211 protein-coding genes, 1 other RNA gene and 1 riboswitch (2 of these 213 cut by a window edge) are annotated in these 230686 nt (G+C 60.6%); of the genes, 137 read left to right on the top strand and 75 right to left on the bottom strand.

What is annotated here, in order from left to right:
• Window positions 1–122, bottom strand: partial view of a ribosome modulation factor gene (rmf, locus tag ABWL43_RS21590; RefSeq protein ID WP_002553055.1) — the 5' portion only. It extends 94 nt beyond the left edge of the window; the window shows 122 of its 216 coding nt (coding positions 1–122); the start codon lies at window positions 120–122; its stop codon lies off the left edge, out of view.
• Between the two features lie 532 nt (window positions 123–654).
• Here rmf and rlmKL point away from each other — a divergent pair.
• A complete protein-coding gene (gene rlmKL, locus ABWL43_RS21585) occupies window positions 655–2919 on the top strand; it encodes a bifunctional 23S rRNA (guanine(2069)-N(7))-methyltransferase RlmK/23S rRNA (guanine(2445)-N(2))-methyltransferase RlmL (protein WP_404484233.1) in 2265 nt (754 codons plus the stop codon).
• Between the two features lie 149 nt (window positions 2920–3068).
• Window positions 3069–5453 carry a diguanylate cyclase gene (locus tag ABWL43_RS21580; RefSeq protein WP_404484230.1) on the top strand — a complete coding sequence of 795 codons (2385 nt, stop codon included), beginning with the start codon at window positions 3069–3071 and terminating at the stop codon, window positions 5451–5453.
• A 138-nt stretch (window positions 5454–5591) separates the two neighbouring features.
• On the opposite strand, the gene dacB is transcribed toward ABWL43_RS21580, so the two are convergent.
• Window positions 5592–7052 carry a D-alanyl-D-alanine carboxypeptidase/D-alanyl-D-alanine-endopeptidase gene (gene dacB, locus ABWL43_RS21575; RefSeq protein WP_404484227.1) on the bottom strand — a complete coding sequence of 487 codons (1461 nt, stop codon included), beginning with the start codon at window positions 7050–7052 and terminating at the stop codon, window positions 5592–5594.
• Window positions 7053–7288: 236 nt separating this feature from the next.
• Here dacB and ABWL43_RS21570 point away from each other — a divergent pair, with 236 nt between their 5' ends.
• A complete protein-coding gene (locus ABWL43_RS21570; RefSeq protein ID WP_016979277.1) occupies window positions 7289–7633 on the top strand; it encodes a YggL family protein in 345 nt (114 codons plus the stop codon).
• 37 nt (window positions 7634–7670) lie between these two features.
• On the opposite strand, the gene ABWL43_RS21565 is transcribed toward ABWL43_RS21570, so the two are convergent.
• Window positions 7671–8861 (bottom strand): benzoate/H(+) symporter BenE family transporter, encoded by a 1191-nt coding sequence (locus ABWL43_RS21565; RefSeq protein WP_404484225.1) that lies wholly within the window; start codon window positions 8859–8861, stop codon window positions 7671–7673.
• A 226-nt stretch (window positions 8862–9087) separates the two neighbouring features.
• Here ABWL43_RS21565 and ABWL43_RS21560 point away from each other — a divergent pair, with 226 nt between their 5' ends.
• Entirely contained in the window at window positions 9088–9852 is a 765-nt protein-coding gene (locus tag ABWL43_RS21560; RefSeq protein WP_017134778.1) for a GntR family transcriptional regulator, read from the top strand.
• 139 nt (window positions 9853–9991) lie between these two features.
• On the opposite strand, the gene guaD is transcribed toward ABWL43_RS21560, so the two are convergent.
• The 4 genes from guaD to xdhA all read right to left on the bottom strand — a co-directional run bounded on the left by guaD (window position 9992) and on the right by xdhA (window position 16112).
• The gene (gene guaD, locus ABWL43_RS21555; RefSeq protein ID WP_404484221.1) at window positions 9992–11296 is read right to left on the bottom strand and encodes a guanine deaminase; all 1305 of its coding nucleotides are present in this window, start codon (window positions 11294–11296) and stop codon (window positions 9992–9994) included.
• Window positions 11297–11308: 12 nt separating this feature from the next.
• Window positions 11309–12148, bottom strand: a complete 840-nt coding sequence (gene xdhC / locus ABWL43_RS21550) for a xanthine dehydrogenase accessory protein XdhC (protein ID WP_369301355.1) — start codon at window positions 12146–12148, stop codon at window positions 11309–11311.
• 123 nt (window positions 12149–12271) lie between these two features.
• Complete coding sequence (xdhB, locus tag ABWL43_RS21545; RefSeq protein WP_145159096.1) at window positions 12272–14671, bottom strand: xanthine dehydrogenase molybdopterin binding subunit; 2400 nt, start codon at window positions 14669–14671, stop codon at window positions 12272–12274.
• On the bottom strand, window positions 14664–16112 hold the full coding sequence (xdhA, locus tag ABWL43_RS21540) for a xanthine dehydrogenase small subunit (RefSeq protein WP_145159094.1): 1449 nt from the start codon (window positions 16110–16112) through the stop codon (window positions 14664–14666). The genes xdhB and xdhA overlap by 8 nt, the downstream gene beginning before the upstream one ends.
• A 280-nt stretch (window positions 16113–16392) precedes the next feature.
• Between xdhA and ABWL43_RS21535 the strand changes: the two genes are divergently transcribed.
• The 10 genes from ABWL43_RS21535 (at window position 16393) to ABWL43_RS21490 (ending at window position 29061) form a co-directional block, all read left to right on the top strand.
• The gene (locus ABWL43_RS21535; RefSeq protein WP_145159092.1) at window positions 16393–17052 is read left to right on the top strand and encodes a GntR family transcriptional regulator; all 660 of its coding nucleotides are present in this window, start codon (window positions 16393–16395) and stop codon (window positions 17050–17052) included.
• Window positions 17053–17054: 2 nt separating this feature from the next.
• On the top strand, window positions 17055–20543 hold the full coding sequence (gene smc / locus ABWL43_RS21530; RefSeq protein WP_145159090.1) for a chromosome segregation protein SMC: 3489 nt from the start codon (window positions 17055–17057) through the stop codon (window positions 20541–20543).
• A gap of 284 nt (window positions 20544–20827) precedes the next feature.
• Complete coding sequence (gene zipA, locus ABWL43_RS21525) at window positions 20828–21691, top strand: cell division protein ZipA (RefSeq protein WP_034119293.1); 864 nt, start codon at window positions 20828–20830, stop codon at window positions 21689–21691.
• Between the two features lie 87 nt (window positions 21692–21778).
• The gene (gene ligA / locus ABWL43_RS21520) at window positions 21779–24145 is read left to right on the top strand and encodes an NAD-dependent DNA ligase LigA (protein ID WP_404484216.1); all 2367 of its coding nucleotides are present in this window, start codon (window positions 21779–21781) and stop codon (window positions 24143–24145) included.
• Between the two features lie 139 nt (window positions 24146–24284).
• The gene (locus ABWL43_RS21515; RefSeq protein ID WP_404484213.1) at window positions 24285–25448 is read left to right on the top strand and encodes a putative zinc-binding metallopeptidase; all 1164 of its coding nucleotides are present in this window, start codon (window positions 24285–24287) and stop codon (window positions 25446–25448) included.
• A 115-nt stretch (window positions 25449–25563) separates the two neighbouring features.
• Window positions 25564–25660: signal recognition particle sRNA small type (ffs, locus tag ABWL43_RS21510), an RNA gene on the top strand.
• Between the two features lie 217 nt (window positions 25661–25877).
• The gene (locus ABWL43_RS21505; protein WP_404484211.1) at window positions 25878–26879 is read left to right on the top strand and encodes an N-acetylmuramidase family protein; all 1002 of its coding nucleotides are present in this window, start codon (window positions 25878–25880) and stop codon (window positions 26877–26879) included.
• 156 nt (window positions 26880–27035) lie between these two features.
• Window positions 27036–28082, top strand: a complete 1047-nt coding sequence (locus ABWL43_RS21500) for an N-acetylmuramidase family protein (protein ID WP_404484208.1) — start codon at window positions 27036–27038, stop codon at window positions 28080–28082.
• A 1-nt stretch (window position 28083) separates the two neighbouring features.
• A complete protein-coding gene (locus tag ABWL43_RS21495) occupies window positions 28084–28674 on the top strand; it encodes a hypothetical protein (protein ID WP_145159080.1) in 591 nt (196 codons plus the stop codon).
• A 63-nt stretch (window positions 28675–28737) separates the two neighbouring features.
• On the top strand, window positions 28738–29061 hold the full coding sequence (locus ABWL43_RS21490) for a hypothetical protein (RefSeq protein ID WP_145159078.1): 324 nt from the start codon (window positions 28738–28740) through the stop codon (window positions 29059–29061).
• Window positions 29062–29117: 56 nt separating this feature from the next.
• Here the strand turns inward: ABWL43_RS21490 and ABWL43_RS21485 are convergent, their stop codons facing one another.
• Together ABWL43_RS21485 and ABWL43_RS21480 are read right to left on the bottom strand one after the other, a co-directional pair.
• The gene (locus ABWL43_RS21485; protein ID WP_404484205.1) at window positions 29118–30020 is read right to left on the bottom strand and encodes a DUF2167 domain-containing protein; all 903 of its coding nucleotides are present in this window, start codon (window positions 30018–30020) and stop codon (window positions 29118–29120) included.
• A 59-nt stretch (window positions 30021–30079) separates the two neighbouring features.
• Window positions 30080–30943, bottom strand: a complete 864-nt coding sequence (locus tag ABWL43_RS21480; protein ID WP_145159074.1) for a LysR family transcriptional regulator — start codon at window positions 30941–30943, stop codon at window positions 30080–30082.
• 101 nt (window positions 30944–31044) lie between these two features.
• Between ABWL43_RS21480 and ABWL43_RS21475 the strand changes: the two genes are divergently transcribed.
• On the top strand, window positions 31045–32004 hold the full coding sequence (locus ABWL43_RS21475; protein WP_404484201.1) for a DMT family transporter: 960 nt from the start codon (window positions 31045–31047) through the stop codon (window positions 32002–32004).
• Here the strand turns inward: ABWL43_RS21475 and ABWL43_RS21470 are convergent.
• Complete coding sequence (locus ABWL43_RS21470; RefSeq protein WP_404484198.1) at window positions 31918–32289, bottom strand: VOC family protein; 372 nt, start codon at window positions 32287–32289, stop codon at window positions 31918–31920. The two genes, ABWL43_RS21475 and ABWL43_RS21470, sit on opposite strands and share 87 nt — an antisense overlap.
• A gap of 55 nt (window positions 32290–32344) precedes the next feature.
• Window positions 32345–33112 (bottom strand): substrate-binding periplasmic protein, encoded by a 768-nt coding sequence (locus ABWL43_RS21465; protein WP_404484195.1) that lies wholly within the window; start codon window positions 33110–33112, stop codon window positions 32345–32347.
• A 133-nt stretch (window positions 33113–33245) separates the two neighbouring features.
• Between ABWL43_RS21465 and dnaX the strand changes: the two genes are divergently transcribed.
• From dnaX to ABWL43_RS21440, 5 genes are all read left to right on the top strand, one after another.
• Window positions 33246–35321, top strand: a complete 2076-nt coding sequence (gene dnaX / locus ABWL43_RS21460) for a DNA polymerase III subunit gamma/tau (protein ID WP_404484192.1) — start codon at window positions 33246–33248, stop codon at window positions 35319–35321.
• A 43-nt stretch (window positions 35322–35364) separates the two neighbouring features.
• Window positions 35365–35703 (top strand): YbaB/EbfC family nucleoid-associated protein, encoded by a 339-nt coding sequence (locus tag ABWL43_RS21455; protein WP_083357362.1) that lies wholly within the window; start codon window positions 35365–35367, stop codon window positions 35701–35703.
• 133 nt (window positions 35704–35836) lie between these two features.
• Window positions 35837–36871, top strand: a complete 1035-nt coding sequence (locus ABWL43_RS21450) for an NADP-dependent oxidoreductase (RefSeq protein ID WP_404484188.1) — start codon at window positions 35837–35839, stop codon at window positions 36869–36871.
• Between the two features lie 66 nt (window positions 36872–36937).
• Entirely contained in the window at window positions 36938–37540 is a 603-nt protein-coding gene (gene recR / locus ABWL43_RS21445) for a recombination mediator RecR (protein ID WP_106576337.1), read from the top strand.
• Window positions 37541–37728: 188 nt separating this feature from the next.
• Window positions 37729–38877: an acyl-CoA dehydrogenase family protein gene (locus tag ABWL43_RS21440; RefSeq protein ID WP_262208368.1), complete on the top strand. Its 1149-nt coding sequence runs from the start codon at window positions 37729–37731 to the stop codon at window positions 38875–38877.
• A 108-nt stretch (window positions 38878–38985) separates the two neighbouring features.
• Here ABWL43_RS21440 and ABWL43_RS21435 read toward each other — a convergent pair whose 3' ends face one another.
• Window positions 38986–39534, bottom strand: a complete 549-nt coding sequence (locus tag ABWL43_RS21435) for an adenine phosphoribosyltransferase (protein ID WP_145159059.1) — start codon at window positions 39532–39534, stop codon at window positions 38986–38988.
• 81 nt (window positions 39535–39615) lie between these two features.
• Window positions 39616–40350 (bottom strand): fumarate/nitrate reduction transcriptional regulator Fnr, encoded by a 735-nt coding sequence (gene fnr / locus ABWL43_RS21430; protein WP_106576340.1) that lies wholly within the window; start codon window positions 40348–40350, stop codon window positions 39616–39618.
• A 153-nt stretch (window positions 40351–40503) separates the two neighbouring features.
• Between fnr and ABWL43_RS21425 the strand changes: the two genes are divergently transcribed.
• The gene (locus ABWL43_RS21425) at window positions 40504–40974 is read left to right on the top strand and encodes a hypothetical protein (protein WP_369301335.1); all 471 of its coding nucleotides are present in this window, start codon (window positions 40504–40506) and stop codon (window positions 40972–40974) included.
• Window positions 40975–40981: 7 nt separating this feature from the next.
• Here the strand turns inward: ABWL43_RS21425 and hemN are convergent, their stop codons facing one another.
• From hemN to ccoN (ABWL43_RS21355), 14 genes are all read right to left on the bottom strand, one after another.
• Window positions 40982–42364, bottom strand: a complete 1383-nt coding sequence (hemN, locus tag ABWL43_RS21420) for an oxygen-independent coproporphyrinogen III oxidase (protein ID WP_404484183.1) — start codon at window positions 42362–42364, stop codon at window positions 40982–40984.
• Between the two features lie 103 nt (window positions 42365–42467).
• Window positions 42468–43151 carry a sulfite exporter TauE/SafE family protein gene (locus ABWL43_RS21415; protein WP_404484180.1) on the bottom strand — a complete coding sequence of 228 codons (684 nt, stop codon included), beginning with the start codon at window positions 43149–43151 and terminating at the stop codon, window positions 42468–42470.
• Window positions 43144–43356: a cbb3-type cytochrome oxidase assembly protein CcoS gene (gene ccoS, locus ABWL43_RS21410; RefSeq protein WP_017735332.1), complete on the bottom strand. Its 213-nt coding sequence runs from the start codon at window positions 43354–43356 to the stop codon at window positions 43144–43146. Before ccoS ends, ABWL43_RS21415 begins: the two co-directional genes overlap by 8 nt.
• Window positions 43357–43378: 22 nt before the next feature.
• Entirely contained in the window at window positions 43379–45829 is a 2451-nt protein-coding gene (locus tag ABWL43_RS21405; RefSeq protein ID WP_404484176.1) for a heavy metal translocating P-type ATPase, read from the bottom strand.
• A gap of 116 nt (window positions 45830–45945) precedes the next feature.
• On the bottom strand, window positions 45946–46485 hold the full coding sequence (locus ABWL43_RS21400) for a FixH family protein (RefSeq protein WP_106576345.1): 540 nt from the start codon (window positions 46483–46485) through the stop codon (window positions 45946–45948).
• 15 nt (window positions 46486–46500) lie between these two features.
• On the bottom strand, window positions 46501–47916 hold the full coding sequence (ccoG, locus tag ABWL43_RS21395; RefSeq protein WP_404484173.1) for a cytochrome c oxidase accessory protein CcoG: 1416 nt from the start codon (window positions 47914–47916) through the stop codon (window positions 46501–46503).
• A gap of 337 nt (window positions 47917–48253) precedes the next feature.
• Window positions 48254–49231, bottom strand: a complete 978-nt coding sequence (gene ccoP / locus ABWL43_RS21390; protein WP_404484170.1) for a cytochrome-c oxidase, cbb3-type subunit III — start codon at window positions 49229–49231, stop codon at window positions 48254–48256.
• Entirely contained in the window at window positions 49228–49413 is a 186-nt protein-coding gene (locus tag ABWL43_RS21385; RefSeq protein ID WP_003193169.1) for a CcoQ/FixQ family Cbb3-type cytochrome c oxidase assembly chaperone, read from the bottom strand. Before ABWL43_RS21385 ends, ccoP (ABWL43_RS21390) begins: the two co-directional genes overlap by 4 nt.
• A 5-nt stretch (window positions 49414–49418) precedes the next feature.
• Complete coding sequence (ccoO, locus tag ABWL43_RS21380; RefSeq protein WP_078738505.1) at window positions 49419–50027, bottom strand: cytochrome-c oxidase, cbb3-type subunit II; 609 nt, start codon at window positions 50025–50027, stop codon at window positions 49419–49421.
• Window positions 50027–51469: a cytochrome-c oxidase, cbb3-type subunit I gene (ccoN, locus tag ABWL43_RS21375; protein WP_106576348.1), complete on the bottom strand. Its 1443-nt coding sequence runs from the start codon at window positions 51467–51469 to the stop codon at window positions 50027–50029. Before ccoN (ABWL43_RS21375) ends, ccoO (ABWL43_RS21380) begins: the two co-directional genes overlap by 1 nt.
• 348 nt (window positions 51470–51817) lie before the next feature.
• A complete protein-coding gene (gene ccoP, locus ABWL43_RS21370; RefSeq protein ID WP_404484166.1) occupies window positions 51818–52765 on the bottom strand; it encodes a cytochrome-c oxidase, cbb3-type subunit III in 948 nt (315 codons plus the stop codon).
• Window positions 52762–52962, bottom strand: coding sequence for a cbb3-type cytochrome c oxidase subunit 3 (locus tag ABWL43_RS21365; protein WP_106576350.1), 201 nt, complete (start codon window positions 52960–52962; stop codon window positions 52762–52764). The genes ccoP (ABWL43_RS21370) and ABWL43_RS21365 overlap by 4 nt, the downstream gene beginning before the upstream one ends.
• 3 nt (window positions 52963–52965) lie before the next feature.
• Window positions 52966–53574, bottom strand: coding sequence for a cytochrome-c oxidase, cbb3-type subunit II (ccoO, locus tag ABWL43_RS21360; RefSeq protein WP_017256367.1), 609 nt, complete (start codon window positions 53572–53574; stop codon window positions 52966–52968).
• 10 nt (window positions 53575–53584) lie between these two features.
• Window positions 53585–55009: a cytochrome-c oxidase, cbb3-type subunit I gene (gene ccoN, locus ABWL43_RS21355; protein ID WP_242195813.1), complete on the bottom strand. Its 1425-nt coding sequence runs from the start codon at window positions 55007–55009 to the stop codon at window positions 53585–53587.
• 79 nt (window positions 55010–55088) lie between these two features.
• On the opposite strand from ccoN (ABWL43_RS21355), the gene ABWL43_RS21350 reads away from it, so the two are divergent.
• Window positions 55089–55781 (top strand): alpha/beta family hydrolase, encoded by a 693-nt coding sequence (locus tag ABWL43_RS21350; RefSeq protein ID WP_404484161.1) that lies wholly within the window; start codon window positions 55089–55091, stop codon window positions 55779–55781.
• A gap of 102 nt (window positions 55782–55883) precedes the next feature.
• Here the strand turns inward: ABWL43_RS21350 and ABWL43_RS21345 are convergent, their stop codons facing one another.
• Window positions 55884–57449 (bottom strand): PAS domain-containing methyl-accepting chemotaxis protein, encoded by a 1566-nt coding sequence (locus ABWL43_RS21345; protein WP_145159037.1) that lies wholly within the window; start codon window positions 57447–57449, stop codon window positions 55884–55886.
• 74 nt (window positions 57450–57523) lie between these two features.
• Complete coding sequence (locus ABWL43_RS21340; RefSeq protein ID WP_262208352.1) at window positions 57524–58315, bottom strand: CPBP family intramembrane glutamic endopeptidase; 792 nt, start codon at window positions 58313–58315, stop codon at window positions 57524–57526.
• A gap of 421 nt (window positions 58316–58736) precedes the next feature.
• Here ABWL43_RS21340 and ABWL43_RS21335 point away from each other — a divergent pair, with 421 nt between their 5' ends.
• The 14 genes from ABWL43_RS21335 (at window position 58737) to ABWL43_RS21270 (ending at window position 76726) form a co-directional block, all read left to right on the top strand.
• A complete protein-coding gene (locus ABWL43_RS21335) occupies window positions 58737–59597 on the top strand; it encodes a DMT family transporter (RefSeq protein WP_262208351.1) in 861 nt (286 codons plus the stop codon).
• A 302-nt stretch (window positions 59598–59899) separates the two neighbouring features.
• A complete protein-coding gene (locus tag ABWL43_RS21330; RefSeq protein WP_369301320.1) occupies window positions 59900–60874 on the top strand; it encodes a glycosyltransferase family 2 protein in 975 nt (324 codons plus the stop codon).
• Window positions 60875–60878: 4 nt separating this feature from the next.
• Window positions 60879–61949: a dTDP-glucose 4,6-dehydratase gene (rfbB, locus tag ABWL43_RS21325; RefSeq protein WP_262208349.1), complete on the top strand. Its 1071-nt coding sequence runs from the start codon at window positions 60879–60881 to the stop codon at window positions 61947–61949.
• A complete protein-coding gene (gene rfbD, locus ABWL43_RS21320) occupies window positions 61946–62842 on the top strand; it encodes a dTDP-4-dehydrorhamnose reductase (protein WP_262208348.1) in 897 nt (298 codons plus the stop codon). The genes rfbB and rfbD overlap by 4 nt, the downstream gene beginning before the upstream one ends.
• Window positions 62843–62844: 2 nt before the next feature.
• Complete coding sequence (rfbA, locus tag ABWL43_RS21315) at window positions 62845–63729, top strand: glucose-1-phosphate thymidylyltransferase RfbA (RefSeq protein WP_242195792.1); 885 nt, start codon at window positions 62845–62847, stop codon at window positions 63727–63729.
• A 103-nt stretch (window positions 63730–63832) separates the two neighbouring features.
• Window positions 63833–64378, top strand: a complete 546-nt coding sequence (gene rfbC, locus ABWL43_RS21310) for a dTDP-4-dehydrorhamnose 3,5-epimerase (RefSeq protein WP_242195789.1) — start codon at window positions 63833–63835, stop codon at window positions 64376–64378.
• Window positions 64378–65205, top strand: coding sequence for an ABC transporter permease (locus tag ABWL43_RS21305; protein ID WP_262208347.1), 828 nt, complete (start codon window positions 64378–64380; stop codon window positions 65203–65205). Before rfbC ends, ABWL43_RS21305 begins: the two co-directional genes overlap by 1 nt.
• Window positions 65195–66553 (top strand): ABC transporter ATP-binding protein, encoded by a 1359-nt coding sequence (locus ABWL43_RS21300; protein WP_262208346.1) that lies wholly within the window; start codon window positions 65195–65197, stop codon window positions 66551–66553. Before ABWL43_RS21305 ends, ABWL43_RS21300 begins: the two co-directional genes overlap by 11 nt.
• Window positions 66546–71393 (top strand): glycosyltransferase, encoded by a 4848-nt coding sequence (locus ABWL43_RS21295; RefSeq protein WP_404484154.1) that lies wholly within the window; start codon window positions 66546–66548, stop codon window positions 71391–71393. The genes ABWL43_RS21300 and ABWL43_RS21295 overlap by 8 nt, the downstream gene beginning before the upstream one ends.
• The gene (locus ABWL43_RS21290; protein ID WP_262208343.1) at window positions 71350–73317 is read left to right on the top strand and encodes a hypothetical protein; all 1968 of its coding nucleotides are present in this window, start codon (window positions 71350–71352) and stop codon (window positions 73315–73317) included. The genes ABWL43_RS21295 and ABWL43_RS21290 overlap by 44 nt, the downstream gene beginning before the upstream one ends.
• A 20-nt stretch (window positions 73318–73337) precedes the next feature.
• Window positions 73338–74444, top strand: a complete 1107-nt coding sequence (locus ABWL43_RS21285; RefSeq protein WP_262208342.1) for a DegT/DnrJ/EryC1/StrS aminotransferase family protein — start codon at window positions 73338–73340, stop codon at window positions 74442–74444.
• The gene (locus ABWL43_RS21280) at window positions 74441–75391 is read left to right on the top strand and encodes a glycosyltransferase family 2 protein (protein WP_262208574.1); all 951 of its coding nucleotides are present in this window, start codon (window positions 74441–74443) and stop codon (window positions 75389–75391) included. Before ABWL43_RS21285 ends, ABWL43_RS21280 begins: the two co-directional genes overlap by 4 nt.
• Window positions 75378–76328, top strand: a complete 951-nt coding sequence (locus ABWL43_RS21275) for a WxcM-like domain-containing protein (protein WP_262208341.1) — start codon at window positions 75378–75380, stop codon at window positions 76326–76328. The genes ABWL43_RS21280 and ABWL43_RS21275 overlap by 14 nt, the downstream gene beginning before the upstream one ends.
• A 56-nt stretch (window positions 76329–76384) precedes the next feature.
• Window positions 76385–76726, top strand: coding sequence for a GtrA family protein (locus ABWL43_RS21270; protein ID WP_262208573.1), 342 nt, complete (start codon window positions 76385–76387; stop codon window positions 76724–76726).
• Window positions 76727–77439: 713 nt separating this feature from the next.
• Here the strand turns inward: ABWL43_RS21270 and ABWL43_RS21265 are convergent.
• Both ABWL43_RS21265 and ABWL43_RS21260 read right to left on the bottom strand, forming a co-directional pair.
• Complete coding sequence (locus ABWL43_RS21265; protein ID WP_262208340.1) at window positions 77440–78327, bottom strand: DMT family transporter; 888 nt, start codon at window positions 78325–78327, stop codon at window positions 77440–77442.
• Between the two features lie 64 nt (window positions 78328–78391).
• Window positions 78392–79954, bottom strand: a complete 1563-nt coding sequence (locus tag ABWL43_RS21260; protein ID WP_404488471.1) for a methyl-accepting chemotaxis protein — start codon at window positions 79952–79954, stop codon at window positions 78392–78394.
• A 454-nt stretch (window positions 79955–80408) separates the two neighbouring features.
• On the opposite strand from ABWL43_RS21260, the gene aceK reads away from it, so the two are divergent.
• The 5 genes from aceK (at window position 80409) to ABWL43_RS21235 (ending at window position 88540) form a co-directional block, all read left to right on the top strand.
• Entirely contained in the window at window positions 80409–82124 is a 1716-nt protein-coding gene (gene aceK / locus ABWL43_RS21255) for a bifunctional isocitrate dehydrogenase kinase/phosphatase (protein WP_404484149.1), read from the top strand.
• A 70-nt stretch (window positions 82125–82194) separates the two neighbouring features.
• A complete protein-coding gene (gene hrpA / locus ABWL43_RS21250; RefSeq protein WP_404484146.1) occupies window positions 82195–86106 on the top strand; it encodes an ATP-dependent RNA helicase HrpA in 3912 nt (1303 codons plus the stop codon).
• A 340-nt stretch (window positions 86107–86446) separates the two neighbouring features.
• Entirely contained in the window at window positions 86447–87568 is a 1122-nt protein-coding gene (locus ABWL43_RS21245; RefSeq protein WP_404484143.1) for a beta-ketoacyl-ACP synthase III, read from the top strand.
• 130 nt (window positions 87569–87698) lie between these two features.
• A complete protein-coding gene (locus ABWL43_RS21240; RefSeq protein ID WP_064453547.1) occupies window positions 87699–88313 on the top strand; it encodes an RNA polymerase sigma factor in 615 nt (204 codons plus the stop codon).
• Window positions 88307–88540 (top strand): anti-sigma factor, encoded by a 234-nt coding sequence (locus tag ABWL43_RS21235; RefSeq protein WP_106576374.1) that lies wholly within the window; start codon window positions 88307–88309, stop codon window positions 88538–88540. The genes ABWL43_RS21240 and ABWL43_RS21235 overlap by 7 nt, the downstream gene beginning before the upstream one ends.
• Window positions 88541–88659: 119 nt before the next feature.
• Here ABWL43_RS21235 and ABWL43_RS21230 read toward each other — a convergent pair whose 3' ends face one another.
• A complete protein-coding gene (locus ABWL43_RS21230; RefSeq protein WP_242195749.1) occupies window positions 88660–89982 on the bottom strand; it encodes a putative porin in 1323 nt (440 codons plus the stop codon).
• Between the two features lie 281 nt (window positions 89983–90263).
• Here ABWL43_RS21230 and ABWL43_RS21225 point away from each other — a divergent pair, with 281 nt between their 5' ends.
• Window positions 90264–91388: a GNAT family N-acetyltransferase gene (locus ABWL43_RS21225; RefSeq protein ID WP_242195746.1), complete on the top strand. Its 1125-nt coding sequence runs from the start codon at window positions 90264–90266 to the stop codon at window positions 91386–91388.
• Window positions 91389–91399: 11 nt separating this feature from the next.
• Here the strand turns inward: ABWL43_RS21225 and aqpZ are convergent, their stop codons facing one another.
• The 5 genes from aqpZ to ABWL43_RS21200 all read right to left on the bottom strand — a co-directional run bounded on the left by aqpZ (window position 91400) and on the right by ABWL43_RS21200 (window position 96605).
• A complete protein-coding gene (gene aqpZ, locus ABWL43_RS21220; RefSeq protein WP_145159012.1) occupies window positions 91400–92101 on the bottom strand; it encodes an aquaporin Z in 702 nt (233 codons plus the stop codon).
• A gap of 280 nt (window positions 92102–92381) precedes the next feature.
• Complete coding sequence (locus ABWL43_RS21215) at window positions 92382–94214, bottom strand: ABC transporter ATP-binding protein (protein ID WP_404484138.1); 1833 nt, start codon at window positions 94212–94214, stop codon at window positions 92382–92384.
• An 82-nt stretch (window positions 94215–94296) separates the two neighbouring features.
• Window positions 94297–94860: a peptidylprolyl isomerase gene (locus ABWL43_RS21210; protein ID WP_404484135.1), complete on the bottom strand. Its 564-nt coding sequence runs from the start codon at window positions 94858–94860 to the stop codon at window positions 94297–94299.
• Window positions 94861–94863: 3 nt separating this feature from the next.
• The gene (locus ABWL43_RS21205) at window positions 94864–95667 is read right to left on the bottom strand and encodes an alpha/beta fold hydrolase (RefSeq protein ID WP_369301302.1); all 804 of its coding nucleotides are present in this window, start codon (window positions 95665–95667) and stop codon (window positions 94864–94866) included.
• A gap of 14 nt (window positions 95668–95681) precedes the next feature.
• Window positions 95682–96605, bottom strand: coding sequence for a LysR family transcriptional regulator (locus tag ABWL43_RS21200; protein WP_145159004.1), 924 nt, complete (start codon window positions 96603–96605; stop codon window positions 95682–95684).
• A gap of 49 nt (window positions 96606–96654) precedes the next feature.
• Here ABWL43_RS21200 and ABWL43_RS21195 point away from each other — a divergent pair, with 49 nt between their 5' ends.
• The 3 genes from ABWL43_RS21195 (at window position 96655) to ABWL43_RS21185 (ending at window position 98790) form a co-directional block, all read left to right on the top strand.
• Window positions 96655–96969: a 3-phosphoglycerate kinase gene (locus tag ABWL43_RS21195; protein ID WP_404484131.1), complete on the top strand. Its 315-nt coding sequence runs from the start codon at window positions 96655–96657 to the stop codon at window positions 96967–96969.
• A gap of 151 nt (window positions 96970–97120) precedes the next feature.
• Window positions 97121–97720, top strand: a complete 600-nt coding sequence (locus ABWL43_RS21190; protein WP_145158999.1) for an FMN-dependent NADH-azoreductase — start codon at window positions 97121–97123, stop codon at window positions 97718–97720.
• Between the two features lie 203 nt (window positions 97721–97923).
• Window positions 97924–98790, top strand: a complete 867-nt coding sequence (locus ABWL43_RS21185; RefSeq protein WP_404484129.1) for a carboxylate/amino acid/amine transporter — start codon at window positions 97924–97926, stop codon at window positions 98788–98790.
• A 110-nt stretch (window positions 98791–98900) separates the two neighbouring features.
• Here ABWL43_RS21185 and ABWL43_RS21180 read toward each other — a convergent pair whose 3' ends face one another.
• Window positions 98901–100199, bottom strand: coding sequence for a mechanosensitive ion channel family protein (locus tag ABWL43_RS21180; RefSeq protein WP_404484126.1), 1299 nt, complete (start codon window positions 100197–100199; stop codon window positions 98901–98903).
• 193 nt (window positions 100200–100392) lie between these two features.
• Between ABWL43_RS21180 and ABWL43_RS21175 the strand changes: the two genes are divergently transcribed.
• Window positions 100393–101739, top strand: coding sequence for a DEAD/DEAH box helicase (locus ABWL43_RS21175; RefSeq protein WP_106576386.1), 1347 nt, complete (start codon window positions 100393–100395; stop codon window positions 101737–101739).
• Between the two features lie 49 nt (window positions 101740–101788).
• Here ABWL43_RS21175 and ABWL43_RS21170 read toward each other — a convergent pair whose 3' ends face one another.
• Entirely contained in the window at window positions 101789–102064 is a 276-nt protein-coding gene (locus tag ABWL43_RS21170) for a hypothetical protein (protein WP_262208326.1), read from the bottom strand.
• A 154-nt stretch (window positions 102065–102218) separates the two neighbouring features.
• Here ABWL43_RS21170 and ABWL43_RS21165 point away from each other — a divergent pair, with 154 nt between their 5' ends.
• On the top strand, window positions 102219–102608 hold the full coding sequence (locus tag ABWL43_RS21165; RefSeq protein WP_145158993.1) for a transcriptional regulator: 390 nt from the start codon (window positions 102219–102221) through the stop codon (window positions 102606–102608).
• 52 nt (window positions 102609–102660) lie between these two features.
• Here ABWL43_RS21165 and ABWL43_RS21160 read toward each other — a convergent pair whose 3' ends face one another.
• The 3 genes from ABWL43_RS21160 to ABWL43_RS21150 form a co-directional block, all read right to left on the bottom strand.
• The gene (locus ABWL43_RS21160; protein ID WP_262208323.1) at window positions 102661–103527 is read right to left on the bottom strand and encodes a DUF6279 family lipoprotein; all 867 of its coding nucleotides are present in this window, start codon (window positions 103525–103527) and stop codon (window positions 102661–102663) included.
• Between the two features lie 66 nt (window positions 103528–103593).
• On the bottom strand, window positions 103594–104316 hold the full coding sequence (locus tag ABWL43_RS21155; protein ID WP_145158989.1) for a TorF family putative porin: 723 nt from the start codon (window positions 104314–104316) through the stop codon (window positions 103594–103596).
• 221 nt (window positions 104317–104537) lie between these two features.
• Window positions 104538–104717 carry a hypothetical protein gene (locus tag ABWL43_RS21150; protein WP_003193095.1) on the bottom strand — a complete coding sequence of 60 codons (180 nt, stop codon included), beginning with the start codon at window positions 104715–104717 and terminating at the stop codon, window positions 104538–104540.
• Between the two features lie 323 nt (window positions 104718–105040).
• Here ABWL43_RS21150 and ABWL43_RS21145 point away from each other — a divergent pair, with 323 nt between their 5' ends.
• The 3 genes from ABWL43_RS21145 (at window position 105041) to ABWL43_RS21135 (ending at window position 108029) form a co-directional block, all read left to right on the top strand.
• Window positions 105041–105877 carry a S1 RNA-binding domain-containing protein gene (locus tag ABWL43_RS21145; RefSeq protein ID WP_017134857.1) on the top strand — a complete coding sequence of 279 codons (837 nt, stop codon included), beginning with the start codon at window positions 105041–105043 and terminating at the stop codon, window positions 105875–105877.
• Between the two features lie 112 nt (window positions 105878–105989).
• The gene (locus ABWL43_RS21140) at window positions 105990–106388 is read left to right on the top strand and encodes a DUF2177 family protein (RefSeq protein ID WP_242195716.1); all 399 of its coding nucleotides are present in this window, start codon (window positions 105990–105992) and stop codon (window positions 106386–106388) included.
• A gap of 198 nt (window positions 106389–106586) precedes the next feature.
• Window positions 106587–108029 carry an NCS1 family nucleobase:cation symporter-1 gene (locus ABWL43_RS21135; protein WP_404484121.1) on the top strand — a complete coding sequence of 481 codons (1443 nt, stop codon included), beginning with the start codon at window positions 106587–106589 and terminating at the stop codon, window positions 108027–108029.
• Here ABWL43_RS21135 and ABWL43_RS21130 read toward each other — a convergent pair.
• Window positions 107941–109158 (bottom strand): MFS transporter, encoded by a 1218-nt coding sequence (locus tag ABWL43_RS21130; protein WP_404484118.1) that lies wholly within the window; start codon window positions 109156–109158, stop codon window positions 107941–107943. The genes ABWL43_RS21135 and ABWL43_RS21130 overlap by 89 nt on opposite strands.
• A gap of 103 nt (window positions 109159–109261) precedes the next feature.
• On the opposite strand from ABWL43_RS21130, the gene ABWL43_RS21125 reads away from it, so the two are divergent.
• Window positions 109262–110155, top strand: coding sequence for a LysR substrate-binding domain-containing protein (locus tag ABWL43_RS21125; protein WP_404484115.1), 894 nt, complete (start codon window positions 109262–109264; stop codon window positions 110153–110155).
• A 142-nt stretch (window positions 110156–110297) separates the two neighbouring features.
• Window positions 110298–110420: a PA1414 family protein gene (locus ABWL43_RS21120; protein ID WP_256347311.1), complete on the top strand. Its 123-nt coding sequence runs from the start codon at window positions 110298–110300 to the stop codon at window positions 110418–110420.
• Window positions 110421–110617: 197 nt separating this feature from the next.
• Here ABWL43_RS21120 and ABWL43_RS21115 read toward each other — a convergent pair whose 3' ends face one another.
• The 4 genes from ABWL43_RS21115 to speB are packed head-to-tail and all read right to left on the bottom strand — an operon-like array spanning window position 110618 to window position 114933.
• Window positions 110618–112000 (bottom strand): sodium:solute symporter, encoded by a 1383-nt coding sequence (locus ABWL43_RS21115; protein WP_106576395.1) that lies wholly within the window; start codon window positions 111998–112000, stop codon window positions 110618–110620.
• 24 nt (window positions 112001–112024) lie between these two features.
• On the bottom strand, window positions 112025–113539 hold the full coding sequence (locus ABWL43_RS21110) for a purine-cytosine permease family protein (protein WP_404484110.1): 1515 nt from the start codon (window positions 113537–113539) through the stop codon (window positions 112025–112027).
• A 21-nt stretch (window positions 113540–113560) separates the two neighbouring features.
• On the bottom strand, window positions 113561–113983 hold the full coding sequence (locus ABWL43_RS21105) for a YybH family protein (RefSeq protein WP_404484108.1): 423 nt from the start codon (window positions 113981–113983) through the stop codon (window positions 113561–113563).
• Window positions 113983–114933 (bottom strand): agmatinase, encoded by a 951-nt coding sequence (gene speB / locus ABWL43_RS21100; protein ID WP_064453522.1) that lies wholly within the window; start codon window positions 114931–114933, stop codon window positions 113983–113985. Before speB ends, ABWL43_RS21105 begins: the two co-directional genes overlap by 1 nt.
• 297 nt (window positions 114934–115230) lie before the next feature.
• On the opposite strand from speB, the gene ABWL43_RS21095 reads away from it, so the two are divergent.
• The 7 genes from ABWL43_RS21095 (at window position 115231) to ABWL43_RS21065 (ending at window position 123138) form a co-directional block, all read left to right on the top strand.
• Complete coding sequence (locus ABWL43_RS21095; protein ID WP_179676935.1) at window positions 115231–116124, top strand: LysR family transcriptional regulator; 894 nt, start codon at window positions 115231–115233, stop codon at window positions 116122–116124.
• A 4-nt stretch (window positions 116125–116128) separates the two neighbouring features.
• Window positions 116129–116734, top strand: a complete 606-nt coding sequence (locus tag ABWL43_RS21090; protein WP_242195698.1) for a tRNA-uridine aminocarboxypropyltransferase — start codon at window positions 116129–116131, stop codon at window positions 116732–116734.
• 212 nt (window positions 116735–116946) lie between these two features.
• The gene (gene cysM / locus ABWL43_RS21085) at window positions 116947–117849 is read left to right on the top strand and encodes a cysteine synthase CysM (protein ID WP_145158973.1); all 903 of its coding nucleotides are present in this window, start codon (window positions 116947–116949) and stop codon (window positions 117847–117849) included.
• Window positions 117849–119201: a 23S rRNA (uracil(1939)-C(5))-methyltransferase RlmD gene (rlmD, locus tag ABWL43_RS21080; protein ID WP_369301285.1), complete on the top strand. Its 1353-nt coding sequence runs from the start codon at window positions 117849–117851 to the stop codon at window positions 119199–119201. Before cysM ends, rlmD begins: the two co-directional genes overlap by 1 nt.
• Before the next feature lie 138 nt (window positions 119202–119339).
• A complete protein-coding gene (gene relA, locus ABWL43_RS21075) occupies window positions 119340–121583 on the top strand; it encodes a GTP diphosphokinase (protein WP_017134872.1) in 2244 nt (747 codons plus the stop codon).
• A gap of 150 nt (window positions 121584–121733) precedes the next feature.
• Window positions 121734–122567 carry a nucleoside triphosphate pyrophosphohydrolase gene (gene mazG / locus ABWL43_RS21070; protein WP_404484102.1) on the top strand — a complete coding sequence of 278 codons (834 nt, stop codon included), beginning with the start codon at window positions 121734–121736 and terminating at the stop codon, window positions 122565–122567.
• A 25-nt stretch (window positions 122568–122592) separates the two neighbouring features.
• Window positions 122593–123138, top strand: a complete 546-nt coding sequence (locus ABWL43_RS21065) for a DUF2058 domain-containing protein (protein ID WP_014719402.1) — start codon at window positions 122593–122595, stop codon at window positions 123136–123138.
• A gap of 134 nt (window positions 123139–123272) precedes the next feature.
• On the opposite strand, the gene ABWL43_RS21060 is transcribed toward ABWL43_RS21065, so the two are convergent.
• The 4 genes from ABWL43_RS21060 to purM form a co-directional block, all read right to left on the bottom strand.
• Window positions 123273–123461: a hypothetical protein gene (locus tag ABWL43_RS21060; RefSeq protein WP_145158967.1), complete on the bottom strand. Its 189-nt coding sequence runs from the start codon at window positions 123459–123461 to the stop codon at window positions 123273–123275.
• A gap of 379 nt (window positions 123462–123840) precedes the next feature.
• Window positions 123841–124554, bottom strand: coding sequence for a DUF3108 domain-containing protein (locus ABWL43_RS21055; protein ID WP_106576404.1), 714 nt, complete (start codon window positions 124552–124554; stop codon window positions 123841–123843).
• 8 nt (window positions 124555–124562) lie between these two features.
• Complete coding sequence (gene purN / locus ABWL43_RS21050; protein WP_404484098.1) at window positions 124563–125213, bottom strand: phosphoribosylglycinamide formyltransferase; 651 nt, start codon at window positions 125211–125213, stop codon at window positions 124563–124565.
• A complete protein-coding gene (purM, locus tag ABWL43_RS21045; protein ID WP_145158963.1) occupies window positions 125213–126271 on the bottom strand; it encodes a phosphoribosylformylglycinamidine cyclo-ligase in 1059 nt (352 codons plus the stop codon). The genes purN and purM overlap by 1 nt, the downstream gene beginning before the upstream one ends.
• 355 nt (window positions 126272–126626) lie before the next feature.
• Between purM and ABWL43_RS21040 the strand changes: the two genes are divergently transcribed.
• From ABWL43_RS21040 to ABWL43_RS21020, 5 genes are all read left to right on the top strand, one after another.
• Entirely contained in the window at window positions 126627–127667 is a 1041-nt protein-coding gene (locus ABWL43_RS21040) for a DUF2066 domain-containing protein (protein WP_106576406.1), read from the top strand.
• A gap of 42 nt (window positions 127668–127709) precedes the next feature.
• Window positions 127710–128783, top strand: coding sequence for an AI-2E family transporter (locus tag ABWL43_RS21035; protein WP_242195687.1), 1074 nt, complete (start codon window positions 127710–127712; stop codon window positions 128781–128783).
• Window positions 128784–128986: 203 nt separating this feature from the next.
• The gene (gene hda, locus ABWL43_RS21030) at window positions 128987–129691 is read left to right on the top strand and encodes a DnaA regulatory inactivator Hda (RefSeq protein ID WP_017134884.1); all 705 of its coding nucleotides are present in this window, start codon (window positions 128987–128989) and stop codon (window positions 129689–129691) included.
• Between the two features lie 213 nt (window positions 129692–129904).
• Window positions 129905–130534: a C40 family peptidase gene (locus ABWL43_RS21025; protein WP_106576408.1), complete on the top strand. Its 630-nt coding sequence runs from the start codon at window positions 129905–129907 to the stop codon at window positions 130532–130534.
• A 145-nt stretch (window positions 130535–130679) separates the two neighbouring features.
• Entirely contained in the window at window positions 130680–131219 is a 540-nt protein-coding gene (locus ABWL43_RS21020; RefSeq protein WP_145158957.1) for a C40 family peptidase, read from the top strand.
• Window positions 131220–131292: 73 nt separating this feature from the next.
• On the opposite strand, the gene ABWL43_RS21015 is transcribed toward ABWL43_RS21020, so the two are convergent.
• Window positions 131293–132606 (bottom strand): PQQ-dependent sugar dehydrogenase, encoded by a 1314-nt coding sequence (locus tag ABWL43_RS21015; RefSeq protein ID WP_404484093.1) that lies wholly within the window; start codon window positions 132604–132606, stop codon window positions 131293–131295.
• A 99-nt stretch (window positions 132607–132705) separates the two neighbouring features.
• A riboswitch (cobalamin riboswitch) is annotated at window positions 132706–132956 on the top strand.
• Window positions 132957–133035: 79 nt separating this feature from the next.
• On the opposite strand from ABWL43_RS21015, the gene cobO reads away from it, so the two are divergent.
• The 13 genes from cobO (at window position 133036) to ABWL43_RS20950 (ending at window position 144535) form a co-directional block, all read left to right on the top strand.
• Entirely contained in the window at window positions 133036–133647 is a 612-nt protein-coding gene (gene cobO / locus ABWL43_RS21010; protein ID WP_060756089.1) for a cob(I)yrinic acid a,c-diamide adenosyltransferase, read from the top strand.
• Window positions 133644–135035 (top strand): cobyrinate a,c-diamide synthase, encoded by a 1392-nt coding sequence (locus tag ABWL43_RS21005; protein ID WP_404484089.1) that lies wholly within the window; start codon window positions 133644–133646, stop codon window positions 135033–135035. The genes cobO and ABWL43_RS21005 overlap by 4 nt, the downstream gene beginning before the upstream one ends.
• Window positions 135032–135682: a 5,6-dimethylbenzimidazole synthase gene (gene bluB / locus ABWL43_RS21000; protein WP_404484087.1), complete on the top strand. Its 651-nt coding sequence runs from the start codon at window positions 135032–135034 to the stop codon at window positions 135680–135682. The genes ABWL43_RS21005 and bluB overlap by 4 nt, the downstream gene beginning before the upstream one ends.
• Window positions 135679–136587 carry an adenosylcobinamide-phosphate synthase CbiB gene (cbiB, locus tag ABWL43_RS20995; RefSeq protein WP_404484084.1) on the top strand — a complete coding sequence of 303 codons (909 nt, stop codon included), beginning with the start codon at window positions 135679–135681 and terminating at the stop codon, window positions 136585–136587. The genes bluB and cbiB overlap by 4 nt, the downstream gene beginning before the upstream one ends.
• Window positions 136580–137569, top strand: a complete 990-nt coding sequence (cobD, locus tag ABWL43_RS20990; protein ID WP_145158945.1) for a threonine-phosphate decarboxylase CobD — start codon at window positions 136580–136582, stop codon at window positions 137567–137569. Before cbiB ends, cobD begins: the two co-directional genes overlap by 8 nt.
• A complete protein-coding gene (locus ABWL43_RS20985; RefSeq protein ID WP_404484081.1) occupies window positions 137566–139017 on the top strand; it encodes a cobyric acid synthase in 1452 nt (483 codons plus the stop codon). Before cobD ends, ABWL43_RS20985 begins: the two co-directional genes overlap by 4 nt.
• A 232-nt stretch (window positions 139018–139249) precedes the next feature.
• Window positions 139250–139771, top strand: coding sequence for a bifunctional adenosylcobinamide kinase/adenosylcobinamide-phosphate guanylyltransferase (gene cobU, locus ABWL43_RS20980; RefSeq protein WP_404484078.1), 522 nt, complete (start codon window positions 139250–139252; stop codon window positions 139769–139771).
• Window positions 139768–140823: a nicotinate-nucleotide--dimethylbenzimidazole phosphoribosyltransferase gene (gene cobT, locus ABWL43_RS20975; protein ID WP_404484076.1), complete on the top strand. Its 1056-nt coding sequence runs from the start codon at window positions 139768–139770 to the stop codon at window positions 140821–140823. The genes cobU and cobT overlap by 4 nt, the downstream gene beginning before the upstream one ends.
• The gene (cobC, locus tag ABWL43_RS20970; RefSeq protein ID WP_145158937.1) at window positions 140820–141395 is read left to right on the top strand and encodes an alpha-ribazole phosphatase family protein; all 576 of its coding nucleotides are present in this window, start codon (window positions 140820–140822) and stop codon (window positions 141393–141395) included. Before cobT ends, cobC begins: the two co-directional genes overlap by 4 nt.
• A gap of 2 nt (window positions 141396–141397) precedes the next feature.
• On the top strand, window positions 141398–142126 hold the full coding sequence (locus tag ABWL43_RS20965) for an adenosylcobinamide-GDP ribazoletransferase (RefSeq protein ID WP_124418180.1): 729 nt from the start codon (window positions 141398–141400) through the stop codon (window positions 142124–142126).
• A 42-nt stretch (window positions 142127–142168) separates the two neighbouring features.
• A complete protein-coding gene (locus tag ABWL43_RS20960) occupies window positions 142169–142573 on the top strand; it encodes a MarR family winged helix-turn-helix transcriptional regulator (protein ID WP_106576421.1) in 405 nt (134 codons plus the stop codon).
• 54 nt (window positions 142574–142627) lie between these two features.
• Window positions 142628–143836 (top strand): MFS transporter, encoded by a 1209-nt coding sequence (locus ABWL43_RS20955; RefSeq protein ID WP_404484072.1) that lies wholly within the window; start codon window positions 142628–142630, stop codon window positions 143834–143836.
• Between the two features lie 150 nt (window positions 143837–143986).
• Entirely contained in the window at window positions 143987–144535 is a 549-nt protein-coding gene (locus ABWL43_RS20950) for a glutathione peroxidase (protein ID WP_404484069.1), read from the top strand.
• A gap of 64 nt (window positions 144536–144599) precedes the next feature.
• Here ABWL43_RS20950 and ABWL43_RS20945 read toward each other — a convergent pair whose 3' ends face one another.
• The 4 genes from ABWL43_RS20945 to ABWL43_RS20930 form a co-directional block, all read right to left on the bottom strand.
• Complete coding sequence (locus tag ABWL43_RS20945; RefSeq protein WP_145158929.1) at window positions 144600–145883, bottom strand: OmpP1/FadL family transporter; 1284 nt, start codon at window positions 145881–145883, stop codon at window positions 144600–144602.
• Window positions 145884–146029: 146 nt separating this feature from the next.
• Window positions 146030–146512, bottom strand: coding sequence for a hypothetical protein (locus ABWL43_RS20940; protein ID WP_106576425.1), 483 nt, complete (start codon window positions 146510–146512; stop codon window positions 146030–146032).
• 278 nt (window positions 146513–146790) lie between these two features.
• On the bottom strand, window positions 146791–147015 hold the full coding sequence (locus tag ABWL43_RS20935) for a hypothetical protein (RefSeq protein WP_106576426.1): 225 nt from the start codon (window positions 147013–147015) through the stop codon (window positions 146791–146793).
• A gap of 443 nt (window positions 147016–147458) precedes the next feature.
• On the bottom strand, window positions 147459–147764 hold the full coding sequence (locus ABWL43_RS20930; RefSeq protein WP_242195657.1) for a hypothetical protein: 306 nt from the start codon (window positions 147762–147764) through the stop codon (window positions 147459–147461).
• A gap of 458 nt (window positions 147765–148222) precedes the next feature.
• On the opposite strand from ABWL43_RS20930, the gene ABWL43_RS20925 reads away from it, so the two are divergent.
• Together ABWL43_RS20925 and rmuC are read left to right on the top strand one after the other, a co-directional pair.
• A complete protein-coding gene (locus tag ABWL43_RS20925; RefSeq protein ID WP_043293316.1) occupies window positions 148223–148546 on the top strand; it encodes a hypothetical protein in 324 nt (107 codons plus the stop codon).
• A 175-nt stretch (window positions 148547–148721) separates the two neighbouring features.
• A complete protein-coding gene (gene rmuC / locus ABWL43_RS20920; RefSeq protein WP_178119661.1) occupies window positions 148722–150086 on the top strand; it encodes a DNA recombination protein RmuC in 1365 nt (454 codons plus the stop codon).
• A gap of 105 nt (window positions 150087–150191) precedes the next feature.
• Here rmuC and ABWL43_RS20915 read toward each other — a convergent pair whose 3' ends face one another.
• From ABWL43_RS20915 to ABWL43_RS20905, 3 genes are all read right to left on the bottom strand, one after another.
• A complete protein-coding gene (locus tag ABWL43_RS20915) occupies window positions 150192–153662 on the bottom strand; it encodes a NahK/ErcS family hybrid sensor histidine kinase/response regulator (RefSeq protein ID WP_404484064.1) in 3471 nt (1156 codons plus the stop codon).
• A 225-nt stretch (window positions 153663–153887) separates the two neighbouring features.
• Window positions 153888–154277 carry a YbaN family protein gene (locus ABWL43_RS20910; protein ID WP_145158921.1) on the bottom strand — a complete coding sequence of 130 codons (390 nt, stop codon included), beginning with the start codon at window positions 154275–154277 and terminating at the stop codon, window positions 153888–153890.
• Window positions 154278–154297: 20 nt separating this feature from the next.
• On the bottom strand, window positions 154298–154885 hold the full coding sequence (locus ABWL43_RS20905; protein ID WP_106576431.1) for a YecA family protein: 588 nt from the start codon (window positions 154883–154885) through the stop codon (window positions 154298–154300).
• Window positions 154886–155159: 274 nt separating this feature from the next.
• On the opposite strand from ABWL43_RS20905, the gene recQ reads away from it, so the two are divergent.
• Window positions 155160–157286, top strand: coding sequence for a DNA helicase RecQ (gene recQ, locus ABWL43_RS20900; RefSeq protein ID WP_053258024.1), 2127 nt, complete (start codon window positions 155160–155162; stop codon window positions 157284–157286).
• Between the two features lie 121 nt (window positions 157287–157407).
• Window positions 157408–157842, top strand: a complete 435-nt coding sequence (locus tag ABWL43_RS20895) for a MarR family transcriptional regulator (protein WP_106576432.1) — start codon at window positions 157408–157410, stop codon at window positions 157840–157842.
• A 67-nt stretch (window positions 157843–157909) separates the two neighbouring features.
• On the opposite strand, the gene ABWL43_RS20890 is transcribed toward ABWL43_RS20895, so the two are convergent.
• Window positions 157910–160099, bottom strand: coding sequence for a patatin-like phospholipase family protein (locus ABWL43_RS20890; protein WP_262208284.1), 2190 nt, complete (start codon window positions 160097–160099; stop codon window positions 157910–157912).
• Between the two features lie 82 nt (window positions 160100–160181).
• Between ABWL43_RS20890 and ABWL43_RS20885 the strand changes: the two genes are divergently transcribed.
• Window positions 160182–160469: a SelT/SelW/SelH family protein gene (locus ABWL43_RS20885; RefSeq protein ID WP_242195653.1), complete on the top strand. Its 288-nt coding sequence runs from the start codon at window positions 160182–160184 to the stop codon at window positions 160467–160469.
• A gap of 3 nt (window positions 160470–160472) precedes the next feature.
• Here the strand turns inward: ABWL43_RS20885 and ABWL43_RS20880 are convergent, their stop codons facing one another.
• Together ABWL43_RS20880 and ABWL43_RS20875 are read right to left on the bottom strand one after the other, a co-directional pair.
• Complete coding sequence (locus ABWL43_RS20880; RefSeq protein WP_404484059.1) at window positions 160473–161357, bottom strand: DMT family transporter; 885 nt, start codon at window positions 161355–161357, stop codon at window positions 160473–160475.
• A gap of 92 nt (window positions 161358–161449) precedes the next feature.
• Complete coding sequence (locus tag ABWL43_RS20875) at window positions 161450–162199, bottom strand: AraC family transcriptional regulator (protein WP_404484057.1); 750 nt, start codon at window positions 162197–162199, stop codon at window positions 161450–161452.
• A gap of 138 nt (window positions 162200–162337) precedes the next feature.
• Here ABWL43_RS20875 and ABWL43_RS20870 point away from each other — a divergent pair, with 138 nt between their 5' ends.
• Window positions 162338–163147, top strand: a complete 810-nt coding sequence (locus ABWL43_RS20870; protein WP_145158911.1) for a UDP-2,3-diacylglucosamine diphosphatase — start codon at window positions 162338–162340, stop codon at window positions 163145–163147.
• A 63-nt stretch (window positions 163148–163210) separates the two neighbouring features.
• On the opposite strand, the gene ABWL43_RS20865 is transcribed toward ABWL43_RS20870, so the two are convergent.
• The 3 genes from ABWL43_RS20865 to phhA all read right to left on the bottom strand — a co-directional run bounded on the left by ABWL43_RS20865 (window position 163211) and on the right by phhA (window position 165657).
• Window positions 163211–164404, bottom strand: coding sequence for an amino acid aminotransferase (locus ABWL43_RS20865; RefSeq protein WP_145158908.1), 1194 nt, complete (start codon window positions 164402–164404; stop codon window positions 163211–163213).
• Entirely contained in the window at window positions 164404–164760 is a 357-nt protein-coding gene (locus ABWL43_RS20860; protein ID WP_106576439.1) for a 4a-hydroxytetrahydrobiopterin dehydratase, read from the bottom strand. The genes ABWL43_RS20865 and ABWL43_RS20860 overlap by 1 nt, the downstream gene beginning before the upstream one ends.
• A 105-nt stretch (window positions 164761–164865) precedes the next feature.
• Window positions 164866–165657, bottom strand: a complete 792-nt coding sequence (phhA, locus tag ABWL43_RS20855) for a phenylalanine 4-monooxygenase (protein WP_145158906.1) — start codon at window positions 165655–165657, stop codon at window positions 164866–164868.
• Between the two features lie 257 nt (window positions 165658–165914).
• Here phhA and ABWL43_RS20850 point away from each other — a divergent pair, with 257 nt between their 5' ends.
• From ABWL43_RS20850 to yegS, 52 genes are all read left to right on the top strand, one after another.
• Entirely contained in the window at window positions 165915–167477 is a 1563-nt protein-coding gene (locus ABWL43_RS20850) for a sigma-54-dependent transcriptional regulator (RefSeq protein WP_404484053.1), read from the top strand.
• A 314-nt stretch (window positions 167478–167791) separates the two neighbouring features.
• Entirely contained in the window at window positions 167792–168532 is a 741-nt protein-coding gene (locus ABWL43_RS20845) for a flagellar basal body rod protein FlgF (RefSeq protein ID WP_145158904.1), read from the top strand.
• Between the two features lie 71 nt (window positions 168533–168603).
• Window positions 168604–169389, top strand: a complete 786-nt coding sequence (gene flgG, locus ABWL43_RS20840) for a flagellar basal-body rod protein FlgG (RefSeq protein ID WP_005790105.1) — start codon at window positions 168604–168606, stop codon at window positions 169387–169389.
• Between the two features lie 53 nt (window positions 169390–169442).
• Window positions 169443–170138: a flagellar basal body L-ring protein FlgH gene (gene flgH, locus ABWL43_RS20835; protein ID WP_003214607.1), complete on the top strand. Its 696-nt coding sequence runs from the start codon at window positions 169443–169445 to the stop codon at window positions 170136–170138.
• A gap of 27 nt (window positions 170139–170165) precedes the next feature.
• Window positions 170166–171254 carry a flagellar basal body P-ring protein FlgI gene (locus ABWL43_RS20830; RefSeq protein WP_145159575.1) on the top strand — a complete coding sequence of 363 codons (1089 nt, stop codon included), beginning with the start codon at window positions 170166–170168 and terminating at the stop codon, window positions 171252–171254.
• Window positions 171255–171257: 3 nt separating this feature from the next.
• Window positions 171258–172526 (top strand): flagellar assembly peptidoglycan hydrolase FlgJ, encoded by a 1269-nt coding sequence (gene flgJ, locus ABWL43_RS20825; protein WP_242195639.1) that lies wholly within the window; start codon window positions 171258–171260, stop codon window positions 172524–172526.
• Window positions 172527–172536: 10 nt separating this feature from the next.
• On the top strand, window positions 172537–174573 hold the full coding sequence (flgK, locus tag ABWL43_RS20820; RefSeq protein ID WP_242195637.1) for a flagellar hook-associated protein FlgK: 2037 nt from the start codon (window positions 172537–172539) through the stop codon (window positions 174571–174573).
• 14 nt (window positions 174574–174587) lie between these two features.
• Window positions 174588–176171, top strand: coding sequence for a flagellar hook-associated protein 3 (locus ABWL43_RS20815; protein ID WP_145158896.1), 1584 nt, complete (start codon window positions 174588–174590; stop codon window positions 176169–176171).
• 277 nt (window positions 176172–176448) lie between these two features.
• Complete coding sequence (locus tag ABWL43_RS20810; RefSeq protein WP_145158895.1) at window positions 176449–177378, top strand: ketoacyl-ACP synthase III; 930 nt, start codon at window positions 176449–176451, stop codon at window positions 177376–177378.
• 267 nt (window positions 177379–177645) lie between these two features.
• A complete protein-coding gene (locus ABWL43_RS20805; RefSeq protein WP_145158893.1) occupies window positions 177646–179091 on the top strand; it encodes a flagellin in 1446 nt (481 codons plus the stop codon).
• Between the two features lie 75 nt (window positions 179092–179166).
• Window positions 179167–179526: a flagellar protein FlaG gene (locus ABWL43_RS20800; RefSeq protein WP_145158891.1), complete on the top strand. Its 360-nt coding sequence runs from the start codon at window positions 179167–179169 to the stop codon at window positions 179524–179526.
• Between the two features lie 80 nt (window positions 179527–179606).
• Window positions 179607–181019 (top strand): flagellar filament capping protein FliD, encoded by a 1413-nt coding sequence (gene fliD, locus ABWL43_RS20795; RefSeq protein WP_242195629.1) that lies wholly within the window; start codon window positions 179607–179609, stop codon window positions 181017–181019.
• A 141-nt stretch (window positions 181020–181160) separates the two neighbouring features.
• Window positions 181161–181550: a flagellar export chaperone FliS gene (fliS, locus tag ABWL43_RS20790; protein WP_106576450.1), complete on the top strand. Its 390-nt coding sequence runs from the start codon at window positions 181161–181163 to the stop codon at window positions 181548–181550.
• Window positions 181551–181574: 24 nt separating this feature from the next.
• A complete protein-coding gene (locus ABWL43_RS20785; protein ID WP_145158887.1) occupies window positions 181575–181871 on the top strand; it encodes a flagellar protein FliT in 297 nt (98 codons plus the stop codon).
• A gap of 170 nt (window positions 181872–182041) precedes the next feature.
• Window positions 182042–183517, top strand: coding sequence for a sigma-54 dependent transcriptional regulator (locus ABWL43_RS20780; RefSeq protein ID WP_071483261.1), 1476 nt, complete (start codon window positions 182042–182044; stop codon window positions 183515–183517).
• 110 nt (window positions 183518–183627) lie between these two features.
• A complete protein-coding gene (locus tag ABWL43_RS20775; protein WP_145159573.1) occupies window positions 183628–184839 on the top strand; it encodes a PAS domain-containing sensor histidine kinase in 1212 nt (403 codons plus the stop codon).
• Window positions 184840–184846: 7 nt separating this feature from the next.
• Window positions 184847–186226, top strand: a complete 1380-nt coding sequence (locus tag ABWL43_RS20770) for a sigma-54-dependent transcriptional regulator (RefSeq protein ID WP_404484044.1) — start codon at window positions 184847–184849, stop codon at window positions 186224–186226.
• 146 nt (window positions 186227–186372) lie between these two features.
• Entirely contained in the window at window positions 186373–186702 is a 330-nt protein-coding gene (fliE, locus tag ABWL43_RS20765) for a flagellar hook-basal body complex protein FliE (protein ID WP_016972029.1), read from the top strand.
• A 16-nt stretch (window positions 186703–186718) separates the two neighbouring features.
• Window positions 186719–188494, top strand: coding sequence for a flagellar basal-body MS-ring/collar protein FliF (gene fliF / locus ABWL43_RS20760; protein WP_145158883.1), 1776 nt, complete (start codon window positions 186719–186721; stop codon window positions 188492–188494).
• Entirely contained in the window at window positions 188487–189503 is a 1017-nt protein-coding gene (gene fliG, locus ABWL43_RS20755) for a flagellar motor switch protein FliG (protein WP_106576455.1), read from the top strand. The genes fliF and fliG overlap by 8 nt, the downstream gene beginning before the upstream one ends.
• A 10-nt stretch (window positions 189504–189513) precedes the next feature.
• Window positions 189514–190278 (top strand): flagellar assembly protein FliH, encoded by a 765-nt coding sequence (gene fliH / locus ABWL43_RS20750; RefSeq protein ID WP_145158881.1) that lies wholly within the window; start codon window positions 189514–189516, stop codon window positions 190276–190278.
• Entirely contained in the window at window positions 190268–191626 is a 1359-nt protein-coding gene (gene fliI / locus ABWL43_RS20745; protein WP_145158879.1) for a flagellar protein export ATPase FliI, read from the top strand. The genes fliH and fliI overlap by 11 nt, the downstream gene beginning before the upstream one ends.
• Window positions 191627–191629: 3 nt before the next feature.
• Window positions 191630–192079, top strand: coding sequence for a flagellar export protein FliJ (gene fliJ / locus ABWL43_RS20740; RefSeq protein WP_145158877.1), 450 nt, complete (start codon window positions 191630–191632; stop codon window positions 192077–192079).
• A gap of 170 nt (window positions 192080–192249) precedes the next feature.
• On the top strand, window positions 192250–192555 hold the full coding sequence (locus ABWL43_RS20735; RefSeq protein ID WP_106576459.1) for an STAS domain-containing protein: 306 nt from the start codon (window positions 192250–192252) through the stop codon (window positions 192553–192555).
• On the top strand, window positions 192552–194270 hold the full coding sequence (locus ABWL43_RS20730; protein ID WP_262208266.1) for a fused response regulator/phosphatase: 1719 nt from the start codon (window positions 192552–192554) through the stop codon (window positions 194268–194270). The genes ABWL43_RS20735 and ABWL43_RS20730 overlap by 4 nt, the downstream gene beginning before the upstream one ends.
• A gap of 30 nt (window positions 194271–194300) precedes the next feature.
• Window positions 194301–194648, top strand: a complete 348-nt coding sequence (locus ABWL43_RS20725; protein WP_106576461.1) for an Hpt domain-containing protein — start codon at window positions 194301–194303, stop codon at window positions 194646–194648.
• A gap of 87 nt (window positions 194649–194735) precedes the next feature.
• Window positions 194736–196085 (top strand): flagellar hook-length control protein FliK, encoded by a 1350-nt coding sequence (locus tag ABWL43_RS20720; protein WP_404484038.1) that lies wholly within the window; start codon window positions 194736–194738, stop codon window positions 196083–196085.
• A 219-nt stretch (window positions 196086–196304) separates the two neighbouring features.
• A complete protein-coding gene (gene fliL / locus ABWL43_RS20715) occupies window positions 196305–196811 on the top strand; it encodes a flagellar basal body-associated protein FliL (protein ID WP_145158871.1) in 507 nt (168 codons plus the stop codon).
• A 9-nt stretch (window positions 196812–196820) separates the two neighbouring features.
• Window positions 196821–197789, top strand: coding sequence for a flagellar motor switch protein FliM (gene fliM, locus ABWL43_RS20710; protein ID WP_010166091.1), 969 nt, complete (start codon window positions 196821–196823; stop codon window positions 197787–197789).
• Between the two features lie 34 nt (window positions 197790–197823).
• Window positions 197824–198291 carry a flagellar motor switch protein FliN gene (gene fliN, locus ABWL43_RS20705; protein ID WP_057700902.1) on the top strand — a complete coding sequence of 156 codons (468 nt, stop codon included), beginning with the start codon at window positions 197824–197826 and terminating at the stop codon, window positions 198289–198291.
• Window position 198292: 1 nt separating this feature from the next.
• Complete coding sequence (gene fliO, locus ABWL43_RS20700; RefSeq protein WP_404484035.1) at window positions 198293–198733, top strand: flagellar biosynthetic protein FliO; 441 nt, start codon at window positions 198293–198295, stop codon at window positions 198731–198733.
• Window positions 198733–199476: a flagellar type III secretion system pore protein FliP gene (gene fliP, locus ABWL43_RS20695; protein WP_106576465.1), complete on the top strand. Its 744-nt coding sequence runs from the start codon at window positions 198733–198735 to the stop codon at window positions 199474–199476. The genes fliO and fliP overlap by 1 nt, the downstream gene beginning before the upstream one ends.
• A gap of 4 nt (window positions 199477–199480) precedes the next feature.
• The gene (fliQ, locus tag ABWL43_RS20690; RefSeq protein ID WP_003214552.1) at window positions 199481–199750 is read left to right on the top strand and encodes a flagellar biosynthesis protein FliQ; all 270 of its coding nucleotides are present in this window, start codon (window positions 199481–199483) and stop codon (window positions 199748–199750) included.
• Between the two features lie 4 nt (window positions 199751–199754).
• The gene (gene fliR, locus ABWL43_RS20685) at window positions 199755–200540 is read left to right on the top strand and encodes a flagellar biosynthetic protein FliR (protein ID WP_064453451.1); all 786 of its coding nucleotides are present in this window, start codon (window positions 199755–199757) and stop codon (window positions 200538–200540) included.
• 3 nt (window positions 200541–200543) lie between these two features.
• On the top strand, window positions 200544–201680 hold the full coding sequence (gene flhB, locus ABWL43_RS20680; protein WP_404484032.1) for a flagellar biosynthesis protein FlhB: 1137 nt from the start codon (window positions 200544–200546) through the stop codon (window positions 201678–201680).
• 319 nt (window positions 201681–201999) lie between these two features.
• On the top strand, window positions 202000–202200 hold the full coding sequence (locus ABWL43_RS20675; RefSeq protein ID WP_404484030.1) for a cold-shock protein: 201 nt from the start codon (window positions 202000–202002) through the stop codon (window positions 202198–202200).
• Between the two features lie 42 nt (window positions 202201–202242).
• Window positions 202243–202446, top strand: coding sequence for a cold-shock protein (locus ABWL43_RS20670; RefSeq protein ID WP_145158863.1), 204 nt, complete (start codon window positions 202243–202245; stop codon window positions 202444–202446).
• A gap of 474 nt (window positions 202447–202920) precedes the next feature.
• A complete protein-coding gene (gene flhA, locus ABWL43_RS20665; protein WP_197629768.1) occupies window positions 202921–205035 on the top strand; it encodes a flagellar biosynthesis protein FlhA in 2115 nt (704 codons plus the stop codon).
• Window positions 205036–205046: 11 nt separating this feature from the next.
• On the top strand, window positions 205047–206363 hold the full coding sequence (gene flhF / locus ABWL43_RS20660) for a flagellar biosynthesis protein FlhF (RefSeq protein ID WP_106576470.1): 1317 nt from the start codon (window positions 205047–205049) through the stop codon (window positions 206361–206363).
• 106 nt (window positions 206364–206469) lie between these two features.
• Complete coding sequence (gene fleN, locus ABWL43_RS20655; protein ID WP_003192912.1) at window positions 206470–207303, top strand: flagellar synthesis regulator FleN; 834 nt, start codon at window positions 206470–206472, stop codon at window positions 207301–207303.
• Window positions 207300–208040, top strand: coding sequence for an RNA polymerase sigma factor FliA (gene fliA, locus ABWL43_RS20650; RefSeq protein ID WP_016973417.1), 741 nt, complete (start codon window positions 207300–207302; stop codon window positions 208038–208040). The genes fleN and fliA overlap by 4 nt, the downstream gene beginning before the upstream one ends.
• 168 nt (window positions 208041–208208) lie before the next feature.
• Window positions 208209–208583, top strand: coding sequence for a chemotaxis response regulator CheY (locus ABWL43_RS20645; RefSeq protein ID WP_005790040.1), 375 nt, complete (start codon window positions 208209–208211; stop codon window positions 208581–208583).
• 18 nt (window positions 208584–208601) lie between these two features.
• The gene (locus tag ABWL43_RS20640; RefSeq protein ID WP_145158861.1) at window positions 208602–209390 is read left to right on the top strand and encodes a protein phosphatase CheZ; all 789 of its coding nucleotides are present in this window, start codon (window positions 208602–208604) and stop codon (window positions 209388–209390) included.
• An 11-nt stretch (window positions 209391–209401) separates the two neighbouring features.
• On the top strand, window positions 209402–211660 hold the full coding sequence (locus ABWL43_RS20635; RefSeq protein WP_404484024.1) for a chemotaxis protein CheA: 2259 nt from the start codon (window positions 209402–209404) through the stop codon (window positions 211658–211660).
• 49 nt (window positions 211661–211709) lie between these two features.
• A complete protein-coding gene (locus ABWL43_RS20630; protein WP_145158858.1) occupies window positions 211710–212831 on the top strand; it encodes a chemotaxis response regulator protein-glutamate methylesterase in 1122 nt (373 codons plus the stop codon).
• Window positions 212831–213571, top strand: coding sequence for a flagellar motor protein (locus ABWL43_RS20625; protein ID WP_145158855.1), 741 nt, complete (start codon window positions 212831–212833; stop codon window positions 213569–213571). Before ABWL43_RS20630 ends, ABWL43_RS20625 begins: the two co-directional genes overlap by 1 nt.
• A gap of 28 nt (window positions 213572–213599) precedes the next feature.
• Entirely contained in the window at window positions 213600–214487 is an 888-nt protein-coding gene (motD, locus tag ABWL43_RS20620; RefSeq protein WP_145158853.1) for a flagellar motor protein MotD, read from the top strand.
• A 50-nt stretch (window positions 214488–214537) separates the two neighbouring features.
• Window positions 214538–215326, top strand: a complete 789-nt coding sequence (locus ABWL43_RS20615; RefSeq protein ID WP_014719332.1) for a ParA family protein — start codon at window positions 214538–214540, stop codon at window positions 215324–215326.
• Window positions 215326–216120: a CheW domain-containing protein gene (locus ABWL43_RS20610; protein ID WP_404484020.1), complete on the top strand. Its 795-nt coding sequence runs from the start codon at window positions 215326–215328 to the stop codon at window positions 216118–216120. The genes ABWL43_RS20615 and ABWL43_RS20610 overlap by 1 nt, the downstream gene beginning before the upstream one ends.
• Before the next feature lie 79 nt (window positions 216121–216199).
• Window positions 216200–216685 carry a chemotaxis protein CheW gene (locus tag ABWL43_RS20605; protein ID WP_106576477.1) on the top strand — a complete coding sequence of 162 codons (486 nt, stop codon included), beginning with the start codon at window positions 216200–216202 and terminating at the stop codon, window positions 216683–216685.
• Window positions 216686–217078 (top strand): DUF2802 domain-containing protein, encoded by a 393-nt coding sequence (locus ABWL43_RS20600; RefSeq protein ID WP_145158849.1) that lies wholly within the window; start codon window positions 216686–216688, stop codon window positions 217076–217078. It abuts the gene before it with no gap.
• A gap of 366 nt (window positions 217079–217444) precedes the next feature.
• On the top strand, window positions 217445–218365 hold the full coding sequence (gene yegS / locus ABWL43_RS20595; protein WP_106576480.1) for a lipid kinase YegS: 921 nt from the start codon (window positions 217445–217447) through the stop codon (window positions 218363–218365).
• On the opposite strand, the gene ABWL43_RS20590 is transcribed toward yegS, so the two are convergent.
• The 3 genes from ABWL43_RS20590 to ABWL43_RS20580 all read right to left on the bottom strand — a co-directional run bounded on the left by ABWL43_RS20590 (window position 218324) and on the right by ABWL43_RS20580 (window position 220674).
• Complete coding sequence (locus ABWL43_RS20590; RefSeq protein WP_242195599.1) at window positions 218324–218983, bottom strand: response regulator transcription factor; 660 nt, start codon at window positions 218981–218983, stop codon at window positions 218324–218326. The two genes, yegS and ABWL43_RS20590, sit on opposite strands and share 42 nt — an antisense overlap.
• Window positions 218980–219873, bottom strand: coding sequence for a sensor histidine kinase (locus tag ABWL43_RS20585; protein WP_369301244.1), 894 nt, complete (start codon window positions 219871–219873; stop codon window positions 218980–218982). Before ABWL43_RS20585 ends, ABWL43_RS20590 begins: the two co-directional genes overlap by 4 nt.
• A gap of 351 nt (window positions 219874–220224) precedes the next feature.
• A complete protein-coding gene (locus ABWL43_RS20580) occupies window positions 220225–220674 on the bottom strand; it encodes a hypothetical protein (protein ID WP_404484015.1) in 450 nt (149 codons plus the stop codon).
• A gap of 606 nt (window positions 220675–221280) precedes the next feature.
• Here ABWL43_RS20580 and ABWL43_RS20575 point away from each other — a divergent pair.
• The gene (locus ABWL43_RS20575) at window positions 221281–222216 is read left to right on the top strand and encodes a chemotaxis protein CheV (protein ID WP_017134971.1); all 936 of its coding nucleotides are present in this window, start codon (window positions 221281–221283) and stop codon (window positions 222214–222216) included.
• 334 nt (window positions 222217–222550) lie between these two features.
• Window positions 222551–223357: an MOSC domain-containing protein gene (locus ABWL43_RS20570; protein WP_404484011.1), complete on the top strand. Its 807-nt coding sequence runs from the start codon at window positions 222551–222553 to the stop codon at window positions 223355–223357.
• 64 nt (window positions 223358–223421) lie between these two features.
• On the opposite strand, the gene ABWL43_RS20565 is transcribed toward ABWL43_RS20570, so the two are convergent.
• The 7 genes from ABWL43_RS20565 to ABWL43_RS20535 all read right to left on the bottom strand — a co-directional run.
• Window positions 223422–223703 (bottom strand): pyrimidine/purine nucleoside phosphorylase, encoded by a 282-nt coding sequence (locus ABWL43_RS20565; protein ID WP_106576484.1) that lies wholly within the window; start codon window positions 223701–223703, stop codon window positions 223422–223424.
• A gap of 153 nt (window positions 223704–223856) precedes the next feature.
• Window positions 223857–224399 (bottom strand): exonuclease domain-containing protein, encoded by a 543-nt coding sequence (locus ABWL43_RS20560; protein ID WP_119742324.1) that lies wholly within the window; start codon window positions 224397–224399, stop codon window positions 223857–223859.
• A gap of 66 nt (window positions 224400–224465) precedes the next feature.
• Window positions 224466–226394, bottom strand: a complete 1929-nt coding sequence (locus ABWL43_RS20555; RefSeq protein ID WP_404484008.1) for an acetyl/propionyl/methylcrotonyl-CoA carboxylase subunit alpha — start codon at window positions 226392–226394, stop codon at window positions 224466–224468.
• A gap of 108 nt (window positions 226395–226502) precedes the next feature.
• On the bottom strand, window positions 226503–227270 hold the full coding sequence (locus ABWL43_RS20550) for an enoyl-CoA hydratase/isomerase family protein (protein WP_145158839.1): 768 nt from the start codon (window positions 227268–227270) through the stop codon (window positions 226503–226505).
• Window positions 227267–228424 carry a citronellyl-CoA dehydrogenase gene (gene atuD / locus ABWL43_RS20545; RefSeq protein WP_404484005.1) on the bottom strand — a complete coding sequence of 386 codons (1158 nt, stop codon included), beginning with the start codon at window positions 228422–228424 and terminating at the stop codon, window positions 227267–227269. The genes ABWL43_RS20550 and atuD overlap by 4 nt, the downstream gene beginning before the upstream one ends.
• A 15-nt stretch (window positions 228425–228439) precedes the next feature.
• Window positions 228440–230056, bottom strand: a complete 1617-nt coding sequence (gene atuC, locus ABWL43_RS20540; RefSeq protein WP_404484002.1) for a geranyl-CoA carboxylase subunit beta — start codon at window positions 230054–230056, stop codon at window positions 228440–228442.
• Window positions 230057–230059: 3 nt separating this feature from the next.
• Window positions 230060–230686: the 3' portion of an SDR family oxidoreductase gene (locus ABWL43_RS20535; RefSeq protein ID WP_404483999.1), read on the bottom strand. 246 nt of this gene lie beyond the right edge of the window; the window shows 627 of its 873 coding nt (coding positions 247–873); its start codon lies beyond the right edge, outside the window — the gene reads right to left on this strand; the stop codon is at window positions 230060–230062.

The raw sequence follows: 230686 nt of genomic DNA, 5'->3' as shown, positions 1-230686 counted from the left end.
ATCCAGGCTTGGCGTACCGACGGTAGAGTAAATGGGCAAAGCTCACGGGATTTGCCATGAACGCCATATTGATATCCGCGTAAAAATGCTCTTTCCAACGGATCACGCTTAAGTCTTCTCATAGGGTGTTTCCCTCACTTGTTGACTGTCTTGATATCCTTCGGCCTCGTCTGAGGCCGGGCAGAGTTTTTCTGCCGTTGGTGGGCTCGCTGCCGGCGTGGCGAGCCGATGTGTCGGCGTCGTTACGGCGCCAACCTGTGTTGAGTTCTAACCAATAGGTCACATGGATTCAATGATCGTTTTGTCATAAGCACGTAACGATAACGATGCTATAGCCATAAGCTGGGATGGCTTTTCGCCCCTTTTGTTGGGCAAAGCCAGCTATGATGTGCCCTGCATAGAGGATGGGTTTAATCCTTTAGTGAGAATGTCCGTCCGCCGCAGTCGGTTATTATTCGACGAAGGGTCGGAATATTTCTTTTTGTTGCAATCAATTATTTCTCTGCCCCGGAAATTCTGGCCCAAAGGCCCGGCAGCCGGGGTGGGACGGCACATTCGTGCCACGCGAGCACTCTTCAAGAAAAGTGCTTGATTAAAAACCGAGCCGGCGATGCGTCGCCTGTTCATTTATTGCTGAAAAGCCTGGAATGCCCCATGTCGGACCGTTTTGAACTCTTCCTCACTTGCCCCAAGGGCCTCGAAGGCCTGCTGATCGAGGAAGCCGTCGGGCTTGGCCTTGAGGACGCACGCGAGCACACCTCGGCCGTGCGCGGCATAGCCGACATGGAAACCGCCTACCGCCTGTGCCTCTGGTCGCGCCTGGCCAACCGCGTATTGCTGGTGCTCAAGCGCTTCCCGATGAAGGATGCTGAAGACCTTTACCATGGCGTGCTGGACATCGAATGGGCTGACCACATGGTCCCGGATGGCACCCTGGCGGTGGAATTCAGCGGTCACGGCTCGGGCATCGACAACACCCACTTCGGCGCGCTGAAGGTCAAGGATGCGATCGTCGACAAGCTGCGCACCCCGACCGGCGAACGCCCCTCCATCGACAAGATCAACCCGGACCTGCGTATTCACCTGCGCCTGGACCGCGGCGAAGCGATCCTGTCGCTCGACTTGTCCGGCCACAGCCTGCACCAGCGCGGTTACCGCCTGCAGCAGGGCGCGGCACCGTTGAAGGAAAACCTGGCGGCGGCGATTTTGATTCGCGCCGGCTGGCCGCGCATTGCGGCCGAAGGCGGCGCGCTGACCGACCCGATGTGTGGCGTGGGGACTTTCCTGGTCGAAGGCGCGATGATCGCCGCCGACATGGCCCCCAACCTCAATCGCGAGTTGTGGGGCTTCACCACCTGGCTCGGCCACGTTCCGGCGCTGTGGAAAAAGCTGCACACCGAAGCGACCGAGCGGGCGGCCATCGGCATGAACAAGCCGCCGTTGTGGGTGCGAGGCTACGAAGCCGACCCACGCTTGATTCAACCCGCGCGCAATAACATCGAGCGCGCCGGCTTGAGCCACTGGATCAAGGTGTACCAGGGCGAAGTCGGCACCTTCGAGCCTCGTCCTGACCAGAATCAAAAAGGTTTGGTGATTTGCAACCCGCCGTACGGCGAGCGTCTGGGTGACGAAGCCAGCCTTTTGTACCTCTACCAGAACCTCGGCGAGCGTCTGCGTCAGGCGTGCATGGGTTGGGAAGCGGCGGTGTTCACCGGCGCGCCGGACCTGGGCAAGCGCATGGGCATTCGCAGTCACAAACAGTATTCGTTCTGGAACGGCGCCTTGCCGTGCAAATTGCTGCTGATCAAAGTCAACCCGGACCAGTTCGTCACCGGCGAGCGCCGCACCCCGGAGCAGCGTCAGGCCGAACGTGAGCAAGCCGCTTACGATCAGGCCCCGACCGAGCCGCAAGAGCGCCAGTACAACAAGAACGGTAACCCGATCAAGCCAGCCCCGGCCCCGGTGGTTGAACAGGCGCGCTTGAGCGAAGGCGGGCAGATGTTCGCCAACCGCCTGCAGAAGAACCTCAAGCAGCTGGGCAAGTGGGCCAAGCGCGAAGGCGTGGATTGCTACCGTGTGTACGACGCCGACATGCCGGAATACTCCATGGCCATCGACCTCTACCACGACTGGGTGCACGTGCAGGAATACGCCGCGCCGAAATCCATCGACCCGGAAAAAGCTTCCGCACGCATGTTCGATGCGCTGGCCGCGATTCCCCAGGCGCTGAACGTCGACAAGAGCCGCGTGGTGGTCAAGCGTCGCGAGCGCCAAAGCGGCACCAAGCAGTACGAGCGCCAGAGCGCCCAGGGCAAGTTCACCGAGGTCAGCGAAGGCGGCGTGAAGCTGCTGGTCAACCTCACCGATTACCTGGACACCGGCCTGTTCCTCGACCACCGCCCGATGCGCATGCGCATCCAGAAGGAAGCGGCCGGCAAGCGCTTCCTCAACCTGTATTGCTATACCGCTACCGCCAGTGTGCACGCGGCCAAGGGCGGCGCGCGCAGCACCACCAGCGTCGACTTGTCCAAGACCTACCTGGACTGGGCACGTCGCAACTTCTCGCTCAACGGTTTTTCCGACAAAAACCGTCTGGAGCAGGGCGACGTGATGGCGTGGCTGGAAGCCAGCCGCGATGAGTTCGACTTGATCTTCATTGATCCGCCGACCTTCTCCAACTCCAAGCGCATGGAAGGTATCTTCGACGTGCAGCGTGACCACGTGCAGTTGCTCGACCTGGCCATGGCGCGTCTGGCACCGGGCGGCGTGTTGTACTTCTCGAACAACTTCCGCAAGTTCGTGCTCGAGGACAACCTCAGCGAACGCTATGCGGTCGAGGAAATCAGCGACAAGACCCTCGACCCGGATTTCGCGCGTAACGCGAAGATCCACCGGGCGTGGAAAATCACTGCGCGCTGATTGCTGCACCAAGTTGGAACAAAAAGCCGCAAGCCTGGCGTATTCCGGGTTTGCGGCTTTTTTGCGCTGGTCAAACAGTGGCCTCATGGCTATAACTGAAGCCCTAGCCAAAGTGACAGCCCCGCACGCTGGCGTTGTGAGTGTTGCCTATGCCGATGCATGCCGTACGCCCCAAAATCCTAGGCTTTATCAGTGAGCAGGCGTCGGCTTGGCTGGTGGCATTGGTGGTGTTATTGGCAGGTTGCGCGCTGACGGTAATTATTGCCTGGGCCGCCGCCGATCTGTATCAGCAACAGGTTCGCCAGCGTTTCCAGTTGCTGGTCAATGAACGCTACACCCGCCTGCAGGAGCGCCTCGAAGACCAGGAGCAACGCCTGGCCAGCCTGCAGCGCTTCTTCGTCAATTCCAGTGATGTGTCCCGCGCCGAGTTCGATGGTTTTGCCCAACCCTTGCTGCTGCGCGCCCGCGCGTATGCCTGGGCACCGCGGATTTTTCGCGATCAGCGCAAGCCGTTTGAACAGGAGATCTCGCGCCAGCGCGGCGCGCCCTTTGCCATCCGTGAACTGAATTCGTCAGGGGAGTTGGCGCCTGCCGCCGAGCGCGATGAATACGTGCCGGTGTTGTATAGCCAAACCCAAAGCCTGCTGGGCTCGCCGCTCGGTTTCGACCTGTTGGCACAGCCGCTTCGGCGCTCGGTCCTTGAACGTGCGCAAGAAAGCGGTACGCCCGCGGTATCCCAGCCGATGCAATTGGTGGGTGTGGAACCGGCCTATGCGGCCGGGGTTTTGCTGGTGGCGCCCGTGCGCAAGCCGGCTGAGGCCGAGCCCAGCGGCTTTGTGATGGCGGTGATCAGCATGCGACAGCTGGTGGCCGACGGTTTGCCCAAGCCGAACCGCGACAACTTGGTGATGCAGATCGTCGATACCTCCGACACCCAGCAGCGCGTGCTGTATGCCTCGAGCAATGCGGTGGGCGCCAGCGACCTCAGCGCCGCGCGCCGTTTGACCCTCGGCGACCATGTGTATGCCCTCACGTTGCGTGGCAGCCAGGTCTTCGATCAGGCCAACCACTCCTCGATGAGCACCATCCTGACCATGGGCGGGTTGCTCAGCCTGCTGCTCAGCGCCTTGTTGTATGTAGTGGTCAGCCAACGCCAGCGCGCGCTGAAACTGGTGGAGCAGCGCACCGAGCAGTTGCGCCTGCGTGAACAGGAATTGCGCGGTGCGCACGGGCAATTGCGCAGCGTGCTGAATGCGGCCACCCAGGTTGCGATCATCGCCACTGACCTGCGCGGGGTGATCAACACGTTCAATGCCGGGGCCGAGCAAATGCTGGGGTACACGTCCGACCAGGTACTGGGGCGCATGACCCTGGAAAGCCTGCACCTGGCCGCTGAACTCGAAGCGCGCGCCACCCGTTTGAGCGCGGCCATGGGCAAGCGCATCCCGCCAAGCCAGGCGATGTTGGTGGAGAGCCCGGACCACCTGCACCAGGCGCGAGAGTGGACCCTGTTACGCGAAAATGGCAGCCCCTTGACGGTGAACATGCTCGGCACCGTATTGCTGGATGACCATGGCTTGTGGATCGGGCATCTGGCGATTTACCTGGATGTCACCGAGCAGAAGCGCGCTTACGAGGCGTTGGCGGCGCGCGATCGTTTGCTGAAAAAACTCAGTGCCCATGTGCCCGGCGGGATCTTCCAATTCACCCTCGAGCCTCAGGGCAACGGGCGTTTTATCTATGCCAGCGACGGCATGCGCGATATCTATGAAATCGAAACCGGCGTGTTGCAACAGGACGCGGCCAAGGTCTTCGAACGCATTCATCCCCAGGACGTCGAGCGGGTCCGCCTGTCGATACGCTTGTCGGCGTTGCAGCTGAGCCACTGGCGCGAAGAATACCGCGTGCTGTTGCCACAACGCGGCCTGCGCTGGATTCGCGGCGAAGCCACGCCTGAAGAACTGCCGGGCGGCGGTACGCTGTGGCATGGCTACGTGTCGGATATTTCCGATCTCAAACGGGTGGAGGAAGAGCTGCGGGCACTCTCCATCACCGATTCGCTGACGGGCATTCATAACCGGCGTTATTTCCAGGATCGTCTCAAGGTCGAGATGCTCAGGCTCAACCGCACCAGTGGGGCGCTGTCGTTGATCATGCTGGATATCGACCACTTCAAGCGCATCAACGACCAGTACGGTCACGCGGTAGGCGATGGGGTGTTGCAGGAGGTGTGCAAGCGCATCAGTCAGCGCCTGCGGCGCACGGATGTGTTTTGCCGACTGGGCGGCGAAGAGTTCGTGGTGCTGTGCCCGCACACTGATTGCGAGCAGGCGTACAGCCTGGCGATGGAGTTGTGGCAGTCGTTGCGCAGTGCGCCGATGGAAACGGTGGGCATCGTGACCGCCAGCTTCGGTGTGGCCAGTTGGCGGATCGATGACGGCATTGACGGGCTGCTGCTGCGGGCGGACTCGGCGGTGTATAGGGCCAAGCAGGCGGGCAGGGACCGGGTGGAGGCTGAGCGAATCAGGGCTTGATTGACAGATTTTTTCAGACGGCGCGCATTCATGTTGGGGGCTGGCTTGCCTGCGATTGCAGCGTGTCAGTCAGCGAATCTGACACTGATACACCGCTATCGCAGGCAAGCCCGCTCGCACATTTGATCTGTGTTGCCTTTAGAGCACCGGCGCAGCCGCCGCCAGCTTCGGCTGGCGATACAGGTCCAGCAGCACCTGGTCCAGCACTGATGAGGCGCCCCACGGTTTCGAATCGTTGAGGATCGCCACCACCACCCAGGTGTTGCCGTTGTTGTCACGGCTGAACCCGGCGATGGCACGCACGGTGTTCAGGGTGCCAGTCTTGACGTGGGCTTCGCCGCGCATGGCGGTGGTCTTCAGGCGTTTACGCATAGTGCCGTCGGTGCCAGCAATCGGCAGCGAGCTGATGTATTCCGCCGCGTACGGGCTTTTCCAGGCGGCTTGCAGCATGGCCGCCATCTCGCGGGCGCTAACACGTTCGGCGCGCGACAGGCCGGAGCCGTTCTCCATGACGAGGTGCGGCGCGGTGATGCCTTTCTTCGCCAGCCACTGACGGACCACACGTTGCGCAGCCTTGGCGTCGTCGCCGTCGGCATCGTTGCGAAATTGCGCGCCCAGGCTCAGGAACAGCTGCTGAGCCATGGTGTTGTTACTGTATTTGTTGATGTCGCGGATGATTTCCGCCAGGTCCGGCGAAAAGGCACGGGCGAGTACTTTGGCGTCCTTGGGCACGGGCGCCTGGATGTCGCGGCCCTGGATGGTGCCACCCAATTCCTGCCAGATCGCACGCACAGCGCCGGCGGTGTAGGTGGCGTGGTCGAGCAGCGACAGGTAAGTCTGCGAACTGCAGCCATCGCCCAGTTGGCCGCTGACTGTCACGGTGACACTGCCGTCGGCGGCGGTGACCGGGCTGTAGCGCACGTCGCCGGTGCATTGCTTGGCGTTGGAGACTTTCACCTGGTTGTCGATGCGAATGCTGGCAATCGGCGGCTCGACCGATACGATCACGCGGCCCGAATCATTGCGGGTTACGAAGCGCAGGGCCTTGAGGTTGACCAGCAGGGCGTCGGGCTTGACCAGGAACGGCTTGTTCTCGTCATTGCCGTCGTCATTGAATTCGGGCAATTGCGGCTGGTTGAAGAAGCTGCGGTCGAGCACCAGGTCGCCGGTGACTTGCTGCACGCCATTGGCACGCAGGTCGCGCATCAGCAGCCAGAGTTTTTCCATGTTCAGCTTCGGGTCGCCGCCGCCCTTTAGGTAAAGGTTGCCGTGCAAGACGCCACCGCTGAGCGTGCCGTCGGTGTAGAACTCGGTCTTCCACTGATGGTTGGGGCCGAGCATTTCCAGGGCAGCGTAGGTGGTGACCAGCTTCATGGTGGAGGCCGGGTTCACCGACACGTCGGCGTTGAACACGGTGGGGGTACCGGGGCCGGTGAGGGGCAGCATCACCAGCGACAGCGCGGTATTTTGCAGCTTGGCTTTCTGCAGGGCCTGCGCAACGTTGGGTGGCAGGGTGTTGTTGACTGGGGCGGCAGCGGCGGAAAAGGCCAGTGGAAGAAGAACGCTGGCCAATAACACGGAACGAAAAGATTTGATCATAAGGAATAAAACCCTACTGCTGAGAAGGGTGAAAAAGGCGAGGGGTAAGGAAGAAAATCCCTCATTGGTCACGAAAGTGTCGGCATTATGCCCCAAGGTGGATCCAGTTGTAGCTGAACGATAGCTGGTATTACGCGTTTTTTTGCAGACAGATAGCCGCCTGTCCCAGAGAGTCGGGCAATCCTTGCCTTAAACTGCTAAAGTGCCGCCCGTTATTACTTATGAGGATTGTTCCAATGGCGACTAACCGTTCCCAGCGTCTGCGCAAAAAACTGTGCGTTGATGAATTTCAAGAGCTGGGTTTCGAACTGAACCTGGACTTCAACGAAGGCCTGAGTGAAGAAGCTATCGACGCTTTCCTCGAAGCATTCATCAAAGAAGCCATGGAAGCCAACGGTCTGGGCTATGTCGGCGGCGATGACTTCGGTCTGGTTTGCCTGCAGAAGCGTGGCTCGGTCTCCGAAGAGCAGCGTGCTGCTGTTGAAGCCTGGCTGAAAACCCGTTCCGAGCTGACCAAGGCTGAAGTCAGCCCGTTGCTGGACGTGTGGTATCCAGAAAAGCCGATCAACGCGGCTAAGTGATACTGAAAAAAACGGCGACCTTCGGGTCGCCGTTTTTTTATGCCTTGCGCCCGTTCAGAATCAGCAGCGTCAACACCCCCGCCACAATCCCCCAGAACGCCGAACCGATGGAAAACAACGTCAAGCCTGACGCGGTGACCATAAAGGTGATCAGCGCCGCTTCGCGTTCCTTCGGCTCATTCATGGCGATGCTCAAGCCATTGATGATCGAGCCAAACAACGCCAGCGCTGCAATCGACAGCACCAGTTCCTTTGGCAATGCTGCGAACAATGCCGCCAAGGTCGCGCCAAATACTCCGGCAATCCCGTAGAACACGCCGCACCACACCGCGGCGGTGTAGCGCTTGTTGCGGTCTTCATGGGCATGCGGCCCGGTGCAGATGGCCGCGCTGATTGCCGCCAGGTTGATGCCGTGGGAGCCGAAGGGTGCGAGCACCAGCGAGGCCAGGCCGGTGGCGGTGATCAAAGGCGAGGCGGGTACGGTGTAGCCATCGGCCCGCAGCACGGCGACGCCGGGCATGTTCTGCGAGGTCATTGCCACCACGAACAGCGGAATGCCGATACTGATGGTCGCCGCCAGCGAGAAATGCGGCGTGGTCCACACCGGTATCGCCACTTCGAGGTGAAAACCACTGAAATCCAGCAACCTCATCAGCCCCGACAGCACAGTGCCGAGCACCAGCGCGGCGAGCACCGCATAGCGTGGCGACAGGCGCTTGATGATCAGGTACGTGAAAAACATCCCCAGCACCAGGCCGGTGCGATGCTGCGCGGCGACGAAAATCTCGCTGCCGATCTTGAACAGGATTCCCGCCAGCAAGGCCGCCGCCAGCGACGATGGGATGCGCTTGACCAGTTTTTCGAAACTGCCGGTCAGCCCGCACAGCGTCACCAGTACGGCGCAGGTGATGTAGGCACCAATGGCCTCGCCGTAACTCACGCCGCCCAGGCTGGTGATCAACAGCGCCGCGCCGGGTGTGGACCAGGCAATGGTGATGGGCGTGCGATAGCGCAGGGACAAGCCGATGCTGCACACCGCCATGCCGATGGAGATGGCCCAGATCCACGAAGAAATCTGCGCCGTGGTCAACCCAGCGGCCTGGCCGGCCTGAAACATCAGGACCAGCGAGCTGGTGTAGCCGGTCATCATGGCAATGAAGCCGGCGACGATGGCCGACGCAGAAGTGTCGGCCAACGGGCGCAAAGGCGCTTGGGTGGCGTCGTTCATGGAGAGGTGTTCCTTTTACCTGGGTATTTGTCAGTGAAGGCGCAGATTCAAGCCTAAACTCAAACGTAACTACTCGTTGCGATACAGCCGACGCTGCAAACAGCCGTACAGTGTGTTGGCGCATTGGGTTGTGTACAATGTGCCCTGTTTTTAGGTGATACTTGCCAGCAACCTGCGCTTGCCGTATTACCGTTAATTCGCCGCCGTTCTCCAAACCCGAGTGCCCATGAACGAACAGTTGCAACCTCTCAAGAAACAACCGCGAGCCGGCAAGGCCGGTCGCAGCGGAACCCAGGACGATATCGTTTACGCGCATATCTTCGAGGCCATCCTTGAACAACGCCTGGCGCCCGGAACCAAGTTGAGTGAAGAGGCACTGGGCGAAATCTTCGGCGTCAGCCGCACCATCATTCGCCGCGCGCTCTCGCGTCTGGCCCATGAAGGCGTGGTACTGCTGCGGCCCAATCGTGGTGCGGTGGTGGCGAGCCCGAGTGTAGAAGAAGCGCGTCAGGTATTTTTGGCCCGGCGTTTGGTCGAACGGGCGATCACGGAATTGGCAGTGCAGCACGCCACGGCCGAACAGCTGGCCGAGCTGCGCCAGATGGTCAACGACGAGCGCGATAGCTTTTCCCGCGGCGACCGCGGTGCCGGTATCCGCCTCTCCGGCGAATTTCACCTCAAGCTGGCCGAGGCGGCGAAGAACGCGCCGCTGATCAGCTTCCAGCGCAGCCTGGTATCGCAAACCTCGTTGATCATCGCCCAGTACGAAAGCGGTAACCGCTCGCACTGTTCCTACGATGAGCACACGCAGCTGATCGATGCGATCGAAGCACGCGATGCAACGTTGGCGGTGAATTTGATGATGCACCACATGGATCACATCGACAGCAAGCTCAACCTCGATGAGGAAAGCGCGTCGGATGATTTGCACGCGGTGTTTTCGCATTTGCTGCAGACGAAAAAGCCGGGACGCTCGTCCGTAAAACTGTAATTTCCCTGACTCACCAGGGCCAGAAATGTGGGAGCGGGCTTGCTCGCGAATGCGGTAGATCAGTCAATGCATCTGGTGACTGACACTCCGTATTCGCGAGCAAGCCCGCTCCCACATTTGCTTCTCGGTGTGCTTTAGATCAGCGTTGATGCACGAGATTGCCGGCCGCATACGTCTGCAACACCGCCCGGTCATCCCCCAGCGTCATCAACACAAACAACGTCTCGGCAATGTTATTGGCCTGCTTCAAGCGATAGCTGAGCAGCGGCGTGGCGTTGTAATCCAATACCAAAAAGTCCGCATCGGTACCCGGCTGCAGCGTGCCGATCTTGTCTTCCAAACGCAGCGCTCGCGCGCCACCCAAGGTGGCCAGGTACAGCGACTTGAACGGGCTCAACCGCGCGCCCTGCAACTGCATGACCTTGTAGGCCTCGTTCAACGTTTGCAGCAGCGAGAAGCTGGTACCGCCGCCCACGTCGGTGCCCAGGCCGACATTCAGCTTGTGTTTCTCGGCCATCGGCAGGTTGAACAAGCCACTGCCGAGGAAGAAGTTCGAGGTCGGGCAGAACGCTACCGCCGAACCCGTTTCGGCGAGGCGCGCGCACTCGTCATCGCACAGGTGCACGCCGTGGGCAAACACCGAACGCTCACTCAGCAATTTGTAGTGGTCATACACGTCCAGGTAGCCCTTGCGCTCCGGGAACAGCTCTTTCACCCATTCCACTTCCTGCAGGTTTTCACTGATGTGCGTCTGCATGTACAGGTCCGGGTATTCGCCCAGCAATTGCCCGGCCAGCGTCAGTTGCGCCGGGGTGCTGGTCGGGGCAAAACGTGGCGTGACCGCGTAGTGCAAACGGCCCTTGCCGTGCCAGCGTTCGATCAGCGCCTTGCTTTCCTGGTAGCCGGATTCGGCGGTGTCGGTCAGATAGTCCGGCGCGTTGCGGTCCATCATTACCTTGCCGGCGATCATGCGCAGGTCGAGTTTCTCGGCCGCTTCAAAAAACGAATTGACTGATTGCGGGTGCACGCTGCCGAACACCAGCGCCGTGGTGGTGCCGTTGCGCAGCAGTTCCTTGATGAAGATGTCTGCGACTTCTTCGGCATGGGCCTTGTCGGCGAACTGGCTTTCACACGGGAAGGTGTAGGTGTTGAGCCAATCCAGCAACTGCTCGCCATAGGCGCCGACCATGCCGGTTTGCGGCAGGTGGATATGGGTGTCGATCAGGCCCGGGGTGATCAGCGCATCCTGATAATGAGTAACGTCTATGTCGGCGGGCAGCGTCGGCAGCAAATCGCTGGCGTGGCCCAGGGCGCTGATCTGGCCGTTATCGATCACCAGCAGGCCGTCTTCGAAATACTCATAGGACGCTTCGATCCCCACTTCAGCAGGGTCGGCGATGCTGTGCAGGATGGCGGCACGGTAGGCTTTGCGAGTCAAAGGCATGGTGTTCTCAATTTAGAGTGCTTGGCTGCGGCGCGAGGCCGGCAGCAGTTTGGCAATGGGTTCGGCGCTCGCGGTGTGCTGGCCGAAATTGGCGTTATAGGTGGCGATGATTTCGCCGGCGATGGAGATGGCGATCTCCACCGGCAGTTTGCCCTTCACCTCGGTGAGGCCCATCGGGCAGCGCATGCGTTGCAGTTGCGCGGTGTCGAAGCCGCGATCACGCAGGCGGTGTTCGAACTTGACCCGTTTGGTTTTCGAGCCGATCAGCCCGAAGTAGGCAAAGTCATTGCGCTTGAGCAGCGCGGCGGTCAGTTCCAGGTCCAGCGCGTGATTGTGGGTCATGACGATGCAGTAACTGCCCACTGGCAGGTCGGCAATTTCGTCGACCGGCTCCTCGCTGACGATTTTACGCACGCCCTGGGGAATGTTTTCCGGAAACTCCTGGTCGCGGGAATCGATCCAGCGCACCCGGCACGGCAGGCTCGCCAATAGCGGCACCAACGCGCGGCCGACATGGCCGGCGCCAAACACTGCAATGTGCGCCTGCACCTGGCCCATGGGTTCGAACAGCAGCACAGTCACACCGCCGCAGCACTGGCCCAGGCTTGCACCGAGGCTGAAGCGCTCCAGATGCGTGTTTTGCTGGCCGCGCACGAGCATGTCGCGGGCGATCTGCATCGCCTTGTATTCCAGGTGCCCGCCACCGATGGTGTCGAAGGTCTGCGCGGCGCTGATCACCATCTTCGAGCCGGCATTGCGCGGCGTGGAGCCGAGCTCTTCGATGATGGTCACCAGCACGCAGGGTTCGCCGCGGTTCTGCAGGTCGGCGAGGGCGCTGATCCAGTTGTTCATGTTTACCTCAACATTGCTGTTGTCTGTCGGGCCGCTATCGGGGGCAAGCCCCCTCCCACATTTTGATTTGTGAACACCATCAAATGTGGGAGCTGGCTTGCCTGCGATGGCAGCACCTCGGTCTTAGAGCGAAGCCATCTCGGTTTCAGCCTCGACAGCCTTTGCCGCCTGCAACTGCCGCATCTGCTCACACCCCCACAACACCCGCTCCGGCGTCGCCGGTGCATCGATCTTCGGCTGATGGCGATACTCACCCACACTCGCCACGGCATCCTTGATGGCGCACCACGAGGCAATCCCGAGCATGAACGGCGGCTCACCCACGGCCTTGGAATGGAACACCGTGTCCTCCGGGTTCTTGCGGTTTTCGACCAGCTTTACGCGTAAATCCAGGGGCATGTCAGCCACGGCCGGGATCTTGTAGCTGGCGGGGCCGTTGGTCATCAGCTTGCCTTTGTTGTTCCACACCAGCTCTTCCATGGTCAGCCAGCCCATGCCCTGGATAAAGCCGCCTTCCACCTGGCCGATGTCGATAGCCGGGTTCAGCGAGGCGCCCACGTCGTGCAGGATGTCGGTGCGCAACATCTTGTATTCGCCGGTGAGTGTGTCGACGATCACTTCGCAGCAGGCCGCGCCGAACGCGAAGTAATAGAACGGCCGCCCACGCGCCTGGCTGCGGTCGTAGAAGATTTTCGGGGTCTTGTAGAAACCGGTGCTCGACAGCGAGACCTGGGCGAAATACGCCTGCTGGATCAGGCTTTCAAAGGTCAGGATCTGGTCGCGTACCCGCACGTGACCATTGTGAAACTCCACATCCGCTTCACTCACGTCGTACTTGCGTGCGGCAAACTCCACCAGGCGCTGCTTGATGGTTTCGGCGGCGTTCTGCGCAGCCTTGCCGTTCAGGTCGGCACCGCTGGACGCCGCGGTGGGCGAGGTGTTGGGCACCTTGTCGGTGTTGGTGGCGGTGATCTGCACGCGGTCGATGTCGACCTGGAACACTTCGGCCACCACTTGCGCGACCTTGGTGTTCAAGCCCTGGCCCATCTCGGTGCCGCCGTGGTTCAAATGGATGCTGCCGTCGGTGTAGATGTGGATCAGCGCACCGGCCTGGTTCAGGAAGCTGGCGGTAAACGAAATACCGAACTTCACCGGCGTCAGCGCCAGGCCTTTTTTCAGGATCGGGCTGTGGGCGTTGTACAAGCGGATCGCTTCGCGGCGCTCGGCGTATTGGCTGCTGGCTTCAAGCTCGGCGGTCATCTCTTCGAGCATGTTGTGCTCGACGGTCTGGTAGTAGTGGGTGACGTTGCGCTCGGTCTTGCCGTAGTAATTGGCCTTGCGCACCGCCAATGGGTCCAAACCCAGGTGCCGAGCGATGGCGTCCATCACTTCCTCGATGGCGACCATGCCTTGTGGCCCGCCGAAGCCGCGATACGCGGTGTTGGAGGCCGTGTTGGTCTTGCAACGATGGCCATTAACGGTGGCGTCGCCCAGGTAATACGAATTGTCGGCGTGGAACATCGCGCGGTCGACAATCGAGTTTGACAAGTCCGGCGAGCAGCCGCAGTTACCCGCCAGTTCGAGGTTGATCCCGTGCAGGCGACCCGTGTCGTCAAAGCCCACGTCGTATTCGATATAGAAGGGGTGACGCTTGCCGGTCATCAGCATGTCTTCGACGCGCGGCAGGCGCATTTTGGTCGGCTGGCCGGTGAGGCGCGCCACCACCGCGCACAGGCAGGCGGGGCTGGCGGCCTGGGTTTCCTTGCCGCCGAAACCGCCGCCCATGCGGCGCATGTCGACGACGATTTTGTTCATTGACACGTCGAGCACTTCGGCCACCAACTTCTGCACTTCGGTGGGGTTTTGCGTGGAGCAATAGACGATCATGCCGCCGTCTTCGGTGGGCATCACCGACGAGATCTGGGTTTCCAGGTAGAAGTGTTCCTGGCCGCCGATGTGCAGCGTGCCCTGGATACGGTTTTTCGCCGTGGCCAGTGCACCTGCCGAATCACCGCGTTGGTGAGTGTGGCTGTCGAGCACGAAATGCTTGTTGCGAAAGGCCTCGACCACGTCCAGCACCGGCTCCAGGTCTTCGTATTCGATCACCGCCGCCATGGCCGCTTTGCGTGCGGTTTCCAGGTCGCGCGCGGCCACGGCCAGCACCACCTGGCCGACAAACTGCACCGTGTCGATGGCCAGCAACGGGTCGCCGGGCATCAGCGGGCCGATGTCTTTCAGGCCCGGCACGTCTTCGTGAGTAATCGCGATACGCACGCCATCAAAGGCGTAGCAGGGCGCGGTGTCGATACTGAGGATGCGGGCGTGGGCGCGGTCGGACATGCGCGCATACAGGTGCAGTTGGTTGGGAAATTCCAGGCGGTCATCGATGTACTGCGCCTCGCCGGACACATGCTTGGCGGCGCTGTCGTGTTTGACGCTGCGGCCGACTCCGGAGGTCAGGTCCTGAGCGAACAGCTCGGCGAGTTCGGCCTGGGTTTTAACGACGGCGTGATGGTTAGACATAAGCGGTCACCCGAGTCTCGATGTGCGGCGTTTGCAGTTCGATGAAGTATTTGCGCAGCAGGTTCTGCGCGCTGAGCAGACGGTATTCCTTACTGGCGCGGAAGTCCGACAGCGGGGTGAAATCCTCGGCCAGGGCGGCGCAGGCTTTCTCCACCGTGGCGGCGTTCCAGGTGGCGCCCACCAGCACGGCTTCGCAGCTTTTCGCGCGTTTGGGCGTGGCGGCCATGCCCCCGAAGGCGACGCGTGCCTGATTGATCACGCCGTTCTCGATCTTCAGGTTGAAGGCGGCGCACACCGCGGAAATATCATCGTCCAGGCGCTTGGACACCTTGTAGGCACGGAACAGTGTGTGGCCCTTGGGCACGATGATTTTCTCGATGAATTCGCTGTCCTGACGCGCGGTGACGCGGTAGTCGATGAAGTAGTCTTCCAGCGCCAGGGTGCGGCGCACGTTGCCTTTGCACAGCACGATCTGTGCACCCAGGGCGATCAGCAGCGGCGGCGAATCACCAATCGGCGAGGCGTTGCCGATGTTGCCGCCCAAGGTGCCCTGGTTGCGGATTTGCAGGGAGGCGAAGCGGTGCAGCAGGTCGCCGAAGTCCGGGTATTCGTGGTGCAGCGCGGTGTAGCAGTCGGAGAGGGCGGTGGCGGCGCCGATTTCCAGGCGGTCGTCGAAGCGCTCGATGCGCTTCATTTCTTCGATATTGCCGACGTAGATCATTACCGGCAGCGTGCGATGAAACTGCGTGACTTCCAGCGCCAGGTCGGTGCCGCCGGCCAGCAGCCGGGCTTGCGGGTAGGCGTCGTAGAGGTCGGCCAGGTCGGCGACGGTCAGCGGCACCAGGCAGCGTTTGTCGCCACTGTTGAGTTCGCCGGTCTGCGTTGGCGCAATGGCTTTGAGGCGCGCGATGGTCTCGGCCTGGCGGCTGTCAAACTGGTCGACCGGTTTGTTGCAGCAGGCCTGTTCGGCAGCGGCCAGGATCGGGCGGTAGCCGGTGCAACGGCACAGGTTGCCGGCCAGCGCTTCGTGGGCTTTTTGGCTGTCGGGTGCGTCGCTGTTCTTTTGCAGGGCAAACAACGACATCACAAAGCCCGGTGTGCAAAAGCCGCATTGCGAGCCGTGGCACTCGACCATGGCTTTTTGCACGCTGTGCAGTTGGCCCTGGTGCTTGAGGTCTTCAACGCTGATCAGCTGTTTGCCGTGCAGCGACGACACAAAGGTCAGGCATGAGTTGAGGCTGCGATAACGAATCTGCTCCGCGCCTTGTTCGTCGCGGTGCAACTCGCCGACCACGACGGTGCACGCCCCGCAGTCGCCGCTGGCGCAGCCTTCCTTGGTACCGGGTTTGCCCACGTGCTCACGCAAATAGTTGAGCACGGTCAGGTTGGGGTCCAGGGCGTGCTCACTACGGAGTTCCTGGTTGAGTAAAAACTGGATCACGGAAGGCCTCGCAGACTCATTATTGTTGTTAACCGCTTTGCGCCGAATCTAGTCATGTCTGACTTTTCGGTCAATGATTTTCTGACCAGGAGGTCAAGAAATTACGGTCACAACACTTTCAATTATGGTCCAGTCTTCTGGAACCGTTGTTTTTGGCGGCTTGTGGGTTTTCATCGCTGCTTATTTCATGCCAAATTCGCCACCGTGGGCGTAGCGCCATCAGCGGGCCAATGCGCTACACTGCCGCGCTTGTACTGATAGAAGATTCTGAAGGGAAAACATGACGTTCAAGGCGCCGGACAGTCTCGCCGAGCAAATTGCTCACCACCTCGCCGAACGTATCATTCGCGGCGATCTCAAGCCTGGGGAGCGGATCCAGGAACAGAAAGTTACGCTGGCGCTCAATGTCAGCCGTGGTTCCGTGCGTGAAGCCTTATTGATCCTCGAGCGCCGCCACCTGATCGCGATCCTGCCGCGCCGTGGCGCCCACGTCACCGAGCTCACCGCGCACAAGGTGCAGAGCCTGTGCACGCTGATGGGCGAGTTGTACATCCTGCTCGGCAATGCGGTGGCCGAGGGCTGGAAGGTGCAGGCCGACATGACGCCGTTCCTGCAGATCCAGCAGCGTCTGGTGAACAGTTTTGAGCGTCAGGACATCCGCGCCTTCGTCGAAGAAAGCTTCAACGTGATGCGTGCCGCGTACCCTTTTGCCAACAACCCGTATTTGCAGGAAACCGTCGAGAACCTGCAGCCGGCGATGAACCGCGCCTATTACCTGGCGCTGGATCAACGCAAGGCGTCCATGAGCGAGTACCTGGCGCTGTTCGAGCAACTGCTCGCCGCCGTGCTGGCGCGTGACCTGGCGCAGATTCGCCTGGTGCTGTCCGCCTACGGCCAGCGCAGTTGTTCATTGGTCATCGCTGCGTTGGCGGACGCCTAAACGTGCGGCTCAAGTGCATCAAACTGGCGGGGTTCAAATCCTTCGTCGACCCGACCACGGTGAACTTCCCCAGTAACATGGCGGCGGTGGTGGGGCCCAATGGCTGCGGCAAGTCGAACATCATCGACGCCGTTCGCTGGGTGATGGGCGAGAGTTCGGCAAAAAACCTGCGCGGCGAGTCGATGACCGACGTCATCTTCAATGGCTCCACCAGTCGTAAACCGGTGAGCCAGGCCAGCATCGAGCTGGTGTTCGACAACTCCGACGGCACCCTGATCGGCGAATACGCGGCGTACGCGGAAATTTCCATTCGCCGCAAAGTGACGCGCGACAGTCAGAACAGCTACTTTCTCAACGGCACCAAGTGCCGGCGCCGGGACATCACCGACATCTTCCTCGGCACCGGCTTGGGCCCGCGCAGCTACTCGATCATCGAGCAGGGCATGATCTCCAAGCTGATCGAAGCCAAGCCCGAAGACCTGCGTAATTTCATTGAAGAAGCAGCCGGCATCTCCAAGTACAAGGAGCGCCGCCGCGAGACCGAAAACCGTATCCGCCGCACCCACGAAAACCTCGCCCGCCTGACCGACCTGCGCGAAGAACTGGAGCGCCAGTTGGAGCGCCTGCACCGCCAGGCCCAGGCCGCCGAGAAGTATCAGGAATACAAGGGCGAAGAACGCCAGCTCAAGGCGCAACTCTCGGCCCTGCGCTGGCAGGCGCTGAACGATCAGGTCGGCCAGCGCGAAGCGATCATCGGCACCCAGGAAATCAGCTTTGAAGCGCTGGTGGCCGAACAGCGCAATGCCGACGCCAGCATCGAGCGCCTGCGTGACGGTCACCATGACCTGTCCGAGCGCTTCAATCTGGTGCAGGGCCGCTTCTATTCGGTGGGTGGCGACATCGCCCGGGTCGAGCAGAGCATTCAGCATGGCCAGCAGCGTCTGCGCCAACTGCAAGATGATTTGAAGGAAGCCGAGCGCGCGCGCCTGGAGACCGAATCGCACCTGGGCCATGACCGCACCTTGCTGCTGACCCTCGGCGAAGAGCTGGACATGCTCACCCCCGAGCAGGAAATCACCAGCGCCGCCGCCGAAGAAGCCGCCGCCGCCCTGGAAGAAGCCGAAACCACCATGCACGGCTGGCAAGAGCAGTGGGACGCTTTCAACCTGCAATCCGCCGAGCCGCGCCGCCAGGCTGAGGTGCAGCAGTCGCGTATCCAGCAGCTGGAAACCAGCATGGAGCGTCTGGCCGAGCGCCAACGGCGTCTGCAGGAAGAGCGCGTGTTGCTCGCCGCCGACCCGGAAGACGCGGCGATCATGGAGCTGAGCGAGCAACTGGCCGAAAGCGAGATGACGCTGGAAGAGCTCGAAGCCAGCGAAGAACAACAAGTGGAGCGCTTGGAGCAATTGCGTCAGCAACTGCAACAGGCGACCCAGTCGCAGCAGCAGGCCCAGGGCGATTTGCAGCGGCTGAACGGCCGATTGGCGTCGCTGGAGGCCTTGCAGCAAGCCGCGCTGGACCCGGGCACCGGCACTGCCGAGTGGCTGCGCGACCAGCATTTGGCCGAGCGCCCGCGCCTGGCGGAAGGGTTAACAGTTGAAGCGGGTTGGGAGCTGGCGGTAGAGACCGTGCTCGGTGCCGACCTGCAGGCGGTGCTGGTCGACGATTTTGGTGGCTTCGACCTGGCCGGCTTTACTCAGGGCGATCTGCGTTTGCTCAGCCCGGCGGCCGATGGCACGCGCGTGCCGGGCAGTCTGTTGGACAAGGTCGAGGCGGCGATTGACCTGTCGCCCTGGCTGGGGCAGGTCAAACCGGTGGATTCCCTGGAGCAAGCCCTGGCGCAGCGCGGCCAATTGGGCGCGGGCGAAAGCCTGATCAGCCGCGATGGTTATTGGGTGGGCCGCCACTTCCTGCGTGTGCGCCGTGCCAGCGAAGCGGAAAGCGGCGTATTGGCCCGTGGCCAGGAAATCGTCAACCTGAGCGCCGAGCGCGAAGAACGCGAAGCCACTCTCGAACGCCTGGAAACCGAACTGCAAACCCTGCGCGCCACCCAGCGCCAGCAGGAGACCGGCCGCGAACACCTGCGCCGCTTGTTGCAGGACGAAGCGCGCCAGCAAGGTGAACTCAAGGCCCAACTGTCGGCGAGCAAGGCCAAGGTTGAGCAACTGACCCTGCGCCGCACCCGTCTTGATGAAGAAGTGGCGGAGATGGGCGAGCAACGCGCCCTCGAGCACGAACAAATCGGTGAGGCGCGCTTGCAACTGCAGGAAGCCCTCGACAGCATGGCGCTGGACACCGAGCAGCGCGAACTGCTGCTGGCCCAGCGCGACAGCCTGCGCGAACGCCTTGACCGCGTGCGTCAGGAAGCGCGCCAGCACAAGGATCACGCTCATCAATTGGCGGTGCGCCTCGGTTCGTTGCAGGCTCAGCACGCGTCCACGCGTCAGGCCCTTGAGCGCCTGGAGATGCAATCCGAACGCCTCACCGAAAAGCGCGAGCAACTGAGCCTCAACCTGGAGGAGGGCGAAGCGCCGCTGGAGGAGTTGCGGCTCAAGCTCGAAGAATTGCTCGACAAGCGCATGACCGTCGACGAAGAACTCAAGACTGCGCAAATCGCCCTGGAAGACGCCGACCGCGAACTGCGCGATGCGGAAAAACGCCGGACCCAGGCCGAGCAGCAATCGCAGTTGATTCGCGGCCAGCTCGAACAGCAGCGCATGGAATGGCAGGCCCTGACGGTTCGCCGCAAGACCCTGCAGGACCAGTTGCTGGAAGACGGCTACGACCTGCACGGCGTGCTTAATACGTTGACCGCCCAGGCCAACGAGAAAGATGCCGAAGAAGAACTTGAACGGATTGCTGCACGCATTCAACGACTCGGCGCGATCAACCTCGCGGCCATCGACGAGTATCAGCAGCAGTCCGAGCGCAAACGTTATCTGGATGCCCAGGACGCCGATCTGGTGGAAGCCCTGGACACTTTGGAAAATGTGATCCGCAAGATCGACAAGGAAACCCGTAATCGCTTCAAAGATACCTTTGATCAGATTAATGGCGGTTTACAGGCGTTATTCCCGAAAGTTTTCGGTGGTGGCAGCGCTTACTTGGAACTGACGGGCGAAGATCTACTCGATACAGGGGTGACGATCATGGCGCGGCCTCCGGGCAAGAAGAACAGCACCATCCATTTGTTGTCCGGTGGCGAAAAGGCACTGACGGCATTGGCGCTGGTATTTGCGATCTTCAAGTTGAACCCGGCGCCGTTTTGCATGCTCGACGAAGTTGACGCCCCGCTGGATGACGCTAACGTTGGACGCTACGCTCGGTTGGTTAAAGAGATGTCCCAGACCGTGCAGTTCATCTATATCACCCACAACAAGATCGCCATGGAAATGGCCGATCAATTGATGGGTGTAACGATGCACGAACCCGGTTGTTCGCGTTTGGTGGCGGTGGATGTGGAAGAAGCGATGGCGCTGGTGGATGCCTAGCGGCGAGTTGCTGGTTACACGTGTTTGAGGCTTAGAGCTTGCAGCTTGAAGCTCACAGTTGGCGGCTGGCGCAAGCGATCTTTCATGTGGCCCAAACATGGCAAATCGACACATTTCGCGCCAACTGTGTAAAGTTATCGAAGGTCGTGCTAGTTTATTGTCAATTCCTCGTATGCGTGGGCAAAACGTCAGTCAGAACATAGAGTTGGCGCCACGTTTTAAAGCGGTTTGGATGTTGCTAAACCCCTTATTTTTCAGCATTTTTTATAGAGGCACGGGATTACATGGAAATCGGTCTGCGCGAGTGGCTGATCGTCATCGGCATTATTGTCATTGCCGGTATTCTTTTTGATGGCTGGCGCCGCATGCGCGGTGGCAAGGGCAAGCTCAAGTTCCGTCTGGACCGCAACCTGTCCAACTTGCCTGACGATGATGGCAGCGCCGAACTGTTGGGGCCGCCTCGCGTGCTGGATACCCATAAAGAGCCGCAACTGGACGAACACGACTTGCCGTCGATGAGCGCGCCGGTGCGTGAAGCCCGTGAACCCTCTTCCAAGCGTGGCAAACGCGGCAGCGCCGCGGTTGCCGAGCCGCATCAGGGCGACCTGAACCTTGACGTCGATGATGGCCCGAGCTTCAGCAGCCGCGATGACGATTTCCCCGACGAGACCCCGACCAAAAGCGCGCCACGCCAGTCGGTCAATGACCAGCCGGCCGCTGAAGAAGTCTTGGTGATCAGCGTGATCTGCCGCGACGCCGCCGGTTTCAAAGGCCCGGCGCTGTTGCAGAATATCCTGGAAAGCGGCTTGCGGTTTGGCGAGATGGATATTTTCCACCGTCACGAAAGCATGGCCGGTAACGGCGAAGTGCTGTTCTCCATGGCCAACGCGGTCAAGCCGGGCACCTTCGATCTGGACGATATCGACCTGTTCAGCACCCCGGCGGTGAGCTTCTTCCTTGGCCTGCCAGGCCCGCGTCACCCCAAACAAGCGTTCGACGTGATGGTGGCCGCGGCCCGCAAGCTGTCTCAGGAACTCAACGGTGAGCTCAAGGACGACCAACGCAGCGTCCTGACCGCCCAGACCATCGAACACTACCGTCAGCGCATCGTCGAGTTCGAGCGTCGCGCCCTGACACAGAAACGCTGAGGATTGGTCTTCAGCGTTGTCAGTAGAATAAGCGCACTAACATATTGAGCAGCTTCGGCTGCTCTTTTGCTTTCTGAGAGAACACCCATGACCGCCGCCCATACCCGCATCCTCCAATTGCGCGCTGAACTGGATCAGCATAACTACCGTTACCACGTGCTTGACGAGCCGAGCATTCCGGACGCCGAGTACGACCGGCTGTTCCACGAGCTCAAAGCCCTGGAAGCCGAGCATCCGGATTTGGTCACGCGTGATTCACCGACGCAGCGGGTCGGCAGTGCGGCGTTGTCGGCGTTCACTCAGGTGAAGCACGAAATACCGATGCTCAGCCTCGGTAACGCCTTTGACGAAACCACCATGCTCGAGTTTGATCGCCGGGTCACCGAAGGCCTCGACCTGCCGGTGGGCGATCTGTTTGGCGGCGGCGCGGCGGTGGAATACAGCTGTGAGCCCAAACTGGATGGCCTGGCGGTCAGCCTGCTGTATCAAGACGGTGAACTGGTACGCGGCGCCACCCGTGGCGATGGCACGACGGGCGAAGACATCAGCGTCAACGTGCGCACTGTGCGCAATATCCCGCTGAAGCTGCACGGCAGCGGCTGGCCGGCGACCCTGGAAGTGCGCGGCGAAGTGTTCATGTCCAAGGCCGGTTTCGAGCGCCTGAACGCCTCGCAGCTGGAAGTCGGCGGCAAGACCTTCGCCAACCCGCGCAACGCGGCGGCTGGCAGCCTGCGCCAGTTGGACTCGAAGATTACCGCCAGCCGCCCGCTGGAGTTCTGCTGCTATGGCATCGGCCAGGTTACCGCAGACATCAGCGACACCCACATCGGCAACTTGAAGCAGTTGCAGAAGTGGGGCATGCCGATCAGCCACGAGCTTAAGTTGGCCAAGGGTATCCAGGAATGCCTGGACTACTACCGCGATATCGGCGAGCGGCGTAACAGCCTGGGTTATGAAATCGACGGCGTGGTGTTCAAGGTCAACAGCATTGCTGCCCAACGTGAACTGGGTTTTCGCGCGCGTGAACCGCGCTGGGCCATCGCGCATAAATTCCCGGCGATGGAAGAGCTGACTGAATTGCTCGACGTCGAATTTCAGGTCGGTCGGACCGGCGCTGTCACGCCCGTTGCACGCCTCAAGCCGGTCAAGGTCGCGGGTGTGACCGTGTCCAACGCCACCTTGCACAACATGGATGAAGTCGCGCGCCTGGGCCTGATGATCGGCGATACGGTGATCATCCGCCGCGCCGGTGACGTGATCCCGCAAGTCGTCTCGGTGGTCACCGAACGCCGCCCGGAAAACGCCCGCGCGGTGCAGGTCCCCGAAAGCTGCCCGGTGTGTGGCTCCCACGTGGAGCGCACGCAACTGGTCAAGCGCAGCAAGGGCAAGGAAACCGTCAGCGAAGGCGCGGTGTACCGCTGCGTCGGGCGCCTGGCCTGTGGCGCGCAGCTCAAGCAGGCGATTATCCATTTTGTCTCGCGCCGGGCCATGGACATCGACGGCCTGGGCGACAAGACCATCGAGCAGTTGGTGGACGAAAAACTCATCGGTTCGCCGGCCGACCTTTACAAGCTCAAGTACGAGCAGATCATCGACCTGGAAGGCTTTGCCGATATTTCCAGCAAGAAGCTGATCACCGCCATCGAAAACAGCAAGACCCCGACTCTGGCGCGCTTTATCTACGCCTTGGGCATCCCGGATGTGGGCGAGGAGACCGCCAAGGTGCTGGCGCGCTCCCTGGCGTCTCTGGAGCGTGTGCAGAAGGCCTTGCCGGAAGTGCTGACTTACCTGCCCGACGTGGGCCTGGAAGTGGCGCACGAGATTCACAGCTTCTTTGAAGACAGCCATAACCAGGAGGTGATTGGCGCGCTGCTGTCGCCGGAGCAATGCGGCCTGCAACTGCAGGATCAGGGCGACCTGAGTGCCGAGTTCGCCGCCAGTACCACCTTGGGCGGCTTGCTCGACAAATTGCACGTGCCCAGCGTTGGGCCGGGCGCTGCGCAGAAACTGGCGGATAAATTCGGTTCTCTGGAAGGCGTGATCCAGGCTGATTGGCTGGACATGCGTCAGGCACTGCCTGAAAAGCAGGCCAAGGCCGTGCGCGAGTTTTTTGACAACCAAGACAATGCCAACCACGCCCTGGCCATCGAGCAGCAGCTCAAGGACTTCGGCATGCACTGGCAGAGCGAGAAGAAGGTCGTCGAAGGCTTGCCCGAAGCAGGGCACACCTGGGTGCTCACCGGTTCACTGGAGCTGATGAGCCGCGATGTGGCCAAGGACAAGCTTGAAAGCCTCGGCGCCAAGGTGGCCGGCTCCGTCTCGGCGAAAACCCACTGCGTGGTGGCCGGGCCGGGCGCTGGCTCGAAATTGGCCAAGGCCAGCGAACTGGGCTTGAAGGTGTTGGACGAAGAAGCGTTCGTGGCATTCCTGGCCAAGCACAACATCACGGTCTGACGGCGCGAGCGGGGAGTGAGCTGCTGCTTATTGTGGCGAGCGGGCTTGCCCCGCGTCGGCCTGCGCAGCAGCCCCCTCACCAGTGGAACGATCTCTCACGGGAAATGATCTAGTCTTGGTCACCCAGAGAGAGATCGCCATGTTCCGCTACTTCGAGCAACTCAGTTCACGCATCGCAGCACCGTTCACGGCGGGCGCATCTCGTAACAGCAAGGTGTGGCAGTGCCGCTGTGGCCAATCGCTGTTCTTTCGCAACAGCCAGTGCCTGGCTTGCCAGGCGTTGCTCGGTTATCAGCCGCAGCAAAGCCGCGTATCGTCCTTACAGCCGGGCCCGGTTGTCGGGACTTGGCTGCAGGACGACAACCTTGACGCCGGCGCCTTCCGGCGCTGTGCCAACCTCGACACTCCCGCCGCCTGCAACTGGCTGATCCCGGCGCACAGTACGGCGCCGCTGTGCGTGGCGTGCAGTCTGAACCGCACCATTCCCGACCTGTCGATCGCGGAAAACGCCGAACGCTGGCGCAAGGTCGAAACTGCCAAGCACCGTTTGGTGGCGCAACTGATCAGCCTCGGCCTGCAAGTGGTGCCCAAAAGCGTCGATGAAGACAACGGCCTGGCCTTCGACTTCGTCGGCGTCGACCTGGAAGGCAATGCTCCGATGACGGGCCACGCCAACGGTCTGATTACCCTCGACATCAAGGAAGCCGACGACGCCCACCGTGAGAAAGTTCGCGTACAAATGCGCGAGCCTTACCGCACGCTGCTTGGCCACTTTCGCCATGAGGTCGGCCATTACTACTGGGACCGCCTGATCGCCGATACCCACTGGCTCGAACCTTTTCGCGCCTTGTTCGGCGACGAACGCGCCAGCTACGCCGATGCACTCGACCAGCATTACCAGAACGGCCCACGCCCCGACTGGCAGCAGACTTGCGTCAGCGCCTACGCCACCATGCACCCTTGGGAAGACTGGGCCGAAACCTGGGCCCACTACCTGCACATGATGGACGCCGTCGACACCGCCTTGGGCTTTGGCATGAGTGCCCGTGAGATGGACCTGGATTACCAGCCGTTTCCCCTCAGCACCCTTTACGACCCCGAACACCCAGGCGGTACGGCGTTCCTGTCGTTCGTCAACGCCTGGATCGAACTGGCCGGCATGCTCAACGAACTGTCGCGCAGCATGGGCCAGCCGGATTTTTATCCCTTTGTGCTGCCGCCGGCGGTGATCGCCAAGCTGCACTTTATTCACCTGGTCATCCAGGAAGAGGGCGGCAGGGCAGATGAAGCCGTGATTCTGTAGCGGCACAAGTGCTTGAGCCCCTTGATTTTTTAATCCTGAACCAACGGTTGTAACTTCCGATGAGATCGGTACAATGGCGCGGCTTGCCGAGAGGCGAGCGTCGTTATGGTGACCCCATCGGTCCCCCCGCAACGATTACCCGTGAACCTGGTCAGAGCCGGAAGGCAGCAGCCACAGCGGGAACATTGTGTGCCGGGGTGTGGCTGGTGGGGTTGCCTCCATAACGCTCTCCCGCAACCCCCTCTGTTTCAAATCAAAAAACGTTTCTTCAGTCATCTGCCCATTTGTAGTGCGCAGCCATGACGGCTTTTTGCTGGACAACCTTCGACCGTCTGCTAGCGTCAATCATGGGTTTTTTTCAAAAAATGACCGTGGTGCTGGAGTAGTAAAGAAGTGATGGCACTCCTTCAATCAGAAAGGATGATTGCCATGCACAGCCTCCAAGGTATACCCAGCCGTATCAGCGGTTCCGTCGGCACCGCCGGCAAGGCCCGCAATGACTCTGATGATGTTCGATCCATTCAGAATCTATTCAACCTGATCACCGCCAAACCCGCTTCGCCTTTGCTGGTGGATGGCAAGTGCGGCCCGCTGCTGGTCCAGCGTATCAAGGACTATCAATCCAATCGTCTCAAGGTCGCCACACCCGACGGCGTGATTGACCCGGCAGGCCGAACGTTCAGCGCCCTGCTCGAAGACGCGCGCAAGACAACTCCCGTGACCCCGGCCAACGACTCGGCCGGTACCGCTGTCGCCCCAACCCCGCCACGCCCTCTGGCGCCTGCCCCGGCCCAACCAGACACACTGCATTGGGTTACAAAAGCCACCTGTGATGGACGTGTGACACTGACCGATGCTGACTTTCAAAGCGCCGCGACAGCGCTGGGCAGCGGTATCTCGGTGAACATCATCAAGGCGTTCGCCACTGTGGAATCTGGTGGGCGATCCGGCTTCGGCCCCGCCCAGATGCCGGTGATCGCGTATGAAGGTCACATCTTTCGCAAATACACCCAGCAGAAGTACGACAAGGCCTATCCCCTCCTGTCATACCCCTACCGGGAAAAAGCCGGCCCGCAATGGAAAGCCAACAACAAAACCCAGGCGGTGGCGTGGCAGACCCTGGCCGATGCGTTCAAGTTAAATCAGGAAGCGGCGTTGATGTCGGCGTCGTACGGCATGTTTCAGATCATGGGCTTCAACTTCGCCGCCTGCGGTTACAAGAGCGTCTTCGATTTTGTCAGCGCGATGAAACTCAACGCCGGCCAGCAGCTGATGGCGTTCGTCGGTTTTTGCCGCAAGAACCCGGCCTTGTTCAAGGCCATGAAGAACAAGGACTTCGCGGGCATGGCTGCCCAATACAACGGGGCGGATTATGGTGATTACGACAAGCGAATCCAGAAAGCCTTTGAGGCGCTGGAGAGGAAAAAGTAGCCGTGCATGACGGTTGTTTCACAACGTGCAAAGCGCCCACTGGACAACCCAAAACCATCTTGTTAGTTTCCGCCAGCCACTTGTTTCGAGGTGTAACAAGAGCGCTGCATTGATATTGAAGTGCCAGCACTTCTTTAACTTACAAGGATGTCAGTGATGAAAAGCCTGCAAGGGTTGCCCCGTCTTATCAGTGCTTCGGTGGGCGCGCCCGGTAAAGCGCGCAACTTGCCTGCCGATGTTCAGTGCATCCAGTATTTATTCAATTTGATCATTCCCAAGATGGGGTTTCCGCTGGCCGAAAATGGCAAGTGCGACGGCCAGTTGGTGCAGTGCATCAGCCAGTATCAGTTTCGCCACCTTAAATACGCGCACCCCGATGGGGTGATCGACCCCACCGGTCGTACGTTCAACAGCCTGATCGAAGAGGCGGTGAAAGTGCCGGTGAAGGCGTTTCCGACGATGCGCATTCCAAGCTTTCTCAACGCGTTCGGCAATAACAACGCCGATGCGGTGCAGGCCACGGTCAATGTGTACCTGGACCGCATGCGTGCGATGATCGAGGCCGAGCGACGCAACCGGCAATTGATGCTCCAGCCCACGTGCGACGGCGGCATGACGCTCACCGAAACCGACTTCCAGAACGCCGCCACGCAGTTGGGCAGCGGTATTTCGGTGAATATCATCAAGGCCTTCGCCACCGTGGAGTCCGGCGGGCGTTCCGGTTTCGGGCCGGCCCAGCTGCCGGTGATCGCTTTTGAAGGGCACCTGTTTCGCAAGTACACCAAGCACATCTACGACCAGGCACATCCACTGCTGTCGTATGTCTACGTGAGGAAGGCCGGGCCACAGTGGCAAGTCAACAACAAGGACCAGGCCAAGGCCTGGGAAACCATGGCCACCGCCTTTGCGCTGGATCAGGAAGCGGCCTTGATGTCGGCGTCCTGGGGTATGTTCCAGATCATGGGGTTCAACTACGCCTCCTGTGGTTACAAGACCGTGTTCGAATTTGCCGCGGCATTAAAGATCAATGCCGGCAACCAATTAAAGGCGTTCCTCGGTTTTTGCAGCAAAAGCCCGGCGTTGATCAAAGCCATGAAAGACAAAGACTACGTGGCCATGGCGCGCAACTATAACGGCGAGGATTACGGCGACTATGACCGCCGTATCAAGAAGGCCTACGAAGCACTGGAAGGGAAGAAATAAGATGATGCGTTTTCTGGCAGTGGGTGTTTTGTCGTTGTGCGCTATCGCGCCTGCATGTGCAGACGAAACAGCCTTGCACTCTGGCAAGTACGAAGGGCTGATGCTGGCGGTCACCCCTGAGCATCAAGTCGAAGGTTTCTACTCGGAAGCGTTGGGTGAGGGCGTAACGCGCACCTGTACGTTTTACCTGCAAGGCGCGCCCGAAGCGCTGACGACCTGGGTCGACGACGCCTACCCTGGCAGCGTGACGGCCTCGTCCGATGGCGTGACGCTGACCGTGGAACAAGGCCGCCAGCACCCCGGTTGCCTCAGCGTGCTGATGCCGGAAATCGCCACCGGGCTGGACCTGACCCAAACCGCCAGCAAACAGTGGATCGGCCTGGTGACGGTCACTGCCGACAAGGCTTATCTGCTCAAAACCCCTGGCGAAAGTGCGGGCAAGCGTCCGTATATCGTCAAGGACGATGTGGTCGGCGTACTGGCTTTCAAAGATGGCTGGGCCCAGGTTGAATTCACCAATGCCAAGGACCGCTCGTTCACCGGCTGGATCCGCCAGGATCAATACAGCCGCCTGACTGCGCCCAAAAGCTGAACCGCGCCCCTCTATCAGGACAAGTCTTACCTGCCGGTCAGGACGCTGCGTGTCGATGAGGTGATGTGCGCAAAAGTGACGGATGGGCGCGGCAAACCCGAAACCTTCTACGTGTTTACCCACGCTGATGCCTTCATGCTTGCCCCGATCACGCCGCGCGGCGCAATCAACGTGCCGATGAAGGACAAGATCTTCGATTACCTGTTGAGCCATCAGCAGAAGGTGTTCACCGGTATCGAGGGCTCATTTGTGAAGCTCACCGGTAATCGGGTGCTGCGCTATGTAACGGTGCCGGGCTACAAGCCAGGGATGGCGGCTGTGGATGAGTTTGCGATCGTCAACCCATGCCCGGGCGCGCAGCCGCCAGAGCCTGCTGCGCAGCACTGAGCCAACCCCTGCGCCGCAACGTGTCATGCACGTTGCGGCATTTTTATGCCCGGGGTTCAGGCCTTGTTGCGGTTGAACAGCTTGCGGATCACGGCGAACAGCGCCACAACGCCGACCATCAGGAACTTCTTCGCCGCCAGCAGGAAGATGCCGATCTTGGCAAACAACCCGGCCTTGGCCGCTATCCCGCCGGCCACCAGGGCCGCCAGGCCATAAGTGGCCAGCTTGTCGGTCTTGGGGTTGAAGTCGGTGTACAGGTTGCCGTCGGTGAAGTTGGTAAAGGCCAAAACCTTGGGCATTTCCTGCTTGATGGTGGACAGGTCGGCCATGGCGGCGACGGCGTTGAGTTCCAGCACGCCTTCACGGCCCAGCACGCGGATGCTGTAGTTGAGGGTGGTTTGCTGGGCGTCGTCGGCTTTCAGCTCGCGCGCCCAGTACATTTTGTGGGTGGCATCGTCGTAGCGCGGCGGTTCGGCCCAGCCCAGCAGGTGCAGGCCGGCGTAGCCTTGTTTCTGGCGTTGCTGGTTGTCTTCCTCGTCTTCTTCCTGCATTTGCTTGAGCAGTTCGGCGTAGTCGATTTTTGCCGCGTCCTCGTCGGAAACGTGCCCGTCAGCCTTGTAGCTGACGATCACGCCCCAGCCGCGTTCCGACAAGGGGCTGACTGCTTTTGGCACGATCATGCCCAGGGTTTTGAAGCCGGGTGGGTTGCCCCAGCCATCGGTCAACAGGCGCTCGGTGTCGGCGGGGTCGAGGTAGTAGAACTCGTCGTTGAGCTTGAGCGTGGCAATGCCACTGGGCAGCGTGACCGTGCCGGTCTTCTGCTTGAGTGAGGCGAGGAAGTGTTCAGCCGTTTCAGCCGGCGCGCTGGCTTCGGCGGGCGCGGGCGCAGGTGCAGCAAAGACGGGTAGGGCAGACAGGCTCAGCGCAGCCGCCGCTATCAACACGCGGAAGTAATTCATGGTAGTCCCTTACATTTTGAATTAATTTCGCGGAAGAATACTGAAATTTGCTGCCCGGGTCAGCCAAAAGTCTCCCGCAGCAGCCCCGCAAACGCATCCCGTGCCAAATGCCGCTGGGTGTCCTTGTGCCAGAACAACAGGTTGTCCACGGCCTGCAGCTCTTCAAACCGGTAGGAGGCCAACTGATTGGCCTGCTCATAGCGGGCCAGGATGCCTTCCGGCGCCAATGCCACGCCAATCCCCGCACTGACACAACCGATGATCGTGCCCCAGCTGGCATAGCTGGCGATGCTCGGTTTGAAAGCATGCGGTTTGACCCAGTTCTCCAGCGCCGCGCGATACGGGCAGCCTGCTGGCCATACCAGCAGCGTACGACCGGCCAGGTCTTGGGCACTGTTGATCGGGGCGCTGGACGCGCTGGCGATCAGCACCAGGCGTTCGCTGTAGACCACGCTGTGTTCAAGCTTGGCGCGTTTGCCACCACAGGCCACCAGCGCCACATCGAGGCGATGGTGTTGCAGGTCGTCCAGCAACTGCGCCCAGGCGCCAGTGACCAGCTCGAGCGAGACATCCGGGTAGCGCCGATGGTATTCCGCCAGCAAGGGCGGCAGGCGGCCGCTGGCGCTGGATTCCACCGCGCCGATGCGCAAGGTGCCGCGGGGGATGGCGTCGGCATCCACTGCGCGTTTGGATTCGTCTACCAGCGCCAGAATGCGCTCGCAGTAGTCCAGGAAGATTTCCCCGGCGGCACTGATTGCCAGCCCGCGCCCGGCACGGATAAACAAGGGCGTGCCCAACTCGCTTTCCAACTGCTTGATCCGCGTGGTGATGTTGGACGGCACGCAATGCAATTGCAGGGCGGCCTGGGCCACGCTGCCGGTTTGCGCCACGGCTCGCACCATTTTCAGTTGGGCCAGTTCCATTGCTCAGTTCCAGTGATTTCAGAAGTCAGAAACGCTTAATTGTCCTGCGCCTTGCCGGGGCCAAGACTGACGGCATCCTACTCAGTTGCCGGACATCGTCGATGAATACCCCATCACCCGCAAAGCTTACGCTAGTCATCTCTGGCGTCATCCTCTGTTGGGCCTATTCGCCGATTGGCGTGCACATGGGGTTGCACAGCTACAGCCCCGGCCAGTTGGCGTTGCTGCGATTTCTGATTGCGTCGGTGTTCATGGCCGGTGTGGCATTGGCGGTAGGCATTGGCCGGCCGCGTTTGCGCGACCTGCCGTGGTTACTGGTGCTGGGGTTCTTCGGCGTGTTTTTGCACCACACCAGCCTCAATTATGGGCAGCAATGGGTGACGGCGGCGGCGTCGAGCGTGCTGGCGCAGTCGGCGCCACTGTTCAGTGTGCTGATCGCGTGTTTGTGTTTGAAAGAGCGCGTCAGTGCCTGGCGCTGGGGTTGTGTGTTGCTGGGCTTGCTTGGCGTGCTGGTGGTGATCTGGGGCGATCATGGCGTGGGCGATATTGACCCGCGCGGTTTGCTGATTGTGCTGGCGGCGGTGTCATGGAGCGTGTATTTCGCCATCCAGAAACACTATGCCCATCGCTACAGCCCGCTGACCATGGCGTGTTACATGGTGTGGGCGGGCACCCTGATGCTGTGCGTGAACCTGCCAGGCCTGGCCAATGCCGTGGAGCAGGCACCGCTGGCGGAAAACCTCGCGGTGCTGATCCTCGGCATTTTCCCCAGCGCCCTGGCGTACCTCGCCTGGGCCTATGTGTTGAAGCACGTCGAGGTCAGCCGAGCGTCGGTGGCGATGTACCTGATCCCGCCGGTCGCCATGGTGATGGCCGCGACGCTGCTGGGCGAGCACATTGCCGTGCAGGTGATGCTGGGCGGCGTGATGGTGCTGGCCAGCGTGGCGGCCATCAGCCTGGAGGGCCGCTGGCGGTCAGTCGCTCATGCAGAACGCGCGCAGTCGGTGGCCATCGAGGTCCTGGGCGACAAAGGTGTAGCCGAAATCCATAGGGGTCGGTGACTGAATGATAGTTGCGCCGCGCGCCACCCACTGAGCGTGCAGGGCGTCTACGGCGGCCTGGTCTGGCAGGGAAAAGCCCACCTCACCGCCGCCGCCGGTCATCTGGGCCGCAGGCTCCACCGTGTGGCGCGACCACAGCCCCAGCTTTACGCCGTTGTCGAGGATGAACAGGGCAAAGGTGGGGTTCAGTTCAACCGGCGGCTTATCCAGCAGGCGGCTATAAAAGTTGGCACTGGTGGCCGGGCTGTCGACGTAGAGCAGGAAGTAATGGGCGACGGTGTGCATTGCAGGCTCCTTGGGAATGGGCGTTCAAGTGCGCCCAGTCTAGAGGGATGCCCTGTCAGTTCTTGTCAGGAGTGAGCGGTGATCGCTCACTTTCGCCGGTGTACAGGTTGATGATGTCGTCGATTTCCCCCGACATCTTCATCCGCAGCAGCGTACGCAAGATCCGCTGTACCGGCACGTTCGGGTCGTTGCGCACGATGCAACCCAGGCTTTGCTCGTCTATGATCGCGACCTTTTGCAGCCGCTGGTTCGGCGGCAGGTTCAAATTGAAGCGTTCGAGTATCCATTCGTTAATCACGGCGTATTCAAAACGCCCGGCGACCAGCTTTTGCAGCACCAAGGCTTCGCTGCGCGAATCGTCGCGGGTGAGCTGGCCAGTGGTAAACAATGGGTCGAGCACAGCGTAGCGGTAGTTGAGCACCGTGCCGATCGGCTGAGGCGTCAGCGTGCCGACTTCTGCAGGCTGCGGCGTCGCGTGGCGGCTTACCAGCACATTGCGTTGCACCATCAGCGGCACGCTCCAGGTGTAGTCGCCGGACAGGCTGTCGACCCAGTCCTGGGCGACATAACAGCGTACATCGACGTCGCTATGCGCCATGGCGTTGGCGATGCGTGCCCGCGCCAGCACGTGAAACTCGGCCGGGCGCCCGACCTGGGTGGCCAGGCTTAACATCAAGTCATACAAAATGCCTTGGGTGGGCTGGCTGTCCTCCACCTGGGCCATCGGCATCGCCCAGCTGTCGGAAACCGAGAAACGCAACGGCGCAGGCGCCGCGAGGCTGGTAAGGGAAATCATCCATAAGGCGCCCAGGACTACGCGCATACACTCTCCGGGTTCAGGCCTTTGCGGGGCCATTGAGCAGAGCTTAGTCAGATTAGACGAGCGTGCCGGATGCAATTTCCCCCTTGCTCCGCTAGCATTACCGGCTTCCGCTTCCCAGTTGCGACGGTTTTCGATGAGTTATCAGGTTCTTGCACGTAAATGGCGTCCGCGCTCGTTCCGCGAAATGGTCGGCCAGACCCATGTGCTCAAGGCTCTGATCAATGCCTTGGACAGCCAACGGCTGCACCACGCCTACCTGTTCACCGGCACACGAGGGGTGGGCAAGACCACCATCGCGCGCATCATCGCCAAATGCCTGAACTGTGAAACCGGTATCACTTCGACGCCTTGCGGCACGTGTTCGGTGTGCCGCGAGATCGATGAAGGGCGTTTCGTCGACCTGATCGAAATCGACGCCGCGAGCCGCACCAAGGTCGAAGACACCCGCGAGTTGCTCGATAACGTGCAGTACGCACCGAGCCGTGGCCGCTTCAAGGTCTACCTGATCGACGAAGTGCACATGCTTTCCAGCCATTCCTTCAACGCGCTGTTGAAAACCCTGGAAGAGCCGCCGCCGTACGTCAAATTCATCCTGGCCACCACCGACCCGCAGAAACTTCCTGCAACGATTCTGTCGCGGTGCCTGCAGTTTTCCCTGAAAAACATGACCCCTGAGCGTGTGGTCGAGCATTTGACCCACGTGCTGGGGGTCGAGAACGTGCCGTTCGAAGACGACGCGCTGTGGCTGCTTGGCCGCGCGGCCGATGGTTCGATGCGCGATGCCATGAGCCTCACCGACCAGGCCATCGCCTTTGGCGAAGGCAAGGTGATGGCCGCCGACGTGCGCGCCATGCTCGGTACCCTCGACCATGGCCAGGTGTTCGACGTGCTGCACGCGCTGATCGAGGGCGACGCCAAGGCGTTGCTCGAGGCGGTGCGCCACTTGTCGGAACAAGGCCCGGACTGGAACGGCGTGCTGTCGGAAATCCTCAACGTCTTGCACCGCGTTGCGATTGCCCAGGCGTTGCCTGAAGGTGTCGACAACGGCCATGGCGACCGCGACCGCGTATTGGCGCTGGCCCAGGCATTGCCGGCCGAAGATGTGCAGTTCTACTACCAGATGGGCCTGATCGGGCGCCGCGACCTGCCGCTGGCACCGGACCCGCGCGGTGGCTTTGAAATGGTCCTGCTGCGGATGCTGGCGTTCCGACCGGCGGATGCGGCCGACGCGCCGAGACAGCCGCTAAAGCCAGTGGGGATCAGCCAGGCCACAGTTGATTCCGCCAAACCAGTGGCTGGCGCGGCCGTAGTCGCGCCAGTAGTTGCTGCGCCTGCGCCCGTGGCGCCCGCGCCTGAGCCGGTAGTGGTTGCGCCCGAGCCGGTGACGGCTGCGCCAGCCATCGCGCCGGCGCCGGTGACCGAGCCTGAGCCCGAAGCCGTGGTCGACCTGCCGTGGAATGACCCGGTAGACGCCGAGCCCGACGTGGAACTGCAGCCTGCCGTGGAGCCCGTGCTGGAAACCAGCGGTGAGCAGCCCGAACTCACGCCGATGCCGACGCCGACGCCCGACAGCGTGGTGCCGGACGCACCCGAGTGGGTGTCTGCCCCGGTTCCAGAGCCGACCGTCGCCCAGGTTGAAGCCGCAACACCCGGCATCGACCTCGATGACGAACCTCCGCTGGACGAAGATTACATCGAGCCGGACATGGATTCGGCCTACAGCTACCTCGATGACCTGGCCAGCGAACACACCGCTGAGCCTGCACCCGAGCCCGAGGCGGAACCGGCTGCGGCCCCGGCCACCGGCCTGGCGCTGCAATGGCTGGAATTGTTTCCGAAGTTGCCGATCTCCGGCATGACCGGCAGCATCGCCGCCAACTGCACCTTGATTGCCATCGATGGCGACCACTGGCTGTTGCACCTGGACCCGGCGCACAGCGCGCTGTTCAACGCGACCCAGCAACGCCGGCTCAACGATGCATTGAACCAGTACCATGAGCGCACGCTGACCATCACCATTGAGTTGATCAAGCCCGAGCAGGAAACCCCGGCCCAGGCCGCAACACGCCGACGCATCAACCGTCAGCGCGATGCCGAGAACTCGATCCAGGCTGATCCGCTCATCCAGCAAATGATGCAACAGTTCGGTGCGGTCGTGCGTCACGATACTATTGAACCTGTCGAAGCCCCGGTGCCCCAAGCGTCATGACACCGGGCTATTAATTGATCCACGTACTTTTGAGGTGATTCCCATGATGAAAGGTGGCATGGCCGGCCTGATGAAGCAGGCACAGCAGATGCAGGAAAAGATGGCCAAGATGCAGGAAGAACTGGCCAACGCCGAAGTCACCGGTAAAGCCGGTGGCGATATGGTTAGCGTGGTGATGACCGGTCGTCACGACATCAAGCGCGTGAGCATCGACCCAAGCGTATTGCCAGGCACCAGCGAAGATGACCTGGAGATGCTTGAAGCGCTGTTCGCCGCGGCCGTCAACGACGCCGTGCGCAAGATCGAAGCCAACAGCCAGGACAAAATGTCCGGCGTGACCGCTGGCATGCAACTGCCACCGGGCATGAAGATGCCGTTCTGATGGTCTAGCCTTGGCTAGAATCAAATGCCAGGCCCAGTGCCTGGCATTTTTGTTTGTGCCGATCCAATCGAACCCTGGCGTGGCAAGCATGGTCTGCACCCTATACCGACGCATTCGATAAAGGAGCCCCCTCATGCCTCAAGAACCCATTCTCAACCAGCGCATCGTGCTGGTCTCGCGCCCGCAAGGTGCGCCAACTCCTGAAAACTTTCGCCTGGAGCGCGTGAATTTGCCGGAGCTGGCGGACGGCCAGGTGCTCTTGAAAACGCTGTACCTGTCGCTCGACCCGTACATGCGCGGCCGCATGAGCGACGCACCGTCCTACGCCGCACCGGTGGAAATCGACGAGGTAATGACTGGTGGCGCTGTCAGCCGTATCGAGCAGTCGCGTAATCCGAAATTTGAAGTTGGCGACCTGGTCGTCGGTTCCACGGGCTGGCAGAGCCACAGCATCAGCGACGGCCGTAACCTGATGCCGGTGCCCGGTGGCCTGGCCAGCCCGTCGATGGCGCTGGGTGTGCTGGGGATGCCGGGCATGACGGCGTACATGGGGTTGATGGATATTGGTCAGCCTCAGGCCGGCGAAACCCTGGTGGTCGCGGCGGCGTCTGGCGCAGTCGGCTCGGTGGTGGGCCAGGTGGCCAAGCTCAAGGGCTTGCGCGTAGTGGGCATCGCCGGTGGCGCGGACAAGTGCCGCTACGTGGTGGACGAGCTGGGTTTTGACGCCTGCGTCGATCACAAGAGCGCCAACTTTGCCCAAGAGCTGGCCCTGGCGTGCTCCAACGGCGTGGACATCTATTATGAAAACGTCGGTGGCAAGGTCTTCGACGCGGTATTGCCGCTGCTCAATCCCAAGGCACGCATTCCCTTGTGCGGCCTGATTGCCGGCTACAACGCCCATGAAGCCCCCAGCGGGCCGGACCGGCTGCCCGCGTTGCAACGCACCTTGCTGACCAAACGCGTGCGCATCCAGGGTTTTATCGTGTTTGACGACTATGGCGATCGCCAGCCCGAATTCCTCAGCGCCATGGCGCCGTGGGTGCGGGATGGCAAGATCAAGTTCCGCGAAGACGTGGTGGAGGGCCTGGAGCAGGCGCCCGAAGCCTTTATCGGTTTGCTCGAGGGAAGCAACTTCGGCAAGTTGGTGGTACGCGTCGCGCAGGATTGACCATTTGACGCTAATCCGGGGCGCGGGTATAAACCGCGTCTCGTTGTTTTGTCGGACCATTCGCTCATGAGCTTCAGCCCCCTGATTCGCCAACTGATCGACGCCTTGCGCACCTTGCCGGGTGTCGGTCAGAAAACCGCCCAGCGTATGGCGCTGCAACTGCTGGAGCGTGATCGCAGCGGTGGCACCCGGTTGGCCCAGGCCTTGAGTCAGGCCATGACCGGTGTGGGCCACTGTCGCCAGTGCCGCACCCTCACCGAAGAAGACCTTTGCCCGCAATGCGCCGACCTGCGTCGCGACGACACGCTGCTGTGCGTGGTGGAAGGGCCGATGGATGTGTACGCGGTGGAGCAGACCGGCTATCGCGGGCGCTACTTCGTGCTCAAGGGCCATCTGTCGCCGCTCGATGGCCTGGGGCCGGAAGCCATCGGCATTCCGCAGTTGGTGGCGCGCATTGAAGAGCAGGGCACGTTTACCGAGGTGATCCTGGCGACCAACCCGACGGTGGAAGGCGAAGCCACCGCGCATTACATCGCCCAGCTGCTGACCAATAAAGGCTTGATTACCTCGCGCATCGCCCATGGCGTGCCGTTGGGCGGCGAGCTGGAATTGGTGGACGGCGGGACACTGGCGCATTCGTTTGCAGGCCGCAAGCCGATCGCCCTCTAAGCCACACCGCTGTTCAAATGTGGGCGCTGGCTTGCCTGCGATGGCGGAGTGTCAGGCGACATCGACGTCTCTGCTCCAACGCCATCGCAGGCAAGCCAGCTCCCACAGTGGTTTTGTGGTGTAAGGGGGATCTTGAAAACCAAGCAAGCGCTTGGTAATTTCGCTCCACCCCACCGTGGAGCTTGCCGATGTCTGCCTATCAGGACTACTTCGACCCCAGCCACCAATTGGTTCGCGACAGCGTGCGCCGTTTTGTCGAGCGCGAGATGTTGCCGGGCATTGAGCAGTGGGAGGAAGCGCAAAGCTTTCCCCGTGAGTTGTACCTCAAGGCCGGCGCGGCGGGAATCCTCGGCATTGGTTACCCCGAAAGCCTGGGCGGCAGTCACGAAGGTGACCTGTTCGCCAAGGTCGCCGCCAGCGAAGAGCTGATGCGCTGCGGCTCCGGTGGTGTGGTGGCTGGCCTGGGTTCGCTGGATATCGGCCTGCCACCGGTCGTCAAATGGGCGCGGCCCGAGGTGCGCGAGCGCGTTGCGCCTCCGGTATTGGCCGGCGAGAAGATCAGCGCGCTGGCGGTTACCGAGCCGGGTGGCGGCTCCGATGTCGCCAACCTGCAAACCCGCGCCATCCGCGATGGCGAGCATTACCGCGTGAGCGGCAGCAAAACCTTTATCACCAGTGGCGTGCGTGCCGACTTCTACACGGTCGCGGTGCGCACCGGTGGGCCCGGCTTTGGCGGCATCAGCTTATTGCTCATCGAGAAAGACACGCCCGGTTTCACGGTCGGCCAGCCGCTGAAGAAAATGGGCTGGTGGGCATCGGACACCGCTGAGTTGTTCTTCGACGATTGCCGTGTGCCGGTGGGCAACCTGATCGGCGTCGAGAACATGGGCTTTGCCTGCATCATGGGCAACTTCCAGAGTGAGCGCCTGGCCCTGGCGCTGATGGCCAATATGACCGCGCAGCTTGCATTGGAGGAGAGTCTCAAATGGGCCGCCCAGCGCGAAGCGTTCGGCAAACCCATCGGCAAATTCCAGGTGCTCAAGCACCGGCTGGCGGAAATGGCCACGGCGGTGGAGGTTTCGCGGGAATTCACCTACCGCCAGGCGGCGAAGATGGCGGCCGGCAAGAGTGTGATCAAGGAGATTTCCATGGCCAAGAACCTGGCCACCGACACCGCCGACCGCGTGACTTATGACGCGGTGCAGATCCTTGGCGGCCAGGGTTACATGCGCGGCAATTTGGTGGAGCGGTTGTACCGCGACAATCGCATTCTGTCGATTGGCGGGGGCACGCGCGAGGTGATGAATGAAATCATCAGCAAGCAGATGGGGCTTTGATCGGTGGTGGTCTTTGGGACGCTATCGCAGGCAAGCCAGCTCCCACATTGGAACGCGGTCACTTGTGGGAGCCGGGCTTGCCCGCGATGAGGCCCTGACAGACGTCTCTTAACGCTCTGTCAACGCAAACTGCGTTAGGCAAAACGTCGGAATGCCCATGTCTTGCAGGCGTTGCGAGCCGCCCAGTTCCGGCAGGTCGATAATCGCCGCCGCCTCGAAAATCCTCGCGCCCATGCGCCGCACCAGATTGGCCGCCGCGATCAGGGTGCCGCCGGTGGCGATCAGGTCATCGAACATCAGCACCGAGTCGCCTTCGCACAGGCTGTCTGCGTGCACTTCAAGAAACGCTTCGCCGTATTCGGTCTGATAACCCTCGGCCAGCACGTCAGCCGGCAGCTTGCCCTGTTTGCGGAACAGAATCAGCGGTTTGTTCAGTTGGTAGGCGATGATCGAGCCGATCAGAAAGCCGCGCGCATCCATCGCGCCGATGTGGGTGAAATCGGCCTCGACATAACGCTGGGCAAAGCTGTCGGCGACCAGGCGCAGGGCGCGGGGCGATTGGAACAGCGGGGTGATGTCACGAAAGATAACCCCAGGCTTGGGGAAGTCGATGACAGGGCGGATCAGGGATTTGATGTCGAACGAATCGAAGGTCATCGTCGAAGAGTCCTGGGAGCGGAAAACGGACTCGAAGTATACCTGCGGCCTCGCCGATTGGCGCGGCCGCAAGCGGCTGGATCAACCTTCCAGGGAGCCGCCGGCCAGCGCGCACAGTTGGATCGGATCGAGGATATGCACTTCCTTGCCTTCAGCGGCAATCAGCTCGTTTTGCTGGAAGCGCGTGAACACGCGGGACACGGTTTCCACCGCCAGGCCCAGGTAGTTGCCGATTTCATTGCGCGACATGCTCAGGCGGAACTGATTGGCCGAGAACCCACGGGCACGGAAACGCGCCGACAGGTTGACCAGGAACGTGGCGATTCGCTCGTCGGCGGTTTTCTTCGACAACAACAGCATCATCTGCTGGTCGTCGCGAATCTCGCGGCTCATCACACGCATCAATTGGCGACGCAGCTGCGGCAACTGCAGGGCCAGTTCATCCAGGCGTTCGAAGGGGATTTCGCACACCGATGTCGTCTCCAGCGCCTGGGCCGACACCGGGTGAATCTCGGTGTCCATGCCGGACAACCCGACCAGTTCGCTGGGCAGGTGGAACCCGGTGATCTGCTCTTCGCCGCTGTCGCTGAGGCTGAACGTCTTCAACGCGCCTGAACGCACTGCATAAACGGAATCGAATTTGTCGCCCTGGCGAAACAGAAACTCGCCCTTTTTCAGCGGGCGGCCGCGTTTAACGATTTCGTCCAGCGCTTCCATGTCTTCCAGATTCAACGAAAGTGGCAGGCAGAGGGGAGCCAGGCTGCAATCCTTGCAGTGAGCCTGGCTGTGAGCGCGCAGTTTGACTGGCTCGGACATTTCTTAAATCCTTGTGGGAAAACACACATAAGACGTAAGGGTAACGCACCGAGGGGGGATCAGACCAGCGTGTACAAAAAAGCGGCACGTGCATAAAGGTTTATGTATCGACGCCGATACATAGGTGAATCCCTATGAGCTGGAGCTCAGGTCATGTCGGTAATCCCTTTCAATAACCCTGTCATTACTACCAAGGCCCCGCAGGTTTTGACGGCCGCTGATGCGCTTGCGGGCAAGAAGGTCGATGACAAACCTGCGCCTCCACCCACGCCCGGCGAAGGTGTGGTGGTGAAGATATCCGGGGCAGGGCTCAAGGCTTCTCAAGCCGGTAGCAACCCCAACAAAGACATCGACGACAGCAATCTGAAAGACACCATCAAACAGATGCTGAAAATGATCCGCGAACTCAGGAAGCAGCTTGCCGAGAAGATGGCTCAGCTTTCAGCAGCCATGAATGATACGGCCCTGAGCCCGGAGGCACGCCAGGCGAAGGTCGCCGGTTTGCAGGGGGATATTGCTTCGATTCAGTCCGGGTTGATGACCGCCCAGGGGCAGCTGTCCAAATCGCTGAAAGATGAGTCGCCTGAAGCTCAAATGGAAGCAATGACGCTGCTGTCCAAATAATTCAGGCCTAGATCACCCGCGAGAATCGTTGCCTGTTCTGGTGCTCCAGGTAGGCATCGAACACCATGCACACCGAGCGCACCAGCAAGCGCCCGGCAGGCAATACGCGAATGCTCTGAGCATCAAGCTCGATCAGGCCATCGGCGGCCATCGTCTGCAGCTGCGGCCATAGCTCGTCGAAATAGCCGCGAAAATCGATGTTGAAGGCCTGTTCGATCTGCTCGAATTTCAGGCTGAAGGTGCAGATCAACTGCTGAATCACTTCGCGCCGCAACCGATCATCCGTGGTGCACACCAGGCCACGGCTGGTAGCCAGTTGCGCACCGGCCAGGGCGTTCTGGTAGTGGTTGAGGTCACTGCTGTTCTGGCTGTACAGGTCGCCAATCTGGCTGATCGCCGACACGCCCAGCCCGATCAGGTCGCAATGCCCGTGGGTGGTGTAGCCCTGAAAGTTACGCTGCAACGTGCCTTCTTCCTGGGCGACGGCCAGTTCGTCATCCGGCAGCGCGAAGTGGTCCATGCCGATGTAGCGATAGCCCGCGCGGGTCAACTGCTCGATGGTGGTTTGCAGCATCAGCAGTTTTTCCGCCGGAGAGGGCAGGTCGTCGGTGTTGATCCGCCGTTGCGGCATGAAACGCTCCGGCAAATGCGCGTAGTTGAACACCGACAGGCGATCCGGTTGCAGGCTGATCACTTCCTCCACCGTGCGTGCGAAGTTGATCGGCGTTTGCTTGGGCAGCCCGTAGATCAAGTCAATATTGATCGAGCGAAACTGCAAGGTGCGCGCCGCATCGATCACGGCGCGGGTTTCTTCCAGGCTCTGCAGGCGGTTGACCGCACGCTGCACCTCGGGATCGAGGTCTTGCAGGCCGATGCTCACACGGTTGAAACCCAGTTCACGCAGCAGGCCCATGGTCGCCCAGTCGGCTTCACGCGGGTCGATTTCAATGCCGTAGTCGCCAGAATCATCGTCGAGCAAATTGAAGTGCTGGCGCAGGCGTGCCATGACCTGGCGCAGTTCGTCGTGGCTCAGAAAGGTCGGTGTGCCGCCGCCGAAGTGCAACTGCTCGACCGGCTGTTTCGGGTCGAGGTGGCAGGCCACCAGTTGGATTTCCTGCTCCAGGCGTTGCAGGTAAGCCTGGGCGCGGCCACGGTCCTTGGTGATGACCTTGTTGCAGGCGCAGTAGTAGCAAATGTTCGCGCAGAACGGCACATGCACATACAGCGACAGGGGGCGCACGGCCTTGCGGCTGTCGCGCAGGGCGTGGAGCAGGTCGAAAGTGCCGACCTGGCTGTCGAATTGTACGGCGGTGGGGTAGGACGTGTAGCGCGGCCCCGCCAAGTCGTAGCGGTGAATCAGATCTGTGTCCCAACGAATGGCGTCGAGCATGCGGGCGGTCCCCCGGATTGGCTAGTGGGCCGAGTCTAGGGGCGCGCCGGGCAGGGCATGTTGATTTGCATCAACGGGGAGCGGCGCTATGCCACATGGCGATTTAATGGCCCATTAGCCAGTGTTGGTGCGGACCGGGCAAGGTCCACAGGCCAAACAGAATCACCAGCAAGCCTCCAGCCACACGCACGCTGCGTTTGCGCAGCACGGCTGTGACGCGTTCAGCGGCCAGCCCGGTCGCCAGCAACACCGGCCAGGTGCCGAGCCCGAACGCCAGCATCAGCAACGCACTGTCCGCCGCATTGCCTTGGCTCGCCGCCCACAGCAACGTGCTGTAGACCAGGCCGCACGGCAGCCAGCCCCACAGCGCGCCCAACAGCAACGCGCGCGGCAGGCTGGACACCGGCAGCAAACGGTTGGCGACGGGCTGTATATAGCGCCACAAGCCGCGACCTAGGCTTTCGATGCGCGTAAGGCCGCTCCACCAACCGGCCAGGTACAGGCCCATGCTGATCAGCAATAAACCGGCAAGCACACGCATGAACATCGCCGCCGGGCTGTTGGCTACCGCCCAGCCGGCCAGGCCGATCAGTAAGCCCGCGGCGGTATAGCTGAGGATGCGCCCCAGGTTGTACGCCAGCAGCAGGCGAAAGCGCCGACTGCGTTGCTCTTTGGGGATCGCCAGGGTCAGTGCGCCCATCAACCCGCCGCACATGCCCAGGCAATGGCCGCCGCCCAGCAGGCCAAGGATCAGCGCAGAGACCAGCAGCGGCGCCAGTTCAAGCATGGGGCGGATCTTTGGGCGGTTGCTCGGGCCCGTTGGCTTCGTCGACAGCCGCCAGGTGGTTCGGGTCCTGATCGTCAAACAGCACGCTGTGGGCCGGGCCGTCGAGGTCGTCGTACTGGCCGCTGTCCACTGCCCAGAAGAAGATATAGATGGCGACGCCGACTAACAGCAGCGCCGCTGGAATCATCACGTATAAAGCTGGCATCTGCACTCCATGCCCACGCGGCTCAGGCCGGCAGCGGGCGGGTTACTAAGGGGGCGCTTGCAGTCGGCGCGCTCGGCAGGCGAGTCAGGCGCAAGGCGTTGAGCACCACAGTCAACGAGCTGAGGGACATGCCGATCGCCGCCCAGATCGGCGTGATCCAGCCGAGCGCGGCAAACGGCAGCATAAGGCCATTGTACAGTCCGGCCCACAGCAGGTTTTCGAGGATTACCCGACGGGTGCGCCGCGCCAGGGTAAAGGCCTGCACCAATGCGTCGAGTCGATTGGACAACAGCACGGCATCGGCGCTGGTTTTCGCCAGGTCCGTGGCCGAGCCCATTGCCACACTGATATCGGCAGCGGCGAGCACCGGCACATCGTTGACGCCATCGCCAAGCATCAGCACCTTGCGGCCTTCCTTGTGCAACTGTTGCAGCACCTGCAGTTTGTCGTCGGGGCGCAGGCCGCCGTGGGCTTCGTCAATGCCCAGTTCGCAGGCGACGCTGGCCACCATCGGCGAGCTGTCACCGGACAGCAGCAACGTGCGCCAACCGCGCGCTTTGCATGCCGCCAACAGGGCCGGCGCGTCGCTGCGCAGACGGTCATCCAGCACGAACCAGGCGAGTGCGCCGTCACGATCACCCAGCAGCAGCCACTGGCCCGCGTCGTCCGGCGAGGCGGGAGTGGGGCAACCACTCAATTGGCAGACAAACCCCGGTTGGCCGATACGCAGTTGGCGCTCACCCACACGGCCTTCCAGGCCCAGGCCGGGGAAACTCAGGACTTCTTCAGCGGCCAGCGGCGCACGGCCAAAAGCCCGCGCAATCGGGTGTTCGGAGCGGTTCTCCAGGGCGGCGGCGAGGCTCAGGCAATCATCGCTGTTCAGCGCGCCCAAGGGATGGGTCGCACGTAACGCCAGGCGGCCTTCGGTCAGGGTGCCGGTCTTGTCGAAAATCACCGTGTCGATCTGGTTCAGGCCTTCCAGCACATGCCCGCGAGTCAGTAACAGCCCGAGTTTATGCAGCGTACCCGTGGCGGCGGTGAGGGCGGTTGGCGTGGCCAAAGAGAGCGCGCACGGGCAGGTCGCCACCAGCATCGCCAACACAATCCAGAACGCCCGCGAGGCATCCAATTCCCACCACAGCAGGCCGATCAACGCCGCGGCGATCAGCGAGCACAGCAGAAACCATTGCGCAGCACGGTCGGCGATTTGCCCCAGGCGCGGTTTCTCGGCCTGGGCACGCTCCAGCAGGCGCACGATGGCGGACAGGCGCGTGTCATGGCCCAGGGCGCGGACCTCAACCGTCAGCGCACCTTCGACGTTGAGTGTGCCGGCCGTCACCACATCGCCCACGTGGCGTGGCTGCGGCAGGTATTCGCCGGTGAGCAGGGCTTCATCGATGCTTGACTGGCCGTCGAGGATGACGCCGTCTGCCGGCAGCACCGCGCCGGGGTGTACCAGCACGCGGTCACCCACGGCCAATTCGCTGAGCAGAATGCGTTCGCTCTGGCCGTCAGCTTTCAGGCGCAGGCACGAGGCGGGCAACAGGTTGACCAGTTGAGCGGTGGCGGCGGCCGTACGTTCCCGCGCTCGGCGCTCCAGGTAACGGCCGGCCAGCAGGAACAGCGCGAACATGCCCACCGCGTCGAAATACAGCTCGCCGACGCCGGTGATAGCGGTCCAGATGCCGGCCAGATACGCGCCGCCAATCGCCAGGGACACCGACACGTCCATCGTCAGGTGGCGCGTGCGCAGGTCGCGCAGCGCACCTTTGAAGAAGGGCGCGCAGCTGTAGAACACGATGGGCGTGGTCAGAAACATCGCCACCCAGCGCAGGATCACGTGCAGCTCCGGGCTCAGGTCGATATTGAATTCGGGCCAAGTGGCCATGGTCGCCATCATCGCCTGGAACCACAGCAACCCCGCCACCCCCAATTGGCGCAAGGCCAGACGGTTTTCGCCGGCCAACTGCTCGGCGGCGCGGTCAGCCTGATAAGGATGGGCGGCGTAGCCGATATGGCGCAGCTCACTGAGCAGTTGGCTCAGCGGCAATTGCGCGTCGGCCCAGCGCACGTGCAGGCGGTGGTTGGACAGGTTCAGCCGCGCCTCGGCCACCGCAGGCAGGCTGCGCAGGTGTTTTTCGATCAGCCAGCCACAGGCCGCGCAACTGATGCCTTCCATCAACAGGGTGGTTTCGGCGAGGTCACCGTCATGGCGCACAAAGGGTTTTTGCACGTCGGCGCGGTCGTACAGGGCCAACTCGTCCACCAGTTGCACCGGCAGCGCTTCGGGGTTGGCCGAGGCATCGCTGCGGTGCTGGTAATAGCTTTCCAGCCCGCCGGCCACAATGGCTTCGGCCACCGCCTGACAGCCCGGGCAACACAGTTCGCGGCGCTCGCCAAGGATCACGGCGGTGAACCGGCTGCCGGACGGGACGGGCAGGGCGCAGTGGTAGCAGGGGGTTGGGGTGCTCATGGGTTTAGATCTTAGTCGGCTGGGAGGGTCTCATCGCGGGCAAGCCCGGCTCCCACAGGGGATCGCGATCCAATGGGGGAGCGGGGTTTGCCCGCGATGCGCGAAGCGCAGGCTTATTACTTCTTCAGGTCTTCAGCGCCCTGCAACGGCTCATCACCCAGCAGCAAGTCCTTGTCGTGGCTGACCTGTTCTTCTTCGAACAGGCGCCAGGTCCTGTCGCCCTCGACACCGAGCAATTCCACAAAGCGTCGGCCTTCGACCTTGTCGGTGACCTGGCCAATGTAGCGGCCAGGTTCACTGTCGCTGCGGGCCAGATTGATCTTGCGATCCTTCTCCGGCTGGGTCGGAGAAATCAGGTTCAACTCCAGCGTGGTTGGGTTGCTGTTGCCGGTCAGGTGCAGGTCGACTTCACCGGTCAGTTCGTCCAGGTGCACCGCGGCGCGCAGTTGCAGGGTCTGGGCCAGCAACTCGCGGTCCAGGGAGCGATTGATGCCTTTGCCGGCCTCGTAGTAGTTGTCGTTGACCAGGTTGTCCGGGTTCTTCACCGCAATGGTCACCATGGACAAGGTCAAGGTCACCGAACAGGTCAGGATCCCAATGATGATCCACGGCCAGAGGTGCTTGTACCAAGGGCTTGCGGCAGTAGCTGCGGGCATTGTCGTGCTCTCTTGTTAACGGACTTGTGGGCCGATGAAACGGCTCTTGGCTTCAATGTGGACGCTGTCGTCATCGGCATCCCTGAGGATGAATGTCACCTCGTTGGTGCTCGACGGCAGTTGCTCGGGTGCGCTCGACAACTCGACCGGCAGGCTGAGGATTTCCCCGGCCGCCACTTTGATCTCGCGTCGACCCTGCAGCTTGAGGTCCGGCAGGCCCGAGGCGTCGAGCACATAGGTGTGGTCGCGCTGGTCCTTGTTCATGATCTTCAGGCTGTAGACGTTTTCGATACGGCCTTCGGCATTTTCACGGAACAGCACACGGTCTTTGCTGACGTCGAAACCGACCAGCGAGCGCATGAAAAATGCACCGACCAACAGGCTGATCATTGCCAGCAATACCAGCGCGTAACCGATCAGGCGCGGGCGCAATTTATGGGTTTTCTGCCCCGACAGGTTGTGCTCGGTGGTGTAGCTGATCAGGCCGCGCGGGTACTCCATTTTGTCCATGATGTTGTCGCACGCGTCGATACACGCAGCGCAGCCGATGCACTCGATTTGCAGGCCGTCGCGGATGTCGATACCGGTGGGGCACACCTGCACGCACATCGTGCAATCGATGCAGTCGCCCAGGCCCTGGGCCTTGTAGTCAGTGCCTTTTTTACGCGGGCCACGCACTTCGCCACGGCGTGGGTCGTAGGAAACGATCAGGGTGTCCTTGTCGAACATCACGCTTTGAAAGCGCGCGTACGGGCACATGTAGATGCACACCTGTTCGCGCAGCCAGCCGGCATTGCCATAGGTGGCCAGGGTGAAAAAGCCGACCCAGAAATACGACCAGCCATCGGCCTGGCCGGTGAAGAAGTCGAACACCAGTTCGCGGATCGGCGAGAAGTAGCCAACGAACGTCATGCCGGTGACAAAGCCGATCAACAGCCACAGCGTGTGCTTGCTGAATTTGCGCAGGAACTTATTGGCGCCCATCGGCGCCTTGTCGAGCTTGATGCGCTGGTTGCGGTCGCCTTCGGTGACCTTTTCACACCACATGAAGATCCAGGTCCACACGCTTTGCGGGCAGGTATAGCCACACCACACGCGACCGGCGTACACGGTGATAAAGAACAGGCCAAAGGCGGCCACGATCAGAATGCCCGACAGCAGAATGAAATCCTGGGGCCAGAAGGTCGCGCCAAAAATGAAGAATTTACGCTCCGGCAAGTTCCACCAAACCGCCTGATGCCCGCCCCAGTTCAGCCACACCGTGCCGAAGTACAGCAGGAACAAAACGGCGCCGCCCAGCATCCGCAAGTTGCGGAACAAGCCGGTAAAGGCGCGGGTGTAGATTTTCTCTCGCGACGCATACAGGTCGACGGACTGACTGGGGTTTTTGGCAGGCGGGGTAACGTCATGTACCGGTATTTGGTTGCTCATCATTGCATCCCACGGCGGTGGAGATTTGCCTCGGCCAGTACGTGCCAACCGGGGTCAAAAATAGGCTCTTGCAGTGGCGTAATGATACGCCTGCGGCAGTGCTGCACGGGTGCGACCTTTGGTCGCGTTGGGGGAAATCAATTGATGGTGTAAGTGATCTGGATCAATTGACTTGTGAAGTATGGTCGGTTTTGGCTGTGTTGCAGATTTGCAGGCAGTCGAATGCGCTCCAAATGTGCGAGGGGGCTTGCCCCCGATTGCGGCATGTCAGTTGATCAACTGTCACTGAGGCACCGCTATCGGGGCCAAGCCCCCTCCCACCGTTTGCTTTTGTGTCTTACTGCTCTTCAGCCGGCTTGTCGCCATGGGACAGGCTGTAAACATAGGCCGCCAGCAAGTGCACCTTGTCATTGCCTTGCAGCAACTCCTGCGCTGGCATCTGGCCCTGACGGCCATAACGAATGGTCTGCTGCAGTTGCGCAAAACTCGAACCGTAGATGAATGCACCCGGGTGGGTCAGGTCCGGCGCGCCCATCGCGGGCGTGCCTTTACCGGCAGGGCCGTGGCAGGCCACGCAGTTGGCGGCGAAGAGTTTCGCGCCGTTGGCCACATCGGCTTTGGCGCCTTCCGGCAGTTTGCGACCGTCGAGGTTGGTCACCACAAAGCCCGCCACGTCAGCCACGCCTTGCTCGCCAATGACTTCGGCCCAGGCCGGCATCACCGCGTGGCGGCCTTTCATGATGGTTTCCTTGATGGTCGCCGGCTCGCCGCCCCAGCGCCAATCGGCGTCGGTCAGGTTGGGAAAGCCATAGGCGCCCTTGGCGTCGGAACCGTGGCACACCGAGCAGTTGGAGGCGAACAGGCGGCCGCCCATCTTCAAGGCTTGCGGGTCCTTGGCAACCTCTTCAATCGGCATCGCAGCGAATTTGGCGAAGATCGGGCCGAACTTGACCTCCGACCTGGCCATTTCCTTTTCCCATTCGTGCACGCCGGTCCAGCCGGTCTGGCCGTTGGCGAAGGGGGTTTGCTTGTCGTTGTCGAGGTAGTTGTAGCCCGGCAGCAGGCCTTTCCAATTGCCAAGCCCTGGGTACAACGCCAGGTAGCCGAGGGCGAAGATGATGGTGCCGACGAACAGCATGAACCACCATTTGGGCAGCGGGTTGTCGTATTCCTCGATGCCATCGAACGAGTGGCCAACGGTCTCGTCCGTCTGCTCGGTGCGCTGGCCCTTGCGGGTCGACAGCAGCAGCCAGGTCAGGGCGAAGATGGTACCCAGACTGAGGACTGTGACGTACAGACTCCAGAACGTAGTCATTCTTTGTTACTCCTAGACGCTTGCTCGACGTGCTTGATGGCTTCGGGGTCATCCGCAAAAGGCAACATGGTTGCGTCGTCAAACTCCGACTTGCGCCTGGGGCTGAACACCCACAGCGCCAGGCCGATAAAGGCCACCATCACCACAACGGTGCCCAGGCCACGAATCATCCCGATATCCATGCAGATCACCGTTTGCTTTTGATGATGGTGCCAAGGCCTTGCAGGTAGGCCACCAGTGCGTCCATTTCGGTCTTGCCCTTGACGGCTGCGGCTGCACCGGCGATGTCTTCATCGGTGTAGGGCACGCCCAGGGTGCGCAAGACTTCCATCTTCTTCGCGGTGTCCTTGCCGTCGAGCTTGTTTTCCACGAGGAACGGGTAGGCCGGCATTTTCGACTCCGGCACCACGTTGCGCGGGTTATACAAGTGCGCGCGGTGCCAGTCGTCCGAGTAACGTGCGCCAACGCGGGCCAGGTCTGGCCCGGTGCGCTTGGAGCCCCACAGGAACGGGTGGTCCCACACGCTTTCGCCGGCCACCGAGTAGTGACCGTAGCGTTCGGTTTCGGCGCGGAACGGGCGGATCATCTGCGAGTGGCAGCCCACGCAACCGTTGGCGATGTAGACGTCGCGGCCTTCCAGTTCAAGCGCGGTGCGCGGCTTCATGCCTTCGACCGGCTTGTTGGTCACGTCCTGGAAAAACAGCGGAACGATCTGGGTCAGGCCGCCGATACTCACGGCGATGACCATGAAGAAGGCCAGCAGGCCGATATTCTTCTCGACTACTTCATGCTTCATCAGTGAGCTCCCACAACGGCGATCTTGGCGGCGGCTTCAGCCTCTACAGGGTCGGAGGCACGCACGGTGCGCCAGACGTTGTAGGCCATCAACAGCATGCCGCTGGCAAAGAACGCACCGCCCAGGGCGCGGACGATGTAGCCCGGATGGCTGGCTTGCAGCGCTTCGACAAAGGAGTAGGTGAGCGTGCCGTCATCGTTGATCGCACGCCACATCAGGCCCTGGGTGATGCCGTTGACCCACATCGAGGCGATGTAGAGCACGGTGCCGATGGTGGCCAGCCAGAAGTGCGCATTGATCAGCCCGACGCTGTGCATCTGCGCACGGCCGAACAGTTTGGGGATCATGTGGTACAGCGCGCCGATGGAGATCATCGCCACCCAGCCCAACGCGCCGGCGTGGACGTGGCCGATGGTCCAGTCGGTGTAGTGGGACAGCGAGTTGACGGTCTTGATCGCCATCATCGGCCCTTCGAAGGTCGACATGCCGTAGAACGCCAGCGACACCACCAAAAAGCGCAGGATCGGGTCGGTGCGCAATTTATGCCAGGCGCCCGACAGGGTCATCATGCCGTTGATCATGCCGCCCCAGCTGGGGGCCAGCAGGATGATCGACATCGCCATGCCCAGCGACTGCGCCCAATCCGGCAGCGCGGTGTAGTGCAGGTGGTGCGGGCCGGCCCAGATGTACAGAGTGATCAGCGCCCAGAAGTGCACGATGGACAGGCGATAGGAGTAGATCGGACGCTCGGCCTGTTTGGGCACGAAGTAATACATCATCCCCAGGAAGCCGGTGGTGAGGAAGAACCCCACCGCGTTGTGGCCGTACCACCACTGGATCATCGCGTCCGTCGCCCCGGCGTAGGCCGAGTAGGACTTGAACCAGCTCACCGGCAAGGACGCGTGGTTGACGATGTGCAGCATCGCCGTGACCAGGATGAAGGCACCGTAGAACCAGTTACCCACATAAATGTGCTTGGTCTTGCGCTTGACGATGGTGCCGAAGAACACCACGGCGTAGGTCACCCAGACGATGGCCAGCAAAATGGCGATCGGCCATTCCAGCTCGGCGTATTCCTTGGTGGTGGTGTAGCCCAGCGGCAGGGTGATGATGGCGCCGAGGATCACGGCTTGCCAGCCCCAGAAGGTGAAGGCGGCGAGGCCGTCGGAGATCAGTCGCGTCTGGCAGGTTCGCTGCACGACATAGTAGGAGGTGGCAAACAATGCACATCCGCCGAAGGCGAAAATCACCAGGTTGGTGTGCAGCGGGCGCAGGCGGCCGAAGGTCGTCCATGGCAAACCGAAATTCAATTCCGGCCAAACCAGTTGCGAGGCGATGAACACCCCGAGCCCCATGCCAAGGATCCCCCAGACCACCGTCATGATGGCGAACTGGCGGACTACCTTATAGTTATAAGCAGTCGGACTGATTGCTGTGCTCATTCTAAGGTTCCACGGTTTAGGTTTTTTTATAGTTGAAATCGGCCGCAAGTATGGACAAACCGAGGGGCCATTGCAACGCAATGGCTGACCTGTATCAATGCGTTCCGGGCCAGATTCTGCGCCCTTTCCATGTTTGGCGTAAGGACAAAATCAGAAATCGAAAGCTGATCGAGTGGACAGGAATTTTTTCAGGTCGCAACGGCAGTCGCCTGATACGCCAAAACCGGTCACTGTTGGGCAAGCGTAGACCCGAATGGCAGCAGGGGAAAGTTGGGGTGGGCAGGGGTGCGACACTTGGTCGCTGAGGGGGGCAGGGCTGCCGCCCCAGGTTGGGGCGGCAGTCTACGGTTACTCGGTTGGGCTTTCTGGCGTTGCGCCATCAGCGTTATGGGACAAGCTGTACACATAGGCCGCGAGCAGGTGCACTTTGTCATTGCCTTGCAGCACGTCCTGCGCTGGCATCTGGCCCTGGCGGCCGTGGCGAATGGTCTGCTGCAGTTGCGCCAGGCTGGTGCCGTAGATGAAACCGGCAGGCTCGGTCAGGTTCGGCGCGCCCATGGCTTCCATGCCGTGGCCTTGTGGGCCGTGGCAGGCGACGCAGGTGGTATTGAAGGCGGCTTGACCGGCCGCCAGATCGGCGGTGCTGTCGGCGGGTAATGGCAGCTTGGCCAGGTCGTGACGCACAAAGGCGGCGACGTTCTTCACACCCTCTTCGCCCAATATTTCACCCCAGGCCGGCATTGCCGCGTGGCGACCATTCAGGATGGTCGTCTTGATCGCTTCCGCCGAACCGCCCCAGCGCCAGAGGTTGTCCGCCAGGTTCGGGAAGCCATACGCGCCCTTGGCATCCGAGCCGTGGCACACCGCGCAGTTGGAGGCAAAGAGGCGGCCGCCCATTTTCAGCGCCTGTGGGTCCTTGGCGACTTCTTCCACCGGCATGGCCGCGAATTTGGCGAAGATCGGCCCGAACCTGGCGTCGGCCTTGGCCATTTCCTTGTCCCATTCCTTGGTCTGGGTCCAGCCGCCTTCATAGCCCGGCAACACGCCTTTCCAGTTACCCAGGCCCGGGTAGAGGATCAGGTAGCCGACCGCAAACACTAGGGTGCCGGCGAACAGCATGAACCACCACTGCGGCAGCGGGTTGTCGTATTCCTCGATGCCATCGAAGGCGTGGCCCATGGTCTGGTCGACGCTGCCCTTGGTTTCGCCCTTGCGGGTGCCGATCAATAGCCAGGTCAGGCCGATCAGGCTGCCGAGGGTCAATACGCAGATCCATGTACTCCAGAAGGTCGTCATGGGCGAGTGCTCCTTGTTGCAGGCTCTTCTTGAGCGTCGGATGGAGTAGGTTCATCGGCAAACGGCAGCAGGCGGGCCTGCTCGAATTCCGCGTTGCGCCGGTTGTTGAACACCCACAGCGACAGGCCGATAAAAGCGATGGCGACCACCAGCGTGCCAAGGCCGCGGATGGTGCCCGCATCGAATTCAAATCCCATGGCTCACCTCTTGCTCTTGATGGCAGTGCCGAGCACTTGCAGGTACGCAACCAGCGCGTCCATTTCGGTCTTGCCCTTGAGGCTGGCGACGGCGCCACTGATGTCGTCGTCGGTGTACGGCACGCCGAGGGTGCGCATCACTTTCAACTTGGTTTCGGTGTGGCTGCTGTCGACTTGGGCGGTGACAAGCCATGGGTAGGCCGGCATTTTTGACTCCGGCACCACGTTGCGCGGGTTGTACAGGTGCGCGCGGTGCCAGTCGTCCGAGTAGCGCGCGCCGACGCGGGCCAGGTCCGGCCCGGTGCGCTTGGAGCCCCACAGGAACGGGTGGTCCCACACGCTTTCGCCCGCCACCGAGTAGTGGCCGTAGCGCTCGGTTTCGGCACGGAACGGGCGGATCATCTGCGAGTGGCACTGCACGCAGCCTTCGCGGATGTAAATGTCGCGGCCTTCCAGTTGCAGCGCGGTGTAGGGCTTCATGCCTTCGACCGGCTTGTTGGTCACGTCCTGAAAGAACAGCGGGACGATCTGGGTCAGGCCGCCGATGCTCACGGCCAGCACCATCAGCAGCATCAGCAGGCCGACGTTCTTTTCAATCGTTTCGTGTTTCATCACTGACTCCTCAGGCCATTTGCGCGACAGGGGCGGCTTCGGCAGGTTGCGCCGAGCGCACGGTGCGCCACGTGTTGTAAGCCATCAGGAACATGCCGCTGAGGAACACTGCACCGCCCACCAGTCGCACGATGTAGCCAGGGTGACTGGCCACCAGGGTTTCGACGAAGGAGTAGGTCAAGGTGCCGTCTTCGTTGACCGCACGCCACATCAGGCCCTGGGCGATCCCGTTGACCCACATCGAGGCGATGTAGAGCACGGTGCCGATAGTGGCCAGCCAGAAGTGCGCGTTGATCAGGCCGAGGCTGTACATCTGCTCGCGGCCGAACACTTTGGGGATCATGTGGTACAGCGCGCCGATGGAAATCATCGCCACCCAGCCCAGCGCGCCGGCGTGTACGTGGCCGATGGTCCAGTCGGTGTAGTGGGAGAGGGCGTTGACCGTCTTGATGGCCATCATCGGCCCTTCGAAGGTCGACATGCCGTAGAACGCCAGCGACACCACCAAAAAGCGCAGGATCGGGTCGCTGCGCAACTTATGCCAGGCGCCCGACAGCGTCATCATGCCGTTGATCATGCCGCCCCAGCTCGGGGCCAGCAGCACCAGCGACATCACCATGCCCAGTGACTGCGCCCAATCCGGCAACGCGGTGTAGTGCAAGTGGTGAGGGCCGGCCCAGATATACAGGGTGATCAGCGCCCAGAAGTGCACGATGGACAAGCGATACGAATACACCGGGCGCTCGGCTTGCTTGGGCACGAAGTAATACATCATCCCGAGGAAGCCGGCGGTGAGGAAAAAGCCTACCGCGTTGTGCCCATACCACCACTGCACCATGGCATCCGTCGCACCGCCGTAGAGGGAGTAGGACTTGGTCAGGCTGACCGGGATTTCCAGGTTGTTGACGATGTGCAGGATGGCCACGGTGATGATGAACGCGCCGAAGAACCAGTTGCCGACGTAGATGTGCTTGGTGTTGCGCTTCATGATCGTGCCGAAGAACACGATGGCGTAGGCCACCCAGACGATGGTGATCAGAATGTCGATCGGCCATTCCAGCTCGGCGTATTCCTTGGAACTGGTGTAGCCCAGCGGCAAGCTGATCGCGGCCAATAGAATCACGAGCTGCCAGCCCCAGAAGCAAAACGCGGCGATTTTCGGCGCGAACAGCTGCGTCTGGCAGGTGCGTTGTACCGAGTAAAACGAGCTGGCGAACAGCGCGCAGCCGCCGAAGGCAAAGATCACCGCGTTGGTGTGCAGCGGGCGCAAGCGGCCGAAGCTGGTCCAGGGCAAATCGAAGTTGAGTGCAGGCCAAACCAATTGGGCGGCGAGAAAAACCCCGAGCCCCATGCCGACGATGCCCCACACCACCGTCATAATGGTGAATTGGCGGACCACCTTGTAGTTATAGGCGGTACTTAAAGTAGTGTTCATGGTTCCCCATCCACGGTTCAACCCAAGCCAATGCGGCACTTGGGCTGGAGTTATAGGCAGACTAAAAAGCGAGGCAAGCATGGGCAAAGAGCACAAGGCCAGTATTGACGGGGATCAATGGGCGCAGTGTGCGCGCGAGCACGGCTGGTTGTGGGATGCGGCGACAGGCACCAGCGCGCGTGCGCCGGTGACGCTGATCCTGGCCCACGGTGCCGGTGCGCCCATGGACTCGGGGTTTATGAACGACATGGCTGCACGCCTTGCCGGGCATGGCGTGAACGTGTTGCGCTTTGAATTCCCCTACATGGCCCAACGCCGCCTGGACGGCGGCAAACGTCCGCCGAATCCGGCGCCGAAACTATTGCAAGCCTGGCGCGAGGTGTATGCCGAGGTGCGACGCCATGTCGCTGGCAAACTGGCCGTTGGCGGCAAGTCCATGGGCGGGCGGATGGCCAGTTTGCTGGCAGATGAATTGGGGGCAGACGGGTTGGTGTGCCTGGGTTATCCGTTTTATGCGGTGGGCAAACCGGAGAAACCACGCACTGAGCATCTGGCCGGTCTGAAGACACCGACGTTGGTTGTGCAGGGCGAGCGCGATGCGCTGGGCAATCGGGCGGCGGTGCAGGGGTATGCGTTGTCGCCGAGCATCGAAGTGATGTGGCTGGTGGCGGGGGATCATGATTTGAAGCCGTTGAAGGCTTCGGGGTTTAGCCATGAGCAGCATTTGGAGGCTGCGGCGGTGAAGGTCTCCGAGTTTCTCGGCGGCCTTTAGGGCCTCATTGCAGGCAAGCCAGCTCCCACATTTGACTGTATTCACAAATAGAAATGTGTGAACCCAATCCAATGTGGGAGCGGGCTTGCCCGCGATAGCGGTTTACCGGTTAAAGCGCTCCACCAGCGAATACTGGGTATTCGCCGTATGCGTCAGCTCTTCACTCAACTGCGCCGAGTTCATCGCCTGCTCCGAGGTCTGATCCGCCAACAGCGCAATCGTGCTGATATTGCGGCTGATCTCTTCGGCCACGGCGCTTTGCTCTTCGGTGGCGGCGGCAATCTGCGTGGTCATGTCGGTGATGTTGGCCACCGCTTCACTGATGCCCACCAGCGCCTGATCCGCCTCCATCACGCGCGCTACACCTTCTTCGGCCTGGCGATGCCCGGCGTCCATGGTTTGCACGGCGGCGGCGGCGGTCTGCTGCAGTTTGGCGATCAGGGCGTGGATCTGACCGGTGGACTCGGCGGTACGCTGCGCCAGTTGACGCACTTCGTCAGCCACCACTGCAAAGCCACGGCCCATTTCGCCGGCACGGGCCGCTTCGATAGCGGCGTTCAATGCCAGCAGGTTGGTCTGGTCGGCGATGCCTTTGATCACGTCCACCACGCCGCCGATTTCATCACTGTCCTTGGCCAGCTGGGTGACGGTTACACCGGTTTCACCCACGGCGACCGACAGGCGCTGGATCGCTTCGCGGGTTTCCCCGGCGATGTCGCGACCGCGACCGGTCAGGCGGTTAGCTTCCTGGGTAGCGTCCGCCGTGCGCTGCACGTGGCTGGCCACTTCCTGGGTCGTTGCTGCCATCTGGTTGACGGCGGTGGCGACCTGTTCGGTTTCCACGCGCTGGCGTTCCAGGCCGCTGGAGCTGTTGTGCGCCAGGGTGTTGGACTGCGCCGCCTGGTCGTTGAGGTGCTCGGCCGTATCCTGCAAGCGAGTAAGGCACGTCTTCAGACGCGCTTCCTGGCTGAGAATCGACATCTCCAGCCGCGCTTGTGCGCCACGGCTGTCGGTGTACATCTGCGCGATCAGCGGGTCGGACGTGGTCTGCTCCGCCAGGCGCAGCAAACGCTTGAGGCCGCGCTGCTGCCAGCTCAGGCCCAGCAGGCCCAGCGGCACCGACAGCCCCGCCGCCAGGGCAAAGCCCCAGTGGGAGTTGAGCGACGCACCGATCATGAAGCTGAGCTGGCTGATCAGGATAAATGGCAGCCAGTCTTGCAGCACCGGCAGCCATTTGTCGCGCTGAGGCACGGCCGACTTGCCCTGGTTGATGCGTTGATAGAGCGCTTCGGCGCGGCGAATCTGCTCGGCGGTGGGCTTGATGCGCACCGATTCATAGCCGATCACCTGGTTGCCATCGAAGACCGGCGTTACATAGGCGTTAACCCAGTAGTGATCGCCGGTCTTGCAGCGGTTCTTGACGATGCCCATCCATGGCAAGCCTTGTTTGAGCGTGGACCACATGTGCGCGAACACGGCCGACGGCACATCCGGGTGACGCACCAGGTTGTGCGGGGCACGGATCAATTCGTCACGGGTGAACCCACTGATTTCGACGAAGGCGTCGTTGCAGTAGGTGATCACACCTTTGGCGTCTGTGGTGGAGATCAACCGTTGCTGAGCGGGGAAGGTACGTTCGCGCTGTGTAACGGGTTGGTTATTACGCATGATTGTTCAATCCGCAAGGCTTTGATGGGTTGTCGGCCGTTGCAGGCATTTATTTAACTTATTTTTTGCAACAATCAGCCGGCCAGCATCGGGTAGGTAAACAACCCGAAGTGAAGCAGATTCAAGCCAAAGTGCGTGGCAATCGCGGCGCCCAACCCGCCGAAGCGATACGCCAGGCCATAGCCGATGCCTGCAATACTCGCCAGCAGCACCCAATGCCAGCCCGCGCCGAGGTGCACCAGGCCGAACAGCAGCGAGGCCAGCAGCAGTGCCAGGTTTTCACCGTAGGGCAGGTGTTTGAAGCGGTGGCTCAGGCCGCCCTGGATATAGCCGCGAAACAGCGCCTCTTCCACCAGCGTCACCAGCAGCAGGTTGTTCAGGACCCACAGCCATGCCTGTTCCGGCCATTTGGGTGCCCAGTCGATCATTCCCAGCAATGTGGCGCCGCCCAGCGCAGCGACCGCCGTCAGGGTCAGTGCCAGGGCCGCGACGCAGATCGACAGGCGCAGCGTGCGACGCGCCACGATCCATGGGCAGGCCAGCAACAGCCAGAAGCCAATCAGTGGTTTGTCCTGGTTCAGGTACATCGAAAACGGTACCGAGTCAGGGGTAAAACGCTGCGGCGCGATACCGCGGCCGTTGTAGAAGCCCGGCAGCCAGTGCATCGCCAGACCCAGGGCCAGGACAATGAACAGGCCGTGGCCGAGGTAGCGCGCCCAAGGGCTGCGTTGCTGGCGCACGGCGTACCCGGCGATCAGCAGCATGGCCACCGACACGGCCGCCAGCGCGCCCAGTTGCCCGTAGGTCAGGGCCAGTCCGTAGCCAATCGAAAGAAGCACCAGGTACAGCCAGGGCAAAGCGATCATGTGAAATCCTTGGAAAAAACTGGCCGGCATTATAGCGACCGGCTTTCTGCGTCGGCATGAAAACTCTTCCACGCACGGCGCCTGGGTGAAGTGATTGCAAAACAGGAAGGCGGCTGGTTATAGTCGGCGCGTCGTTATCCCTTCAAAAAAGATCAGCACATGCCAGCTTCCCAGCGCATAGCGGTAGTCGATTCAGCGGTCAGCGCTGTGGTCGTGCCGTGCGGGAAGAAACAGCCTGCGCAGATCAGTCACTACCCCCCACCTGTCAGTAGCACGCCGGTGTACGCAGTCGTATCACCGCCGGGTGTCGGCATTTCGGGCTGATCAGCGAATCGCTGTTCCCCTTTGCCTGCCTGAAAAAAACCTATTGAGTTTCAGCTTTGGCTGAATCGGCTTTTTTGCCTGATTACAGGTGGTATCCATGTCTGTTCTTTCGAAACAATCCGTGGCCGCGGCGGCCTCGACGAGCCTGTTTGTTCTGTTGTGGAGCAGCGGGGCGATTTTCTCCAAGTTGGGCCTGGCCCATGCTTCGCCTTTTGCCTTTCTGCTGATTCGCTTCGCCATCGCCCTGGTGGGGCTGGTGGTTCTGGTGCCGATCCTCAGGTTGAAACTGCCACGCCCCGGCAAGCCCATGCTGTATGCGGCGGCGACGGGGCTGGTGTTGTTGGGCGCGTATCAGATTTTCTATCTGCTGGCGCTGGACCTTAAAGTCACTCCCGGCGTGATGGCCACCATCATGGGGGTGCAGCCGATACTCACGGTGGTACTCATGGAGCGCCAGCGTTCCTGGCGCCGGCTGTTTGGCCTGGGCCTGGGATTGGCGGGGTTGATCATGGTGGTCTACCAGGGCATCGGTCTGTCCGGCATGTCGATGGCGGGCATGCTCTATGGCCTGTTGGCACTGGCGAGCATGACGCTTGGCTCGATCATGCAGAAGCGCATCACCGATAACCCGTTGGGTACGCTGCCGGTGCAATACCTCGCCGGGTTGCTGCTGTGCTCGGTGTTCGTGCCGTTCCAGCCGTTCCATTTTGAACACAGCGCCAGCTTTTACCTGCCGGTGTTGTGGATGGGGTTGGTGGTGTCGTTGCTGGCGACGCTGTTGCTGTACCGGCTGATCGCGCGGGGCAACCTGGTGAATGTCACCAGTCTGTTTTATCTGGTGCCGGCGGTGACAGCGGTGATGGATTACCTGATCTTTGGCAATCGGCTCGCGCTGTTAAGCCTGCTGGGGATGGCGTTGATCATTGTTGGCTTGGGGTTTGTGTTTCGTAAAAGCTGAGTGCGTGGCGAGCCGTTGAGTCAATGCTGACTGGAGCACGCGCAAGAAGGTGCTCCAGTCAAAGCATTGTTTATTGTGTTACGCGCAAGATTCAGAGTCTGCGCCATACTCGCGCTATTAAGGGCAAACGCTCAGATAGTGGCCCGATGCCGCATTGCAGAGCGCTCAGCACACTCATGTTAGCCGACCGCTGGCATTCAGTACGATTGTGCTTACAGAGTAATGCTGTAATAATTCCGACCTTATTGTGGCCTATATCCTACGTATTTATAGGGTATGCAGTTTGCTCGCAAAGGGATGTTGTGTCTATTTTCGCATCGCGCAGTCTATCCAATGTCCAACCGCACGACGTTTGCTTAGCAAAGGTTGCGGTTTTGATGTGCTCGTACAATGGTGAGGCGTTCCTTAGGGACCAACTCGACTCCATTGAGCGACAGAGCCATCGCAACTGGTCATTAGTCGTTTCCGATGACGGCTCTCGAGATGGTACGCCAGCGATTCTCCAAGACTATGCTCAGCGTTGGGGGCGCGACCGTCTGAAGGTTGTGGCAGGCCCCGGAAGAGGGTTTGTTGCCAATTTTCTCTCGTTAACCTGCCGTCCTGACGTCGTTGCGGATTATTTCGCCTGGTGTGATCAGGACGATATCTGGAACGACGATAAGCTGGCGGTGGCGCAGTCCTGGTTGCAGACCATTCCTGAGCACATCCCTGCTCTATACTGTGGCCGTACTCAGTTAGTCAGTGAGTCTGGTGCAAAGCTTGGCTTTTCTCCGCTTTTCCCACGCCCTCCGCACTTCTCAAACGCGCTAGTTCAAAGTATTGCGGGTGGCAACACGATGGTTTTTAATCGCGCTGCACGTGAATTGATCATCGAGGCGGGTTTGAACGTCAAGGTTCCCTCTCACGACTGGTGGATTTACCAGCTTGTGACTGGGGCGGGCGGCGCCGTGCACTATGATCACGAGCCGAGAATGTTGTACCGCCAGCACGATGAAAACCTCATTGGCAGCAACTCCAGTTGGGCCGCTCGCGTCGTACGGCTGAAAATGATTTTCCAGGGACGCTTCTTCGAATGGAACGAACAGAACATCTGTGCCCTCGAAGCGATGTCCCACCGTCTTTGCGAAGAGCAACGACTGACTCTTATGCGTTTCAAGCATGCGCGCAGGCAAACGTTACTTAGACGAGTGTTGGGGTTCCGGTCGGCCGGTTTGTATCGGCAGACTTTAATGGGGAACCTCGGGCTAATTCTTGCAACACTACTGAAAAAGATCTGACTCAATGACTATCTTAGTAACCGGCGGTGCTGGCTTTATCGGTGCAAACTTTGTATTGGACTGGGTAGCCCAGGCGGATGAGCCGGTCATTAATCTGGATAAGCTGACGTATGCCGGCAACCTGGAGAACCTCAGCTCGCTGGAAGGCAACAAGCGCCACGTATTCGTACAGGGCGACATCGCAGATACCCAGCTGGTCCAGCGTTTGCTCGCTGAACATCAGCCGCGCGCTATCCTGAACTTCGCCGCTGAGTCGCACGTAGACCGTTCTATCCATGGCCCGGAAGACTTCATCGAGACTAACGTCGTCGGTACCTTCCGCCTGTTGGAGGCGGTGCGTGCCTACTGGAAAGGGCTGGACGCCGATGCTCAGCAATCCTTCCGTTTCCTGCATGTGTCGACTGACGAAGTCTACGGCTCCTTGGCCAAGGACGATCCTGCGTTCACCGAACACCATCAGTACGAGCCTAACAGCCCGTACTCGGCCAGTAAGGCGGCCAGCGACCATTTGGTGCGTGCCTACCATCACACCTACGGCTTGCCGGTACTGACCACCAACTGTTCGAACAACTACGGGCCGTACCATTTCCCGGAAAAACTGATTCCGTTGATGATCGTTAACGCGTTGGCAGGCAAGGCACTGCCGGTGTATGGCGACGGTCAGCAAATTCGTGACTGGCTGTACGTAAAAGACCATTGCAGTGCGATTCGTCGTGTGCTGGAAGCCGGCACCGTGGGCGAGGTCTATAACGTAGGCGGCTGGAACGAGAAGCCAAACCTGGACATCGTCCACACCGTGTGCGCCCTGCTCGATGAGCTGCGCCCTCAGGCGAATGGCACGCCGTACAGCGACCAGATTGCATACGTCACCGATCGCCCTGGCCATGACCGCCGTTACGCCATCGACGCGCGCAAACTGGAGCGCGAGTTGGGCTGGAAGCCGGCCGAAACCTTCGAGACCGGCATCCGCAAGACCGTGGAGTGGTACCTGGATAACCAGGATTGGGTCAGCAATATCCAATCGGGCGCTTACCGCGAGTGGGTAGAAAAGAACTACGCCGAGCGTTCCGCATGAAGATCCTTCTACTTGGCAAAAATGGCCAAGTGGGGTGGGAGTTGCAACGCAGTTTGGCCCCGCTGGGCCAATTGCTTGCGCTCGACTCGAAAAGCCAGGACTACTGCGGTGATTTGAACGACCTGCAAGGGTTGGCGGCCACCGTGCAGCGCTTTGCGCCTGACGTCATCGTCAATGCGGCGGCCTATACGGCCGTCGACAAAGCCGAAAGCGAGCCGGACCAGGCCCTGCGTGTGAATGCGCAGGCCCCGGCAGTGCTGGCGGCAGAGGCGCAGAAGCTCAATGCCCTGTTGATTCACTACTCCACTGACTACGTGTTCGCCGGTGATGGCCAGACGCCTTGGCAGGAAAGCGACCCGGTTGGGCCGCTGAGCGTTTACGGCGCGACCAAACTCCAGGGCGAGCAAGCGATCCAGGCCAGCGGCTGCGCGCATCTGATCCTGCGCACCAGCTGGGTCTATGCAGCGCGAGGTAATAACTTCGCCAAGACCATGCTGCGTCTGGCGCAAGAGCGCGACAGCCTTAACGTGATCGACGACCAGTTTGGTACGCCCACCGGGGCGGATCTGTTGGCCGACGTTACTGCACATGCCATCCGCACAATGCATTCGAACCCCCAACTGAGTGGGGTTTATCACCTTGCGGCAGCTGGCGAGACCACATGGTATCGTTATGCCCGCTTCGTGCTTGAACACGCTCAGGCTGCCGGTGTGCACCTCAAGGTTGCCCCGGACGCCGTGGGTGCGCTGACTACGGCCGCTTACCCAACACCGGCCAAGCGCCCCGGCAACTCCCGACTCAACACCCAAAAACTGCAGAATGCCTTCTCATTGCGCTTGCCTGAATGGCAAGACGGTGTGGCACGGATGCTCATAGAAACACTAGAGAAATGAACATGCTCAAACGTAAAGGAATCATCCTGGCTGGCGGCTCAGGCACGCGTCTGCACCCTGCAACCTTGGCTATCTCCAAGCAATTGCTGCCGGTTTACGATAAGCCAATGATCTACTACCCGCTGACCACGCTGATGCTGGCGGGTATTCGCGACATCCTGATCATTTCAACGCCGCAGGACACCCCGCGTTTCGAGCAGCTGTTGGGCGATGGCAGTAGCTGGGGTTTGAATATTTCGTATGCCGTGCAGGCGTCCCCGGATGGCCTGGCGCAGGCATTCATCATCGGCGAAGAGTTTATCGGCAACGACCTGTCGGCCTTGGTGCTGGGCGATAACATTTATCACGGCCATCATTTCAATGAACTGCTGGCAAGCGCGATGCTGCGTCAGGATGGCGCGAGTGTTTTCGCCTATCACGTGAACGATCCTGAGCGTTACGGCGTTGTAGAGTTCGATACACAGGGCAAGGCGATCAGCCTCGAAGAAAAGCCTCTTGAGCCCAAGTCGAACTACGCGGTGACCGGTCTTTATTTCTATGACCAGGACGTAGTGGACATCGCCAAAAGCATCAAGCCGTCGCCACGAGGCGAGCTTGAGATTACCGACCTTAACCGTATCTACATGGAGCGGGGCAAGCTGTCGGTAGAGATCATGGGCCGAGGCTATGCGTGGTTGGATACCGGCACCCACGACTCGCTGCTGGAAGCCAGTAGTTTCATCGCTACGCTTGAGCACCGTCAGGGGCTTAAAGTGGCCTGCCCTGAAGAGATCGCGTTTCGACAAAAGTGGATTGATGCGCAGCAGCTGGAGAAACTCGCCGCGCCGCTTTCCAAGAATGGCTACGGTCAGTATCTCAAGCGTTTGCTGCACGAAAAGATTTTTTGATAGTGCGATGCCCGGCGCGGTATTCGGAGCTGTTGCCTGAAGAATAATTTGATCTGTAGCGCCGCGAAGCCGGCCCTGATAACACTTTGGAGATATTGTAATAATGCGATCCAGCTCACTTGCCATCCCGGACGTAATTCTGTTTGAGCCGAAGGTGTTCGGGGATGAACGCGGTTTTTTCTACGAAAGCTTCAATCAGAAAGTTTTCGAGGAGGCCGTTGGAAGACCTGTTCATTTCGTGCAAGACAACCACTCCAAATCAGTCAAGGGCGTGCTTCGCGGGCTGCATTATCAGATCAAACAGGCCCAGGGCAAGCTGGTACGCGTCACACACGGTGAGGTCTTTGACGTCGCCGTAGACCTGCGTGAAAGCTCGTCGACATTCGGTAAATGGGTCGGCGTACACCTTAGTGCCAGCAACCGAGCGCAGCTCTGGATTCCGCCAGGATTTGCCCACGGTTTCGTGGTGCTCTCGGAAAGTGCCGAGTTCCTCTACAAGACCACCGATTATTGGGCACCTGAGCATGAGCGCAGTCTTGCGTGGGATGACGCTGACGTGGCAATCGAATGGCCGATTACCGAGCCGCCTACGCTCTCTGCCAAAGATGCGAATGCCGTAAGTCTGGTCAACGCTGAGAAGTTCGCCTAGTGGATCCTCATAGCAGACCTTCAGCAGGTCCAATCAGTCTTGTGGTCAATCTCTGGAAATACCGTTCATTGATTTCACAAATGACCAAACGTGAAGTCATTGGGCGTTACCGCGGATCGGTGATGGGCCTGACATGGTCTTTCTTCAACCCGATTCTGATGCTCGCGGTCTACACCTTCGTGTTTTCAGAAATTTTCAAATCCCGATGGATCGGTGTCGATACAGGCAAGGGTGGGTTCGCGATCCTGCTGTTTGTCGGCATGATCGTCCATGGGCTATTTGCCGAGTGCGCCAATCGTGCACCGACGCTTGTCATGGCCAACAGCAACTATGTCAAAAAGGTTGTGTTCCCGCTTGAGATCCTGCCGGTAATTACCTTGGGTTCTGCCCTGTTCCACAGTTGCATTAGCTTGGTCGTATTGTTGGGCGCCCAGTTTCTTATCCTGGGAGAACTGCATTGGACGGCGCTGCTGTTCCCCTTGATTCTCGTGCCATTGATTCTGGCCACGCTGGGGGTCAGTTGGTTTTTGGCGTCGCTGGGGGTTTACCTGCGGGACGTGGGACACGTAATCACGGTGCTCACCACCGTACTGCTCTTTCTTTCGCCCGTGCTTTACCCGGTAGCGGCGCTGCCGGATGTTTATAAGCCTTGGTTAAAGCTCAACCCGCTGACCTACATTATTGAAGAGAGTCGAAGCGTTTTGCTTTTCGGCCATCTACCAAATTGGGAGAGTCTCGGCGTCGCTGTCATCGTTGGAGCAATCATTGCCTCCGTCGGCTATTGGTTCTTCCAAAAAACACGTAAAGGGTTCGCTGATGTCATCTGATCAAGCCGTAATCAGCGTTCGGAATGTCTCCAAATGTTTTTACACCTACGACAAGCCTAGAGACCGTTTAAAGCAGGCAATCGTGCCGCGTTTCCAGCGATGGGCGGGTGACAAAGTCACCACCTACGGCAAGGAGTTCTGGGCGCTGCGCGACGTTAGCTTTGAAGTCAATAAAGGTGAAACCGTCGGAATTGTCGGTCGCAATGGCTCGGGTAAGTCCACGCTGCTGCAAATTATCTGCGGCACGCTGACACCGACCATCGGCGAGATCGAGACGCGCGGCCGCATCGCCGCGCTGCTTGAGTTGGGCTCGGGTTTTAACCCGGAGTTTACCGGTCGGGAGAATGTCTATCTGAACGCGGCGGTCCTCGGGCTGACGCACGACGAGGTGAATGATCGCTTTGATGCAATCGCAAGCTTCGCCGATATCGGTGAGTTCCTGGATCACCCGGTCAAGACCTACTCCAGTGGCATGGCGGTAAGGCTCGCATTTGCGGTACAGGCCCAGGTCGATCCTGAAATCCTTGTGGTGGACGAAGCGCTTTCGGTGGGCGATGCACGCTTTCAAGCCAAGTGCTTCGAACGCCTGCGTCAGCTGAAGGAAAATGGCACCAGCATTCTGTTAGTGACCCATTCCAGTGAGCAGGTGGTTACCCATTGCTCGCGCGCGATCCTGTTGGAACAAAGTCGAATAGAAATGATCGGAGAGTCACGTCCGGTTATAAATCGTTACACCGACATCCTGTTTGGCCGCAATTCCGACGCAAGCACTGAAGAGCAAGACATTCCGGTGCAGTCGGATAAAGCGGCCGAGCCCCTGGTACCAACCGTGCAACTGTCGCTGGATAGCGATGTTTACGCGTCGCGTGTGGGCTATAACCCGCACGAGTATCGATGGGGTGACGGTGCTGCAACGTTGATGGATTTTCATCTGAGCGCAAGCGGTCGAGAGTACCCAACCAGCCTGGAACCAGGTGAGGAAATCGTACTGGGTTTGTCGCTTAAATTTAACCGTTCGGTCATAAACCCCATTCTTGGGTTCACTATCAAAACCAAGGAAGGTGTCACGGTATACGGCACAAACTCCTATTTACTGGATTGTGTTGAGACCCGTTCGATGGGCGAATCCGGGACTGTTGCCACTGCCAGTGTGAAATTCACTAACAAATTGGCCACTGGCGATTACTTTATATCCCTAGGGATCGCGTCCAGAGAGGGCGAGCACATCATTCCCCATGACAGGCGTTATGACTCCATTCACTTTGTTGTCGAACCCACGCCAAAGCTATTGGGGTTGATTGACCTCGCCGCGACTATGAGCATCGATCCGGTAGACCTTAATGTTTAAACTTGATCAATATGGTTATTCCAAGGATAGCGATACGGGTGTTTGGGTGCGCGCCGACTTCCAAGGCATCGCGTACAGCGACGGAGATAATGCAGAAAACGAACTCGCCCAGATCATCAGTAATGCCAGCGACGTGTCTGTGTTATCAGACGAGCTGCCGCAATACTGCACCGACTGGGCCAAGCTCTACCACTTGAGCGCGACGCGCGCGAACATCCTGCGTCCCTTTGAGCACCTGTTCAAATCCCGAGTGCTGGAAATTGGCGCCGGCTGTGGCGCTATCAGCCGCTACCTCGGCGAATGTGGCGCTGATTTATTGTGTCTGGAAGGAAGCCCGCGCCGAGCAGCCATGGCGGCGAGCCGTACGCGGGACCTGGATAACGTGACGGTGTTGGCCGAGCGCTTCGATGACTTCAAAATCGAGGAGCAGTTCGACGTTGTCACGCTGATTGGCGTCCTCGAATACGCCAGTATGTTTAGCAGCGCACCCGACCCCGCCTTAGCGATGCTCATGCGCGTTCGCCAATTGTTGAAGCCCGATGGCCATCTTTTTATCGCCATCGAAAACCAGTTGGGTCTGAAGTACTTCGCCGGCGCGCCGGAAGATCACGTCGGCATCACCATGTACGGTATCGAAGGCCGGTACGAGCGCGGACAGCCCAAGACCTACGGCAAGAAAGAGCTCGAAGACCTCATAGCGCGCGCAGGTTTCACCTCGTCCAGCTTTCTGGCGCCGAGCCCGGATTACAAACTTCCCAATTCGATCATTACCGAGAGCGGCTTTGCGTGCGACGGTTTTGACGCCGCCGCGCTGGCTTGGCAGAACGTCAAGAAAGACCCGCAACTTCCTGAGCAGACAACCTTCAATCTGGAGAAGGCCTGGTCGGTGGTTATCAACAACAGCCTGGGTATGGAACTGGCCAACTCGTTTTTGATCGTGGCTTCTTGCGCCGATGATCAACCGCTGGACAGTGATGTATTGGCGTATCACTACAGCACGGGCAGAAAGACTCGGTACTGCAAGGAATCGTTGTTCGTCAACACCGCGCAAGGGATTCAGGTTCAGTACAGAAAGCTGGGCAATGTGGCTGTCGATGAGTCGAGTGCCATTGCTGACGACGGTTTCAAATACGTGCTTCCGCGTGTGGACGCTTACGCGAAAGGTAGCGTGCTGAGCCTTGAGTTCCTCGATGTTGCGGCCCGCCGCAATTGGAGTATTGAGGGCTTTACGCCGTTTTTGCAGAAGTACCTGGCGTGTTTGCAGAGCCTGTTGGACGAGGAGGGCGCTGGCACCAAGCTTCTTTCAGCCAAAACACTGCTCCCCGGCCGTTACATTGACGCCGTTCCGCAAAATATCGTCGTCGACGCCAGCAATATCCCCAAGTTTATCGATGTCGAGTGGGAGATGAATGAGGGTGTGGAGCTCGGTTATCTGATGATGCGAGCCCTGCTGCTGCTTATGGCGGCTGCGAACCCCTTCTATCCAAGCAGCTCATCGGTGAGCCGCCAAGAGTTCGTGACTCAGCTGTTGGCTAGCGCAGGCATGGATATCAGCGCAGATGACCTGACGCGCTACATTGCGACTGAAGCGGCTTTTCAAGAGCGGGTAACCGGTGCCGATGCAGGCCAGTTTCTCAACTGGTCTCCTGAAGCCATGATTCACAAGATAGGCGCGGTGCACCTGCCTTCCACGCACGCCAAACTCTATATGAGTGACGCGGCGGGAAATTTTTCTGAAGAATCAACGTTGCTCCAGGTGGTCAATGACGGGCACCAGGTAATCAAGTTCCGCCTGCCCGATGGGTTGCCCGATGGTGTGGTGTTGCGTTTCGACCCCATCAATCGTCGCCAGAGCTTCTCGATTGACACTATCAAGGTGTACTCTAGCGCCGAAACGATTTGGGAGTGGCAGGATGACATCAGTGACCCTCTGGTCATCGCCTCCGCCATGCGGATTTCCCAGATCGGTCGCAACACGCTTTATCTAGCGCTGAGTGACGACCCAAGCGTAACGATTCCTTTAAAAGACGACATGCTTAGTGGCGCCGACCTGCTTGAGCTGGAAGTAAGCCTTACTTTATTCACGGAAGAGCAACTCGCTCAAGAGATTAATGTGCTGAATCAATCCGGGCTGACACGCCCCAACTCCGAACTGCAAGACAAGCTGGATCAGCTTCTCGATTCAAACAGCAAGCTGGACCAGATTCTCGATTCAAATAGCAAGCTGGATCAACTTCTCGATTCGAATGCTAAATTGGATCAGATTCTTGACGCGAACAGCAAGCTGGACCAGATTCTTGATTCAAACAGCAAGTTGGATCAGCTTCTCGATTCGAACAGCAAGCTGGATCAGATTATCGATTCGAACAGCAAGCTCGACCAGATACTTGATTCGAGCGTCAAGCTGGAGCAACTCGTTGATTCGAACAGAGAAATCAGCGATGTGCTTGGACTGTTGAAGGCATCGATCACCTCCACTCATGCTGAGATGATCGCTCAAGCTGTTCGCGAGAAAGATAAAGAAGTTCAGGCGGTGGTTGAGCAGTTGCAGTTGGCGGCCGAAGAGCATCAGTCCGCCCTTCAGCTACTGACAGAACAGAAAAATCTCGAGTTGGATGAGAAGGACATTCAGATCAGTGAGTTTATCGCCGCGGTCGCGTTGGAAAATGCACATTCCGAAGCCGAGCGTCTCAAGATAATCGAAACGCTGCATCAGCAGATCACGCTTAAAGATGAAGCGTTGCACAACACGCTGGCCACTTGGCAGGAATCGTTGAGGGATAAAGATGTTCACATCGCCAACCTCGAAGAGCAAATGCGTGTTCAGCAAGTTCAAAAAGATACTCATATCCATAATTTGAACCTGCACATAATTGCCATGCAATCCACGTCCAGCTGGAAGGTGACTGCGCCTTTTCGCAAGCTTGTGAAACGTGTCGGGCAAGTCAAAAAGGGTGTGCGTCTGCTGCCGGCGGTGATTCGTCGTGGCGGCGGCCTTAGCAGCACCGTGGGCAAAGCCATTACGGTTGCTCGGCAGCAAGGATTGGCCGGTTTAAGAGCACGCGTTGTGTATGTGGCCACCTCGAGCAGTCTTAACTCCATCGGTCAGGAAGCTCGAGAAGTATCTGATCGCTTTGATTATTCCAAGTGGGTCGAGTATTACGACACCTTGGATGACAATGGCCGTTGGAAGATGAGTGAAGAAATTCGCACGTGGAAAAGCAAGCCGCTGATTTCGATCATCATGCCTGTCTACAATCCACCGCTCGATTTGCTGCGTGAAGCCATTGACAGTGTTAAATCCCAACTCTACAAGAATTGGGAGTTGTGCATCGCCGACGATGCTTCCACGGATAAAGAAGTCATCGCGTATCTCAAGACGCTGTCGAGTCAGGACAAGCGTTTCAAAGTCATGTTCCGCAAAGAAAACGGCCATATTTCCAAGGCCAGTAACTCGGCGCTGGAACTGGCCTCGGGGCGGTACATTGCGCTGATGGATAATGACGACCTCATTCCGGAACACGCACTGTATTGGGTTGCCCGCGCCATCCACGACAACCCGGACGCCGGTATGATCTATTCCGACGAGGACAAGATTGATTCCTCGGGGAAACGCAGCTCGCCTTACTTTAAATCGGACTGGAACGAGTTTCTGTTCCGTTCGCAGAATATGGTTTGTCACCTGGGTGTCTATCGCTCCGACCTGGTCAAAGAAGTCGGCGGTTTCCGCGTTGGCTTTGAAGGCTCGCAAGATTACGATCTCGCGCTGCGCTGCGCCGAAAAACTCGAGCGCGCACAAATCGTGCACATTCCTCGGGTTCTCTACCACTGGCGCATGCACGCTGGCAGCACAGCCATGGCAGGGGATGAAAAGCCCTATGCCGCCCTCGCTGGTGTTAAGGCGCTGGACGAACATTTGCTACGCAAAGGTGACATAGGCCGTACAGAGCTGCTGCCGATGGGCTTGTACCGGGTCCACTACACGCTCCCAGCTAAAGCTCCGTTGGTCACGTTGATTATCCCTACGCGTAACGCTTACGCTTTGGTGAAACAATGTATTGAGAGCATTCAACGACTGACCACGTACAAGCATTACGAAATTATTTTGATTGATAATGGGTCGGACGATCCCGAATCACTTGAATATTTCGCGCGGCTTGATCAACAACACAATATCCGAGTGATGCGCGACGACGGGCCGTTCAATTACTCCGCGCTGAATAACGGTGCTGTCAGAATTGCTCGCGGTGATCTGATCGGGTTGATTAACAACGACATCGAAGTCATTACACCCGAATGGCTGAGTGAGATGGTGTCTATTGCGCTTCAACCAAATGTAGGTGCTGTGGGTGCGCGCCTTTGGTATCCGGATGACCGCTTGCAACACGGTGGCGTGGTGCTCGGAGTGGGCGGAGTAGCAGGCCATTCGCACAAGTATCTGCCAAAAGGCGACTATGGCTACTTCTGCAGGGCTGCGTTGATTCAAGAGTTCTCAGCGGTTACAGCTGCTTGCCTGATCATCAAAAAGTCAACGTTCGAGCAGGTCGGTGGTTTGGATGAAGAGAACCTTAAGATTGCCTTCAACGATGTCGACTTCTGCATGAGAGTACAGGAGGCAGGTTACATCAACGTGTGGACACCTTTTGCCGAACTGTATCACCACGAGTCGGCGACTCGTGGATTGGAAGATACGCCTGAGAAAAAAGAACGTTTTTCCAATGAAGTGCTTTATGTGCAGGCGCGCTGGCCAAACATTGAAGAAGACTATACCTATAATCCGAACCTGACTTTAGAGCATGAAGATTTCGGTTTGGCCTGGCCACCTAGAGTTAAGTTATAAGATGAATTCGACGAATGAGGTTGACAACGGCTCAGAGGAAACGCGTAGCGAAGGCATAGCGCTTCCTAAGGCTCATTTCTCCTATACTATGAAGGACTTATTTCGCCTGTTGCTCATTGCGCTTCCGGTGATCAGTCTTGTAATAAGTGCATGGTCGTGGCTAAGGTACGGCGTTGATATACCTGTTTATGATGATTGGCGCCAATACAACGCAAATGATATGGGCAGGCTTGATTTACGTTATTTGATGACGCCGCACAATGACACCTTATATACCGTTGGCTTACTGCTGGACTCGCTTGCATTTCGTTTTCTAGATGGTAATACAGTTGCTTACCAGTTTATCAGCATGGTCGCACTCCTCGGCGGATTGCTGGTATTGCAGTGGAAGCTTTTGAGCAGTTGCATCACGAATAAAAGCTATCTGGCAGTTGCGTTCTCGTTTACATTGCTGATGTTGCAGCCAGATACTTATTGGGGGTGGCAAAATCTTGCTTACCACCAAGCTGTGCCGTTGCTTTGTCTTTTAGGCATACTCGCACTAACATTGCGAGACAAGCCTAACTCAAAACTTACCTGCGCTGCCGTAATCTTTCTCACCCTGGTTTCGGGGTTGACTTATATAAGCGGTGCGTTTTCCGCATTGGCACTTTGTTTTATATTTGTCTTTGTTGGGCTGATGTACAAGTCACCGTACAGCAAAAATCTTGTGAGTACCGGGCTTGCGATTTCACTGCCCGCACTGGCTTCCACGATGGCCCAGTTATGGGTCATTGTAGGTGTTCAGCATGGTACACACCGGGCGGATGCGCCGATGGCATACCCCTGGGAATCCGATTTTTGGTATTTCATGTTGGGGAAAATTGGCCGATCGTTGATGCTGCCGATGTCTCACCCGACGTTCTCTCTAGTGGTCACAGCTTTAGCTGTGCTGATGATAGTTATACTAGTTGTTGTTGGTCTTTTTAAGCTCAGCGCTAACGCAAGCGATTCTACTAAAAAAGCCATCATTATATTTCTATCCCTCTCTGGGGTGATTTTCGTATACCTGCTGCTTATCTCTGCGGGACGTACTAATCTACGCCCAGATAACGTGACTAGCGCACGTGATATTTTTATCTACGGCTTCTATAGGTTTCACTTTTTTTGGGTGACGCTGCTTTGGCCGTGGCTGATATTGTTGTGTCTGAAAGCTCTACAAAACCGCAAGCCGTCGAAGTCTTTCGCGATGCTTATAACACTGATGGCAGTTGCGCTATGGTCGGTCGCCATAATGGTTACAACTATCATGGGCAACGCTACCTTTTTTGAAGCAACCATGAAACATCGCTCTGAAGGTGTTGCATGTGTCGTAGCAAGGATCCAAGAGCCTGGTGCAGTGACGTGCTCGAATATTGACCTGGGTGACATAGCTGAAGGTATCAAGAATGGACGAGCGGCGAATGCTTCTTTTGCCAGAATTCTTCCGGTTCTGCCTATCGCACTAGGCACTAATAACCCTGCTCCGCTTTATCGGTTGTCAGAACACTTAGACGTCGTGAAGATCAATAATGCGACGCGTGAACTGGGCTCGGCAAATACATTGGAGCTTAAGACGGATAACGATCCGGGGCTCATACTGACTCTTTCGCCTACATCCGACCTGGCGCATTGCGGAACGATTGATTTGGTCGCTGCCATGACGGTTGAAGAGGCAAGCATCGCGCAGTTGTTTTATATGACGCCGGGGCACCATGGCTACAGCGAAGACCGGTCGACTACGATTTCTGTATCTCCTTCCAAAGAGCCGCAGATCTTGAACCTTACCATTAGTAATGCTGAGGGCTTCGAATCTGAACTCAGATTTGACCCAGTGACGGCTAATCAAAAAATAAGTATCAAAGACCTTGAAGTCCGTTGCCGCTCGTATTTTAAGAGTAAATAATTTTAAGTAAGGTATATAGTATGTCCTTTAGTCAAATACCACTTTTTTCTGCTGCGGTTGTAAATGCTCGGCTAGACTTTATCACTGCCATTAGCAGTGTTCTGGATAGCCATTGGTACGTGCTTGGAAACGAAGTAAAATTGTTTGAAGAAGAGTTCGCAAACTATGTAGGTGTCAATCACTGCGTCAGCGTTGCTAACGGGTCTGATGCGTTGGAGCTTGCGCTTAAGGGGCTAGGTGTTGAGAGTGGTGACCGAGTGGTTGCTGTAGCCAATGCCGGTTTTTACGGGAGCACAGCTATCTACGCGGTGGGCGCAGAGCCACTTTACGTTGATGTCGATTCAGACACCCTCACGATCTGCACCAAGGCGCTTGCGGCAGTCATTGAGAGCAAGCCGTCAGCTGTAATTGTGACTCACCTGTATGGTCAGCTTGCGAACATCGAAGAGATTGTTCGTATTGCCTCCGCTGCCGGTGTACCTGTATTAGAAGACTGCGCCCAATCACATGGTGCTCGCCGTAATGGTAAGCAGGCGGGCAGTTTCGGCACCATTGCATGTTTCAGCTTTTACCCTACCAAAAACCTAGGCGCACTAGGAGATGGTGGTGCAGTTGTCACCAATGACGACGAGCTCGCCAAGCGTATCCGTCAGTTGCGGCAGTATGGTTGGACACAAAAGTACCAAGTGTCGATTCCGGGTGGGCGTAATAGTCGGCTGGATGAAATGCAGGCCGCGATTCTACGTGTGAAGCTTCCACACTTGGACGCATGGAACGAGGCTCGTCGCTCCATTGCCAAGCGTTACAGTGAGGCGTTCGCCACACTCAACATGCAATTGCCGTATTCCACTGACGAAGATTACGTTGCTCACCTTTACGTCGTACGTGTGAAAGCAAGAGCCGAGTTTGCCGCATCGCTCAAAGAGAAATCGGTCAGCACAGATATCCATTATCCAATTGCAGACCATAAACAGCCTGCATACGCAGTCGATCAACTGGGTTCGCTGGAGGTCACGGAACGCGCTTGTGAGACTGTAATTTCGCTACCTTGCTTCCCCGGCCTGACAGACAAAGAAGTTGATCGCGTCATTGAGGCAGTCACTGCTTACTTTTCAAAGGAGCAATAACCTTGCTGACGTTGGTCATCCCCGTTTATCGCAACGAGAGCAATCTGCCGGATCTGCTGCAAGCCATTATCGGGTTGAATGCACAACTTGAGAACGACCTAGAAGTTGTGTTCGTTGTTGATGGTAGTCCGGATCGCTGCTACGAGATACTTCGAGAGAAACTGCCTTCGCAGCCTTTCCAGTCGAAGCTCGTACTGCTGTCGAGAAACTTTGGGTCGTTCATGGCGATCCGTACAGGGTTGCAAAACGGCAGTGGTGATCGATTTGCGGTGATGGCTGCGGACTTGCAAGAGCCCCCCGAATTGGTGCTCCAAATGAACCGTGTACTACTGCGCCAGGACATTGATGTTGTTGTCGGTGTGCGAGAAGGGCGTCAGGATCCTTGGGCGAGCCGTACCGCATCGAGGATTTTTTGGGGGCTGTATCGTCGTTATGTCATCCCAGAAATACCGCCAGGCGGTGTCGATATGTTTGCCTGTAATAAGGCTTTCAGAGACACACTGCTGACTCTGGACGAGCGGCACAGCTCTTTGATTGCACAGATTTTCTGGTTGGGTTACCGACGAGAAGTCGTTACGTATTCGCGTCAGGAGAGGATCCACGGAAAGTCCGCGTGGACTTTGCGTAAAAAAGTCAATTACTTGATGGATAGCGTGTTTTCGTTCACCGACTTGCCCATCCGGTTGCTGACCAGAGTAGGCGCGTTCGGATCTGTGCTGGCAGCAATATTTGGCGTTTTCACGTTGTTGGCAAAGCTCAATGGCATGATCGAAGTGCCCGGTTACGCGATGATTATGCTTACTCTGACTTTCCTGGGATGTTTGAATCTCTTGGGGTTGGGGATCGTGGGCTCATACGCATGGCGCACCTACGAAAATACGAAAAATCGGCCATTGGCTATACCAATGCGAGTAGAAGATTTTGGAGATCACAATGAGCAGCGCTAAGAACTATTTCGTCCACAGTCATGCGCTGTGTGAATCCGAAAATATCGGTAAAGACACCCGTATATGGGCTTTCGCGCACGTCTTGCCTGGTGCCAAGCTGGGCGGAGAATGCAACGTATGCGACAACGTATTCATCGAGAACGATGTAATCATTGGTGACCGTGTCACGCTCAAATGTGGTGTTCAAGTATGGGATGGCATCACTATCGAAGATGACGTATTCATTGGGCCCAATGTAACGTTTACCAATGACCTTTTTCCACGTAGCAAGGTTTACCCACAAGCGTTTGCACGCACCATTATTCGTAAGGGTGCGTCGCTTGGTGCTAATTGCACTATTCTGCCAGGTCTGACAGTTGGCATTAATGCAATGGTCGGCGCCGGTGCGGTCGTGACACGCTCCATTCCACCGAATGCCATAGTTGTAGGGAACCCCGCGAAGATTATTGGGTACGTTGACGCAAAGCCTGTCAGCGCCAAGCAGGACGCTGCCGACAAGGCAGCGGCTTCGCCAAGTGTAGTCGAAACGTCCATTCGCGGTGTTACGTTGCATACGATGACTGAAGTCGCAGACATTCGCGGCAGTTTATCTGCCGGTGAATTTGAGCGCACCGTCCCGTTTAAATCAGAGCGTTACTTTCTGGTTTACGATGTGCCTACTGCGGAAACCCGTGGTGAACACGCTCATCGCATCTGTCACCAATTCTTGGTTGCTGTGAAAGGCTCGGTTCATGTGGTCGCGGATGATGGAAAAACCCGAGAGGAGTTTGTGTTGGATAAACCAAACAAGGGTATTTACTTGCCTCCGATGACGTGGGGTATTCAATATCGCTACTCCCACGACGCGGTGTTGATGGTATTTGCCTCGCACTATTATGATTCAGCTGATTATATTCGTAACTATGACGAGTTTAAATCGTTGGTTGCTAATTCGTGATAAGTCCTCAGCGGGCTTTAGGTAAAATCTTTAAAAAAGATTTTGCTAGATTCCTCGTGTCGGGTGGTTTCAATACCGCCCTGACATATGGAATTTATTTGCTTCTTTTGAACGTGGTGCCTTACAAAACAAGTTATACGATAGCGTACATTAGCGGTATTTTACTTGCGTATATTCTAAATCGATTTTTTGTTTTCAAAAGTCATAACGGTATCAAATCCATTCTATTGTTTCCGCTGATTTACTTGGCGCAATATGTTGTAAGTCTATTGATTCTTTGGGTCTGGGTAGAGCAACTCGGCTTTGATGATCGTCTCGCTCCATTAATCGCTATAGCCATTACGGTGCCTATGACTTTCATACTGTCTAAATTGTTGTTCCTGAAGCGAGCTGATTAGAGTTGATTGGCCCTGGTAGCCAACCAATTCGGGGCGCTATCAGTCTTGATGACTCTCAGATACCTCCCTACCCCCTGCGCAGCAGGGGCACACAAAGCTTGGTCTCTCCAAAATCGGCATTCGCCGGCAAGCGCAATTGCTATCGTATATACACTGCGTATGAAGCCCTCAACAATTTTTGCGGACACGACTAGCATTGCCGTACAAGTGGTTTACCGAAATAAAATCCCATTCTAAGTCGCCCCACGGCACTTTTTACTGTCTCGGGTTATAACGCACAGGAGTGAGCAAAAATACTATTGTTTGAATGGTAGGTCCGTCGCTTGCGCTTGAAGCTTCATTCCCAATTGTGAGCCAGCTGTTTGCTGGCCAAGCTTGCGCGATTAATAGTCTCCGTTGCGTCCGCTGGAATGAGCGTCTCATTAAATGAAGATGTGCATATGCTCTCGCGGCGCAAGTATATACACGAGTGCGCACGCTTCTCATAATCAGCCAATGGCGAGATAGGCCTTGCGTAGTAGAAAGTATTCGCGTGCATGCTCGCATGCCATCAATGGCGAGTATCAGAAAGGAATTACTACTCCCTTAATTTTTAACGTTAAGTTTTTTGAGTGACCCATGCGCGATTGCCTTTAAATGGAATCCTATACCACGCATATCTTTTCACATCCTTAAGGGCGCATTGCCTTCGAAGCTTGCAGTGATCCCATGAGTTACTTAGCGCGCGCCACCCGCAACACCAACCACAACGCCCCCCCAATCAACACCCCGCCATACACATGCGCCATCGACAGCGGCTCATCCAGCAACAACGCGCCCCACAGCACCCCAAACGGCGGAATCATGAAGGTCACGGTCATCGACTTGACCGGCCCAATGGACGACAGCAAGCGGAAGTACAGGATGTAGGCAAACGCCGTGCACACCAGTCCCAACCCCAGCAGTGACGCCCACACCTGCCAGCCACCCCAGCTCGCCGGCGGATGGCTGATCGCGCTGTAGGCAAAAAACGGCAGCAGAAACAAAGTGGCGCCGAGCATGCTTCCCAGCGCCGCGAGTCGGCTGTCCAGGCCGCCGCGTTGGTCCAGCCAACGCCGTGCGAGGAACCCGGCGAAGCCGTAGCAGGTAGTGGCCAACAGGCAGGCCAGCGCGCCCATCAATAATTCCAGGTCAAACGCCACCGGCCCGGCGCGCGTCAGCACGGCCACGCCGAGCAGGCCCAGGCTGACGCCGGCGATTTTCGACGGTGTCAGGCGTTCACTGAAGAACAACCCGCCAATCAACACGCCCATCAATGGCGTGGTGGCGTTGAAGATCGCCGAGTAGCCGGCCGGCAGCACCTGCGCGGCCACCGAGTACATGGTCGCGGGGATGCCGGAGTTGATCACGCCCAGCAGCAGCACGGTCTTGAACTTGCCCTGGAAGTCCCAGTTGACGCGCATCGCTGCGAGTATCACCAGCAAGCCGGCGGCGGCAATCGACACGCGAAAAAATGCGGTCGGCACGGTGCCGATTTCCGGCGCGATGATGCGCATGAACAGGAAGCTCGCGCCCCAGATGGCAGCCAGCCCCAGCAAATACAGGGTGTCGACAGGTCTCACGGAACACTCCTAACTGAATTAGGCGGCGAGTGTTGCCTAGAGGCCTGGCCGACACAATCGCTAATTACAGGACAAACCGCGTCACCATGCCGTTGAGGTCCACGGCCAGGCGCGACAGTTCCTGGCTGGCGGCTGAGGTCTGGGTGGCGCCGGCGGCGGTTTGGGTGGACAGGTCGCGAATGTTCACCAGGCTACGGTCGACGTCACGGGCCACCAGTGCCTGCTGCTCAGCGGCGCTGGCGATGACCAGGTTGCGCTCGCTGATCTGCGAGATGGCCGCGGTGATTTTCTCCAGCGCGCTGCCGGCGCTGTTGGCGCGTTGCAGGGTTTGGCCGGCGTGTTCGGCGCTGCTGTTGAGGGCGTCAACGGTGTCCTGAGTGCCTTGCTGGATACCGGTGATCATCTGTTCGATTTCTTCGGTGGAATCCTGGGTGCGTTGCGCCAGCGAGCGCACCTCATCGGCCACTACCGCAAAGCCTCGGCCGGCTTCGCCTGCGCGCGCCGCTTCGATGGCGGCATTGAGGGCCAGCAGGTTGGTTTGCCCGGCGATGCCGCGGATCACTTCAAGCACTTTGCTGATGTCCTGAGCCTGCACGGCCAGGCCTTCGGCTTTGTTCGAGGCGCCAAGCACTTCGTTCACCAGGTTCTGGATCGAACTGATGGTTTCGCTGATCTGGTAGTGGCCGTGCTTGCTGTCTTCATCGGAGGCCTTGGACGCTTCGGCGCTGGACACCGCGTTGCCCGCCACTTCGTCCACGGCCGCGCTCATCTCGTTGACGGCGGTCGCAGCCTGTTCGATTTCATCGTTTTGCGCCTGCAGGCCACGGGTGCTCTGTTCCATCACCGAGCTCATCTCCTCGGCGGCGGAGGCCAATTGCTGCGCCGATTCGCTGATGCCATGGATAGTGGTTCGCAGCTGGCCCTGCATGGTGGCCAGGGCCGTCAGCAATTGCGCCGGTTCGTCGGTGCCTTTCACCACCACAGGCTGGCTCAAATCGCCGCCGGCGATGGTGCGTGCCACGACCAGGGCCTGGCCGAGGGGGGCGGTGATACTGCGGGTCAGCAGCCAGGCGAGTAACAAGGTGGCGATCAACGCGCAAACGATGATCAGGCCGACTACCCACTGCGCGCTGGAATACATCTGCGCGGCCGCGTCGGCCGCGTCTTCGACGCCTTTCTGATTGAAGGTGATCATGTCCTCCAGGCTTTTGTTGAGGACCGCACCTTGGGGTGCCAGCCGGCTGGTCAGCAGGTCGATGGCGTCTTGCTGTTGATCCTTGTCCACCAGGGCAACCATCTGCCCGACGATGCTGAGATAGGTCGCCACATCGCCTTTGAGTTTTTTCAGCAGAGCGGTTTCGTCGTCGCCGCTGGTCAGGGTTTCGTGATGGGTCAGCAGCGTTTGCAGCTCAGTACTCTGGCGGGTGATCAGGCTTTTGCTGTTGTCGCGAATCCGCGATTCGTCGGTGGTCGCCAGGCGCAAGGCCTCAAGGCGGATATTGGCCACATAGGCGGCACTGTCGTGAATATTCTCGATGCTCGGCATCCATGACGCTTCGATGACCAGCGCGCTTTCCCGCAGCTTGGCCATCTGGCCCAGGCCAAACAGGCCGACAATCACCAGCATGGCGGCCAAAACCCCGAAACTCAGACTGGCGCGCAGACCGATTCGCATATTCCTCAATGACATCTTGGTGCTCCTTAGGCGATTAGCTTCTGTTCCCGGACCGGTCTTCGGACCTGATTTGGGTGGGAAAAGGGGGGCGCTATATATCAAAGTGCCATCAAGGTGGTAATCAGGGTTTCCCTTACGGAGCATCGAGGCGGTGACCTGTGCTGAGAATCGGCGACAGCACTGGTTTTCTCTCGCGCCAGCGCCAGGCCATGCGTTTGTGGGGCTACAGGCGTGCGCGGTGAGACTTTTCGGTACGTTTATTGACCGCTTGGTCGAGTTGGGAAAATTGAAAGTAAATGTACAAACTGCGCGAAGGGGTACAAATAAGCCCGGAAAATCATCCTTCTCCTGCTTCGTTTCACTGGCTAAGCTCAGGGCTTCCAGATGCCCGTTCGAGGTTTCCCGCATGTCGCCATCCGCCCTCGCCATCGCCCGCATGATCCTCGAGGGCTTCGACGATTACCGTGAGCACTTTCGCCAGATCACTGACGGCGCCCGTGAACGTTTCGAGAAGGCCCAGTGGCAGCAAGGGCAGGCGGCTTCGGCGGCGCGGATCAACTTGTATGAAGAGAAAGTCGCTGAAGTAACGGCGCGCCTGCGTGCCCAGTTCGACGAGGCCACGCTGCTGGAAGTGGACGCGTGGCCGCTGGTGAAGCGTGCGTACATCGGCCTGATCGACCTGCGCTTTGACGATGAGCTGTCCGAGACCTGGTACAACTCGATCTTCTGCGGCCTGTTCAGTCATGACCTGATCAGCGACGCCTGCATGTTCATCCACACCACGCGGCCGAGCCTGCGCCGTGCGCGTGCGGCGCAAACCCGCGTTTATCAGCCGGCGGGCGACCTGACGGCGATGTTGGCGCAGGTCTTCGCCGATTACGCGTTCAGCGAACCCTACGCAGACCTTGCGACCGACCTGCGCCGGCTCGAAGCGCAACTGCGCGAGAACTTGCCGGACTGGGTGTGCAAAGATCCTGACCTCAATGTCGAGCTGTTTTCCTCGGTGCTCTACCGCAATAAAGGCGCCTACCTTGTAGGACGCATCTACACCCGTGACGAACAATGGCCGTTGGTGATTCCGCTGCTGCACCGCGAAGGGCGCGGCATTCAGATCGACGCGCTGATCACTGACGAAGCCGACGTGTCGATCATCTTCTCGTTCACGCGCTCGTATTTCATGGTCGATGTGCCGGTGCCCGCGGAATTCATCGGGTTTCTCAAACGCATCCTGCCTGGCAAGCACATCGCCGAGCTGTACACCTCAATCGGTTTCTACAAACACGGCAAGTCGGAGTTCTATCGCGCGCTGATCAACCACCTGGCCACCACCGATGACCGCTTCATCATGGCGCCCGGCGTGCGTGGCATGGTCATGAGCGTGTTCACGCTGCCGGGCTTCAACACCGTGTTCAAGATCATCAAGGACCGTTTTTCACCGTCGAAAAACGTCAACCGCGCCACGGTGATCGAGAAGTATCGCCTGGTCAAAAGCGTCGACCGCGTGGGGCGCATGGCTGACACCCAGGGGTTCGCCGATTTCCGTTTCCCCTTGAGCAAGTTCGAGCCAGAATGCCTGGCCGAGCTGTTGGAAGTCGCTGCGGGCACCGTCGAAGTGGAAGGCGACACCGTGCTGATCCGCCACTGCTGGACCGAACGGCGCATGACCCCACTCAACCTCTACCTCGACAACGCCAACGACGCCCAGGTGCGTGAAGCCCTGGAGGACTACGGCCTGGCCATCAAGCAACTGGCGGCGGCGAACATCTTTCCCGGCGACATGCTGCTGAAAAACTTCGGCGTCACCCGCCACGGTCGCGTGGTGTTCTATGACTACGACGAAATCTGCTTTCTCACCGAAGCCAACTTTCGCCACATTCCGGCACCACGCACGCCCGAGGACGAAATGGCCTCGGAGCCCTGGTACTCCATCGGTCCGCTGGATGTGTTCCCCGAAGAATTCCCGCCGTTCCTGTTTGCCGACGCCGGCCAGCGCAAGCTGTTCGATGAGCTGCATGGTGAGCTGTACAACGCCGACTACTGGAAAGGCCTGCAGGACGCGATTCGCGCCGGCAAGGTCATCGACGTGTTCCCGTACCGGCGCAAAGACCGTGATAACGAATGAGGGGCGCGCGCGTTGGCGGTTTTCTGCGACAATCCCGCCCCTGCATAAATAGACGACCCAAACGCATCTGATGACTGACCAAGCGCCCGCTATCGACCAACTGCTGAAAAACCTCGATCACGCCATGCTCGCCGACCGCCACCGCTTGCGGCGCCAGTTGCTCGAGCTGCGCAAGAAGCCCGACGAGGACAAGCTGGCGCAGTGGGTCACGCGCATGCAGGCGTCCTGCGCACAGGTCACGGCGCGGCGTGCCAGCCTGCCGGTGATTCGCTACGACGATAGCCTGCCGATTGCCGCCAAGCGCGACGAGATCAAAGACGCGCTGCAAAAGCATCAGGTGCTGATCATCGCCGGTGAAACCGGCTCGGGTAAAACCACCCAACTGCCGAAAATCTGCCTGGAAATCGGCCGTGGCCAATACGGCCTGATCGGCCACACCCAGCCGCGCCGAATCGCCGCGCGCAGCGTCGCCAGTCGCGTCGCCGAAGAACTGGCCACGCCGTTGGGCGCGCTGGTCGGCTATCAGGTGCGTTTCGAAGACCAGAGTGACGCCAACACCCTGATCAAGTTGATGACCGACGGCATCCTGCTGGCGGAAACCCAGAACGACCGTTACCTGGAACGCTACGACACGATCATCGTCGACGAAGCCCACGAACGCAGCCTGAACATCGACTTCCTGCTCGGCTACCTGAAAACCCTGTTGCCGCGTCGCCCCGACCTGAAAGTCATCATCACCTCGGCGACCATCGACCTGGAGCGTTTTTCCAAGCACTTTGACGATGCACCGATTGTCGAGGTCTCGGGCCGTACCTTCCCGGTGGACACCTGGTATCGCCCGCTGACCCTGGAGCAGGACGAGGAGGGCAACCGCGTCGAGGACGACTTGACCGTCGACCAGGCGATCCTCGCCACCCTGGATGAAATTGCTGCCTATGAACGCAGCGAGCGGCGCAGCCCTGGCGATGTGCTGGTGTTCTTGCCGGGCGAGCGCGAGATTCGTGACGCCGCCGAGATGCTGCGCAAGGCCCAGCTCAAGCACACCGAAATTCTGCCGCTGTATGCGCGCCTGTCACCGGCTGAACAACAGCGCATTTTCCAGTCCCACCCGGGCCGCCGTGTGGTGCTGGCGACCAACGTCGCGGAAACCTCGCTGACCGTGCCGGGCATTCGGTATGTGATCGACAGCGGCACCGCGCGCATCAGCCGTTACAGCTACCGCGCCAAGGTGCAGCGCCTGCCGATCGAAGCGATTTCCCAGGCCAGCGCCAACCAGCGTAAAGGCCGTTGCGGGCGAGTCGAGCCGGGTATTTGCATCCGCTTGTACAGCGAAGAGGATTTTATCGGCCGTCCGGAATTCACCGACCCGGAAATTCTGCGCACCAACCTTGCCGCCGTAATCCTGCAGATGCTGCACTTGCGCCTCGGCGAAATCACCGATTTCCCGTTTATCGAGCCGCCGGACGGCAAGGCCATCAGCGACGGTTTCAACCTGCTGCAAGAGCTTTCGGCGGTCGACCGCAACAGCCAGCTCACGCCGCTGGGCCGTCAACTGGCGCGCCTGCCAGTTGACCCGCGCATGGGCCGCATGCTGCTCGAAGCCGCCAAGCTGGGCAGTTTGCAGGAAGTGCTGATTGTCGCCAGTGCCATGTCGATTCAGGACCCACGCGAGCGTCCGCCGGAACGCCAGCAAGCGGCCGACCAGGCTCACGCCCAGTGGAAGGACCCGGATTCGGACTTCGCCGGGTTGGTGAACCTGTGGCGTGGTTTTGAGGAACAGCGCCAGGAATTGACCGCCAGCCCGTTGCGCAACTGGTGCCGCAAGAACTTCCTGAATTACCTGCGCCTGCGCGAGTGGCGCGACTCCCATCGCCAGCTCAGCCTGATTTGCCGCGACATGCAGTTGACCGTCAATAAAGAGCCGGCGGACTTTGCCAAGCTGCACAAGGCCGTGTTGTCTGGCCTGTTGAGCCAGATCGGCCAGAAGACCGAAGACGGCGATTACCTCGGCGCGCGTCAGCGGCGCTTCTGGATTCATCCGTCCTCGGGCATCGGCAAGAAGCGCCCGCAGTGGCTGATGACCGCCGAACTGGTGGAAACCACCAAGCTGTATGCGCGCATGGTGGCGAAGATCGATGCCGACTGGATCGAGCCGCTGGCCGGCCACTTGATCAAGAAAAACCACTTCGAGCCGCATTGGGAGAAGAAGCGCGGCCAAGTGGTGGCGTTTGAGCAGATCACCTTGTTCGGGCTGATTGTGGTTGGGCGCCGGCCGGTGCATTACGGGCCGATCGACCCGGTGGTGTCGCGCGAGCTGTTTATCCGCGAAGGCCTGGTGCGCGGCGAGATTCAGTCGCGGGCCAAGTGCCTGACGGCCAACCAGCAACTGCTGGAGCAGCTCGACGAACTGGAGGCCAAGGCGCGCCGGCGCGACATCCTGGCGGACGAAGAAACCCTGTACGCCTTCTACGATGCGCGCTTGCCGGCGGAGATCCACCAGACCGCGACGTTCGACAGCTGGTACAAGGTCAACAGCCAGAAAGACCCGCAACTGCTGATCATGCGCGAGGAAGACGTGCTGGCCCGCGAGGCCAGTGAAGTCACGGCCCTGCATTATCCGGACACCTTGCACCTGGGCGATCTGGAGTTGGCCTTGAGTTACCACTTTGAGCCCAATCACCCACGCGACGGCGTGACCCTGCGCGTGCCGGCGCCGCTGCTGCCGGCGTTGCCGCCGGAACGCCTGGAATGGCTGGTGCCGGGAGTGATCGAAGCCAAGTGCATTGCCCTGGTGCGCAACCTGCCCAAGGCGCTGCGCAAAAACTTCGTACCGGTGCCGGATTTCGTCAAGGCGGCGCTGCAACGCATCGAATTCGGCCAGGGCTCGCTGCCCCAGGCGCTGGGGCGCGAACTGCTGCGCATGACCGGCGCACGGGTCAGCGATGAAGCCTGGGCCGAGGCGGCGCAGCAGGTGGAAAACCACCTGAAGATGAACCTGGAAGTGGTCGACGGCCAGGGCAAGTTCCTCGGCGAAGGTCGAGACCTGGCCGAGCTGACCGCACGTTTTGCCGAGGCCAGCCAGGCCGCGTTGGCCGTGCCGCAAACCGCGAAAAGCCAGGAGCCGGTGCAAGCCAAGGTGTTTGCGGCGGTGGCCGAGAAGACTCAGCAAAAGATCGCCGGGCTGTCGATGACGGTCTACCCGGCGCTGGTTGAAGAGAATGGCACGGTCAAGGAAGGGCGGTTCTCGACGGCCGCCGAGGCGGAGTTCCAGCATCGTCGCGCGTTGCAGCGCCTGCTGCTGCAGCAATTGGCCGAGCCGGCCAAATTCCTGCGCGGCAAATTGCCTGGCCTGACCGAATTGGGCCTGATGTACCGCGAACTGGGGCGCATCGACGCACTGGTGGAAGACATTCTGTTGGCCAGCCTCGACACCTGCGTACTGGAAGGCGAAGCCAGCTTGCCGCGTGACGGTGCAGGTTTGGCGGCCCTGGCCGAACGCAAGCGCGGCAGCTGGACCGAGCACGCCGAGCGCCTGGCCCGCCTGACGCTGGAAGTGCTGAAGCTGTGGCATGGCTTGCAAAAGCGTTTCAAGGGCAAGATCGACCTGGCCCAGGCGGTGGCCTTGAACGATATCAAGCAGCAGTTGAGCAACCTGGTGTATCCGGGCTTTGTGCGGGAAACCCCGGCGCAGTGGTTCAAGGAATTGCCGCGTTTCCTCAAGGCCATTGAGCTGCGCCTGGAGAAACTGCCCAGCCAGGTGCAAAAAGACCGGGTGTGGAGCACTGAGCTGAGCGGCCTGTGGGCCCAATACCAGAACCGCCTGAACAAACACGCCCAGGAAGGCAAGCGCGACCCTCAGTTGGAGCTGTATCGCTGGTGGTTAGAGGAATATCGCGTGTCGTTGTTTGCCCAGCAGTTGGGCACCAAAGTGCCGATCTCCGATAAGCGTTTGAGCAAGCAGTGGAGCCAGGTGGAAGCCTGAGGCTTTCTTGGCTTCCAGAGCAAAACCGATCTCATGTGGGAGCTGGCTTGCCTGCGATGCAGACACCGCGGTGTATCAGTCAAGACACTGGGATGCCATCGCAGGCAAGCCAGCGCCCACAGTCAGTACCGGGTTTATCCGGGAAATGGCGCCAAATCCCCGAGGTTGTGGCAAACTTCGCGGTCATAAATGCCGGGATCGTCGTGATGGGCTGGTGTGCAGCCGCGGCGTACTGGAATAAAGCGTTGCCAGTTTGATGCCCGCTGGACGGAATCGAACGACTTAAAGTTTGGTACGACGGTACCAATATCTTCTGCCTGACAGATTTAGAGGAACGACCGTGCATAACGTCGTCATCAGCGGCACTGGCCTGTACACCCCGGCCGACAGCATTTCCAACGAAGAGCTGGTGCAGTCTTTCAATGCCTATGTTCAGCAGTTCAACACTGACAACGCCGCCGCCATCGAGCGCGGTGAGGTCCTGGCACTGACTGAGTCCAGCGCGGCCTTTATCGAGAAAGCATCGGGCATCAAGAGCCGTTTTGTCATGGACAAGGACGGTATTCTCGACCCGCAGCGCATGGCCCCGCGTTTGCCTGAGCGCAGCAATGACGAGTGGTCGGTGCTTTGCCAGATGGCGGTTGGCGCGGCCGAGCAGGCCCTGCAGCGCGCCGGCAAGACTGCCGCCGACATCGACGGCGTGATCGTCGCCTGCTCCAACCTGCAGCGCGCCTACCCGGCCATCGCCATCGAAGTCCAGGAAGCGCTGGGTATCGAAGGCTTCGGTTTCGACATGAACGTGGCGTGCTCGTCGGCGACCTTCGGTATCCAGAACGCCGCCAACAGCATCCAGCTGGGCCAGGCGCGGGCGATCCTGATGGTCAATCCGGAAGTCTGCACCGGCCACCTGAATTTCCGTGATCGCGACAGCCACTTCATCTTCGGTGATGCGGCTACGGCCGTGATTCTCGAGCGCGCCGACCTGGCGACTTCCGAGCATCAGTTCGACGTGGTGAGCACCAAACTGCTGACCAAGTTTTCCAACAACATCCGCAACAACTTCGGCTTCCTCAACCGCACGGCGGAAGAGGGCATCGGCGCGCCGGACAAGCTGTTCGTACAGGAAGGTCGCAAGGTCTTCCGTGACGTCTGCCCGATGGTTGCCGAACTGATCGGTGTGCACCTGGACGAAAACCAGCTGAATGTGACCGATGTGAAGCGTTTCTGGCTGCACCAGGCCAACCTGAGCATGAACCACCTGATCGTGAAAAAGCTGCTGGGCCGCGAAGCCTCGGTGGAAGAAGCGCCGGTAATTCTCGACACCTACGCCAATACCAGTTCGGCAGGTTCGGTGATTGCGTTTCACACCTACCAGGACGACTTGCCAAAAGGAGCCGTGGCGGTGCTCAGTTCGTTCGGTGCGGGTTACTCGATCGGCAGCGTGATCCTGCGTAAACGCTAATCGTTGGATTTGGCCAGATTTAATGTGGGAGCTGGCTTGCCTGCGATGACGATAGTGTCGCCACCGCCGCTATCGCAGGCAAGCCAGCTCCCACAGGTATCGGATTTCCACAGCAGGATTGAGGTAAACGATGGCAGCAGCCGACGACGCGCACCTGCTGGAACGGCTGCTCAAGGGCGAGCAGCGCGCCTACAAGGAATTGGTCACCACCTACCAGAGCGCCATGCGCGCAGTGGCCTACGCCATCGTCGGCCAGCGCCACGCCGACGAAGTGGTGCAGGACGCGTGGTTGTCGGTGGTGCGCAACCTGGCCAAGTTCGAAGGGCGTTCCAGCCTCAAGACCTGGCTGCTGACCATCACCGCCAACTCTGCCAAGGGCCGCTATAAACAAAATCGCCGGGAAGTGTTGCTCGACGATTTGCCCTCACCTCACGGCACCATCGGTGACGATCGCTTCGTCCCCGACGATGGCCACTGGGCCGTCGCCCCATACGCCTGGCACCAGGACACCCCGGAGGCGTTGCTGACCGAGGATGAATTGCGCAAGTGCCTGGAGCATACGTTGCTGAGTTTGTCGGAGCTGCAAAGCAGCGTGCTGGTGCTGCGTGAGCGCCAAGGCCTGGAGTTGGAAGAGATTTGTAATCTTCTAACGCTCTCGCTCTCCAATGTCCGTGTGCTGTTGCATCGGGCACGGCTTAAAGTCTTCGCCACGGTGGAGCATTTTGAGGAAACGGGCGAATGTTGACCTGCAAAGAACAAGTGGCACGTTCCAGTGACTACCTCGATGGGCAATTGACCTTTCGCGAGCGTCTGCTGGTGCGTCATCACTTGATGTTTTGCCCTAACTGCCGGCGATTTATCCGTCAGATGCGCCTGATGCAGGCGACGTTGAAAATCATGCCGGAAGAACCGGTAAAAGATGTGGACGCATTGGCTGACCGGCTGGTGGCCGAGCGGCTGAAAGATCAGTAAAAGCGCGAACAATGCAGACTCGCGTGGGCGGGGCGAACGGATGATGAGGGGCGATCCACCCACGCAAGGCTGTTGAAACCACCTCGGGCCGTCCTGGCCCAAGGTTTATTGCACACTCATTAGAACTTGGCTTCAGCATCCAACTGCAGGGTGTTGGTGTTGGCATCACGCTGCGTGCGGCTGGCATAGTCAGCCTTGGTCAGGAAGTACGTGGCGCCGAGGGCGAAGTTCTTGTCGATGTCGTAGCTGACCTTCATCTTGTGACCGCGCGAGCCGGTGGTGCCGTTGGCGAAGTCCGAGTCGGTGAAGGCACCCACCACGGCGTTACGCTGGATATCGCGGTAGTTGTAGTCCAGGTTCAAGCCGAACACTTTGGACTTGGCACCGATCAACCAGGCAGTGTCCTGATCGGTCACGGCGTCGTTGTTTTTCACGTACTGGCCATAGAACGCCAACGGCACTGCCAGGCCGCCGATGTCGGCCTGGGCGAAACCTTCGTACAGGCGGAACTGGTTGTCGGCCGAGTTGCCGTTGACCGCCAATGCGCAAGGCGTGGTGGTGGTCGTGCAGCGGCTGTCCTTGTCGTTCTGGTAGGCGTAGACGCTGCCGCCCAGAGTCATTTTCAAGTTGTCAGTCACCGAGAACCGCGTGCCCAGCTGGCCGGACGTCAGACGCAGGTCGTGACGAAATTGCACGCCGTCGCCGTCGACGTTGTCCTTGAGGTTGTAGTTGCCGATGCTGCCGAACAACTCGGCGCTGCTGCCCAATGGGTATTTGTAGGTCAGGGCCAGGCCTTCCGGGTTGATGTCGCTGTCCCAGATCACGTCGCCCATGTTGACCCACGGCTGCAGCATCTTGCCGCCGATCACGTGCAGGTTTTTGATCTGGTCCGGGTGGTAGTCGATGTAGCCCAGGTCCAGCCAGATCGACTTCTTGTCGAAGTAGTTGTCCTGGTCCTGGTTGGTGGAGCGCGCGTCGTCGCTGCTGCCGGTCGCAATGCGAATGCCGGTGTCGACCTGCGAGTTGACCTCTGTGTAGGCGCCCAGGCGGGCACGGATGCGCTGACGGTCCTTATCACGCCCGCCGTTGTTGGATTCGCCCTGGATCTTTACGGTTTCCTGACGGAAGCGCACGTCACCCTTGAGTTGAGTGCGCGCGGCCCAGGCCAGTTTCTGGTCGAACACGCTCAGGTCATTGGTTTTTTTCGCGGTGGCCGCGATCTGCTCGTTGGTCTCTTGTTGAGCTTGCTGTGCGATCTGCTTTTCTTTCTGGTCCTTGGCCAATTCCGCTTGCAGTTCGGTGTACTGCGCAGCGGTGATCTGGCCGTTGGCCTTGAGCATGTCGAGCAATTTAGCGTCGACTGCAGCGCTGGCCGGAACGCTCAGGACCAGCAACAGGCCGCCACACAGGGCCGCCGCAGTTTTAGTGGAAGCAAGACGCATATCAATCTCCGAAAGTGAGGAGGGATGGCAAACCACCCAGGACACAACCGACCGATGACGGACGGAAAATAGCCGCCTGCTAGAACCAGGCGCTCTAAAAACAGGCGTCAGTATCACGATCACTTATGACGGGGCAGTGGCTAAGTGATGTCATGTAGATGACAAAATATTTAAGAAGGAACTATTTGATTCGGCCTTTGTCGTGCCATTTGAGCGTGTGCGAAGGCCAGCGATAAGCGATACTCGCCAGGCTTTCACGCCCTGAAGTAGTGAGGATGCCGATGCCGTTGCAACGCCTGGACGCCCTGTCCGAAATCGCCCCGCAGGTGTGGGATGCCCTCGTGCCGCAGGCCCAACCCTTTGTGCGGCATGCATTCCTGAGTGCGCTGGAAGACAGCGCCAGCCTGGGCCCGCAATCGGGCTGGCAGCCTGAGCATTTGCTGCACTGGGAAGGCGATCGCCTGGTGGCAGCAATGCCCAGCTACCGCAAATGGCATTCCTACGGTGAGTACGTGTTCGATCACGGTTGGGCCGATGCGTGTGAGCGGGCAGGCATTGATTACTACCCAAAGTTGCTGACCGCAGTGCCGTTCAGCCCGGTCAGCGGGCCGCGCTTGCTGGCCAGGAGCGCCGAAGATGGCTTCGAGCTGCTGAACAGCCTGCCGGGCTACCTGGAAATCGAAGGGCTCTCCAGCGCCCACATCAATTTCACTGATCCTCTGGCCGACCAAGCCTTGGCGCAGCATCCAGGTTGGTTACAGCGCTTGGGCTGCCAGTTTCATTGGCAAAACCGCGGTTATCGCGACTTCCAGGATTTCCTTGACGCCTTGAGTTCGCGCAAGCGCAAACAAATGCGCAAGGAGCGCGAGCAAGTGGCGGGGCAGGGCATCGAGTTCGAATGGCTGCAAGGCCATGAGTTGAGCGAAGCGCAGTGGGATTTTGTCTACGCCTGCTACGCCAACACCTACGCCGTGCGCCGCCAGTCGCCGTACCTGACGCGGGCGTTTTTCAGCCTGCTGGCCGAGCGCATGCCCGAAGCGATTCGCGTGGTGCTGGCTAAACAGGGCGCGCGCCCGGTTGCGATGGCCTTCAGTCTGATCGGTGGCGACAGCTTCTACGGGCGTTATTGGGGCTGCCTGGCGGAATTCGATCGTCTGCATTTCGAAACCTGCTTCTACCAGGGCATGGATTACGCCATTGCTCACGGCTTGCAGCGCTTCGACGCCGGCGCCCAAGGCGAGCACAAATTGATTCGCGGGTTTGAACCAGTGATCACCCGGTCGTGGCACTACCTGCGCCATCCGGGCCTGAAGAATGCCGTGGAAGATTTCCTCGAGCGCGAGCGCGTGGGGATTCTGGCGTATGCCGAAGAAGCGAGGACAGCCCTGCCTTATCGGCAGGGCTGAACCCCTTGACCTCAGGCTGGGTCCTCCTCGCCCAGCCATCGATAGGTCGCGCCGCCGATCACAGCACCCAAAATGGGCGCCAGCCAGAACATCCACAACTGCTGAAGCGCCCACCCGCCGACAATCAGCGCCGGGCCGGTACTGCGGGCCGGGTTGACCGAGGTGTTGGTCACGGGGATGGAGATCAAGTGGATCAGGGTCAAGGCCAGGCCAATGGCGATGGGCGCGAGGCCCGCTGGGGCACGACGGTCTGTGGCGCCAAGGATGATCAGCACGAACATCGCCGTCATCACCAGCTCACAGACAAACCCCGTTGCCATTGAGTAACTGCCCGGCGAATGCTCGCCATAGCCATTGGCAGCCAGGCCCGATGCCAGTTCGAACCCGGGTTTGCCGCTGGCAATGAAGTACAACAGCGCAGCGGCGACCGTGCCGCCGATAACCTGCGAGAGGATATAAGCCGGTAACTCCCTGGCCGGGAACCTCCCGCCCACTACCAAGCCTACTGATACGGCAGGGTTGAGATGGCAGCCGCTGATGTGCCCGATGGCAAACGCCATGGTCAACACCGTGAGCCCGAACGCCAGGGCCACACCCAACAGCCCGATCCCGACGGCGGGAAACGCTGCGGCCAACACCGCACTCCCGCAACCGCCCAACACCAGCCAAAACGTACCCAACCCCTCTGTGATTGAACGTTTGAACAAAGACATGCAACACGTCCTTGATAGATCGCTCTACCCAATCAGTAAATCAATGATGCTCCCTGCAGATTTACTTCAGCGCCCGTCTGGGCACTGCTTTGATTGAAGCAGGGTTTGTGGGCAAGTCCAGGCCATAAAAAAGCGCCAGGGCCTGAAGAATAGGCTGCCTGACGCTGTTAAGTGTGGGAGCTGGCTTGCCTGCGATTGCAGTGTGCCAGGCAGCCAATTTGGTACTGACACTGCGCTATCGCAGGCAAGCCAGCTCCCACAGGGGCCAGGGTTGTCAGCCTCAGTCGATGCCGACGAAGCCTCCGGTTTGATGCTGCCACAACCTGGCATACAACCCGCCATGGGCGAGCAGCTCGGCATGGCTGCCAGTCTCGGCGATTTGCCCTTTCTCCAGCACCACCAATCGGTCCATTCGCGCGATAGTCGACAACCGGTGCGCAATCGCTATCACCGTCTTGCCTTGCATCAAGGTTTCCAGGCTCTCCTGGATCGCCGCTTCCACTTCCGAGTCCAGCGCCGAGGTGGCCTCGTCCATGATCAGAATCGGCGCGTCCTTGAGCAGCACCCGCGCAATGGCGATGCGCTGGCGTTGCCCACCGGAGAGTTTGACCCCGCGCTCACCCACATGGGCGTCCAGCCCGGTACGCCCTTCGGCGTCCGACAGCAGCGGAATGAATTCATCGGCGCGGGCCTTGTGGATGGCGGCCGTCAGCTCTTCATCGGTCGCATCCGGCTTGCCGTACAGCAGGTTGTCACGGATCGAACGGTGCAGCAGCGAAGTGTCCTGGGTGATCATGCCGATCTGTGCGCGCAGGCTTTCCTGAGCGACCTCGGCGATGTTCTGCCCGTCGATCAGGATGCGCCCGCCTTGCAGGTCGTACAGGCGCAGCAGCAGGTTGACCAGGGTCGACTTGCCCGCGCCGGACGGGCCGATCAGGCCGATCTTTTCCCCGGCCTTGATCGTCAGGTTCAAGCCACCAATGATCCCGCTCTTTTTGCCGTAGTGAAAATCCACCTGCTCAAAGCGTACTTCGCCATGGGGCACGTTCAGGCGCGGGGCATTCTCGCGGTCGGTGACCGCCAGCGGCGCTGCGATGGTTTTCAGCCCGTCCTGCACCATGCCGATGTTTTCGAAAATGCCGTTGACCACCCACATGATCCAGCCGGACATGTTGACGATACGAATCACCAGGCCGGTGGCCAGGGCAATCGCGCCCACGGAAATCAGCGACTGGGTCCACAGCCACAGAGCCAGGCCGGTGGTGGTGACAATCAGCAGGCCGTTCAAGATGGCAATCGTCACGTCCATGCTGGTCAGCACGCGGGCGGCCAACTGGGTTTTTTCGGTCTGCTCGATGATCGCTTCCTTGGCGTATTCCTGCTCATTCTGCGTATGGGCGAACAGCTTCAAGGTGGTGATGTTGGTGTAGCCGTCGACGATGCGGCCCATCAGTTTGGAGCGCGCTTCAGAGGAGATCACCGAGCGCTCTTTCACGCGCGGCACGAAGTAACGCAAGGCCAGGCTGTAGCAGACGATCCAGGTGATCAGCGGAATCATCAGCCGCCAGTCGGCCTCGGCAAACAGCACCAGGGCGCTGACCGCATAGATCGACACGTGCCAGATGGCTTCCGCCGTCGCCACCGCCGAGTCACGCAAGGAGTTGCCGGTTTGCATGATGCGCTGGGCAATACGCCCGGCGAAATCGTTTTGAAAGAAATTCAGGCTCTGCTTGAGCACGTAGCTGTGGTTCTGCCAGCGAATCAGGCTGGTCATGCCGGGGTTGATGGTCTGGTGCACCAGCAAGTCATGCAAGCCGTTGAAGATCGGGCGCAATAGCAGGGCGACCACGGCCATCCAGATCAGCTCGGCGCTGTGAACCTGGAAGAAGTTGGCGGGCGGTGTGCCTTGGGCCAGATCGATGATGCGGCTCAGGTAGCTGAACAACGCCACTTCGATCAACGCACCGATCAGGCCTACCATCAGCAAGGCGGCAAAGCTTGGCCACACCTGGCGCAGGTAATAGAGGTAGAAGGGCAGGACTTTGTCGGGCGGGGCGTCGCTGGGGGCAGCGCGGAAAATATCGATCAGTTGTTCAAAACGACGATAGAGCATTAGGTTGACGCCCGCATGGCGGGCTCTCCTGTTCAAATGCGCGCGTGGCCTTGTGGGCCATGCGCGGAGCTACCTGCAGACCTCAGTCGATGCGCTTGGCCGACTTGATCAGAACAGGATCGATAGGCACGTTCTGCATGCCCTGCTTGGTGGTGGTCTGCGAGTTGACGATGATATCGACCACGTCCATGCCTTTGACCACTTTGGCGAACACGGCGTAACCGGCGTCACGGCCCGGATCGAGGAAGGCATTGTCGGCCACGTTGATGAAGAACTGGCTGGTGGCCGAGTTCGGGTCATTGGTGCGGGCCATCGACAGGGTGCCGCGTACGTTATGCAGGCCGTTGCTGGCTTCGTTCTTGATCGGTGCTTCGGTTGGCTTTTGCGACATCTGCGCGGTGAATCCGCCGCCCTGGACCATGAAGCCCGGGATCACGCGGTGGAAAATCGTGTTGGTGTAGAAGCCTTTGTCGACATAGGCCAGGAAGTTTTTGGTGCTGATCGGCGCCTTGACCTGGTCCAGTTCGATTTCAATGTCGCCATTGGTGGTGGTGATCAGGACGTGAGGCGCCTTGGCGGGCTCGGCGGCCATCAGGTTGGCGGCGAACAAAACAGAACCGGCAAAGAAGGCGATTTTTTTCAACATGGGTCAGTGATCCTGGGTAGTGGTTTCGACTGTCTTTAGAAAATCGAGCAGGGTAGCGTTAAAGACTTCGGGTTGATCCAAAGGCGTGGCATGGCGGGAATCTTCAATCACCACCAGTCGCGCATCGGGCAGCAGTTTTACATAGATTTCTTTTTGCGCCACGGGTGTGTAGTCGTGGTCGGCGCTGATGACCAGGGTTGGACAGGTGATCCTGGAAAGTTGTTCCTGTACGCCCCAGCCCACAATCGCGTCGAAACTGGCGAGATAAGCACGTTTGTCGTTTTTTGCCCAGCGTTCGGCCATCTTGCGCCGCAGGTCGCCCTGGTGCGGTTTGGGGAACAGCCGATCACCCAGGGCCTTGCCGATGGTGGCCAGGCTGAGCACTCGCGCCAGGCTCCAGCGCTTGGCCCACTGCCAATAATCATCGGCGCTGCGCACTTTGACCTCGGGCGCACTGTTGACGATACACAGGCTCTTGACCCGGCCAGGTTCGTCCACCGCCAGCTGGAAGGCGATCATGCCGCCCATAGACAGGCCCACGACATGAGCGGGCGGCAGGTTCAGGTGTTCGATCAAGGCGAGCAGGTCGACGGTGAAACCCTTGATGCTGTAGCGCTCGCGAGGTTTGTCGGAGCGCCCGTGACCGCGCACATCCACCACGATCAGGCGGTAATGGCGGGCCAACACCGGAATCTGCAATTCCCAATCCTGGCTGCTGGAGCCCAGGCCGTGGATCAGGATCAATGGGCTGCCGTGGCCGTATTCCTCGTAATGCAGGCTGCAGCCTTCATGGTCGAACCAGGCCATGCATGAACTCCGTTTCAGGCTTGCTGGGGAGCGGCGTAAGGCGCGTCCAGGGGGGCGGTGTCAAAGGTGCGCAGCAATTCCACGAGGATCTGTGTGGCTGGGCCCAGGGGTTTGTCCTTGTTCGCGTACAGATAAAACGTCGGGTTGCGGCTGCCGCCTTTTTCCAAGGGTAGCTGCTTGAGCAGGCCATCGTTGAGTTCGCGCTCGATCATGTGCCGGGGCAGCCAGGCAAAGCCCAGGCCGCTGCTGACGAATGTCGCGGCGGTGGGCAGGCTGCCGACGGTCCAGCGCTGTTCGGCGCCAAGCCAGCCCACGTCTCGCGGCTGCTGGCGGCCGGAGTCGCGGATCACCACCTGCATCTGGCTTTCCAGGTCCTGGAAGCTCAGCTCACGGTTCAAGCGATGCAGCGAATGGTCCGGGTGGGCCACGGCGATAAATTCCACATCGCTCATTTCCGTGCCCAGGTAGCCGGGGATAATGAACCCGCTGATCGCCAGGTCGGCCATGCCATCCATCAGCAACTCTTCGACGCCCGACAGCACTTCTTCACGCAGGCGCACGCGGCAGCCACGGCTTTGCGGCATAAAGGCGGTAAGGGCGCGCACCAGGCGTGCATTGGGGTAAGCGGCATCCACGACCAACCGCACTTCAGCCTCCCAACCCTGTTCCATGTGGTGGGCAAGGTCTTCCAGTTGACTGGCGTTTTTCACCAGTTGCCGCGAGCGGCGCAACAACACTTCACCGGCGTCGGTGAGCACCGCCTTGCGCCCGTCGATGCGCAGCAGCGGCACGCCGAGTTGGTCTTGCATGCGAGCAACGGTGTAACTCACCGAAGACTGCGAACGGTGCAACGCTTCAGCCGCCTGGGCGAAGCCGCCGTGGTCGACCACGGCTTGCAGCGTGCGCCATTGATCGAGGGTAACGCGGGGCGCTTTCAAGATGAGCTCCTCTTGTCCTAAGCTGGCGGTCCTTATTGGAGACTGCCGAATGAGAAAATTCTGTTGTGTGTTGCTGGCGCTGCTGCCAATGAGCGCATTTGCCTACCCCATCGACGTCACGAAAAAGATCGACGGCGTGCAAGTGGACTACACCGCGACCGACGTGGACGGCGACATCAGTTCGATCCGGCTAAACAACTACGACACCAATGACGCGGTGTGTTCGGTAACCTTCACCAACGGCCCGGAATCGCCGCGTAATCGCAAGGTCACGGTGGCGGCGGGCAAAAGCACCAACACCACGGTCAAGTTCAGTCGCGCCATTATCAAGATGCGTATCGCGCTGGCATGTGCCCCAAAATAAAGCAGCAGCGGAGCATGCTCACAGCAATACTCCGCTTATAAACAAATTTCTAGATGGGTTGTAGCAGTTTTTTGCGCTTTTTTATCGAATGAGCCCTGGTTAATCTTTTCTCCATCGCCTTACAGCATTTACAGATGGAGCCTACCCAGCCATGTCCAATGTTCTGATCATCGAAAGCAGCGCACGCCAACAGGATTCGATCTCCCGTCAGCTGACCCAGCAATTCATCAGCCAATGGAAGGTCGCTCATCCGACGGATCAGATCACCCTGCGTGACGTGGCGCTTAACCCGGTTCCGCACCTGGACGCCAACCTGCTCGGCGGCTGGATGAAACCCGCCGAACAGCGCAGCGGCATCGAACAGGCCTCCCTGGACCGCTCCAACGAATTGACCGACGAACTGCTTGCCGCCGATGTGCTGGTGATGGCGGCGCCGATGTACAACTTCGCGATCCCCAGCACCCTCAAAGCCTGGCTGGACCACGTGTTGCGCGCCGGTGTGACCTTCAAGTACACCGCCACCGGCCCTCAGGGTTTGCTCATTGGCAAGCGCGCGATTGTGTTGACCGCGCGCGGCGGCATCCACACCGGCGCCAGCTCCGATCATCAGGAACCGTACCTGCGTCAGGTCATGGCCTTTATCGGTATTCACGACGTGACCTTCATTCATGCTGAAGGGGTGAACCTGAGCGGGGACTTCCAGGAAAAAGGCATTAACCACGCCAAGGCGCTGCTGGCACAGGTGGCTTGATCGTTTAATCGTCACATAATCGCGCGGTGTTTATATCGCTCCACGCAAACCCTTCAAGTACGCGTATCGAACCTCCCTTTGCACTTGTTGCTCCTGAGTGCTCCTGCCCGACTGCCGCTTTAGCGAGGTCGGGTTTTTTTTGCCTCGAGTTTCTTCAACCACCGAAAACCCTTAAAGTCGCGCCCATTCGAAACGAGGCGCGCATGGGCTATTTACTGGTTGTCACCCTGATTCAGGCTTTTTCCTTCAGCTTGATCGGCGAATACCTCGCCGGTCACGTCGACAGCTATTTCGCCGTGCTGGTGCGCGTGGTGCTGGCCGGGCTGGTGTTCATCCCGCTGACCCGCTGGCGCTCGGTAGAGCCAAGGTTCATGCGTGGCATGCTGGTGATCGGCGCGCTGCAGTTTGGTGTGACCTACGTGTGCCTGTACCTGAGCTTTCGGGTGCTCACGGTGCCGGAAGTGCTGCTGTTCACCATCCTCACGCCGTTGCACGTGACGCTGATCGAAGACGCGCTTAACCGTCGCTTCAATCCTTGGGCGCTCATTGCTGCGCTGGTGGCGGTGGGCGGCGCGGCAGTGATTCGCTTTGACCAGATCACGCCGCACTTCCTCGGCGGCTTTTTGCTGTTGCAACTGGCCAACTTCACCTACGCCGCCGGGCAGGTGATGTACAAACATCTGGTGGCGCGTTATCCAAGCGACCTGCCGCATTACCGACGTTTCGGCTACTTCTACCTGGGCGCCTTGATCGTGGTGTTGCCGGCATTCCTGCTGTTCGGCAAGGCCGACTTCCTGCCACAAGCGCCCCTGCAATGGGGCGTGCTGGTGTTCCTCGCGTTGGTCAGCACCGCGTTGGGCATGTACTGGTGGAACAAGGGCGCTTGCCTGGTCAACGGCGGCACCCTGGCGGTGATGAACAACCTGCATGTGCCGGTGGGGTTGCTGCTGAACTTGCTGATCTGGAACCAGCATGAACCGCTGGGGCGGCTGGCGTTGGGCGGGTTGGTGATTTTGGCGGCGGTGTGGATCAGCCGGTTGGGCGTACGTAAAGAGTTAGCCCAATCTTGAACCCCTTTGCGGGAGCGGGCTTGCTCGCGAAGGCGGTAGGTCAGTCAGTGATCGGTTGACTGATTCTCCGCTTTCGCGAGCAAGCCCGCTCCCACAGAAGGTCGGTGGTGTTATACCGCGCTGTGTTCCAGGGTCGGCAGATGACTGGCCCCCAATACCGCCGGCAACACACCCGCGCGCAAGTCATTGCCACTTGGCTGCTGATACAGGCTCAAACCGAACTCCGGCAGCACCGCCAGCAGGTAATCAAAAATATCCCCCTGGATGCGCTCGTAATCCGCCCACGCCGTGGTGCGCGTGAAGCAGTAAATTTCCAGCGGCACGCCCTGAGCGGTGGTTTGCATCTGGCGCACCATGCAGGTCATGTTCGGCTGAATGTCCGGGTGGCTTTTCAGGTAGGCCAGGGCATAGGCGCGGAAGGTGCCCAGGTTGGTCATGCGGCGGCGGTTCGCAGAGAGTTGCGCGCTATTGCCCTGGGCCTCGTTCCACGCCTTGAGCTCAGCCTGCTTGCGGCTGATGTAGTCGGTGAGCAAGTGCACCTGGGTCATGCGCACTTCTTCATCGTCACGCAAAAAACGCACGCCGCTGGCGTCGATGTACAGGCTGCGCTTGATGCGGCGACCGCCGGACGCCTGCATGCCGCGCCAGTTCTTGAACGACTCTGACATCAAGCGCCAGGTAGGAATGGAGACGATGGTCTTGTCGAAATTCTGCACCTTGACCGTGTGCAGCGTGATGTCCACTACATCACCGTCGGCGCCGACCTGAGGCATCTCGATCCAGTCGCCGACCCGCAGCATGTCGTTGCTGGTCAATTGCACACTGGCGACGAACGAGAGCAGAGTGTCCTTGTACACCAACAGAATCACCGCCGACATCGCACCCAACCCTGACAGCAGCAACAGCGGCGAACGGTCGATCAACGTGGCGACGATAATGATTGCGGCGAACACGAACAGCACCATTTTCGCCAATTGCACATAGCCCTTGATCGAGCGGGTGCGGGCATGTTCGGTGCGTGCGTAGATATCCAGCAGCGCATTGAGCAGGGCGCTCACGGCCAGTGTCATGAACAGGATGGTGAATGCCAGGGCGACGTTGCCGATAAACAGCGTGGCGGTTTTGCTCAGGTCCGGCACCAGATACAGGCCGAACTGAATCACCAGGGACGGCGTCATCTGTGCCAGGCGGTGGAAGACTTTGTTGTGCCGCAGGTCATTGAGCCAGTGCAGCGCCGGTTGCCGGCCAAGCAATTTGGCGGCGTGGAGGATGAGGTAGCGCGCGACCCGGCCGAGCAGCAGGGCGACTACCAGCAACACCAGCAAACCCAGGCTCGCATGCAGCAGCGGGTGTTGATCGAGGGCGCCCCAAAGGTCTTGGACGTTGAGCCAGAACTGTTTGATATCCATGGGTGAAACCGATTCTTCTGTAAGACAACACGGGCCGATTAGAGCATTTAAGTGCGACAAAGTTGACGTTGTAGACAAATGAGCTGACAAAAAAGCAGCTGATTAGCCCCGTTCGCGTAAAGAAACTCGGTTTGGACGCCCGAAACCGTTACCCTATGCAGCTGATATTTTGTATTTCTTCGAGGTAGCACCCGTGTTTTCCCAATTCGCCCTGCACGAACGCCTGCTCAAAGCCGTGGCCGAGCTTAAATTTGTCGAGCCTACGCCTGTGCAAGCAGCGGCCATCCCGCTCGCGCTCCAAGGGCGTGACCTGCGGGTGACGGCTCAAACCGGGAGTGGCAAAACCGCCGCTTTCGTCCTGCCGATTCTGCACCGACTGATTGGCCCGGCCAAAGTCCGCGTCAGCATCAAAACCCTGATCCTGCTGCCGACCCGCGAGCTGGCCCAGCAGACCTTGAAAGAAGTCGAGCGCTTTTCGCAGTTCACCTTCATCAAATCCGGCCTGATCACCGGTGGCGAAGACTTCAAGGTTCAGGCCGCCATGCTGCGCAAGGTTCCGGACATTCTGATCGGCACCCCAGGCCGCATGATCGAGCAACTCAACGCCGGCAACCTCGACCTCAAGGAAGTTGAAGTGCTGGTGCTCGACGAAGCCGACCGTATGCTCGACATGGGCTTTGCCGATGACGTGCAGCGCCTGGTGGCCGAATGCGTCAATCGCCAGCAGACCATGCTGTTCTCCGCCACCACCGGCGGCTCGACCCTGCGTGACATGGTCGCCAAGGTCTTGAACAACCCTGAGCACTTGCAGGTCAACAACGTCAGCGACCTGAACGCCACCACGCGTCAGCAGATCGTTACCGCCGACCACAACGTGCACAAAGAACAGATCCTCAACTGGCTGTTGGCCAACGAGACCTATCAGAAGGCCATCGTGTTCACCAACACCCGGGCTGCGGCGGACCGTATCTACGGTCGCCTGGTGGCACAGGATTACAAAGCGTTCGTACTGCACGGTGAGAAAGACCAGAAGGACCGCAAGCTGGCCATCGACCGCCTGAAGGCTGGCGGCGTGAAGATCCTGGTGGCCACCGACGTGGCTGCGCGCGGTCTGGACGTGGACGGCCTGGACATGGTCATCAACTTCGACATGCCGCGCAGCGGCGACGAATACGTGCACCGTATCGGTCGTACCGGGCGTGCCGGCAATGATGGCCTGGCAATCTCGCTGATCTGCCATGGCGACTGGAACCTGATGTCGAGCATCGAGCGCTACCTCAAGCAGTCGTTCGAGCGCCGCACCATCAAGGAAGTCAAAGGCACCTACACCGGGCCGAAGAAGGTCAAGGCGTCGGGCAAAGCGGTTGGCGTGAAGAAGAAAAAAGTCGACGCCAAGGGCGACAAGAAGAAAGCCGGTGCCAAGTCGCCGACCAAGCGCAAAATTGCCAACCGGCCGAAGACCGACAACCTGTCGCTCGTCAGCAAGGACGGCATGGCGCCGCTCAAGCGCCGCAAGCCAGAAGCGCCGGCTGCCGAATAAGGCTGCACCGATATAAAAAAACCGGACGATGTCCGGTTTTTTTTGGGCTTCAGTTTTTTGTCTCGGCGGCTGCTTTATCCAGGTCTTTAAGGCGCTGATCGATCAATTGGCATTTGTCTGGCAGGTCGGCAGAGGTTGTGTCCATATCCATTTTCTGCAGCTCTGCATTCATTTCCTTGGCTTTGGCGGGGTTCTGCTGGGTGAGCCTGGTCACCTCCTGCGCCAGTTGCTCACGTTTTGCCGTGGCTTCTTCAGGTGTACAGGCCCAAGCGGGCAGGGCAGTCAGCAGCGTGGCGGCGATGGCCAGGTTCATCAGGGTTTTCATGGTCGGACCTCCTTGGCAGTGTGTTCAGTTGAGGTGGCGAACGTCTGGAAAGTTCAGAGAAATGACGGCGGTCTATCCAGCTGAACGGCCAGTGACGGGGCATGTCACACCTGTAGACGGGCTACTTTCCTACCGGCCTGCAGGAGGAATCAGGATGACGACTTACAATTGGGATTTGATCGAACGTCTGCTGCATGAAGTGCAGAACGGCGAAGGCAGCTTTGCCCCGCGCAAGTATGCCGAGCAGGAAGCTGCCGAGAAGGCCACGGCGGGTGAAGCCACCGGTAACCTGGACACGCTGAAAAAGACCGCCGCAGATTATGAGGCGCTGCTGTTCAAGCGCGGGTTTATTGAGTCGCGGCCAGAAGAAGAGGGCGGAAACGGTGAGAACTTCATCCTGACCGCGCGCGGCGCGCAACTGCTGGCGCTGATTGACAGCTCTATCCCCGGCAATGACCACCCGCGTCAGGTGCTCGATGACCAGTCGGATGCGCTGGAGCCGGCGACGTTTGATGAAGTGGCGTCGAAGGCGCAAATTGCCTGACAGGCAATCCGCCGATCAATTGAGTGAGGGGGACTTGTCCCCCTTGCCAACCTCAGTTGGCGGTAGCCTTCAGGCATTTGAGGGCTTTGAAATCGCTGCGCACACCGTCAATTTTTTGCGTCAGTTTCATGCGCTGCTGCGGCGTACTTTCCGCCATCAGGTCGACAATCAGACTGCGCGCCGCCGTTTCCGTCCGCGCATAGGCAGCCTTGTATTCCGGGGTCCACAGACTTTCGCGATCCACCAATAATTGCTGCATCTTCTGCGGGAAGTCCGCGCTTTTGCGCTGCTGCACCGCAGCGATGAATTGCGCCTGCCAGCGGGCGCGGTTGCCGATCCATTCCTGATTCTGTTCGCCCAAAGCGGTAGACCAGGCCGTCACACGGTTCTGCTGGCTGGCACTGAGCGGGCCGATCCAGGCGTCCAGGCGTTTGCTCATGCGTTGCGCGCGCTCCTTGATCTGCTGCGCCAAGGGCGGCTTGAGGTATTCGTCCTGGCGCTTGCGCAGGTCCTTGGCCAGGGCGTCGCTCATTTCCTTGACCTGCTGGTCATCCAACCCTTGCAGCAGTTGGATGGCTGACGGCGTGATTTCCCGCGCCACCTCGGCTATCGCCTGTTTGGCCTCGACGGTACGGGTTTGCAGTGCGGCGTCGGTGACCTGATTGTTGTCGACCATCTGTTGCAGGCGATCAAGCCAGTCCAGGTAGCCCGGCAATTGAGTGGTGCAATGCCAGGCCAGGTGGTCCTTGAGTGTGTCGTTGAACCAGCTCTTCTGCCCGGCGTTCATGTCCAGGTAGTCGTTGAGGGTCCAGGGAATAATGACGTCCAGATTGCGGTAGGCAAGGCCCACGCGATTGCAGCCGGCGAGCACCAGGCTCAGGGTCAGCAATACCACCAGTAATTTAAGCCGACGCAGCATGGGCGAGTCCTTGCGCAGAGAAGGTTAATGCATGTGAACCTGAGCGAGGTGCGACAGTTCAGCCCGTCAATAAAACGACCGCGCCGCCTTCAAGGTCAACAGGCCGTCGCATTGCGAATTGTGTCCGGAGTAGGCTGAGCAGTCGCCACCGCTGAGGCTCGAATCGCTGTAGATCAGGTCCAGGTCGATGCCTTTCCACGCACGGGAGAACTGCACCGACCAATCGCTGAAGCTGCTGATCGAGCCGCCTTCCACCGAGGCAGGGGTGCCCAACTGATGGGTGGTGTACTTCACGCTGACGCCGATGCCGAAAGGCTGCGTGCCGCCGAGGTCGGCGAACAACGTGCTGTCCTGGCGATCAGGGTCGTTGCTGAAGGAGACGCCGAAGCGATTGCCCAGCAGGTTCAGGCCGCCGTAGAACTCCTGGCTGTCCAGAGGGCTGAGCTTGGGGTAGCTGTAGTGAATCAAGCCGACTTCGTAACCCAGCGTTTTGTCGAAGGGACGTTTGAAACCCAGGTAGGAATCGACTTCAAGGTTATTGGCCGACGACAGCCCCATATTCGGTGAGAACTGGCCGATATACAGGCCGCTGTCATGGCTCAGGTCCAGCCCGCCGTGAAATGAGTCGCTGCCGGGGGCAGTCGGCTTTACCAGGCCTTGGGCCATGCTGCGGCTTGGCGTCGTGCCCAGTTTCAGGTCGAAATCGCCCAGTTCACGCTGGAAAACCTGCGCTTGCGCTAAAGGGGTTGCCGCAAGGGCAGTTATCAGAAAAAAGCAGGGCTTGAGCATGCTTCACTCCATGAAAAGCGAGGAGCAGTGACAGAGGAAATCGGGCAGATGCCCGTACTAGACGTGTGCAAGCATACCGGCGAACGCCTGAAGGTGAGGCCCGTTCGTCGATTAGCGCACTGCAGGGTGATGCACAGAGGGTATTTCGAGCTCTAGTCCTGGCGCCTTGAGGGCAAGACGCTTAGGGACTAGGTGCAACGCGGGCGGATGTTGCGCGGGTTTTACTTTTTGCCCAGGCTGATTTGCTTGGACGGGCCGAAAGTCTGGCCGCTGACGCCCTTGGCAATTTGCTGGATTTCGCCGCCGGACTTGAGGAACGCAGCAATCTGGCTGTTGATCGATTCGCTGGTTTCAACGGCTGGAGCTGGCTTTGCTTTGCTGTTGGATGCTTTTACGCGCATGGCGGCCACTAACCTGTAGAAAATTAACTTGGCCAGGCATCGTACAGGAAATACTTGACAATTGCTTGGCAAATATCCCCTGGGAATTGTTGGGTCAGGCGGTAATTATCGAAGTTTGTCGGTGAAATAGTCGCCTAACTTACTGTTTTAATTCGAAACCACTTGAGGGATCAGTGCCTGGCTGGCGGCAAAATTCAAGGATTTGATCTGACGAGTGGGGCGGTGCCACTGGAACGCCAAGCCAGCCCGCGATTTTTCAGGTGCGCGCGCGTGCCGGGCGCAACTCGGGTAGAATGCCGCCCACGTAACGAGGGTATTTGGAAATGGCTTTAGTCGGGCGCTACAACAGCTTGCAAGTGGTAAAACACACTAACTTTGGTTTGTACCTGGACGGTGCGCAAGATGGCGAAATCCTCTTGCCTAATCGGTATATCCCGAAAGATATTCCCAGTGAAGATGAAGACTGGCTTAACGTTTTCATTTACTTGGACAGCGACGACAAACTTATCGCAACGACTGAAAAGCCGAAAGTTCAAGTCGGCGAATTCGCCAGTTTGAAAGTCGTCGAAGTCAACAGCATTGGTGTATTCCTCGATTGGGGTTTGCCCAAGGATCTGTTACTTCCGTATTCAGAAGAAAAACGTCAGCTGACCGCCGGCGAATACTGCGTGGTGCACGTCTACCTCGACAAGCACACTAAGCGCATCACCGCCACCGCGCGGCTGGATCGCTACCTGGACAAGACGCCGGCCAACTACCAGGTGGGCCAGGAAGTCGACTTGCTGGTGGCCGAAGCCACCGACATGGGCTTCAAGGCAATCATCAACAACAAGCACTGGGGCCTTATCCACAAAAACGAAGTGTTCAAGTTCCTGCGCCCGGGCAAGGAAGAGAAAGGCTTTATCAAAGAGATTCGCGCCGATGGCAACATCAGCCTGAGCCTGCAGCCGGTTGGGCAGGAAGCGGCCTCCAGCCTGAACTCGAAGATTCTTGCCAAGTTGCGTGAAAACAACGGCACTCTGCCGGTCAGCGACAAAAGCGACCCGGCGGTGATCAGCAACTTGTTCGGTGTCAGCAAAGGCAACTTCAAAAAGGCCATTGGTGCGCTCTACAAGCAAGGTCAGATTGTGATTCACGCGGATCGCATTGAACTAAGCTGAGTGCGCTTTGTTCTTCTGTAGGAGCCGGCTCGCCGGCGACGAGGCCAGTGGTTTTCGTGGTGTCCTGAGGGATGCCAGCGCTGGCAAGCCAGCTCCAGCAGAGGTCGCTTCAATGTCCAAGAAAACCCTGTTCGCTTACCTCGGCACCTTGCTTGCGTTTCTGGTGCTCGACGGCCTCTGGCTCGGCGTCCTCATGGGCCCGACCTACAAATCCCTGCTTGGCTCGCTGATGCTCGATCAGCCGCGCCTGTTCCCCGCCGTGGTGTTCTACCTGCTGTATGCCATCGGGTGTGTGGTGTTTGTGGTCCTGCCGAGCGGCAGTTGGCAGCGCGCAGCGCGGTTGGGAGCCCTGCTTGGTCTGGTGGCCTACGGCACGTATGACCTGAGCAATTGGGCGACGCTGCAGGGCTGGTCCGCTGAATTGGCGCTCATGGATATGGCTTGGGGTACCGTCCTGACTGCCATTTGCTGCACGGTCGGGTACCTGTGTGCACATCGGGTGCAACGCTGATTGTGTACAGGATCCACGTGCACCGTTGCTGAGCGAAGCCCCATCCTTTAGCGCTTCCTGAATCCCTTTGGAGCACCGTTCCAGAGGGATTGTGTGCCATTGGCACGCATTCTGCTGAACACCTCGTATACAAACCAGGCCGCCTCCCGTATGCACACCGTTACGGCAGCGCAGGCCGGTATTTCGAGGAGCCAAGCGATGACCGAACAATTGCCCAAAGGCTACAGCCCGCGCCTGTACAACCAGGACCTGGGCCCGCTGCCGCAAAAGTGGACCTGGTACAACATCTTCGCCTTCTGGATGAGTGACGTGCACAGCGTCGGCGGCTACGTGTTTGCCGCCAGCTTGTTCGCGCTTGGGCTGGCCAGTTGGCAGGTGCTGATCGCCTTGCTGGCGGGTATTTGTATCGTGCAGTTGATTGCCAACCTTGTCGCCAAGCCGAGCCAGCAAGCGGCGGTGCCGTATCCGGTCATCTGCCGGCTGGCCTTTGGCGTGTTCGGAGCAAATATTCCGGCGGTGATTCGCGGCCTGATCGCGGTGGCCTGGTACGGGATTCAAACGTATCTGGCCTCAAGTGCCCTGATCATCGTGGTGCTGCGTTTTTTCCCGCAGATTGCGGTATATGCAGAGCCGCATTTTGCAGGCCTGTCCTACTTGGGCTGGTTCAGTTTCCTCAGCTTATGGGTATTGCAAGCCGCCGTATTTTGGGCGGGCATGGAATCCATCCGGCGCTTTATCGACTGGGCGGGGCCGGTGGTCTACGCGGTGATGTTTGCCCTGGCCGGCTGGATTGTGTGGAAGGCCGGCTGGGCGAATATCAGCTTTACCCTGGCGGAAAAATCCCTCTCGGGCTGGCAGACTTTTGGGCAGGTGATCGTGGCGACGGCGCTGGTAGTGTCCTACTTCTCCGGGCCAACGCTGAATTTCGGCGATTTCAGCCGCTACTGCCGCAGCATGCACGACGTGCGTCGCGGTAATTTCTGGGGGCTGCCGGTGAATTTCCTGGCGTTCTCACTGGTCACCGTCGTTATCGTTTCGGGCACCTTGCCGGTGTTTGGCGAAATGCTGCATGACCCGATTGCCACCGTTTCGCGTATCGACAACAGCATGGCCGTGCTGCTCGGCGCGTTTGCCTTCGTGACCGCCACCATCGGCATCAATATCGTCGCCAACTTCGTCTCGCCGGCGTTTGATTTTGCCAACGTCGCGCCGAGCAAAATCAGCTGGCGCGCCGGTGGGATGATTGCGGCGGTGGCGTCGATCTTCATCACCCCGTGGAACCTGTTCAACAACCCGCTGATGATTCACTACACGCTGGACATCCTCGCGGCGTGTATCGGGCCGTTGTTCGGCATCCTGTTGGTGGACTTCTACCTGATCAAAAAACAGAAGATCGATGTGGACGCGTTGTTCGATGACAGCCCCAGCGGGCGCTATTACTTCGACGGCGGCGTGAACTGGACCGCGGTCAAAGCCTTGGTGCCCGCGACGCTGGCGGGCGTTGCGATCACCTTCACCCCGGCGTTGCAGGACATGGCCAACTTCGCCTGGTTTACCGGCTGCTTCCTGGGTGGGCTGTTTTTCCTGGTGCTGACGCGCCGAGAACAGGTTCGCGTACCGGCGCCACTGGTGGCTGGCTGAGTGAGACAGTAGGGCGCAGCAGCAGCGCGCCGGCCACCAGCAGGCCTGCGCCGGCAATCACCAGGGCCGGTTGCAGGCCGCCACTCAGGTGGCTGCTCACCGAGGCCAGCAGCGGGCCGCTCAATTGACCGATGGCGAAGCTGGCGGTCAGCAGCCCGGTGCTGCGCTGATAGCCGTGGGGCGCGACCTCACGCAGGCGTTGCATCACCAGCATCATGCACGCCAGGAACGGCGTACCGCACAGCAAAACGCCCAGCGCCAGGCCCCAGCCGTTGCCCAGCAAGCAGGCAAACACGCCGGTCGCTTGCAGCCACAAGGTGGTCATCAGCCAGCGGCGGGTGGTGTGCGTGTTATTGCGGCGCAAGCTCACCCCGACCACGCCAACGGCAGCCGCCAGACCAAAGCATGGCCAGAACAGATCCGCCTGCCAGGTGCCGTTGAATTGCGCGCTGGCCATCTGCGACAGGAAGGTCGCCGGAATGATGTAGCCCAGACCGTACAGAAAGTAGATCCAGCACAGGTGCGCAATGCTTTGATTGCTGCCTGCACTGGCGGTGTGTGCGACGGCGGGCATCGGCTGAGGCAAGAACGGCAGGATAGCCAGCAGCATGACCAACGCCACCACGCCATACACCAGCCACAGTGAGGCCGAACTTTGTCCCAGCAGGTTCGAGCCCAAAGCCAGTAGACCGGTGAGCAAAATCCCCAGCCCTGGCCCGGCGAATACCAGGGCTCCCAAGCGTGGACGGCCGGCGGCAATTGCCAGCGGTTGGCTCAAACTGGTGATCATCACCAACGCCCAGGCACTCGCGACACCCGTGCCGAAGCGCAGCAGCAGGTGCGGCCAAAACCCTTGCGCCCAATACGACGCCAGCGTCAGCAGTACGCACAGCCACAACCCGCCGTACATCCGCCCCCGCACGTGGTGGTGGCTGCGGGCGAAGATCGAATCCACCGCGCCAACAAAGTAGCCCAGGTAATTGGCGGCAGCGATCAGGCCTGCGCCGGTCAGGTCGATCTGCCCTTCGCTCAGCAGATGCGGCATCTGTGGTGTGAGGGCGAAGCGTCCAATGCCCATGGCCATCATCAGGGCGACAAAGCTGGCGAGTAAGCGAATCAGCGGCGACATGTTCTGGTTTCCTGCAAGCACGCGAAGACCTTCAGGCTAAAGCGAATTGACTTTCTGTAAAAATGAATAATAGTGAGTAACTTGTTCAGTTTTGGAGAAAGGTATGGAGTTCAGTCAATTGCGGATTTTCCAGGCCGTGGCAGAAGAGGGCTCCATCACCCGCGCGGCCGAGCGCTTGCACCGTGTGCCGTCGAACCTGTCGACACGGCTCAAGCAAATGGAAGAGCAACTGGGCGTGGAACTGTTTGTGCGCGAGCGTCAACGCTTGCAGCTTTCTCCCGCCGGCAAAGTGCTGCTGGACTACAGCACCCGTCTGATCGCGCTGCACGATGACGCCCACGGCGCCGTCCAGGGCGGGCAACCGGCCGGCGATTTTGTGTTGGGCAGCATGTACAGCACCGCCGCGATTCATTTGCCGAGGTTGTTGGCGCGCTATCACAAGGCTTATCCGATGGTGAACCTGCAAGTGCAGTCGGCGCCCAGCGGTGAACTGTTGGAAGGCTTGATCACTGGGCGTCTGGATGCGGCATTGGTCGATGGCCCGCTGACCATCGCCACCTTGGACGGTGTGCCACTGTGCGAAGAGCGCCTGGTGTTGATCTGCGAGGCTGATCACCCGCCCGTGCGCGGGCCGCAGGATGTAGCGGGGCGCTCGGTGTTCACCTTTCGCCGCAGTTGCGCGTACCGCACCCGGCTGGAGACCTGGTTTTCCCACGAGCGCGTGGCCATGGGCCGGGCCATCGAGATTGAGTCCTATCAGGGCATGCTCGCCTGCGTGATTGCCGGTTCCGGTGTGGCGTTGATGTCTGAATCCATGTTGGAGAGCCTGCCAGGCAAGGACAGCGTGTCCGTTCATCCCCTGACGGGGCCTTTTGCTACTGCAACGACCTGGCTGATGTGGCGAAAGGGTATGCTCGGCGCTAACCTCAATGCATGGATTGACCTGCAGCAGGAAGGCAAAGGCGAGTTATTGCAGGACACGCGCGCGATTGCTTGAACGATCCGTCAGGATTTGAATCAATTCAGTAATAGTTCGTTGTGGTTTCGTTCAAGCATTACGTAGGACTTAGTACTACTATCACTGTAGGAAAAGGCGACAAAACTCGCGCCGACCCGCATTACCCGCAAAGGGGGCAACCATGAAAGAGAAAATCCAAAACTGGCTCCATGACGTTGGCGTCGCGCTCGGACTGATCGAGCCTCCGCTGCAACCGGTGCCGATTCGCACGGATGACGAGCAGCGCCGGCCCCGTCGCAGATAAGCGCGGGCTCCAGCAGGATTCAACAGGTGGGAGCGAGCTTGCTCGCGAAGGTGGTCTGTCAGTCAACGCAAATGTTGGCTGATACACCACCTTCGTAAGCAAGCTCGCTCCCACAGTTGTGTGTGGCAGGCAAAAAAAACGGGTGCGACATCCGACGTCGCACCCGCTGAAGAAACCGCTCTGATGCCTGTGCTGCCTTAAATTGCCCTGGCCGCCGCAGCCTGCGGGCGCCGCGACAACAGACTCACGCCTACAAAACTCACCAATCCAACCGCCAGGCTGTAGTAGATCGGCGTGTTCGCGTCCAAGCCATCCTTGAACATGAACACCAGTGCCGTCACAAAGCCCAGGGCCATGGACGCGATCGCCCCCGAGGTCGTCGCCCGCTTCCAGAAAATCGCCCCCATCAGCGGGATCAGCATGCCACCCACCAACAAGTTGTAGGCCAGGGTCAGGGCGCTGATCACATCGTTGACCACCAGGGCGATACCCAGCACGGCAATGCCCGTCAGCATCGTGAACAAGCGGTTGATGTTCAGGCTCGATTGCTTGCCACCGCGCAAACGCGGCAGCAAGTCTTCGGTCAATACGGTGGAGGCGGCGAGTAAACCGGCGCTGGCGGTGGACATCATCGCGGCCAGTGCGGCGGCGATCACCAACCCGCGAATGCCGTCCGGCAACGACGCTTTGACGATCGCGGCGAAGGCATTGTTGACGTTATCCAGATTCGGCAACAGCACATGAGCAGCCATGCCGATCAGCGCGCAGGCCAGGCCGTAGAGGATGCAGTAGAAGCCGGCGAACGTGCCTGCGTACTGCGCGACCTTTTCGTCGCGGGCAGTGAACACCCGTTGCCAGATGTCCTGACCGATCAGGATGCCGAAAAAGTAGATCATGAAGTAGGTGATGATCGTGTCCCAGCCGATTTCGGTGAAGCTGAAGTTCGACGCCGGCAGCTTGGCCACCAGTTGGTCCCAGCCGCCGACGCGGTACAGGCAGATCGGCAGCAAGATAAACATCAGGCCGACGGTCTTGATCACAAATTGCACAATATCGGTAAGCGTCAGCGACCACATGCCGCCGATGGTCGAATAGACCACCACCACGCCACCGCCCAGCAGCACCGAGACCCAGAAGGGCAGGCCGAACAGCACTTGCAGCACGGTGCCGATGGCCAGAATCGAGGTCACGCCAATCATCAACGCGTAGGCCAGCATGATCACCGCGCTCGCTTGGCGGGCCATCGGGTTGTAGCGTTTTTCCAGGACCTGGGTGACGGTGAAGATCTTAAGCTTGAGCAGCGGTTTGGCCAGGAACAGGTTCAACGCGATGATCCCGGCCCCCAGCGCAGCACACAGCCAGAAGCCGGAGATGCCGTGCACATAACCCAGGCGCACGGTGCCGACGGTGGATGCACCGCCCAATACCGTGGCGGCCATGGTGCCCATGTACAGCGACGGGCCCAGGTTGCGGCCTGCCACCAGGTAGTCTTCGTGGGTCTTGGCGCGGCGCATGCCGTAATAGCCGAGCACGAGCATGCCGGCGGCGTAGATGAGTACGACGAATAAATCCAAAGCCATGACGGCGGGTCTCCGATTATTTTTTTAGGCTATTGAGGCGCTTTTTGTGGCGAGGGAACTTGCTCCCGTTGGGCTGCGAAGCGGCCCCTGGGGGCCATAAACAGCCGCTGGTTCCGGGAACAGGCGAAGCAAACTCAGGTACACCACCGAGGCCAGCCCCAGCGTCACCGGCAGGCTGATATCGATGCCGTCGGCCAGGTTGCCCAGCGGCCCGACAAACTGCCCCGGCAAATTGACGAAGCACAAACCCACCAGCGCGCTCGGGATCCAGGCCCCCAGCCCGCGCCAGTTCCAGCCATGGCTGAACCAGTAGCGCCCGCCGGTTTCACCGCGAGTGAATACCTGCAAGTCGTCCGGGCAGTAGAAGCCGCGGCGCACAATCAGGCCGATGATCATCATCACCATCCAGGGCGTGGTGCAGGTGATGATCAGCACGGCGAAAGTCGACACGCTCTGCACCAGGTTGGCGGCGAAACGTCCGATAAAGATGAAGACAATCGACATCACGCCGATCAGCAACGTGGCCTTGACCCGTGACAGCAGGCGCGGAAACACGCTGGACATGTCCAGGCCGGTGCCATACAGCGAGGTGGTGCCAGTGGACATGCCGCCGATCACCGCGATCAGGCACACCGGCAGGAAAAACCAGGTGGGCGCCACCGCCAGCAAACCGCCGACGTAGTTGTTCGCCGCAATGTAGTCCGGTGCCTTGATCGCCACGATGGTCGCGGTGGCCAGGCCGAACAGAAACGGGATCAACGTAGCGATCTGAGCCAGCACGACCGCCAGCATGATGCGCATTTTCGGCGTCTCACGCGGGATGTAGCGCGACCAGTCACCGAGGAATGCACCGAAGGAAATCGGATTGCTCATGGCCACCAGCGCAGCACCGATGAAGGCCGCCCAAAAGCCGGTTTGGCCGAGCCCGACGGTGCCGGCGAAGTGGCTGTCGAAGGCCGGGGCAAACGCGAAGATGCCCAGCAGGAACAGCAGACTCGCCGCCCACACCGCGATGCGGTTGACCCACAGCATGAAGCGAAAGCCATAAATGCACACGGTGAGCACAAGCAGGGCGAACAGGCCGTAGGCCAGGCCCAGCGTCAGGTCGGTTTCCGGCAGGCCGATCAGCCGTTTCGCACCGCCGACCAACGCATCGCCTGAACTCCACACCGACAGTGAGAAGAAGGCAATCGCCGTCAGCAGCGACAGAAACGAGCCGACAATCCGCCCGTGCACACCAAAGTGCGCACCGGACGACACGGCATTGTTGGTGCCATTGATCGGCCCGAACAGGCCCATCGGCGCCAGGATCAGCGCGCCCACCAGCACGCCCAGCACAATCGCCCAGACGCCGGCCTGGAACGACAAGCCGAACAGCACCGGAAACGAACCCAGCACGGCGGTGGCAAAGGTGTTGGCACCGCCGAAGATCAGTCGGAACAGATCCTTGGGCCCGGCAGTACGTTCGTGGTCCGGGATCTGTTCGACCCCGTTGGTTTCTATCGTTCGAATACTTTTATCGTTGTTTTTATTATTCATGATCAGCTCCGATCACATTGGCTAAGGGGGCGGCAGCCCTTCCGGCATAGCGGACAAATGTTCGTGACAGGCCAGCCACAGGCCTTGTTTTTGTTGTGTGCCAGACCCTTGTCGTGTGAAGACAATGGTCTCGCGCTCCTGGCTAAAAAATTGCTCCCCGTTCATGCGCAGCTCGGTGGCCACGTCATGCATAAAAATCGCCACATCACCTTGCAGGCTGACAAAGGCGTTGCTTGAAGTGCAGGACAGCACCTCAAACCCCTCGTCCTGGCGCCAGCTGTCCCACAACGCCTGGTAGGCATCGCGGCTGAGCAGCGGCTGGGGGAGGGTGTAGAACACAAAGCTGGCATCGGCCGTGAACGCGCCGAAGTAGGCGGCGCGGTCATTGCGGGCGAAGGCCGAGACCAGGTCGGCCGCGGCCTGCAGCACCTCGTGCGTGCTCATCAGCGATGCGCCACGCCGGGCAGTACACACAGCATCTCGTACAGCAGGTTGGCGCCGAGCAGCGAGGTGTTGCCGGTGGTGTCGTAAGGCGGCGAAACCTCTACCAGATCGCAACCAATCAGGTCGAGGCCCTGGCAACCACGGATAATCTCGATCGCCTGGATGGTGGTCAGCCCGCCGATTTCCGGCGTGCCGGTGCCCGGTGCCCAGGCCGGGTCGATGCCGTCGATGTCGAAGCTCAGGTACACCGGGCCGCCGCCGACTTTTTCACGCACCTCGGCCATCAATGGCGCGAGCGAGTGGTGCCAGCATTCTTCAGCCTGGACCACGCGGAAGCCCTGTTTGCGGCTCCAGTTGAAGTCTTCGGCGGTGTAGCCCTGGGCGCGCAGGCCGATTTGTACGACGCGATCGCAATCGAGCAAGCCTTCTTCCACCGCGCGGCGGAAGGTGGTGCCGTGGGCGATTTTCTCGCCGAACATGTGATCGTTGACGTCGGCGTGGGCATCGATGTGCACCAGCCCGACCTTGCCGTGTTTCTTGTGGATCGCCCGCAGGATCGGCAGGGTGATGGTGTGGTCGCCGCCCAGGGTCATCGGGATCACGTTGTGCTCGAGGATCTCATCGTAGGCTTCTTCGATGATGCGCACGGCGTCGAGCAGGTTGAAGGTGTTAATCGCCACGTCGCCGATGTCGGCAACCGACAGGGAGTCGAACGGTGCGGCGCCGGTGGCCATGTTGTAAGGGCGGATCATCACCGATTCGGCGCGGATTTCCCGCGGCCCGAAACGGGTGCCGGCGCGCAGCGAGGTGCCGATGTCCAGGGGCACGCCAACAAAGGCGGCATCCAGGCCTTTGGCCGTTTGCAGGTGGGGAAGTCGCATCATGGTGGCGATGCCGGCGAAGCGCGGCATTTCGTTGCCGCCCAGTGGTTGGTGAAAAATCTTGTCCACGGGATTGCCTCATCGTTGTTTTGTTTATTAGGGGCCGATTCTGCGAAAAGCCCAGGGCGGGAAGAATCGGCAGGGGCAAATACTTAGTTCAGATTTTTCTAAACTAATGCCTGAGGTAAACTCCCCGGCCTGTGTTGGGCGCAACCGATCCTTTCTGTCGAGCCCCGGCCCAGTGTGGGAGCTGGCTTGCCTGCGATAGCGGAGGGTCAGCCACATAGCTTTTTTTGATACGCCGCCATCGCAGGCAAGCCAGCTCCCACAATGGGATCGCGTGCATTCGCTGAATCTGGAGAACCCATGGCCAACGCCTTGCCCGACCTGAAACTCCTGCGCATCTTCGTCAGCGTCGTGCGCCACCAGGGGTTCGCCAACGCCCAGCACGAACTCAACCTGTCGACGTCGGCCATCAGCACTTATATGAGCCAGCTGGAGTCGGCGTTGGGCTTGGTGCTGTGCCATCGCGGGCGCGGCGGGTTCAGCCTGACCAGCAAGGGCGAGCTGTTCCATCACGAAACCCTGCGCCTCCTGGGCGAATTGGAAGGCTTCGAGCAATACGCTGCAGCGCTCAAAGGCGAGTTGCGCGGCACACTGAAGCTGGGCGTGCTCGACTCCACCGTCAGCGACAAGGCGCTGCCGTTCGCAGAGGTTATTGGCGCCTACAGCCAGGAACACCCGGCCGTGCACTTGCACCTCTCGGTGATGAGCCCTTACGAACTGCAACTGGGTGTGCAGGACAATCGTCTGGATTTGGCCATTGGCGCCTTTTCCAACCGCATGAGCGGGCTGATCTACATGCCGCTGTACCGCGAGCAACACTGGTTGTATTGCAGCACCCGCCATCCGTTGTTCAACGAACGGCGCATCCCCGAACAAGTGATCACCCAACAGCGCATGGTCGGGCGCGGCTACTGGAGCCAGGCTGAACTGGCGCGCCACGGCTTCAAACACAGCGCGGCAACGGTGGAAAGTATGGAAGCTCAGTTGATTCTGGTGCTGTCCGGCGCCTACATCGGCTACCTGCCCGAGCATTACGCCCAGGCCTGGGCCGACAAGGGCGACCTGCGCGTATTATTGCCGGCGACCTTCGGCTATCAGGCGCCATTTTCGATGATCATGCGCCGGGGCCGTAGCCGCGAGCCGCTGATCCAGACCTTCCGCGATTTACTCAAAGCACAGCTCAACCAGGCCTGAAACCATGTCCCGACCCCAATGCTCCCGCTGCCTGCGGCCTGTCACCCATTGCCTGTGCGCGCTGATCCCCAGCCTCGACAGCCGCACCCGCGTGTTGCTGTTGCAGCACCCGAGTGAGGTCAACCATGCGCTCAATACCGCGCGGCTGGCAGCGTTGGGGTTGAACAATGCGCAATTGGTGGTGGGCGAGGTGTTTGAGGATTTGCCGACCTTATTGAACCCGCCCGGCTACCAGGCGCGGTTGTTGTTTCCCGCTGAGGATGCGCAGCCTTTACAGGCCTATACCCCGACTGACGAACCTATGCTGCTGGTGGTGCCTGACGGTACCTGGCGCAAGGCGCGCAAATTGTTGCACCTCAATCCGTTACTGGCGGCCTTGCCTCGAGTGACCCTGGCCGAGGGCGCGGTGTCCCGCTACCGGCTGCGCAAGGCGCCCGGGCCAGGTGCGTTGTCGACGGTGGAGGCGATTGTGCAGGCATTGCAGGTGCTGGAGGCGCCGGCGTCTTTTGATGCATTGCTCAAACCGTTTGAGGCGCTTATTGAGGGGCAGATTGCTGCGATGGGAGAAGAGGTGTTTCGTAAAAATCATGGCGACGGGCAGTTGGGGTAGCCGGTTCATCGAGGTGCGGCCTTTGCAGGCAAGCCAGCTCCCACATTGATCCCGGATACCTGTGGGAGCGGGCTTGCCCGCGATAGCGCCCTTACAGGCCACACACCACTCGCTTATTCCTATAAGCCATAAGCACCATACTTTGCGTGATATGGCCCGCCAGCCTTTCCCGGTATGATGTTCGCCCCCGCAGTCTGGATTGCGAATACGCCATGACCTTGCAGTACCCTACAATCGCCGATTGCGTCGGCAACACGCCCCTGGTCCGCTTGCAACGCATGGCGGGTGAAACCAGCAATACCCTGTTGCTCAAGCTCGAAGGAAACAACCCGGCCGGGTCCGTCAAGGACCGCCCGGCGCTGTCGATGATCGCCCGCGCCGAACTGCGCGGGCAGATCAAGCCCGGCGACACCCTGATCGAAGCCACCTCGGGTAACACCGGCATCGCCCTGGCCATGGCCGCGGCCATCAAGGGTTACAAGATGGTATTGATCATGCCCGACAACGGCAGCGCCGAACGCAAGGCGGCAATGACCGCCTACGGCGCCCAGCTGATCCTGGTCACCCAGGAAGAAGGCATGGAAGGCGCCCGCGACCTCGCCGAGCGCATGGCCGCCGAAGGCCGTGGCGTGGTGCTTGACCAATTTGCCAACGGTGATAACCCGGAGGCGCACTACACCACCACCGGTCCGGAAATCTGGCGTCAGACCCAGGGCACCATCACCCATTTCGTCAGCTCGATGGGCACCACCGGCACCATCATGGGCAACTCGCGCTACCTCAAGGAGCAGAACCCGGCGATCCAGATCGTCGGCCTGCAGCCGATGGAAGGCGCGGCTATCCCCGGCATTCGCCGTTGGCCCGAAGAGTACCTGCCGAAGATCTACAACGCGACGCGTGTGGACCGCATCATCGATATGGCCCAGCGCGAAGCCGAAGACACCACCCGCCGCCTGGCGCGTGAAGAAGGCATTTTCTGCGGCGTGTCCTCCGGCGGCGCCGTGGCCGGTATGTTGCGTTTGTCCAAGGAAGTGGAAAACGCAGTGATCGTCGCGATCATCTGTGACCGAGGCGACCGTTACTTGTCGACCGGCATTTTCGACGAACCCAACTGATGGCCAAGCACGAGAGAGGCCTGCGCTTTCAACCGACGGGCGGCAGCCGGGCCCCGCAAATTCCGGTAGGCAAGAAGCAGCGCCTGACCATCGAGCGCCTGGCCAACGACGGCCGCGGCATTGTGTTCTTTGAAGGCCGCACCTGGTTTGTAAATGGCGCGCTCGCCGGCGAAGAGGTCGAAGCACGGGTATTGGGCGCCCACGGCAAAGTGGTCGAGGCCCGCACCGAGCGCGTGTTCACGGCCAGCGAACTGCGCCGTCCGGCACCCTGCGCCCATTTTGGCCGCTGCGGCGGTTGCAGCGTGCAGCACTTGCCCCACGCCGAACAACTTGCCCTGAAACAGCGCATGCTCGCCGAACAACTGTCTCGCGTCGCCGGTGTCGAACCGCAGGTGTGGGCCGAACCTTTGAGTGGCCCGGAGTTCGGCTACCGCCGACGCGCCCGCGTGGCGGTACGCTGGGATGCCAAGGCGAAAAAACTTGAAGTGGGTTTTCGCGCGGTGGCCAGCCAGGACATCGTCGCCATCGATGATTGCCCCGTGCTGGTACAAGCCTTGCAACCGATCATGCAGCGTTTGCCGAACATGCTGCGCCGCCTGAGCAAACCGCAGGCGCTGGGGCATGTGGAGTTGTTCAGCGGCTCGTCGATTGCCGTGCTGCTGCGGCATATGGCGCCGTTGTCCGAGGCAGACCTGCTGATCCTGCAGGAATTTTGCACCTTCCATGACGCGCAGTTGTGGCTGCATGGCGAGGGTCAGCCGGAGCCGGTCGAGACGGATTCGGCGTTGGGTTATCGGTTGGAACAGTGGGATTTGGAGTTGGCTTATCGGCCCGGGGATTTTGTGCAGGTCAACGCCGGCGTCAACGCCGCGATGGTCGCCCAGGCCCTGGAATGGCTGGCGCCACAGCCCGACGAGCGGGTACTGGATTTGTTCTGCGGGCTGGGCAACTTCGCTTTGCCACTGGCCCGGCAGGTGCGTGAAGTGGTCGCGGTAGAAGGTGTGCAGACCATGGTGGACCGGGCGGCGCAGAATGCCGTCAGCAACAATTTGCATAATGTGCAGTTTTTTCAGGCCGATTTATCCCAGCCTTTGACTGACGCGGAGTGGGCCAAACAGGGCTTTTCTGCGGTACTCTTGGACCCACCCCGTGATGGTGCCCTGGAGGTTGTGCGCAAGCTCGCGACCCTTAAGGCCAAGCGTCTGGTGTATGTGTCCTGCAACCCGGCCACGCTGGCGCGGGACACGGTTGAGTTGGTCAAGCAGGGCTACCGGCTAAAACGTGCCGGGATCCTCGACATGTTTCCGCAAACCGCGCATGTCGAGGCCATGGCGTTATTTGAAGCGGGCTAGGATGCCCGTTTAATCCGACTGGCCTGCATTCTCCAAGGCCGTGACCTGCCAGGGAGTGTGTGTAAGCTTTATTCAGGTAAAGCAGGTCAGCGATGATTTTTGGCGCATTAAAGGTGCGTCGTAGGGAAGGTAAGCAAGATGGTACAGGTGAGAGCACACCAGCCGATCAACACCGACGGCAGTATCAATCTCGAGGCATGGCTGGATCATGCCGTCAGTGTCGACCCGGCACTGGACCGTGAAGCCTTGAAAGCAGCCTGCGAGTTCGCTCGTGAGTCTGAACAACAAGACAATGCGGCCAAAAACCTCTGGGCGGAGGGCACGTCAAGCTTTCGCACCGGGTTGGAAATCGCCGAGATCCTCGCCGATCTCAAGCTCGACCAGGATTCGCTGATCGCCGCCGTGCTCTATCGCGGCGTGCGTGAAGGGCACATCCCGTTGCCGACGGTCAGCCAGCGTTTCGGCGCGGTCGTGGCCAAACTGATCGACGGCGTGCTGCGCATGGCGGCTATCAGTGCCAGCCTCAGCCCGCGCCAGTCGATGGTGCTGGGCACCCAGGGCCAGGTCGAGAACCTGCGCAAAATGCTGGTGGCGATGGTCGACGACGTACGCGTTGCGCTGATCAAGCTGGCTGAACGCACCTGCGCGATTCGTGCGGTGAAGACCGCCGACGACGAAAAGCGCAACCGGGTGGCCCGCGAAGTCTTCGACATCTACGCGCCGCTGGCGCATCGCTTGGGCATCGGCCATATCAAGTGGGAGCTGGAGGACTTGTCCTTTCGCTACCTCGAGCCCGATCAATACAAACAGATTGCGACGCTGCTGCATGAGCGGCGGCTCGACCGTGAGCGCTTTATCACCGACGTGATGGGCCAGCTGCGTTCCGAGTTGCAGGCCACCGGCGTTGACGCCGACATCAGCGGCCGCGCCAAACACATCTATTCGATCTGGCGCAAAATGCAGCGCAAGGGCCTGGCCTTCAGCCAGATCTACGACGTGCGCGCCGTGCGCGTGCTGGTGCCGGAAATGCGCGACTGCTACACCGCGCTGGGTATCGTCCACACCTTGTGGCGGCACATTCCCAAGGAGTTCGACGACTACATCGCCAACCCCAAGGAAAACGGCTATCGCTCCCTGCACACTGCGGTGATCGGCCCTGAGGGCAAGGTGCTGGAGGTGCAGATCCGCACCCACGCCATGCACGAAGAGGCTGAACTTGGGGTGTGCGCGCACTGGCGCTACAAGGGCACCGACGTCAAGGCCGGGTCCAACCAGTACGAAGAGAAAATCTCCTGGCTGCGCCAAGTGCTCGAGTGGCACGAAGAACTCGGCGACATCGGCGGCCTTGCCGAACAGCTGCGGGTGGATATCGAGCCCGACCGCGTTTATATCTTCACCCCCGACGGCCACGCCATCGACTTGCCCAAGGGCGCCACGCCGTTGGACTTTGCCTACCGCGTGCACACCGAAATCGGTCACAACTGCCGGGGCGCCAAGATCAACGGGCGCATCGTGCCGCTCAACTACAGCCTGCAGACCGGTGAACAGGTCGAGATCATCACCAGCAAGCACGGCACGCCGAGCCGCGACTGGCTGAACCCGAACCTGGGCTACATCACCACATCGCGGGCACGGGCGAAGATCGTCCACTGGTTCAAATTGCAGGCGCGCGACCAGAACGTCGCGGCCGGTAAAACCTTACTCGAGCGCGAGCTGGCGCGCCTGGGCCTGCCGCAGGTGGACTTCGACAAGTTGGCCGAAAAAGCCAACATGAAGATCGCCGAGGACATGTTCGCAGCCCTTGGCGCCGGCGACTTGCGCCTGGCGCAACTGGTCAACCTGGCGCAGCAACTGGTCGAGCCAGAGCGCGGCAGCGAGCAGTTGGAGCTGATCCCGCGCAAAGCCACCGGCTACAAACCGGGCAAGCGCGGCGATATCCAGATTCAGGGCGTGGGCAACCTGATGACGCAAATGGCCGGCTGCTGCCAGCCGTTGCCGGGCGACGCGATCGTCGGTTACATCACTCAGGGCCGTGGCGTAAGCATTCACCGCCAGGATTGCGCCTCAGTGCTGCAACTGGGCGGGCGCGAGCCGGAACGGATCATCCAGGTCAGCTGGGGCCCGGTGCCGGTGCTCACTTACCCGGTGGACATCATCATTCGCGCCTACGACCGTTCCGGCTTGCTGCGTGACGTGTCGCAAGTGCTGCTCAATGAGCGGATCAACGTGCTGGCGGTCAATACCCGCTCGAACAAAGAGGACAACACGGCGCTGATGTCCCTGACCATCGAGATTCCGGGCCTGGACGCGTTGGGTCGGTTGCTGGGGCGGATTTCCCAGTTGCCGAACATCATTGAGACGCGGCGTAATCGCACACCATGAGCAGCTGGATGAGCGCGGACTGAAAATGTGGGGCAGTTTTATGTGGGCGCTGGCTTGCCTGCGATAGCATCGCCTGGGTCTGCCAGCTACACCCAGTCGCCTGCATCGCAGGCAAGCCAGCTCCCACTGAACGCGGACAGAGATTGACTGATGTATGCACTTGAAGACCTGCTGCACCTGATGAACCGCCTGCGAGACCCAAAGTACGGGTGCCCGTGGGACATCAAGCAAACCTACGCAACCATCGTCCCGCACACCCTGGAAGAAGCCTACGAAGTCGCTGATGCCATCGAGCGCGGCGACTTTGATCACCTGCAAGGCGAACTGGGCGACCTGTTGTTTCAGGTGGTGTATTACAGCCAGTTGGCGAAGGAAGAAGGGCGCTTTGAATTTGCTGGGGTGATCGACAGCATCACCCGCAAGTTGATTCGCCGCCATCCTCACGTATTCCCCACGGGTGATCTGTATGCGCCGCTGGATATTCCTCAGCTGAGTGAAGAGCAGGTCAAGGAGCGTTGGGAGCAGATCAAGGCTGAGGAGCGCGCGGAAAAGTCCGACGCGCCACTGCAGCTGTCCCTGCTCGATGACGTGCCCACGGCGTTGCCGTCGCTGTCGCGCGCCGCCAAATTGCAAAAGCGCGCCAGCCAGGTCGGCTTTGACTGGCCCGCCGCCTTGCCGGTGGTGGACAACGTGCGCGAAGAGCTGGATGAAGTGCTCGAAGCCATGGCCGATAACGACCCGGTGGCGATTGCCGATGAAGTCGGTGACCTGCTGTTTGCAGCGGTCAACCTGGCCCGGCATCTGAAGGTTGACCCGGAAGCTGCGTTGCGTGGCGCCAATGCCAAGTTCGAACGACGTTTCCGATTTATCGAACAGGCATTGCGCGATACGCATCAATCCATAGAAGATTGCACCCTCGAAGAGTTGGACGCCCTGTGGGGTGAAGCCAAACGCCAGGAAAAGAATCTGTCCAGCTGCGGTTAAGCAGTTGCCTAAGTGAGTAAGCACCATGAGCCTTTCCCTTCGCGACCAGTTGCTTAAAGCAGGTCTGGTCAACCAAAAGCAGGCCAAGCAGGTCGGCAAAGAGAAACAGAAGCAGCAGCGCCTGGTCCACAAGGGTCAAGCCGAAGTGGACGACACCCAGGCACGCCTGGCCGCCGAGGCGCATGCCGAGAAGGTCAAGCGCGACCAGGAGCTGAACCGCCAGCAGCAGGAAAAAGCCGAGGCCAAGGCCCGTACGGCCCAGGTCAAACAATTGATCGAGACCTCGCGCCTGCCCAAGCTGACCACCGAGGACTACTACAACTTCGTGGATGACAAGAAGGTCAAGCGCCTGTCGGTCAACACGCTGATGCGCAACAAGCTGAGCAACGGCTCCCTGGCAATCGTGCACCATGGCGGCGGTTACGAGGTGATCCCGCGTGAGGCGGCGCTGAAGATTCAGGAGCGTGCGCCGGAGCGTATCGTGCAGCTCAATATCCTCACCGAAAGCCAGGTGCCGGATGAGGATGATCCATACGCCGCGTACCAGATCCCGGATGACTTGATGTGGTAAGGCGTTAAAACAATCGGGCGTGCCAGGCGCGCCCAACGCCAAAGCCTATAAACACAAACCCCGCTCAAAAGGCGGGGTTTGTGTTTATAGGCACCCTGGCTGCGTGGGGCTGGGGGCCTAGCGGATTTCAGTATTCAGGAGCTTTGTGCCTGGCGTTTCATCTCTAGAGATTCGAGCTCGTTTTTATAATTGTGGGCTTCGTTCTCGTTGTGGAACATGCCGACCAGTTGGTCTTGTTGATGGACATCCCAGATGTGAATCCCATGGCCCAGTGCTTCGTGAGACATGTGTGCATCGTCGCGTTCAGTTACTTTTACAGTCATCTGCTTGCTCCAATCTCTGGTTGATCTGCGGCAAGTCGTCGCAGGCCTCTTTTATATGTTTTGTTAGCTTGCTAAGTAAACCGATTTTGCACGCAACAATTCATTGCACAAACTGCAACTGTCCCGCAGGCCCCGTAATCCGCGACATTGCGTCGCAGGGGGCTGAGTTTTATGACAAAAGTTTCATGTTCTTCTTAGGCTTTAGCCTTGTTCTGCCCGCGCCAACGCCATCGCAGGCAAGCCAGCGCCCACCGTTGAAATGCATTCCAGTGTGGGAGCTGGCTTGCCTGCGATAGCGGTAGAAGCTCCAACACACACAACCTGCAGGCGAAAAAAAGCCCCGCATTCAGCGAGGCTCGTTTTTCAGCTCATCAGCCGATCAGCTCCCTTTGACAGCCTTGCCGTCAACGGTGCCGTCCAGCAGCATGATGTTGTATTCCTTGCCGTCGGTTTCCACCTGACGCAGGGCAACCAGGATGCCGCCCCAATCCTTGGCAAACCACATCTGAGTGATGCGCTTGCTCTGGGAAGGGTCGCGCACGCGCTCAACCTTGATTGCATCAATGGCGCCGGCTTTGGTCTGGACCTTTTCCGGGCCGATCACGCGAAAGTCATAAGTATCGACGTCGGTGCCTTCGACCACGCGGTAGCTCATGCTTTTCTTGCCAGCGGCGACGTCGCGCTGCAGGGCAAGCTGATAAGTCGATTTGTCGAGCATGCCACTTTCGAGCGTGACGTTGACCGGGTCCTTGTTTTCGAAACCGGTGACCTTGTTGGCCGCGTGGTCGAAATCCAGGTTGATCTTCTTCGCCTTGCCCAGGCCGCCGCGTTCGAAGCTGTAGCTCTTGGGTTGCAGTGCGTCCTTGTCGAACAGGATCACGCTGGTTTCGGTGAGGCTGGCGATCATCATGGAAGCTTTGAAGTTCAAGGTCCAGGTGCCATTGTCATTCTTGGTCAGGCTGCGTTCGGCCGAACCACTCATGGGCAACTGTTTCCAGTCGGCGGTGTAGCTGGCGGAGAAAGGGTGAAGGTCTGCTGCTTGCACGGCAGGCAAGGCGAACAGCGCAAAAGCGAAGAGCAAGGCGCGACGCATAAAATCTCCTAGGTTCGAATCAAGTGGCCGCTGGCCGTAAGTAATTGGCCGTCCAATAATGCACCGTGATCGCCAAGAATCAACCGCCCCTCGGCAAACCAGCGAACAGCCAGCGGGTAAATCCTGTGTTCCTGGGTGTGAACCCGTTGCGCAAGTGTCTGCGCTGAATCTGCAGACTCTACCGGAACCACTGCCTGTACGACCAGAGGGCCGCCATCGAGTTCCTCGGTCACAAAGTGCACGCTGCAGCCGTGCTCGCTGTCGCCAGCCTCAAGCGCACGCTGGTGCGTGTGCATGCCTTTGTACTTGGGGAGCAGGGAAGGGTGGATATTGAGCAGGCGCCCTTCGTAGTGCCGCACGAAATTGGCGCTCAGAATGCGCATGAAGCCGGCGAGGACCACGAGTTTGGGGTTGAAGGCGTCGATCAGTTCGATCAAGGCGCTGTCGAAGGCCTCGCGGCCTTCGAAAGCCTTGTGATCCAGGGAGCGGGTTTCAATGCCCGCGTCCCTGGCGCGTTGCAGGCCGTAGGCGTCGCTGCGATTGGAGATCACCGCAGCGATGCGCACCGGGCTGTCGCCGGTGTGCGTGCTGTCGATCAGGGCCTGCAAGTTACTGCCGGTGCCGGAAAGCAGCACCACGACATCACAGGTCTGAGACATCAATGAGCCTTGAGGTTCTTCAGTTCAACCTGAGCTGCGCCTTCCGGGGCAGTTGCGATCTGGCCGATGACCCATGGCTGCTCGCCCGCTTCACGCAGAACGTTCAGCGCCGCTTCAACATGCTCTTGAGCCACGCAGATGACCATGCCGACGCCGCAGTTCAGCACGCGGTGCATTTCGGTCTCGTTGACGTTGCCTTTCTCTTGCAGCCAGTCGAATACCGCAGGACGCTGCCAGCTGGCCACGTCGACGATCGCCTGGGCGCCTTTTGGCAGGACGCGCGGGATGTTGTCCAGCAGGCCGCCGCCGGTGATGTGGGCCATGGCTTTGACGGCGCCAGTGTCCTTGATCAGCTTGAGCAGTGGTTTGACGTAGATGCGTGTCGGGGCCATCAGCAGGTCGGTCAGCGGCTTGCCGTCGAGTTGGATGTTCTCGATGTCGGCGCCGGACACTTCGATGATCTTGCGGATCAGCGAGTAGCCGTTGGAGTGCGGGCCCGAGGATGGCAGCGCGAGCAGGGCGTCACCGGCAGCGACTTTGGAGCCGTCGATGATTTCGGATTTTTCGACAACGCCGACGCAGAAACCGGCCAGGTCGTAGTCTTCGCCTTCGTACATGCCTGGCATTTCAGCGGTTTCGCCGCCGACCAGGGAGCAACCCGACAGTTCACAGCCTGCGCCAATGCCGGTCACGACCTGGGTCGCGGTTTCGACATTGAGCTTGCCGGTGGCGTAGTAGTCGAGGAAGAACAGTGGCTCGGCGCCGCACACCACCAGGTCGTTGACGCACATGGCAACCAGGTCGATGCCGATGCTGTCGTGCTTGTTCAGGTTCAAGGCCAGGCGCAGCTTGGTGCCCACGCCGTCGGTGCCGGAGACCAGCACAGGCTGCTTGTAGCCGGCCGGGATTTCGCAGAGGGCGCCAAAACCGCCCAGGCCGCCCATGACTTCGGGGCGCGCAGTGCGCTTGGCGACGCTCTTGATGCGTTCGACCAATGCTTCACCGGCGTCGATGTCTACACCGGCGTCCTTGTAGCTCAGGGAGGGTTGCTTGCTCATGATCCAGGCCTTTAGGGGGGATTTCTGGGTAACGACCGAGCTGGCGAAGGCTTTCGTGAAGAGGCCCAGCCGTTGACGGTCTGCGAAGGCGCGCGATTTTATCAGGCTTGAGGGGCAGCGGCCATCCTCGGGCCGACGGGCAGGGCCATAAAGGTTAAAAAGCCCGGTTAAAAAATTGCTAATCGTCTCTGTGGTGGCGCGTATTAAGGTATAGCCTTTAACCCGCTATCGTTATGACAGTACGAAAACTTACCGCGACCCTGTGAATGTTTTACCGGCTGCTGTGGTCACAGCCTGGCAAGCCGGGTTCACGCGGTCTGTTCCAGCCGCTAAATTTGTCGTTCGGGAATCTTCCATGCGTCTGTGTAAATTCTTCTTTGTAGGCTGCTTGTCGTTGGTCAGCCTGGCGAGTCATGCCGAAACCCTCAATGGCCTGTATCAAGTGCTTGAACCGGTCAGCAGCCAGTCGCCCCAAGAGCGCGACCAAGCCACCCAGCGAGCCGTGCAAACCCTGGTGATCCGCCTGACCGGCGACGCCAAGGCCGCCGAAGGCCCGGGCCTGGCGGCAATTCGCAAAGATCCGCAGCAAATCATCAGCCAGTATGGCTACGACGCTGGCCCACCCGAGAGCCTGCAGGTGGATTTCGACCCGGTGAGCACCGATCGCGCCCTGCGTGCAGCGGGCCTGTCGATCTGGGGCAGTAATCGGCCGTCGATTCTCGGCTGGTGGCTGAACGACTCCACCGAAGGCAGCAGCCTGGTGGGTGATGGTCAAGCTGTTGCCGGTGCCCTGCGCCGTGCGGCGCAACACCGGGGTTTGCCATTGCGCCTGCCGTTGGGTGATCTGGATGAACAGGTCGTCGCCACTGCGCCGAATCTGGAAAGCGCCGATGCCACGCCACTGCGTGCAGCCTCCGAGCGCTACGGTGCCGACGCGTTGCTCGCGGTGCACGCCCGTCAGGAAGGCAATCAGTGGCAGGCCAAATGGCGCCTGTGGCTGGGCGACAAGACTGAGCAGGGCACCGCCCAGGGCGCCGACACCGCTGCCGTGGCCGACGCCGTATTGCTCGCTGTCAGCCAAAAGCTGGCGCCACGTTTTGCGGTCAAGCCCGGTGTGAGCAGTGAGCAATTGCTCGAAGTGCAGGGCATGAACCTGGAACGCTACGCTGCACTGGGCCATCTGCTCGAACCCTTTGGTGGTCAGCCGCAATTGGTCGACGGCACTCGCATTGTGTACCGCGTCAACGGCAGTGCTGATCAGCTGCGTACTCAGTTGAGCCTGGCCAAGTTGCAGGAAGTGCCCGCGGGCGAAGCTGCCGTTCAGCCGCCGGTGGCAGAGGGTGCGCAGGCACCCGCAGCACCTGAACCTCAGGCTCAACTGCGTTTTCGGTGGTAAGTGTTCTTCCTCTATAGATAGAAGCAAATAATGGAGTGGTTTATGGCGGATACGCGTCGTTGGGTGTGGCTTGGCGGGATTGTCCTGCTGTGCGTTTTTGTGTTCTTGCTGCATTCGATCCTGACGCCGTTCCTGGTCGCGCTGCTGCTGGCTTATCTGTTCGATCCCGTGGTGGATCGTCTGGAGAAGGCCGGCCTGTCGCGCACCTTGGGTGTGGTAGCGGTGTTTGCCTTGTTCACGTTGATCATCACCGCGCTGGTATTGGTGCTGGTGCCGATGCTGGCCAAGCAGCTGTTTCGCCTGTATGAACTGGCGCCGCAGATGCTTGACTGGTTGCAGCACACGGCAATGCCGTGGGCGCAGGCCAAGCTGGGGCTGGCGGACGGTTTCTGGAAGTTCGACAAGGTCAAGGCGGCGATCAGTGAGCACATGGGGCAGACCACCGATATTGTCGGTGTCGTGCTCAGTCAGGCCACGGCGTCCAGTTTGGCGTTGATCGGTTGGTTGACCAACCTGGTGCTGATCCCGGTGGTGGCGTTCTACCTGCTGCGTGACTGGGACATCATGATGGCCAAGATCCGCGGCCTGCTGCCGCGCAACAACGAGGAGCGCATCGTCTCGCTGGCGGAAGAGTGCCATGAGGTGCTCGGCGCGTTTGTGCGGGGCCAGTTGCTGGTGATGCTCGCGCTGGGGATCATCTACGCCGCGGGGTTGATGGCGATCGGCTTGGAGCTGGGCCTGTTGATCGGCTTGATTGCCGGTCTGGCTGCCATCGTGCCGTACATGGGCTTTGTGATCGGGATTGGCGCGGCGCTGGTGGCGGGGTTGTTCCAGTTTGGCGGCGACCTGTACCCGATGCTGGGGATTGTTGCGGTGTTTATGGTCGGCCAAGCCCTTGAAGGGATGGTATTGACGCCCTTGCTGGTGGGCGACCGGATCGGCCTGCACCCGGTGGCGGTGATCTTTGCGATCCTGGCAGGCGGTGAGCTGTTTGGCTTTACGGGCATCCTGCTGGCGCTGCCGGTGGCGGCGGTGATCATGGTGCTGGTGCGCCATGTGCATGATCTGTACAAGGATTCGGATGTGTACACCGGGGTTGAAGACCCCGACCTGTAACCGCTTCGTCACAAACCCGGCCCAGGCCGGGTTTGTTGTTTCTACGGGCAGGGCGTCAAACAATTTGCGCAAATCGCCCAAGTTAACGCAAACCTTTGATTTTGCTTGTGGTCTGCTGCATTGTGCGCCCGGCGTCACGGGTATAAACTTTGCAAACTTTACACAGAGGCCACTAACGGTTCGTTTGGAGCCGTTCAGTCAGCATGAAACCGATTCAGCTGCCCTTGGGTGTGCGTCTGCGTGACGACGCCACCTTTATCAATTACTACCCAGGCGCCAATGCCGCTGCACTCGGCTATGTCGAGCGGCTTTGCGAAGCCGACGCCGGGTGGACTGAAAGCCTGATCTATCTGTGGGGCAAGCACGGCGTGGGGCGTACCCACCTGTTGCAGGCGGCGTGCCTGCGCTTCGAGCAAATGGGCGAACCGGCGGTTTACCTGCCGTTGGCGGAGTTGATGGACCGTGGTATCGGCATCTTCGACCATCTGGAGCAATACGAACTGGTATGCCTGGATGATCTGCAGGCGATTGCCGGCAAGGCGGATTGGGAAGAGGCGCTGTTCCACCTGTTCAATCGGCTGCGTGACAGCGGCCGGCGCCTGTTGATCGCCGCGTCTACCTCGCCGCGTGAATTGCCGGTGAAGCTGGCCGACCTCAAGTCGCGCCTGACCCTGGCGCTGATTTTCCAGATGCGCCCATTGTCCGACGAGGACAAATTGCGTGCTCTGCAATTGCGTGCATCCCGTCGCGGCCTGCACCTTACCGACGAAGTCGGGCATTTTATTCTCACTCGCGGCACCCGCAGCATGAGTGCATTGTTCGATTTGCTCGAACAGCTCGATCAGGCCTCGTTGCAGGCCCAGCGCAAGCTGACTATCCCCTTCCTCAAGGAAACCCTCGGCTGGTAGCCAGCCCTTGTAGTGCGCGGCTTTCGGCAAATTTCAGGCGCCAGAAAACCTGCGTTTGGGCCGCTTTGGCCACGCAAAAGGCGTGTAATGGGTGTTAAGCGGTTAGATGTCATCGTTCAAACAAGAAGTCACATAGATCACGATTGAATTTGCAAATCGATGTGATAGTGGGCATAGTCTCGACTTCTTTACATACCAGCCACGGTCGTGCCCATGCTAAATCGCTTCGCACCCCTCGTGCCTCTCGCACTCGTTACCCTGTTGTTTGGTTGCGCCACCCACACTCAAAACGTGGCTGAGCAGCAAAAACCAGCACAACAGTCCCAGGCAAAATTCGTTGCAACGCAGTCTTCCACTGTTTACGAGGAAGAAGTTGCGACTGAAAAAGAACTCGCCGACTTCGCCGGCAGCAAGCCTTACCAGCTTCCAGTTCTGGCCGACAGCATTCTTGAACGCGGCATGTCCCTGATCGGTACCCGTTACCGTTTCGGCGGTACCTCTGAGGCCGGTTTCGACTGCAGCGGCTTCATCGGCTACCTGTTTCGTGAAGAAGCCGGCATGAACCTGCCTCGCTCGACCCGCGAAATGATCAACGTGGATGCACCGTTGGTCGCACGCAATAACCTCAAGCCCGGTGATCTGCTTTTCTTTAGTACGGCGGGCCGTGGTCGTGTGAGTCACGCCGGTATCTACTTGGGCGATAACCAGTTTATTCACTCCAGCAGCCGTCGCAGTGGTGGTGTGCGCGTCGACAACCTGGGTGACAGCTACTGGAGCAAAACCTTCATCGAAGCCAAGCGCGCACTCGCCATGGCCCCGACGACGGTTACCGCTAGTAAGTAAAGTTAAAGTGATACTTGAAGTTTGACGTGTAAGCGCTAGAATCCCTGGATATTGTTGTAATCCGTTCGCGCGAGCTTTGCTTGCGCGTTCTGGTTTTCAGCGTTCGGCAGCGAAAAGCCGCATCCAGACCAGGATTGTTCTGCCCATGTCGACCTCAGCCCGCCTCATTCTTCTTGTTTGCGCCGCGCTCCTCAGCGCCTGCGCAAGCCGTCCACCGCCGCCCGCTCCCGTAGCGGTCAAGCCCAAGCCGGTGTTCAATTACTCCACGCAGAATTTCTCGCCGGCAGCCGAAGACGTGCTCTTTCGTGCGCTGGGCCTGGTCGGCACGCCTTATCGCTGGGGCGGCAACACGCCGGACTCCGGGTTTGATTGCAGCGGCCTGATCGGGTTTGTCTACCGTGACGCCGCGGGCATCAGCCTGCCGCGCACCACCCGTGAATTGATCGTGATGCGTGCCCAGGACGTGAGCGAAAATAACCTGCAGACCGGCGACCTGATCTTCTTCGCCACTGGCGGCGGCTCAAAGGTGAGCCACGCGGGCATCTACGTGGGCGAAGGGCGATTCGTGCATGCACCGCAGACCGGCGGCACGGTGAAGCTGGATACGCTGTCCAAAGCCTATTGGCAAAATGCCTACCTGAGCGCCAAGCGCGTGTTGCCGGCGAGTCTGGCGCGTAACCCGTAAGGTGAGTGCAGATCCCAATGTGGGAGCGGGCAACCCCGCTCCCACATTGGTTTTAGGCTGTACCCGGGATCGGCTATTTGACTGCCGACACCCGCCACACCTTATTCCCCACGTCATCGGCCACCAGCAAATCTCCCTGCTGATCAATCACCACGCCGACCGGTCGGCCCATGGCTTTCTCATCGCTGTTGAGAAACCCGGTCAGCACATCCACCGGCTGGCCTTTGGGTTGGCCGCCTTCGAACGGCACGAAGATCACCTTGTAGCCACTGTGCGGTTTGCGGTTCCACGAACCGTGCTGGCCGATAAACGCGCCGTTGCTGAACTGCGCCGGCAGTTTGCTGCCCTCGGCGAAGGTCAGGCCCAATGATGCGGTGTGCGGCCCCACGGCATAGTCCGGAGCGATGGCCTTGGCGACCAGGTCCAGGTTCTGCGGCGTGACGCGCACATCCACGTGTTGCCCGTAGTAGCTGAATGGCCAGCCATAAAACGCGCCATCCTTGACCGACGTGATGTAGTCCGGCACCAGGTCGCTGCCGATCTCGTCGCGCTCATTCACCGCCGTCCACAGCTTGCCGCTCTGCGGTTCCCAGGCCATGCCGTTGGGGTTGCGCAGGCCGGAGGCGAAAATCCGGTGCTGGCCTGTGGCGCGGTCGACTTCCCAGATCGCCGCGCGGCCTTCTTCGGCTGCCAGGCCGTTTTCGCCGACGTTGCTGTTGGAGCCAACACTCACGTACAGCTTGCTGCCGTCCTTGCTGGCCACCACGTTTTTCGTCCAGTGGTGGTTGATGCTGCCGCCCGGCAGGTCAACCACCGTGGTGCCGGCGGCCTTGATCGCGGTTTCGCCCGGTTGATAGGGGAAGCGCAGCAGTTTGTCCGAGTCCGCCACGTACAGGTCGTTGCCGACCAGGGTCATGCCGAACGGCGAGTTGAGGTTCTCCAGGAACACGGTGCGGGTCTCGGCCACGCCATCGTGATCGGCATCGCGCAGCAGGGTGATGCAGTTCGGGCTCGGCACGGCCGCACCGGCGCGCCCCATGACCTTCTCCATCACCCAGCCGCGAATGCCCTTGGCGTCATCCGGCTTGGGCGGCGCGTTGGTTTCTGCCACCAGCACGTCGCCGTTGGGCAATACATACAACCAGCGCGGGTGATCCAGGCCTTCTGCAAACGCCGCGACCTGAGTGCCGGCGGCGGCCGTAGGCTTCGCGCCGTCTGGCCAGCCAATCGCCGGGGCAATGTTTACGGTGGGGATCAGGGTTTTGTTCGGCTCCGGCAGCTTGGGCGCAGGCCCGGTGCCGTCGGACACCTGCAGGGTAGAGCTTTCACCGCAGGCGGCGAGGGTGCCTGCGAGCATGATCAGTAAGGCAAGTCTGGTTTTATGCATGGTTTTCTCCTTGATACCTGTAAGGGTAGAGGCGTTTGCCGGTCCGATCGTTCAAGTGCAAGGCCGGCTTTAATTGACGCTCCACCCCCAACCCACTAACCTTCGCGGCTTGTTCCAGGTGCTCTGTGACCTGTGGGTCGACAGAGTGAAACAGGGAAGCCGGTGAGTGAGCGCACTTGTACACAGTGCTGCCGCGATTCCGGCGCTGCCCCCGCAACGGTAAATGAGTCAAAACGGTGCCTTTTGCCACTGTATCCGCGTGATATGGGAAGGCGCGCCGTCGGCCTGCTCGCTCGCTGAGCAAGCGCCACTCATGAGTCCGGAGACCGGCCTGGATCATCCAACAGCATCACGGTGGGCGATGCTTGGCTGTCTGTTTGTCTATTTTCCTGCCCGCCGTTTTTTGTCCAGCCCCAACGGAGAGCTGCCATGACCGATTCCCCCGACCGCGACGAACGCCACCTGGCGCGCATGCTGCGCAAAAAAGCCGTGATCGACGAGCGCATCGCTAACTCCCCGAACGAATGCGGCTTGCTGCTGGTATTGACCGGCAACGGCAAAGGCAAAAGCAGCTCGGCGTTTGGCATGCTTGCCCGTGCCATGGGCCACGGCATGCAGTGCGGCGTGGTGCAATTCATCAAGGGGCGCAACAGCACCGGCGAGGAGCTGTTCTTCCGCCGCTTCCCCGAGCAAGTGCGCTTTCACGTGATGGGCGAAGGCTTTACCTGGGAAACCCAGGACCGCCAGCGCGACATCGCCGCCGCCGAAGCCGCCTGGGCGGTGTCCCGCGCAATGCTGCAAGACCCTTCCATCGGCCTTGTGGTGCTGGATGAACTGAACATCGCCCTCAAGCACGGCTACCTCGACCTGGACCAGGTACTCAGCGACCTGCAAGCCCGCCCGCCGATGCAGCACGTGGTGGTCACCGGCCGTGGCGCCAAGCCCGAGTTGATCGAAATGGGCGACACCGTCACTGAAATGGGCATGCTCAAGCACGCGTTCCAGGCCGGTATCAAGGCACAGAAGGGCGTCGAACTTTGAATCAGCCCCGTCATTGCCCGGCCGTACTGATCGCCGCACCGGCATCCGGCCAGGGCAAAACCACCGTCACCGCCGCGCTCGCCCGTTTGCACCGCAACCTGGGGCGCAAGGTGCGCGTGTTCAAGTGCGGGCCGGACTTTCTCGACCCGATGATTCACGAGCGCGCCAGCGGTGCGCCGGTGTACCAGTTGGACATGTGGATGGTCGGCGAGCAGGAAAGTCGCCGTTTGCTGTGGGAAGCGGCCGGCGAGGCTGACCTGATCCTGATCGAAGGCGTGATGGGCCTGTTCGACGGTACGCCTTCCAGCGCCGACCTGGCGCGGCACTTTGGTGTGCCGGTGCTGGGCGTGATCGACGGCACCGCCATGGCCCAGACCTTCGGCGCGCTGGCCTTGGGCCTGGCGCGTTATCAGCCGGACCTGCCGTTCGCCGGCGTGCTGGCCAACCGCGTTGGCACCCTACGCCATGCGCAATTGCTTGAAGGCAGCCTCACTGAAGGCCTGCGCTGGTACGGTGCGTTGTCGCGTGAAACCGGCATCGAGTTGCCCAGCCGCCACCTGGGCCTGGTGCAAGCCAGCGAATTGAATGACCTCGATATGCGCCTGGACGCCGCCGCCCAAGCCCTGGGCAGCAGCTGCGAAGTCGCCGTGCCGCCACCGGTGACGTTCGCCGCGCCCGAAGTGATCGAGGCCGAGCCGCTGCTGGCGGGCGTGCGTATCGCCGTGGCCCGCGACGAAGCCTTTGCGTTTACCTACGGTGCAAGCCTCGACCTGCTGCGCGCGATGGGCGCCGAGTTGCGCTTCTTCTCGCCGATTCACGATAGCCAATTGCCTGAGGCCGACAGCCTCTATCTGCCCGGTGGTTATCCGGAATTGCACCACCAGGCGCTGTCGGAAAACACCCCGATGCTTAACGCCATTCGCGCGCATCACGCGGCGGGCAAACCCTTGCTCGCCGAGTGCGGCGGCATGCTCTACCTGCTGGACTCGCTGACCGATGTCGACGGCAACCGTGCCGAATTGGTTGGCCTGCTGCAGGGCGACGCGGTGATGCAAAAGAAGCTGGCGGCGCTGGCTTTGCAAAGTGTCGAGTTGCCGGAAGGCGTGCTGCGCGGCCATACCTATCACCATTCGCTGACCAGCACCGAGTGGCAGCCGATCGCCCGAGGCTTGAGCCCTAACGGCGGGCGTGGTGCCGAAGCGGTTTACAGGCAGGGGCGGATGACGGCTTCCTACGTGCACTTTTACTTCCCCTCCAACCCGGCGGCGGTGGCGGCATTGTTTGCGCCTGGCCCTGAGACCGCTATCGCGGGCAAGCCCGCTCCCACAACTGACCAAGTTGAAACTCAATCCAATGTGGGAGCGGGCTTGCCCGCGATAGGGCCATGACTGACAACGCCTTCCCCGAAGCCGAACGCCAGGCCGTCTACCGCGCCATCGCCGAACGCCGTGACATGCGCCACTTCACCGGCGGCAGCGTGTCCCCCGAGTTGCTGCAACGCCTGCTCCAGGCCGCACACCAGGCGCCCAGCGTCGGCTTGATGCAACCGTGGCGATTCATCCGCATCAGCGACCGCGCCCTGCGCGGCCAAATCCAGCAACTGGTGGAAGAAGAGCGCGTGCGCACCGCCGAGGCCCTGGGCCAGCGCTCCGACGACTTCATGAAGCTCAAGGTCGAAGGCATCCACGACTGCGCCGAAGTGCTGGTGGCTGCGCTGATGGATGATCGCGAGCGCCACATCTTTGGCCGGCGCACCTTGCCGGAAATGGACATGGCCTCGTTATCCTGTGCAATCCAGAACCTGTGGCTGGCCGCCCGCGTCGAAGGCCTTGGGATGGGCTGGGTTTCGTTGTTCGAACCCCAGGCCCTGGCCGACCTGCTGGGGTTGCCGGCGGGTGCAAAGCCCCTGGCCGTGTTGTGCCTGGGCCCGGTGGCCGAGTTCTACCCGGCACCGATGTTGCAACTCGAAGGCTGGACCGAACCACGGCCGCTGAGTGACATGGTGTATGAGAATGTGTGGGGAGTGAGTCAATGAGTGTGGCCTTGCTGTGTGTCGCTGCGGTGGCGCTGGATGCGCTGCTGGGCGAGCCCAGGCGCTGGCATCCGCTGGTGGCGTTCGGCAACTTTGCCGGGCGCATCGAAAAACGTTTCAACAGCGGCGGCCGCGGGTGGCGCAGCCACGGCGTGACCGCATGGTTTATCGCGGTGGTGCCGCTGACGTTGTTGGCCACTCTGTTGTCGTGGGCGCCGTATATCGGCTGGGTGCTGGAGATTCTGGCGCTGTACTTGGCGCTGGGCATGCGCAGCCTTGGCGAGCACGTGATTCCCGTCGCCCAGGCGTTGCGCAGTGGCGACCTGGATGAAGCGCGTAAACGCGTGAGCTACCTCGTCAGCCGTCAGACCAGCGAACTGGATAGCACCGAAGTCGCGCGCGCCGCGACTGAATCGGTGCTCGAGAACGGCAGCGATGCGGTGTTCGCCGCGCTGTTCTGGTTTGTCGTGGCCGGCGTGCCCGGCGTGGTGCTTTATCGCTTGAGCAACACCCTCGATGCCATGTGGGGTTATCGCAACGAGCGCTTTGAGCGTTTCGGCTGGGCGGCGGCAAAAATCGACGATGTGCTCAACTACATTCCTGCGCGTCTGGTGGCGTTGACCTACGCGGTACTCGGCAAAACCCGCCTGGCGCTTAAATGCTGGCGCACCCAGGCGCCGACCTGGGACAGCCCCAACGCCGGGCCGGTGATGGCGGCCGGTGCGGGCGCTTTGGGTGTTGAATTGGGCGGCGCGGCGATTTATCACGGCGAGCTGCATCAGCGTGCGCAGTTGGGCGAAGGCCCGGCGGCCGATGCCGACGCCATCGACCGTGGCTGGCAACTGGTGCAGCGCGGCGTATGGTTATGGCTGTTGATCCTGTGCGCGGGGGCGCAATTTTATGCTTGAGCACGGTGGCCGGCTGCGCAGGGCAGTGATTCAGTACGGGATTGCCGAGGCGGACTGGCTCGACCTGTCCAGCGGCCTGGCGCCCTGGCCGTGGCCGATTCCCGAGATTCCGCTGCGGGCCTGGGCGCGATTGCCGGAAACCGACGACGGCCTGGAAAAGGCCGCCAGCGAGTACTACGGCGCCGCCCACGTGTTGCCGGTGGCGGGTTCCCAGGCGGCGATCCAGTTGCTGCCGCGTTTGCGCCGCTCCGGCAAGGTCGGCGTGTTGTCGCCGTGTTATGCCGAACACGCCGAAGCCTGGCGCCGCGCCGGTTACGTGGTGCGCGAAGTGCAGGAGCAGGAAGTCGACTTTTTTCTCGACGGCCTCGACGTGCTGGTGGTGGTCAATCCAAATAACCCCACCGGCCTGAGTCTGCCGCCGCAGCGCCTGCTCGACTGGCACTCACGGCTGGCCCAGCGCGGCGGCTGGCTGGTGGTGGACGAAGCGTTTATGGACGTGACCCCGCAATTGAGCCTCGCCAGCCAGGCCCATCAAGTCGGCCTGATTGTGTTGCGCTCATTCGGCAAGTTCTTCGGCCTGGCCGGTGTGCGCCTGGGCTTTGTGCTGGCGGAACGCAAGCTGCTCAAGTTGTTGGCCGAACAGCTCGGCCCGTGGGCAGTCAGTGGGCCGACACGGGTGCTTGGCCAGGTGTGCCTGCGCGATACGGCCGGGCATGCCGAACAGCGTCATCGCTGTATCGAGGCTGGCCAGCGCTTGTTTGCGCTGCTTGAGCGCCACGGCTTTGAGCCTAAGGGCGGTTGCGCGTTGTTCCAATGGCTGATCACCCCACACGCCGAACGCCTGCACGAATTCATGGCCCAACGCGGCATCCTGCTGCGCCTGTTTGTCCACGACAGCAGCCTGCGCTTCGGTCTGCCCGACACGGAGGCCGATTGGTTGCGACTCGATGAGGCCCTGGCCGCTTACAAGGACGCCGCATGAGTACGCTGATGGTGCAAGGCACCACGTCTGACGCCGGTAAGAGCACGCTGGTGACCGCGCTGTGCCGTTGGCTGGTACGCCAAGGCATTGGCGTGGTGCCGTTCAAACCGCAGAACATGGCGCTCAACAGCGCCGTCACCGCTGAGGGCGGCGAGATCGGCCGCGCCCAGGCCGTGCAGGCCCAGGCCGCGAATCTGGCGCCGCACACCGACATGAACCCGGTGCTGCTCAAGCCCAACAGTGACACCGGCTCCCAAGTGATTATCCATGGCCGTGCCGTGACCAGCATGAACGCCGTGGCCTATCACGACTACAAAGCCATTGCGATGCAGGCGGTGCTCGCCTCCCATGCACGGTTGAGCGAGGCCTACCCGGTGGTGATGGTGGAAGGCGCGGGCTCCCCGGCGGAAATCAACCTGCGCGCCAATGACATTGCCAATATGGGTTTCGCCGAGGCCGTGGATTGCCCGGTGCTGCTGATCGCCGATATCAATCGCGGCGGGGTGTTTGCGCATCTGGTCGGCACCCTCCAACTGCTGTCGCCGACCGAGCAGGCGCGGGTCAAAGGCTTCATTATCAATCGCTTTCGCGGTGATATCGCACTGTTGCAGCCGGGGCTCGATTGGCTCGAGGCGCACACCGGCAAGCCGGTAGTGGGCGTGCTGCCCTACGTGATGGACCTGCACCTGGAGGCCGAAGACGGCATCGACCAGCGCCAGATCGACAAGGCCGCCCAAGTACTCAAGGTGGTGGTGCCGGTGTTGCCGCGCATCAGCAACCACACGGATTTTGACCCGCTGCGTTTGCATCCCCAGGTGGATTTACAGTTTATCGGCCCTGGCCAGGCCATTCCGGCTGCCGACCTGATCATCCTGCCGGGCTCCAAAAGCGTGCGCAGCGATCTGGCCTATTTGCGCGCCAACGGCTGGGACACTGCCGTTGCGCGGCACTTGCGCTATGGCGGCAAGGTGCTGGGGATTTGCGGCGGGCTGCAGATGCTCGGCGAGCAGGTGCATGACCCGCTCGGCCTGGAAGGGTTGGCCGGTTCCAGCGACGCCCTGGGGTTGCTGGCGTTCAGCACGACGCTGGAACAGGAGAAACAATTGCGCAATGTGCGCGGACGGTTGCTGCTGGAAAATGCCGAAGTCAGTGGTTATGAAATCCATGCGGGCGTGACCGCCGGCAGTGCCCTGTCGAACGCCGCCGTGCTGTTGGATGACGGCCGCAGTGACGGTGCCCTGAGTGAAGACGGTCAGATTCTTGGCACGTATCTGCACGGCGTGTTCGAGACTCCGGCGGCGTGCAGTGCGTTACTGCGCTGGGCCGGGCTGCAGGATGTGCAAGAGGTGGATTACCACGCCCTGCGCGAGCGCGATATTGAGCGCCTGGCGGACCTGGTGGAGCACCATCTGGACACCGAACTGTTGCGCAAGCTATGCGGGATCTGACGGTGTACACCCAATCCCCCAGCAGGCGCCGGCCCGCCTGCGATGGCGCCCGGCCAGCCAACCCCGGTTCAACTGATGCACCTCACCTCAGCAGCGGGAGCGGGCTTGCTCGCCAATGGGGTGCTTCAGTGACAAATCGGCTGACTGACACACCGCGTTCGCGAGCAAGCCCGCTCCCACACGGGGCAGTGCCCGCCTCACCCTATCAGCCGGCCGGCACAGGTGCCTTCCCATGTATCAACTGATCCTCGGTGGCGCCCGTTCCGGCAAGAGCCGCCTCGCCGAAAAGCTGGCGAGTGAGTGTGGCTTGCATGTCACCTACATCGCCACCAGCCAGCCGCTGGACGGCGAGATGAACGAGCGTGTCGCACTGCATCGCCAGCGCCGTCCCGATCATTGGGGGCTGATCGAAGAACCCATCGAGCTGGCGCGTGTACTGCGCGAAAGCGCCGCCGACGACCGCTGCCTGCTGGTGGATTGCCTGACCCTGTGGCTCACCAACTTGCTGATGCTGGAGAACCCCGCACGCCTGGCGTTCGAGCGCGATCAACTGCTGCAAACCCTGGCCTCGCTGCCAGGTGAAATCATTTTTGTCAGCAACGAAACCGGAATGGGTGTCGTGCCGCTGGGCGAATTGACTCGCCGCTATGTGGATGAAGCCGGTTGGCTGCATCAAGCCTTGGCCGAGCGGTGTCAGCGTGTGGTCCTGACCGTCGCCGGCCTGCCCCTGACTTTGAAAGGTACTGCGTTATGACTGACTCCTGGTGGCTCAACCCCTGCAAGGCCGTGAACACTTCGGCGCATGAACACGCGCTGGCTCGCCAGCAGCAACTGACCAAGCCAGCCGGCTCGCTCGGTCAGCTCGAAGCCATCGCGGTGCAATTGGCCGGCTTGCAAGGCCAGGTCAAACCTGCGGTGGATCAGGTGTGGATCGCCATCTTTGCCGGTGACCACGGCGTGGTTGCAGAGGGCGTATCGGCATTTCCACAGGCAGTGACCGGCCAGATGTTGCACAACTTTGTCACCGGGGGCGCGGCCATCAGCGTATTGGCGCGGCAGTTGAATGCGCAGCTGGAAGTGGTCGACCTCGGCACCGTCACGCCGTCGTTGGATCTGCCGGGTGTGCGTCATCTGAATATTGGCGCCGGCACGGCCAATTTCGTCAACGGCCCGGCGATGACCGCAGCGCAAGGGCGACTTGCCCTGCAAGCCGGGCGTGACAGTGCGCACCGTGCATTGCAAAACGGCGCACAGCTGTTTATCGGCGGCGAGATGGGCATCGGCAATACCACCGCCGCCAGCGCCTTGGCGTGCGCGTTGCTCGATTGCCAGGTGAGCGACCTGACCGGCCCGGGCACCGGCTTGAACGCCCAGGGCGTCAGCCACAAAGTGGCGGTGATTGAACGCGCGCTGGCCTTGCATGCGGCGCAACGTGACGACGCGCTGAACACGTTGTTCAACCTGGGTGGTTTCGAAATTGCCGCGTTGGTGGGGGCTTATCTGGCCTGCGCCCAGGAAGGCATCGTGGTGCTGGTGGACGGGTTTATCTGCACGGTTGCGGCGCTGGTGGCTACACGCCTGAATCCGGCGTGCCGGGAGTGGTTGGTGTTCGGCCACCGCGGCGCAGAGCCCGGTCATCGTCATGTGCTGCACAGCCTCGACGCGCAACCGCTGCTGGAACTGGGCCTGCGCCTGGGTGAGGGCAGCGGTGCGGCGCTGGCGGTGCCGTTGTTGCGCCTGGCGTGCGCGCTGCACGGGCAGATGGCGACGTTCGCCGAAGCCGCCGTGGCAGACCGCCCGGCATGACCTTGCACCTGGACCTGCTGCGCCACGGCGAAACCGAGCTGGGCGGCGGCCTGCGCGGCAGCCTGGACGACGCGCTCACCGCCAAAGGCTGGGAGCAGATGCGCACCGCCGTGGCAAAGCAGGGGCCGTGGGACCGGTTGGTCAGTTCGCCACTGCAACGCTGCGCGCTGTTCGCCCACGAGCTGGGCGCACGGCTTGGGGTGCCGGTGAGCTTGGAAAAGGATCTGCAGGAGCTGCACTTCGGCGCCTGGGAAGGGCAGAGCGCAGCGGCGCTGATGCAAACCGATGCCGAAGGATTGGGCCGGTTCTGGGCCGATCCCTACAGCTTTACACCGCCTGAAGGCGAGCGCGTCAGCGACTTTTCTGCACGCGTTCTCGGCGCCGTCTCACGTTTGCATCAGGCATATGCCGCACAGCGCGTGCTGTTGATCAGCCACGGTGGCGTGATGCGGCTGCTGCTGGCGCAGGCGCGCGGTTTGCCGCGTGAGCAGCTACTGAATGTCGAAGTCGGCCACGGTGGGCTGTTCAGCCTGCAGGTGATGGCCGACGGTCTGCTGAAGGAAGGAGTCTGAGGATGCTGGCGTTCTGGATCGCCCTGCAATTTCTCAGCAGCCTGCCGATTCGTCTGCCCGGCATGCCGCAGCCTCAGGAGTTGGGGCGTTCGTTGCTGTTTTACCCGGTGGTGGGGTTGCTGTTCGGGCTGCTGTTGTGGGCCCTGAACACCGCCCTGATGGGCGCACCGTTATTGCTGCATGCGGCGCTGGTGCTGACCGCCTGGGTGTTGCTCAGCGGCGGCTTGCATCTGGACGGGCTGGCGGACAGCGCCGATGCCTGGCTCGGCGGCTTTGGCGACCGCGAGCGCACGCTGACTATCATGAAAGACCCGCGCAGCGGGCCGATTGCCGTGGTCACTCTGGGGCTGGTGTTGTTGCTCAAGTTCACCGCACTGGTGGCCTTGATCGAGCAGCACAACGGCACGGCGCTGATTCTGGCGCCGCTGATCGGGCGTGCTTCGATGCTGGCGCTGTTCCTTACCACGCGCTACGTGCGTGCAGGCGGTTTGGGCCAGGCACTGTCGGATCATTTACCCAGGATCGTCGGCCAACAGGTGCTGATCCTCAGCGGTCTGGCCTGTGTGCTGATCGGCGGTTTCAGTGGCGGGATCGCTGTTTTACTCGCTGCGCTGTGCTTTATCGGGCTGCGTCAGTTGATGGTCAACCGGCTGGGTGGCACCACGGGTGACACGGCCGGCGCATTGTTGGAGTTGCTGGAAGTCGCGGTTTTGGTCGGCCTGGCGCTGTAACACTTTCTTGCATTTTCATAATCGCGGGTATATACACGCTCCATGCTTGCCTCCCAATGTTTATGCACCAACCTGCGACGTGCCGCCCGTGGCGTCAGCAGGCATTACGACGGCGCTCTCGACGGCTTCGGGATCAACGTTGCCCAGTATTCTTTGCTGTGTAACCTGCAGCGCCTCGATCAACCGAGCATTTCCAGCCTGGCCGAAGCCATGGGCCTGGACCGCAGTACCCTGGGGCGCAACCTGCGGGTATTGGAGGGCGAGGGCTTGGTGCAGTTGGTCGAGGGCGATGACCTGCGTAACCGCTTGGTGGTGTTGACCGTCGCCGGCGAAGAACGCCTGGCTGCCGCGTTGCCGGCTTGGGAGGCGGCGCAGCAGAAATTGATAGATCAGTTGGGCGCCGAGAAGCGTGAAACCTTGTTGGCCTTGCTGGACGAACTCGCCTGAGCGCGGGTTTGTTCGACTACAAGCGGGTATATACCCGCGAGCGGAGAATAAGAAATGACCTCGATGTGGCGCACCAGTGGCTGGGTTCTTGTGGGGAGTGCGCTGATCCTGGCGTTGTCGCTGGGCGTGCGGCACGGCTTTGGTCTGTTCCTGTCGCCGATGAGCATGGAATTTGGCTGGGGCCGTGAAACCTTTGCCTTCGCCATCGCCCTGCAAAACCTGATCTGGGGCCTGGCGCAACCGTTTACCGGCGCCTTGGCCGACCGCTTTGGCGCGACCAAGGCGGTGTTTGTCGGTGGGGTGCTGTACGCCGCAGGGCTGGTGTTGATGGGCATGTCGGATTCGGCGTGGTCGCTGTCGCTCAGCGCGGGTTTGCTGATTGGGATCGGCCTGTCGGGCACTTCGTTCTCGGTGATTCTCGGTGTGGTCGGCCGCGCCGTGCCGCCGGAAAAACGCAGCATGGCCATGGGCATTGCCAGCGCCGCAGGTTCGTTCGGCCAGTTTGCGATGGTGCCGGGCACCTTGGGCCTGATCAGCTGGCTGGGCTGGTCGGCCGCTTTGTTGGCGTTGGGCCTGATGGTGGCGCTGATTCTGCCATTGGTGGCGATGCTCAAGGACAAACCGCTGCCGGCGATGGTCGGCCAGCAAACCCTGCGTGAAGCCCTGAAAGAGGCCTGCTCGCACTCCGGCTTCTGGCTACTGGCGTTCGGTTTTTTTGTCTGCGGTTTCCAGGTGGTGTTTATCGGCGTGCACTTGCCGGCGTACCTGGTGGACCAGCATCTGCCGGCCACGGTGGGTACCACGGTATTGGCGTTGATCGGCCTGTTTAACGTGTTTGGCACTTATACCGCTGGCTGGCTCGGCGGGCGCATGTCCAAGCCGCGTTTGCTCACCGGCCTGTACCTGTTGCGCGCGGTGGTGATCGTGCTGTTCCTGTGGGCGCCGGTGACCGAAGTGACGGCCTACCTGTTCGGCATGGCCATGGGCTTTCTGTGGCTGTCCACCGTGCCGCTGACCAACGGCACTGTCGCGACGCTGTTTGGCGTGCGAAACCTCTCGATGCTCGGTGGGATTGTGTTTCTGTTCCACCAGCTCGGTTCGTTCCTCGGCGGCTGGTTGGGCGGGGTGGTCTATGATCGAACCGGCAACTACGATTTGATCTGGCAGGTGGCGATTCTTTTGAGCCTGCTCGCTGCGGCCCTCAACTGGCCGGTGCGCGAGCGGCCGGTGGCGCGCTTGCAGGCGCAGATGGAGGCGGCATGAGTTTGACGGCAAGAGGGTTGCTGATCTCGGCAGGCCTGGTTCTGTTGCTGCTGGCCTGGTGGGGCTGGCAGCACGGCGGGCTGGCATTGATGCAACTGGGGATGTCGATCTGTTAAGTTCTGTGTCTGATCTGACTCAAGGACCTTCGACATGCTGATGCGCTGGCTCGCTGTACCCGTCCTGATGGCTGTAGGCAGTCTGGCCATGGCGGCCAGTTGCCCGCCGTTGCTGGAGGGGCAATTGCCCAAGTTGCGGGCCAAGGAATCCATCGATTTGTGCCAGCGCTTTGCCGGCAAACCCCTGGTCATCGTCAATACCGCCAGCTTTTGTGGTTTCGCGCCGCAATTCAAAGGCCTCGAAGCGTTGTATCAGCGCTACAAGGGCCAGGGGCTGGAAGTGATCGGCGTGCCGTCCGACGACTTCAAGCAGGAAGCCAAGACTGGTGAAGAGACCGCCAAAGTTTGCTACGTGAATTACGGCGTGACCTTCACGATGACCGAGCCGCAGACGGTCAAGGGGCCGGATGCGGTGCACCTGTTCAAAATTCTGGCGCAGCAGACCAGCGCGCCGAAGTGGAATTTCTATAAGTACGTGGTGGATCGCCAGGGCAAGGTGATTGCCAACTTTTCCAGTTTGACCAAGCCGGACAGCCCGGACCTGATCAAGGCGGTGGAGGCAGCGCTGGCCTCGAAGCCCTGATCGCCGGCCATTAAAAAGCCCCGCCTCCTGTGCAGGAGAGCGGGGCTTTTTTATACGCGTTGGATCAGAACTTGTACGTCACACCCAGGCCGAAGCCGTTGGCGCTGTTTTCGTACTTGGCGCTGTAGGACGAACCCAGTGCGTTGGTCTTGTTGACCTTGACTGGCTCTTCCTTCAGGTAGGAGTAAGCCACGTCGACGATCATGTTCGGCATTACTTCGTAGCCCAGGCCAACACTGAAAATGGTCCGGTCGCCGGTAGGGATGCGTGGCGAACGGTCAGTGTTGTTGGTTGGCGACTGGTCGAAAGTCAGGCCGGTACGCAGTACCACTTGTTTGGTGACTTGGTACGAAGTACCCAAGGCATAGGCCCAGGTGTCATGCCAGTTCTGTGGCTCGGTGATGGTACCCACGATCTGCGGAGCGACCAGGCCGCCAGCTCGGGTAACGCCCTGGTTGTCGACAGTGATGTCTTTCAGGCGGCTCCAGCGAGTCCAGGTGGAACCGGCGTAGAGTTTCCAGGCATCGCTCAGGTCCTGTGTCACGGACAGGTCGTAAGACTCAGGCGTATCAATGCTCAACGACGCATCGTAGCGGCCGCTTGCCAGCAGTGGAGCCGTCGGGGTCGGTGCCGATACTTCGGTGTGGCCTTCAAGCTTGTAGCTGACTTTGGAGTGGTAAGTCAGGCCCACGCGCGTGGTATCGGTGGCTTGTACCAGCACGCCGACGTTGAAGCCAACAGCCGTGTCGTCACCTTTGATCGTGACGTTGGTATTCGGGACAGCCGGGTTTGTCGACAGAGCCAACTCAGATTCCAGCTTGCCGGAAATACGGTTGATGGTCGGGCCAAAACCGATGGAAACACGATCGTTGAAGGCGTAGCTGACGGTTGGCTGCAAGGTGATAACCGACACTTTGCTGTAGCTGCCGAACGAGCGACCCTGGAAGCCCCTCTCATAATCGGTAACCAGGCCGAAAGGTGCATAAACACCAACGCCGACGGCCCACTGATCATTGAGTTTGTTGGTGTAGAAACCAAACGGGACCGCCGTGAAGGGCACCATGTCGCCTTTGTTACTGCCGAAAGAACGGCCGCTGGCGTTTTTGATGTCAGTCGAGGCATCGATAGCGGCTACACCACCGGTAATCTGCTGGCCTTCGAGGCGGGCCATACCGGCAGGGTTACCGTACACAGTGCTGGCGTTATCGGCAGAAGAAGAGCGGCCTGCGAACCCCGTACCCATACCGGCGACGTCTTGTTCGTTCAGGGCAAAGCCGCTTGCGAACAGTTGGGAGGATGCCATGGCAACGGTGAGGCTAAGTGTGGTCTTGAGCATTACTTTTTTCATTATTAGAACTCCGTGGTGATCACCGCTGCGGAAAGTATCAATAATTTTAAGTTAGCGCTATAGGCCGTAATGTCGGAGATAGAGCGGTTTTGTAGGACAATCCGACCAGATTCGAAGGTTTTAGCCGAATCTTGCAAAACGCCTGATCAACAAATGGCCTGATTCATGGGTAAAACACAGGTTTGCCAGGCTTGGGTGAAATCCCGCAGCCGACCTTGAGGGTGAAATATTTCTTTCCAGATACGTGCCATGGCCAGTACGTCACCCGGTGGCGGCAGGGCAGGACGATGCTGTTCTACCAGCAGCCAGGCAATGGCGGTGGCGTAGCGCAGGTTGACGGTCAGCTCAAGCTGGGGCGCGCTGAGGAATGCATGTTGACTGGCCAGCCCACGTACCAGGCTGGCGCGCTCGGGGTCTTGGGCAAGGTAGTCGTCCCACAGGGCGCGATGACGAGGTTCGGTGATGCTGTACAGGCCGTGGCCGCGCCGATCATGCAGGGCGGAGCCGAGTTCCGATTGGCTGGCGGCAATGCCCAGCAGCAGGGATTCAGCTGTCGGGTTATGGCGGCCGAGATAAATCAACGTCGGCCTGATCACATAACGACACAATTCGCTGGCGGCGATACCCATACGAGCCTCAATCCATGGAAGTGGTCGACGAAGCCTGAGAGGGGAGCTTGGCAGCAGTGAATCGGACCTCAGGCTCGTCGCAAGCGGATCATGCCGCTTGAGTTGAAGTGTAGTGTCATATTTGTGATGTAAAGGACTGTTTTTAAAACATCTTCTTCATTTAGTTATAACGTTTATATCTATTCGAACTTAGTGCAAGTACTCAAAAGCCGAATTTCGGGCAATAAAAAACCCTGCGTTTCAAGCAGGGTCTTTTGGGTTTCAGCGACTCGGGTCGATCAGGCAATCAATGCCTGACGGGTACGCTCGATCACGGCCTGCAGCGGCTCTGCGCTGGAGTATTGATCGGGGTACAGGCGTTCGCTGTGACGAGCGATGCCGTGTTCGTTGACCAGGGTGAAGCTGAAGCAGCCTTTGCGAGCGGCCATGATCAGGCAGTTCATTGGTGCAAAAGCGTTGGTGAGGGTGCGAATGGCATCCTGAGTGTGGATTTGAGCGGACATATTATTGGTGTTCCTACAAATGACACGGTTAAGAACCGTGCAACGTTAAAACGTTCCAGTAACGTTGATCACCATTGATCAAACGAAGAACCCGACTGGAACAAAGCAGCCAGTTTGAAGCGCTAATAAGTTAGGCGCGCTTGGGCTGGCAGGTAGGTACTTAGGAGGGCAGGCAACACAACAGGGGCAAAGGTTCTGGGCCCGGGGTGAAGATCCTGATCAATTTGCAGGCTGGTTCGTTCAGAGTATTGAAACTTCGCGGCACCCTTTGCTTGTTCAAAGGCAGTGTCGTCGCAAGGAATACCTGGAAACCATCGAGGTGGTCGATCCCGTGTTGTTCAGGGGAGTTGTTCGACCAGAATTGACTTTCAGCTTGGTACTAACGCCGCGGATAGTAACGGATTGAAACACGGAAGAGAAGTGTGCTAGCCAAAAAACTTAATTCAGCCGCCCAACAACCCGCGGTAGACCAGCACGGTGGCCGCCGCGGCCAATGAGCAGCCGAGTCCGTAGGCCGCCAGGGTCAAGCGCCAGGACCGGCCGGTCTCGATCACATTCATCACCTCGCGCATGTCGTTGATTCGGCCTTCACTCAACTCTATGCACAGCATTACGGCAGTAAACGCCGCTGATACCAGGATGGCGATGGCAAACAGCGCGCCGTCGGGGGAGGGCAGCGCGGCATTGACCGCCAATGAGGTTACACAGATGGCCAGCAGCAACACGGCGAATAAGAGGATTCCTTTCATCGAGCCTTGGTAGGTTGCGTGTGGGAGTGGGCCAGTGTGGCGAGCCGGCGAGGATTTGAAAAGTGCCTGGTTTGGCCTGTCGGTAACATTTTTAGGACGTGTCGAAGCAAAAAACCGGCGCCATATAGCCAGTGGGTGGGTACTTGTGCACATTAGTTGCGAGGTATGTAACCCGTCTGTCAACGGCCTGGAAGCGCCGCCATTTGCCTGCAATGAAAATTTAAGTCAATGAAAAATATCGCTTTTTTTTATTGGTGAAAAAATCGTCAGTTTGACTGCGGCCCCCGTTCCATGGGCCTTTGCGCGCGTTAAAGGTGGGTTGTCCACTGAGTTATCCACAGCTTCTGTGGATTGTCCCAAGCGCTTGCTCTAGAACGGGCGTGCAGGGATTTTTCAGCTTTACCTGTAGGAAAAAAAGAGTAGAGTGGCGCGCCTTCCGTTCTGTCCCGCAGTGCTTTATGAAGTTTCGCTCAGTATCACCATCTGTTACCGACACCCCTCAGACTGTTACCGCACCCAAGCGTTTCTCCTTGAAAGTCGCCTTGTGGTTGCTCGACAGCCCGCGCCTGGGGCACAGCACCAACGTCAAGCACTTCGCCGGGCGCTTGCTCAAGCAACCGGCCCGAGAAGGTGTGGTTGCCGCGCAGAGCCGCCTGGGCCAGCTGATGTGCCGTGAGTGCGGCAACGCCCGCGACCGCCGCATCGGCCATGACCTGTTGCGCCTGGCTGCCCGTGCCGGCGACCGCCGCGCCCAGCGCGAACTGGGGCAGGTCGAAGACTGAGCTGTCCTCAAGCCCCACGCTTGGTTAACCTTGCTCTTTTTCGGTGATGGCAGAAATGGCGATGGCTTTTGACTGGACCAGTATTGCCTTGGGCCTGGCTGGCGCTGCAGTGCCTTTATTGGCCCTGTGCTGGCAGCTCCAACGGCGGCTGAGCGCGCGCATGACCGGCTGGGAACTGCTCGAAGAGCGCCTGGCCACCGCGCAACTGGCCCAGGAAGGGCTGGCCGCGCAACTCGACGCCAGCCGCGACGAGATCAGTGACCTGAGCCAGGCCAACGCCGCCAAACAAGCTGACCTGGCGGCCGTTCGCCGTGAAGTCGAATTGCTCCAAATCGACCGCGATAACGCCCGCGACGCCGCCCACGCCTGGAACCTCGACCGCAGCGCCAAGGAAACCGAGCTGCGCCGCCTCGATGCGCTGTCCTCGGCGTTGCGCGCCGAACTGCGCGAACAACAGGAAAGCCATCAACAACGCCTTGCTGACCTGCAAGGCTCGCGGGACGAGCTGCGTGCGCAGTTCGCCGAGCTTGCCGGCAAGATCTTCGACGAACGTGAGCAACGGTTTGCCGAAACCAGCCAGGAACGCCTGGGCCAGTTGCTCGACCCGCTCAAGGAACGCATCCAGTCGTTTGAAAAGCGCGTGGAAGAGAGCTACCAGAATGAAGCGCGCGAGCGCTTCTCCCTGGCCAAGGAGCTTGAGCGCCTGCAGCAACTGAACCTGCGACTGTCGGACGAGGCCACCAACCTCACGCGCGCGCTCAAGGGCCAGAAAACCCAGGGCAACTGGGGCGAGCTGATTCTTGAGCGCGTGCTTGAACATGCCGGGCTGGAGAAGGGCCGCGAGTATCAGACCCAGGTCAGCCTCAAAGGCCCGGACGGCGAGCGCTTCCAGCCGGACGTGTTGATCATGCTGCCCGGCGACAAGCAGGTGGTGGTCGATTCCAAGGTCAGCCTCACCGCCTATCAGCAGTACGTTGCAGCGGATGACGATGTGATCGGCCAGGCGGCGCTGAAACAGCACGTGCTGTCCCTGCGCAATCACGTCAAAGGCTTGGCCGGCAAGGATTACAAGCGCCTCGAAGGTCTGCACAGCCTGGATTTCGTGCTGTTGTTCGTGCCGATAGAAGCTGCGTTTTCCGCCGCGTTGCAGGCTGAGCCGAACCTATTCCAGGAAGCGTTCGACCGCCATATCGTGATTGTCAGCCCCACCACCTTGCTGGCCACCCTGCGGGTGATCGACAGCCTGTGGAAGCAGGAACGCCAGAGCCAGAACGCGCGGGAGATTGCCGAGCGCGCCGGCTGGCTGTATGACAAGTTCGTATTGTTTATTCAGGACCTGGATGAAGTCGGCAACCGCCTGCAGCAGCTGGATAAAGCCTACAGCGCGGCGCGAAACAAGCTGACGGATGGCCGTGGAAATCTGGTCAGCCGAACCGAGCAGTTAAGGTTGCTGGGTGCGCGTGCGAGCAAGAGCCTGCCGGCGGATTTGCTCGAACGGGCGATGACCGACTCCGATGGCGTCGCACACTTACCGGAGTAGCACACGGTCAATGTGGGAGCTGGCTCGCCTGCGATAGCGGTGGTGACTGCTCCACTGCTATCGCAGGCAAGCCAGCTCCCACAGGGGGATTGAGTTCAGTCATTCCTACAATGGCAAATGCCGACTCAACAACGCGCGCAACGCCGCAGGCTTCACCGGCTTGGCCAAATAATCCAACCCTGCGGCATGCACCTCGGCCACCATTTCCGGGCGCCCATCGGCGCTGATCACCACCCCGGGAATCGGCTCCGCCAGTTGCGCGCGCAGCCAGCCCATCAACTCCGTGCCTGTCTCGCCGTGGTCCAGGTGGTAGTCCACCAGCGCCAGTTGCGGGCGCACGCCCTCGGCCAGCAACGCCGCACATTGCGCCTGATCGGTAGCGGTCCACACCTCGCAACCCCAGCGCGTGAGCAGGCTGCGCATGCCGATCAGGATGCTTTCTTCATTGTCCACACACAGCACCTGGGCACCGCTCAACGGCAGCCCGTTATCCTGCGTGGTCTTGACCTTGGGGCTGGCCTGGTTACGCGCCAACGGCACACGCACGCTGAACACGCTGCCTTTGCCCGGCCACGAACGCACGCTCAAACGATGGCCGAGCACTCGGCACAGGCCGTCGGCGATTGCCAGGCCCAGGCCCAGGCCCTTTTCGGCGCGGGTCTGGTGGCTGTCCAGGCGCTTGAACTCTTCGAAGATCACCTGTTGTTTATCCAGCGGGATGCCAGGGCCGCGATCCCACACTTCCAGGCACAGTTCACCCTTGCGTCGGCGTACGCCAAGTAGCACCGGGCCGTCGGCGTAGCGGAATGCGTTGGTAAGAAAATTCTGCAGGATCCGCCGCAGTAACTTGATGTCGCTGTCCACCCGCAGACGGCTGCCACGCAGGCGAAAACGCAGGCCTTGCTCGTGGGCCAGTGCCTTGAATTCTGCTCCCAGGGTGTCGAACAACTCGTTGAGGACGAAGGGCTGTCGCTGGGGATTGATCTTGCCGTTTTCCAGGCGCGAGATATCCAGCAGGTCGCTGATCAGGTCTTCGGCAGAGCGCAGCGAGCTGTCCAGGTGCTGCACCAACTGGCGGGCTTCGGCAGACAGACCGTCGTTCTGGTGGGAGAGGGCGGCGGAGAACAATCGTGCCGCGTTCAACGGCTGCATCAGGTCGTGGCTCACTGCCGCCAGAAAGCGCGTCTTCGATTGGCTGGCGGATTCGGCCACGCCTTTGGCGTCGGTGAGCGCCACATTCAGTTGCGACAGTTCATGGGTGCGTTCGGTCACCCGTTGTTCCAGGCCCTCGTTGGCCTCGGTCAGGGCTTGTTCGGCTTCACGGAACGCGGTGATGTCGGTGAAGCTCATGACGAACCCGCCGCCGGGCATCGGGTTGCCGATCAGCTCGATCACGCGCCCATTCGGAAACAGGCGCTCGGACGTATGCGCACGGCCCTGGCGCATCCAGTGCAGACGCCGCGCGACGTGCACTTCGGCTTCCCCTGGCCCGCATAAGCCGCGCTCGGCGTTGTAGCGAATGATGTCGGCAATCGGCCGGCCCACACTGATCAAACCGTCGGGGTAGTTGAACAGCTCCAGATAGCGCCGGTTCCAGGCCACCAACTTCAGCGACTGGTCGACCACGCTGATGCCCTGGGTGATGTTTTCGATGGCGCCCTGCAGCAGCGCGCGGTTGAACTGCAGCACTTCGGAGGCTTCGTCGGCGATACGTACGACGTCCTCCAGTTGCATTTCCCGCCCTTCAATTGCGGCTTTTACGACGGCGCGTGTCGAAGAGGCGCCGAGCACGCCCGCCAATAGGCGTTCGGTATGGGCAATCCAATCGTTGTCGGCATTCTGGTTGGGGTTGAAGCCTTTGCCCTGGCGATAGGCGAAGCGGATAAAACTCTGCTGGGCACGTTCTTCACCGACAAAGCGCGCCGCCAGGCTCAGCAGGTCGCTGATCTGCACCGACAACATCGAGCGCGCGCTGGCGCGTTGGCTGATTTCCTGGCCGATAAAGCGTCCGGCCTGCCAGTGCTCCGAGACCCGTGTGCGCGACAGCATCGAGACCCACACAAACAGCGTGAAGTTACCCGCCAGCGAGAGCACGGTGCCCAAGGTCAGCGAGGTCACGGAGAAGCCAAACGGGTGTGAATGCATCCACGTCAGCCCGGGGAAAAGGCTCAGCGACCAGCCCAGACTTTTCGCCGTGACCGGTAGGACCAAGGTGTAGAACCACAAAAACGTGCCCGCCGCCAACCCAGCGAACACGCCGCGCCGGTTCGCCTGCTTCCAATACAGCGCGCCCAGCATCGCCGGGGCCAGTTGGGTGACTGCCGCGAAGGCGATCTGGCCGATGGTCGCCAGGCTCGCGGTGGAGCCGAGCAGCCGGTAACTCACGTAGGCCAGCAGCAGGATGATCACAATGCTGACCCGGCGCACCGAGAGCATCCAGTGGCGGAACACTTCGAACGGCCGCTCGGCACTGGAGCGTCGCAGCAGCCACGGCAGCAACATGTCGTTGGACACCATGGTCGACAGGGCGATGCTGGCCACGATCACCATGCCGGTCGCTGCCGACGCACCGCCAATAAACGCCAGCACAGCGAGGGCCGGGTGCGCCTCGGCCATGGGCAGGCTGATCACGTAGGAGTCCGGCAATACCGAGCCGGGCAGCAGCATTTTGCCGCCAAGGGCGATGGGGATGACGAACAGCGCGGCGAGGATCAGGTAGGCCGGGAACACCCACTTGGCCAGGCGTAAGTCTTGCGGGTCGATGTTTTCCACGACGGTGACGTGAAACTGCCGGGGCAGGCAGATAATCGCCATCATCGCCACGCCGGTTTGCACCACCATTGACGGCCAGTTGATGGTTTCTTTCCAGTATTCCTCAAGGCGCGGCGCCAGCATCGCCTGGCTGAACAGGTCGCCGAATCCGTCGTACAAGCCGTAGGTCACAAACGCGCCGACAGCGAGAAAGGCGAACAGCTTGACCAACGATTCAAAGGCAATCGCCAGCACCATGCCACGGTGGTGCTCGGTGGCGTCGAGGTTGCGTGTACCAAACACGATGGTGAACAGCGCCAGCACCAGCGACACGATAAGGGCCGTGTCCTGGGCGCGCGTGCCGGTGGTGTCGGGGCCGGAGCCGATCAACAGGTTCACGCCCAGCACGATGCCTTTGAGCTGCAAGGCGATGTAGGGCAACACGCCGACCAGGCAAATCAGCGCCACTACCACCGCCAGCGACTGGGATTTGCCGTAGCGCGCGGCGATGAAGTCGGCGATGGAGGTAATGTTTTCCTGCTTGCTGATCAGAATCATCTTCTGCAGCACCCAGGGTGCCAACACCAACAGCAGCACCGGTCCTAGATAGATCGGTAAAAATGCCCACAGCTGTTCGGCGGCCTGGCCTACCGCGCCGAAGAAGGTCCAGCTGGTGCAGTAGACGGCCAGCGACAGGCTGTACACCCAGGCGCGCACCTTCGGCGGCAACGGCGCATGGCGGCGGTCACCGTAAAAGGCGATGGCAAACATAATGGCCATATAGGCCAGGGCAACGGCGGCGATCAGCCCGCTGGACAGCGTCATGGTAACTCCGAGCATAAGAACACCCAGGCATTCCAGGCCCGGTGGGACAGTCTCGCATGATGCTTGGGGTTAGTCAGTGTCGACCAAGGTCGTGTGCAGGATCTGGCTTATGTAGCTGCTGGCTGGTGTGGGAGCTGGCTTGCCTGCGATTCAGGCGCTGCGGTGTGAACGTTGCACCGTGGCGATGCTATCGCGGGCAAGCCCGGCTCCCACCCAAGCCCGCGCCTACCGTTCGCGGGGCGGCAGGGTTTTTTGGCGCAGGATATAGATTGTCACCAGCACGGCACTGGTCAGCATGAAACCGCGTGCCCATGGCAGCGGCACCAGGTAGCAGGAGAAACCAATGCTCAACCACATCAGGCCGAGTGCGTAGACCTTGCCCTTGAGCGGAATGCCATTGCCGTCCAGGTAGTCTTTGATCCACGGGCCCAGGCGCGGGTGTTCCACCAGCCAGTGGTAGAAACGCGGGGAGCTTCGAGCGAAGCAGGCGGCGGCGAGTAGCAGGAAGGGCGTGGTCGGCAATACGGGAAGGAAGATGCCGATCACTCCCAGCGCCACGCTCAACCAGCCGATGGCCAGCAGTGCGTAACGCAGGAGCAGCGAGCGATTGCCCATGGAGGACACGGGCAAAAGACTCAGTGGTGACGTGGCTTGAGGATCGCCGGTTTTTCGTCAGGGGCGTTGCACAACAGGTACAGGGCGGTCAGGGCTTCCGGGATCTGTACGATCATGTCGTCCATCAGGTTGGCGTCGGAAGCGATGTCGGAGAATTCAGGCTGGTCGTCGAACAGACCCGAACCGACCATGATCGGCAGCAGCATTTCGCTGACTTCTTCCTCGGCGGTTTCGAACCAGGCCGCTTCGCGCAGGAACACACCTTCCATGAAGCCGATGCACCAGCCGCGCAGGTCGGAGTCATCCGGGTCTTCGCCCAGGTCCAGCTCGCAAGGCAGCTCGAATTCCTCGTCGGAAGCCAGTTGGCGACCGATGTGGGCCTTGAGGGCCAGCAGGGTGGATTCGATTTCTTCGCGTTGGGCGGCATCGGCATAGTGCGGCTCTTCGGCGAACAAGGCGTCGATCCACTCACGGTCCGGCACGATGTCGGAAGAGATCGACAGGGCGGTCAGGTAGCCGTGGGCGGCCACGTAGTCCAGCGCCTCGTCATGCAGCTCATCGGCGTCGAGGAAGGCTTGCAGGCGGGTTAGTTGCTCAGCGAAGGACATTACGGCATACCTTGGGAATAAACGATGCGCAATTCTAGGCTTTCTTGAGCCCCCAGGCCAGCTGCAAGGCATATTTGCCAGGTTTAGATAGCAGTCGCTGTTCGTCAGTGGCGCCCTTTGCGGACCGACGCTCGGGTATACTGCCGCGTTTTGTGATGCCCCTGCAGGCCCAGCGCCCACCCGCGAAAACTTCGCTTACGGATTATTTCCCGTGAAGCCGGGGTTTTTCGGCCAGCCTGTACAGAGGGATTTCGGCACCATTTTGGAGTTTTACATGCTCGAGCAGGCTCAACGCGTCCTCAAGGACATCTTCGGCTACGACAGTTTTCGTGGCCGCCAGGGTGCGATCATTGAGCGCGTGGCCAGTGGCGGTGATGCCCTGGTGCTGATGCCTACCGGCGGCGGCAAGTCGTTGTGCTTCCAGGTGCCGGCGCTGTTGCGTAACGGCCTGGCCGTGGTGGTATCGCCGCTGATAGCGTTGATGGACGACCAGGTCGCCACCCTTGAAGAGCTTGGTGTCGCCGCCGCGTCCTTGAACTCCACCCTCAGCGCCGAGCAACAGCGCGACTTGGCCGCGCGCATCAAGCGCGGTGAAGTGAAGATGCTTTACCTGGCCCCTGAGCGTCTGGTGCAGCCGCGCATGCTGGCGTTTTTGCAGAGCCTGGAAATCGCCCTGTTCGCCATCGATGAAGCCCACTGCGTATCGCAATGGGGCCACGATTTCCGTCGCGAATATTTGCAGCTGGGCCAGTTGGCGGAATTGTTCCCCGACGTCCCGCGCATCGCGTTGACGGCCACTGCCGACAAACGCACCCGTGAAGAAATCGTCGAGCGCCTGCATTTGCAGAACGCCGAGCGCTTCCTGTCGAGCTTCGACCGGCCGAACATCTTCTACCGCATCGTGCCCAAGGAGCAGCCGCGCAAGCAGTTGCTGGCGTTCCTGTCCGAGCGGCGCAGCGATGCGGGCATCGTCTATTGCCTGTCGCGCAAGAAGGTCGATGAAGTGGCCGCGTTCCTCTGCGAGCAAGGCTACCCGGCGCTGCCGTACCACGCGGGCCTGCCCAATGAAACGCGCTCTGCCCACCAGAAGCGCTTTCTCAACGAGGAAGGCCTGATCATGGTGGCGACCATCGCGTTCGGCATGGGCATCGACAAATCCAACGTGCGCTTTGTCGCGCACATGGACTTGCCCAAGTCCCTCGAGGCGTATTACCAGGAAACCGGCCGCGCTGGCCGTGATGGCCTGCCGGCGGATGCCTGGATGGTCTACGGCCTGCAAGACGTGGTGATGCTCAAGCAGATGCTGCAGAACTCCGAGGGCGACGAGCGTCACAAGCGTTTGGAGCAACACAAGCTCGACGCGATGCTGTCGCTGTGTGAGGAGACGCGCTGCCGCCGCCAAACGCTGCTGGCGTACTTCGACGAAGACATGCCCGAGCCGTGCGGCCACTGCGACAACTGCGTGGACGGCGTGCAGACCTGGGATGCCACCGAGCCGGCGCGCCAGGCGTTGTCGGCCATCTATCGCACCGGCCAGCGTTATGGCGTGGGCCATCTGGTGGATGTGTTGCTGGGCAAGGACAACGAAAAAGTGCGCAGCTTCGGCCACGAAAAACTCTCGGTCTATGGCGTCGGCAAAGCCCGCGCTGAAGGCGAGTGGCGCTCATTGTTCCGCCAGATGGTCGCCCGCGGCCTGGTGGACATCGACCTCGAAGGCTATGGCGGCCTGCGCCTGAACGACAGTTGCCGGCCATTGCTCAAGGGCGAAGTGAGCCTGGAGCTGCGTCGCGACCTCAAACCGCAGACCACGGCCAAGAGCAGCACCAGCCAGGCCAGCCAGTTGGTCCGTGGCGAAGAGCGCGAGCAATGGGAAGCCTTGCGCACCCTGCGACGCAAACTTGCGCAGGAACACAGTGTGCCGCCTTACGTTATTTTCCCCGACTCCACGTTGCTGGAGATGCTGCGCGAGCAGCCGACCACCATGGCCGAAATGGCCCGGGTCAGCGGCGTCGGCGCGCGCAAGCTGGAACGCTATGGGCAAGCCTTCCTCGAAGTGCTCGGCGGCCAGGCCGAGGCGCCGAAGGAAGTCGCCGATATTCGCCACGAACTGATCAGCCTGGCGCGTGCCGGCATGACCCCGATCCAGATTGCCGGTCAACTGCAATGTTCGGAAAAAAACGTCTATACCCTGCTGGCCGAATCCATCGGCAAGCAGCAGTTGTCGTTGGAGCAAGCCCTTGATTTGCCGGAAGATCTGCTCGGTGAAATCCAGGATGCATTCCTCGACGGAGAGGGCGAATTGCCACCAGTTGCGGAGATCGCGCCGCTGTTTACCGGGCGTGTGCCTGAGGGTGTTTTGTATTGCGTGCGGGCTGCTTTGCAGTCGGAATTCGAAATTTAGTGTGCCAATTGCGCCAATGTAACGAATCAGTACATAGCGGCCCTTGCCTCCTGGCATGGCTCATGCTTAGCTGACTAATAATTAGCCACACTTTATTTTCAGTCTAAACCATGAGTTTTTTATGCCTTTAACCGATCAACACCGCTTTGGCATGCAGTTGGCGCAAATGTCCCGAGGTTGGCGCGCCGAACTGGACCGCCGCTTGGCGGGGCTGGGTTTGTCCCAGGCGCGTTGGCTGGTGCTGTTGCACCTGGCCCGTTTTGCGGAAGCGCCCACTCAGCGCGAGCTGGCTCAAAGTGTTGGCGTCGAAGGGCCGACGCTGGCCCGCCTGCTCGACAGCCTTGAAGGCCAGGGTCTGGTGCAACGCCAGGCGGTGCTTGAAGACCGTCGTGCCAAACGCATATTGCTGTGCGACACCGCCCGCCCATTGATCGACCAGATTGAAACCATTGCCACAGCGTTGCGCCATGAGCTGTTTGTGGGCGTGGATGAAGAGGATTTGCGCGTGTGCATGCGTGTGCATGGGCACATCCTGGCGAATCTGGAAAAGTCCTGATCCGGGATTCACCAGAAATTAAAAAGTGGGAGCTGGCTTGCCAGCTCCCACTTTTTTTGTGCGCTGCCTAGAACGTCTGGCCGAGGTTCAGGTACACCGCCTGCTGATCGTCATCATTGAACCCATAGCTGAAATTCAGCGGCCCCAGCGGCGTATCAAACCCCAGGAAAACACTCGCAGCGTTGATGTAACCGCTGTCGAATTGATTGTCGTTGTTCCACGCCCGGCCGCGTTCCACCGAGGCCCCCAGGTACAGCGGGAAGTCCAGCGGCAGGTACGAGCGCGGCGTCAGGCGGCGGTAGTACACCGCGCGCATCAGGGCGATGTTCTGCCCCGAGATTGCATCTTCGCGAAAGCCCGACAATTGCCGCGCACCGCCCAGCAGGAAGCTGGATACCACCACGTCGGATTTATCCAGCGTGCGCCCGTAACGACCGCCCAGTATGAGCGTGTCCGGGCCGCGGCTCATGGCCTTGTCCAGTTTGAACTCCCACTGACGATAGCGCTGGTCCGAGCCTAACCCTGGCTCGAATTCGCGGAACGCCAGGCCGATGTCTTCGCCGGTGTGCGGGAAGTACACGTTATCGAGCGAGTCGAACGAGTACTTCAGTTCATAGAAGCCCTCGCTGAAGCTCACGCTCGGCAGGTCGCGGTCGCCGATGCGCACGTCCGCCTTGCCCCAGGCTTCGCCGACGCCGAAGCGGATCTCGCCGCTGTTGCCGATCTGGCGGCCGACGTTCAAGCCAAAGCCATAACGCTCCAGGCGGTATTCGGAGATGGGGTCGTTGTCCAGAATCAGTTCAACGTTCTGCGCCTGGGCACTGATATAGGGCGCGACGAAGTAGCGTGAGCCGACATCCAGTGGCTGGTAGAACTCGCTGTACAGCTCTTGGCGATCACCGATCTGCACCCGCGTCAGCCATTCGGCGCCGAGGCGGTTGATGCCATTCATGCGGTAGCTGGCGCCGAGGTTGAAGGCGCTGTCGCCGCGCATGTCATCCGACAGGTTCAGGCCCAGGCGCAAGTAGTCGGTGCCGCTGCGTTTGCCGCGTGCACTGATCACCAGGGTGTTGTCCTGGCCCTTTTTCACTACGCGGTATTGCACCTGCTCGAAGTAGTCCAGGCCGTACAAGGTGCCCATGTCGGTTTGCAGACGGCCCAGGTTCAGCGGCTCGCCCAGGTTTTGGCGGATGTAGTAGCGGATCACGTCATCGCTGACCTTCGAGTCGTTTTCCACCTTGATGGCGGTGATCACGGGGGTGCGCTCGCCGGGTGTGCGGGCGGCGATCAGTTGCGGGTCGACAGGCTCAGCAGGACGCAGGTGCGCCAGGCGTACATCAAGCGCGCGGGTGGCGCGGTAGCCGGCGTCGATCATGTCCTTGGCGCGGCCGAAGTCCGTCACGCCGTAGGCCGCCAGCGGCGGTTGGATCAGCACATCCTTGGGGTGCAGCGCCTTGAGTTGCTCTTCGGAGTTGCGCCGGGTCATCAGGGTGATCGACTGGTTGAGCACATCGACCACAGTGGCAAGTTGCTTGCGCGAACGCAGCGGGGTGCCGATGTCGACCACGATGGCGATGTCGACGCCCATCTCGCGCGCCACGTCCAGCGGGATGTTGTCGGTCATGCCGCCGTCCACCAGCAGCCGGCCGTCGATTTCCACCGGGGCGAACACCGCCGGAATCGACATGCTCGCGCGGATCACCTGGGGCAGGTGGCCTTTGTTGAACACGACTTTTTCGCCGGTGGTGATGTCGGTGGCCACTGCGCGGAACGGGATCGGCAGCTTGTCGAAGTTACGCGTGTTGCTGCTGTGGGCGAACATGCTTTCCAGCAGCAGTGCCAGGTTCTGACCCTGAATCACTCCGAGTGGCAGGCCGAGGCTGCCGTCGTCGCGGAAACTGAGCTTCTGCTTGACCAAAAAGTCACGGTCATCCTGCTTGCGTCGAAACGGCACGTCTTCGCGCGGCGGTGCGTCGGACAGCGCTTGTTGCCAGTCAATATTCAGCGCGAGCTTTTCCAGCTCATCAATCTTGTAGCCCGAGGCGTACAGCCCGCCAATCACCGCGCCCATGCTGGTGCCGGCAATCGCATCGATCTGGATCCCTTGCTCTTCCAGGGCCTTGAGCACACCAATATGCGCCAGGCCACGCGCGGCGCCGCCGGACAGCACGAGGCCGATTTTGGGGCGGGGTGTTTCAACGGCGTCGGCGAGCAGTGGAAGCAAACACAGAAACAGGCAAGACAACAGGCGGCGCATCATGAATCTCGAGGCTGGGCGAAAGGCCGGTATTATAGCCACCCGATCCACCCAGCCCGTTATGCCAGGAACCTCTCAAATTATGTCGCTGAGCAAACCCGAGATCGTCATCACCTATTGCACCCAGTGCCAGTGGCTGTTGCGCGCCGCGTGGCTGGCCCAGGAGTTGTTGAGTACGTTTGCCGATGACCTGGGCCGTGTGGCGCTGGAGCCGGCCACCGGCGGCGCGTTTCGCATCACCTGCGATGGTGTGCAGATCTGGGAGCGCAAGGCCGACGGTGGCTTCCCCGAAGCCAAGGTGCTCAAGCAGCGCGTGCGTGACCAGATCGACCCGCAGCGCGATCTGGGCCATAACGACCGCAAAGCCTGAGCATCAGGCCGTCGCCGCAGGCGCTTTGGCCTGGCTGGTGCTGCCCATCAGCCCGGAAAGCACGATGGCGACGATGATCAGCGCGCCGCCCAGCAGCATGCGCAAGGTTGGGGTTTCGGCAAACAGCACCCAGGCCGCGGTGATGCCGTAGACCGGCTCCATGGCAAACACCACCGAGGCGGTGCGCGCCTTGATCACCGCCAGGCTGGCGACAAACAGGCTGTGGGCCAGGCCGGTACAGAACACCCCGAGCAGCCCGATCCACAACCAGTCAATTGCCCGCACATCCGCCAGTCCGGGTGCCGCCACCGGCAGCAGACAAGCCGCGACCACCACGTTCTGACACAGCGCCGCCTGCACCGCGGGGATGCGCCCGGAACTGGCGCGGTTGTTCAGCGACAGCAGCGAAAACAGCAGGCCCGAGGCAATGCCCCAGAGCAGGCCGCCGGTGGCTGAGCTGGCGAGGTTGAAGTCTGGCGTCACCAGGATCAGGCCGACACTGACCAGTACCACCAGCAGCACTTCATTGGCACGAATGCGCTCGCGGAAGATCAGCCCTTCGAGAATCACGGTAAACGCCGGGAACGCGGTAAACCCAAGCGTGGCGACGGCCACGCCGGCGACTTTGACCGCGATGAAGAAGGTCACCCAATGCGCCGCGAGCAGCACGCCGCTGATCAGCAGGCGGCGCCAGTCGCGCATCTGGAGTGTTTTCCAGGTGGTGTTGCTGGCGAATCGCGCAAACACGGCGAGCGCCACCACGGCGAAGGCCGCCCGGCCGAAGACGATGATGGCGGGCGAGGCCGCCGCCAGCTTGCCGAATACGCCGGTGAGGCCAAACATCAGTGCGCCGATATGCAGGGCGCCAAGGGCTGAGCGGGGAGTCATTGCGATCCTTGAACCAACGGGGTGACAGAATCGCAGTCTAGAGGTTGGAGGTGTGGGCGTCTGTCGTCCGGCTCGCGTTTTTTGTCGCAAGACTATGATGAGCGCCGCAATGCGCCCGGTGATGCGCCAAATTCGCGCAACATCGCGGCGGCAAACGCACTTTGCGAGCTGTAGCCGACGCGCTCGGCAATGTCGCCGATGGGCTGCGGCGTGTTGCGCAACAGGTTCAAGGCCATCTGCAGGCGGCGCCCGCGAATGTAGTCCATCGGCGTCTGCCCGCACTCGGCGATAAAGCGCGCGTGCAGGCGCGCGACCGACAGGCCGGCAATGCGCGCAAGGTCTGCGACCTGCAACGGATGCGCAACGTGTCGCTCGATATGCGCATCAAACGCCGCATACGGCAGGCGCCGCCCCGGCGTCGGTTGGGCCTGCGGGTGATTGAGGCTGGCCAATAACAGCACCGCGCCTTGCTGCACGATCAACGGGTCATCCACCGGGCTGTGCGCCAGCCATTGCACCAGCTGGCTTTGCCGCGAATCCAGAGTCAGGCGTGCCGGTTGATCGAGCAGGCGGCGGCTGGCGTCGGCATGCTCGCCCAAGGAGTCCAGCACCCAGTGTTCGGTGGGCACATCCAGCACCAGGCACCGGCTGCCATCGCGGCTGCCGCAGGCGTGGTGAGCGGAAAAGGGCAGCACCATCACGCTGCTTTCGCGCACCTGGCTGCCCCGGCCATCGACTTCCAGGTCCAGGTGCCCGGACAGGCCGAACACCAACTGCGCATGGTCATGGCTGTGGGCAAGAGGCTCTTCGAGGTAGTGGCGCAGCGTGAGCGTCGGTCTCATCGCGGTCTCCTGAGGGTGCAGGGCGCCAGTCTACAACGCTTCACGGGCGCCAGGCGCTGTCATCAGACTGACGCACCGCTGTCATGGGCTGTTAACCACCAGGGCGCAAGCTCGCTAAAACAGCGTCGAGGGATGCCCATGACCCGTGCCGAATTCGCCAAACCCGGTCCTAAACAACGGGTTCGTACCTTGTGGATTTCCGACGTGCACCTGGGCACGCGGGACTGCCAGGCCGAACACTTGTCGCGGTTTCTCAAGGGCTACCACGCCGACAAGGTGTACCTGGTGGGCGACATCATTGACGGCTGGAAAATGCGCGGCGGCATGTATTGGCCCCAGGCCCATACCAACGTGATCCGCCGCTTGCTGACCATGGCCAAGCGCGGCACCGAGGTGATCTATGTCACCGGCAACCATGACGAGTTCCTGCGGCGCTATTCCAAGCTGATCCTGGGCAATATCCAACTGGTGGACGAAGCGGTGCACGTCACCGCCGATGGCCGTCACTTGCTGGTAATTCACGGCGACCAGTTTGATGTGATCACCCGTTACCACCGCTGGCTGGCGTTTCTCGGCGACTCGGCCTACGAGTTCACACTCACGCTGAACCGCTGGCTCAATCACTGGCGGGCGCGGTATGGCTACGGCTACTGGTCGCTGTCGGCGTACCTCAAGCACAAGGTCAAGACGGCAGTGAGCTTTATCAGCGACTTTGAGGAGGCGATCGCCCACGAAGTCACCAGGCGCGAGCTGCATGGCGTGGTCTGCGGACATATTCACCACGCGGAAATTCGCAAGGTGGGCGAGGTGGATTACCTCAACTGCGGGGACTGGGTGGAGTCGTGCACGGCGTTGATCGAGCACTGGGACGGGCAGATCGAGTTGTATCGGTTGGCGGATGCGCAGGCGAAAGAGGCGCAGCTCAAAGCCGAGATGGTTGCGGGCTAAAGGCCTCACTCCGTTCAAATGTGGGAGCTGGCTTGCCTGCTCCCACATTTATTCCCCGTTTCTTCAGTTGCAGACGTCGGCGATGGCCTCGGCCAGCAGGGTCAAACGCGTCGCGTCGATGCCCGCCACGTTAGCCCGCCCCGAACTGACCATGTACACGCTGTGCTTCTCGCGCAGTTGCTTGACCTGTTCGGCACTCAAGCCGGTGTAGGAAAACATCCCACGCTGCGCACCGATATGCGCAAAGCGTTCGGCCAGCCCGTGGGGCGCCAGCGCCTCCACCAGGCCGGAACGCAGCTGCGCGATCCGTGAACGCATGGCTTCGACTTCGTCGCTCCAGCGCTTTTTCAGCTCGGCATCCCCAAGAATGGTCGCGACCACGGCGGCGCCATGATCCGGCGGCGTCGACCACAGATTGCGCGCGGTGTTTGCCAGTTGGCTGCGCACATCCGTGAGCTTTTCAGCATCCGCCGCGCACACGATCAACGCGCCGACACGGTCGCGGTACAGGCCAAAGTTTTTCGAGCAGGAGCTGGTGATCAGCACTTCCGGCAGCTCGGCGGCAAACAATCGCACGGCCCAGGCGTCCTGCTCCAGACCGTCGCCGAAGCCTTGATAGGCGAAGTCGATCAGCGGCAGCAATTGGCGCTCGCGCACGATCTGCAGCACCTGGCGCCAGTCGTCCTGGGACAGGTCAAAACCAGTCGGGTTGTGGCAGCACGCATGCAGCAACACCACGTCGCCCTCGGGCACGGTGGCAAGTGTTGCCAACATCGCGGCCACATCCAGGCGGTTGTCGGCACCCACATAGGGGTAGTGACTGACCTTGAGCCCGGCCTTGGCGAAGATGGTTTCGTGGATCGGCCAGGTCGGGTTGCTCAGCCACACGCCACGCCCCGGCAGGTTATGGGCGATAAAGTCCGCGCTCAGGCGCAGGGCGCCGGTGCCGCCTGGGGTTTGCGTTGCGCCGGCACGGCGGTCGCGGATCAGGGCCGAGTCGGCGCCGAGCACCAGTTCGCTGATCAGCGCACCGAATGCCGCATCGCCGTGGCCGCCGATGTAGGTCTTGGTGGTCTGGGTGTCTACCAGCCGCTGTTCGGCGAGTTTTACCGAGTGCGGAATCGGCGTGAGGCCCTGGTCGTCTTTATAGACGCCGACACCCAGGTCGAACTTGTTCGGGTTGCTGTCCTGGGCATACAGGTCCATCAGCCCGAGGATCGGGTCGCCGGGCACGCGGCCAATCGCATCGAAATGCATTACTTGCGGCCCTCGGCGTCCTTGGCCACTTCGTCCGTGCGCGCGGCCATGATGAAGTCGTTGCGGTGCAAGCCTTTGATCGAGTGGCTCCACCAGGTCACGGTGACTTTGCCCCACTCGGTGAGCAGGCCAGGGTGGTGGCCTTCGGCTTCAGAGATTTCACCCACGGCGTTGGTAAAGGCCAGGGCAAATTTGAAGTTCTTAAACAGAAAAACCTTTTCCAGCTGCATCACGCCGTCGCGGACTTCGATGTTCCAGTCGGGAATCTGCTTGATCAGTACCGGCAACTCTTCATCGCTGACTTGCGGGGCGTCGGCACGGCAGGCTTCGCAGTGGGCTTGGTTCAAGGTGGTCATGGGAAGTGTCCTGAATTCGAGTGTTTGAAAAACGGTCGTCAGTGGCGTCACCCTAAAGCAACGCGCGGCCAGGGAACAGACTCACCTGGCCTGAAAACATAAGGTTCAAGCCGCTTTGGGTTTGGGCGGAAATTTCGGCGCGTGCAGACCCAGCTGCATACCGCGCTCGACCATGCCCATGATGTCTTCCTGCGCCACGTCGAACAGGCGCTTGAGCTCAGGCAGGACGAAATACAGTGGTTGCAGGATGTCGATCCGATACGGCGTGCGCATCGCTTCGAGCGGGTCGAAGGCTTGGTGCTCGGGCTCATCCGACAGGCAGTACACGCTCTCCTTGGGCGACGACAGAATGCCGCCACCGTAGATGCGCCGGCCTTGCGGGGTGTCCACCAGGCCGAACTCGATGGTCATCCAGTACAGGCGCGCCAGGTACACGCGCTGTTCCTTGGTCGCGGCCAGGCCGAGCTTGCCGTAGGTGTGGGTGAATTCGGCGAACCAGGGGTTGGTCAGCAGCGGGCAGTGGCCGAAGATCTCGTGGAAAATATCCGGCTCTTGCAGGTAGTCCAGTTCTTCGCGGGTCCGAATAAAGGTCGCCACCGGAAACTGTTTGCTGGCGAGTAATTCGAAGAAGGTCTGGAAGGGGATCAGTGCCGGCACGCGGGCGACTTGCCAGCCGGTGGTCTCGGCCAGCACCTGGTTGATTTCACCCAGTTGCGGAATGCGGTCCAGCGGCAGGCCGAGCTTGTCGATGCCGTCCAGGTATTCCTGGCAGGCGCGACCCTCGATCACTTTCAACTGGCGCGTGATCAGAGTGTTCCACACCGCGTGTTCTTCCGGCGGGTAGTGGATAAAACCTTGCGCATCGGGCTCGCGGGCCACGTAGTGCGTTTGCTTCATACGGCTCTCCTGCTAGGCATTCGTTCTTGTTATGTCCTGCGATGAGCCTATTGATAACCCGCAAGGCGCCGGATTCCATCGGGCTGCGGCTTAATGCTGTAGGAAATGTTACCGATTTTTGTAAAGTATTCGTTACGATAGCCCGGCTCATCCTTGTCTTGGGCTGTGAAATGCTCCCGGGCTGTCACATAATCTTGACGACTATCTGCGCTCAGCGGCAAAAAGACGCGGCGCCTTCCCACCTTTCGGGCTTTTTCATGCGTATTAAAGTGCACTGCCAGAACCGCATCGGCATCCTGCGGGACATCCTCAACCTGTTGGTGGAGTACGGCGTCAACGTCGCCAAGGGCGAGGTCGGCGGCGAACATGGCAATGCGATTTACCTGTTTTGCCCCAACCTGGTGAACATGCAATTCCAGGCGCTGCGCCCGCAATTTGAAGCCATTGCCGGGGTGTTTGGCGTCAAGCGGGTAGGGCTGATGCCCAGCGAGCGTCGGCATATGGAGCTCAATGCGCTGCTTGGCGCACTGGAATTTCCGGTGCTGTCGATCGACATGGGCGGCTCCATCGTTGCCGCCAACCGCGCGGCGGCGCAGTTGCTCGGGGTGCGCGTGGACGAGGTGCCGGGCATTCCACTGTCGCGCTACGCCGAAGACTTCGATCTGCCGGAACTGGTGCGGGCGAGCAAGTCGCGCATCAATGGCTTGCGGGTCAAGGTCAAGGGCGACGTATTCCTGGCGGACATCGCGCCGCTGCAGTCCTCCGAACACGATGACAGCGAAGCCATGGCGGGGGCCGTGCTGACCCTGCACCGCGCCGACCGCGTCGGGGAGCGCATCTATAACGTGCGCAAGCAGGAACTGCGTGGTTTCGACAGCATCTTCCAGAGCTCCAAGGTCATGGCGGCCGTGGTGCGCGAGGCGCGGCGCATGGCGCCTCTGGATGCGCCTCTATTAATAGAAGGCGAAACCGGCACCGGCAAAGAGCTGTTGGCCCGCGCTTGTCACCTGGCCAGCCCGCGTGGGCAGTCGCCATTGATGGCGCTCAATTGCGCAGGCTTGCCGGAGTCAATGGCCGAGACCGAGCTGTTTGGCTACGGGCCTGGTGCGTTTGAAGGCGCGCGGGCCGAAGGCAAGCTGGGTCTGTTGGAGCTGACGGCAGGCGGTACGTTGTTTCTCGATGGCGTCGGCGAAATGAGCGCGCGTCTGCAGGTGAAATTGCTGCGTTTTCTGCAGGACGGATGCTTTCGCCGGGTGGGCAGTGATGAAGAGGTCTACCTGGATGTACGGGTGATCTGTGCGACGCAGGTGGACTTGTCTGAGCTTTGCGCCCGCGGCGAATTCCGCCAGGACCTTTATCACCGCCTCAATGTGCTGTCGCTGCATATCCCGCCGCTGCGCGAATGCCTGGATGGGTTGGCGCCATTGGTTGAGCATTTCCTCGATCAAGCCAGCCGGCAGATCGGCTGCCCGCTGCCCAAGCTGGCACCGGCTGCGATGGATCGGCTCAGCCACTATCACTGGCCGGGCAATGTGCGCCAGCTGGAAAACGTGCTGTTTCAGGCGGTGTCGTTGTGCGAAGGCGGGACGGTCAAGGCAGAGCATATTCGCTTGCCGGATTACGGCGTGCGTCAGCCGCTTGGCGATTTCTCGTTGGAGGGCGGGTTGGAGCAGATCGTTGGCCGGTTCGAGAAGGCAGTGCTGGAGGCTTTATATGCCGAGCATTCCAGCAGCCGGCAGCTGGGCAAACGCTTGGGCGTGTCGCACACCACCATCGCCAATAAGCTGCGTGATTACGAAATCCTCAAGGCCGACAAGTGAACGCATCCCCTGTGGGAGCTGGCTTGCCTGCGATGGCGGTGGGTCAGTTAGCTGATGTACCCACTGATACACCGCTATCGCAGGCAAGCCAGCTCCCACATTTGTTATTTGTCATCTTCAAGACCTGTGCTTGCCGCAGGCGGCAGTAGTCCGCCGTTTTTTCGACTCTCGTCCAGCCTCATAATCTCCATGCCTCCACGCAAACCCCCGTCCCGCCTGGACTTTTCCTCGTTTTTAAAAGTTGGTTCGCAAATTGCTTAAGCCTCATCAGTACAGCGGTGGGCGGCAAGCGTCCGTCAGAAAGAGGATAGAGCGTGGACAAGTACCTTTATGTGGCAATGACCGGCGCCAGCCAGAATGCACTGGCGCAGAAGGCCCATGCCAACAATCTGGCGAACATCTCCACCAACGGTTTTCAGCGTGATCTGGAGCAGGCGCGTTCGATGCCGGTGTTTGGTGACAGCTTTCCGGCGCGCGCGTTTGCCATGACCGAGCGTCCGGGCACCGACTTCTCCCCGGGCGCCATGATCGAAACCGGTCGTGACCTCGACGTGGCGGTCAGCGGCGACGGTTGGATGGCTGTGCAAACCCCCGATGGCGGTGAAGCCTACGTGCGCAGTGCCAGCATGAATGTGGATGCGCTGGGCGTGCTGCGGGCCGGCAACGGTATGCCGATCATGGGCAACGGTGGCCCGATTGCGGTGCCGCCGCAGCAGAAAATCGAAGTGGGTGCCGACGGCACCATCAGCATCCGCGCCATGGGCGAAGGCCCGCGGGTCATGGCTGAAGTGGACCGCATCAAGCTGGTCCAGCCGGACCTCAAGAACATGACCAAGGGCCTGGACGGCACCATCCACACCAAGGATGGCCAGCCGGCCCAGGCGAACGCCAACGTCACGCTGACGTCGGGCTTCCTGCAGGCAAGCAACGTCAACGCCGTTGAAGAAATGACCGCGGTGCTGTCGCTTTCCAAGCAGTTCGAGCTGCACATCAAGATGATGAACAGCGCCAAGGAAGACGACCAGGCCATGACCCGCGTTCTGGCGATGAGCTGATTGGCGCGTTACTGACCGACTACTAATTTTGCAGCGCAGCGCCAACAAACAGGCGCACGAAGGAGAACAGCATGCTTCCGGCTCTATGGGTTGCCAAAACCGGTTTGTCCGCCCAGGACACCAACCTGACCACCATTTCCAACAACTTGGCGAACGTGTCGACCACGGGCTTCAAACGTGACCGCGCCGAGTTCCAGGACTTGCTCTATCAGATCAAGAAGCAGCCGGGCGCCCAATCGACCCAGGACAGCGAATTGCCGTCGGGCCTGCAACTGGGTACCGGTGTGCAGATCGTTGGCACGCAGAAGAACTTCAGCGCCGGCAACCTGCAGCAAACCGGTCAGCCATTGGACATGGCCATCAACGGGCGCGGCTTCTTCCAGATCCTGCAACCCGATGGCACCACGTCCTACACCCGTGACGGCACGTTCCACCTCGACTCCAATGGCCAGATCGTCACGGCCAACGGTTTCGCCCTGGAGCCGGCTGTTGTGGTTCCCGCGGACGCCAAGACCTTCACCGTCGGCAACGACGGCACCGTGTCGATCACCGTGGCCGGCAACCCGGCGTCGCAAGTGATCGGCAACCTGCAAACCGCCGACTTCATCAACCCGGCCGGCCTGCAAGCGATGGGTAACAACCTGTTCCTGGAAACCGCCTCCAGCGGCGCGCCGCAAATCGGCACCCCTGGCCTGAACGGTTTTGGCACCACGCTGCAAAGCACCCTGGAAACTTCCAACGTCAGCACGGTTGAGGAGATGGTCAACATGATCACCACCCAGCGCGCCTACGAGATGAACTCCAAGGTGATTTCCACCGCCGACCAGATGCTTTCGTTCGTAACGCAGAATCTGTAATCAAGTCTATGGGGCGCCATCGACGGCGCCTGCAACACCGTGAGGTAAGGGTCATGAATCGCTATGTTTCTGTTCTGGCATTGAGTGGGATCGCCGTGCTCGCGGGCTGTGTCGCCCCGACGCCAAAACCCAATGACCCGTACTACGCGCCGGTGTTGCCGCGCACGCCGTTGCCGGCGGCGGCCAACAATGGCTCGATCTACCAGGCCGGTTTCGAACAGAACCTGTACAGCGACCGCAAGGCGTTCCGCGTGGGTGACATCATCACCATCACCCTGAACGAGAAAACCCAGGCCAGCAAAAACGCCAACTCGCAGATCGGCAAGACCAGCAAGACCAGCATTGGCCTGACGTCGCTGTTCGGTGGCGTGCCTAACACCAACAACCCACTGGGCAGCGGTGACCTGAGCCTGGACGCCGGCTACAGCGGCGACCGCGCCACCAACGGCAAAAGTGCGGCGGGGCAGGGCAACAGCCTGACCGGTTCGATCACCGTGACCGTCGCCGATGTACTGCCCAACGGCATCATCGCCGTACGCGGTGAAAAGTGGATGACTCTCAACACCGGCGACGAGCTGGTGCGCATTGCGGGCATGGTCCGCGCCGATGATATTTCCACCGACAACACCGTGCCGTCGACGCGGATTGCCGATGCGCGCATTACCTACTCGGGTACGGGTTCGTTTGCTGATGCGAGTCAGCCGGGCTGGTTCGACCGTTTCTTCCTTAGCCCGCTGTTCCCTTTCTAGGTGGCCACTTTGAAACTCAAACAGCTGATGGCTGCCGCGTTGTTGCTGGCCTTGAGCACAGGGGCCTTTGCTGAGCGGTTGAAAGACATCGCCAGTATTTCCGGCGTGCGCTCCAACCAACTGATCGGCTACGGCCTGGTGGTGGGGCTTAACGGCACGGGTGACCAGACCACTCAGACGCCGTTCACCCTGCAGACCTTCAACAACATGCTCTCGCAGTTCGGCATCAAGGTGCCGGCGGGTTCGGGCAACGTGCAGCTGAAAAACGTTGCGGCCGTGTCCATCAGTGCCGATCTGCCGGCGTTCGCCAAGCCGGGTCAGGTGGTGGACATCACCGTCTCGTCCATCGGTAACTCCAAAAGCCTGCGCGGCGGCACGTTGCTGATGACGCCGCTCAAGGGTATCGACGGCAACGTCTACGCCATCGCCCAGGGCAACCTGGTGGTCGGTGGTTTTGACGCCGAGGGCCGTGACGGTTCGAAGATCACCGTTAACGTGCCGTCTGCCGGACGAATTCCAGGCGGCGCCATGGTGGAACGCACCGTGCCCAGCGGCTTCAACCAGGGCAACAGCCTGACCTTGAACCTCAACCGTTCGGACTTCACCACCGCCAAGCGCGTGGTCGACAAGATCAACGACATGCTCGGCCCTGGCGTCGCTCAGGCCATTGACGGCGGCTCGATCCGCGTCACCGCGCCGCTGGACCCAAGCCAGCGCGTCGATTACCTGTCGATCCTGGAAAACCTCGAGGTCGATCCAGGCCAGGCGGTGGCCAAGGTCATCATCAATTCGCGTACCGGCACGATCGTGATCGGTCAGAACGTCAAGGTATCGCCGGCGGCCGTGACCCACGGCAGCCTGACCGTGACTATCACCGAAGACCCGATCGTCAGTCAGCCTGGGCCCTTGTCCAATGGCCAGACGGCGGTGGTGCCGCGTTCGCGGGTGAATGCTCAGCAAGAAGCCAAGCCGATGTTCAAGTTCGGCCCCGGCACCACGCTGGACGAGATTGTCCGCGCGGTGAACCAGGTGGGCGCAGCCCCAGGCGACTTGATGGCGATCCTCGAAGCGCTGAAACAGGCCGGCGCCTTGCAAGCCGACCTGATAGTGATCTGAGCCATGGTCATGGATATGCGCCAGAGCGGGATCAGCAGCACGGCAGATTCGGGGTCTTACTCCGACCTGAACCGGCTTAACCAGCTCAAGGTCGGCGCCGACAAGAACAGCGAAGGCAACATGCGCAAAGTCGCGCAGGAGTTCGAGTCGCTGTTTCTCAGCGAGATGCTCAAGTCCATGCGCTCGGCCACGGAAGCGCTGGGCAAGGACAACCCGCTGAATACGCCGGCGGCCAAGCAATACCAGGAAATGTACGACCAGCAGTTGGCGGTTTCGATGTCCCGCGAAGGCGGTGGTATTGGCCTGGCCGACGTGCTGATGCGCCAAATGCAGAAGAACAAGCCGGTGGACGCCCAGGCGGCCACGTTGCAGGGCCCGGAGGCGGCGCAGGCGCCAGCGAAGAAGGTCGATGTGCCGACTGAAATCGCCGCAGGCACCCAGGCCGCAGGGCCGTTGGGCCGCTCCAACGGCCAGCGTCCGCTGTGGGCTTATCGCGTGGCCGTGCCTGAAGGCGCGAGCACGCACGCCAACGACATGGAGCTGATGAACCAGCGCCGTATCGCCTTGCCGAGCAAGCTGACTGACCGTCTGTTGGCCGGTATCGTGCCGAACGCGCCGGTCGCCATCGATGCCAAGAGCGCGCCGCTGCGTAACAGCGCCGCCGCCGACAACGTGGTCAACAGCAGCGCGCGCAGCATTGCCGTACCGAGCGGGCGCATGCAGGTGTATGGCCGCGCCATCGCTCAGCCACCGCTGGCGCCGGCGAAGAAAGCCTTCAGCTCGCAGGATGAATTTGTCGCCACCATGCTGCCGATGGCCAAGGCGGCCGCCGCGCGCATCGGTGTCGATCCCAAGTACCTGGTGGCCCAGGCCGCGCTGGAAACCGGTTGGGGCAAATCAGTGATGCGCGCCGAGGACGGCAGCAGCAGTCACAACCTGTTCGGCATCAAGGCCGGGCAGAGTTGGCAGGGCGGCCAGGCGCGTGCAATTACCAGCGAGTTTCGTGATGGGTCGATGGTCAAGGAAACGGCGCAATTCCGTTCCTACAACTCCTATCAGGACAGCTTCCACGATCTGGTCACATTGCTGCAAAGCAATGATCGCTATAAAGAAGTTGTGAAATCAGCCGACAACCCGGAACAGTTTGTGCGCGAGTTGCAAAAAGCCGGATATGCAACCGACCCGGACTACGCCAGCAAGATTTCGCAGATCGCCAAAACGATGAACAGTTACCAGGATTACGCTGCCGCGGGCGCCTCCACTCATTTATAAGGTCTGAATCATGAGTTTGCTCAATATCGGGATGTCGGGGCTCAACGCCGCTCAAGGATCGTTGTCGGTCCTGAGTAACAACATTGCCAACGTCAACACCCCGGGATACTCGCGTCAGCAGACCACCCAGAACGCCAGCGCCAGCAATCAGTACGGTGGCGTGTACATCGGCAGCGGCACGACCCTGGCGGATGTGCGCCGCATCTATAACGATTTCTTGGGCGCCGCTTACCAGAGCAGCACGGCCCTCAACAGCGACGCCACCGCCTACGCGGGCCAGGCGGCTGCGATTGACAAGACCCTGTCTGACAAGTCCACCGGCATGTCTGCGGTGCTCAGCGCGTTTTTCGCGTCCCTGCAGACCGCGGCAGCGACCCCCAGCGACGTGTCCGCGCGCCAGCTGCTGGTGACCAGCGCCCAGACCTTGAGCGACCGCTTCAACGCGATCTCCACCCAACTGACCCAGCAAAAAGAAAGCATCAACAGTCAGCTGAGCACCATGAGTGATCAGGTCAATAAGCTGACGTCGTCGATTGCCTCGCTGAACACGCAAATTTCAACCGCCCAGGGCTCGTCGACCAGTGCGCCGGCCAACCTGCTGGATGCGCGTAACGAGGCAGTGCGTTCGCTCAACGAGCTGATCGGCGTAACGGCCACCGAGAAGAACGGCCAGTTCAGCATCACCACCGGCACCGGCCAGTCGCTGGTCGAAGGCGGTGTGGCCAACACGATTTCGGCGGTGCCGAGCAAAACCGACAACAGCCAGTACACCATTCAGCTCAACATGGGCGACACGCCGATGGACATCGGCAACGTGGTGTCCGGCGGCAGCATCGGCGGCCTGTTGCGTTATCGCAGTGATGCGCTGATGCCGGCCATCAATGACCTGGGCCGCATTGCCATTGCCACCGCTGACAGCGTCAACAGCCAGTTGGGCCAGGGCCTGGACCTGAACAGCGATTTCGGTTCTTCGTTGTTCAGCGACATCAACAGCGCCGCGGCCATCACCCAGCGTAGCCAGGCAGCCTCGGGCAACAGCGCAGGTTCGGGCAACCTGAATGTGACGATTGCCGACAGCAGCAAGCTCTCGACCTTCGACTACAAAGTCACCTTCACCAGCGGCAACCAGTACAACGTGGTGCGCTCCGACGGCAAAGCCATGGGCTCGTTCGACACCACCACCACGCCGCCGCCCGTGATCGACGGCTTCACCCTGGCACTGGATGGCAAGGGGCCGATGGCTGCCGGTGACAGCTTCAAGGTCAGCCCGACGGCGACCGGGGCCAGCAACATCAGTGTCGACCTCAAGGACCCGAACAAGCTCGCGTTCGCGGCGCCACTGGCCGGTAATTCCAGTACTACCAACACCGGCACCGGCACGTTCACACCACCGACATTGACGCTGCCGATCGATATCAATGGCGGCGCCGCCAGCGCGCAATTGCGCACCGGGATCGAAAACTCGATGCCAGTGAAGATGGTGTTTGGCAAGCCTGCGGCAGACGGCACCCAGTCCTACACAGTGAGCGATGCCCAGGGCAACTCGATCGGCACCGGCAGCATCATTCCGGGCCAGGGCAACAAGGTCTCTATCAGTGTGCCGATGCGTGATGCCAGCGGCACGTTGATTCCAGGCAAGAGCTTCAGTTTCGACACCACGGTGGCGGGCGCACCCGCCAACGGCGACAGCACGACTTTCTCGTTCAACAGCGGCGCCACCTCCGATGGCCGCAACGCTCAGCAATTGCTGGGTTTGCAGACCAAGGCGACGGTCGGCGCGGTGGATGGCAATGCGGGCGTGAGCCTGGTCAGCGCCAACAGCCGGCTGGTGTCCCAAGTCGGTTCCAAGGCTGCCCAGGCCAACACCGACAGCACCGCCACCGGCGCATTGCTGGCCGCGAACAAGGCGGCCAGCGACTCGGTGTCCCAGGTCAACCTGGACGAGGAGGCGGGCGACATGATCAAGTTCCAGCAGTACTACACCGCGTCGTCGCAGATCATCAAGGCCGCGCAAGAAACCTTCAGCACACTGATCAACGCCCTTTAAAGGAGTCTGGAACGATGCGTATCTCTACACAGCAGTATTTCGACACCAGCTCCGCCAAATATCAGGATAACTATTCGGGTGTGGTGAAGGCTCAGGACCAGGCCAGCTCCGGCGTGCGCGTGCAGACCGCTTCGGATGATCCGGTAGCCGCCGCGCAATTGCTGATGCTGCAACAGCAGAAAGACATGCTGGGCCAGTACAACGGCAACATCACCAGCCTGCAAAACTCGCTGACCAACGAGGAAAGCGTGTTGTCGAGCATCAACACGGCCATGCAAACCGCCAGCGGCCTGGCGTTGCAGGCGGGTAACCTCAAGCTCAGCAATGACGACCGCAAGGCTATCGCCGCTCAGGTCGGCGCGCTCGAAGACCAGGTGCTGGGCCTGCTCAACACCAAGGATTCCAGCGGCAACTACATGTTTTCCGGGGCCAAGACCGACACGCCGCCCTACAGCCGTAACAACGATGGCACCTACACCTACCAGGGTGATGAGACGCCGCTGAGCCTGCAAGTGTCGAGCAACTTGACGGTTGCCGCGGGCGATACCGGCAAGACGCTGCTGGAAAGCTCTGGCAACACCGGTCGCACTCAGGCGACGATTTTGCCGCCGGCGGTCAACGACGGCAAAATCGCGATTTCGGCGGGCCTGGTCACCTCGGGCACCGCTTACACGAAGAATTTTGCCGATGGCCAGCCGTACAAGCTGACCTTCTCCAGCAGTACCCAATACAGCGTGACCGACAAGGACGGCAACGACGTTACGTCCGAGATCTCCGGTAACGGCACATTTGATTCCACCAAGGAAGGCGCATCCAGCGTCAACCTGCGCGGGGTCAAGTTCGACATCAGCCTGAACCTTGGGTCTGATGTGGCCTCGGGTGCGCCGTCTGACGCGCTGGTGGCGGGCAAGGCCTTTACGCTGGAGAGCAAGCCGGACACGTTCAGCAGTTCGCGTACAGCCAGTAATCCGTCTACGGCGCAGTTGACCGGTGGCCGGGTCACCGACCAGGCAGCCTACGCCAGCACCTTTCCGAACTCGGGCGCGGTGATCAAGTTCACCAGCGGCAATGACTATGAGGTGTACGCCCAGCCGTACTCGGCGAACAGTAAGTCGATTGCCACGGGCACCATGGCCACCGGCGCGACGTCGATCACGGCTGCCGGGGTGACCTTCGATGTGAGCGGCGCGCCGGGGGCGGGTGATCAGTTTTCGGTGAATGCCACCAGCAACAAGAACATGAACGCCCTGGACACGCTGGGCCAGCTGCGCAAGGCGCTGGAAACCCCGGCCGATGGCGACCCGGTGGCCATGAACAATCTCAAGGACGTGATCAATACCTCCATCGGTAACCTGGCCAACGCTTCGGCGCAGATCGACCAGGTGCGTGGCTCGATTGGTGCCCGCCAGAACGCCCTGGATATCCAGAGCCAGGAAAACACCAGCCTGGGGCTGGCCAACACCTCCACCATGTCATCGCTGGCGAACGTCGACATGGGCCAGGCGGCCATTGACCTGACATTGCAGCAGACCATGCTGCAGGCTTCGCAGCTGGCGTTTGTGAAGATCTCCCAGTTGAGCCTGTTCAGCCGCATGTAACCGGCGAGCGTACAAGCGGCCCACCCTGGCAACAGGGTGGGCCGTTGTCGTTTCTGGGGCCGAGAATGTTGCAGGGTTTTGCACAAAGCGCACAAAATTGAGTGACCTGTGAGTCATAAAGCGCATCTTCACTGTATCGTGTGAAAAGGATAAGTCGTCGCAGGGTCTTTGCGCGGGGGCTTTCAGCGATATTTTTACGGGGTTATCCCCTTTATTGTCAGCGCTCCCGGCGTAGCCCGAGGGGTGTTATCCAGCTATTTAGTATTGGGAAGCCACAATGATTGGCATAAAAAGCATCGCCAGTTACGTGCCGGCAGACGGGGTCGATAACTACGCCCAGGGCGCCAAATTCGCCAAGGATGAGGACTTCATCATTGGCAAGATCGGTTCGGCGTTCCTGCCGCGCAAGGATGCTGCGCAGGAAACCTCCGACCTGTGCGTCGAGGCGGTCAACGCCTTGTTTGCCAACAACCCTGATTTGAAGCGCGAGTCCATCGACGCGCTGATCGTCGTGACCCAAAACGGCGATGAGGAAGGCTTGCCCCACACGGCCGCCATCGTCCAGGACAAACTGGGCCTGCCGACCCATGTGGCGGCGTTTGATATCTCGCTGGGTTGCTCGGGCTATGTCTACGGCATCTACGCGATGAAAGGCTTCATGGAAGCCACCGGCTTGAAAAACGGCCTGCTGATCACCGCCGACCCGTATTCCAAGATCGTTGACCCGGAAGACCGCAACACCACCATGCTCTTCGGCGATGCCGCCACTGCCACCTGGATGGGTGAAGATGCCCCGTGGTTGCTCGGCAAGTCGAAGTTCGGTACTGACGGTTCCGGCGCGCCGCACCTGAAGGTCAGCGATGGCGTGTTTTTCATGAATGGCCGCCAGGTGTTCAACTTTGCCCTGCTCAAAGTGCCGGCGCATCTGCATGAGCTGCTCAACGAATCGCAGCTCAAGGCAGACGAAATCGATGCCTTCTGCATTCACCAGGGCAGTGCGGCGATTGTCGACGCCGTGGCGCGGCGTTTTGAAGATGCCCCGGTGGAGAAATTCATCAAGGACATGGTCGAGACCGGCAATACCGTGTCTTCCAGCATTCCACTGCTGCTTGAAAAGCACATGATGGACGGCGACTGGAAGCGTGTCGCAATCAGCGGATTTGGGGTTGGCTTGTCGTGGGGTTCGGCGATTCTCTATCGTCCGTGATGCCCTGATAGAGCTGCACACAAAAACGCCCAGGCTTGTAAAAGCCTGGGCGTTTTTTATTTGGCGCCAGAAAACCCAGCATTTGCGGGCGTTTGGGCTATCGTAAATGCTTGAATTACAAAGGATGGCCCGTTGCTAGTAAAAAAAATCAAAAAAGTCCTCAAGCAACCTGCATTCACGACGATAACTATTACGAAGGTTCTCTAGGCCACACCCGGCGGTTGCCAGGGCCGGAAGCCGCAGTACACCACCCACGAGGATTTCGTCATGGCTTTAACAGTAAACACTAACCTTGCTTCGTTGAACGTTCAGAACAACCTGAACAAGGCTTCCGGCGCCCTGCAAACTTCCATGCAGCGTCTGTCCTCCGGCCTGCGTATCAACAGCGCCAAAGACGACGCGGCCGGCCTGCAAATCTCCAACCGTCTGACCAGCCAGATCAACGGCCTGGGCGTTGCAATCAAAAACGCCAACGACGGTAGCTCGATTGCTCAGACCGCTGAAGGCGCAATGCAGCAGTCCACCAACATCCTGCAAAGCATGCGTACCCTGGCTCTGCAATCTGCCAACGGCTCGCCAAGCGCTGAAGACCGTAAGTCGAACCAGGCTCAATACGCAGCGCTGACTGCTGAATTGACCCGTATCGCTACCACCACTACTTTCGGTGGCAAGAACCTGCTGGACGGTTCTTTCGGTACTACTTCGTTCCAGGTCGGCGCCAACGCCAACCAGACCATCGACATGAGCATCGGTAACGTTGCAGCCAACAACATTGGTTCGCAGCAGCTGAAAACTCAAGGCGTAGCGCCAAGTGCAACCGGCGTTGCCGGCGGCGCAATCACCGTTACCGGTGGCGGCCAGTCGACCAACCTGACCATCGCTGCCGGCGCTTCCGCCAAGCAGATCGCTGCTCAAATGAACGGCGCTGTCGGCGGCCTGGCTGCTACTGCCAGCACTGTTGCCCAGTTCTCCGTTGACTCCACTGCCATTGCTGCTGCCAGCCCTGCCAGCGCCAACTTCACCCTGAAAGTCGGCAGCGGTACTGCTGTCCAGTTCACTGGCGTGACCAGCACTTCGGACCTGGCTGACCAGCTGAAGTCCAACGCTGCCAAACTGGGCATCACCGTTAACTACGATTCGACCACCAACGCTCTGTCGGTCAAGTCCGATACCGGTGAGAACCTGACCTTCAACGCTGGCGATGCCGGTGCTGTTGCAGGTGTCAAGGTCGCTACTCAGGACGGCAGCGGTGCATTCGGCACAGCCGTTGCACTGGACGCTGGCCCGATCGTCGCTACTGGCGCAGTGTCGCTGAACTCCTCCAGCAGCTACTCGCTGAGCGGCGCCGGTGTGACCGGTCTGTTCGCAGCTACTGGTACTGCTGCCAACTCCACCAAAACCACCGTCAACAACACTGACATCACCACTGCTGCCAACGCACAGAACTCGATCGACGTGATCACCCAGGCGATCTCGGACATCGACTCCCAGCGTGCCGGTCTCGGTGCTGTACAAAACCGTTTCGACAACACCGTTGCCAACCTGCAGAGCATCTCGGACAACTCCAGCGCCGCTCGCGGTCAGATCCAGGACGTTGACTACGCTGCAGAAACTGCTCAGCTGACCAAGCAACAAACCCTGCAACAGGCTTCCACTGCGATCCTGTCCCAGGCCAACCAACTGCCTTCCGCTGTGCTGAAGCTGCTTCAGTAATAGCCATCGGTAGATGAATGACGGAAGGGCGCGTTTACGTGCCCTTTTGTCTTTTGCGTGATGAGGAGATTGGGCATGGACATGAGCGTGAAGTTGAACCTGTCTTATCCGGCAGTGGCGCCGCAGAGCGCTCCTGCTCCCGTGAACAACGACCCGCAGAAAACCAAGGTTGATCCTTTGGCTGCGACGGTCCAACCCAAGCAGGACTCGAAGCCGTCCGACCTTGAACAGGCGGTCACGGATATTCGCAAATTCGTCCAGGCTGCCCAGCGCAACCTGGACTTTTCCATTGATGACTCCACCCATCAGGTAGTCGTCAAGGTCATAGCGACCGAAAGCGGCGAGGTCATTCGTCAGATCCCATCGGAAACGGCATTGAAACTCGCACAAAGCCTTCATGACGCCAGCAGCGTATTGTTTGACGCCAAAGTCTGAGCTGGCATGAATTTTGTTGCTGTAGCTGCTTTAGGCGTCGTCCGTCAATAAAGCGCCAGCCCCGGATCAGGAGAAAAATCATGGGTGATATATCAGTTAGCGGCCCCGTTACGGGCATTGATACCCAGCAGATCGTGACGGCATTGGTGAACGCGGAACAGGCGCCGAAGCAATCGCAGATCAACAAGCAGACGCAAACGTCGACTGCCCAGCTGTCCTCGATCGGCAAGATTCAAGCCGCGCTGGATGCCTTCCGTGGTGCCATGGACAACATGACCAAGGACGCCAGTATCGGCGGCCTGACGGCGACGACGTCGGATGCCAACGTGTCCACCGTGACCTTGGGTGCCGGTGCCTCTGCGGGCAGTTATCAGCTGATCGTCAACCAGTTGGCGACCGCCTCGAAGGTTGCTACTCAGAATTATTCAACCGGCGCGAAAACCGTCGTCAATACCGGCACCACCGCGACGACCCTGGAAATTTCCCAGTCTGGTCAGAGTTACGGGGTCAGTGTTCCGCCAGGCGCGACGCTGCAACAAGTGCGTGACTCGATCAACGCGCAATACAGCAGTGTTGGCCTGAGTGCCAACATCCTGACTGACGCCACCGGTTCTCGCCTGGTCATGACCTCGACCAATACCGGCGCCGGCACGGACATTACCCTGGGGGGTAACTCCGGCCTGGAAGCGGGTTCGTCGGTTGTGGGTGATCCACCGCAAAACGCTAAATACACCATTGACGGCACGGCTCAGGAATCCAAGAGCAATACCCTGACCGAGGCGATCAGTGGTGTGAGCATCAAGTTGACAGCGGTGTCGCCTCTGCCTGCCGGGGTCACAGGGACGCTCCCTGACGGCGTTACGCGCGTGTCATCGACCATCACGGTCACCCGCAGCAACGACACCCTCAAAAGTTCGGTGAAGGGTTTTGTCGACACCTACAACGCGTTGATGACGGCCATGAACACCGAGACCGCGGTCACCACCAACGCGGACGGTTCCACCACGCGCGCTGCGCTGACAGGCGATGCCACCATGCGCTCCCTGCAGACCGCGTTGCGTAGCGAGCTGAACGCAATGACGGGCACGGGCACGTTGAAGTCCCTGGCGCAATTTGGCGTGAACACGGACTCCGGCACCGGCAAGTTGAGTATCGACGACAAGGTGTTCGGTGCAGCGATTGCCACCAACCCCACCGACATCGGCGGCATTTTCAACGGTGACAATGGCTTGCTGGCGCGCATGAAAAGCGCGACCGACAGCTATGCACTGAGCAACACCGGCGTGCTGGCTACGCGTTCGTCGACGCTGTCGGACGATCTCAAGGACCTGCAGAACCAGCAGGACACCCTGACCGCGCGTATGGCCGCCCTGAAGACCAGCCTGACCGCCAAGTACACGACGATGAACAACCTGGTGGCCCAGCTCACCAGTCAGCGTTCCAGTGTCATGAGCACGCTCAACGCGCTGAACAAGACGTCTTCGGACAGCTGATTCCGATGAAGCCGCCCGCTGGTGATTACCGCCATCGGGCGCCGCCTTCAGCCGACTTGCGGGTTAAAGTTTTTTGCGACCCAGTCGACATATTAGTCAGAGCCCATCCTATTTAGCTGTTGCCTGTCACGAGGTAGAAACATGAATCCCATGAGAGCCCTTCGCCAATACCAGAAGGTCAATTCCCATGCCCAGATCTCCGAAGCCAGCCCGCACCGTCTGGTCCAGATGCTGATGGAAGGCGCGTTGGATCGCATGGCTCAGGCCAAAGGCGCCATGGCTCGTGGTGATATCGCGCAAAAAGGTTTGCTGCTGGGCAAGGCGATCGACATCCTGATCGGCTTGCGTGATGGCCTTAATCCGGAAAAAACCGATGATCCGGCCGCGTTGCAGCAGTTGGACAATCTGTATGCCTACATGACCACGCGCCTGCTGGAAGCCAACAGCAAGAGCGATGTCGCCATGATCGACGAAGTAGCCGGCCTGATGATTACGCTCAAGGAAGGCTGGGACGGTATTGCAACACTGTAGGCCTGTTGGCCTGAGGATGATGTCATGAGCCACGCCCTGCAACGGATTGACGAGACCCGCGAAGCCTTGGTTGACGCACTGGCCCACCGTAACTGGGACGCTATCGGCGAACTGGATATGGGGTGTCGTGCGGTGATCGATGAGGCGCTCAACAATGCGCCGGTGGACGAGGATGCCCTGCGGGAAAAGCTGCAAAGCTTGCTGGCGGTGTATCAGCAGTTGCTTGAAGTGACGACTGGCGAACGCCAGGCGATTTTCGAAGAGATGTCGCAGATCAACCGAGCGGAAAGCGCGTCAAAGGTTTACCATCTGTTCGGCTGAATGGGCTCAGTTAATCCGAACGGCGCGTCATATATTTGACTGTGCCAGCATTTTTGACTTAACTAGTGCTGTTTTCAGATTTCAGACGTCTAGTAGGGTAAGAAATCTTACAAACGTCTAGATTGCCCTCACTCTGGGGCAGAGCGTTTTACTAGGGAAGTTGCTATTGCATGTGGCGTGAAACCAAAATTCTGCTGATTGATGACGATAGCGTCCGCCGCCGCGATTTAGCGGTAATTTTGAATTTTCTTGGTGAAGAAAATTTGCCCTGCGGTAGCCATGACTGGCAGCAGGCGGTCAGCTCTTTGTCGTCGAGCCGTGAAGTCATCTGTGTGTTGATCGGGACGGTCAACGCTCCTGGCGCAGTTCTGGGCTTGTTAAAGACACTGTCTACCTGGGATGAGTTCCTTCCGGTGTTGCTGATGGGCGATATTTCTTCCGTGGACCTTCCGGAAGACCAGCGCCGCCGCGTGCTTTCCACCCTGGAAATGCCGCCCAGCTACAGCAAATTGCTCGACTCCCTGCACCGTGCCCAGGTCTACCGCGAGATGTATGACCAGGCCCGCGAGCGCGGTCGTCATCGCGAACCCAACCTGTTTCGCAGCCTCGTCGGCACCAGCCGTGCGATCCAGCACGTGCGCCAGATGATGCAGCAAGTGGCCGATACCGACGCCAGCGTATTGATCCTCGGCGAGTCCGGTACCGGCAAGGAAGTGGTCGCACGCAACCTGCACTATCACTCCAAGCGCCGCGACGGGCCGTTCGTGCCGGTCAACTGCGGGGCGATCCCGGCAGAGTTGCTCGAAAGCGAACTGTTCGGCCACGAAAAGGGCGCCTTCACCGGGGCGATCACCAGCCGTGCCGGGCGTTTCGAACTGGCCAATGGCGGCACCCTGTTTCTGGACGAAATCGGCGACATGCCGCTGCCGATGCAGGTCAAGCTGTTGCGCGTGTTGCAGGAGCGCACCTTCGAGCGCGTGGGCAGCAACAAGACCCAGAGCGTCGACGTGCGCATCATCGCGGCCACGCACAAAAACCTCGAAAGCATGATCGAGGTCGGCAGCTTCCGCGAAGACCTGTACTACCGCCTCAACGTATTCCCTATCGAGATGGCCCCGCTGCGTGAGCGCGTGGAAGACATCCCGCTGCTGATGAACGAACTGATCTCGCGCATGGAACACGAAAAGCGCGGCTCGATTCGCTTCAACTCCGCCGCGATCATGTCGCTGTGCCGTCACGGCTGGCCGGGCAACGTCCGTGAGCTGGCCAACCTGGTCGAGCGCATGGCCATCATGCACCCGTACGGTGTGATCGGCGTGGTCGAGCTGCCGAAGAAATTCCGCTACGTCGACGACGAAGACGAGCAACTGGTAGACAGCCTGCGCAGTGACCTGGAAGAGCGCGTGGCCATCAACGGCCATACGCCGGACTTCGGTTCCACCGCCATGCTGCCGCCCGAGGGCCTGGACTTGAAGGACTACCTCGGTAGCCTCGAACAAGGCCTGATCCAGCAGGCGCTGGACGATGCCAATGGCATTGTCGCGCGCGCCGCCGAACGCCTGCGCATCCGTCGCACCACCTTGGTGGAGAAGATGCGCAAGTACGGCATGAGCCGTCGCGAAGGTGACGAACAGGCGGATGATTGACGCCTGTTTTTTAACTGACTGATAGATAGGTCTATTTTTTTTCGGCACGGGTATTGCTACAGCCCTCGCAACGTTCCGTTTAACTGACGGTCAGCCAGCGAGAGAGCATGATGCCCCACGCCGCCAAACTTTCTTCAGCCCCTGCTATTCCTGGGCTGGTTCCGTGCGCAGAGCCGCTGACCCGGCAGGGTCTTGAACAGGCGTTCTCGCAGTTCAACCAGATGTCGAGCCAACTGACCGACTCCTACAGTCTGCTGGAAGCGCGGGTTTCCGAGCTTAAAGGCGAGCTGGCAGTGGTCAGCGCCCAGCGCATGCAAGAGCTGGCCGAGAAAGAGCGTCTGGCCAACCGTCTGCAAAACCTCCTCGACCTGTTGCCCGGCGGCGTAATCGTCATCGATGAAATGGGCCGTGTCCGCGAAGCCAACCCGGCCGCGCGTGACTTGCTGGGCGAGCCGCTGGAAGGCGAGCTGTGGCGCCAGGTGATTACACGTTGCTTTGCGCCGCGCGAAGACGACGGCCATGAAATCTCCCTCAAAGATGGTCGGCGTCTGTCCATCGCCACCCGTTCCCTGGACGCCGAGCCCGGCCAGCTGGTGTTGCTCAACGACCTGACTGAAACCCGTCACTTGCAAGACCAGTTGGCGCGCCATGAGCGTTTGTCGTCGCTGGGGCGGATGGTCGCTTCGTTGGCGCATCAGATCCGCACGCCGTTGTCGGCCGCGTTGATCTACGCCAGTCATTTGACTGATGAGCAACTGCCGGCCGCCACCCACCAGCGATTTGCCGGTCGCCTCAAAGAGCGTCTGCATGAATTGGAGCACCAGGTGCGCGACATGCTGGTGTTTGCCCGCGGCGAATTGCCGCTGACCGACCGCGTCACGCCATCCGCGCTGATGCAGTCGCTGCAAGCGGCAGCCGCCACGCATATCCAGGACGTCAACGTGCGCTGGCAGTGCGACAGCCACTTGGGCGAGTTGCTGTGCAACCGTGACACCTTGGTCGGCGCCTTGCTCAACCTGATCGAAAACGCCACCCAGGCCAGCGGCCCGGGTGCGCGGCTCAAAGTGCACCTCTACACCCGCGACCAAACCCTGCGCCTGTGCATCAGCGACAGCGGCAGCGGCATCGACCCGGTCGTGCTGCAGCGCCTGGGCGAACCGTTTTTTACCACCAAGACCAACGGCACGGGCCTGGGCCTGACCGTGGTCAAGGCAGTGGCGCGTGCACATCAGGGAGAATTGCAGCTGCACTCCCGGTTGGGGCGTGGCACCTGTGCATTGATGACCTTGCCGCTGTTTTCCAGCGCGGCAAGCGCGGAGTAAAAGGACTATGGCTATCAAGGTTTTATTGGTCGAAGACGATCGCGCCCTGCGTGAAGCATTGGCTGACACGCTGCTGTTGGCGGGCCATGACTACCGGGCGGTCGGTTCTGCCGAGGATGCCTTGGAGGCCGTTGAGCAAGAGTCCTTCAGCCTGGTGGTCAGTGACGTAAACATGCCTGGCATGGACGGCCACCAGTTGCTCGGCTTGTTGCGCGCGCGCCAGCCGCAACTGCCGGTGTTGCTGATGACAGCCCATGGCGCCGTGGAGCGGGCGGTGGACGCCATGCGCCAGGGGGCGGCGGATTACCTGGTCAAACCCTTCGAGCCCAAGGCGCTGATCGAACTGGTCGCCCGGCATGCGCTGGGCGTGGTGTCGAATGCCGAGGGTGAAGGCCCGATTGCCTTCGAGCCGGCCAGCGCTCAGTTGCTGGAGCTGGCAGCCCGGGTGGCGCGCAGCGATTCAACCGTGTTGATCTCTGGCGAGTCCGGCACCGGTAAAGAGGTGTTGGCGCGTTACATTCACCAGCAGTCGGACCGCGCCAAACAACCGTTTATTGCGATCAACTGCGCGGCGATTCCCGACAACATGCTCGAAGCCACGCTGTTCGGCCATGAAAAGGGCTCGTTCACCGGCGCCATTGCCGCGCAGGCTGGTAAGTTCGAACAGGCCGACGGCGGCACCATCCTGCTTGACGAAATTTCGGAAATGCCCCTGGGCCTGCAAGCCAAGCTGCTGCGGGTGCTGCAGGAGCGGGAGGTGGAGCGCGTCGGCGCGCGCAAGCCCATCCAGCTGGACATTCGCGTGGTCGCCACCACCAACCGCGACCTGGCGGGCGAAGTGGCGGCGGGGCGCTTTCGTGAAGACCTGTTCTACCGGCTCTCGGTGTTCCCGCTGGCCTGGCGCCCGTTGCGTGAGCGCCCGGCGGACATCATTCCGCTGGCCGAGCGCCTGTTGAACAACCACGTCAAAAAAATGAAGCATGCCCAGGCGCGGCTGTCGGCCGAGGCCCAGGCCTGCCTGATCAGCTACCCATGGCCCGGCAATGTGCGGGAACTGGACAATGCCATCCAGCGCGCGCTGATTTTGCAGCAGGGCGGGTTGATCCAGCCGCAGGACTTCTGCCTGGCCATGGGCAGTGGCGCGGCGCCGTTGCCGAGCCTGGCGCCGGCACCGGTGGTCGTGGCCGACGCCGAGTCTGGCGGCGCCTTGGGCGACGACCTGCGTCGCCGCGAATTCCAGATGATCATCGACACCCTGCGTGCCGAGCGCGGCCGCCGCAAGGAAGCCGCCGAGCGCCTGGGCATCAGCCCGCGCACCTTGCGCTACAAGCTGGCGCAGATGCGCGACGCGGGGATGGATGTCGAAGCCTACCTGTTCGCGACCTGACAAATCGCCGTCTTGGAAATACTCAGGCTGACAGGGTTTGTCGCCTTTTCTTACGAATAGCCACGGAGCTGGCACCCTTGTTGCTACCACCCCTAGTAACCGCTGCGTAGTGTCAAAAAATTGCGGGTCGTCGGAGAGAGAAGGTCATGAGCCAGGGTATTGAGTTCAATCGGTTGATGTTGGATATGCGCTCCATGCAAATGGATGCCATGGCTCAACCGAAATCCGTCGCGCCTGCGCCGGAATTGGGCCAAAGCAGTTTTGCCGACATGCTCGGTCAGGCAATCAACAAAGTCAGTGATACCCAGCAAGCCTCGAATCAGTTGGCTACCGCCTTCGAGATCGGCAAAAGCGGCGTGGACCTCACCGATGTGATGGTCGCTTCGCAAAAGGCCAGCGTTTCCTTTCAGGCCTTGACCCAAGTGCGTAACAAGTTGGTTCAGGCTTATCAAGACATCATGCAGATGCCGGTTTAAGGACGAGATTTAAGTCATGGCAGAAGCAGTCGTGGACAACGTACCCGCCAAGGCAGACGGCAAGCCGCCGCTGTTTGGCCTGTCGTTCCTGGAAAACCTTTCCGAAATGACCATGTTGCGTCAGGTGGGCCTGATGGTCGGCCTGGCTGCCAGCGTGGCGATTGGTTTTGCCGTGGTGCTGTGGTCGCAGCAACCTGATTACCGCCCGCTGTACGGCAGCCTGGCCGGGATGGATTCCAAGCAGATCATGGAAACCCTGGCCGCCGCCGACATCGCCTACACCGTGGAGCCCAATTCCGGGGCCTTGCTGGTCAAGGCCGATGACGTGGCGCGTGCGCGCATGAAGCTGGCGGCCGCCGGCGTCACGCCGTCCGACAGCAATATCGGTTTTGAAATTCTCGACAAGGACCAGGGCCTGGGCACCAGCCAGTTCATGGAAGCCACGCGCTACCGTCGTGGCCTGGAAGGCGAACTGGCACGCACCATCTCAAGCTTGAATAACGTCAAGGGCGCCCGCGTGCACCTGGCGATTCCGAAAAGCTCGGTGTTCGTGCGCGACGAGCGCAAGCCAAGCGCCTCGGTATTGGTCGAACTGTTTTCCGGCCGCTCCCTGGAGCCTGGCCAGGTCCTGGCGATCATCAACCTGGTGGCCACCAGCGTTCCTGAATTGAGCAAGTCGCAAATCACCGTGGTGGACCAGAAGGGCAACCTGCTGTCCGACCAGGCCGAGAACTCCGCGCTGACCCAGGCCGGCAAGCAGTTCGACTACAGCCGTCGCATGGAAAGCATGCTCACTCAGCGTGTGCACAACATTCTGCAGCCGGTGCTGGGCAACGACCGCTATAAAGCTGAAGTGTCTGCCGACGTGGACTTCAGCGCCGTCGAGTCGACCTCCGAGCAGTTCAACCCGGACCAGCCGGCGCTGCGCAGCGAGCAATCGACCAGCGAACAACGCACCGCCAGCAATGGCCCGCAAGGTGTGCCGGGTGCCCTAAGCAACCAGCCACCAGCCCCGGCCACTGCACCGCAAACCACCGGTGGCGCCGCCGCGACGGCGGGTGCGATTCAGCCTGGTCAGCCACTGTTGGACGCCAACGGCCAGCAGATCATGGACCCGGCCACCGGCCAGCCGATGCTCGCACCGTACCCGGCGGACAAGCGTAACCAGTCCACCAAGAACTTCGAGCTCGACCGTTCCATCAGCCACACCAAGCAGCAGCAGGGCAAAATCAATCGCCTGTCGGTGTCGGTGGTGGTCGATGATCAGGTCAAGGTCAATGCCGCTGACGGCGCAGTCACCCGTGCGCCATGGAGCGCCGACGAATTGGCGCGCTTCACCCGCCTGGTGCAGGACGCCGTCGGTTTCGACGCCAGCCGTGGCGACAGCGTCAGTGTGATCAACATGCCGTTCTCCGCCGAGCGCGGCGAAGTGATCGCCGACCCGGCGTTCTACACGCAGCCGTGGTTCTGGGACATCGTCAAGCAAGTGCTGGGTGTGTTGTTCATCCTGGTGCTGGTGTTCGGCGTGCTGCGCCCGGTGCTCAACAACATCACCGGCCATGGCAAGAAGCAGCTGGCATTGGCTGGCAGTGACGTTGAGTTGGGTGGCATGGGCGGCCTGGACGGCGAACTGGCCAACGACCGCGTCAGCCTCGGTGGCCCGCAAAGCATCCTGTTGCCAAGCCCGAGCGAAGGCTATGACGCTCAGTTGAACGCAATCAAGAGTCTGGTAGCAGAAGACCCGGGCCGTGTGGCTCAGGTCGTGAAAGAGTGGATTAACGCAGATGAATGATCGAGCCGCTGTTGCCAAGCTCACCAAAGTCGACAAAGCCGCCGTGTTGCTGCTGTCTTTGGGTGAAACCGACGCCGCACAAGTGCTGCGCCACATGGGCCCCAAAGAGGTTCAGCGCGTAGGCGTGGCCATGGCGCAAATGCGCAATGTGCACCGTGAGCAAGTCGAGCAGGTGATGAGCGAGTTCGTCGAGATCGTCGGCGACCAGACCAGCCTGGGCGTCGGCTCCGACAGCTACATCCGCAAGATGCTCACCTCGGCGCTGGGTGAAGACAAGGCCAACGGCCTGATCGACCGCATCCTGCTGGGCGGCAACACCAGTGGCCTGGACAGCCTGAAATGGATGGAGCCGCGCGCCGTTGCCGACGTGATCCGCTACGAGCACCCGCAGATCCAGGCCATCGTCGTCGCCTACCTGGACCCGGACCAGGCCGGTGAAGTGCTTGGCCACTTCGACCATAAAGTGCGCCTGGACATCATCCTGCGCGTGTCGTCGCTGAACACCGTGCAGCCGGCGGCATTGAAAGAACTCAACACGATTCTCGAGAAGCAGTTCTCGGGCAACTCGAATGCCTCGCGTACCACCCTGGGTGGCATCAAGCGCGCGGCCGATATCATGAACTTCCTCGACAGCTCGGTCGAAGGTCAGTTGATGGACTCGATCCGCGAGATCGACGACACCCTGTCCGGCCAGATCGAAGACCTCATGTTCGTGTTCAACAACCTCTCCGATGTCGACGACCGTGGCATCCAGGCGTTGCTGCGCGAGGTGTCTTCGGACGTGCTGGTGCTGGCCCTCAAGGGCTCGGACGAAAACGTCAAAGAGAAGATCTTCAAGAACATGTCCAAGCGTGCCTCCGAGCTGTTGCGTGACGACCTGGAAGCCAAAGGCCCGGTGCGTGTCAGCGACGTGGAAACCGCCCAGAAGGAAATCCTCACCATTGCCCGCCGTATGGCCGAAGCCGGAGAAATCGTTCTCGGCGGGAAGGGCGGCGAAGAAATGATCTAAGGCGCTGCCCATGTCGAACAAAGATGAGACGCCCAGCGATCTGATTCGCGCGCGGGATGTCGGCGGGTTCGATATCTGGTCGTTGCCCAGTTTCGATCCGCATGTGCCGGAACCTGAACCGGAGCCGGTGGTTGAAACGCCGGCTGAAATGGAAGAAGTGCCGCTGGATGAAGTCCAGCCACTGACCCTTGAAGAATTGGAAGCCATCCGCCAGGAGGCCTACAACGAGGGTTTCGCGGCGGGTGAAAAAGACGGTTTTCGCAGCACCACCCTCAAAGTTCGCCAAGAGGCCGAGGAGGCGCTGAGCGTCAAGCTGGCCAGCCTTGAGCGCTTGATGGGCAACCTGTTCGACCCAATCGCCGAACAGGATTCGCAGCTGGAAAAATCCATGGTCGGGCTGGTCGAGCACATCGCGCGCCAAGTGATCCAGCGCGAGCTGGTGCTCGATTCCAGCCACATCGAAAGCGTGATGCGCGAAGCGCTCAAGCTGCTGCCATTGGGCGTCGGCAATGTGCGGCTGTACATCAACCCGCAGGATTTCGAACAGGTCAAAGCCCTGCGCGAGCGCCATGAAGAAACCTGGCGCATCGTCGAGGACGCGGCGCTGCTGCCCGGTGGCTGCCGCGTCGAAACCGAGCACAGTCGCATTGATGCCACGGTGGAAACCCGCATCAGCCAGATCATGGCGAAAATGTTCGATCAATTGCATGAACAGTCCCTGCACCCGGCCGAGCCTGATATGAGCGTGGACCTGGACGCCGCCGATGCGCCTTGAACGCACCAGCTTCGCCAAGCGCCTGAGCGGCTACGCCGAGGCCACTGAGTTGCCCGGCCAGCCGATCCTCGAAGGGCGCCTGCTGCGCATGGTCGGCCTGACCCTCGAAGCCGAAGGCCTGCGTGCCGCCATGGGCAGCCGCTGCCTGGTGATCAACGACGACAGTTACCACCCGGTGCAGGTCGAAGCCGAAGTGATGGGCTTTTCCGGCAGCAAGATTTTCCTGATGCCGGTCGGCAGCCTGGCGGGCATTGCCCCCGGTGCGCGCGTGGTGCCACTGGCCGATACCGGCCGCCTGCCGATGGGCATGAGCATGCTCGGCCGCGTGCTCGACGGCGCCGGTCGCGCGTTGGACGGCAAAGGCGGCATGAAGGCCGAAGACTGGGTGCCGATGGACGGCCCGACGATCAACCCGCTCAACCGCAACCCGATCAGCGTGCCGCTGGACGTGGGCATTCGCAGCATCAACGGTTTATTGACGGTCGGCCGCGGCCAGCGTCTGGGCCTGTTTGCCGGTACCGGCGTGGGTAAGTCGGTGTTGCTCGGCATGATGACGCGCTTTACCGAGGCCGACATCATCGTGGTCGGGCTGATCGGTGAGCGGGGCCGTGAAGTAAAGGAATTCATCGAGCACAGCCTCGGTGAAGAAGGCCTCAAGCGCTCGGTGGTTGTCGCCTCGCCAGCGGACGATGCGCCGCTGATGCGTTTGCGCGCGGCCATGTACTGCACGCGCATCGCCGAATATTTTCGCGACAAGGGCAAGAACGTCCTGTTGCTGATGGACTCGCTCACGCGTTTCGCCCAGGCCCAGCGGGAAATCGCCCTGGCCATCGGCGAACCGCCGGCCACCAAAGGCTACCCGCCTTCAGTGTTCGCCAAGCTGCCCAAGCTGGTTGAGCGCGCCGGTAATGCCGAGGCCGGCGGCGGTTCGATCACGGCGTTCTACACCGTGCTGTCCGAAGGCGATGACCAGCAAGACCCGATTGCCGACTCGGCGCGTGGCGTGCTCGACGGCCACATCGTGCTGTCGCGGCGTTTGGCCGAAGAAGGGCACTATCCGGCCATCGATATCGAAGCGTCGATCAGCCGGGTGATGCCGGCGGTGGTCACGCCGGAGCACATGGCCCGCGCCCAGCATTTCAAGCAACTGTGGTCGCGCTATCAGCAGAGCCGCGACTTGATCAGCGTGGGTGCCTACGTGGCCGGCGGTGATCGCGAAACCGACCTGGCGATTGCCCTGCAACCGCAGCTGGTGACCTACCTGCGCCAGGGCCTCAACGACAAGATCAGCATGGGCGAAAGCGAAGCGCATCTGGGCTCGATCTTTGCCCCGGCGCCAGGCGGTTAAGCCATGGCCAGCACCCGTTCCTCGCGCCTGGCCCCAGTGGTGGACATGGCGGAGAAGGCCGAAAAAACCGCCGCGCAACGCCTGGGCTATTTTCAGGGGCAGGTGCGCCTGGCAGAAAGCAAGCTCGGCGACCTGGAGCGCTTTCGCGGCGAATACCAGCAGCAATGGATCGAGCGCGGCAGCAAGGGGGTTTCCGGCCAGTGGCTGATGGGCTACCAGGGCTTCCTCAATCAGCTGGAAACCGCCGTAGGCCAACAGCGCCAGAGCCTGGCCTGGCACCAGAACAACCTCGATAAAGCCCGCGAGGCATGGCAGGCGGCGTTCGCCCGGGTCGAAGGTTTGCGCAAACTGGTGCAGCGCTACATCGACGAAGCGCGGGCGCTTGAAGACAAGCGCGAGCAGAAGCTGCTCGACGAGCTGTCACAGCGACTTCCCCGCCAATCACAGTACTAGCGGCCACCACCGGCCCGCTGTGGGAGCAGGGCTTGCCCGCGATGCAGGCACCGAGGTGGATCATGCTATCGCGGGCAAGCCAGCCCCCCACATTTGATTTGCTGTGTTGCCCATACCTCGATCACCTGCTAAACCTTGTTGCACATTGCCAATGACAAGGAAGCAGTCGCATGTCAGTCGTGTCAGAAGTATCCCTGGATGGGAAAAAATTGACGATTACCGTCAAAGGGCGATTCGATTTCGGTAGCCATCAAGCCTTTCGTGACGCCTACGAGCGGTTCTACAAGGTGCCCGAGGTCTACGTGGTGGACCTCAAAGACACCACCTACATGGACAGCTCGGCCCTGGGCATGTTGCTGCTGTTGCGTGACCATGCCGGTGGCGACAATGCCGAAGTCCAGGTGATCAACAGCAACTCCGATGTGCGCAAGATCCTCGCCATTTCCAACTTTGACAAACTGTTCGATCTCAGTTGAGCAGCCTGGCCCCGGTCCTTGAACCGCTGACGATCCTGATCGCCGAAGACAGCGCCGCCGATTTGCTGTTGCTGTCGACCATCATTCGGCGTCAGGGGCACCAAGTACTCACCGCCACCAACGGCGCGCAAGCGGTCGAGGTGTTTACCCGCGAGCGCCCGCAACTGGTGTTGATGGACGCGCTGATGCCGGTGATGGACGGCTTTGAAGCCGCGCGGCGCATCAAGCAGCTCGCCGGTGAGGCGCTGGTTCCGATCATCTTCCTGACCTCGCTGCGCGAAAGCGAGGCGCTGGCCCAGTGCCTGGACGCGGGCGGCGATGACTTCCTGCCCAAGCCCTACAACCAGCTGATCCTGGCGGCGAAAATCAACGCCATGGACCGCCTGCGCCGGCTGCAGGCCACGGTCTTGCAGCAGCGTGACCTGATCGCCAGGCACCACGACTACCTGTTGCACGAGCAGCGCGCGGCCAAGGCGGTGTTCGATAAGGTGGCGCATTCGGGCTGTATCAATGCGGCGCCGAACATTCGTTACCTGCAATCGCCCTATGCCCTGTTCAATGGCGACCTGCTGCTGGCGGCGTACACACCCTCCGGCGACATGCATGTTTTGCTCGGCGACTTCACCGGCCATGGCCTGCCGGCCGCCGTGGGGGCCATGCCCCTGGCGGAAGTGTTCTACGGCATGACCGCCAAGGGCTACGGCCTGGCGCAGACCCTGCGCGAGATGAACGCCAAGCTCAAACGCATCCTGCCGGTGGACATGTTCTGCTGCGCCACGCTGATGTGCCTGAGCGCTCAGCGGCGCGTGGTGGAGGTGTGGAACGGCGGGATGCCCGAAGGCTATGTGCATGAAGTCGCCACGGGCAAGCGCACGCCATTGGTGTCGCGGCACCTGCCGCTGGGTGTGTTGTCGGCGCAGGCGTTCGATGACGGCACCGAGGTCTGGCCCATGGCGCTGGGCGACCGGGTGTTTTTGCTCTCCGACGGCGTGCTTGACACGGCTGACGCCAATGACCAGCTGTTCGGCGCCGAGCGCTTGCAGCAGGTGTTCGCGGCCAACCGCGAGCCCGACCGATTATTCGAAGACATCGAGCGGGCGCTGGCGGCGTTTCGTGGCCAGGCGCGCGATGACGTCAGCATGGTGGAAATCACCTTGCAGGCCGGCCAGCCGTTGCGCGCGGCCGAGCCCGTTTACGCCGACAGCGGGCAGTCGTGCCCTCTGGATTGGTCGGTGAGTTTCGAATTCCGTGCGCAGACCCTCAAAAGCTACAACCCGTTGCCGTATCTGCTGCAGTTGCTGCTGGAGATTCAGGGTCTGCGGGGGCAGAGCGGGGCGCTTTACAGTGTGATGGCCGAGTTGTATTCCAACGCGCTGGAGCATGGTGTGCTGGGGTTGGATTCGCGCCTCAAGCGTGATGCCCAGGGGTTCGCCGACTACTACCGCCAGCGCAATGAGCGGCTGGGGCAGTTGAACAGCGGTTACGTGCGGGTGCATGTGCAGGTGGTGCCGACCGCCACGGGCGGCAAAATGACGCTGCGCATTGAGGACAGCGGCCCGGGGTTTGACGTGGAGCAGGTGCTGGCGCGGCCGATGGATGTCGACCGTCTGTCTGGCCGCGGCTTGAGCCTGGTGCGCCAGTTGAGCAGCGATGTACGCTGGTCCGATGGCGGGCGCAGTGTGTGCGTGGAGTTTTGCTGGGGGGCTCTGGCATAATCCGCCGATTCTTGATCAAGGAGCGAGCAAGTGGCTGAGATTCATCTGGACCCCGATGTGTTGTCGGGTTTGCAGGAAGTGATGGAAGGCGAGTACCCGAAACTGCTGGATACCTTCCTTGACGATTCGCAGAAGCGCGTCGAAGCGTTGCGCAAGGCTCGCGACGATGCCAAGGCGCTGGGACGCATCGCGCATAGCTTCAAGGGCAGCAGCGGTAACCTGGGGGCGGTGAGGTTGGCAGAACTTTGCCGCCGGCTCGAAGACGGCTCTGCGCAGCTGACACGCGTGGACCTGGATGAACTGGTCGACGAAATCGACCAGGAATTCGCGCTGGTTCGGCCGTTGTACGAACACGAGCGTCAGCGTTTTCAGCTGTGATTGAGGGCTCGAGGTAAACCTGGCCCAACTCTTGCTCTACCTCTGGATACTGCATCCCCGATCCCAGTGCAGTGGAGACCCTTACCTATGCCAGTCGCCCCCAATTCGCTTCTTCAGGCTGCCGCTGCGGCCAAGCCTCAAGCGCCGGCCGCCACCCCCTCGGTAGCGGCTGCGGACCCACGAGGCAAGGGCCCTGGCTTCGCGCAAGTGTTTGCAAACCAAAGCCCGAAACCGACGCTCAAGAGCGACGACGCCCCGGCCAAAGTCACGCGTGACAAGCCCTCGGACAGCCCCTCCAAGCCGGCTGCAGGCGACGATAAGCCTGCCGCCAGCAAGCCGGCCGTTGCCGATAGCGGCAATCCCTTGCCTGCCAAGCCGCCGGCCAAATCCGACGACAGCGCCAGCAATGACGACGACAAAACCGCCGACCCGGTGGTGGCGCAGCAGCCTCCGGTTGATCCCGTGGTTGACCCGGCAGTGGTTGCCGCCGTCACACCGGTCCCCGTGCCCGTCCCGGTAGAAACGCCGGCACCTGTAGCCGCCAAGGACGACAAGGCCCAGCCGGTCGTCGCGCCCGCTGTGGCAGCCACCGATGACGCCAAGCAGCCGGCGTTCGACCCGGAGGCGGATCCGCTGGACTCGATGCCCGCTGTGCGCCTGGCGATGGAGCAGGGCGGTCACGTTTCGGCCACTAGCCAGACGCCGCAGAAAGCCGCACCGACCACCACGCAGGATCAGCCGACCGCTGCGCAAAGCTTTGCTGCGGGCCTGGCGACTATGGTCGATCAGCAAGCCACCAAGGACAGCACCGACCAGGGCGGCGACAAAGCCTTCAGCGGGCTGATCGAGGGTGGCCTCAAGGATTTGAAAGACGCCAGCAGCGACACCCGCGTGGATGATTTCGCCAACCGCCTCGCCGCATTGACCCAGGCCGCCACGCCGAAAACCGCGAATGCCTTGCCACCGGTTGCGAATGCGCCGCTGGCCATGCACCAGAGCGGCTGGACCGAGGAAGTGGTCAACCGCGTGATGTACCTGTCCAGTGCCAACCTCAAGTCGGCAGAAATTCAATTGCAGCCGGCAGAGTTGGGGCGCCTGGACATCAAGGTCAACATGACCGCGGACCAGCAGGCCCAAGTCACGTTCATGAGCGGTCACGCCGTGGTGCGTGAAGCACTGGAAACCCAGTCCGGCCGTCTGCGCGAGATGTTTGCCCAGCAAGGCATGGGGCAGGTCGACGTCAACGTCTCCGACCAGTCGCGTGGGTGGCAGGGCCAGGGCCAGGATCAACAGCAGCAGAACCAGGCGCGCGGCGTGAGTGGCAGCGGCGGGCGGGGTGATGGCGGGGACGCCGGTGATCACGCCGAATTGGCAGCCGCCGTCGCGCCCGTGACCCAGACCATCATCGGCTCCAGCGCCGTTGATTACTACGCCTGACACCTGTTGAAACCCGGTCAATGTGGGAGCTGGCTTGCCTGCGATGGCGGTCTATCAGTCACACAGATGTGAGCTGAGCCACCGTCATCGCAGGCAAGCCAGCTCCCACATTTGATATGTGGTGTTCGCGCTTACCGGGTTACCAGACAACTCTGGCATAACACTTGCTCTTGCCTTTCCGTAGATCTATGAATTCCAGAATAGTGACGGATTATTGGCATGGCGAAGAGCGACGACGCAGCAACTCCCCCCGCAGGCAAAGGCAAAGGCAAGCTCAAGCTTATCCTGCTGATCGTGCTGGGCCTGCTCCTGGCCATCGGCGCCTCGATTGGCGGCACCTGGTTCATCATGCACAGCAGTGCAAGCAAACCGGCACCCGCCGCCGAAACCGCCAGTAACGTCAAGCAACCGGCAATCTTCGAACCGATGCTGCCGGCCTTTGTGGCCAACTTCAATCAGAACGGCCGTCAACGCTACCTGCAGGTGAGCATCACCTTGCTGGCGCGTAACCAGGCGGACCTGGATGCGCTCAAAGTGCACATGCCGGTGATCCGCAACAACCTGGTGATGCTGTTCTCCGGGCAGAGCTTCGACAGCCTGGCCACGCCGGTAGGCCAGGAAATGCTGCGCCAGAAGGTCACTGCCAGCGTGCAGGAAGTGGCCCAGAAAGAGCTTGGCAAAGTCGTGGTCGAGCAGGCGCTCTTCACTAACTTCGTATTGCAGTAGGATCACGACATGGCCGTGCAAGACCTGCTGTCCCAGGATGAAATCGACGCGCTGTTGCATGGCGTCGACGATGGTCTGGTACAGACCGAAATGGCTGCCGAACCCGGCAGCGTCAAAAGTTATGACCTCACCAGCCAGGATCGCATCGTCCGTGGACGCATGCCGACGCTGGAAATGATCAACGAACGTTTCGCCCGCTACACCCGTATCAGCATGTTCAACATGCTGCGCCGTTCGGCGGACGTGGCGGTGGGCGGCGTGCAGGTGATGAAGTTCGGCGAGTACGTGCACTCGCTGTACGTGCCCACCAGCCTCAACCTGGTCAAGATCAAGCCATTGCGCGGTACCGCGCTGTTCATCCTCGACGCCAAGCTGGTGTTCAAGCTGGTGGACAACTTCTTCGGCGGCGACGGCCGTCACGCCAAGATCGAAGGCCGTGAATTCACCCCGACCGAACTGCGCGTGGTGCGCATGGTGCTTGAGCAAGCCTTCATCGACTTGAAGGAAGCCTGGCAGGCGATCATGGAAGTCAACTTCGAGTACATTAACTCGGAAGTGAACCCGGCCATGGCCAACATCGTCGGCCCCAGCGAAGCCATAGTGGTCTCCACCTTCCACATCGAACTCGATGGCGGTGGCGGCGACCTGCACGTGACCATGCCGTACTCGATGATCGAGCCGGTGCGGGAAATGCTCGACGCCGGTTTCCAGTCCGACCTGGACGACCAGGACGAGCGCTGGGTCAAGGCCCTGCGCGAAGACCTGCTGGACGTCGACGTACCGCTGAGCGCCACCGTGGCCCGTCGCCAGCTGCGTCTGCGCGATATTTTGCACATGCAGCCGGGGGACGTGATTCCCGTGGAATTGCCGGAAGAACTGATCATGCGTGCCAACGGCGTGCCGTCGTTCAAGGTCAAGCTGGGTTCGCACAAAGGCAACCTGGCGTTGCAAGTGATCGAACCGATCAACCGCCGCTGATCACCAATTATTTTTGCTTCGCCGAGGACATGTAATGGCTACCGAACACGAAAACACTTCCGCCGAAGACCAGGCCCTGGCTGACGAGTGGGCTGCAGCGCTGGAAGAAACCGGCGATGTCGGCCAGGACGACATCGACGCGCTGCTGGCCGCCGACGCCGCCACCGCGCCGGCCGGCAAGCGCCTGCCAATGGAAGAATTCGGCAGCGTGCCGAAGAACAACGACCCGGTGACCCTCGATGGCCCGAACCTGGATGTGATCCTCGACATCCCGGTGTCGATATCCATGGAAGTGGGCAGCACCGAAATCAACATCCGCAACCTGTTGCAGCTCAACCAGGGTTCGGTGATCGAACTCGACCGCCTGGCCGGCGAGCCGCTGGACGTGCTGGTCAACGGCACCCTGATCGCCCACGGCGAGGTGGTGGTGGTCAACGAGAAGTTCGGCATCCGCCTGACGGACGTGATCAGCCCAAGCGAACGCATCAAGAAGTTGCGCTGATATGAAGTATTCGATGGCGGGACTGTTTCTGGCGCTGCCATTGAGCGCCCTGGCGGCTGAGCCGGTTGCGCAAGCGGTGGCTGCGGCGCCCGTGGTCAGCAGCGGCATCGGCGGGCAATTGACCCAGCTGGTGCTGGGCCTGTTGCTGGTGGTCGGTCTGATTTTCGTGCTGGCCTGGTTGATGCGCCGCGTGCAGCGCATCGGCCCGGGCAATGGCCAGGTCATCGAGATGATCGGCTCGCGCGCCCTCGGCCCGCGTGATCGTCTGGTGCTGGTGCAAGTCGGCGAAGAGCAGATTCTGCTCGGCATCACGCCCGGCCGTATCACCCCGCTGCATGTGCTCAAGTCGCCGGTGGAAGTGGCCAAGGCCGAGGCCGCCACGCCAGAATTCGCCCAGCGCCTGATGGAGTTGCTGGGCAAGGATCAGAAGGATAAGAAGTAATGCGCGTTTTATTGACGCTCATGCTGTTGCTGGCCGCGCCGCTGGCGTTTGCGGCCGACCCGTTGTCGATCCCGGCGATCACGCTGGGCACCAACGCCGCCGGCGCCCAGGAATACTCGGTCAGCCTGCAGATCCTGCTGATCATGACCGCGCTGAGTTTTATCCCGGCGTTTGTCATGCTGATGACCAGCTTTACGCGGATCATCATCGTCTTTTCGATTTTGCGTCAGGCCCTTGGCCTGCAGCAGACGCCGTCGAACCAGATCCTCACCGGCATGGCGCTGTTCTTGACGCTGTTCATCATGGCGCCGGTGTTCGACAAGGTGAACCAGCAAGCCCTGCAACCCTATCTGGCGGAAAAACTCAGCGCCCAGGATGCGATCGACAAAGCCCAGGGCCCGATCAAGGACTTCATGCTGTCGCAAACCCGCTCCAGCGACCTTGAGCTGTTCATGCGCTTGTCCAAGCGCACCGATATCGCCACGCCGGATCAGGCGCCGCTGACCATTCTGGTGCCGGCGTTTGTCACTTCCGAGCTGAAGACCGCGTTCCAGATCGGCTTCATGATCTTCATCCCGTTCCTGATCATCGACCTGGTGGTGGCGAGCGTGCTGATGGCCATGGGCATGATGATGCTCTCGCCACTGATTATTTCGTTGCCGTTCAAGATCATGCTGTTTGTGCTGGTGGACGGCTGGGCGCTGATTATCGGCACGCTGGCCAGCAGTTTCGGCGGAGTGTAGCGCCATGACCCCAGAAGTAGCGGTCGACCTGTTCCGTGAAGCGCTGTGGCTGACCACCATGATGGTCGCCGTGCTGGTGGTGCCGAGCCTGTTGGTCGGCCTGCTGGTGGCGATGTTCCAGGCGGCGACGCAGATCAACGAACAGACCTTGAGCTTCCTCCCGCGGTTGCTGGTGATGCTGATCACCTTGATCGTCGCCGGCCCGTGGCTGGTGCAAACCTTCATGGAATACATCCTGCAGCTGTACGGCAGTATTCCGCAGTTGATCGGCTGACCCCATGCAATCTGTGCTGGCACTGACCGACACCCAGATCAGCACCTGGGTGGCGTCTTTCATCTTGCCGATGTTCCGCGTCACGGCGGTGCTGATGACCATGCCGGTGTTCGGCACCACCCTGGTTCCGCGGCGTATCCGCCTGTATTTCGCCTTTGCCATTACCGTCGTGATCGTGCCCGGCCTGCCGCCGATGCCGCCGGTGAACGCGCTGGACCTGAGTGCCTTGCTGCTGATCGCCGAGCAGATATTGATTGGCGCGCTGCTGGGCTTTTCGCTGACATTGTTCTTCCAGGCGTTTGTGATCGCCGGGCAAATCATTTCGATTCAGATGGGCATGGGCTTTGCGTCCATGGTCGACCCCACCAACGGCGTGTCGGTGGCGGTGATCGGGCAGTTCCTGACCATGCTGGTGACCTTGCTGTTTCTGGCCATGAACGGCCACCTGGTGGTGTTTGAGGTCATGACCGAAAGCTTCACCACCTTGCCGGTGGGCTCGGGGTTGGTGGTCAGTCACTTCTGGGAACTGGTGGGGCGCCTGAGCTGGGTGTTGGGCGCGTCGCTGTTGCTGGTGTTGCCGGCGATCACCGCGCTGCTGGTGGTCAATATCGCGTTTGGCGTGATGACGCGCGCGGCGCCGCAACTGAACATTTTCTCGATTGGTTTCCCGCTGACCCTGGTGTTGGGCATGGGGATTTTCTGGATCGGCATGGCCGACATTCTCAATCAGTATCAACCGCTGGCGACCGACGCCTTGCAGTTCTTACGTGATCTGGCACGGGCGCGTTGAGCCATGGCCGAGAGCGAGAGTGGTCAGGACAAAACAGAAGACCCCACGGACAAACGCAAAAAGGATTCCAGGGAAAAGGGTGAGATTGCCCGCTCCAAAGAACTCAATACCCTCGCCGTCATGCTGGCCGGCGCCGGTGGCCTGCTGATTTACGGCGGCGGTCTGGCGCTGGACATGATGGAGTTGATGAAACTCAACTTCTCGCTGCCGCGCGAAGTGCTGCTCAGCCCCGGCGCCATGGGCCAGTACCTGCTGCACTCGGGCAAAATCGCGATCCTGGCGGTGCAGCCGGTGCTCATCACCTTGTTGCTGGCCGCGTTGATCGGCCCGGTGTCCCTGGGCGGCTGGCTGTTTGCCGCTGGCAGCATGGCGCCCAAGTTCAGCCGGATGAACCCCGCGGCTGGGCTCAAGCGTATGTTTTCCAGCAAGGCGCTGGTGGAACTGCTCAAGGCGTTGGCGAAGTTCATCCTGATCCTGTTTGTGGCGCTGACGGTGTTGTCGTCCGACATCGACGACTTGCTGCGCATCGCCCATGAGCCGCTGGAGTCGGCGATCATCCACAGCGTGCAGGTGGTGGGCTGGAGCGCGCTGTGGATGGCCTGCGGGTTGATCATCATCGCCGCCGTGGATGCGCCGATCCAGCTGTGGGAAAGCCACAAGAAGCTGCTGATGACCAAGCAGGAAGTGCGCGACGAGCACAAAGACCAGGAAGGTCGCCCCGAGGTCAAGCAGCGCATTCGCCAGCTGCAGCGCGAAATGTCCCAGCGCAAGATGATGGCGGCAGTGCCGGATGCCGACGTGGTCATCACCAACCCGACTCACTACGCCGTGGCCCTCAAGTACGACCCGGAGAAGGGCGGCGCGCCGATGCTGTTGGCCAAGGGCAGCGACTTTACCGCGCTGAAAATCCGCGAAATCGCCGTGGCCAACGACATTCTGTTGCTGGAGTCGCCGGAGTTGGCGCGGTCGATCTTCTACTCCACCGAACTCGACCAGGAAATCCCGGCGGGCTTGTACCTGGCCGTGGCGCAGGTGTTGGCCTATGTCTATCAGATCCGCCAATACCGCGCGGGCAAGGGCAAGCGGCCTGAGCCGCTCAAGGATCTGCCGATTCCGCCGGATTTGCGCCGCGATTCCTGATCCTGAATTGGTCGCGAGCTGGTTCTTGTGGTGAGCGGGCTTGCCCCGCGTTGGGCTGCGCAGCAGCCCCAATAGGCCCACCGCGTTCTCTCAGACCCACCGCAGCGTTCGGTTTTAGGGCCGCTTCGCAGCCCAGCGCGGGGCAAGCCCGCTCGCCACAAAATCTTCTGCTCGCCACGGTACGTTCGTCGCGCCTTCCGCTACCACTCGTCGTTAACCCCCGTCTACCTGTCAACTCTGACAGTAGCCAGCGCCGCCTGCTCGCGGTTCCATGGCAGCACACTGCACACAGGTCGTTAGAGATGCAGAGGGAGCGGTAATGGAAGCGTTAACGGGCACGATCAAATCCTATAGCCGGAAAACCGGGGAAGGCTTGATTGCACTGGATGGCGGCGATGAGCCGGTGCAGGTGGATCTCAAAAGTTCGTGCGGGGTTTGGTTGAAAACGGGCCTGCGCGTGCAATTCGCGAGGATCCATCGGCCCAAGGGCATCTTCGCGTCGCATATCAAGATTATCTAGCGACCCGTGCGGGTCATGGAACCCGATGTAAGGAGAGCGGCAATGGCAACAGGCACAGTGAAGTGGTTTAACGCGGAGAAGGGGTTTGGTTTCATTACTCAGGATGGGGGCGGGTCTGACGTGTTTGTTCACTTTTCGGCCATCGTCAGTGAAGGGTTCAAGACCCTTGAAGAAGGTAAAAAAGTAAAGTTCGACGTCGCTCAGGGCGCGAAAGGGCCACAGGCCGAAAAGGTCGAAGTTCTCTAGGCCGTTTATTGCTCGCCCCTGCGCAAGAGCGCAGGGGCGAGCAGTGCAGTCCAGCACGCGCTCGGCCCTTAACCGTCCGACCTCAATAAACTGCGCAATACCCGGCGCGCCTTCTCGTTGTGACCTTTCTGGACCAAAAGCGAAATCGCAGGGGCAACCCCAAATATTGTCGGAATTGCCTCGTTAGCAGCAGAGGCACACAGATCCAACTGTGGGAGCTGGCTTGCCTGCGATGACTGACTCACGGCTAGCCCTTCAGGTGACTGGCACACCGCAATCGCAGGCAAGCCAGCTCCCACACTTGAATCGGTTCGCACTCGACGTTCTTGTCAGCCAGCGACCCCGTGGGTAAAGGGATTCAAGCTGGAATGCAAAAGTTGGAAGGCTTCTTGCAATACCGCCTCCAGGACGCGCTTCAGCGTCAAAACTTTGCTTCAAGGAACACGAGGAATACCGGTGGTAGATCGCTCTCAAATGCTCAACACGGCCCGTGGCACCCTGACTGATCTGTCGCGGGGCAACCTGGGTGTGCCGTTGTTGTTGCTGGTGATGCTGGCAATGATGATGTTGCCGATGCCGCCGTTCCTGCTCGACGTGTTTTTTACCTTCAACATTGCCCTGTCCGTCGTCGTGCTGCTGGTCTGCGTGTACGCCCTGCGGCCGCTGGATTTCGCGGTATTCCCCACCATCCTGCTGATCGCGACCCTGCTGCGCCTGGCGCTGAACGTGGCGTCCACGCGGGTGGTGATGCTCCACGGCCAGGACGGCCACGCCGCCGCCGGTAAGGTGATCCAGGCGTTCGGTGAAGTGGTGATCGGCGGTAACTACGTGGTCGGTATCGTGGTGTTCGCGATCCTGATGATCATCAACTTCGTGGTGGTGACCAAGGGCGCCGGGCGGATTTCCGAGGTGAGCGCGCGCTTTACCCTCGACGCGATGCCCGGCAAACAAATGGCGATCGACGCCGACCTCAACGCCGGCCTGATCGACCAGGGCCAGGCCAAGGCCCGCCGTCTGGAAGTGGCCCAGGAAGCCGAGTTCTACGGTTCCATGGACGGTGCGAGCAAGTTCGTGCGCGGTGACGCCATCGCCGGCCTGTTGATTCTGTTCATCAACCTGATCGGCGGCATGGCGGTTGGTATCTTCCAGCACGGCATGACCTTCGGCGATGCGGGAAAGGTCTACGCCTTGCTGACCATCGGTGACGGTTTAGTGGCGCAATTGCCATCACTGTTGTTATCCACAGCCGCCGCGATCATGGTGACCCGTGCTTCGGGCTCCGAAGACATGGGCAAACAGATCAGCCGCCAGATGTTTGCCTCGCCCAAGGCGCTGGCCGTGGCCGCCGGCATCATGGCGATCATGGGCATCGTGCCGGGCATGCCGCACATCTCGTTCCTGAGCATGGCGGCCATGGCCGCCGGCGGTGCGTACCTGTTCTGGCGCAAGCAAAACCAGGTCAAGGTCCTGGCCCAGCAGGAAATCGCCCGCCAGCAGGACCTGCTGCCGTCGCCGGCCCGCGCCCAGGAAACCAAGGAGCTTGGCTGGGATGACGTGACCCCGATCGACATGATCGGCCTGGAAGTCGGCTACCGCCTGATTCCGCTGGTGGACCGCAACCAGGGCGGCCAATTGCTGGCGCGGATCAAGGGCGTGCGCAAGAAGCTGTCCCAGGACCTGGGCTTCCTGATGCCGACCGTGCACATCCGCGACAACCTCGACCTGGCCCCCAGCGCCTACCGCCTGACCCTGATGGGCGTGATCCTCGCCGAAGCCGAGATTTACCCCGACCGCGAACTGGCGATCAACCCCGGCCAGGTGTTCGGCACGCTCAACGGCATAACCGCCAAAGATCCGGCTTTTGGCCTGGAAGCGGTATGGATCGAAGTCAGCCAGCGCAGCCAGGCGCAATCGCTGGGTTACACCGTGGTAGACGCCAGTACGGTGGTCGCCACGCACCTCAATCAGATCCTGTACAAGCACTCCCACGAGCTGATCGGCCACGAGGAAGTCCAGCAATTGATGGGTTTGCTGGCCAAGGCCTCGCCAAAACTGGCCGAAGAACTGGTGCCGGGCGTGCTGTCGCTGTCGCAATTGCTCAAGGTGTTGCAGGCCTTGCTCGCCGAACAGGTGCCGGTGCGCGACATTCGCAGCATCGCCGAGGCCATCGCGAACAACGCCGCCAAGAGTCAAGATACCGCCGCGCTGGTGGCGGCGGTGCGGGTCGGATTGTCCCGTGCAATCGTGCAAAGCATTGTAGGGATTGAGTCTGAGCTGCCTGTGATCACCTTGGAGCCAAGGTTGGAACAAATATTGCTCAATAGTATTCAGAAGGCGGGACAAGGCCAGGAAGAGGGCGTTCTGCTGGAGCCAAGCATGGCGGAAAAACTGCAGCGTTCTTTGATTGAAGCCGCGCAGCGCCAGGAAATGGCGGGTCACCCGGTAATTCTGCTGGTGGCGGGCCCGGTCCGCGCGATGTTGTCGCGGTTTGGACGTCTGGCAGTGCCGAATTTGCACGTTTTGGCTTATCAGGAAATTCCTGACAACAAGCAAGTGACTATTGTCGCGACAGTAGGGCCCAACGGCTGAGGTAGTGGGTTATGCAAGTTAAGCGTTTTTTCGCCGCCGATATGCGTCAGGCCATGAAACTGGTACGTGATGAGCTGGGCGCCGATGCCGCGATTATCGGAAACCGTCGTATTGCCGGCGGTGTCGAGCTGACGGCTGCCCTGGATTACACCCCCTCGGCGCTGGCGCCGCGTGTGCCGAACATGGAGCTCGAAGACGAGCTGCGCAAGACGGCCTCGCGGATTGTCTCGGCCCAGGCTGAATTGAGCATGCGTGGCGACAGCGATGCCAGCACCAACCGCCAGTTGTTCGCCGGCCTGCCGCTGACCGCTGCCGAGCCGCTGGTTGAACCGACATTCAAAGAACCGCCACGTCCTGCAGCGCCGGCCCCGGCTGCCGCAGTCGACCAGCGCGTGTTCGACTCGATGCGCTTTGAGCTCAACGGCCTGCGTGAGCTGCTCGAAGTGCAGTTGGGCTCGCTGGCGTGGAACCAGTTGCAAGGCAGCAAACCGCAACAAGCCAACCTGTGGCGTCGCCTGCAACGCATCGGCCTGTCTGGCCCGTTGTCCCGCGACCTGCTGGCGCTGACCGCCGAAGTTGAAGAACCACGCCAGGCCTGGCGCATGTTGCTGGCGCACTTGGCACGCATGATCGTGACGCCGGAAATCGAACCCCTGGAAGAGGGCGGTGTGATTGCCATGGTCGGTCCGGCCGGCATGGGCAAGACCACCACCCTGGCCAAGCTGGCAGCGCGTTATGTGCTCAAGTACGGCGCGCAGAATATCGCGCTGGTGAGCATGGACAGCTACCGCATTGGCGCCCAGGAGCAGCTCAAGACCCTGGGCCGCATCCTCAATGTGACGGTGACCCACGTTGACCCGGGCCAGTCGCTGGCCAACGCCCTCGACCCGCTGCTGCGCAAGCGCGTGGTGCTGATCGACACCGCCGGCCTGCAAGCCAGTGACCCGGCGCTGCGCATGCAGCTCGAAAGCCTGGCCGGGCGTGGCATCAAGTCAAAAAATTACCTGGTGCTTGCAACCACCAGCCAGAAACAGGTTCTTACCGCTGCATATCACAGCTACAAGCGTTGCGGCCTGGCCGGTTGCATCCTCACCAAGCTCGATGAAACCGCGAGCCTGGGTGAAGTGCTGAGCCTGGCCATCAGTCATGAGTTACCGGTCGCCTACCTGACCGACGGGCCGCGGATCCCGGATGATCTTCATCTGCCGCGCCGTCATCAGTTGGTCAGCCGTGCTGTCAGTGTGCAAATGCAAGAAGAGCCTAGCGAGGAAGCGATGGCCGATATGTTCGCCGACCTTTACCACAACCCCGCCAAGCGGGTCGGTTAAGGCCAGGATGAACACCATGAAATGTATCTACATCGATGGTCTGCAAGCGATTCACGCGGCCAAGCCATGTAGCCTGCGTCTAAGCAAGACAAGGTAAAGAAATAAAATGGGCAGCATGCATCCCGTACAGGTGATCGCGGTGACCGGCGGCAAAGGTGGCGTCGGGAAAACTAACGTGTCAGTGAATTTGTCCCTGGCCCTGGCAGAGCTTGGCCGTCGCGTCATGCTGCTGGATGCTGACCTGGGCCTGGCGAACGTCGACGTTCTGCTGGGGCTGACACCCAAACACACCCTTGCCGATGTGATCGAGGGCCGCTGCGAGCTGCGCGATGTGCTGCTGCAAGGCCCGGGTGGCATTCGCATCGTGCCGGCTGCTTCGGGCACCCAGAGCATGGTGCACCTGAGCCCGGCGCAGCACGCCGGCCTGATCCAGGCGTTCAGCGATATCGGCGACAACCTCGACGTGCTGGTGATCGACACCGCCGCCGGCATCGGCGAGTCCGTGGTCAGCTTCGTGCGCGCCGCCCAGGAAGTGCTGCTGGTGGTCTGCGACGAACCCACCTCGATCACCGACGCCTACGCCCTGATCAAACTGCTTAACCGTGACTACGGCATGAACCGCTTCCGCGTGCTGGCCAACATGGCCCAAAGCCCGCAGGAAGGACGCAACCTGTTCGCCAAGTTGACCAAGGTCACGGATCGCTTCCTGGATGTCGCCTTACAATATGTAGGCGCAGTTCCCTATGACGAGTGTGTACGCAAGGCTGTGCAGAAGCAGCGTGCGGTCTACGAAGCGTTCCCTCGTTCGAAGTGCGCACTGGCGTTCAAGGCTATTGCCCAGAAGGTCGATACTTGGCCGTTGCCCGCCAACCCTCGGGGGCATCTGGAGTTTTTCGTCGAGCGATTGGTGCATCAGACGAGCGCGGGACCTGTGCTATGACATCCAGCGGCTACAACCTTTACAAAAAGTCGGCGCGTGACAGCCAGGGCGAATTGATCGAGCGCTATGCGCCCCTGGTCAAGCGCATTGCCTATCACTTGCTGGCACGCCTGCCGGCCAGCGTGCAGGTCGAAGACCTGATCCAGGCCGGCATGATCGGTCTGCTCGAAGTGTCGACCAAATACGACGCGAGCAAAGGCGCGAGTTTCGAGACGTATGCGGGTATCCGTATCCGTGGCGCGATGCTCGATGAAGTGCGTAAAGGGGATTGGGCGCCGCGTTCGGTACACCGCAATACGCGCATGGTCAGTGACGCAATTCGCGCAATTGAAGCAAAAACCGGTCGTGACGCTAAAGATCATGAAGTTGCGGCCGAACTCCAATTGAGTCTCGACGATTACTACGGGATTTTGAACGATACCTTGGGCAGCCGCCTGTTCAGTTTCGACGACCTGTTGCAGGACGGCGAACACGAAGGGCTGCACGAGGACGGCGCGAGTGCTCATCTCGAACCGTCACGCGACCTGGAGGACGAACGTTTCCAGGGCGCGCTGGCGGAAGCGATTGCCAATTTGCCGGAGCGTGAGCGACTGGTGTTGGCGCTGTACTACGACGAAGAGCTGAACCTCAAGGAAATCGGTGAGGTCCTGGGGGTCAGCGAATCGCGTGTCAGCCAGTTGCACAGCCAGTGCGCAGCCCGCTTGCGGGGGCGATTGGGAGAGTGGCGCGCGCGCTGACAGGCAGTGTGGGGACACTGCAGACGCTACCGCGAAGGCTTCATGCCTTCGCGGGTTCGTACCGTGGTGCCCTGGGCAGTCCTTTTTGTGTAACGCCTGTTGATTGAAATGGCGCGTCCAGGTGCTGGGCGCGTTTAAGACTGCTTGGAGGTCGAATTGGACAAGAACATGAAAATCCTCATCGTTGATGACTTCTCAACGATGCGGCGGATCATAAAAAACCTGTTGCGTGACCTTGGGTTCACCAACACGGTCGAGGCGGATGACGGCATTACGGCGATTCCGATCCTCAACAGCGGGAGCATCGACTTTCTGGTAACCGACTGGAACATGCCGGGCATGACCGGTATCGACCTGCTGCGTCACGTGCGCGCCGATGAAAAACTGCGCAGCCTGCCTGTGTTGATGGTGACCGCCGAAGCCAAGCGTGAACAGATCATCGAAGCCGCCCAAGCCGGGGTAAACGGCTACGTGGTCAAGCCATTCACTGCACTGGCCTTGAAAGAGAAGATTGAAAAAATCTTCGAACGCATCGGTCATTGATGCTGCCACGGGGGAGCTATGGAGCATAAAGAAACGTCGCAGGGAGACTTTGAGTCGACCCTGAAAAAGCATGCTCACCAGTTGGTCGAAAGCCTTGAAAAAGGCCACTTCGGCGACGCGGTGCAGTTGATCCATGAGCTTAACCAGACCCGTGACCGCGGCCTGTATCAGGAAGTGGGCAAGCTCACGCGCGAGCTGCACAGTGCGATCGTCAATTTTCAGATTGACCCGCACATGCCCCAGGCCGAAGAAATTTCGCAAATCACCGATGCCACCGAACGCCTGTCCTATGTGGTCAGGCTGACTGAGGCGGCGGCCAACCGCACCATGGACCTGGTGGAAAACGCCACGCCGCTGGTCAATGGCATGGCCACCGACGCTCAGGCGCTCAGCGTTGACTGGGGCCGCTTCATGCGTCGTGAAGTGGGGGCTGAAGAGTTTCGTGAATTGGCACGTCGGGTTGACGCTTTTCTGTCTCGCAGCGAGCAGGAAAACCGCACGGTTTCCAGCAACCTCAATGACATTCTGCTGGCCCAGGATTACCAGGACCTCACCGGTCAGGTGATCAAGCGCGTGACCCAATTGGTCACCGAAGTGGAAAGCAACCTGCTCAAACTGGTGCTCATGGCCGGCCAGGTAGACCGTTTTGCCGGCATCGAACATGACCGCGAAGCGATCCTCTCGGAAAAAGATCCAAAAAAACATCTCGCCAAGGGTGAAGGTCCGCAGATTCATGCCGATAAACGTGAAGACGTTATGTCAGGTCAGGATGACGTAGATGACCTGTTATCCAGTTTAGGCTTCTAAGGAGCACCCACATGAGCTTCGGCGCCGATGAAGAAATCCTTCAGGATTTCCTTGTAGAGGCCGGCGAAATTTTAGAGCAACTGTCCGAGCAACTGGTCGAGCTGGAAAGCCGACCGGATGATGCGAACCTGCTCAATGCAATTTTTCGCGGTTTTCACACTGTAAAAGGGGGCGCCGGCTTCCTCCAGCTCCATGAGCTGGTGGAGTGCTGTCACATCGCCGAGAACGTGTTCGACATCCTGCGCAAGGGTGAGCGGCACGTCGACTCGGAACTGATGGACGTGATTCTCGAAGCACTGGATGCGGTCAACGGCATGTTCAGCGAAGTGCGCGAACGTGCACCGATCACTGCGGCCACGCCGGAACTGCTGGCGGCCCTGGCACGCCTGGCAGAACCGGCCACGTCGGCGGCACCTGTGGCAGCGGCGCCTGAGCCGGTTGTCGAAGCTGAGCCGGATGTGACCGACAGCGAGTTCGAGCAGTTGCTCAACTCCCTCAGTGCGGTGAAGGCCGAAGCTGAAGCACCGCAAGCGCCCACTGCGCCTGCAGCGCCGACCAGCGAAGATATTACCGACGCCGAGTTCGAATCGCTGCTCGACCAGTTGCATGGCAAAGGCCAGTTCGCCGCCGACGCCGTGGCACCTGCCGCTGCGCCGCAGGCACCGGCGGCGTCTGCCAACACCGACATTACCGACGACGAATTCGAAGCGTTGCTCGACCAGTTGCATGGCAAAGGCACCTTTGCGGCCGAAGCCTTGCCGGAAGTCGCCGCCACCGCCGCCACCGCCGCCACCGCCGCCACCGCCGCCACCGCCGCCGCGCCTGCCGCCACGGCAGAACCGGCAGAACCGGCAGAACCGGCTGGCGACGGGCTGATCTCCGATCACGAATTCGAAGCCTTGCTGGATGAATTGCACGGCAAAGGCAAGTTCACCGAAGTGGCCCCGGCCGCCGCGGCGACCGCCACCCCGGTAGCGGCGAAACCCGCGCCAGCCAAAGCCGCCGCACCGGCCGCCGCCAAACCCGCTCCAGCCCCCGCAGCCGCCCCGGCGCCTGCACGGGCTGGTGCGGCGCCGGTGGCCGAGAAGCCTGCCAGTGAAGCCGAAACCACCGTACGGGTTGATACCGCACGCCTGGACGACATCATGAACATGGTCGGCGAACTGGTGCTGGTGCGTAACCGTCTGGTGCGCCTGGGCCTGAACAGCGGTGATGAAGCCATGCAAAAGGCCGTGTCGAACCTCGACGTGGTCACCGCTGACTTGCAGACCGCTGTGATGAAAACGCGGATGCAGCCGATCAAGAAAGTCTTCGGCCGCTTCCCGCGCCTGGTTCGCGACCTGGCGCGCCAGCTCAAGAAAGAAATCAACCTGGAACTGGTGGGTGAAGAGACCGACCTCGACAAAAACCTGGTCGAGGCCCTGGCCGACCCGCTGGTCCACTTGGTGCGCAACGCCGTCGACCACGGCGTCGAAACCCCGGAAGAACGCGAAGCCTCGGGCAAGTCCCGCAACGGCAAGGTGATTCTGGCGGCCGAGCAAGAAGGCGACCATATCCTGCTGTCGATCACCGATGACGGCAAAGGCATGGACCCGACGATTCTGCGCAATATCGCGGTCAAGCGTGGCGTGATGGACAAGGACGCCGCCGACCGCCTGACCGACACCGAGTGCTACAACCTGATCTTCGCCCCGGGCTTCTCGACCAAGACCGAGATTTCCGACGTGTCCGGCCGTGGCGTGGGCATGGACGTGGTGAAGACCAAGATCAGCCAGCTCAATGGCTCGATCAACATTTACTCGACCAAGGGCCAAGGCTCGAAGATCGTCATCAAGGTGCCGTTGACCCTGGCGATCATGCCGACCCTGATGGTGATGCTGGGCAACCAGGCGTTCGCCTTCCCGCTGGTCAACGTCAACGAGATCTTCCACCTCGACCTGTCGCGCACCAACGTGGTGGACGGCCAGGAAGTGGTGATCGTGCGCGACAAGGCGTTGCCCCTGTTCTACCTCAAGCGCTGGCTGGTGGCTTCGGCCAAGCATGAAGAGCAGCGCGAAGGCCATGTGGTGATCTTGTCCGTGGGCACCCAGCGCATCGGCTTTGTGGTCGATCAACTGGTTGGCCAGGAAGAAGTGGTCATCAAGCCGTTGGGCAAAATGCTGCAGGGAACCCCGGGCATGTCGGGTGCGACTATCACCGGTGACGGTCGGATCGCGCTGATTCTCGATGTTCCGAGCATGCTCAAGCGTTACGCCGCACGGCGTATTTGATTCTGGTGGGGCTTGGGCGGTAATGCCCGCCCCGCCTAACGGAGTGTTTATGGCAGTCAAGGTCCTGGTGGTGGACGATTCGGGTTTCTTCCGCCGCCGCGTCTCGGAAATTCTTTCCGCCGATCCAACGATCCAGGTGGTCGGCACGGCCACCAACGGCAAAGAAGCGATTGATCAAGCCATTGCGTTGAAGCCGGACGTGATCACCATGGACTACGAGATGCCGATGATGGATGGCATCACGGCTGTTCGGCACATCATGCAGCGCTGCCCGACTCCGGTGTTGATGTTCTCCTCGCTCACGCACGAAGGCGCCCGGGTCACCCTGGATGCGCTGGACGCGGGTGCCGTGGACTTCCTGCCGAAGAATTTCGAAGACATCTCGCGCAACCCCGAGAAGGTCAAGCAGATGCTGTGCGAGAAGGTGCACAGCATTTCGCGCAGTAACCGTCGCAGCCTGTCCAGTGCGCCGGCGCCGGCCCCGGTGGCAGCGCCTGCTGCGCCGACGTCGTCGTTTGCGCGCCCGGCACCTGCGCCCGTGGCACGCCCTGCGGCACCGCCGGTGCGCGCCGCTGCACCGAGCGCGCATTCGCCTGCGCCCAAGCGCAAAGCCTACAAGCTTGTCGCTATCGGCACCTCTACCGGCGGCCCGGTGGCCTTGCAGCGGGTATTGACCCAACTGCCGGCCAACTTCCCTGCGCCGATTGTGCTGATCCAGCACATGCCGGCTGCCTTTACCAAAGCGTTCGCCGAGCGCCTGGACAAGCTGTGCCGCATCAGCGTCAAGGAAGCCGAGGATGGCGACATCCTGCGTCCTGGCCTGGCGCTGCTGGCCCCGGGCGGCAAGCAGATGATGGTCGATGGCCGTGGCGCGATCAAAATCCTGCCGGGCGACGAGCGCCTCAACTACAAGCCGTGCGTGGACATCACCTTCGGTTCGGCGGCCAAGTCCTACGGCGACAAAGTTCTGGCGGTGGTGCTCACCGGCATGGGCGCCGACGGCCGTGAAGGCGCGCGCCTGCTCAAGCAGGGCGGCAGCGCCATTTGGGCCCAGGACGAAGCCAGCTGCGTGATCTATGGCATGCCCATGGCCATCGTCAAGGCTGACCTGGCCGACGCCGTCTACAGCCTGGACGACATCGGCAAGCATCTGGTGGAGGCCTGCCTCTGATGGATGTCTTGAGCCTGATTGGCATCACCATGGCGTTTGTCGCGATTATCGGCGGCAACTACCTTGAAGGCGGCCACCTTGGCGCCTTGGCCAACGGCCCGGCGGCACTGATCGTAATCGGCGGCACCGTGGGCGCCGCGTTGCTGCAATCGCCCCTGAGTTCGTTCAAGCGCGCCATGCAGATTCTGGTGTGGATCATTTTCCCGCCACGCGTCGACCTGCCAGGCGGCATCGACCGCGTGGTCAACTGGAGCCTCACCGCCCGCAAGGAAGGCCTGCTGGGCCTGGAAGGCGTGGCCGATGCCGAGCCCGACAGCTACGCGCGCAAAGGCCTGCAATTGCTGGTGGACGGCGCGGAACCGGAGGCGATCCGCAGCATCCTCGAGGTGGATTTCTACACCCAGGAAAGCCGCGACATCAACGCCGCCAAAGTCTTTGAAAGCATGGGCGGCTACGCGCCGACCATCGGCATCATTGGTGCGGTGATGGGCTTGATCCACGTGATGGGCAACCTGGCCGATCCGTCGCAGCTGGGCAGCGGCATTGCCGTGGCGTTTGTCGCCACCATCTACGGCGTGGCGAGTGCCAACCTGGTATTGCTGCCGGTGGCGAGCAAGCTCAAGTCGATTGCCATGCGCCAGTCGCGTTACCGCGAAATGTTGCTGGAAGGCCTCTTGTCGATTGCCGAGGGTGAAAACCCGCGCTCCATCGAATTGAAGCTTCAGGGCTTCATGGATTGATGGGCATGCTTTGTGTAGGAGGGAGTTTGTGAGCCGTCGCCGCCGCGAGCCTGAAGAGCACGTCAACCATGAACGCTGGCTGGTGTCCTACGCCGACTTCATTACCTTGCTGTTCGCGTTTTTTGTGGTGATGTACTCCATCTCGTCGATCAACGAAGGCAAGTACAAAGTCATTTCCCAGGCGCTGATCGGCGTGTTCAACGACGCCGACCGTGCCCTCAAGCCGATCCCCATTGGCGAAGAGCGGCCCAAGACCGTGACCCCGGCCAAGCCGCTGGTCAACGACAGCGACGAAACCGCCGCCGGCATCGGTGGCACCAGCGACCCGCTCAAAAGCATTGCCGATGACATCAGCGCTGCGTTTGGCGACCTGATCAAATCCAACCAGATGACTGTGCGCGGCAACGAGTTGTGGGTGGAAATCGAATTGAATTCCAGCCTGCTGTTCGCCAGCGCCGATGCGATGCCGAGCGACCAGGCGTTCACCATCATCGACAAGGTAGCGGCGATCCTCAAACCGTTTGAAAACCCGATCCACGTGGAAGGCTTTACCGACAATTTCCCGATTGCGACTGCGCAGTATCCGACCAACTGGGAACTGTCGTCGGCGCGCGCCGCAAGCATCGTGCGCATGCTTGCAATGCAGGGCGTGAACCCTGGTCGGCTGGCGTCGGTGGGCTACGGCGAATTCCAGCCGGTGGCCAATAACGCCACCGCCGAAGGCCGCGCGCGCAACCGTCGCGTGGTGCTGGTGGTGTCGCGCAACCTGGATGTACGCCGCAGCCTGACCGGCACCGGCACGGCCAATGCAACACCGGATGCGGCACTGAAGCGGGCTGGCACACAAACTGCTACGCCAACCGTTAAGCCGTCGGTTCGTCAGAGCGCCGTCAATTCTCCGTCACCGGCTCAATAACTTATGCAATGTCTCGGTCGCGCCATCGCCTGCCGGGAGGAACCAACCGAATGAGAGTCTGGGCAGTTGCCAATCAAAAGGGTGGAGTCGGCAAGACCACCACCTCCATCGCTTTAGCCGGCTTGCTGGCCGAGGCGGGCAAGCGTGTGGTCGTGGTCGACCTCGACCCGCATGGCTCGATGACCAGCTATTTCGGCTACGACCCGGATGCGCTGGAACACAGCTGCTACGACCTGTTCCTGCACAAAGGCAGCGTGCCGGCCGACTTGCCGGGGCAATTGCTGCTGCCCACCAGTAACGAAAGCATTTCCCTGCTGCCCTCCAGCACTGCGCTGGCGACCCTGGAGCGTCAGTCGCCGGGGCAGAGCGGTTTGGGCCTGGTGATCGCCAAGACCCTGGCGCAGCTGTGGCAGGACTTCGACTACGCGATCATCGACAGCCCGCCGCTGCTGGGCGTGCTGATGGTCAACGCCTTGGCGGCCAGCCAGCAGTTGGTGATCCCGGTGCAGACCGAGCACCTGGCGGTCAAAGGTCTGGAGCGCATGGTCAGCACGCTGGCGATGATTAACCGTTCGCGCAAGCAGGCGCTGCCGTTCAGCATCGTGCCGACGTTGTTCGACCGTCGTACCCAGGCGTCCCTTGGCACCTTGCGGGTATTGCGCGATGCCTACCCGGACACCATCTGGAATGGCTACATCCCGGTCGACACGCGCCTGCGTGACGCCAGCCGCGCAGGCCTGACGCCTTCGCAGTTCGATGGCAAAAGCCGTGGCGTGCTGGCGTACCGCGCGTTGCTCAAGCATTTGCTGTCGCAACAGCTTGTGGCGCAGGTGGCGTGATGAACCGTCCCGTTGAACTCAAGACCCGGCCGCAACTGGCGCTGGAATCCTACCTGGATGCCCTGCTGCAGGAGGCGACCGAAGAGCAACTGCCGGAACCGATTCTGCTGCTTGAACCGGTTGTAGAGGCCGAAAGCACGCTGGATGAGTTCCAGTTGGCAGTGCTCGAAGAACAAGCCCGCGATGCATACCTCGTGCCGGTGGTTGAGCCGATAGCGCCGATTGCGCCGACGGTCGTGGCGCCCGTGGTGGTCGAGCCGGTGGTGGAAGTCCACCTGCCGCCGAGCATCACGCCGCCGCCAGTCACCGCGGATGGTCGCCCGGCGTGGGCCGCCGAGCCGTTCGAATGCCTGTTGTTCGACGTCGCCGGGTTGACCCTGGCGGTGCCGCTGGTGTGCCTGGGCTCGATCTATTCGCTGGAAGGTCAGGAGCTGACGCCGCTGTTCGGGCAACCGGAGTGGTTTCTCGGCATCCTGCCAAGCCAGGCCGGCAACCTCAAGGTGCTGGACACCGCACGCTGGGTCATGCCCGACCGTTACCGCGATGACTTCCGCCAGGGTTTGCAGTACGTGATTTCGGTTCAGGGCTACGAGTGGGGGCTGGCGGTGCATCAAGTCAGCCGCTCGTTGCGCCTGGACCCGAATGAAATCAAATGGCGCAGCCACCGGGGCCAGCGGCCGTGGTTGGCCGGCACCGTGATTGAACACATGTGCGCGTTGCTCGACGTCGCCGAGCTGGCTGAGTTGATCGCCAGCGGCGCGGTAAAAGCGATGCCACAGAACAAACGCAGTTGATTGAACAATAAGGCCCGCATGCAAGTGCGGTCAGCGAAGTACATACGCCGTGAAAACGGTATTTGAAGGGGTCCGAGGAATGAACAAGTCAGCATCCGCACAAGGTTTGGTCGATGATCCAATCCTGCAATGGGTAACCTTCAAACTGGACAACGAGTCCTACGGCATCAACGTGATGCGCGTGCAGGAAGTGTTGCGCTACACCGAGATCGCGCCGGTACCGGGTGCGCCGAGCTACGTGCTGGGCATCATCAACCTGCGCGGCAACGTGGTGACCGTGATCGACACCCGCCAGCGTTTTGGCCTGGTGCCGACCGAGGTTAACGACAACACGCGTATCGTCATCATCGAAGCCGACAAGCAAGTGGTCGGGATCATGGTCGACAGCGTGGCCGAAGTGGTTTACCTGCGCCAATCGGAAGTGGAAACCGCGCCGAACGTGGGCAACGAAGAATCGGCCAAGTTCATCCAGGGCGTGTGCAACAAGAACGGCGAACTGCTGATTCTGGTTGAGCTGGACAAGATGATGAGCGAAGAAGAATGGCAGGACCTGGAGAACATCTGATTGTTTTTTGAAGCGGCGGTGATTGTCCTGGCCCTGTTGTGGGCCGGGACCGTGGCGTTCCTGCTGCGCTATATGCGCCAGCAACGCGAATTGGCCCAGCAACAGGCCGAGCGCGATGCCGTGCGTGACCGGCGCATTCTTGACCTGGTCAAGCGCGTGGATCACTTCCAGCAGACTGCGGTAAAGGTCGGGGACGAGGTGCATGAACTGCGCGCGATTCTCGGGCCGCTGCCGGACAAGCTGGCGCAGATCGAACAACGCGACCCTTCGAGCCTGTCGTTCGCCCAGGCGGCGAAGCTGGTGGGCATGGGCGCGACCGTGGATGAGCTGACGCAGTCGTGTGGCTTGACCCAGGCTGAAGCGCAATTGATGAGTAAGTTGCACAAAAGCTGACGTAGGTTGCTGCACCTGTCCGACGTTGCGGGCTGGCTTTCCTGTGGGAGCTGGCTTGCCTGCGATGCGGACACCTCGGTACACCAGGCGCACTCGATAGGTGCCGCCTGACATTTGCGCCTCGGCCTGTGACGGATTACAGGGTGCAGGCGAGCATTTACGCCGACTGTTCAATCCAGTTGCATGAGCTGTCTGCCGACGGCAAGCAATGGGATGGCGTAGAACCTGTGCCCAACGGCAAGGTATCGATGTGCAACGCGATGGATAACTTCCAGGCGACCAATAAATTTGCGTCCCCGATGGCTTTTTTCTCTCCGGCCAATGTCCACATCCTTCAAGCACCTTTGAACCCAGGAGAATCCCCGCATGACCACCCCCAAGGCACTGTTGATCCTGCACGGCAAGCAAGCCCTCAACGAGGATGTGCGCGCCGCCGTGCAGGCCCGTCGTGAGCAGGGCTGGGAGCTGGCGGTGCGGGTCACTTGGGAGGGCGGCGACGCCCAGCGCATCGTCAATGAGGCCCTGGCCGACGGCTATACCCACCTGATCGCCGGCGGTGGCGACGGCACTTTGCGTGATGTGGCCGAAGCCATGGCGCTGGCCAAGACCGACGCCAGCCTGGTGCTGATGCCGTTGGGCACCGCCAATGATTTTGCCCGCGCCGCCGGCGTTCCGCTGCAGCCTGCGCACGCGCTGGCGCTGCTGGACGTACCGCCCAGGGCCATCGACCTCGGCCAGGCCGGCGGGCAAATGTTCCTCAATATGGCCACCGGCGGGTTTGGCAGCCAGGTCACGGCCAACACCTCCGAAGACCTGAAAAAAGTCCTCGGCGGCGCGGCCTACCTGTTTACCGGGCTGACGCGTTTCAGTGAACTGAAGGCCGCCTATGGCGAGCTGGAGGGGCCGGGCTTTCATTGGAAGGGCGACCTGCTCGCGCTGGGGATCGGCAACGGTCGCCAGGCGGGCGGCGGCCATGTGCTGTGCCCTGGCGCGTTGGCCGACGACGGCTTGCTGGATATCAGCATTCTGCCGGCACCTCAGGAGGTGGTTGGCACGCTGATGACCCTGATGAGCGACGGCTGGGGCCTGGACAACATGTTTGTGCGCGCGCGCCTGCCGTGGGTCGAGATCAAGGTGGCCGAAGGGCTGTACATCAACCTGGACGGTGAACCGTTAAAAGGCGATGACCTGCGGTTCTCTGCACTGCCCAAAGCCTTGCGTGTGCACCTGCCGCTGAATTCGCCGCTAATCGTCCAGGCTGATGATCTGCTCGCGAACGGCGAATAGCACCAGGCCCGCCACGTCGAATATCTGCAGGCGCTTCATGATTTGCGAGCGATGCGCCTCCACGGTCTTGATGCTCAGGCCCAGGCCGTGGGCGATCTCCCGGGTGGATTTGCCGCGCACGATCAGGCGCAGGATTTCCAGCTGACGCGCCGTGAGGTTGTGGCTGTGGGCGACGGGGGAAGTGGGACCCTGGCTGCGGATCAGCGCCTGATTGATCACGGTGTGGGCAATCGCCGGGCTCAGGTAGCGTTCGTTGTTGCGCAAGGCGAGCAGGGCGTGTTCCAGCTCGTTGGCGGTGGTGTCCTTGAGCAGGTAGCCATGGGCGCCGGACTCCAGCGCCCGCATGATCAGCTCCGGGTCGGTGTGCATCGACAGGATCAGCACTTTGCTTTTGGGGTAGGCCGCCTTGAGTTGCTGCAATGCGTCCAGGCCACCGACGTGCTTCATCGACAGGTCCAGCAGCACGATATCCGGCTGCAGTGCGCTGAATTTTTCCAGTAACTGCGCACCATCATTGGCTTCACCGATCACGGTGTAGCCGGGAATATCCTGGATCAGCGCGCGTACGCCGGCCCGAATCAGTGCGTGGTCATCCACCAGAAGTAAATTGCAGGTCACTCGAGAACCTTAGGGGAACTGGCCCGTTCGAGGGCGCGCGGCGCCCAGGGGAAAAGTGCGTCGATCCGGGTCCCTTTGCCAGGCTGGCTGTTGACGGACAAAGTGCCCCCTAACTGATCTATCCGCTCGGACATGCCGGCCATGCCCCGTTGGCCTTCCAGGCCGGGGTTGATGGCAGGCGAGAAGCCCTGGCCGTCATCGCAGATCATCAGCGACAGGCCTTCGGGCAGGCGTTGCAGGCGCACCAGCAAGTTGTGCGCCTGGGCATGGCGAAGCATGTTGGTCACCGCTTCCTGGGTGATCCGAAAGGCCGCCACGGCCATCTCTTCGGGAATACCGGTCAGCCGTTGCTGGCATTCCAGGCTCCAGTGCACCGGGGTGTTTTCCAGGGTCTTGAGCAGGTGCGCGCGCAGGCTGGCTTCCAACCCCAGGCTGGCCAGCTGCCTGGGGTTGAGAATGGCCGAGACGTCGCGCACTTTGGCCAGGGTTTCATTCAAGGTGTTGCACAGCACCGTGCACTGGCTTTGCAGGTCTGGCGGCAAGCGGCGCTTGAGCCATTCGCTTTGCAGCTTGGCGGCAGTGAGCAACTGGCCGATGTCGTCATGCAATTCGCGGCTGAGGCGATGTCTTTCGTTTTCCTGTACTTGCAGCAAGCGATCGGCCAATTCCTGCGGCTGGAATTTTATCGATTTGCGCGAGCGCCACTGTTGCACGCCCACCACCAGCAACGTGGCCAGGTTGAGCAAAGGGATCAATAACGGCAACGGCGCGGAACGGGTATAGGCCCACAGGCTGACCAGCAATGAGCAAAGGCACAGGGCGAGAACGATGCGGCGGGCATTGCTGCGGGACACGGATCTTGCGATGAGTGACTTTAAGCTGGCGTACATAGCGGATGGAGCCAATGAAGGTTCGCTGCGGGAAGACCGGTCACGGCGGCTGACGGGGCTTTGTTTGATATGCGGTGCCGAAACATCTTTTATACATCATGAAGTTGATTCACTTCGAGCGGGGCATAGTACCACCACTATTACCGTTGGTCGCCTGGCGACTCGCCTGAGGGGTTAACAACCACGCATAAATACTCAGGGCCCAAGTCTGCGCGTTAGAGGGTCCCGGAGTTGAAACAGCAGGCCGTTGTATTAATGAAGTGGGTGTGCAGAGTTATAGCGCTGATGGCTAATTGATATGTTGCTGTCGTTATTAGATAACTCACTGATTAAATACGACCTCTCACCCCTTCATGAGGTGTGATGTAAGCGTTGCTGCGGTTTATAACCGAAGTTTTTTTGCGGGATCTGCAAGGTGACTGTCGCAATCAATTTAGTTTGCTCGCTTTCATCCAGGGCCAGTTCGCCGGTGCGGGTGTCGATCAACTCCAGTTGCCAGGCCAGTAATGTCAGGCAGTCGTGCAAGGCGTTCAGCGCCTGGTCATGCAGTTCCATGGGGCAGGCGGCATTGGCAATCAGGTTTTGAATATGCCGAGAGAATTCGCTGATCGCCTGCAGGGCCAGGCCTTCGGCCTTTTCAGCCAGCTTGCTCAAACTGATTTTCATGCAGTCGATGGCATCGCTGTCGTTGCGAATCAGGTGCAAGTGGTTCAAGCACTCTTGCGACTTGGCCAGGAGCATCTCGGCCTCAAGCAGGAATTCGGGAAGTGCAGTTTGCCATTCGTTTGCGTTATTCATCATGCATGTCTCCGCAACATAAGCTCGGGTGATGAGATGCCGCACCGGGTGAATGGCGTAAACCTACCGCTGAAATATGACTGAAATCTGTAGCCCGCTTCCGAAATTCGAGTAGGACCGTTATTAGAATGATCACGGTAGCCGCGAGTGGCCCTGGTCATTCGGGTCGCTTGCACAACTTTGGATGCCGCCACGGCAATCTCTGAAAGACCCGTGGGCCGAGGGCTTGGGATGGCAAACAAAAGCCTGACTCCATTCATGCAATGAGAATGGCGTCACATTAATGGCTATTAGATATCGCGAATATCAGGTTGGGCCTGATTGTGTATAGGGGATTCCCTTACGCAGCGGAACCTCACGTCGATTTGAAGGTCGCGCGACGGTGCTGCAGTGCCATTTGAAGAGGCCGTTGCAGTAAACCATGATGTCAGTGTGACATCAATGAATTTACGTGGCATTTTACCGGGGTCAAGCTCTGGCGATCGCCGCCGATAACGAGCATAGACGCAAGCATGCTCGCGAAGAATTCAAAGACGGCGCGTTGGTCGGCAGGGTCGCGATACCCGACCCGCTGAACCAGCCGCACACACACCACATCAGGAGCTTTTAATGGCCGGCATTCTCGACACGGTAGATCAACGCACGCAACTGGTGGGTGAGAATCGCCTGGAGATTCTCATGTTTCGCCTGGCCGGGCGGCAGCTGTTCGCGATCAATGTGTTCAAGGTGCAGGAAGTCCTGCAGTTGCCCAAGCTGACCTTGATGCCCCAGCGTCATCCGTTTGTGTGTGGCGTGGTCAACCTGCGCGGCCAGACCCTGCCGGTGATCGACCTGTCGCAGGCGATTGGCATGCGTCCGCTGGTGCCGGGGCCCAACAGCACGATTATCGTCACCGAGTACAACCGCTCGGTGCAGGCGTTCCTGGTGGGCGGTGTGGACCGCATCGTCAACATGAACTGGGAAGCCATCCTGCCGCCACCGGCCAGCGCCGGTCGCCAGCATTACCTCACCGCCATCAGCAAGGTCGATGACCAGTTGGTGGAAATCATCGACGTGGAAAAAGTCCTCGCCGAAATCGTGCCGTACAACGCCAAGGTCTCCCGCGAGAAACTCGAAGACCCGGTGCTGGAGCGCGCCCGTGGCCGCGAAGTGCTGCTGGTGGACGACTCCAATGTGGCCCTGTCGCAATTGCGCGACACCCTTGGCCAGCTTGGGGTGAAAATGCACATCGCCAGTGATGGCCTCAAGGCGCTGAACATGCTCAAGGCCTGGGCCGACAGCGGCCAGGTGATGACCGACAAACTGCTGATGATCTTTACCGACGCCGAAATGCCGGAGATGGACGGCTACCGCCTGACCACTGAAATCCGCAACGATCCGCGCCTGCGTGGGCTTTACGTGGTGCTGCACACCTCGCTGTCGGGCAGTTTCAACGACTCGATGGTGAAAAAGGTCGGTTGCGATAACTTCCTGTCCAAATTCCAGCCCGACAAGCTGGTGGATGTGGTGCGCCAACGCCTGATGCTGGATGAAGTGCCGGCCTGATTGTCTTTAAGGGGAAGCTGTAGTTGGGCGAGCCGGCTCTTTGTGGCGAGCAGGCTTGCCCTGCGTTGGGCTGCGCAGCGGCCCCGTAAGGATGCTGCGGTGTCTCAGTAGAACCGCGGCGTCTGGTTCTGGGGCTGCTTCGCAGCCCAACGCGGGGCAAGCCCGCTCGCCACGGTAAGCCCGCTCGCCACAGAAGGCCGCGCGCCAGGGTAAGTCTGGGTGGCACGCTGAGTCTGCGCGTTGCACCTGCTTGTTGGCTGTGGGGGCGTCGTCCTTTGATTCCTGGGACTGCCTGCTATAGGGTGGCGCTTTGTCCCCTCAGGAACGCAGGCTCATGCTTCGTCTCAGCGCGTTGTACCGTTATCCCTTGAAGTCCGGCAAGGCCGAAGCCTTGCAGCAGGTCGGTCTGGATCAACTCGGGCTGGACGGGGATCGACGCTGGATGTTGGTGGACGCAGCCAGCGGGCGATTTCTGACGCAGCGGGCGGTGGCGAAGATGAGCCAGTTGTCGGCGTTGTGGAACAGCGCCGGTGGCTTGACCCTGAGCACGCCAGGCATGGCGCCGCTGGAGGTGGCCTTGCCCGGCAGCGACGCCGAACTGCGCGGGGTGACGATCTGGCGCGATACCCTGCGTGTGCCGGATGCCGGCGATGCGGCGGCGGCCTGGGTCAGTGACTTTATCGGCAAAGCCACGCGGCTGGTGCAGATGCCACTGGCCCGTGCACGCACCACCGAGGCCGGTTTCGGCAAAGATGACGACCAGGTGGCGTTTGCCGACGGCTACTCGCTGTTGTTGATCGGCCAGGCGTCCGTGGACGACCTTTCCCGACAGGTCGGCCGGCCTATGGAAATGCTGCGTTTTCGTCCCAATCTGGTGATCGAAGGCAGTCAAGCGTACGCCGAAGACGGCTGGAAACGCCTGCGTATCGGCGACGTTGAGTTCCGAGTGGTCAAGCCCTGCGCTCGTTGCATCCTCACCACGATCGACCCCGCGACCGGCGAACGCAGTGCCGATCGCGAACCCTTCGCCACGCTCGATGCCTATCGCAAGACGGAACACGGCGCCCTGTTCGGCCAGAACCTGGTCAACGATGACTTGGGCCGTCTACAAGTGGGCATGCCGGTGACCGTCATCGAGTAACACGTTCGCGCATAAAAAATGCCCGTCTCCTGCGAGACGGGCATTTTTTTGACCGGTGCAACCCTTAGCCGCGGTATTCGCACAGGTAAGCAGTGTCTACCGCGACCTTCAGCTGGAACTTGCTGTTGGCCGGTACGTTGAACTGGCTGCCGGCAGCGAAGGTTTCCCAGTCGGCGTCAGGCAGTTTCACGGTCAGGGCGCCGGACACCACGTGCATGATTTCACGCTGGGCGGTGCCGAATTCGTATTCACCCGGTGCCATTACGCCGATGGTCGCCGGACCTTCTGCGGTGCCGAAAGCGATCGACTTGACGGTGCCGTCGAAGTATTCGTTGACTTTAAACATGGGTGAATCCTCGAAAAGTGGATTAAGGCTTGCTGCTCTGTATGGACGTGCCTGGCTTCGCTCAGGCGCACGCCATCACCGGCACGCCGGCTCCTACAGAACAGCAGGATATTGGAAAAGGCCGGCCAGTATGCCCAAGCCTTTGCGCGCTGCCTAGACCGGCAAAATCAATGGCAGCAGGCGCGCGGTGTTGCGTGCATCTTCCAGCGCCCGGTGTTGCTGACCCTGAAACTGCATCCCCGCCAATTGCAGCGCGCCGTTGAGACCCAGCGGCTTATCCAGGCGCCGGGCCTTGGCAAAGCGCTGCTTGAGGTTCACATGCGGCGTTTGTGCGAGCGCGCTGGCCAGGCCATGGCGTTGCCATTCGAGTTCAAGCTGCTTGCGATCGTAGTCGCCCCAGCTGGCCCAGCCTTCCAGGCGCGTGTGATGTTGGCCCAGCCAGCGTTCGAAGAGTGGCCACACATCGGTCATCGGTGCCGCGGCGTCGATGTTGGCCTGGGTGATGTGGGTGAGCTGTCGGCAGAACGGCGTCAGCAACGGCCGACGCAGCGGCCGCACAAAGCGCTGGAAGTGATCCAGTTCACGGCCTTGGCGGTTTACCAGGCTCGCGCCGATCTCGATGACTTCCATCTCCGTCACGGGCCAGCCGCCTTCATCCGTTGTGGCTTCAAGGTCAATAATCAGCCAATGAGGCATCGCGCAGGTTCCCGTACTCGTCCCTTCCTGATGGGGATAGAGCGTAGCCGGGCCTTGTAGTTCCGCCTAGGGCTTTTCGATCTCCAGTAAAACCTGGCGATTGCGCACCTGAGCGCCTGCAATCACCTGCACGCTTTTGATCACGCCGTCGATGCCGGCCGTCAGCGGATGCTCCATCTTCATCGCTTCGAGCACCAGCAGCAGCTGGCCCTGGCTGACACGCTGACCGGCGCTGACCCGAATATCGACAATGGCACCGTCCATCGGCGCCTTGACGGTGCCGCTGCCGGCATCGGCCTGGCGGCTGGCGACCTGCTGGGTACGGTTGATCACCCGCACGCCGGGCAGCCAGAGCTGGGTATCGTCGAGGTGATAGGCGACGCGGCGGCGCACGCCGTTGATCTCCAGCGTGGCCCGACGGCCGTCGGTACTGAGGTTGCGAATGTCGATGCCGTTGGCCTGCAGGTGGTTGGCGTGCAAAACGCTAACGGCGACCGCGTGGGGTGCGTCGTTAATATCCAGCCGATAAGTCCAAGGCACGCTGGCGTTGTTGCGCCAGCCCGTTAAACCTGGGGGGTGGGTACCGGCGCTGTGTTGATAAAACAGCGCGGCGGCCAGGGCGATCTGTTCATCCGTGGCTGCCTGGCGGGGAATGTCACTGAAGTGCGCGGCGATGAATCCGGTGCTGAAATCGCCGGCGATAAAGTCCGGGTGTTCAAGCAGATCGGCGAGCAATCGCTGGTTGGTCGTTACGCCCAGCAATACCGTGTCTTGGACTGCTCGCAGCAATTTGCGCCGGGCTTCTTCACGGGTGGCGCCGTGCGCGATGATCTTGCCGAGCATGGCGTCGTAGAACGGGCTGATGCGCTGGCCTTCGAGCACGCCGTGGTCGATCCGCACGCCGATGGCGGGCTCCCAACGCAGCACGTCACCGGTTTGCGGCACAAAGCCCTGGGCCGGGTCTTCGGCGTACAGGCGCACTTCCAGGGCGTGGCCGCTCAGGGTCACGTCGGCCTGTGTGAGTGGCAGCGGTTCACCGGCGGCAATTTGCAGTTGCCAGGCCACCAGGTCGAGGCCGGTGATCAGCTCGGTAACGGGGTGCTCCACTTGCAGGCGCGTGTTCATTTCCAGGAAATAGAATTGGCCGTCGCGGTCGAGCAGGAATTCCACGGTGCCGGCGCCCACGTAACTGACCGCCCGCCCGGCCTTCAGGGCAGCTTCGCCCATGGCGTGGCGCAGTTGCGGGGTCATCACGGGGCAGGGGGCTTCCTCGATGACTTTCTGGTGGCGGCGCTGGATCGAGCAATCGCGTTCGCCCAGGTAGATGAGCTGGCCGTGGCTGTCGCCGAACAGTTGAATTTCGACATGGCGCGGGTCGATCAGCGCGCGCTCGAGGATCAGTTCGTCGCTGCCGAAGGCGTTCATCGCTTCCGAGCGGGCGGTGCGCAGTGCGTCGAGCAGTTGGCTGGCGTCGTGCACCAGGCGCATGCCGCGTCCGCCGCCGCCGGCGCTGGCCTTGATCATCAGGGGGTAGCCAATGCACTTGGCTTGCTCTTGCAGGCTGGCGTCGTCTTGGCGGTTGCCTTGGTAACCGGGTATGCACGGTACGCCAGCCTCGAGCATGGCCAGTTTGGACAGGCGCTTGCTGCCCATCAGTTCGATGGCCTCAACGCTTGGGCCGATGAAGGTGATGTTCGCGTGTTGGCAGGCGCGGGCGAAGTCGGCGTTTTCGGAGAGAAAGCCATAGCCGGGGTGGATGGCGTCGGCGCCTGTGATGTTGGCTGCGTTGAGAACGGCGGCGATGTTGAGGTACGACTGCTGGACGGGCGCCGGGCCGATGTTGACGGCTTCGTCGGCCATCTGCACGTGCAGGGCCTGGGCGTCGGCATCGCTGTAGACCGCCACGGTGCGGTAGCCCAGGGCCTGGGCGGTGCGCTGGATGCGGCAGGCAATTTCGCCGCGGTTGGCGATCAGGATTTTGCTGAATGGGGGCATTGGTTTATCCCTGGGTAATCGGGTGTTTGTTCTGGCCCCATCGCAGGCAAGCCAGCTCCCACCTTGAAAGGCGTTTCAACGGTGGGAGCTGGCTTGCCTGCGATGGCGTCATTTGCACCAACCTGGCTTACGCTTCTGCACAAAAGCCTGCGTCCCCTCTATTCCTTCCACGCCCGTCACCGCCTCGGCAAACCACTGCGCCCCGCGATCCAGCACCGCCTCAAGCGGCTCGTCGGCACTGGCCAGCAACAGCGCTTTAGTCCGCGCATTCGCGCCCGGCGCACACTGCAGCACGTGTCCCAACACTTCATCCAGGCGCTGCGCCAATGCCTGCGCATCGCTCTCGGCAAAATGCACCACGCCCAAGCGCTGCGCCTCAAGCCCATCAAACCGCGCCGCCGTCAGCGCCAGCCGGCGCGCCTGGGTCAGGCCAATCCGCTTGACCACAAACGGCGCAATCTGCGCTGGCAACAAGCCTAAGCTGGTTTCCGGCAAGCCGAATCGCGCCTGGTGATCGGCGATCGCAATGTCACTCACACACGCCAGCCCAAACCCGCCCCCCAGCACGGCGCCTTGCAGCACCACGATCACCACTTGCGGCACCGCCTCAACTTCTTGCAGCAAGGTGCCAAACGCGCGGTTCAGCGCCTGCAACTGCGCCGTGCCGCCGGCGGTGACCATGTCTTTCACATCCGCCCCTGCGCAGAAATGCCCACCCGCGCCGCTGATCACCAGCGCGCGCACCTGGCTGTCGAGCTGCGCCAACACCGCCCGCAGTTCGTTGACCATCTCCAGGCTCATGGCATTGCGATGCGCCGGGCGATTGAGGGTGATGTGCAGCACGCCGTTATGCGGTTCGAGCAGCAGGGTATTCATGATTTTTTCCCAGGCAGGGTGCCCATCAGTTTGCAGATGATGCCCAGCATGATTTCGTCGGCGCCGCCGCCAATCGACACCAGCCGCACGTCGCGGTAGGCGCGGGCCACCGGGTTGTCCCACATGAAGCCCATGCCGCCCCAGTATTGCAGGCAGCTGTCGCTGACCTCGCGGCCCAGGCGCCCGGCCTTGAGCTTGGCCATGGACGCCAGGCGGGTCACGTCCTGGCCTTTGATGTACTGCTCGGTGGCCTGGTAGACCAGCGCGCGCAGGCATTCGATTTCAGTGGCCAGTTCGGCCAGGCGAAAGTGAATGACCTGGTTGTCGATCAGCGCTTTGCCGAAGGTCTGGCGTTCTTTGCAGTACTCAATGGTGCTGTCGATGCAGTATTCCAGGCCCTTGATCATGTTGGCCGCGCCAAACAGGCGTTCTTCCTGGAACTGCAGCATTTGCATCATGAAGCCCGCCCCTTCGTGGCCGATGCGATTGCGCTGCGGCACGCGCACACCGTCGAAGAACACCTGGGCAGTCTCGGAGCTGTGCATGCCGAGTTTTTCCAGCGGTGGGCTGACGCTGATGCCCGGCGTGTTCATCGGCACCATGATCAGCGACTTGTTGATGTGCGGCTTGTCGTCGGAGGTGTTGGCCAGCAGGCAAATGAAGTCGGCGCTGGGCGAGTTGGTGATCCACATTTTGCTGCCGTTGATCACGTAGTCGTCGCCGTCTTTGCGTGCGTGGGTTTTCAGCCCGGCGACGTCGGAGCCGGCGCCGGTTTCCGAGACGCCGATGCAGCCGACCTGCTCGCCGCTGATGGCCGGGCGCAGGAACTCGTCGCGCAGTTCATCGCTGCCAAAGCGGGCGAGGGCGGGGGTGCACATGTCGGTCTGCACGCCGATGGACATGGGGATGCCGCCGCAGCGGATGGTGCCGAACTCTTCCGCCGCAACAATGGAGTAACTGTAATCCAGGCCCATGCCGCCGAATGACTCCGGCTTGGAAATGCCCAGTAGGCCGAGGTCACCGGCCTTGCGAAAGATCTCGTGAATGGGGAAGCGCCCGGCTTTTTCCCACTCGTCCACATGCGGGTTGATCTCGCGATCGACGAAGGCGCGCACGGTGCGGCGCAGTTCCTGATGTTCCTGGGTAAAAATCATTGTTGTTGTTCTCCTTTAGAAACGCGCCACGCCGAAGCTGTTGGGTTGCAACTGCCGCATCTGGGCCTCATGGCAAATGTCCAGCAGGTAACCCAGCAGCGTGCGGGTATCGCGTGGGTCGATCAGCCCGTCGTCCCACAGATTCGCGCTGCCATAGAGCGCTGTGGACTGGCTGTCGAGCTTCTGCGCGGTGACCTGTTCGAGCATGTCCAGCACCTTGGGGTCGGGCACCAAACCCTCCTTCAATTGCTTGGCCTCGGTGACGATGCGCAGCACCTTGCCCGCCTGCGCGCCGCCCATCACCGCCGTGCGGCTGTTGGGCCAGGCGAAGATAAAGCGCGGGTCCAGGCCGCGGCCGCACATGGCGTAGTTGCCGGCGCCGTAGGAGCCGCCGACCACCACTGTGAGTTTAGGCACCCGCGCATTGGCCACTGCCTGAATCATCTTCGCGCCGTGCTTGATCACGCCGTGTTGCTCTGACTCGGTGCCCACCATGAAACCGGTGGTGTTGTGCAGGAACAGCAGCGGCGTGCGGCTCTGGTCGCACAGCTGGATAAATTGCGCGGCCTTGCTCGCGCCTTTGGGCGTGATCGGGCCGTTATTGCCGATCACGCCGACGGCGCGGCCCTGGATGTGCAAATGGCCGCAGACGGTGTGGGCGTCGAACTCGCCCTTGAATTCGAGGAAGTTGGAACCGTCGGCCAGGCGCGCGAGGATTTCGCGTACGTCGTAGGGCTTTTTCGGGTCGTCGGGGATCAGCCCCAGCAGCTCTTCGATGGGGTACAGCGGTTCTGCGTAAGCGCGTGTTGGCGCACGCGGCAGGCGCTCATCCCAAGGCAGCAGGCTGACGATCTCGCGCACGATGCGCACGCCGTCGGCGTCGTTTTCGGCCAGGTATTCGGCGGTGCCGGCGGTTTGCGCGTGCATCTGGGCGCCACCCAGTTCCTCATCGGTCGCCACTTCGCCTGTGGCGGCCTTGAGCAGCGGCGGTCCGGCGAGAAACAGCTTGGCCTTGCCGCGCACCACCACCACGTAATCCGACAGCCCCGGCTGATATGCACCGCCGGCCGTGGCCGAGCCGTGCACCACGGTGATCTGCGGCAGGCCCATGGCCGACATGCGCGCCTGGTTGGCAAAGCTGCGGGCGCCCTCGACGAAAATCTCGGCGGCGTAGTTGAGGTTGGCACCGCCGCTTTCGGCGAGCGTCACCACCGGCAGTTTGTTTTCCATGGCGATCTGTTGCAGGCGCAAGGATTTTTTCAGCCCCGTGGGGGAAATGGTGCCGCCCTTGATCGCGCTGTTGTTGGCCACCACCAACATGCGTACGCCACTGACGTAGCCGATGCCGGCGATCAAACCGCCGCCGGCTGCGCTGCCGTCTTTGTCGTCGTGGAGTTTGTAGCCGGCCAGGCTGGCCAGTTCCAGGAACGGCGCGCCGGGGTCCAGCAGCAGGTTGAGGCGCTCGCGGGGCAGCAGTTGGCCGCGCGTGTCGAACTTGGCTTTGGCTTCCTGCGCCTTGCTGAGCAGGGCGTGCTCCAGTTGGCGCAACTGCGCGATGGCGGCCAGCATCGCCTCGCGGTTTTGCGCGAACTGCGGGCTATGGGCGTCGATCAAGCTTTCAATCACCGGCATGGTTTATTGCTCCGCCTTGAGCACATCGGGCAGGTAGGCGCGGTGGAAACCATTGAACGGCTCGCTCGGCGGTTGCGCCTTGGGCAGTGGCCAGGCGCGGCTGCCCAGGCTGGCGGCGCCGTCGATGCGCAAGGTGCTGCCGCTGATGAACGCGGCGGCGGGGCTGAGCAGGAACACGATGGCCGCGCTGACCTCCGATTCGGTGCCGATCCGCTTGAGCGGCACGTGCTCGCGCAGGGTCGGGATCACCGCCTTGAAGGCGCCTTCGTAGGTGTCCATGCCGCTGGAGGCAATCCAGCCCGGCGCCACGGCGTTGACGCGCACCCCGGCGTAGCCCCATTCGAACGCAGCGGTCTTGGTGAAGTTGTCCATGCCCGAACGCGCTGCGCCCGAGTGGCCCATGCCGGGCATGCCGCCCCACATGTCGGCGAGCATGTTGACGACGGCGCCGCCGTGCTTGCTCATGGATTGATTGAACACTTCCCGCGCCATCAGGAAACCGCCGACCAGGTTGGTGCGCAGCACGGTTTCAAAGCCCTTTTGATTGATCGAGGCCAGGGGCGACGGGTATTGGCCGCCAGCGTTGTTCACCAGCCCGTGAATCGGCCCGTGTGCGTGGAGGATCTGCGT

This window comes from Pseudomonas sp. HT11, assembly GCF_044875395.1.
Lineage (GTDB): Bacteria > Pseudomonadota > Gammaproteobacteria > Pseudomonadales > Pseudomonadaceae > Aquipseudomonas.
The sequence above is the reverse complement of the archived record's forward strand: the minus strand, read 5'-3'. Positions and strand labels throughout refer to the sequence as shown.

Coding starts and splice junctions, on each gene's coding strand:
- rlmKL (WP_404484233.1), top strand. CDS start 655: ATGTCGGACCGTTTTGAACTCTTCCTCACTTGCCCCAAGGGCCTCGAA.
- ABWL43_RS21580 (WP_404484230.1), top strand. CDS start 3,069: ATGCCGATGCATGCCGTACGCCCCAAAATCCTAGGCTTTATCAGTGAG.
- dacB (WP_404484227.1), bottom strand. CDS start 7,052: ATGATCAAATCTTTTCGTTCCGTGTTATTGGCCAGCGTTCTTCTTCCA.
- ABWL43_RS21570 (WP_016979277.1), top strand. CDS start 7,289: ATGGCGACTAACCGTTCCCAGCGTCTGCGCAAAAAACTGTGCGTTGAT.
- ABWL43_RS21565 (WP_404484225.1), bottom strand. CDS start 8,861: ATGAACGACGCCACCCAAGCGCCTTTGCGCCCGTTGGCCGACACTTCT.
- ABWL43_RS21560 (WP_017134778.1), top strand. CDS start 9,088: ATGAACGAACAGTTGCAACCTCTCAAGAAACAACCGCGAGCCGGCAAG.
- guaD (WP_404484221.1), bottom strand. CDS start 11,296: ATGCCTTTGACTCGCAAAGCCTACCGTGCCGCCATCCTGCACAGCATC.
- xdhC (WP_369301355.1), bottom strand. CDS start 12,148: ATGAACAACTGGATCAGCGCCCTCGCCGACCTGCAGAACCGCGGCGAA.
- xdhB (WP_145159096.1), bottom strand. CDS start 14,671: ATGTCTAACCATCACGCCGTCGTTAAAACCCAGGCCGAACTCGCCGAG.
- ABWL43_RS21535 (WP_145159092.1), top strand. CDS start 16,393: ATGACGTTCAAGGCGCCGGACAGTCTCGCCGAGCAAATTGCTCACCAC.
- zipA (WP_034119293.1), top strand. CDS start 20,828: ATGGAAATCGGTCTGCGCGAGTGGCTGATCGTCATCGGCATTATTGTC.
- ligA (WP_404484216.1), top strand. CDS start 21,779: ATGACCGCCGCCCATACCCGCATCCTCCAATTGCGCGCTGAACTGGAT.
- ABWL43_RS21515 (WP_404484213.1), top strand. CDS start 24,285: ATGTTCCGCTACTTCGAGCAACTCAGTTCACGCATCGCAGCACCGTTC.
- ABWL43_RS21505 (WP_404484211.1), top strand. CDS start 25,878: ATGCACAGCCTCCAAGGTATACCCAGCCGTATCAGCGGTTCCGTCGGC.
- ABWL43_RS21500 (WP_404484208.1), top strand. CDS start 27,036: ATGAAAAGCCTGCAAGGGTTGCCCCGTCTTATCAGTGCTTCGGTGGGC.
- ABWL43_RS21495 (WP_145159080.1), top strand. CDS start 28,084: ATGATGCGTTTTCTGGCAGTGGGTGTTTTGTCGTTGTGCGCTATCGCG.
- ABWL43_RS21490 (WP_145159078.1), top strand. CDS start 28,738: ATGTGCGCAAAAGTGACGGATGGGCGCGGCAAACCCGAAACCTTCTAC.
- ABWL43_RS21485 (WP_404484205.1), bottom strand. CDS start 30,020: ATGAATTACTTCCGCGTGTTGATAGCGGCGGCTGCGCTGAGCCTGTCT.
- ABWL43_RS21480 (WP_145159074.1), bottom strand. CDS start 30,943: ATGGAACTGGCCCAACTGAAAATGGTGCGAGCCGTGGCGCAAACCGGC.
- ABWL43_RS21475 (WP_404484201.1), top strand. CDS start 31,045: ATGAATACCCCATCACCCGCAAAGCTTACGCTAGTCATCTCTGGCGTC.
- ABWL43_RS21470 (WP_404484198.1), bottom strand. CDS start 32,289: ATGCACACCGTCGCCCATTACTTCCTGCTCTACGTCGACAGCCCGGCC.
- ABWL43_RS21465 (WP_404484195.1), bottom strand. CDS start 33,112: ATGCGCGTAGTCCTGGGCGCCTTATGGATGATTTCCCTTACCAGCCTC.
- dnaX (WP_404484192.1), top strand. CDS start 33,246: ATGAGTTATCAGGTTCTTGCACGTAAATGGCGTCCGCGCTCGTTCCGC.
- ABWL43_RS21455 (WP_083357362.1), top strand. CDS start 35,365: ATGATGAAAGGTGGCATGGCCGGCCTGATGAAGCAGGCACAGCAGATG.
- ABWL43_RS21450 (WP_404484188.1), top strand. CDS start 35,837: ATGCCTCAAGAACCCATTCTCAACCAGCGCATCGTGCTGGTCTCGCGC.
- recR (WP_106576337.1), top strand. CDS start 36,938: ATGAGCTTCAGCCCCCTGATTCGCCAACTGATCGACGCCTTGCGCACC.
- ABWL43_RS21440 (WP_262208368.1), top strand. CDS start 37,729: ATGTCTGCCTATCAGGACTACTTCGACCCCAGCCACCAATTGGTTCGC.
- ABWL43_RS21435 (WP_145159059.1), bottom strand. CDS start 39,534: ATGACCTTCGATTCGTTCGACATCAAATCCCTGATCCGCCCTGTCATC.
- fnr (WP_106576340.1), bottom strand. CDS start 40,350: ATGTCCGAGCCAGTCAAACTGCGCGCTCACAGCCAGGCTCACTGCAAG.
- ABWL43_RS21425 (WP_369301335.1), top strand. CDS start 40,504: ATGTCGGTAATCCCTTTCAATAACCCTGTCATTACTACCAAGGCCCCG.
- hemN (WP_404484183.1), bottom strand. CDS start 42,364: ATGCTCGACGCCATTCGTTGGGACACAGATCTGATTCACCGCTACGAC.
- ABWL43_RS21415 (WP_404484180.1), bottom strand. CDS start 43,151: ATGCTTGAACTGGCGCCGCTGCTGGTCTCTGCGCTGATCCTTGGCCTG.
- ccoS (WP_017735332.1), bottom strand. CDS start 43,356: ATGCCAGCTTTATACGTGATGATTCCAGCGGCGCTGCTGTTAGTCGGC.
- ABWL43_RS21405 (WP_404484176.1), bottom strand. CDS start 45,829: ATGAGCACCCCAACCCCCTGCTACCACTGCGCCCTGCCCGTCCCGTCC.
- ABWL43_RS21400 (WP_106576345.1), bottom strand. CDS start 46,485: ATGCCCGCAGCTACTGCCGCAAGCCCTTGGTACAAGCACCTCTGGCCG.
- ccoG (WP_404484173.1), bottom strand. CDS start 47,916: ATGAGCAACCAAATACCGGTACATGACGTTACCCCGCCTGCCAAAAAC.
- ccoP (WP_404484170.1), bottom strand. CDS start 49,231: ATGACTACGTTCTGGAGTCTGTACGTCACAGTCCTCAGTCTGGGTACC.
- ABWL43_RS21385 (WP_003193169.1), bottom strand. CDS start 49,413: ATGGATATCGGGATGATTCGTGGCCTGGGCACCGTTGTGGTGATGGTG.
- ccoO (WP_078738505.1), bottom strand. CDS start 50,027: ATGAAGCATGAAGTAGTCGAGAAGAATATCGGCCTGCTGGCCTTCTTC.
- ccoN (WP_106576348.1), bottom strand. CDS start 51,469: ATGAGCACAGCAATCAGTCCGACTGCTTATAACTATAAGGTAGTCCGC.
- ccoP (WP_404484166.1), bottom strand. CDS start 52,765: ATGACGACCTTCTGGAGTACATGGATCTGCGTATTGACCCTCGGCAGC.
- ABWL43_RS21365 (WP_106576350.1), bottom strand. CDS start 52,962: ATGGGATTTGAATTCGATGCGGGCACCATCCGCGGCCTTGGCACGCTG.
- ccoO (WP_017256367.1), bottom strand. CDS start 53,574: ATGAAACACGAAACGATTGAAAAGAACGTCGGCCTGCTGATGCTGCTG.
- ccoN (WP_242195813.1), bottom strand. CDS start 55,009: ATGAACACTACTTTAAGTACCGCCTATAACTACAAGGTGGTCCGCCAA.
- ABWL43_RS21350 (WP_404484161.1), top strand. CDS start 55,089: ATGGGCAAAGAGCACAAGGCCAGTATTGACGGGGATCAATGGGCGCAG.
- ABWL43_RS21345 (WP_145159037.1), bottom strand. CDS start 57,449: ATGCGTAATAACCAACCCGTTACACAGCGCGAACGTACCTTCCCCGCT.
- ABWL43_RS21340 (WP_262208352.1), bottom strand. CDS start 58,315: ATGATCGCTTTGCCCTGGCTGTACCTGGTGCTTCTTTCGATTGGCTAC.
- ABWL43_RS21335 (WP_262208351.1), top strand. CDS start 58,737: ATGTCTGTTCTTTCGAAACAATCCGTGGCCGCGGCGGCCTCGACGAGC.
- rfbB (WP_262208349.1), top strand. CDS start 60,879: ATGACTATCTTAGTAACCGGCGGTGCTGGCTTTATCGGTGCAAACTTT.
- rfbD (WP_262208348.1), top strand. CDS start 61,946: ATGAAGATCCTTCTACTTGGCAAAAATGGCCAAGTGGGGTGGGAGTTG.
- rfbA (WP_242195792.1), top strand. CDS start 62,845: ATGCTCAAACGTAAAGGAATCATCCTGGCTGGCGGCTCAGGCACGCGT.
- rfbC (WP_242195789.1), top strand. CDS start 63,833: ATGCGATCCAGCTCACTTGCCATCCCGGACGTAATTCTGTTTGAGCCG.
- ABWL43_RS21300 (WP_262208346.1), top strand. CDS start 65,195: ATGTCATCTGATCAAGCCGTAATCAGCGTTCGGAATGTCTCCAAATGT.
- ABWL43_RS21295 (WP_404484154.1), top strand. CDS start 66,546: ATGTTTAAACTTGATCAATATGGTTATTCCAAGGATAGCGATACGGGT.
- ABWL43_RS21290 (WP_262208343.1), top strand. CDS start 71,350: ATGAAGATTTCGGTTTGGCCTGGCCACCTAGAGTTAAGTTATAAGATG.
- ABWL43_RS21285 (WP_262208342.1), top strand. CDS start 73,338: ATGTCCTTTAGTCAAATACCACTTTTTTCTGCTGCGGTTGTAAATGCT.
- ABWL43_RS21275 (WP_262208341.1), top strand. CDS start 75,378: ATGAGCAGCGCTAAGAACTATTTCGTCCACAGTCATGCGCTGTGTGAA.
- ABWL43_RS21260 (WP_404488471.1), bottom strand. CDS start 79,954: ATGCTGGTGATTGTCGGCCTGTTTGGCCTGGGCCAGATGGCCAAGCTG.
- aceK (WP_404484149.1), top strand. CDS start 80,409: ATGTCGCCATCCGCCCTCGCCATCGCCCGCATGATCCTCGAGGGCTTC.
- hrpA (WP_404484146.1), top strand. CDS start 82,195: ATGACTGACCAAGCGCCCGCTATCGACCAACTGCTGAAAAACCTCGAT.
- ABWL43_RS21240 (WP_064453547.1), top strand. CDS start 87,699: ATGGCAGCAGCCGACGACGCGCACCTGCTGGAACGGCTGCTCAAGGGC.
- ABWL43_RS21235 (WP_106576374.1), top strand. CDS start 88,307: ATGTTGACCTGCAAAGAACAAGTGGCACGTTCCAGTGACTACCTCGAT.
- ABWL43_RS21230 (WP_242195749.1), bottom strand. CDS start 89,982: ATGCGTCTTGCTTCCACTAAAACTGCGGCGGCCCTGTGTGGCGGCCTG.
- ABWL43_RS21225 (WP_242195746.1), top strand. CDS start 90,264: ATGCCGTTGCAACGCCTGGACGCCCTGTCCGAAATCGCCCCGCAGGTG.
- aqpZ (WP_145159012.1), bottom strand. CDS start 92,101: ATGTCTTTGTTCAAACGTTCAATCACAGAGGGGTTGGGTACGTTTTGG.
- ABWL43_RS21215 (WP_404484138.1), bottom strand. CDS start 94,214: ATGCTCTATCGTCGTTTTGAACAACTGATCGATATTTTCCGCGCTGCC.
- ABWL43_RS21210 (WP_404484135.1), bottom strand. CDS start 94,860: ATGTTGAAAAAAATCGCCTTCTTTGCCGGTTCTGTTTTGTTCGCCGCC.
- ABWL43_RS21205 (WP_369301302.1), bottom strand. CDS start 95,667: ATGGCCTGGTTCGACCATGAAGGCTGCAGCCTGCATTACGAGGAATAC.
- ABWL43_RS21195 (WP_404484131.1), top strand. CDS start 96,655: ATGAGAAAATTCTGTTGTGTGTTGCTGGCGCTGCTGCCAATGAGCGCA.
- ABWL43_RS21190 (WP_145158999.1), top strand. CDS start 97,121: ATGTCCAATGTTCTGATCATCGAAAGCAGCGCACGCCAACAGGATTCG.
- ABWL43_RS21185 (WP_404484129.1), top strand. CDS start 97,924: ATGGGCTATTTACTGGTTGTCACCCTGATTCAGGCTTTTTCCTTCAGC.
- ABWL43_RS21180 (WP_404484126.1), bottom strand. CDS start 100,199: ATGGATATCAAACAGTTCTGGCTCAACGTCCAAGACCTTTGGGGCGCC.
- ABWL43_RS21170 (WP_262208326.1), bottom strand. CDS start 102,064: ATGAAAACCCTGATGAACCTGGCCATCGCCGCCACGCTGCTGACTGCC.
- ABWL43_RS21165 (WP_145158993.1), top strand. CDS start 102,219: ATGACGACTTACAATTGGGATTTGATCGAACGTCTGCTGCATGAAGTG.
- ABWL43_RS21160 (WP_262208323.1), bottom strand. CDS start 103,527: ATGCTGCGTCGGCTTAAATTACTGGTGGTATTGCTGACCCTGAGCCTG.
- ABWL43_RS21155 (WP_145158989.1), bottom strand. CDS start 104,316: ATGCTCAAGCCCTGCTTTTTTCTGATAACTGCCCTTGCGGCAACCCCT.
- ABWL43_RS21150 (WP_003193095.1), bottom strand. CDS start 104,717: ATGCGCGTAAAAGCATCCAACAGCAAAGCAAAGCCAGCTCCAGCCGTT.
- ABWL43_RS21145 (WP_017134857.1), top strand. CDS start 105,041: ATGGCTTTAGTCGGGCGCTACAACAGCTTGCAAGTGGTAAAACACACT.
- ABWL43_RS21140 (WP_242195716.1), top strand. CDS start 105,990: ATGTCCAAGAAAACCCTGTTCGCTTACCTCGGCACCTTGCTTGCGTTT.
- ABWL43_RS21135 (WP_404484121.1), top strand. CDS start 106,587: ATGACCGAACAATTGCCCAAAGGCTACAGCCCGCGCCTGTACAACCAG.
- ABWL43_RS21130 (WP_404484118.1), bottom strand. CDS start 109,158: ATGTCGCCGCTGATTCGCTTACTCGCCAGCTTTGTCGCCCTGATGATG.
- ABWL43_RS21125 (WP_404484115.1), top strand. CDS start 109,262: ATGGAGTTCAGTCAATTGCGGATTTTCCAGGCCGTGGCAGAAGAGGGC.
- ABWL43_RS21120 (WP_256347311.1), top strand. CDS start 110,298: ATGAAAGAGAAAATCCAAAACTGGCTCCATGACGTTGGCGTCGCGCTC.
- ABWL43_RS21115 (WP_106576395.1), bottom strand. CDS start 112,000: ATGGCTTTGGATTTATTCGTCGTACTCATCTACGCCGCCGGCATGCTC.
- ABWL43_RS21110 (WP_404484110.1), bottom strand. CDS start 113,539: ATGAATAATAAAAACAACGATAAAAGTATTCGAACGATAGAAACCAAC.
- ABWL43_RS21105 (WP_404484108.1), bottom strand. CDS start 113,983: ATGAGCACGCACGAGGTGCTGCAGGCCGCGGCCGACCTGGTCTCGGCC.
- ABWL43_RS21095 (WP_179676935.1), top strand. CDS start 115,231: ATGGCCAACGCCTTGCCCGACCTGAAACTCCTGCGCATCTTCGTCAGC.
- ABWL43_RS21090 (WP_242195698.1), top strand. CDS start 116,129: ATGTCCCGACCCCAATGCTCCCGCTGCCTGCGGCCTGTCACCCATTGC.
- cysM (WP_145158973.1), top strand. CDS start 116,947: ATGACCTTGCAGTACCCTACAATCGCCGATTGCGTCGGCAACACGCCC.
- rlmD (WP_369301285.1), top strand. CDS start 117,849: ATGGCCAAGCACGAGAGAGGCCTGCGCTTTCAACCGACGGGCGGCAGC.
- relA (WP_017134872.1), top strand. CDS start 119,340: ATGGTACAGGTGAGAGCACACCAGCCGATCAACACCGACGGCAGTATC.
- mazG (WP_404484102.1), top strand. CDS start 121,734: ATGTATGCACTTGAAGACCTGCTGCACCTGATGAACCGCCTGCGAGAC.
- ABWL43_RS21065 (WP_014719402.1), top strand. CDS start 122,593: ATGAGCCTTTCCCTTCGCGACCAGTTGCTTAAAGCAGGTCTGGTCAAC.
- ABWL43_RS21060 (WP_145158967.1), bottom strand. CDS start 123,461: ATGACTGTAAAAGTAACTGAACGCGACGATGCACACATGTCTCACGAA.
- ABWL43_RS21055 (WP_106576404.1), bottom strand. CDS start 124,554: ATGCGTCGCGCCTTGCTCTTCGCTTTTGCGCTGTTCGCCTTGCCTGCC.
- purN (WP_404484098.1), bottom strand. CDS start 125,213: ATGTCTCAGACCTGTGATGTCGTGGTGCTGCTTTCCGGCACCGGCAGT.
- purM (WP_145158963.1), bottom strand. CDS start 126,271: ATGAGCAAGCAACCCTCCCTGAGCTACAAGGACGCCGGTGTAGACATC.
- ABWL43_RS21040 (WP_106576406.1), top strand. CDS start 126,627: ATGCGTCTGTGTAAATTCTTCTTTGTAGGCTGCTTGTCGTTGGTCAGC.
- ABWL43_RS21035 (WP_242195687.1), top strand. CDS start 127,710: ATGGCGGATACGCGTCGTTGGGTGTGGCTTGGCGGGATTGTCCTGCTG.
- hda (WP_017134884.1), top strand. CDS start 128,987: ATGAAACCGATTCAGCTGCCCTTGGGTGTGCGTCTGCGTGACGACGCC.
- ABWL43_RS21025 (WP_106576408.1), top strand. CDS start 129,905: ATGCTAAATCGCTTCGCACCCCTCGTGCCTCTCGCACTCGTTACCCTG.
- ABWL43_RS21020 (WP_145158957.1), top strand. CDS start 130,680: ATGTCGACCTCAGCCCGCCTCATTCTTCTTGTTTGCGCCGCGCTCCTC.
- ABWL43_RS21015 (WP_404484093.1), bottom strand. CDS start 132,606: ATGCATAAAACCAGACTTGCCTTACTGATCATGCTCGCAGGCACCCTC.
- cobO (WP_060756089.1), top strand. CDS start 133,036: ATGACCGATTCCCCCGACCGCGACGAACGCCACCTGGCGCGCATGCTG.
- bluB (WP_404484087.1), top strand. CDS start 135,032: ATGACTGACAACGCCTTCCCCGAAGCCGAACGCCAGGCCGTCTACCGC.
- cbiB (WP_404484084.1), top strand. CDS start 135,679: ATGAGTGTGGCCTTGCTGTGTGTCGCTGCGGTGGCGCTGGATGCGCTG.
- cobD (WP_145158945.1), top strand. CDS start 136,580: ATGCTTGAGCACGGTGGCCGGCTGCGCAGGGCAGTGATTCAGTACGGG.
- ABWL43_RS20985 (WP_404484081.1), top strand. CDS start 137,566: ATGAGTACGCTGATGGTGCAAGGCACCACGTCTGACGCCGGTAAGAGC.
- cobU (WP_404484078.1), top strand. CDS start 139,250: ATGTATCAACTGATCCTCGGTGGCGCCCGTTCCGGCAAGAGCCGCCTC.
- cobT (WP_404484076.1), top strand. CDS start 139,768: ATGACTGACTCCTGGTGGCTCAACCCCTGCAAGGCCGTGAACACTTCG.
- cobC (WP_145158937.1), top strand. CDS start 140,820: ATGACCTTGCACCTGGACCTGCTGCGCCACGGCGAAACCGAGCTGGGC.
- ABWL43_RS20965 (WP_124418180.1), top strand. CDS start 141,398: ATGCTGGCGTTCTGGATCGCCCTGCAATTTCTCAGCAGCCTGCCGATT.
- ABWL43_RS20960 (WP_106576421.1), top strand. CDS start 142,169: ATGCTTGCCTCCCAATGTTTATGCACCAACCTGCGACGTGCCGCCCGT.
- ABWL43_RS20955 (WP_404484072.1), top strand. CDS start 142,628: ATGACCTCGATGTGGCGCACCAGTGGCTGGGTTCTTGTGGGGAGTGCG.
- ABWL43_RS20950 (WP_404484069.1), top strand. CDS start 143,987: ATGCTGATGCGCTGGCTCGCTGTACCCGTCCTGATGGCTGTAGGCAGT.
- ABWL43_RS20945 (WP_145158929.1), bottom strand. CDS start 145,883: ATGAAAAAAGTAATGCTCAAGACCACACTTAGCCTCACCGTTGCCATG.
- ABWL43_RS20940 (WP_106576425.1), bottom strand. CDS start 146,512: ATGGGTATCGCCGCCAGCGAATTGTGTCGTTATGTGATCAGGCCGACG.
- ABWL43_RS20935 (WP_106576426.1), bottom strand. CDS start 147,015: ATGTCCGCTCAAATCCACACTCAGGATGCCATTCGCACCCTCACCAAC.
- ABWL43_RS20930 (WP_242195657.1), bottom strand. CDS start 147,764: ATGAAAGGAATCCTCTTATTCGCCGTGTTGCTGCTGGCCATCTGTGTA.
- ABWL43_RS20925 (WP_043293316.1), top strand. CDS start 148,223: ATGAAGTTTCGCTCAGTATCACCATCTGTTACCGACACCCCTCAGACT.
- ABWL43_RS20915 (WP_404484064.1), bottom strand. CDS start 153,662: ATGACGCTGTCCAGCGGGCTGATCGCCGCCGTTGCCCTGGCCTATATG.
- ABWL43_RS20910 (WP_145158921.1), bottom strand. CDS start 154,277: ATGGGCAATCGCTCGCTGCTCCTGCGTTACGCACTGCTGGCCATCGGC.
- ABWL43_RS20905 (WP_106576431.1), bottom strand. CDS start 154,885: ATGTCCTTCGCTGAGCAACTAACCCGCCTGCAAGCCTTCCTCGACGCC.
- recQ (WP_053258024.1), top strand. CDS start 155,160: ATGCTCGAGCAGGCTCAACGCGTCCTCAAGGACATCTTCGGCTACGAC.
- ABWL43_RS20895 (WP_106576432.1), top strand. CDS start 157,408: ATGCCTTTAACCGATCAACACCGCTTTGGCATGCAGTTGGCGCAAATG.
- ABWL43_RS20890 (WP_262208284.1), bottom strand. CDS start 160,099: ATGCGCCGCCTGTTGTCTTGCCTGTTTCTGTGTTTGCTTCCACTGCTC.
- ABWL43_RS20885 (WP_242195653.1), top strand. CDS start 160,182: ATGTCGCTGAGCAAACCCGAGATCGTCATCACCTATTGCACCCAGTGC.
- ABWL43_RS20880 (WP_404484059.1), bottom strand. CDS start 161,357: ATGACTCCCCGCTCAGCCCTTGGCGCCCTGCATATCGGCGCACTGATG.
- ABWL43_RS20875 (WP_404484057.1), bottom strand. CDS start 162,199: ATGAGACCGACGCTCACGCTGCGCCACTACCTCGAAGAGCCTCTTGCC.
- ABWL43_RS20870 (WP_145158911.1), top strand. CDS start 162,338: ATGACCCGTGCCGAATTCGCCAAACCCGGTCCTAAACAACGGGTTCGT.
- ABWL43_RS20865 (WP_145158908.1), bottom strand. CDS start 164,404: ATGCATTTCGATGCGATTGGCCGCGTGCCCGGCGACCCGATCCTCGGG.
- ABWL43_RS20860 (WP_106576439.1), bottom strand. CDS start 164,760: ATGACCACCTTGAACCAAGCCCACTGCGAAGCCTGCCGTGCCGACGCC.
- phhA (WP_145158906.1), bottom strand. CDS start 165,657: ATGAAGCAAACGCACTACGTGGCCCGCGAGCCCGATGCGCAAGGTTTT.
- ABWL43_RS20850 (WP_404484053.1), top strand. CDS start 165,915: ATGCGTATTAAAGTGCACTGCCAGAACCGCATCGGCATCCTGCGGGAC.
- flgG (WP_005790105.1), top strand. CDS start 168,604: ATGCTTCCGGCTCTATGGGTTGCCAAAACCGGTTTGTCCGCCCAGGAC.
- flgH (WP_003214607.1), top strand. CDS start 169,443: ATGAATCGCTATGTTTCTGTTCTGGCATTGAGTGGGATCGCCGTGCTC.
- ABWL43_RS20830 (WP_145159575.1), top strand. CDS start 170,166: ATGGCTGCCGCGTTGTTGCTGGCCTTGAGCACAGGGGCCTTTGCTGAG.
- flgJ (WP_242195639.1), top strand. CDS start 171,258: ATGGTCATGGATATGCGCCAGAGCGGGATCAGCAGCACGGCAGATTCG.
- flgK (WP_242195637.1), top strand. CDS start 172,537: ATGAGTTTGCTCAATATCGGGATGTCGGGGCTCAACGCCGCTCAAGGA.
- ABWL43_RS20815 (WP_145158896.1), top strand. CDS start 174,588: ATGCGTATCTCTACACAGCAGTATTTCGACACCAGCTCCGCCAAATAT.
- ABWL43_RS20810 (WP_145158895.1), top strand. CDS start 176,449: ATGATTGGCATAAAAAGCATCGCCAGTTACGTGCCGGCAGACGGGGTC.
- ABWL43_RS20805 (WP_145158893.1), top strand. CDS start 177,646: ATGGCTTTAACAGTAAACACTAACCTTGCTTCGTTGAACGTTCAGAAC.
- ABWL43_RS20800 (WP_145158891.1), top strand. CDS start 179,167: ATGGACATGAGCGTGAAGTTGAACCTGTCTTATCCGGCAGTGGCGCCG.
- fliD (WP_242195629.1), top strand. CDS start 179,607: ATGGGTGATATATCAGTTAGCGGCCCCGTTACGGGCATTGATACCCAG.
- fliS (WP_106576450.1), top strand. CDS start 181,161: ATGAATCCCATGAGAGCCCTTCGCCAATACCAGAAGGTCAATTCCCAT.
- ABWL43_RS20785 (WP_145158887.1), top strand. CDS start 181,575: ATGAGCCACGCCCTGCAACGGATTGACGAGACCCGCGAAGCCTTGGTT.
- ABWL43_RS20780 (WP_071483261.1), top strand. CDS start 182,042: ATGTGGCGTGAAACCAAAATTCTGCTGATTGATGACGATAGCGTCCGC.
- ABWL43_RS20775 (WP_145159573.1), top strand. CDS start 183,628: ATGCCCCACGCCGCCAAACTTTCTTCAGCCCCTGCTATTCCTGGGCTG.
- ABWL43_RS20770 (WP_404484044.1), top strand. CDS start 184,847: ATGGCTATCAAGGTTTTATTGGTCGAAGACGATCGCGCCCTGCGTGAA.
- fliE (WP_016972029.1), top strand. CDS start 186,373: ATGAGCCAGGGTATTGAGTTCAATCGGTTGATGTTGGATATGCGCTCC.
- fliF (WP_145158883.1), top strand. CDS start 186,719: ATGGCAGAAGCAGTCGTGGACAACGTACCCGCCAAGGCAGACGGCAAG.
- fliG (WP_106576455.1), top strand. CDS start 188,487: ATGAATGATCGAGCCGCTGTTGCCAAGCTCACCAAAGTCGACAAAGCC.
- fliH (WP_145158881.1), top strand. CDS start 189,514: ATGTCGAACAAAGATGAGACGCCCAGCGATCTGATTCGCGCGCGGGAT.
- fliI (WP_145158879.1), top strand. CDS start 190,268: ATGCGCCTTGAACGCACCAGCTTCGCCAAGCGCCTGAGCGGCTACGCC.
- fliJ (WP_145158877.1), top strand. CDS start 191,630: ATGGCCAGCACCCGTTCCTCGCGCCTGGCCCCAGTGGTGGACATGGCG.
- ABWL43_RS20735 (WP_106576459.1), top strand. CDS start 192,250: ATGTCAGTCGTGTCAGAAGTATCCCTGGATGGGAAAAAATTGACGATT.
- ABWL43_RS20720 (WP_404484038.1), top strand. CDS start 194,736: ATGCCAGTCGCCCCCAATTCGCTTCTTCAGGCTGCCGCTGCGGCCAAG.
- fliL (WP_145158871.1), top strand. CDS start 196,305: ATGGCGAAGAGCGACGACGCAGCAACTCCCCCCGCAGGCAAAGGCAAA.
- fliM (WP_010166091.1), top strand. CDS start 196,821: ATGGCCGTGCAAGACCTGCTGTCCCAGGATGAAATCGACGCGCTGTTG.
- fliN (WP_057700902.1), top strand. CDS start 197,824: ATGGCTACCGAACACGAAAACACTTCCGCCGAAGACCAGGCCCTGGCT.
- fliO (WP_404484035.1), top strand. CDS start 198,293: ATGAAGTATTCGATGGCGGGACTGTTTCTGGCGCTGCCATTGAGCGCC.
- fliP (WP_106576465.1), top strand. CDS start 198,733: ATGCGCGTTTTATTGACGCTCATGCTGTTGCTGGCCGCGCCGCTGGCG.
- fliQ (WP_003214552.1), top strand. CDS start 199,481: ATGACCCCAGAAGTAGCGGTCGACCTGTTCCGTGAAGCGCTGTGGCTG.
- fliR (WP_064453451.1), top strand. CDS start 199,755: ATGCAATCTGTGCTGGCACTGACCGACACCCAGATCAGCACCTGGGTG.
- flhB (WP_404484032.1), top strand. CDS start 200,544: ATGGCCGAGAGCGAGAGTGGTCAGGACAAAACAGAAGACCCCACGGAC.
- ABWL43_RS20675 (WP_404484030.1), top strand. CDS start 202,000: ATGGAAGCGTTAACGGGCACGATCAAATCCTATAGCCGGAAAACCGGG.
- ABWL43_RS20670 (WP_145158863.1), top strand. CDS start 202,243: ATGGCAACAGGCACAGTGAAGTGGTTTAACGCGGAGAAGGGGTTTGGT.
- flhA (WP_197629768.1), top strand. CDS start 202,921: ATGCTCAACACGGCCCGTGGCACCCTGACTGATCTGTCGCGGGGCAAC.
- flhF (WP_106576470.1), top strand. CDS start 205,047: ATGCAAGTTAAGCGTTTTTTCGCCGCCGATATGCGTCAGGCCATGAAA.
- fleN (WP_003192912.1), top strand. CDS start 206,470: ATGGGCAGCATGCATCCCGTACAGGTGATCGCGGTGACCGGCGGCAAA.
- fliA (WP_016973417.1), top strand. CDS start 207,300: ATGACATCCAGCGGCTACAACCTTTACAAAAAGTCGGCGCGTGACAGC.
- ABWL43_RS20645 (WP_005790040.1), top strand. CDS start 208,209: ATGAAAATCCTCATCGTTGATGACTTCTCAACGATGCGGCGGATCATA.
- ABWL43_RS20640 (WP_145158861.1), top strand. CDS start 208,602: ATGGAGCATAAAGAAACGTCGCAGGGAGACTTTGAGTCGACCCTGAAA.
- ABWL43_RS20635 (WP_404484024.1), top strand. CDS start 209,402: ATGAGCTTCGGCGCCGATGAAGAAATCCTTCAGGATTTCCTTGTAGAG.
- ABWL43_RS20630 (WP_145158858.1), top strand. CDS start 211,710: ATGGCAGTCAAGGTCCTGGTGGTGGACGATTCGGGTTTCTTCCGCCGC.
- ABWL43_RS20625 (WP_145158855.1), top strand. CDS start 212,831: ATGGATGTCTTGAGCCTGATTGGCATCACCATGGCGTTTGTCGCGATT.
- ABWL43_RS20615 (WP_014719332.1), top strand. CDS start 214,538: ATGAGAGTCTGGGCAGTTGCCAATCAAAAGGGTGGAGTCGGCAAGACC.
- ABWL43_RS20610 (WP_404484020.1), top strand. CDS start 215,326: ATGAACCGTCCCGTTGAACTCAAGACCCGGCCGCAACTGGCGCTGGAA.
- ABWL43_RS20605 (WP_106576477.1), top strand. CDS start 216,200: ATGAACAAGTCAGCATCCGCACAAGGTTTGGTCGATGATCCAATCCTG.
- yegS (WP_106576480.1), top strand. CDS start 217,445: ATGACCACCCCCAAGGCACTGTTGATCCTGCACGGCAAGCAAGCCCTC.
- ABWL43_RS20585 (WP_369301244.1), bottom strand. CDS start 219,873: ATGTACGCCAGCTTAAAGTCACTCATCGCAAGATCCGTGTCCCGCAGC.
- ABWL43_RS20580 (WP_404484015.1), bottom strand. CDS start 220,674: ATGATGAATAACGCAAACGAATGGCAAACTGCACTTCCCGAATTCCTG.
- ABWL43_RS20575 (WP_017134971.1), top strand. CDS start 221,281: ATGGCCGGCATTCTCGACACGGTAGATCAACGCACGCAACTGGTGGGT.
- ABWL43_RS20570 (WP_404484011.1), top strand. CDS start 222,551: ATGCTTCGTCTCAGCGCGTTGTACCGTTATCCCTTGAAGTCCGGCAAG.
- ABWL43_RS20565 (WP_106576484.1), bottom strand. CDS start 223,703: ATGTTTAAAGTCAACGAATACTTCGACGGCACCGTCAAGTCGATCGCT.
- ABWL43_RS20560 (WP_119742324.1), bottom strand. CDS start 224,399: ATGCCTCATTGGCTGATTATTGACCTTGAAGCCACAACGGATGAAGGC.
- ABWL43_RS20555 (WP_404484008.1), bottom strand. CDS start 226,394: ATGCCCCCATTCAGCAAAATCCTGATCGCCAACCGCGGCGAAATTGCC.
- ABWL43_RS20550 (WP_145158839.1), bottom strand. CDS start 227,270: ATGAATACCCTGCTGCTCGAACCGCATAACGGCGTGCTGCACATCACC.
- atuD (WP_404484005.1), bottom strand. CDS start 228,424: ATGATTTTTACCCAGGAACATCAGGAACTGCGCCGCACCGTGCGCGCC.
- atuC (WP_404484002.1), bottom strand. CDS start 230,056: ATGCCGGTGATTGAAAGCTTGATCGACGCCCATAGCCCGCAGTTCGCG.